The sequence below is a fragment of the Dietzia sp. ANT_WB102 genome (assembly GCF_008369165.1).
Lineage (GTDB): Bacteria > Actinomycetota > Actinomycetes > Mycobacteriales > Mycobacteriaceae > Dietzia.
In genome coordinates this window covers 683,838-914,523 of record NZ_VOBA01000001.1, presented here as the reverse complement: position 1 = coordinate 914,523, position 230,686 = coordinate 683,838, and the positions used below count along the sequence as shown (strand labels likewise).

Genomic DNA, 230,686 nt, shown 5'->3' with positions numbered 1-230,686 from the left:
CACCGCGATGCCCTTCGAGATGGCGCCGTGGGGCGACCATTACGGACAGGTCCGCGACCGGTTCGGGATCCGCTGGGACGTCACCGTGACCGGGACGGCCGGCTGATTTCACGCTGACCCGGCGAAGCCCCCCGTATCCGCCGTCAGTGCTTGTTACCGTTCAGGCATGGAAATTTCTGGAGCAAGTGCCATTGTCACGGGCGGTGCGTCAGGCATCGGCGCCGCCGTCGTTCGTCAGCTCGCCGCGAAGGGCGCCAAGGTGGTCGTCGCCGACCTCAATGCCGAGAAGGGTGAGGCCCTGGCGAACGAGGTCGGGGGCGTGTTCGTCTCCGTCGACGTGACCAAGACTGAGCAGAACGAGAAGGCTGTCGCCGCGGCCCTCGAGCTGGGCCCGCTACGCTACCTCGTCAACTCGGCGGGCATCGGCTGGGCGCAGCGCACGATCGGCCGCGACGGCGAGTTCTCGTCGGCCTTCGACATCGACTCGTTCCGCAAGGTCATCGACATCAACCTCATCGGCTCGTTCGACATGCTGCGGCTTGCCGCCACCAAGATGAGCACGCAGGAGGCGGACGAGGACGGCCAGAGGGGCGCCATCGTCAACATGGCGTCCGTCGCCGCGTTCGACGGCCAGATCGGCCAGGCCGCGTACTCGGCCTCGAAGGGCGGCATCGTGGGCCTCACCCTGCCCGTCGCGCGCGACCTGTCCGCCGCCGGCGTGCGCCTCAACACCGTGGCCCCGGGCCTCATCGACACTCCGATCTACGGCGAGGGCCCGGAGTCAGAAGCGTTCAAGGCCAAGCTTGGCGAGAGCGTCCTACACCCCAAGCGCCTGGGTACGGGCGATGAGCTGGCGTCCATGGTCATGGAGCTGCTCACCAACCCGTACATGAACGCGGAGACCATCCGTGTGGACGGTGGAATCCGGATGCCACCGAAGTGACCTGACCCCAGGCCAGTGCTCGACGAGGGGCCCCGCCGGATCTGATCCGGCGGGGCCCCTGTGTGTGCGATCGCGCTGGGACCGGGCAGGTCAGGCCTTGGCGCGCCGCTTTTTCATCCGTCCCTCGAGGTACACGGCGAGCTTGGTGAGCGCGTAGTTGATGATGATGAACAGGAGGCCCGCGACGATGTACGCGGGGACAGTGTTCGCGTACGCCGAGCCGAGGGTCTTGGACCAGTTGAGCAGTTCCAGGTAGGTGATGCCGTACCCCAGTGCGGAGTCCTTGAGGACGACGACGAGTTGGCCGACGAGGGCCGGGAGCATCGCCGTGAGAGCTTGGGGGAGCTGGATCGAGCGCAGCACTTGCCCGGGAGTGAGCCCGACCGCCAGTCCCGCCTCGGACTGCCCCTTGGGCAGCCCCTGGACACCCGAGCGGACAAGCTCGGCGAGGACGGCTCCGTTGTAGAGGGTGAGCGCGGTGACGACGGCCGCCAGCGGCGCGTACTTGTTGGGCACGATGTCCGAGGTGGCGAAATAACCGAAGTACCCGAACACCATCATCAGCAGCACCGGAACGGCGCGGAAGAACTCGACGATCACACTGCAGAACCACCGCACCGGGGCGAGCGGCGAGAGCCTGCCCATACCGAAGAGCAGCCCGAAGATCACCGCCAACACGATCGAGATCACCGCCGCGGTGAACGTCCCCTTCAGGCCGGGGATGATGTACGACGTCCACACCTCGGGGTCGGTGACGAACGGCTTCCACATCGCCGACTGCAGTTGGTTGGCCTCGTCGAACTTCACGTAGATCACGTAAAGGACGCCGACCGCTAGGACCGCGCCGACCGCCGTGAGGATCTTGTGGCGCAGCCGGGCCTTGGGGCCGGGCGCGTCGAACAGAACGGCCTGGGTGCTCATCGCTTCACCGTCAGCTTCCGGGAGAGGGAGGTCGTCCCCAGGCCGATCGGCAGGGTGAGGACCACGAAGACCATCGCAAAGAAGAAGAACGTCGGCAGGCTCGCCCCCTCGTTCTCGGTGATGACCTGGAGCAGGCCGGCGGAGTCACCGACCCCGATCACCGCGGCGACGGTGGAGTTTTTGATGAGCGCGATGATGACGGAGCCCAACGGGGCGATGGAGCCGCGGAACGCCTGCGGGAGGATGACCTCACGCAGGGACTGCCCGAAGCTCAGCCCGATCGATCGGGCAGCCTCGGCCTGCCCCACCGGAACCGTGTTAACGCCGGAACGCAGTGCCTCGCAGATGTAGGCCGCGTGGTAGATGGCCAGCATGATCGCAGCCCACCAGAAGGCATTGCGGCCGAAGTCATCCGAGACCGACAGCTGGAGGATGAAGGACAGTCCCAGGATGCTGAAGACCATGAGCAGCGTCAGCGGCACGTTACGGAACGTGTTGACATACGAGGTGCCCAACCCGCGCAGGACCGCCACTGGTGACACGCGCAGCACGGCGACGAGCGTCCCCAGGACCATGGCCCCGATGCTGCCCAGGACCGAGAGCTGGATTGTCACCCAGACCGCCCCGAGGACGTCGTAGTTGGCGAAGATGTCGCCCATGGTCCACCTTCCGTGATGGGTGCCCGCCCCTGCCGAGCGCCGATCGGTCGGCGCTCGGCAGGGGCGGCGGTCGGCCCGGATCTGGAACCGATCCGGCCGGGTCGGTTCAGGTCAGGAGCAGGCGTCCGGCTCGGGCGGGTTGCCCTTGCCCGGGGTGAAGCCAGCCTTGCCGAGGTTGTCCTGCACCGCCGTCTCCCAGCTACCGTCAGAGATCATCTCGCGGATGGCATCGTTGATCTTCTCGCACTTCTCCGTGTCTCCCTTGGTGATCCCGATGCCGTAGCGCTCCTCGCTGAACGGCGCGCCGACCACCTTGAGCTTGCCCTGGTACTGGTCCTGGGAGGCGTAGCCGGCGAGGATCGTGTCATCGGTGGTCAGGGCGTCGACCGCGTTGGACACCAGAGCGGAGACACACTCGGAGTAGGTGCCGAACTCCTGCAGGTTCACACCCGGCACCTTCTCCTTGACCGTCTGGGCCGAGGTCGAGCCTGTGACCGAGCAGAGACGCTTGCCGTCGAGGGAGTCCGGGCCGGTGATCGAGTCGTCGTCCGCGCGGACCAGCAGGTCCTGCCCGGCGATGAAGTACGGACCGGCGAAGCCGACCTTCTCCTGACGGGAGTCGGTGATGGAGTAGGTGGCCACGATCATGTCGACCTGACCGGTCTCGATCAGCGTCTCGCGCTGGGCGCTTGGCGCCTGCACCCACTGGATGTCGTTTTCGGAGGTACCGAGCTTTTCGGCGACGTAGCGCGCGACGTCGACGTCGAACCCGGTGTAGTCGTTGCCCTCCTTGAGCCCGAGGCCGGGCTGGTCGAACTTGATGCCGACCTTCATCTTGTTCCCGCCGCCGTCATCGCTGCCGCACGCGCTCAAGCCCAGTGCCAGGGCGACGGCCGCAGTGGCCGCTCCGATCCGTCGGATGTTCATGGGTTCTCCTCGTGGGATTGGTGTATGGGTCTCGTACGGGTCCGCGGACGGGCCCCCTCTAGTTCGTGAGGATCTTGGAGAGGAAGTCCTTCGCGCGGGAGCTCTGCGGGTTGGTGAAGAACTCGTTCGGGGTGGCCTGTTCGACCAGTTCCCCGTCCGCCATAAAGATCACGCGGTCGGCCGCCTTGCGAGCGAAACCCATCTCGTGGGTTACCACGACCATCGTCATCCCGGACTTGGCCAGCCCGGTCATCACCTCGAGGACCTCGTTGATCATCTCCGGGTCCAGGGCCGACGTCGGCTCGTCGAAGAGCATGACCTTGGGGTCCATGGCCAGTGCGCGCGCAATCGCCACACGCTGCTGCTGGCCGCCGGACAATTGCGCCGGGTACTTGGACGCCTGCTGATGGACGCCGACCCGCTCGAGCAGCTCCATCGCCCGCTTCTCCGCCTCTGCCTTGGACTGCTTGCGGACCTTGATGGGCCCCAGTGTCACGTTCTCGAGAATCGTCTTGTGGGCGAAGAGATTGAAGGACTGGAACACCATCCCGACGTCGGCACGGAGCTTGGCCAACGCCTTGCCCTCCTCGGGCAGGTGATTGCCGTCAATGGTGATGGTGCCGGACTCGAAGGTCTCGAGCCTGTTGATCGTGCGGCACAACGTCGACTTGCCGGACCCAGACGGCCCGATCACGACGACGACCTCCCCCTGCTCGATGGACAGGTTGATGTCCTTGAGCGCCTGGAAGTCATCGAAGTGCTTATTGACGCCTGAGATCTCGACGAGAGCCATGAAGGGATCATAAGGGTCTGGTGGCCCCATATATCCGAACTCGCGGGACATCGCGGCGGACGAGACGACTTTGCGGTCGACATGGGGCGGGTCACTACGTACCGTCATTACATGGCGATATCAGATGTCAAGCAGTACGCCCACCTTTCCGCTGAGGACGTGGATGCCATCGGTGAGGAACTGGAGTCGATTCGCCGCGAGGTCGTGGACTCACTCGGGGACGCCGACCGTCGCTACATCCAGAACACAATCCGCCTCCAGCGCGGTCTGGTGGCCGGCGGGCGGGTCGTCCTCCTCTTCTCCGGGTACCGGCCCGCCTGGCTCGTGGGCACCGGACTCTTGGCCGCCGGGAAGATCATCGAGAACATGGAGCTCGGGCACAACGTCATGCACGGGCAGTGGGATTGGATGAACGATCCGCTCATCCACTCCAGCTCCTGGGAGTGGGACATCGTCGGGACCTCCGAACACTGGAAGGCCACCCACAACTATCACCATCACAAGTACACGAACATCATCGGCATGGACGACGACGTCGGGTACGGCGTGGTCCGGGTGACGCGCGACCAGCCGTGGCACCCGGCGAGCTCGCTCAACCTCGTGTGGAACACGATTCTCGCCTTCGCGTTCCAATGGGGCGTCGGCGTCCAGCATCTGGAGATCGCGCCGGGGACGATCAATGCCTCCGGGTGGGCCGAGCGGAAGAAGCGGATCGGGCAGTTCCTCCGCAAGGCCCGACGTCAGGTCGGCAAGGACTACGTCTGGTTCCCGCTGCTCTCGGGGCCCAACTGGAAGTCCACCATGAGCGCTGACGCCACCGCCAACGTCATCCGCAATCTGTGGTCCAATGCGGTGATCTTCTGCGGGCACTTCCCCGACGGGGCCGACAAGTTCACTCTCGAGGATCTCGAGAATGAGACGCAGGCGCAGTGGTACCTACGTCAGATGCTCGGCTCCGCGAACTTCACCGGCAGTAAATTCACGCACTTCATGTCCGGCAACCTGTCGTTCCAGATCGAGCATCACCTCTTCCCCACGATCCCGTCGAACCGGTACGCGGAGGTCTCGGAAAAGGTGCGCGACGTCTGCCTGAGGTGGGACCTGCCGTACACCACCGGGCCGCTGTACCAGCAGTACTGGCAGTCCTGGCGCACCATAGCCAAACTCTCGCTGCCGGACCGGTTTCTCAAAGCCACGGCCGACGACGCACCGGAGACCCGATCGGAGAAGATGTTCGAGGGCGAGCCCACGACCTATGGCGACCCGGTGGGCCCTCGCTCCGGCTTGGTGACCGCTCTGAAACACCGGACCGCCCCGTCCCAGCTCCGACGGCTGACGCGGACGGTCTGAGCGTGGCGGTCCGGGGAGCGGGCGCGGACGGCGGGAACGGCGAAGACCGGGCCCCGAGTGTCGACGAGGCGCATCGGCGTCCCGAGGGCGCGACCGACGCCGAGGTCGAGGCCGCGGGCACCGTCGGCGAGGCGATGGAGTTCATCGAACGGGCCCGCGGGCGTCTGTATGACATGCACCAGCTGATCGGCCGAGCGGACATCCTGTTCCAGGAGGCCGCCGACAAGTTGGAGGACGCCGGCCGCTCTGAGCTCGCCGAGCGCATCCGCCGCGAGATGGTGGGGATCAACGTCCTCCACGGTCGCTGGACGTTCCAGATGGTGGAGGAGTTCGACGACGGGTTCTGGAGCACGGCCCGCACGCTCGACCGTGCGGTGCGCAGCGAGCTGACCGGCGGGCGTCGACACGTCCACGAGGCCGAGATGAAGGAGTCGAGCCGAACGAGAGGCCGCTGCGGGCACGAGGCCGTCCCCGAGGACCAGAACTAGGACCCGAGCCGACAGAGACATCCATGGCCCGGGTTCACGCAGGGGCGGGTGTGCGGTCAGCCGGTCCTGTGGCGGCCGGCGATCTTGTGTCTCTCGGACTCGGTGAGGCCTCCCCACACGCCGTAGAGTTCACCGGCGTTCAGTGCGAACTGCCGACAGGTATCGAAGACCGGGCACGTCGCGCAGACGGACTTTGCCTGCTCCTCCTTCTTGCGACGCTCCCCCTTCGATTCTTCCTCCAGGCTGTAGAAGAGATCCTCGTGGCCGATGCACGCCGCGTCGTCGCGCCATGACCAGAAGTCCGACGTCGGTTCAAGGTTTCTGTATCTGGGCATGACCCTCCGTCACCGCGTTGCGAAGTGCCCTGCCTTGAGCCCTGGAAGTTCGTCGGTCGCGGTTCTTGGGATCATAGTGTCAGTGTTCTGCGCAACACCGATAGCCGCTGCGTAAAATTACCTACATTTTCCCACCCGCCACCTCCGGTGCGCAGCAGGCATCGGCGCTCTTCAGGCCTGAATCACACGGGGGGCGGGGCTACCTCGTCGTCGTCACCGTCGATCGGATGACCTCTGCGGCGCGGGAGGCCGCACCGTCTATCCCCCACCACGCCCGGATCCCGGCGGCGTCACCGTCGAGGGACCGGTCCACCTGTGCGCACACCGCGTGCGCGACCGCCGTGGGACCGTCGCCGTATTGCATGACCGTGGCGCCGGGGATTGCGCCCAGTGCCGCGGCGGTGGCGTCGTACTCTCCGTACTCGTGTTTGCCGGGGACTACCACCAGCGGCACGTCGACACACGCCGCGTCGGCCACAGACGCCTGGCCGCCACCGGTGACGACCACGTCCGCGGAGCTCAAGACCGGCCAGGGGTCCTCGTGCCACTCGCCGTCGGGCCCACCGAGCTCCACCCAGTCCGCCACCCCCAGCCCCGCGGTGGTGGCGCGGACAGCGCGCCAGAACCGGTGGTCACCGCCCGTACCGGAGGCGTTGAGGTGAACGACACGGGGACGACGACGAGCCCGCGGTTCGCGTCCGCGCCGCTCGAACCGGGAGACGCCCCCGATCTCGCTCACCAGATTCTCCGTCCGCGCCACTGTCTCCCGGTGCACTCCCGGCGGCCAGGCGGCGATGAGCCTCTCGGCCGCACGACACCTCAGCAGGTGCGGTTCGTCATCCCGGGCACCGGGGGGAAGGGTGCTCACCATCGGCGTGCCCGTCATGCGGGCCGCGAGCGACATGGCCGGCGACGAGTCCACCCAGAAGGTGCGGGGTCGCACCCGGTCGATCCACGCTACGGCCGCACGACGGGCGCCCAGGGGGATCTCCCCCGGCACCGGGCGGTCGGCCGGTAGCCGGGCTCCGGGCGGCCCGAGGTAGCCGGTCGGGGCGGGGGTGCCAGTCGGGGCGGGCAGGTGGACCACCCGGGTCCCGCGAGGTCGTTGGGTGTCGTCGAGCGGGCCCGTCACGAGCATCGTGACCTCCTCGCCCTGGTCGCGGAGAGCGGCGACCACAGGGAGCACCCGGTGCAGATGCCCGCGCCCACGGTTGTGGACATAGACGCCGATCATTGCGGATGTGTCCTCAGGACACCCCCCGGAGCGCACCGACAATCGCGTCGCAGAAGGCCGGGAGGTCATCGGGACGGCGGCTGGTGAAGACCCCGTCGTCGCTGACGAGCTCGGAGTCGACCCACTCCGCGCCGGCATTGACCAGGTCGGTCCGCAGGCTCGGGTACGAGGTGACCTTCCGCCCACGGACGACGTCCGCCTCGATGAGCACCCACGGAGCGTGACAGATGGCGAACACCGGCTTACCGGCCTCGACCATCTCCCTCACGAGGGTCACGGCGTGCTGGTCCTGTCGCAGGGCGTCGGGGTTGGCCACGCCGCCGGGGAGGACGAGGACGTCGACGTCGGCCGCGGAGATGTCCGCGCTCGTGCGGTCCACGGGCTGGGTGCCGGCCGGGCTGAAGTGGTCGACCAGCTCTACCTCGCCGTCGTCCGTGCTGACGAGGAGCGCCCGATGGCCGGCCTCGGCGACGGCCCCCCATGGTTCGGTGAGCTCGACTCGCTCGATGCCTTCGGAGGCCACGAGGAAAGCGACGGTGCGGATGTCGGAGTGTGCGTCCTGTGTCTCGGTCATGGTCCCGATCGTGAGGTCCTGCCCGCCCCACCGCAACCGGTCGGGTGACGGTGGCCCCGGGTGCGCGGGTCCGGCACGATACCCCCATGGGGAGACGGGATCAGATGGGCCGCGACGGACGTCGACACAGTGGGCGCAGAAGGCGTGGGGGGTGTGGCTGCTCGCTGATCCTGCTGCTGCTCCTGCTGGTGGGCCTGGTGGCGGCGGCGGAGTTCGGCGCCCGCTGGTACCTGTCGGACCGGGCCGAGCGCGAGGCGTCAGCACGTCTCGGGGCGCCGGTGTCGGTGGGGTTCGGCTCGAGTCCCGTGCTGTGGGACCTGGCCACGCAGCAATCCGTGGGCACGGTCCACCTGACCTCGCCCGGTGACACCACCGTGCCGAGGATCGACGTGACGGGGCACTCGGTCTCGCTGGTGGGCGACACCATCCGCGCCGCGTCCGCCAACGGCACCGCCACCCTCAACGGGGATCAACTCGCGGCGGCCGCCGCGGAGGGCAACCCGGCCGAGGGGTCGCCGGTCGCGGGTCTGACAGAGGTGCGCGGGGTCCGCCCCGACGTGCCGGCCGGTCTGCTGCGGGCGGACATCGGAGGCATCGCGGAGATCGGGGTGGCTCCCGGCGTGACCGCTGGGCAGCTCACGCTCACGCCGCAGCAGACCTCGTTGCTGGGTTTCACGTTGCCGGACGGGCTGTTCTCGGGCATCACCGGCACCGTCGACACGACCGTGGCCTCGCTGCCCGAGGGCGTGGTGATCGAGGACGCGCGTGTGGTGGACGAGGGCTTGGAGGTGGTACTCGGCGGGCGCGACGTGGTGTTGCGCTAGTCGGACGCCGGTGCGCACAGCTGCGTGGGTTGGTCTCGCCCGCGCACGACCTCGGACCCCACTACCTTCCATCGGTCGCGTTCGACCTCGGCGGCCGCGCTGGCCGCCACTCCGGAGGCCAGCACGAGGCCGGGTTGCGCCTTGGCGAGTTCGCACAGCCGCGAGGCCTCGTTCACGGCGTCACCGATGACCGTGTACTCGAGTCGGTCGTCCGCGCCGACGTACCCGGCCACCACCTCGCCGTAGGACGCACCGATGCCGGCGCGGCAGTCCGGCACCCGCGCGGGGAGCCGCTCACCCAGCGCCCGCGCGCAGGCCAGGGTCGCGGTCGCCGGGTCCGCCATGGCCCGGGGCGCACCGAACACCACGAGCGCCGCATCTCCGAGGAAGCTGTCCACGATGCCGTCGTACGCCTCCACGGTCTCCACCACCACGGCGAAGAACCGGTTGAGCACGTCCACCACCTCGGCCGCCTCGGACCGCACCGCCATCTCGGTGGACCCGATGAGGTCTACGAACACCACCCCGACGCGTGAGGCCCGCCCGCCCAGTTCGGGATCGTCCATCTCCGCGGCCTCGGCGACGTCGCGACCGACGTGGCGGCCGAACAGGTCTCGCAGTCGTTCGCGCTCCTGCAACCCGGCCGCCATCTGGTTGAAGCCGCGTTGCAGTTCGCCGAGCTCGGTGGCGTCGTAGACCACCACGCGCCGCGAGAGCGTGCCGGCGCTGATGTCCTGCATCGCCCACCGCACGCTGCGCAGCGGACCGAGCATCGACGCCGTCGCCAGGGAGATGAGGAGGAAACCGGCCAGCAGGGATGTAGCGCCCAGGACGATGACGACGACGGCGAGACGATCCAGCGACAGGGCGCGGCCCGCGAGTGTGTAGACGGCGACGATGATCAGGCCCGTGATGGGCACCCCGCTGCCCAAGGCCCACGCCACCCGGAGCCGCGTCATGGCACCGAGGAACCTGGCCCGCGGCGGCCGCCCCGTGGACAGGGCGGCTGCCGCAACGGGACGCAGGCCGAAGTCGGCCAGCAGGAACGCGGCACCGCACACGACCATCCCGGCGAAGACGATGGTGAACCCGACCACCGGGATCGACGACGGGTCGACCACGCCGTACGCGGGTGTGATCACTGCCGCACCGAGCAACCAGAGGAAAGCCTGGATCACGGTGACGCGGCCGGGCAGCCGCAGCGTGGTGGCGCGCTCGCGATCGGTGGGGTCGCGCCCCTCGAGGAACCACCGGGCCCGGCGTTGGACGACGCGGGCGCCCCAGAGGGATCCCACGATGATCGCCAGCGTCACGTAGACGGGCACGACGATCACAGAGGGGACGAAGAACACCGGGGACAGGACAGCGGGCCCCGGGAGCACGAAGAAGATCAGCACCGCGGCCACCGCGACGCCCACCAGGTTGGAGGCGAGCAGGGTGAGGACCAGCAAGACGCGGACACGCAGAGTGCGCAGGCGGGTGGGCTCCTGTTCCCGTCCGAGCAGCACCGACCCCAGGTCGGGGCGGCGCAACATGGCTAGGTCGATTCGCACGATCCGTATGGTGCCACCACGGACGGGGAAACGTGATGCGCTCGTCACACCTGGGCCGCGGGGCTGGGGTGTGCGGGCCGCTACGCGTAGGGTGGTCTGTGGACGGCCCGCACCACTCTTGCCTCGGGCCGTGCGGTTGTCGACCTCCCCGTGGTCGCGCACCGGGCGCATCACTTTTCGACGTGGATGCGACCTCCCCGAGAGCGCGCCGGGCAAGACGCCATTCCTCTATGTACGGAGCTTTCTCCCTTGTCACGTTCTTTCGCCGATCTCGGCGTTCCTTCCCCCCTGCTCGACGTCCTGGGCGGCGTCGGCATCACCACCCCCACCCCCATCCAGTCGGCCACGCTCCCGGACGCACTGTCCGGTCGTGACGTGCTCGGCCGCGGTCGCACCGGCTCGGGCAAGACCTACGCCTTCTGCATCCCCCTGGTCGCCCGCCTGGCCGCTTCCGGTGGCCGGCGCGCCCGAGGTGCCCCTCGCGGGCTGATCCTGGCGCCCACCCGTGAGCTCGCGCGGCAGATCAACGAGACCCTCGCTCCACTGGCCACGTCCATGGGCCTGAAGACGACCGTCATCTTTGGCGGGGTCTCCCAGGGCCGTCAGGTCGAAGCGCTGAACCGCGGTGTCGACATCGTGGTGGCCTGCCCGGGTCGTCTCGAGGACCTCATGGGGCAAAAGCACTGCCGCATGGACTCGATCGAGATCAGCGTCCTTGATGAGGCCGACCACATGGCCGACCTGGGTTTCCTGCCCGGCGTCACCCGCATCCTGTCGGCGACCCCGGCCGGTGCGCAGCGCCTGTTGTTCTCGGCCACCCTGGACTCCGGCGTCCAGAAGCTGGTGACCAAGTTCCTCACCGACCCCGTCGACCACTCGGTCGACGACGGCACCGCCACCTCCGGCCCGACCGCCCACCACGTGGTCCACGTCGACGCCGATGACCGCGTCCGCGCCCTGGCTGACCTCGCCGTGGCGCATCCGCGGACCGTGATGTTCACCCGTACCAAGCACGGCGCCAAGCGGCTGGCCAAGCAGCTCACCGGCCGTGGTGTGGTGAGCGTCGACCTGCACGGCAACCTGTCGCAGAACGCCCGCGTGCGCAACCTCGACGCGTTCTCCTCCGGTGACGCGACCGTGCTCGTGGCCACCGACATCGCCGCCCGCGGCATCCACGTCGATGACGTCGGGCTGGTCGTGCATGCCGACCCGCCGGCCGAGCACAAGGCCTACGTCCACCGCTCGGGCCGCACGGCCCGCGCCGGCGCGATCGGCACCGTCGTCACCGTGGCCACCTCAGACCAGGTACGCGAGGTGCGCTCGCTCCTGCGCGCTGCCGGGGTCACGGCCGGCGAGATCACCCTTCCCATCGGCGCCGACGCCGCCGTCGCGCTGGCCGACGCCCCCGAGCCTCCCGCGCACGTGCCGTCCGACGACGGCTCCGAGGGCCAGTCCGTCCGCGGGCAGGCCCGCCGCAGCCGGGGCCAGGGCCGCCAGAGCCAGAATCTGCAGCGTCAGACCCGCGGTAGCGGACAGGGTCGCGAGGGTGCCGAGCGCGGTGGCGCTCAGAGTCGCGACGGCTCGGAGCGCGGTGCGCGTGACCAGCAGGGGTCCGGTGCGGGCGGCGCTCGTCGTCGTCGCCCCCAGGCCGCCGGTGCGCAGGGGTCGGCACGTCACGGCTCCGGCGCGCGCAGCTCGGGCGGACAGCACACGGCCGGACAAGGCTCCGCTCCCCAGGGCGCGGGCGCGCGCCAGTCGGTCGGCCAGGCCGCCGGTCGACCCCGCAGCGACCAGCGTCGCCGCTCCACCCGCACCGCCGGCTGACCGGCCCGCCGGCTGCCGGATAACGGTCCCTCACCCACGAGATCCGCTACCCCGCCTCTGACCCGCTACCCGGAATCGGGCAGCGGGTCCACTGGCGGGGTAGCGGTTTTTCTGTGTCCGGCGGCCCGGGGAGCCCGGGGCCGGGCGGGTCAGCCGAAGATGGTGATGGTCTGGCGGCTGATCGCGGCCAGCGTCCCGTCGGCCCGCCACACCATGGCGTGCGTGTGCGCGTACCCGTCCCGGGCGGCATCCGTCGTGGCCTCGTATCCGAGCACGGTATCGGCGGGGAATGTTTCCGGCTCGACCTCGGCGACGAGTTCGATCGTCCATGTGAGGCTGCTCCCGGGAGCAAAACCGTCGAGCATCTGGATGGGCGCCGGCGGCCACCCGTCGGTCAGGAGCACCAGGTGCTCCTCCTCGAAGCGCGCCGGGGACTCCTGCAACGACACCCACCCGGACAGGTCGGCCGTCTCCGCGCCGCTGAACGGCAGCTGACCACCCACCTGTCGCAGCTCGATGAACTGGTAGAACTCCGGCGTCAGGTTCTCGATGTACGGGAACGGCTCGATCGTTGACGGATCGCCCAGGGCCGGCATGGGGTGCGGGGGCACAACCGAGATCGTGGACTCACGGTGCTTGCCGAACGCGGCCAGGGCGGTGGCGACGACCGCACCCTCCTGACGCACGGTGGCCTGGCACTGGGTGACGTTGGAGCCCACGCGCAGGATCTCGGAGTCGACCTCGACCGGGCCGGTGACGGCGGGGCCGACGAAGGACACGGTGAGCGAGCGCAGCGGATGGACGACGGCAGGCGACCCGGCGCCAGTGTCGCGGCTGCGCAGGCACCCCTTCATCGCGGCGAGCAACACTGCGCCGGTGAGGCCCCCGAAAATCGCCCTGCCCTGCGTCCACCCCTGCTCGATCTCGACGGTCCCGCCGCGCGCAGCGGCCTCCAACATGCTCGTCAGCGACATGCCGGACATTGTCTCATCGAAGCTCAGCGGGTCTGGCGGACGCGTCCCTTCCGGACGCTGGCCAGCGCGGTCGCCAGGCCGGGCATGCGCGGGCCGCGCGCGAACATCTTCTCGCTGCGGGTCTCCGGGGCGTCGTCGGCGGTGCGGCGCAGGTAGCGGTCCGGCAGTGACAGCCGTGCGATAGTGCGCCACGACTGCAGGTACTGCTTCCACAGCGGCCCGCTGACGTACGGCAGGTCGTAGCGCTCACACAGTTCGCGGACCTTGAGTGAGATCTCCGAGTACCTGTTGGACGGCAGATCCGGGAACATGTGGTGCTCGATCTGGAACGACAGGTTGCCGGACATCAAGTTCATGATCGGGCCGCCGTCAATGTTGGCGCTACCGAGCATCTGCCGCAGGTACCACTCGGCCTGCGTCTCGGTCTCCGTGTCCTTGATGGTGAACTTCTCGGCGCCGTCGGGGAAGTGCCCACAGAAGATCACCGCGTTGGTCCAGATGTTGCGGATGATGTTCGCCGTGACGGTGGCGGTGAGGGCTTGGCGTCCGCTCGGGCCGGCGAGCACCGGGAACAGGACGTAGTCCTTGAGGATCTGCTTGCCTGCTTTACGGAGGAACGCGCGGGCCCGGCGCCGCTCCGCCGGGGACGCCTTAGGGTCGACGGCGTCGGCCACCTCGACCGCCTGGAGGCCGATCCCCCACTCGAAGCCGAGCATGAGAACCGCGTTGACCAAGACGTTTGCCGCGAACTTCGGCTCCCACGGGACATCGCGGGTGACGCGCAAGACTCCAAAACCTACGTCGTCGTCCATGCCGACGATGTTGGTGTACTTGTGGTGCAGGTGGTTGTGGGTGTGTTTCCAATCGGCGGAGCTGCCGACCAGGTCCCACTCCCAGTTGGTCGAGTGGATCTCCGGATCGTTCATCCAGTCCCACTGGCCGTGCATGATGTTGTGGCCGAGCTCCATGTTCTCGAGGATCTTGGCCACGGCCAGGGTGCCGGTCCCCAAGGTCCACACGGTGCGGTTGCGGGCGCCGAAGTACAGGAGTGCTCGCGCACCGAACTCCAGGCCGCGCTGGAGTCTGATGATGTTGTGGATATAGCGGTAGTCACGCTCACCGCGCGAGGCGATGACCTCGGCGCGGATCGCATCGAGCTCCCGCCCGAGCTCCTCGATCTGATCTGGGCTGAGGTGGGCGTATTCGCCGACATCGGAAATCGCCATACCTCCAGAATAGGCCCGGTCGGGCACCCGCGGCTACGACTGCGCGCCCGCTATCCCTCCTATCGTGACCAAGGGCACCTCATCCGGCCCCTTCAGTCACTCCAGGCGCGGCGCAGCACGTCCAAGGAACCGTGGATCCGTTCCACCGTCGACCCGATCGGCGCGATCATCAGCTCGTCGGCGCCCGCGCGGCGCGCAAAATCGGTGAGGTAGTCGCGTACCGCCGGCCCGTCGCCACAGGCGGTGTTGGAGATCATGTGCAGGATCTGCCGGCCGCCGGCGGACTCCATGATCATGTCGAGTTCGGCGTCGGAGAAGTCGCGGCCGCGGCCGGCCATGAGCTTGACCCGCTGGCGGCGGTACCAGTGCAGTTCTCTCTCGGCGCGCTCGGCGTCGTCGTCGGCCACCACGTTGACGGCGGCGATCATGTACGGCTCGGCCAACTGCTCGCTGGGCGTGAAACGGCTCCGGTACACAGCCGAGGCCTGCTCGAGGGCGTCCGGGGCGAAGTGAGAGGCGAACGCGTACGGCAGACCGTAGGCGGCGGCGAGCTGCGCCCCGAACAGCGAGGAGCCGAGGATGTACAGCGGCACCTTGGTGCCGCGCCCGGGCACGGCGACGATCCCGCGCGTGCGGGCCATGTCGGTGGGCGAATCGCCCAGGAACGCCTGCAACTCGCGGACGTCGTCGGGGAATTTCTCCGCCGCCGACGGTTCACGGCGCAGCGCGCGCAGGGTCTGCGGGTCGGTGCCGGGCGCGCGGCCCAACCCCAGGTCGATGCGCCCCGGGTGCAGCTCGGCGAGCGTGCCGAATTGCTCGGCGATCACTATCGGCGAGTGGTTGGGCAGCATCACCCCGCCGGAGCCCAGGCGGATCCGCTTGGTGTGCGACGCGATGTGCGCCATGAGTACTGCCGGCGCCGAGGAGGCGATGGCGGGCATGTTGTGGTGCTCGGAGTACCAGACCCGCTCGTAGCCCAGTTCCTCCGCCTTCTGCGCCAGCAACACCGAGTCCTGCAGCGCCTCACCCACGGACTGACCGGGGCGGACGGTCGCGAAGTCGATGACGGACAAGGGCAGGGCGGAATGGGATTCGGTGCCGCTGGCGGAGCGGGTCTCGGGGGAGGTCATGCCCCGTGCAACCCGGCCCGCCGGCACGCTATTCCTGTAGCACCCTGGCGGGGGCGGCACACTGGGGGCATGTCCTCCGACGCTGACATGACCTCCCACCCCGACCGCTCCGCAGGCCACTCAGCCGGCCAGCCCGTCGATGTCGCCCGCCTGGTGTCCGTGATGCGCGAGGCCGGCCCGCTCGTGCACTGCCTCACCAACTCCGTGGTCCGACAGATCACTGCGGACGTCCTGCTTGCCGCCGGTGCCGCGCCGGCGATGGTCGATCACCCGGATGAGGCGGGTGACTTCGCCGCCATCGCCTCCGGGGTGCTGATCAACGTGGGCAATCCGACGACCGAGCAGGTCGAGGGCATGCACGCCGCGATCGCCGCCGCCCGCGCCGCGGACACCCCGTGGGTGCTGGACCCGGTCGCGGTCGGTGGGCTCACCCTGCGCACCGACTTGGCCACCGACTGGTTGCGCTCGGGGCCCGCCGCGATCCGGGCCAACGCGTCGGAGACCATCGCGCTCGCCGGCACGGGGGCGGGCGGCCGGGGCGTCGACTCCACCGAGGACGTGGTCGCTGCCGAGCCCGCGGCCCGGGACCTCTCGGCCCGATCGGGGGCTGTGGTCGCCGTGACGGGGCCGCGGGACCTCGTCGTCACACAGCATCCCGGCGACTCGACCAACACCGTGCCCACCACCCGCGCGACGTGGATCGAGTCGGGCCACCCCCTGCTGCAGAAGGTCATCGGCACCGGCTGCGCCCTCGGCGCGCTCACCGCGGCCTACCTGGGGGCGGCGCGGCAGGCGGGCATCGCGGACCACGACGCGGTGGTCGCCGCACATGCCCACGCCGGGGCCGCGGGGACGGTCGCCGGGCGCACCGCGGCGGGCCCGGGCAGCTTCGCCGTGGCCTGGCTCGACGCCCTGTACACCCTGACGCCCGAGGAGATCGCGGGCGCGGTCACGGTGACCGAGGCGTGAGCACCGCCCCTCCCGGCCGCGGCGCCGGCGTCGACTGGCGGCTCTACCTGGTCACCGATCCCCACCTGGGCGGCGGGCGCGACGCGGTGCCGGGGATCGCCTACGAGGCGGTACTCGGCGGGGTGGGGGTGGTCCAGATCCGGGACAAGGAGTGCGACGACGACCAGTTCGCCACACACGCCGCGGCCGTCGCCGAGGCCGTCGCGCAGGCGTGCGCCGAGACGGGCCGTGACGTGCCGGTGTTCGTCAACGACCGCCTGGACGTCGCGCGCGAGCTGGGCCTGCATCTGCACATCGGCCAGCGGGACGTGCCGCTGCCCCGGGCCCGCGCGGCGTTGCCTGGCGAGTTGATGCTGGGACTGTCGATCGAGTCCGACGCCCAGTTGGCCGCAGCGGTGGCGGGGCCCGGGTCGGCGCCGGACGTCATCGGGGTGAGCCCGGTGTGGTCGACGGCCACCAAGACCGACACCGCCGAGGCTCTGGGCCCTGCGGGTGCCGACGGGCTGGCCCGGGCCGCGCACCACGCGGGTATTCGCGCGGTGGGCATCGGCGGGATCACGCCCTCGACCGTCGCGCAGGTGGCGGCGACCGCGCTGGACGGGGTGTGCGTGGTCTCGGCGATCATGACCGCCCCGGACCCGCGGGCCGCGGCCGCCGATCTCCTCGACCGGTGGGTTGCCGCTCGCGGCTGATCTGGACGAGGCTCATCGTCCGAACGCCAGCAGCGCATGTAGGCCCGGCGGCGCATGCACGCCCGGCGGCGCTCCTGAACACACGGTGGCGAACTGGACCCGCGCGGCTAAGAAACACGTAATAGAGGGTCCGCGAAAGCAACATTTCTACGGTGTCAACACCCGTAGCGTCACAGCTATGCGCCGAACGCCTCTCGAGATCACCTCGATCGAATACCCCAGCACCTCGATGCCCGCGACAGCCGAGTTTCTCTCGAAAGTCTGTGGCTGGAAGCCCACCGTGTACGGGAAGTCGTACGCCACCCTGGTCGGCGGCGGCATCGACGCGGGCGTGCAGGGGGACGACGACGAGCAGTCTCCCGCACCGCTCATGGTCATCCGGGTGCCCGATCTCGACGAGGCCCGCGCCCAGGTCGAGTCCGCGGGCGGCGAGGTGACGTTCGGGCCGTTCGATTTCCCCGGCGGCCGCCGGTTCCACTTCCGCGAGCCCGGCGGAAACGAGATGGCCATGTGGGTGCCGGCCTGACCCGACCCGTCACGGCTGCCCGCCGACGCCTCGCTACGGAAAACGCCGAGAGACTAGACCCGCCCCTCACGCGGACGGGCGGAACCCCTCGGGCAGAGCCAGTTGTGTGAGCTCCTCCGGGTTGGAGCGGAAGTACAGACGCGTGACGCGGCCGTCCGCCACGCTCACCTGCACCGTCTGCAGATCCCCGCGGCGGTCTGCGGTGAGCGCGACGATCGTCCGATCCAGGTCGCCGGCCATGACCGCCTCCACCAGCCCGGAGACCAGAACGTTCGACGCGGGTTCGCGCGGGCGGAGGTCGGAGGTCAGTCGATGGCGGGCGCGGCTCACCCACTGCCGGACGGTGGCCACGCCCGCGCCCAGCGCGTCGGCGATGTCCGCATACGGCAGGTCGTACGCCTCGCGCAGGACGAACGCCGCCCGCTCGTCCGTGCTCAGTTGCTCGTAGGCCAGCAGGATGGCGATCCGTAGGTCGTCGCGCCGCTCAGCGCGGTCCGCCGGCAGCAGAGCGGTGTCGACGGGCTCGGGGAGCCACACGCCGACGACGTACTCCCGCTTGCGTTGGCGCAACCGGTCCAGGCACAGCCGGGTCGTGACGGTGGTGAGCCACGCCTCGAGGTTGCGGGGGGCGGACGCGGGATGGAGCGCCAACCACCGCGCCAGCGACTCGTCGGTGGCGTCCTCGGCGTCGGCCCAGCTCCCGGTGATGCGGTACCCCACCCCGAGGAGTAAGCCGCGGATCCGGTCGAGTGCAGCGCGATCGGACACCACGCCGCAGGTCAGCGCCGCTTCACCGGTTCGAGGTCGCTCGGGATGAGGCCGCGTAGCGTCGCCGGGTCCTTGCGGGTGGCGATCGCTATCCGGTTCCATGCGTTGATCGTGACGATCTCCATTACCAACTGTCCAGCCCCATTTTCTCCCCGGTGGCGTACCACCTCGTCCCATAGCTCGTCAGGTACGGATTTCTCCCCATCGATGTGGGTGACGGCATCCGCGAACGACAGCACCGCCCGCTCGGCCGGCGAGACCTCCTCGACGTGGGCGGGCCAGTTCTCCACGACCGCGATTCGGGTCTCGCTCCAGCCGTCCTTGCGTGCATCGCGGCGGTGCATCGCGGTGCAGTAGCGGCACCCGTTCACCGCGGACGCCCGGAGCCGGATGAGGTGACTGTCCTGCCGGGAGACTCGCGCTCGGGAGTAAGCCTCAAGTGCCAGCATGGGCGCCATCGCCCCTGCGCTGACCTGTTTGCGTTGTTCGCTCTTGCCCGGTGATGTGCTCATACCACTCCGACGCGGGCGCACTGCCGAATGTGACACCGCAGGCCTCATGTATCGCTGTGTCGCTGCTCGTCGGCCCCATCGCGGCCCCATCGCGGCCCCACCGCGCCAGCCCCACCGCGCCAGCCCCACCGCGTGGAGTCACTGCGTGCAGCGTTTTCGCAGGAGATCTCTCTGGCACAGCTGACGGAGTGACTCCACGCCGGCAGGCGCGGGCGGCGGGCGGCAGGCAAGGGCACGGGCGGCGGGCGGCGGGCGGCGGGCAAGGGCACGGGCACGGGCAGCCGGCGGGCACGGCACGAGCACGGGCGGTCGATAGTGGATCGACGCGGCTGCTCTAGCGTCAGGGGCCGGGCGGCCCTAACGTTGGGCCCATGACCGAGCCGGACGACCTACTGCTTTCCGACGCCGAGCGGCTACACGCCCTCATGGCACTCGGTGACCATTACGCGTTCGGTCGACTCGACGACTCCGAATTCCACGCCCGCTCCGGCGACGTGGCCGCGGCCCGCACGCTCGGCCAGCTGCGCGGAGCGTTCGCCGACCTGCCCGGCGGGACACCACTGACCTCGGTCGACGGCATGATCGTGCAGTCGGCAACGAACCCCGGTGCGCAGCTGGACGTCTCGTCGTCGTCACCGACGTCGCCCTCGTCCCCCACCGGAGCGGTGACGCCAGCCGCCCGCGGCACCGATGCCGATCTCGAGGACCTGCGCAAGCGCGGAAAGCTCGTCGAGTCACTGGACGGCGTGGTTCTCGGGCTGACACTCATCACATTTCTCGTGCTGCAGCTCATCGTGGACTGGCAGTACGCGTGGATCGTGTGGCCGTCGCTGGCGCTGACACTGGGGATCCCGCGGCTGGTACTGCGCTACACCGATTCCGACGAGCAAACCTACGAGACGCTCAAGAAGGCCGACCAGAAAGCTCGAGAGGAGCGGCTACGTGCGGCGACCGAGCGGATCCGCGAGCTGGGCGACGGCCGCGAGTCGCGCGACTGACCGCCCAACGTCCCGGGTGACACCGTGGGGCCTCAGGTGTTCTCCAGCGCGACGCCCTTGCGCTCCGGGAGGGTGAAGGCTGCGAGGGCGGCGACGACGAAGGCCGCGGCGAAGACCCCGAAGACCATCACCGTGTCGCCCAGATCGAGCAGGAACGGCACGAGCAGCGGAGCAATGATGGAGGCGATCCGCCCGAATGCCGCGGCGGCCCCGGTGCCGGACCCGCGGGTCGCGGTCGGGTAGAGCTCCGGGCCGATCGCGTACAGGGCGCCCCACGCGCCGAGGTTGAAGAACGACAGCGCCATTCCGGCGGCGATGATCGTGGCCGGGGAATTTGCCAGCCCGAACAGTCCGGCTGCGCCCGCCGAGCCGACGAGGAACACCGCGAGCGTGATCCGGCGGCCCCAGATCTCGATGAGCCAGGCCGCGACCGCGTACCCGGGCAGCTGGGCCAGCGTGATGATGAGCGTGTAGCCGAACGACTTGACCAGGCCGAAGCCCTGCGACACGAGCAGGCTGGGCAGCCAGATGAACGCACCGTAGTAGGAGAAGTTGATCCCGAACCACACGATCCACAGGGCCCCGGTCCGCTTGCGCAGGCGCGGGGACCAGATGGACTCGGCGGGTGCGGCAGAGGTGATGGTCTCGGCGGCGGCTACGGCCCCGGTCGATGCGGCGGCTGGAGCCGTGACAACTGGTGATTCGACGCCCGCGGAAGCCTCGTACTCGCGGACGATGCGCTCCGCCTCGTCGATGCGGCCCTTCGACTCGAGGTAGCGCACGGATTCGGGCAGCCCGAAGCGGATCACCAGCGCGTACGCGGCCGGGACGACGCCGACGGCCAGTGCCCAGCGCCACCCCGCGTCGCTCGCTGGCACCACGAAATAGCCGATGAGGGCGGCCATGATCCAGCCGACGGCCCAGAATCCCTCGAGGATCACGACCACCCGGCCGCGGATCCGTCGGGGCGCGAACTCGCTGACCAGCGTGGACGCCACCGGCAATTCGGCGCCGAGGCCCAGTCCAACGATGAAGCGCAGAACGATGAGCATGACGATGCCGGTCGACAGCGCCGCCGCGCCCGTCGCCACTCCGTACACCAGCAGTGTCGCGGCGAAGACCTGCCGGCGACCGATCTTGTCGGCGAGGAGCCCGCCGAGCGCGGCGCCGATGGCCATTCCGACGAACCCGATGGACCCGATCCATGACAGTTCGGTGGGTGTGAGCGACCAGTGCACGGCCAGGGCCGCCATGACGAACGAGATCAGACCCACGTCCATGGCATCGAGCGCCCAGCCCACGCCCGAGCCGAGCAGGAGTTTGCGGTGTTTGCGGGTGAACGGCAGTCCGTCGAGGCGCTCCGTGCGGGTGGTCATGTGTCGAAACGCTACTCGCGGGCGTCGTTGCGTCCGCGCGCCGCCGGATCTACTCGGTGGCCAGGCCGGCATCCTCCCCTGCCTGATAACTAACCTTGAGCTCGGTGACGTCGTAGCCGACGCTTCGCAACGCGCTGCCGACCACCGAGTTGCGGGTGCCGGATTGGCAGTAGGTGACGACCCGCCCAGAATCGGGCAGCCCGTAACACCCTCCTGGGTATGCATCTACCGGTCGACGCTCGGAGGGGGCGCGGGGGAGGGTCGGCCGCAACAGCCGCGGCGAGCACGCGCGCGTCTTAGGCTGGGCCCACCCCTCGCCCGCCGACCCCTTGGAGCCCGCTGTGTCTGACCGCTATCCCCTCGCCGAACTCGCCGACCTGCCCGACGATCTGCGCGAGCGGATCCTCGCCGAGCAGGAGAAAGCGGGGTTCGTGCCCGAGGTGTTCCTGATGTTCGGCCGCCGCCCGGCGGAGTCGAGGGCGTTTTTCGCCTACCACGACGCGCTGATGGAGCGCGAAGGCAACCTGTCCAAGGCGGACAAGGAGATGATCGTGGTGACCATTTCCGGGCAAAATAATTGCCTGTTCTGCGTGGTGGCCCACGGGGCAATCCTGCGGATCGTGAAGCGGGATCCGTTGATCGCCGACCAGTTGGCGGTGAACTACCGCAAGGCCGACCTCACGCCCCGCGAGCGGGCCATCTGCGACTTTGCAACCAAGGTCAATCTGCGCTCGGATGAGTTGGTCGACGCCGACTTCGCAGCATTGCACGAGCACGGCCTCGACGACGAGGACGCGTGGGACATCGCCGCCATCACCGGATTGTTCGGACTGAGCAATCGGCTGGCGAACGCCACCGACATGCGGCCGAACACGGAGTTCTACCTCATGGGCCGGGTGCCGCGGCAGAAGTGATTACTTCTGCTCGGTGACCACACCGCAGGCGATGCGGCTACCGCCGTCGCCGGCCTTCTTCGTGTCCTCGTCCGCACCAGCGGGCGCGTAGCGCTCGGGGATGTTGGCGAGGTTGTCGGACTTCTCGTGGACCATCAGGGCCGAGCCGTCCTCGTCCAGCAGGAGGTCGCGATCCAGGCGGTCGGTGAGTGTGACGATCCGGGCGGTTCCGTCCTCGGCCACGTAGAGGGTCGGCAGGTCGCCGGCGTGCTCGGGATGGCTGGCCTCGCCGTTCGGACCGGCAAGGTGGCCGCCGGCCGACAGGAACGCGCCCCGCTCCTCCGGGTTTGTCGGGTTGGCGCTGTCGGGCTCGCACAGTCCAGCACCGTGGATGTGCAGGCCGTGGAAGCCGGGCGTCAGGCCAGTGGCATTGACGGTCACGAGCGTTCCGCCGTCAGCCTTGGCGAACTCCGCCGTGCCCCGCGCTTCGCCATTCGGGTTCTTCAGCTCGGCGGTCGCGAAGACCTCGCCGCCGCCAGCTCCGCCCTCTTCGCCAGCGGCTGTCACGGTCGTCGTGGCGGCCGGCTGCGATCCGGTATCTCCTTGCGCTGCGGACGAGTCGTCGCTTGTTCCGCATGACGCGGCCAGTAGTGCGGCGGCGCTGAGCGCGGCAAAGGTCGCGCCCCTGCGGGCGCGGCGGGCAACGGTCACGGTGCGTGCGGTCACGGGAAACCTCCTTGGACGGGGTCGTGGCGGATACGGTACCGAGGTGGTCTCGCATTGCAACCGCTGGTGACCGCGCCTTCGCCCGCGATCGACATGATGGAGGCGTTCTCCCCCATGCCCGCTCTCGTCACCGCGCTGGTCACTGCGCTCGTCTGCGGTGGCGCCGCCGCCGCTCTCGGGCCGTGGATGCGCACGATCGCCGAGTCCGAGTCCCGGTGGTTGCGCAGCGGAGTGCACGTCACGTTCGCCGCTGCCGGGGGCGCCGGGGCCGCGGTGCTCGCGGCCACCTGGGCTGAGCTCGCGACGTTCGCCGTGCTCGCGGTGGGGTGTGGCCTGTTGGTCACGATCGACCTGGCGGTCTTCAGGCTCCCCGACGCGATCGTCGGCCCCCTCTACCCCGTGGTGTTGGCCGGCCTGGCCACGACCGCCGCCCTCACCGGCGGCTGGGGAGCGTTCGGCCGAGCCGCCGCCGCGGCGGCCGCGCTGCTCGCGTTCTACTTCGTGTTGGCGCTGATCAACCCGACCGGCCTCGGCCTCGGCGATGTCAAACTCTCCGGCGTGCTGGGGGCGTTTCTCGGTTGGTTGGGTTGGCCCGCCGTGCTGGCCGGGACGCTGGCCGCGTTCGTCATCAACGCCGCGGTCGCACTCGTGCTGCTGGCGGCTCGGCGGGTCAACGCGAAGAGCGGCATCGCGTTCGGACCGGCCATGGTGCTCGGCGCGGTGCTCGGCGCCGGCTACTGGGCGGTGCGGTCCGCCGCAGTGGCGGGCTGAGCCGCGCAGTCACGCTCAGGATGGCCGGCCGGCGTGGGCCGACCGACCGGACCGACTCGACCGCAGGGCCAGCCGGAACCCCACGGCGGTGACGACCACGACGACGGACGCGATCGCCGCCGCGAGCACCAGCGACCTCGACTCGTGCGCGCCCTCGGTCCGGCCGTACGCCACCCACGCCAGACACCAGGCCGTGGCCAATGCCGGCGGGATCCGACCACCGCTGATGAACGCAGACGCCACGCCCACGGCCGCGGCCACGATGATGCCGACGATCCCGAACGGCACCTCGGTCACCACATCGACGCCCGCATCCGCGAGCCACGCGTACGCGTTGGCCAGAAACGCCACCGACACCCAGCCCAGGTAAAGACCGAACGTCACGTCAGTCACGACGACCTCGAGCCACCCTCCGCTTCGGGGCGCGCCGAGGATGAACATGATGCGGATCAGCACCGCGAGCAGCAGCACGATCACCAGCACGGAGACGAGCAACAGGTCCAGCTGCACCGTCCAGATCCACGCCCCGTTGAGCAGCGCTGACGCGAGCGCCCACGGCCGCAGCGCCGCCTGCCGTGCCGACCGACGGGCGACCGGCGCGAGCTGCCACACCGCGTAGGCGGCCAGCCCCAGATAGATCACGCTCCAGATTCCGAACGCCGACCCGGCGGGCGCCACCGGCGTGGCGTCGGCGGACAGCGCTCCCCCGGCAGCCTCGTTGATCGGTGTACCGCCGAGCGCCCCGCTGCCGATGAACGCGGCCACGATCGCGACGGTCACGCCCAGCACGGTGACGACTGGCAGCGCCCACCCCGTCGGCGAGGTATCGGATGCGGACTGTCTGTGGTGTCTCATCAGACCACCGCCCGGAACCGACGCAGCCGCAGACTGTTCGCGACCACGAAGGCCGAGGAGAACGCCATCGCCGCGCCCGCGATCATCGGGTTGAGCAGCCCCGCCGCGGCCAGCGGGAGTGCCGCCACGTTGTAGGCGAACGCCCAGAACAGGTTGCCCCGGATCGTGCCCAGCGTGCTGCGCGAAAGCCGGATCGCGTCGGCCGCCGACCGCAGATCACCGCGGACCAGGGTGAGGTCGGAGGCCTCGATCGCGGCGTCGGTGCCCGTGCCGATCGCCAAGCCAAGGTCGGCCGTGGCCAGGGCGGCCGCGTCGTTGACGCCGTCGCCCACCATCGCCACCACTCGCCCCTCGGCCTGCAGGCGGCGGACCAACTCGACCTTGTCGGCGGGCATGACCTCGGCAATTACCGTCTCTGGGCCGGGATCGATGCCGACCTGCGCCGCAACGGACGCGGCGACCTTGGCGTTGTCGCCGGTCAGCAGGATCGGAGTCAGTCCCAATTCCCGGAAGCGTCGGATTGCCTCAGCGGAGGTCTCCTTGATCTGATCGGCCACCACCACAACTCCGCGGGCCCTACCGCCCCAGCCCACCGCGACCGCCGTCTGACCGCTGTCCGAGGCGTCGTCCATGGCCTGCTGTAGCTCCTCCGTCAGAGGCATCTCCCGCTCAGCGAGGAGTGCGGGGCGCCCCACCACGACCAGGTTTTCGTCGTCGTCATCACCCGTGACACCACCGGCGGCGCTGGCGCCCTCAAGGCCATCACCTGCGGCGATCCGACCGGATACGCCCAGCCCCTCATGATTGCGGAAACCCACCACCGCCGGCAGGTCGCCGACCCGCTCACGCGCACCGGCGGCGATGGCGCGGGCGATGGGGTGCTCGGAGGCGTCCTCCACGGCGCCGGCGCGGCGCAGCACCTCGGCGCGGTCCTCACCAGTCGCGACAGTCGTAGAGACCAGCGCGTGCTGGCCGGTGGTGACGGTGCCGGTCTTATCCAGCACGATGGTGTCGACCTTGCGGGTGGACTCCAAGACCTCCGGCCCCTTGATGAGGATGCCCAGCTGCGCACCGCGGCCGGTGCCGACCATCAGGGCCATCGGCGTGGCCAGCCCCAGCGCGCACGGGCAGGCGATGATGAGCACCGCCACGGCCGCAGTAAACGCCAGGGCCGCACCGCCGCCGGCGACCATCCAGAAGGCGAACGTCGCCACCGCCAACACCAACACGACGGGAACAAACACACCGGAGATGCGGTCGGCCAGACGCTGCGCGGCGGCCTTGCCGGACTGGGCATCCTCGACCATCTGTGCCATTTGCGCGAGCTGGGTGTCGGAGCCGACGCGGGTGGCGCGCACGATCAGGCGCCCGCTGGCGTTGACGGTGCCGCCGACCACGGCGTCGCCCGGGCCGACCTCGGCGGGCACGGACTCACCGGTGACCATTGAGGTGTCGATCGCGGAGGAGCCGTCGACGATGTCGCCGTCGGTCGCGATCTTCTCGCCGGGGCGGACGACGAACTCGTCGCCGACCTGCAGATGTTCCACAGGGATCCGGGTCTCCACCCCGCCGAGGAGCACGGCGACGTCCTTCGCGCCCAGCTCGAGCAGCGACCTGAGCGCCGCGCCGGCCGAACGCTTTGACCGTGCCTCGAAGTAGCGGCCGAGCAGGATGAACGTGGTCACGCCCGCGGCGGCCTCGAGATAGATGTCCCCGGCGCCGTCGCTGGGCGAGAGGGAGAACTCGAAGCCGTGGGTCATGCCGGGCATGCCGGCGTCGCCGAAGAACAGGGCGTACAGGGACCACAGGAACGCCGCGGACGTGCCGAGGGAGACGAGCGTGTCCATGGTGAACGCACCGTGGCGCAGGTTGATCGCGGCGGCGCGGTGGAACGGCCACGCGCCCCACACGATGACCGGGGCGGCCAGGGTCAGGGACAGCCACTGCCAGTTGGTGAACTGCAGCGGCGGGATCATGGCCATGGCGATGACGGGGATCGACAGGATTGCCGAGATGACGACACGCTGGCGCAGTTCGTCGACCCGGTCGGGCGCGGCAGTGTCGTCGGTGGCGTTGCCTGCGTTGCCCGTGGCGGCCGTGGCCCCGTCGGCGGCGGCCGTGCGGGGTGCGGTGTTCCGGGGGCGCGGCAGCCGCGCGTGGTAGCCGGCCTGCTCGACGGTGTCCAGCAGGAGCTGCGGCTGTAGCCCCTCGGGTATCCGGACGCGCGCCTTCTCGGTGGCGTAGTTGACCTCGGCGGTGACGTCGTCGAGTTTGTTGAGTTTGCGCTCGATCCGGTTGGCGCACGAGGCGCACGTCATGCCCTCGATCTGCAGCTCGACGAAGGTGGTGCCAGCGGTGGGCGCGGTGGATTCACTGGTGGTCATGGGACTCACGCTTCGGATGTGACGGTGTACCCGGCCTCGTCCACAGCGGCGCGGACCGTCGCGGGATCGACCGGGTCGGAGGAGACGACGACGAGGCGACCCGACTCCAGGTCGACCTCGACTTCGGTGACTCCCGAGATCTCCGAGACCTCCTCCTTCACGGAGGCGACGCAGTGGCCGCAGGTCATGCCGGAGACGGTGTAGGTGGCAGTAGCGGACATGGTGCTCTCCTCTGGATCTTGACGGATCGTGCTCTCTGTGGTGTGCGGTGTTCGCGGTCGCAACCGGTCAGGACTTGACCAGGCGGGCGATGGCGGCGTTGGCCTCGGCGAGCTTGGCCTCAGCCTCGGGTCCGCCGTGCTCGATCGCGCCGGCGACGCAGTGGCCGAGGTGCTCCTCGAGGAGGATCAATGAGACGGATTGCAGGGCGCGGGTCATGGCGGAGATTTGGGTGAGGATATCGATGCAGTACTTGTCCTCCTCGACCATCCGCTGCAGGCCCCGCGCCTGGCCTTCGATTCGGCGCAGTCGTTTGAGATGGTCTTCCTTGTGCGGGGTGTATCCGTGCTCGGCCATGACGCATACGATACCCCCCTAGGGTACTCACGAAAAGGGGGAAAAACGGTAAGGACGGAAACGCCAAGGACGGCGAGCTTCCCTCCCCGATGCAGCGTGGCGATCAGAAAGCCAAGGACACCTTTGTGAAGGCAAATCGCTCCGCGAAGAGCAGTACGACGAGTCCCGGGCCGCCCGCACCACATAGGGCGCGGTCAAACATACCCACGAGAAGGTCGGTGACCACTGGGAGCCGAAGGAGTCCTCCGGACCCTCAGACTCCAGGTCCGGGAGCGATGGTCCGCGGCCGCCCAGGGAGTCGACGGGGAGTCGACGCCAACGCGAACAAGGAGCACCTGTACGAACACGCCCAGAAACTGGACATCCCGGGTCGCTCCGACATGACGAAGGACGAACTCGTCGACGCGTTGCGCAGGGCGAACGACCGCGCCGCGGAACAGAGCCGGAACGACTGACGGTCCGGCCGGGCCGGCCAGACCTGGCCGCAGCTCAGCCGCGGTCGAGCAACCGCGCCTCCGCCCGGTCCGGCATCAGGTACTCGGCCGACCTGGCCGCCACCACCGACCCCACGATCACCAACACGAATCCGATCACCGCGACATAGGGTCCGTAACTGACCGAAGTTTCCGCGGGCAGGCCGCTGAGGATCGGCTTCAAGGTGCCGGTCGAGTTGTACAACACCCAGACAAAGACCAGGTGGGCGACCAGGACCAGGGCCGCTGTGATCGCGTTGAGAATCGCGAAGATGCCCAGCCGGGCGACCAGCGTCACCGAGGCGAGGAACGCCATCACAACGAGGCCGAGGAAATTCACTGGAGTGAAGGCGCGCAAGCCGAGCGCGTCTGTCAACCCCAGCCCGGTGATCGAAGGCCCTCCGCCAGACACCCATGGCAACACCAGACTGAGCAGGGCGACCGCCAAGCCCACGAAGGCTATCGGCCCGCCGACGCGACTGCGTAAGACCGGAACAGGCTCCCGACTTCTGGCGGGCGAGTTCGGACCCTCGGGAGCGCGGGTGTGGTTCGTGGTCATAGCGGCGACCCTTCCATCGGGCCCACACGGAAGATCGCGTGAACTACGTCACATCCTATGTCGCTGCGGGGCTCCTCACCACCGAGCGGGCACGGCCCGGCCGGACGCGGACGAGCACCGGTGCAGCTCGTCCAGAGACGACGCCCACGGCAGGCATTCACGGATTACACTCCGCTTGCCAGTGACTCGCACCACAGCATCTCGGGGGAACCGTGCCACACCATCGATTCGCGATGCGCGCATCCGCATTCGCCGCCGTCATCGCCACCGCATTCGCCGGAGGGGCTCTGGCGGCGCCCGCTGCGGGCGCACAGGGATCGTCCAACGACCCGGCGCCCGCGTTCTACCAGCCGCCGGCCGAACTCCCCGCGATGCCGGGAGCCTTCATCAAGGGTGAGTCATTCCCGCTGGTCGGGGCGATCCCCTCGATCTCGGGAGCGGAATTCGTGACAGACGCCGCCGGCCCGATCTCCGCTGACGCGCAGCGGATCATGTACACCTCGATAGGCTCACGCGGCCAGGGCACCGCCGTGACCGGCACCTACGTGCAGCCGCGCGCGCCGTGGACTGGCGGTGGCTCGCGCCCGCTGGCCGTGGTCGCGCCGGGTACGCAGGGACAGGGCGACCACTGCGCTCCGTCCAAGACGATGCAGAACCTGGCGAACGTCCGCACCGACCCGCCGGGCGTCGGCATCGGGTACGAGATCATCCAGACCTACGCACTACTCGCCCGCGGATACGCAGTCGCCATAACCGACTACGAGGGGCTAGGCACCCCGGGCCTGCACTCGTACGTCCACCGTGAGTCCCAGGCGCACGCCGTGCTCGACCTCGCGCGCGCCGCAGCCCAGGCGCCGGGCGCGGACATCGAGCCGGGTGCCCGCACGGTCTTCATCGGATACTCACAGGGCGGAGGTGCCGTGGCCGCGGCCGCGGAGCTCCAGTCCCAGTACGCGCCGGAGGTCAACCTGGTCGGCACGGTCGCCGGTTCACCACCAGCCGACCTGCTCGCCACACTCAATCAGGCCGACGGCTCGGCGATCTCAGGAGTGATCGGCTACGCCCTCAACAGCATGATCGACACGTACCCGGAGATGGGACCGCTGATCACGCCGTACTTCAACGACCGGGGGCGCGCCATGCTCGCCGCCACCGCCGACCAGTGCATGGCAGAGACCGCGGTCCAGTTCTTTCGGCAGCGCACTTCCGACTTCACGGTCTCGGGCCGGTCGGCCGACGACATCGTGCGCTCCGAGCCGCGGCTCAAGGAATTCCTCGAACTCCAGCGGATCGGCCGGATCACGCCCACAACACCGGTGCGAATCCTCTCCCCGGTGAACGACGACGTCGTCGCCGGACACCAGTCACAGCAGCTGGGCCGCGACTGGTGCGCGCAGGGGGCCGCCGTCGACATGGTCATCGACCCGCTACCGCCGGTGGCGCCCGGCATGGTGCTCAACCATGCCGCACCCATGCTCACGGGACTTGAGGGCAACGTGCAATACCTCGCCGACCGGATCGCAGGCGCCCCAGCGCCCAACAACTGCGGGACCTACTGACGGGGTGACGCGGCGCCGGGCCGACCGGATCCACAATGTGGTTGCGCAACTTAGTTGTACAGTTTGTGGAGTGACGGACCACGCCGACCCACCCACGAAGGATCCCGTCGACCCTGCCTCGGCCGTTTCCGCCGGCCCGATGAGCCTCGCGGCCGACCTCCGAGAGGCACTGCGCCCGCTGTGGCGCCAGTTCAACGCTCGCCGGACGCTGTCGCTCGGCAAGACCGGGATCCTGGCGCACCTGGACCGCCGCGGCGCTATGACCGCGACCGACCTGGCTGGCCTCGAGCGGATCAGCCACCAGGCGGTGGCCAACGCCGTCCGCGAACTGCAGGAGCTGGGACTGGTCTCCCGCAGTCCCGACCCGGCGGACGGTCGGCGGACACTCGTGTCCCTCACCGACGCCGGCCGGGAGCGGCTGCGCGCCGAACTCAGCGCCGGCCAGGACTGGCTCACCCGGGCGGTCGCCGACCATCTCGACGACGCCGACCGCGCGACGTTGGCCGCGGCCCTCCCGCTGCTGCGCCGCCTGGACGCCGGAATCACCGGGCGCGGAACCGGGGCCGGGCAGTGACCGCCCCCGGCCGCCGACCCGCGCCCCGCTGGTTCGTCACGGCCCTCGTCTACGCCGCCATGACCAGCTCTATCGTCAGCTCCCTCGGCATGCTGCTGGTGCCGTCGGTGGCCACGGAGTTCGCCATCCCCGTCAGTACGGCGCAGTGGATGCTCACTGCCAACCTGCTCGTCGGGGCGGTCGCCACCCCGATCATGGGCCGCCTCGCCGATGGTCCGCACACGCGAAAACTACTCCTGACCAGTCTGAGCGTGATCTTTCTCGGCTCCGTCGTCGCCACGATCGCGCCGAATTTCACCGTCTTCCTCATCGGTCGCGGGTTGCAGGGACTTCTCTACGGCACGGTGCCCATCACCATCGCCCTCGCCCGCCGGCACCTGCCCTTCACCGCCGCCCAACCCACCATCTCGACGCTGTCGGTCACGGTTTCCGTGGGCATGGGTCTGGGTTACCCGCTCACCGGCATCCTCGCCGCCGCCTTCGATCTGCGGGCCGCGTTCGGCTTCGCCGCCCTGTTCGTGGCCACCGCCGCGCTCGGAGTCTGGCGATACATCCCCGCCGGTCCCGACCCCCTCGCACCCCGCACCCCGTTCGACGTCACCGGGGCACTGCTGCTGGGTGGCGGGCTGACCGCGCTGCTGCTGTGGATCTCCGAGGCGCAGACCTGGGGCTGGGGGTCGGCCACAGCATTCGTCGTCCTCGTGGTCGCGCTGAATACCCTGCTCCTGTGGGTCGTGCACAGCATTCGCACCCGCCACCCCCTAGTGAACCTGCGCGTGGTCCGCCGACCCGAGGTCCTGCTGGCCAACGCCACCGCGATCGGCCTCGGTACCGCCATGTACATCGGCCTGTCCATCGCGAGTCTGGTGGCGCAGGCGCCCACCGAGACAGGTTTCGGACTGGCGGTGCCGCTCATGTGGGCGGGGTTCATGATGGCGCCGCTCTCGGCGGGCAGCTTCGCCGCCAACCGGACCGTCCGCGCACTGTCACGCCGGTTCGACATGGCGGTGTTCCTCCCCGCGGGCGCGGCCGTGATGACGGTAGCGTCGATATTGCTCTGGCTGCGGCACAGTGACTTCTGGACGTTGGCCATCGGGATGCTCCTCTTCGGCGCCGGGATCGGATCCGGATACGCCGCGATGCCCGCGCTCATCGCCCGCAGTGTCGCGGTGGACCAACTCGGCAGCGCGGTGAGTTTCAACCAGGTCCTGCGCACGGTCGGCGGGGCGGTGGGCGCGGCATTGTCCGGAGCGGTCCTCGCCGCCCACCCGTCCGGCTCGACCAACTCGACCGGCGAGGGCATCACCATGGCGTTCGGGGTGGGCGTCATCTGCTGCTCGGCGGTGATGCTCGCGTTAGTGGTGCACACCGTCCTGGGTCGACGACGACGAGCACTCCAGTAGCGCCAGCAGCCGGCACCTGCCCGCGATACCGTTCGGTCATGCGCCCGCTGAGCTGGATCCCCGTGTCGATCGTCACCGTGGTCCACCTGGTCGCGCTGATGACCGACGCGACGACCGCGGCCGCATCGACGCAGGTCCTGCTCATGCCCGCCCTCGCCCTGGTGTTGCTGGTTCTGCCACGCGCGGACCGCGGCCCCGCCTGGCCGTGGGCCTTGGGTGCGCTCGCCGGGAGCTGGGTCGGCGACTCGCTACCAAAGGTCGTGCCGGAGGATGCCCGGTTCCTGGCGATGGTCGCCGGCTTCGCCGTAGCGCAGGTCTTGTGGATTGTGGCGTTCACTCGCGTGGAGCGGGGCCGAGCACCGATGGCGTGGACCCTCTTGCTCGTCGTGGTCGCGGTCGCGCTGCTGGCGGTGACGGTGCCAGAGGCGGGGGCGCTCGCTCCAGCCGTCGTAGGTTACGGCCTGCTCCTGCTCGCAGTCGCGTGGCTCGCCGCCAGCCACGGCTGGGTCGGCGGGCTCGGCGGGGCACTTTTCGTGCTTTCCGACGGACTGATCGCCCTGGACGCCTTCCGGCCCGACCTCGTGGACTGGCCCGAGCGCGATCTAGTCGTGATGGCTACCTACGTCTCCGCGCAGGCGCTGTTCGTGGTGATCATCCTGCTCGCCAGGGCCCCGGACCGCCCAGCCGGGGGCTCATCGCTTCGCCGCGGGCGTGATCGTCTCACCAGGTGATGCGCTCCGGGCGGGCATCGGCGAGGATCTCATCGCGGTCGTCGGCCAGCAGAAAGCCTTCGGCGATCAGCCTGTCGGTGGCCTCCTCATAGGCCCGCAGGTACTCGTCGCGACCCGACCACCGCCGGCGCAACTGCTCCTCGGCCACCTCCTCCGTGCGACCGAGAAGCATGCAGAACGGCGCGGCCTGCGGATACGGGGCGCCGACCAACCTCTCAACGGGTGCCTCCACGGCCGGGGTCCGCACGCCACCGCGGCCGATGCCCAAGTCGCCGGTGGTCACCTCGCCGTCGTCGTCGATCTCGACCGGCGGTGCGGCAGGCGGTCGCGCCCCGCCGGCCACCCACGACAGCAGGTGCCGCAGCGCGGCCCGGACGACGAACACCTGCTGGCCACTGTTGATGGCGCCGCCGCAGTCGACCAACCCGGCGAGCTCGCCCAGCTGGTAGGCGTCGGCGTGCGCCTGGCCGGCGATCTCCCAGGTGACGATGGAGTCCGAATCGGGCTGACGCGAACGGGCCGAGTCGAGCAGTCCGCCGAGATCGCCCTCGGCCTGCACGACCATCACGGGGGTGTCGAGGTCGTCGCGCAGGAGCACGGTGGGCGAAGAGACGGCGGTGGCGATGCCAGCCGCGCGGCCGTGGTCATCGAACGGCAGCGCCCCGCCGCCGCGGCTGTGCAGCAGGAACCCGTCGAATACGCCCGCCAGCGGATGCACTCCGTTGATGTAGGAGGTCAGGGCGATGGCCGACTGCGACTCCCCGATCGCGATTACCGTATCCGGCGCGAGGCCGGCCAGCGGGCCGTCCCCCCAGGCGCCGCGACACGAGCGGCCTACCTGGGTGACGATGTCGTAGGCGTAGGCGTCGCCGGGATGGTGCAGGTCGCCGTAGCGCTGACGCCGTTGCGCGCGCAGGCCGCCGGTCTGGCCGCCCATCCCCACGGCCGCGTCGCCGCCCTCGACGCCGATGAACTGCGCCGACACACCGACCCACGCGTGGCCGGACCGGAGGATCTCGTCAGCGAGGTAGGTGTACTCCGGCGCCGCATCCTGGCCTCCACTGACGTTGAGCCACTCCACCAGCACCACGCCGCTGAACCGCTCAGGGCCGGGGCGCCGGACCAGCACGCGCGTGGCGAACGGCGCCGAGTCCGCCTGGGCCAGCGAGATACGACCATCGGTGGGCAGCTCGCCCACCGAGTAGGACACCGCCTCGCCGGACGCGGCCCACTCCGTCTCCGTGTACCCCGCCGATGCGAGGTCAGGGCCCTGGCGGGCAGTCATGGGCGGGGCGATCCGGCCCTCGGAGAGTTCGGTGAACATCGGAGTCATCACTGGCTGCATGGCTGCGATTCTCTCCCGATCGGCGCCGCAGCCGGACGCGTTTCGCCCACAGCTGCGTGGGCCGCTACCTGGGGGCGACGTCTTCCGCGGGCGCGGGTTCCCCACTGGTCGGTGAGGACGTCACCGTGCTGACACTGGTCGGCGCGGAGGTTGTCGCCGATGACGCGGAGAGGTCGGACGGCGTCGGGGTCGACGCCAGGGTCGGCGTCAAGGTCGGCGTCAAGGTCGGCGTCCTCGTACTGGTGCGAGCGGCCAGGGGCGCGGACGTGGGCGCGATCAACACGGGGGGCGTGCGCAGGGACGTGCTCGGGAGGTTGCGCAGAGGATTGCGCGGTAGCGTCCGAGGGGGCGCCCCAGCAAGCGTTCCGGGAGGCGTCGCTCTAGTAGATTCCCGGGGTTTGTGTTGCGCGCAGTCTCCGAGGTGCTTCTCCGCCATCCACGCCGGGGCTCCCCTGGCGATCGCGGCATCCGGACAGCTACCCAGGTGCATCGATACGTCCGTGACCCTGCGCCACCGGCCGTCCGAATACGCCACCCAGTACGGGTCGCCCGACAGACCGCTGGCCATGACCGCCCAGCCGGACCGACAGTCGATGATCCGCGCGCCGCTATCCGGGTAGGAGAGATCCGAGGTGATCACCGGGGCGTCGCACGCCGGACCCGACACCTCGAGAAGTCCGGTGATCTCCGGCGCGGACGACGGGGGGATGAGTTTCGACATCCGCGGCGATTCGGTGGAGGTTTGATACGCGGACATCCTCGTACTGGCCGACACTGGTGGATTGCGGTCGTCACCGTTACGCACGAATGCCACGACCAGACCGGTCGCGACCACAAGCACAACAGCGAGAGCCGCGAGTGCCGCGACCAACGATCTCGACTCCAGCGCGCGGGGAAGTCCGGTCATCATCCCACTCCCGCCAGGCTCAGCACACCGGGTGTGATGTGGTGGCAATCCTATTCAGAGTTGCCGAGCTGGTCAATATAAGCGAACCATCACGTTTGTGCCGCGGCGACTTCGGTGCCCCCGGCGATACGCGGCGGATCCCCTGCGCCCGGCAAGATCCTCGTCGTCATCCTCGCCGTCGTCGCCCCCCTCGGTACGGTGAGAGCCCGCACCCACTTCGCCGCGCCAGCCGCCCCTCAGGAGATTCCATGACGAGTCAGGACGCACCCACCCACGTGTTCGACGAGGCCGTTGCGTTGGAGCCGATCGGCGAGAACCTGGTCCGCGGCCGCACCCACGGGGCGTGGGCCAACATGGTCGGTCCGTTCGGCGGCATCACTGCGGCCACCATGCTGGGCGCGATCCTGCAGCACCCCGACAGGCACGGCGATCCGCTCGCGCTGACCCTCAACTACGCCGGGCCTGTCGCCGAGGGGGAGTTCGAGATCGAGGCCCGCCCCGCTCGCACCAACCGCTCCAACCAGCACTGGTGGGTGGAGATGCGCCAGGGCGGCGAGGTCGTCACCACCGCCACCGCGATCACCGGCATGCGCCGCGAGACGTGGTCGGAGACCGAGACCGCCCCGCCGGCCGTCTCCGCGCCGGAGGAAATCACCGCCGCGGCGTCGGACCGCGGGGTGCGGTGGGTGGACAACTACGACATGCGGTTCGTCACCGGCGGGTGGGACGCCGTGGACTCCGGTGAACCCCAACCGGAGTCGACGACGACGATGTGGATCCGCAACGCCCCGACCCGCGAACTCGACTATCTCGCACTCACAGCCCTGTGCGATTCGTTCTTCCCCCGCGCGTTCCTGCGGCTCGGTCGGCCAGTCCCGGCGGGGACGGTGACGTTGACCATCCACTTCCTGGCCACCGCTGACGAGATTGCCGCCCAGGGCACCGACTTCCTGCTCGGCAGCATCCACTCGCATCGGTTCCACGGCAACTACCACGACGAGGCCGCCCGCCTGTGGAGCCGCGACGGCATCCTGCTCGCCACCGGCACGCAGATGATGTACTTCAAACCCTGACCTCCGCCGTCCAAGAGGCGGGCGGCAGCACGAAATCGAGAGGTACCTGGCCGGGCTCCACATCCCGGTCACGGTGGTTGCGTCCTGCGTTCTTCCTCGAGAACCTGCCAAACATGGCCGGGCTGGGTGGCCGAGCCCCGCTAGTACCAATGCCGCTATGGCCGGGTGGAGGGCGTCGCTGTCGAGGCCTTCGCGCTCGGCGACGCCTCATTCCGAGACGACGCAGTTGGAGACGCCGTGGTCGGTGACGTCGCGGTCGGCGATGTCGTGGTGGCCGACGATGTCGGCGAGCTGGCCGAGGTGGACGGGCGGGACGTGACGCCCGCGGACGGCCGCGGCGACGACGAGGGCTGCGGCGCGGTCCGCGAGTTCGTCCGCGAGAGGGTTGTCCGCGGATTGAGCGACGCACAGGTGTCGAGGTGCTTGCGCGCCATCCACCCCGGCGCGCCCTTCGCGATGGCCTCGTCAGGGCAGGTGAGCTGGTACATCGAGACGTCGCGGACCGTCCGCCAGCGGCCGTCGCGGAACGCCACCCAGTACGGATCGCCCGAGTGCTCGCTCGCCATCACCGCCCATCCTCCGCCGCAGTCGATGACCCGCGAGCCACTGTCCGGGTAGCCAAGATCGGCGTTGATGGATCGGGCATCGCACGAGGCCGTGGCCTGGCGCGCGGTGGTGGTGGGCGTCGTCGTTGTCGCCGTGCGGCTGCGCGTCCGATCCGGGCGATCCACAGCCGTCGCGGAGATCGAGGTAATCGGTCCCGAGGCGACCCCGTCACCTGAGTAGTCGCCCGCGAGTCGGATCCCGATCGCCACCGAGCCTCCGATCACGACCGCAGCCACGGCAATGACCGCGGCCGCGATGGCGCCATTCGACGGACCCGACCGGCTCATGCCGCCACCTCACCGCTCCACTAGAGGGTGATGCCCGCAGGCAACGGGCCGATCGGGGTGGCGTCACCCTCGCCGGCGAACGGGTTCCACACGTAGACGGTGGACAGGTAGGTGGCGTTGGCGTTCGGCTCCCCGGCGGGCGGCTCCTGCTGGATGCGCAGCTCCACGTGGAAGTCACTGTGCTGCCCCAGCAGGACGCGCGGAGTGCTCCCGGGCTGCGTCGCGACCTGCGCACCGTGGTGGTACAGCAGGACCTTGGTGGGCGAGGAGCCGGTCCCTCCGCGGGTCTCGAGGAAGAGGAACCCGAGGTTGCCGCACAGATTGGCGGACTTGCCGACGGTCCAGCCCACCCCAGGGAACGGGCCGGGGGTCTGTTCGGCGACCCTCTGGACGTCGACCCCGCAGCCGGCCGGCGGGCCCATGAGCGAATCCGTGTTGACCGCGGTCGCGGCGGGGGCGCCCGCGGCGATGAGGCCGGCGGCGAACGCGGTGGCGGTGAGTGTCCTGGTGGTTCGGGACAAGGTGGTTCGGGACATGGTGTCCGTCCTTTCCGAACTTTCCGCAGAGGGCGTGCTGCCCTCGTAGGTGATATCTGACAGTCGGGCGACTGCGTTACCCACGACCCTCACGCAAGTGTGACGTGAGCCTCACTGGAATGGCCGATCTGGGTACGGTGGTGACAGTCGGCGGCCCACCCCCTCGCGCCCCCCGTTCGCCGACCGCCCAGGAGGTCTGCCATGTCCGCCACGCGCAACCACACCACCCACGAGGTCCTCAACCAGGCGCCGCCCCGGGTGGACGTGAACGAGTACGCCCTGAATCCGGCGCTGCAGGAGGCCGTGGCGGTCTTCTCGCCGCACGCGCAGGTCGAGCGGTTCCACGAGATCGGCCGCCACGTGGGCTCCGAGCAGTACCAACACGACGCTGAGCTGGCCAACACCTACACACCGGTGCACCGCGCGCACGACCGGTGGGGGAACCGAGTCGACGAGGTCGAGTTCCACCCGTCCTACCACCGAATCATGGAGTACTCGGTCTCCCACGGCCTGCACACCTCGGCTTGGGCCGACCCGGGCCCGGGGGCGAGTGTCGAGCGGGCCGTGGGGTTCATGCTGGTCTCGCAGATCGAGGCCGGTCACGGATGCCCACTGTCCATGACCCACGCCGTGGTCCCGTCGTTGCGGCTGAGCCCCGGGGTGGCCGCCGAGTGGGAGCCCGCTCTGCTGTCCCGCGTCTACGACCCCGACCTGCGCGATCCCGCCACCAAGTCGGGCGTACTGTTCGGGATGGCGATGACCGAGAAGCAGGGCGGCTCGGACGTCCGCGCCAACACCACCACCGCAGAGCCGCTGATGACAGGCGGCTCCAGCGGCGCGGGGGCCCACGTCCTGCGCGGCCATAAGTGGTTCTGCTCCGCCCCTCAGTCGGACGCCTTCCTCGTGCTGGCCCAGGCCCCTGAGGGGCTGAGCTGCTTCCTCGTCCCCCGCGTCCTGCCCGGGGGCGAGCGCAACCCGTTCCTCATCCAGCGACTGAAGGACAAACTGGGCAACAAGTCCAACGCGTCCTCCGAGGTCGAGTTCGACGGCACCCTCGGCTGGCTGGTCGGCGAGCCCGGCCGCGGTGTGCGGACGATCATCGAGATGGTCGGCCGTACCCGGCTGGACTGTGTGCTCGGAGCGGCGGCGGGGATGCGCCAGGGCGTCGCCGAGGCGGCGTGGCACGCCCGACACCGGGCTGCATTCGGCGCCGCGCTGGTGGATCAGCCGGCGATGGCTGCGGTGTTGGCAGACCTGCAGTTGGAGTCGGAGGCGGCGACGTGGACGGCGGCGCGGCTAGCGTCGGCGTACGACGACGAGGAGTTCGCCCCCTATCGACGACTGGCCACCGCGGTCGCCAAATACTGGGTCTGTAAGCGCGGCCCGAATCACGCCTACGAGTCGCTCGAATGCCTGGGCGGTAACGGATACACCGAGGAGTTCCCGCTCGCTCGCCGTTACCGCGAGCAGCCGGTGCTGGCCGTATGGGAGGGCTCGGGCAACGTCATTGCCCTGGACGTGCTGCGGGCGATGGCCCGCGAACCGGAGTCGGTGGCAGCGTTCGACGCCGAGCTGGCTGCGCAAATGGGCGGCCACGACCTGTACGACCGGCACGTTGAGCGGGTCCGCGGTCTGATCGGCCGTGCCGCCGCGGATTCGGCGGCGGCTCCGACGATCGCCCGCCGGCTGGTCGAGGCGATGGCGTTGGCTCAGCAGGGCGCGGTGCTGCTCGCTCACGCCCCTGCGCCGGTCGCCGAGGCGTTCTGTCTGGCCCGGCTCGGCGATGACCGCTCGGCCGAGTACGGGGCCCTACCCGACGGCGTGAACGTCGACGCACTGGTCGCCCGTGCCTGACCGCACGCGGTCAGGCCGATCCCGCCACCCCCGGCGAATCGCAGACACGATGACACGGCGATTACGAGAAACGACACCGTCAGTTTCGAAAATCCGCTGACATTTCATGAGTGGTGTCACACACTGGGGTCACCCGACAAAGAGGTGTCTAATGTCAATCCCTGGTGATCCACGCGAGAGGGTGTACCGGCCCGGCCCGGCCCCGCTTCGCGCCATGCTGCCGATCCTCGGCGGAACCCTCGAGTACGTCCACAGTCCGCTCGCGATGATGGCCCGGCGCTACCGCGATCACGGCCCGGTCTCTGACCTGACCTTCCTCGGGGCCAAGTGGACCGCGCTGATCGGCCCCGACGCGTGCCAGGCCGCGCTGCAGAACGGTGAGAAGGCGTTCGCCAACGGCCCCGGCTGGGGATACCTGGTGGGGCCGTTTTTCAATCGCGGACTGATGCTGCTGGACTTTGACGAGCACCGCCACTACCGGCGCCTCATGCAGGAGGCGTTCACCCGCCCCAGGCTCGAGGGGTACACGCGGACCCTCGCACCGCTCGTCGAGGCGGGGATCGCCGGCTGGTCCCCGGACCGGGCGTTCCAGATCTATCCCGCGCTCAAGTCGCACACGCTGGACCTGGCGACCGAGGTTTTCATGGGCGGCACCGAATACGCCGCCCCCGGTGAGATCGACCGGGTGAACACCGCATTCGTCGACTGCGTCCAGGCGGCGAACGGCTACATCCGATCCACCGCGCCCGTGCCGTTCACCAAATGGGGCCGGGCGACCCGTGGCCGGCGGCTGCTGGAGGATTTCCTCCGCCGCCACCTCCCCGCCCGGCGTGCAAACCCCGGGGAGGACCTGTTCTCGGCGCTGTGCCAGGTGGCGGACGCCTCCGGGGGGATCGACGACGACGACATCATCAACCAGATGATCTTCCTGCTCATGGCTGCGCACGACACCACCACCAGCACGGTGACGTCGATGGTCTACGAGCTCGGCCGGGATGTGGAGTGGCAGGACCGGCTCCGTCGCCAGTGCCTCGATCTCGGACCGAACCCCGGCCTGGCCCAAATCGAGGAGCTGTCGGACCTGGCGCTCGTGATGAAGGAGTCGCTGCGATTGCACCCGCCGGTCCCGGTGCTCGCACGCAAGACGGTCAAGGACACCGAGATCCTGGGGGTGGAGATCCCGGCCGGCCGACTCACCTCGGTGATGCCGCTGTACTCCCACCACATGCCCGAGTACTGGACGGACCCCGAGATCTTCGATCCGGAGCGCTTCTCGGAGGAGCGTCGCGAGGACAAGTCGCACCGCTTCGCCTGGGAGCCGTTCGGCGGCGGGGTGCACAAATGCCTCGGCATGATCTTCGCGAACCTCGAGTCCACACTCGTCCTCAGTGCGCTACTGCGCCACTTCGAGTGGACGGTCCCACTGGACTACGTCCCGCCCATGAAGAACGACTCCCTGCCCTATCCCTCGGACGGGCTGCCCGTCTCGCTTCGGCCGCTCGTCCGGTCCCGCTCCGTCTGAACCGCGCCTCGTCCGCCGAGTGGTCACAAACGTCGCATTCCAAGACCTGCCACTTGGGAGAACGTGAACGGATGTGACCACTCAGCGGAGGTTGCTGGGCGGCGCTGCGGCTAGCTGGGTGGGCGGAGGTTGCTGGGCGGCGGTGCGGCGCCGCGGTGCGCTGGAGTGGTGGCTAGGTATCGAGGGCGTTGATGACCTCGAGCTGGCCGTCGGAGTGCGAGGCACGGATCCGCTTCTTGTCCAGCTTGCCGACCGACGTCTTGGGGATCTCGTCGACAAAGGCGAAGCGCTCGGGCACCTGCCACTTGGCCATGCGCTCGGCCAGGTGGGCGCGCAGGTCCTCGACGTCGGGGTCGGGGATACCGTCCTTGACGACGATGGCAGCCAGCGGGCGCTCGTCCCACTTGGGATCCGGCACACCGATCACGGCGGCCTCAGCCACGGCCGGGTGCTCCAGCAGGTAGTTCTCCACCTCGACGGAGGAAATCCACTCGCCGCCGGACTTGATGATGTCCTTGGCGCGGTCGGTGAGCTGCAGGAAACCCTCGGGCAGCACGTAGCCGACATCCCCGGTGCGGAGCCAGCCGTCATCAAATGAGTCGGAAGATTCCACCTTGTAGTAGCTGCCGGTGATCCACGGGCCGCGCACCTGGAGTTCTCCGACCGATTCGCCGTCCCAGGGCAGTTCCTCACCGGCTTCGTCGACGATCCGCGCCTTGACGCCCGCGATGAACCGACCCTGGGTCTTTCGAAGTTCGAACTGCCTCTCCTCCGGCAGGGAGACCTTAGGCCGCGAGAGCGTGCCGATAGGGGAAGTCTCGGTCATGCCCCACGCGTGGACGATGTTGATCCCGTAGTTCTCCTTGAACTTGCGGATCAGCTCCGGGGGGCAAGAGCTGCCACCCACGACGACGGCGCGGAAGCTCGACATGTCGATGGGATGGCCGACCGAGTAGGCATCCACCGCCTGCCAGATGGTCGGCACCGCTGCGGCGAGGGTCGGCTTCTCGCTGGCGATCATCGCGGCGAGCGGCTCAGGCTGCAGGAAACGGTCCGGCATGAGCAACGACGCGCCCACCATGAACGCGGCATACGGCAGGCCCCACGACATCGCGTGGAACATCGGCACGATCGCCAGGACGTTGTCGTCGACCGAGATGTCCATGCCGTCGGACATGCACACCTGCATCGAGTGCAGGTAGATCGAGCGGTGCGAATACACGACCCCCTTGGGGTCGCCGGTGGTGCCCGAGGTGTAACACATCGCGGCGCCGGAATTCTCGTCCACCTCGGGCCAGTCGAACTCGGTCGGCTGCGCGGCCAGCAGAGCCTCGTAATCGTGGACCTGCATCCCCTCGGGAGCCTCGATCGTCGCCGCGGCGCCTCCGGTGACGATCACGTGCTCGACGGTGGAGAACCGAGGAAGGAGCGGCTGCAGCAGCGGCACCAGGGTCGGGTCGACGATGATGACCTTGTCCTCGGCGTGGTTGGCCACGAATTCGAGCTGGTCGGGGAACAGCCGGATGTTGAGCGGATGCAGCACGGCGCCCATCGACGGGATCGCCAGGTACGCCTCCATGTGCTCGGAGTTGTTCCACTGGAACGTGGCGACACGCTGATCACCGTCGATCCCCAGCGAGCGCAGGGCGTTGGCCAGCTGCGCGGCCCGCTTGCCCATATCTCCGAACGAGACCTTCCGCGGCTCGTCGCCTGTCCAGGTGGTGATGACCGCGTCCTTGTGGACGGTTGCACCGAATTCGAGGATCGTGCTGATGTTCAGCTGCTCCGGCATCATCGTGCTGCGCATGAGGGGTGCTCCTGTCGAGGTGTGTCGGCTGTCACGCTTTCGCCTGAGACTACCTGCTGTCAATGACGCTCCCGGGCGACTACCCGTCGAGGTCGTCGAAGACCTCCTGGACGGTCCTCATCGCCGACAGGGCCGCCGGCGCACCGCAGTACCCCGACGAGTGGATGACCGCCTCGGTGATCTCCTCCCGAGTCAGCCCGTTGGTCAGCCCCCCGCGCACGTGACCGGACAGCTCGGCCTCCGCACGCAGCGCCACGAGCATCCCGATGTTCAGCAGACTGCGGTCACGCCGACCGAGCCCGGGCCGGTTCCAGATGTTGCCCCAGACGTTCTCGGTGACCACGTGCTGGATCGCCTCCGACGCCGTCCCGGCCGCCCGGTCCATGGCCCGGTCGACGAAGGCGTCGCTCATCACCTCGCGCCTGGTCGAGAATCCCTGTGTCCGCAGATCTCCGGCCGAAGGCCCCTCACCCGCCGAGCTCGTCGTCGTCATCTGGTCGTCCTTCCCATGGGCGATACGGTCGGCGACCATTCTCCCCGACCGACACACCCACCGCCCGCGCGGCCGCAGGGACGCGGCAGGTCACCACTCGGTCTCGCTCCGGCCGAAAGAGCCCCGCAACCCACGCCACGAGAGCACCCTGTGAAGAGGTATCCGGCTCACGACAAGGCGGCCCCGCTCATGCGCTCGAGAAAAACCGGACGGATCGCACGCGCGGTCCTCGCACTGACACTCACGCCCGTCCTGGTAGCTACGGCCTGCTCGTCCGACCCCGGGGGCGCTGAGAAGGACGCGGTGAGCTCCTCGCCGCCGCCACCCGCTGTGCCGGACCCCGCCGCCCGTCCCGGTTCCCTCGACGGTCCACCACTCCCCGTCCAGGACGCCGCGCCCTGCGCACAGAACGGCGGCGGCACGCCGGTGGGAGGTCCCCGCGACGGGGACACGGGCCCCGCCGGCCCCATCGCCGACAACCCGGAGATCGCGACCGGGTACCGCACCGGCATGACCCCCGTGGCAACCGCGTCGTACTCGGTGTCCACGGCGCACCCCCTGTCCACGCTGGCCGCGTGCGAAGTGCTCGCCGACGGGGGCACCGCCGCCGACGCGCTCGTCACCGCCCAGGCCGTGTTGGGGCTGGTCGAACCGCAGTCTTCCGGCCTCGGCGGCGGCGGGTTCCTCGTCTATTACGACCGGGACACCCGGCAGCTCGAGACCTACGACGGCCGCGAGACCGCTCCTGCGGCCGCCACCGCCGACTACCTCCGCCACATCTCCCCCGAGGACACCACCGAACCGCAGCCCGACGCCCGCCGCAGTGGCCGGTCCATCGGCGTGCCCGGAATCCTCCGCTTGCTCGAAATGGCCCACCGCGACCACGGCAACCGCGAGTGGCGCCAGCTTTTCGATCCGGCCGTGACGCTGGCCGACAACGGATTCGACATCAGCCCCCGCCTGGCGGAATCGATCGCGGCGTCCGCCGAGGACCTGGCCCGGGACCCCGACACCGCCGCCTACTTCCTCGACGGCGGGGCCGGCAAGACCGCCGGGACGCGGCTCACCAACCCCGCCTACGCCAAGACACTCACGGCGGTGGCCACCGAGGGCGCCGACGCGTTCTACACCGGCGCGATCGCGGAGGCCATCGTCGAGCAGGTCAGCACGCAGCGCGAAGGCATCACGCCGGGCGCGATGACACTCGACGACCTGGCCGGCTACCAGGCGATCACCCGCGACCCCGTGTGCAGCCCCTACCGGGACCACGCCGTGTGCGGAATGGGACCGCCCTCATCCGGCGGCACCACGGTCGATGCCACCATGACGATGCTGGCGGACAAGGACCTCGCCGCGTACCCACCGGTCGACGTCAACGCCGACGGGGGCCTGCCGTCGCCCGAGGCCGTCCACCTGGTGACCGAGGCCGAACGGCTCGCCTACGCCGATCGCGACGTCTACATCGCCGACCCCCGCTTCGTGCCGCCTCCCCTCGGTTCTCCCCTGACCCTGCTGCGGCCGGGCTACCTGGCCGGGCGGGCCGAACTCATCGACCCCGACCGCTCCATGGGCGAGGCCGAACCAGGTGACTTCGCGTTTGACTCCCGCGGCGTGTTCACCGGGCCCGAGCACGGCACCAGCCACATCAGCATCGTCGACGCCAATGGCGACGCCGCCGCGCTCACCACCACGGTGGAGTCTGCATTCGGCTCCTTCCAGATGGTCGACGGTTTCCTGCTCAACAACCAACTCACCGACTTCGCCGCCGAACCGCGCGACGAGGCAGGAGAACTGCAGGCCAACCGGGTCCAACCCGGCAAGCGGCCGCGCTCGTCCATGGCGCCGACGCTGGTCTTCGACGGGTCGCCCCTCAACCGTGGCGAACTGCGGGCCGTGGTGGGCTCGCCCGGCGGGTCGCGGATCATCCAGTTCGTGGTCAAGACGCTCGTCGGAATGTTCGACTGGGGGCTGGACCCGCAGCAGGCCGTGGGCGCTCCGTCCTTCGGGGCGTCGAACTCTCCCGAGACCGCGGTGGGCGGCGAGCACCCTGCCGTGGCCGGTGACGCCGCCGCGCTGACGGGCCGCCTGACCGAACTCGGTCACAAGGTCTCCACCGAGGACCAGTCCTCCGGACTCTCAGCGATCCTGCGTCAGAGCGACGGCACCCTCGTGGGCGGCGCTGATCCGCGGCGCGAGGGGGTGGTCCTGGGCGGGTGAGGCTCAGACCGGGGGCACGGGGCCCGGCGGACGGTTCCGCTGCGGGCCCGCCGCTCGGCTACCCTCAGGTGGTCCGGCTCCCGCGCCGGACACCCGTGGTACGCGGTGGAAGTCGGTGAGAATCCGGCGCTGTCCCGCAACTGTGATCCCACCTCGAGCGGGCAAGCCAGGTCGGCCGGTACTGCGGCGCCGTACGAACTGACCTCGGACGAAGGACGGTTGCGTGCCGCGGCGTCCACGTCGCAGCCGAGCTGCTTTCGTCCTCCGACTCCCGGAGGATGTCATGCACACCCCACGAACCCGCCGGCCCCGAACCCGCGCCATGCTCACCGCCGCCCTGACCACCGTCGCGCTGATCGCCTCGGCGTGCAGTGGCACTGCCGACGATGACGCAGCCCCGGCGGACCAGACCACCGCGGCGGCCGGAGAGCCTCAGGCGATCGTCTCGCTCGCCCCCACCACCACCGAGATGCTCTACGCCGTCGGCGCCGGGGAGCAGGTCGTGGCGGTCGACGAGCGCTCCGACTACCCGGAGGAAGCCCCGGTCACCGAACTGTCCGGCTACACGCCCAACCTTGAGGCGATCCTGGGATACGCACCTGACCTCGTGGTGCTCTCCGACGACAGCGGCGACATCGTGGACGGGCTCGAACGCTCCGGCGTCGAGGTGCTGCAGCTGCCGGCCGCACAGACCCTCGACGACACCTACGCGCAGCTCGAGCAGGTCGGCGCCGCCACCGGTCACATCGGCGAGGCCGCCGAACTCGTCTCGCGGATGCGAGGGGAGATCGACGACATCGTCGCGTCGGTTCCCGAGCGCGAGACCCCACTGTCGTACTTCCACGAGCTCGACGACACCTACTACACCGTCACCGACGCCACCTACATCGGCGAGGTGTACTCCCTGCTGGGGCTGACCTCCATCGCCACCGGGGACGACACCTACCCCCAGCTGTCCGAGGAGCTCATCCTCGAGGCCGACCCCGACGTCGTGTTCCTCGCCGACGGCCAGTGCTGCGGCGTCACCCCCGAGACCGTCGCCCAGCGTCCGGGCTGGGACGGACTGACAGCCGTCCGAGAAGATCGCGTCCACATGGTCGACGAGGACCTGTCCAGCCGGTGGGGCCCGCGCGTCGTGGACTTCATGCGCGAAGTCGCCGCGATCGTCGGGCAGATCCCCGTGAACCAGCCCGCCCCGTGACCCGCCCGTCGCCTCGCCACGCCCTGGTGCTGGGCGGGGCGACGCTGCTGCTGGCGGTGGCCGTCCTGCTGGGCACGCTCATCGGCCCGGCCGGGCTCACCCCGGGCGGCGTGGTGCTCGAGTTGGTCGACCGGTTACCACTGGTCGACGTGGACTCCGGGTTCACCGCCCGCCAGCAGGTCATCCTGTGGGAGATCCGTATCCCGCGCGTGGTGCTCGGCGCGATCGTCGGCGCGATGTTGGCGATCGCCGGCGCCACCTACCAGGGCGTGTTCCGCAACCCGCTCGCCGACCCGTACCTGCTGGGCGTGTCCAGCGGGGCGGGGCTGGGCGCGACCCTGGCCATCGTCGTGGGCGGCGCGATGGGATCGGCGATGGTGCCGCCCGCTGCCTTCGCCGGCGGCATGATCGCGGTACTGGCCACCTACACCTTGGGCCGCAGCGTCGGCGGCGGGCGCAGCGAGGTCGTCATCATTCTCGCCGGCGTCGCGGTGGCGGCGTTCGCCAGCGCTGTCCAGACGTTCTTTATGCAACGTCATGACGACACGCTGCGGCAGGTGTACTCGTGGATGCTCGGTCGAGTCTCGACCAGCGGCTGGACCGACGTGCGGACGGTGCTGCCCTATGTGATCGTGTCAGTGGCGGTGATGGCCCTGTTTCGGCGCACCCTCGACGTCATGGCGGTCGGTGACGCGGAGGCCGCGACCCTCGGGATCGCCCCGGCACGAGTGCGGCTGGTGCTCATCAGCGTGGCCACGCTCGGCACGGCAGCGGTGGTCTCGGTGTCCGGCCTCATCGGGTTCGTGGGCATCGTCATCCCCCACGCCGTGCGCATGCTCATCGGGCCGGGCCACCGGCTGCTGCTGCCGGTGTCGCTACTCACCGGAGCGGCCTTCCTCATCCTGGCTGACGTCGTCGCCCGCACCGCGACGAGCCCGGCCGAGTTGCCCATTGGCGTGGTCACCGCGGCGATCGGCGCTCCGTTCTTCCTCATCGTCCTGCGTCGCAGCCGGGGGCACATATGACCACCACCCCGCGGTCGCCCTACGCCCTGACCTGCCGCGACCTCCACGTCACGCGGGACCGCACGGCCATCCTCCACGGCATCGACCTGAGCGTCGACGCCGGATCCTGGGTGTCGTTGGTGGGCCCCAACGGCTCGGGCAAGACGACGCTGCTGTTCGCGCTCGCCGGCCTCATCCCGGCCACCGGCCACCTTGAGGTCGACGGACTCACCCCACACCGGGCGGGTCGCCGCAGGGTGGCGCGGACCGTGGCGATGATGCCCCAGCGCCCGGTCGTCCCCGAGGGGGTCACCGCCCGCGAGCTCATCCACCTCGGCCGGACCCCCCACATCGCCCGCTTCGGCACCGAGACCGCCCGCGATCACGAGATCGTCGACCGCGTCATCGACCGCCTGGGACTGCACGACCTCGCCTCCCGCACCGCCACCACCCTGTCCGGCGGCGAGCTGCAGCGGGTGGTGCTAGCTCGGTCCCTGGCGCAGGAACCGCGGGTCCTGCTCCTCGACGAGCCCACGAGCGCACTGGACATCGGTCACCAGCAGCAGGTGCTCGACCTGGTCGACAGCATGCGCCGGGAGAGCGGCCTGACCGTGCTGGCGGCCATGCACGATCTCACCTCGGCCGCCCACTACGGGGAGCGGCTGGTACTGCTCGACCGGGGCCGGGTGGTGGCCGACGGTCGGCCCGAGGAGGTACTCACCGTCGAGCGGGTGGCTCAGGTGTACGACGCGCGTGTGGAGGTCCTGGACCGCCGCGACGGACGCGCGGTGCTCCCGCTGCGGGAGCGGGGCGCGGACGCCGTCCCCCCTCCGTGGCGGGGCACAGGGCCGGACGCGTGATGGAGGTCGTCCTCCTGGGGACCGGCGCCGCCGACGGCTGGCCCGCCCCGTTCTGCAGGTGCGGGTCGTGCGGGGAGGCGAGACGGCTCGGCGTGGTGCGCGGCCAGACGTCGGCGCTCGTCGACGACGAGTTGCTGATCGACTGCGGACCGGAGGCGCCCAGCTCGGCAGTCCGGCTCGGACGAACTCTGGCGTCGGTCAGACATCTGCTCATCACACACGCCCACGCCGACCACCTCGGCCCGCAGGCGTTGTTGTTCCGCTCGTGGATCCCCGACGCAGGCCTGCTCGAGCTCATCGGCCCCGCGGACGCCCTCGAGGCATGTCGGCCCTGGGTAGGCCCCGACGACCCGGTGCGTTTCGTCCCGGTCGCGGCCGGAGACCACCTCACGGTGGGAGCGTACGAAGTCCGTGTCCTGCCCGCCCGTCACCGCGTGTTCCGCACCGGCGATGCGGTCCTGTACGACGTGACCGGGCCCGGCGGCGATCGCCTGCTGTGGGCCAGCGACACCGGACCGTGGGACGACGAGTGGTTCGGCGCTGTACGCGATGCCCACTTCGACACGATTTTCCTCGAGGAGACCCTCGGCGACCGCGAGGAGATCTCCCCCGCCCACCTCGGACTGCCCCGGTTCGGTGCGATGCTCCGGCGGTTGCGCGAGGTCGGGGCGGTCGACGAGCAGACCGACGTCGTGGCCGTTCACCTGGGGCACCACAACCCGCCGCCCGACGAGCTGGCCGCGCGGTTACGTGAGCACGGCGCCCGTGCGGGGGTCGACGGGGAGGTCGTCCACTGCGGCCCCCGGACTACTCCGCGCTAGCGGAGTCGCCCCGCCCCGTACTCGAGGAGGCCGAAAGCCTCGTCGAGATAAGACTCCGCGACACCCTGCTCCTCGACCCCCTGCTCCGGATCGCCCTGCCCGGCCGCGTCGCCCCCGGCCACGCGCGGATGGTGCCTGACCACCGACGCCCCGGCGGCCAGGCTCAGATCCACCAGCACTCGAACCCGCACCCCGCTCAGCTGGGGCGACCTGCGGCCAATCGCCTCGTACAGCGGCTCCAGGAGTTCCTCGGCGACGCAGGTTCTCGCCTCGGCGCTGAGCATGAGCCCGATCTGCTCACCGGCAACGAGGAGGTTCTCCGCGGCATCGATGTCGTCCGCGGAGCGTCGGTACAGCTCCCGGATGATCCGATGAAGTGCAGCGATCGGGTTCAGATCCGCTGGCGCCTGCTCCATCTGCCGCACCCAGTCGGCGACCTGTCCCTGCAGGAAGTGCACGAACGCATCCTCGCGATGCGCGAAATAGTTATGGAACGTTCGGGTGGACACCCCGGCCCGCCCGGCGATGGCCGCCACCGTCGCGCCCTCCGCCCCCTCGGCGACCAGCAGTTCGACCGCCGCCACCGAGAGTCGGGTGCGCGTGTCGGCCTTCTTGCGCTCGCGCAGGCTAGCCATCGGAGTGGGTCCCGGCAGCACCGCCACCGGAATGGTCGTTGCGCTCGTGCCTCCCCGCGCCGTCGGACTGGCTGGCGACAAGGTCAGCCGAGTGTCGGCCACCGACCAGTGCGGGCTCGAGGGCCTCGTCCGCGTGGTCCGCGGGGTGGGCCGAGCCGGATGGCTTGTCATTCTCCATCGACTCCAGGGCCGACCCCTCGACGTCGACGGCCGGCAGGATCCGGTCGAGCCAGCGCGGGATCTTCCAGGCGCGCTCCCCGAGCAGGAACATCACGGCAGGGATGAGCGTCATGCGAACGACGAAGGCGTCGAACAGGACCGCTACTGCCAGCGCGAAGCCCATGACCTTGATGAACTGCTCGTCGATCGTCATGAATGCCGCGAAGACGCTCGTCATGATCAACGCGGCCGAGGTGACCACGCGGGCGCCGTGCTTGAAGCCGTTGGCCACCGCGTTGTGGGCTGTCTTCCCGTGCACCCACCCCTCACGCATCCGGGTGACGAGGAAGACCTGGTAGTCCATGGCCAGGCCGAACACGATGCCGATGAGGATGATCGGCAGGAAGCTGATGATCGGCTGCGGGTCGGAGACGAGACCGCCCCAGCCCTCCTGCCAGAGCGCCACGGTCAGACCGAACGTGGCCGCCACCGACAGTCCGAAGCCCAGCGCGGCGATCAGCGGCACCCAGATCGATCGGAAGACCAGCATGAGCAGGATGAAGGCGAGCGCCAGGACGATCCCGATATACGGCAGCAGCACCTCGGACAGTCGCTCGGAGATGTCCTCGTAGATCGGGGTGACGCCGGTGACCGAGTAGGTTCCGCCGGTCTGCTGCTCGAACTCCCCGACGCTCGACCGGATGTCCTCGAGGACCGTGGCGGCCCGCTCATCGGTCGCGCCGAACTCCGGGGTGATGAGCACCTGGGCTCCGTCCCCGGCCTCGTTGGTCTCGATGATCTGGGCGTTCTGCACGCCCTCCACCGCCTGGATATCCCCCACAGCGGTGGCCCAGGCGGCCGGGCGGTCTGCCTCGGGGACCTCGAGCGTGTCGACGAAGGCGATCATCGGGGCGTTGCGGCCGGGGCCGAACGCGTCCGACGTGAGGTCGTACGCGGTGCGGTTGGGGGTGCCCGGAGCCATCGTGCCGTCGGACGGCATGGCGAGTCGCAGCTGGACGGCCGGGATCGCGAGTAGGCCGAGCAGGAGTACGCCGACCACGGCGTGGAGCACGGGGCGCTTGCGGACGCGCCGCACCCACGTCAGGCCCATGGTCGGCTTCTCGTCCTCCGGGTCCGGAGCCTTGACGACGGGAACACGCGCGGCGAAGACCTTGGTGCCCACGGCGCCGAGGACGGCGGGCAGCAGGGTAATGGCGACGAGGACGGCGACGGCGACGGTCGCGGCAGCGGACAGGGCCATCGCGGTGAGGAAGGGGATATTGATGATCGACAGCGCGGCGAGCGCGATGAGGACGGTCAGACCCGCGAAGACCACCGCGGAACCCGCCTTGCCCACGGCGAGCCCGGCCAGGTGTGCGCGCTCGCGGAAGGGGATCGTCTTGAGCTGCTGCGCCAGTTCCCGTGGCTCGAGATCGTTACCGCCGATGTGTTGGACCAGCTCGGTCCGGAACCTGGACACGATGAACAGCGCGTAGTCGATGCCCACGGCCAGGCCGATCATGGACGCCAGGGTCGGAGTGAAGTTGCTGATCGTGTCGGTGAAGGAGGTGGAGGCGAAGATGCCGGCGATGCCGATGCCGACTCCGACCACGCCGACGAGCAAGGGCAGCCCCGCTGCGACCATCGATCCGAAGGTGATCGTGAGAATGACGGCGGCCACGGCGATACCGATGATCTCGCCGGTAAGACCGATCTCGGACGCCTGGAACGCGTTGCCCGAATAGGCGATGGTGAGCCCGTCCTCGTGCGCAGCGACGAGATCCGCGAAAGCGTCTAGGTCCTCGGCTTCGACGCTCATCGTCGTCTCGGCGTCGAACTGGACCTGGACGGTGCCGGTGGTCTCGTCGGCGCTCAGGGGGCTGAGCGCAGCGATGTCGGCTGCGATCTGCTCGGGCGGCGTGCCCTGCGCGGACTTGGCCTCCGTCAACTGCTGAGTCATGCCCTCGGCGGCGAGCACCGGGTTGACGATCTCCTCGGTTCCGGTGAGGAAATCTAGTTCTTTCACGTCCGCGAGGAAGGCGTCGACATCCTCGGTCACGGCCGGATCGGTGAGCGTGCTGCCCTCCGGAGCCTGGATCACCAGGGTGCCGGTCGGCACGTCGAGCTGACTCGGCGAACCGGGGAACCGGTCCTGGATCTCCTCTTGCGTCTCGATTGACTCGAGGCCGGGGATCTCGAAGCTACTGCTCGTCTGCTGCGAGAGCATGGCGGCGGTCGTGCCCATGCCGACGATGATCAGCAACCACGCGGCGATGAACCTCCACCTGTGCAGGTAGGCCGATCGGCCGATCCGATAGAGAAATGACGCCATGCGCTGGCCCCTCCTGCGTAGGTGCGATTCGCGAACCCTCGCAGTTTTGCACGACCTCTGCACGATTGCACAACCCGTGCAAGGTTTTGTGGTACACGACACCCCTCGCCCATGCCGACAAGGAGGAAGGTCTCGATTCGGACATGCCCCCCGGGGCACCTTGTGGATACCCCGGGGGGTATGTATGGTCGTGGTACGCCCCTCACAGGGACCCCGATCGATTAGGAGAGCGCAGTGCTTCTCGAACGCATCTACGACGAGGACCTCGCCCAGGCTGGTTACTTCATCGGTTGTCAGGCCAAGAACGAAGCCGTGGTCGTTGACGCCCGCCGTGACATTGGCCAGTACCTCGACCTGGCCGAGCAGCACGGGATGACGATCACCGCGGTGACCGAGACCCATATCCACGCCGACTACCTGTCGGGCACCCGTGAGCTCGCCGAAGCCACCGGGGCGCCCATCTACGTGTCCGGTGAGGGCGGTACCGACTGGCAGTACGGGTTCGACGCGCACCGTCTGCACCACGGCGACACGCTCACGCTCGGCAATATCACCGTCGAGGCCGTGCACACTCCGGGGCACACCCCGGAGCATCTGTCGTTCCTCATCACCGACGGCGCGTTCGCCGACGAGCCGGGGTACATGCTCAGTGGCGACTTCGTCTTCTCGGGCGACCTGGGCCGGCCGGACCTGCTCGATGAGGCCGCGGGCGGGGTCGACACCCGGTTCGAAGGCGCCAAGCAGATCTTCGCCAGCCTCAAGAAGTCGTTCCTCACCCTGCCGGACCATGTGCAGGTCTTCCCCGGCCACGGCTCGGGCAGTGCGTGCGGCAAGGCGCTCGGCGCCCTGCCCTCGACGAGCGTCGGCTACGAGCGGCGCTTCGCATGGTGGTCGAAGTACCTCGAGAACGATGACGAGCAAGGCTTCATCGACGAGCTGCTCGACGGGCAGCCCGACGCCCACGCCTACTTCGGCCGGATGAAGCGGGAGAACCGGGACGGCCCGGCAGTGCTCGGCCCCCTGGCTGCGTTGAAGGAGTACGAGAACGCGCAGCTGGCCGGGGCGGTGGAGCGCGGGGAGGTCGTCTTTGTCGACACCCGCGGCCAGGACGAGGTCCACGCCGGCACCGTGACCGGATCGCTCAACATCCCCGGCCCGGCCAAGGCCGCGTCCTACGGTGCCTGGGTCTACGACCCCGAACGCGAGGACACACCCCTGGTGGTGCTGGCCGAGGACACCGAGGCCGCCGAGCAGTTACGCGACCATCTGCTGCGGGTCGGTATCGACACGGTCACCGGATTCACCACCAGCCTCGACGGGCTACCGATGACCACCCCCGAGCTGATCAGCCCCGACGACCTCGCATCGTTCGACTCGGCAATGGTCCTGGACGTCCGCAACAAGACCGAACACGCCGACGGCCACATCCCCGGATCGGTGCAGCTCAGCGGCGGCCGAGTGCTGTGGAACCTCGACCAACTCCCCACCGACGGAACGATCGTGACCTACTGCCAGACCGGGGTCCGCAACTCCGTCACCGCCAGCGCACTGCGACGCGCCGGCTACCGAGTCGCCGAACTCGAAGGCAGCTACGCCGCCTGGTCCGAACGCAACCTCGCGACCGTCTGACCAAACCCTCCCGCCCCGGCGCCGGACCACCAGTCCGACCCCGGGACGGGAGGGCCCCACCGTTCCTGACCCGATCCGCCGTTCCTGACCCGACGCACCGCAACACCGGCGCCCCCGCCGGAGAAAGGCACTGCCATGGAGATCACCACGATCATCGTCGTGGCCCTGGCCGTCCTGGTCGGCCTGTCCCTGGGCCTCCTCGGCGGGGGCGGTTCCATCCTCGTCGTCCCACTACTGACCTACATCGCCGGTCTCGACCCGCGGGAGGCGATCGCGACCTCCCTGTTCGTGGTCGGCGCCACGTCACTGGTGAGCATGATCGGCCACGCCCGCAAAGGCCACGTCCAATGGCGGACGGGCCTGATCTTCGGCGCCGCCGGAATGGTCGGCGCGTTCCTCGGCGGACTCGCCGGGGGCCACATCCCCGGCACCATCCTCATGATCGCCTTCGCGATCATGATGATCGCCACCGCAGGCGCGATGATCAAGGGCCGCAAGAACCGCGACGGCCAGCCCCAAACCCACGACCACCCCCTGTGGCGGATCCTGCTCGACGGACTCGTCGTGGGTGCCGCGACCGGCCTGGTCGGCGCCGGCGGCGGATTCCTCGTCGTCCCGGCCCTCGTCCTGCTGGCCGGCCTTCCGATGACTGCGGCCGTGGGCACCTCCCTGCTGGTGATCGCCATGAAATCCTTCGCCGGCCTGGCCGGATACATGACATCGGTCAGCCTGGACTGGCCACTCGTCGCCGCGGTCACCGCCGCCGCCGTCGCCGGCTCGTTCATCGGGCTCCGACTCACCTCCGTGGTGCCGGAACAGGCACTACGCAAGGGCTTCGGATACTTCGTCCTACTCATGGGCGCGCTCGTCCTGTCCCAAGAACTACCCTCCCCCGCCGCACCAATCATCCTCGGCACGGTCGTGGTCCTGGGCTCGGCCGCGGCGATCTGCGTCCTCGCCGCCAAGGAGCGGTGTCCCCTGAGTTCCCCCACACCGGGCGTCGCCACACCGGACGGCCGTAAGGGCCCACGCACCGCCACACGCGAGTCGGCGGGAACAGAAGACACGCCACAGCAGCCGGTGAGGTGAGTCCGGACTCACCATGCCTGGGTGACCCGGTACCCTCATGTGCCAGCACCATTCACGCACCCGGCCCCTCGCGTTCAGGCGTGAGGCGTAGACAAGGCATGGCAAATGGCATTCTCACGCGCGAAGCTCATCACCGGACTGGTCGCTACCTCGGCCCTCGTCCTCGCAGGTTGCTCGAGCGGCGGTGACAACAACGCCGCCGACGGTGGCGAGACCTACCGCATCGGCATCAACCAGCTCGTCCAGCACCCGGCCCTCGACTCCGCCACGGCCGGCTTCAAGCAGGCCTTCTCCGAGGCAGGCGTCGAGGTCGAGTTCGACGAGCAGAACGCCAACGGCGAGCAGGCCACCGCGCTGACGATCGCCCAGCAGTTCGCGGCCGACGACCTGGACCTCGCCCTGGCCGTGGCCACCCCGGCCGCCCAGGCGATGGCCCAGAACATCATCAACATCCCGCTGCTGTTCACCGCGGTCACCGACCCGGTCTCGGCCGAGCTGGTCGACTCGATGGAGAAGCCGGGCGCCAACGTCACCGGCACATCGGACGCCGCTCCGATCAAGGAGCAGCTCGAGCTGCTCAAGGAGCTCGTCCCCGACGCCAAGCGCGTCGGTGTCGTCTATGCCTCCGGCGAGGTCAACTCGCAGGTGCAGGTGGACCAGGCCGAGAAGGCCGCCGGCCCGCTCGGACTGGAGATCACCACCCAGACGGTCACCACCGTCAACGAGATCCAGCAGGCGGTCGAAGCGCTCGGTGACGTCGACGCGATCTACGTCCCGACCGACAACATGGTCGTGTCCGGCATCTCCTCGCTTGTCCAGGTGGCCGAGAGCAAGAAGATCCCCGTGATTGGCGCCGAAGAGGGCACCGTCGAGGGCGGCGCCGTCGCGACGCTCGGTATCGACTACACCGAGCTGGGTCGCCAGACCGGCGAGATGGCACTGCGCATCCTGCGCGACGGCGAGGACCCCGCCACCATGCCCGTGGAAACCGCCACCGAGTTCACCTACGTGGTCAACGAGGATGCCGCCCAGCGTCAGGGCGTGACCATCCCCGAGAACATCCTCGCCGAGGCTGAGCGCAAGTGATCGGGGCCGTCGAGGTAGGCCTCATCTACGGGGTCATGGCGCTGGGGGTCTACCTGACCTTCCGCGTGCTCAACTTCCCCGACCTCACCGTCGACGGCAGCTTCACCACCGGCGCCGCGACTGCGGCGATGGGAATCCTCGCCGGGTGGAACCCGGTGCTCGCGACCCTGGCGGGTTTCGGCACCGGGTTCCTCGCCGGCACGATCACCGGCCTGCTGCACACCAAAGGCAAGATCGACGGCCTGCTCGCCGGCATCCTCACCATGATCGCCCTGTGGTCGGTCAACCTGCGGATCATGGACGGCGCCAACGTCCCCCTGCTCCGTCGCGACACGGCGTTCACCCCACTGCGTGACGCCGGCATCCTCGGCACCTGGGGCGGCGTGGCCGTCCTCGCGCTGGCCGTGGTGCTGCTGGGCCTCGTCGTCGTCTGGTTCCTCACCACCGACCTCGGCCTGTCGATCCGCGCCACGGGCGACAACGGTCCCATGATCTCCTCGTTCGGCGTCTCCACCGACTTCACCAAGACGCTCACCCTGGCCCTGTCCAACGGCTTCGTGGGCATGTGCGGCGCGCTCATCGCCCAGTACTCGGGGTTCGCGGACATCTCGATGGGCATCGGACTCATCCTGGTGGGTCTGGCGTCGGTGATCCTGGGTCAGGCCATCCTCGGGCAGCGCAGGCTGTGGCTGGCCGTGTTCGCCGTCATCGTGGGCGCGGTGCTGTACCGACTCATCATCTTCGCGGCCCTGCAGGTGGGCCTGAACCCCAACGACATGAAGGCCATCACGGCCCTCCTCGTCGTCGTCGCACTACTGCTGCCCCGCTGGAAGGGGATCGGTGCGCGCTTCGGTCGCACGCCGACCACCGCTGTCGCCGCCAACGAGCGCGCGGTCGCTGGCGTCGGAACCGCCGTCAACGCAGGCCCGGGTACCGCCACCGACGCCGCTGCCACCGGCTCCGGCTCCACCGCCCTCGGCGCCAAGGAGGAATGACGATGCTGTCCGTATCCGGAGTGTCCAAGACGTTTTTCCCGGGCACCGCGAACGAGCGCAAGGCGCTACGCGATCTCACCCTCACCCTGGACGAGGGCGACTTCGTCACCGTGATCGGCTCCAACGGGGCTGGCAAGTCGACGCTGCTCAACGCGGTGTCGGGCAAGCTGCCGGTCGACAGCGGCGCCGTCGACATCGACGGCGTGCGCGTCAACCGGATGCCCGACTACAAGCGGGCTAAGTACATCGGTCGCGTCTTCCAGGACCCCCTCGCCGGGACCGCGCCCAATCTCACCATCGAGGAGAACCTGTCGTTGGCGCTGCTGCGCGGGCAGCGGCGCGGGCTGGGACCGGGGCTCAGCAAGAAGCGTCGCGGCCAGTTCGGCGAGCAGCTCGCCATGTTGGAGCTGGGTCTCGAGGACCGACTCACCGCCAAGGTCGGCTTGCTCTCCGGCGGTCAGCGCCAGGCGCTCTCGCTGCTCATGGCCGGCTTCACCCAACCGCGCATCATGCTGCTCGACGAGCACACCGCAGCTCTCGATCCCCAGCGTGCGGAGTTGGTCACCACGATCACCGAGCGCATCGTCCGCGAGGGCGGTCTGACCACCCTCATGGTCACGCACAACATGGAGCAGGCCATCCGCCTGGGCAACCGGCTCATCATGATGCACGAGGGCCGGATCGTCTACGAGGCCGACGCCGGGACCAAATCCACGCTCACGGTGCAGGACCTGCTGCGCGAGTTCACCAATATCAAGGGCGCGACCCTCTCGGATCAGGCCTTCCTCGGCTGACCGGGCTCCCGCCCGGCACTCGCGGGTCCCCGCTCCGCCGCCCCGCAGCTCGCCTGGAGTCACTCAGCGCAGCGTTTCCCCAGGACGCCAGCCCGTTGAACGTGACTGAGTGACTCCACGCGCGGCCGGCGGCTCAGCCCTCGGAAGACGGGGCGGCCACCCAGCCGTCGCCGCGTCGGCGAACCAGCCCCATCCGCTCGAACTCAGCGAACCACCCCGGCGCCGGCCACCGACCCCAGCGCTCGGCGTAGTGGGCGCCGTTGCGCAGCAGGTCATCCAGATGCTCGACCGGCGGATCGGACGCCGGATGCCAACGGTGGTACGCGTGGGCCCCCGCCACCAACACCACCGGTACGCGGCGATACAGCAGTCTGCGGCCGAAGTCGGTGTCCTCGGCGCCGTAGCCGGTGAAGTCCTCATCGAATCCGCCGAAATCCACGCGGATGCGCTTCCACAGCTCCGGTCGCAGGGCGAACGACAGCGACCAGAACATGCCGCACTCGTCCAGTTCCAGCTCGCTGGTCCCGTGTTCGGGGAACGGGCGGGCAGGGTGCGGGTCCGTCCACGACGGCAGCTCGGCGGGCTCGGGAACTCCGGCGGACTCGGGGAGGTAGGTGACCGGGCCCAGGCCGACGGCGCCGTGGGGTAGCTCGGAGTAGTACCACCCCAGATCGGGCCCCGGCATGCAGTCGACGTCGAGGAAGACAATCAACTGCACGTCGAGTTCGGCCGCTCGGTCGCCGCCGAGATTGCGGCTCCGGGCGACGGGGAGGGCGGGGCCAGCCGGCAACTCCACGATGATGACCCCGTCTGCGGCGAGTTCGGCGGCCAGCTCGGCGCTGCCGGGCCGCTCGGGCAACACCACGACGTGACGGGCGCCGGGCAGGTGCTGGGCCATCGCCCGCCGCTGCGAGCGGAGGTGCTCGGCGCGATCGGGTGTGCAGACTGTCACCACTGCGATCGACGCCGCGACATTCATCGGGCCACCGCCTCGAGCACCCCGGCCAGACGCGTCGCCGCGCCGTCGACCTCCCACGCCTGCCGTAGACCCGAACCGGTCCCCGCGCCGGAGCGGGAGCACTCCAGCGTGCGCCGAACCACCGCCACCAGCTGGTCCACGGAGTCCTGGCGGCTCACTACTTCAGCCAGACCCAGCCGGTCCAGGGTGACCGCGGTGGCGTCCTGCTCGTCGAAGGGGCGTTCCTCGGGCGCGACCACGATGTGTGCGTCGGCGGCGGCGAGGTCGGCTATCGAACTCTGCCCGGCGGCAGTGACCACCGCATCTGCGCGACATATCTCGTCCCACGGGTCGGCCACCCAGCGGCCGCCGGGTCCGCCGAGCGAGATCCACTCGACGTCGCCGAGCTGCTCGGGGACGGCGTCCCAGCGCGAGTCGTGGACCCCACCTCCGGAGCCCCGCAGGTGCAGAACTCGCGGCCGCATCCGTCCGCGATCTCGGGCACCCGGCTCGGGATGACGGCAGGCGAAGCGCGAGACCCCGCCGACGGGAACCAGCGGGCGGGCCGCGCCGGCGGGGACGGGGGCACCGGCCGCGCGTGGCCACCCTGCCACCAGGCTCGTACACACCCCGTGGGCGAGTACGTGGGGGGCATCGTCGCGACGGCCCGGCAGCACCATGGAGACCACTGGTGTCCCGGTCAGTCTCACCGCGAGGGTCACCTCGACGGAAATGTCACTCAAGACCACGTCCGGAGTGTGACTGTCGATCCACGCGGCGATCATCGCCATGCGCCTACGCAGCCCGGACTGCCGCAATGGTGCCCAGTGCAGTCGGCCGCCGGCGGTCGGATCAGCGTTCGGGGGGTCGGGCGCCGCAACGGGCTCACCGTAGTCCAGTGGCAGCGGCAGGATCCGGATCCGCCCGGGGTCGGGATTCGCCTCGTCGTGGATGCGCGCGGACGTGAGGATGGTGACCTCGTCGTCCAGGGCGGCGGCGACGGAGAGCGCTCGGTGCACGTGTCCACTGCCCTGATGGTGGGCGTACACGCCAATCACGAGGCGGCACCCACTAGCAGCCCGTGCAGCCGCGCCTCGAGGGAGTCGATGCGGGCGTCGTGGGAAAACGCGGCGGCTGCGGCCCGTGCGATCTCGACGCGGGGCAGGGTCAGCGCGGCGGGGATGCCGGCCGCGAGTGCGGACACCGGGTCGCGCCCCGAGTGCACCAGCACGACGCCGGGCTGACCGAACAGGACCTCCCGGATCCCGCCGCGTGCCAGGGCCACCACCGGGGTGCCACAGGCCAACGCCTCGACGGCGGTCAGCCCGAACGGCTCTTCCCAGCATGGGGTGACCAGCGCGACCGAGGCCGACGCGACCAGCGGCACCATCTCGTCCCGACGGAGCGGACCGTGGTACCGGACGGTGTCACCGGCGTCGCGCAACCGGGGCGCGAGCACACTTTCCATGTAGTGGTTATCGCCGATACGACCGGCGAGGTCGAGTCCGAGTCCGGCGCGGAGGGCGGCCTCGACCGCCAGATGCGGGCCCTTCTCGGGCACGATCCGGCCGGTCCACACGGCACGGTGCCGATCGTGGGGCCGGTCGTGGGGCCGGTCGTGGGGCAGGTCGTGGGGCCGGGCAGCGCGCCCGACGGCCGACCGGGCGGCCGTACCTGGGGCGGGCCGGACCGTCGTACCGGTGGTGGGCCGGACCGTCGTACCGGTGGTGGGCCGGATCGCCTTACCGGTAACGGTTCGGGCCGTCGCTCCAGCCCGGGGCCCCCATTCCTGCAGGTCCACACCGTTGGGCAGCACCTCCGCGCCGTGGGGCACCCGCCAGGACCCGAGCACGGAGTGACTCACCGCGAGCACCTCGCCGGTGGCCGCCCCCAAACGATCGAAGGCCTCCTGCATCTGCGTGATCTGCGGGCAGTGCAGGGTAGTGATCATCGGCGTGCCCATCTCGGCCGCGCGGACCAGGGGGACGTGCGACAGGCTGTGGTTGAGTACGACGTCGAAACCGGACACCGCCACGTGGTCCATGACCCGCTCGAATTCCGCGGCGTCGGCCTCGTACCCACCGGGCGGGTAGTAGCTGTCACCACGTCCGGTGGCGGCGGCCAGGGTGGTGAACTCGACACGGCGGTCGTGGCCGTCGCTCCCGGCGGCTGCGTACAACGTGACGCGGTGTCCGCGCTCGCGCAGGGCCCGCACCTCTTTGGCCACTACCACCTCGAGCCCACCGGCGTACGGCTCCCTGATCGGGAACCGCGACGGGCCGATCACTGCGATGTCGAGTCGCTGCTCGTCACGGTTGTCCACGGGCCCCCTCTCGTCGCGTCACCCCCGGTGGGTGCGGGAGGTGTCAGGACCTGATGGTGGCCCCCTGGGGGCCCCTCCGCCACCGATAGCTACCCCCGGGGCTCACCAACCACCGAGTACTTGCTCGAGCCGCACGCCTGCACCGTCGCCACCGGCACCGCGGACCCCGACGTCCGACGCCGGGATCGAAGCCTCCCCGGGTGGTTGCTCACCCCATTCCTGCTCCCGCGCCACCGCCCGCGCACTGCGGATTCGCGCGAGACCGCGGCCCTCGTCGTCGTTCAGGGTCACGCCTCCCACGGGGGGACACAGCGCGCGCAGGCGCCGCGGGTCGAGCGACCCGAGCGTGCAGGGACGCAGGACGTCGACGAGGACGGGGGGACGACGACGAGGACCCGCCCCCGGCGCCCTCTCCTGCCACGATGAACTTCGCCCTCCGAGGTTCACCCGGGGGTCGTCGGCGAAGAGCTCGGCGATCATCGCGGCGTCGGGTGTGGCGGGATCGACGGTCACGGATACGTCGCCCCAGTCCAGCAGGGAGAGGCAGGTCGCGGCGGTGGAGCCCGTTCCCGTGAAGGCGGGCCCGGCGGCGTGGACGTGGACCGCGATCGACGGCAGGGCGAAGATCCCGCTGGCCGGGCGGGTGAGGGGCGATGCGATGAGACCGGCCAGTCGCGCGGATTCGGCGTTCTTCCGGGCGAGTTCCGCGGCGAGGCGCGCCGTGGCCTCCGAGTGGTCTCCGCAGACCGCGCGGCCGGCCCAGTCCGGCCCGTCGTGCCAGGCCACCGCGTCGGGTACGTAGCGCAAGCGGCCGCCGGCCTGTTCGCAGCGCCACGCCAGTTCCCAGTCCTCACCGCCGTAGCCCACGACGTCCGGATCGAATCCGCCCGCCAGGTCGTAGAGGCGGCGGGATAGTCCGCACACCGCGGACAACACCCCGCGCCACAGATCCTCGCCGCGGGTGAGACCTGCGGTCTCGGCGTAGAAGGCCGCGGGCCAGGTCGGGTCGGGAAGAATCTCCTCCGGCTCGAGCGCGGGCTCGGCCCCGGGCGGGGTGTCGGCGAACCGGCCGTACCGGCGACGACCCACCACCAGCAGATCCGGGTTGCCCGCCAGTGCCGCGCACAGGGTAACGACGTAGCCGGGGGCGGGCACGGTGTCACCGTCGAGGAACAGCAGGAGGTCGCCGTCGCCGGCCTGCGCACCGAGGTGGCGGGCGGCGGAGGCACGAAAACCGCGGTCATCCTGGCGCACGACCGTCACCTCGGGCGGGACGACCGGCGGGGTCGGCGAGCCGTCGTCCGCGACGATCACCCGCAACGCCGGCGCGAAGCAGTCCGCCCCGGGCCCGACCCCAGCGAGCCCGACTCCGCCGGCGCCGAACCCATCTAGGCCGGTCTGGCGTCGCAGCGCCTCCAGGATGCGGTCGAGCATCTTCTGGTCCCGGTAGTACGGGATCACCACGTCCACACGGCCGTTCACGCGAGCCACCGCTCCCACGCCCGCCGGTACGCCCGGCCGAGCTCGGCCATTCCCGACGGTGCGGCCGGGCGCCGGGTGGGCGCTGGGTCGTCGAGGAGTCGCCGCAGGTCGCCCGCGAGATCGTCCCCGCCGGTCAGAAGCAGGGACCCGGGATTCCTGCGCTGCGTCTCGCGCGTGTAGTCCGCGTCGTAGACCAGGGGGCGACGCCCCGCAGCCGCCCAGGTATTGAGTGAGCCCGACGCCGACACGTTCCGGAACAGGGCAACGGGCACGGTTACCTCGCCGAGGACGCGCGCGAGGTCGTCGTCGTCGATCCGTCCCGTCAGCTCGGCCCCACCGCCGGCCGCCCGGACCGTTTCCAGCGCGGCGCGGACGTAGTCCTCGTGCCCCTCGGCGGGCTGACCCAACAGACGTAGTGACACCCGGTTGTCCCCCGCGGCGGCGAGAGCGGCCACCGCCTCGGCGACCACGTCGACAGCCTTGCCGGGATGCAGGAAACCGAACACGCCCACCGAGCGCGAGTCGGGGGCGAGGCTGGCGGGCGGCGCCAGGTCGGGCACCGGTAGGGGGATCACCGCATCGACGACGATGCTCGCATCCGCACACAGGCTTTGCTCATGCTCAGAACTCACCACCACCAGCCCAGCCACGCCTGCGATCCGCTGGTAGGCATGCGTCCGTCGCCGGCACCGCTCAAGCCCCTCGGCCGGCTGGGGCACATCGTGCAAGGTGACGGCGACAGCGCGGGCACCGGCCACATTCTCTATATGTGCAGCAGCGTCGTCTGGGGTCGCTCCGAACAGCGGATCGGTGACATGCAGGTGCACCGGCGCCCCGGGGTGTTCGGAGAGGGCAGCCGGCAGCGCGGAGACGTCGGTGACCTCGAGCAGTGTCGTCCCCGCAGCGCGAGCACAGTCCACGGCGAACCGCGTGACCCCGTGTTCGGGCGGCCCCAGCGCGATCGTCAGCGGCGCGCTCACCGCGCCGGCACGCGGGCCGGTCACCTCAGCCCCAACAGTTCGATGCGGGCGGAGTGCCGTCGCAGGCCCTCCTCGACCACGTCGGGCGTGGCCGCGTACCAGGCGAGGTGCGCCTCGACGATCTCGCGGCTGGGCACCGGGGCGCCGTCCACCAGCCACTCTCCGCCGCGCGCTCCGCCGGTGGCGTCGTCCGGGTCCGCCCCCCTGCCGATGAGGCCGAGCGCCCGTTCGACCGCGTGTTCCACCGGTGCGCGGGTGGCGCCGAGGGGTTCGCGGTCCCCGATACGGGGCGGATCGCTGAGGAGGCCGGCGGGCACACGCTCGACGATGCGGTCGAACACCGTGGCCAGCGTGCCCCGGTCGGGGTGATTGATGGTGTGCCAGCGCGGATAGCCCTCGAGCAGGTCGGAGGCGACCAGCGTGCCGTGGGCCTGCTCGCGCACGCGCAGCGCCTCGACGGATTCACGGGCCGCGGCCGTCGCCTGCTCGGGGGTCGGCGCAGAGTCGAGCACGCTGAGGTCGCCGGTCGCGGCAGCGACGAGTGTCCGCAGGTCGTGATACGGCGCGACCGGCGGGACCAGTGAGCGGTCGCGGGGTGGGCGGACCAGCACCTGGTAGGGGTGCAGGCCGGCGTAGCGGAGGACCGGGACCAGGATGATCGTGGCCGAGGCCCGCAGCCGCGCAGCGAACTGGCGGTGGCCGAGGGGCAGGTCGCGGTAGTCGTCGCGGACGGGTTGGACGATGAGCACATCGGTGCGGGCGAGGTCGGCGTGCAGGTCCGGGATGTCCTCGGCCGTCATCTCGTACACCGGCCGGACGTCCACCACACGGACCTCGTCCGAGGTACGCAGCAGGTCGCGGTAGACGTCCGCCTGGCAATTGCCGATCACCATGACGGTCGGCCGGTCGGGGATGCTCACTGCGCTGAGGCTAGGCAGCGGCTCAGGTGGCGGCAACCGGCAGACGTGGCACGGTGGCGGGGTGAACTCTGGCTCTCCCCCGATCCCGTGGCCACCCCGGGCGCCGCAGTCGTCGTCGCAGTGGGCGACGCAGTCGTCGGCGCATCAGGGGCTGCGGTCGACCCCGGCACCGCCTCCGCCGGTCCGGGTACGCTCCGTGCCGGCCGGGCATGACTACGTCCGGCACGCCATCTCGCCCGCAGCCGGCCTCACCGTCCTCGACGATCCCGTGCTGGACCCGGCCGAGCCCGCCCGCTGGTGGCCGCACCCGACCCTGGAAGCCGCCGAGCGGCCCGATGTTCTCGACGGCGCCGACCTCGTCCACGTGCACTTCGGCTACGAGCACCGCACCCCCGACCAGATCGCTGACTTCGTCGCGGCGCTCCGCTCACGGGCCATGCCGCTTGTTGTCACCGTGCACGACCTGACCAACCCCCACGAGCCCGATCCCGCCGCCCACCTCGAACGGACCGGCCACCTGGTGCGGGGCGCCGACGCGGTGATCACGCTGACCGAGGGCGCCGCCGCGGAGATCCGTGAACGCTGGGGCGTCGACGCACAGGTCATACCTCATCCCCGGCTCATGCCGACCGAGGTCACGGAACCATTGCGGCTCACCCGCCTCACCCGATCTACCCGCCGCATGGTGGGCCTGGCGCTGGGCTCGCTGCGGGCCGGCGTGGCCGTCGATGAGCTTGTCGCCCCGCTGGTCGCGGCGCTGCCGGACGACACGCGACTGACGGTGATGGTCCGCTCAGATGCGCTGTCCGCCGCGCGCGATCCCGAGCACCCCCGTCACGCCGCCGCGGTCGAACTCGACCGGCTGGACGCCCACCCTGACGTCGAGGTGCGGGCGCACGAGCACCTGACCGACGCCGAGCTGTGCGCAGTCCTGGCCGGGTTCGACGCGCTCGTGCTCCCGCACCGTCACGGGACGCATTCCGGCTGGTTGGAGCTGTGCCGCGACCTCGGTGTGCCGCCGGTCGTCCCGCGGATCGGGTATCTGGCCGAGCAGTGGGCCACCGGGGCTGCCCTTGGAAACTCCGCCGTTCACGCCCCGGCCCCGGCCCTCTACAACCCGGCTCTCTACAACCCCGCCCTCGACGACCCGGCCGCCATTGCGAAGGACCTGCGTCGCGCGCTGGTATCCGCCCTCGATGGCCCGCCCGTCACGCCGCGATCGCCTGAGGCTGAGGACGGCTCGGTCGCCGGCGCTCACCTCGAGCTCTACCGGCGAGCCGTCTCCGCTGCAGCGACGAGGTAGCCCCCGGCCTCGTGGAGTCACTCAGTCATCGGATCTTCGATCGGCTCCTGGGAGAACGCTGCACGCAGTGACTCCGCGCGGGCGGGTAGGCCATAACCTCGTCGATGGTCGGCGTCGTCGTCATGGCGGTCTCCTCGTTCGCTCCCTGCGGCAGCACCGTGCGCACCTATACTCGCCGGAATGCGCCTGTGGAGCATCGATCCGATCCTGCTCGACCGCGCGGCGCTGGTCGCCGGGTGGCGCGAGGGGCTCCTGGCCCAGAAAGTTCTCCGCGGGCTGACCACGGGCTATCGGAGCCATCCGCAGCTCGAGCGCTTCCGCACCCTGGTCGATCCGGTCGCGGGGGTCGCCACCTGGCTGCACGGGCTCGCCGACGCCGCCGACGCGCGCGGCTACCGATTCGACCGCGACCGCGTCGTCCTGCCTCCCGGCCCTGACCGGCTCCCGCTCACCGACGGGCAGCTCGCGTTGGAGTGGGCCCACCTGCGTGCGAAGGTGATCGAACGCGACCCGCCGTGGCTGGACCAGCTCGTCGCGCCGCATCCCCATCCGATGTTCGACCTGGTCCCGGGGCCGGTGGCCGCCTGGGAACGGGCATCCCTACCGGAGGCCTGAATCATGCCGAGACCGTCCGCCCGCGTGCCGCTGCCCGTGCTGATCGCGCCCGCCGCGGTATCCGCCGCCCTGGCCTTGCGGCCGATCCGTCGCCCGTTCGCCGCCGCCACCGCGGGCTGGGTGTGGAGCCTGCCCGCGCAGGAGCTTCCGCTCCACGTCGGCGCCGTGGTGGGAGCCGCGACCGCCCCCGTGCTGGCCCGGCGACGCCGCCGCGCCTCGGACCGCGTGGGTGTCGGGATGGCTGCGCTGACCTGGGCGGGGCTCGGCGTGGTGGTGGCACGTCACCTCGCTGCGCGGGCCGCCCTCGACCGCGCCCTGCGCGAGGGATTGAGCGACGGAGGCGCGGGCGGCGCGGGAGGGGTGACGACGAGAGCGACGACGACGAGCCCCTTACCCCTCCCCCGCACGCCCTGGCCGGTGGTGCTGCTCCGCCCGTGGCCGCTGCGCCCGCGAGAAGTGCGGGCCCGCCGGGGCATGATCTACGGGCCGGACCCGACGGCCAACCGATTCGATCTTTACACCGGTGCAGACGGCCTTGTCGAGGAGTACTCGAGCGGTGCCACAGGCCGCGCGGCCCGCGGCGTGCTCATCCACATCCACGGTGGACACTTCAGGGCCGGCGGGCCGAGCCGGGAGTCACGGGCCATGCTCTTCGACCACGCGCGGCGCGGGTGGGCGGCGATCAGCACCACCTACCACCTGTCCTCCACGCCGGAGTCGGGATTCCCGCAGCACCTGGTGGACATCAAGCGGCTCATCCACTGGGTCCGCACCGAGGGCCCGTCCCACGGGATCCCAGCGGGCGCGCCAATCGTGGTTGCGGGCAGCTCGGCCGGCGCACACATCGCGATGATGGCTGCCCTCACCGCGGGCGACGCACGCTTCCAACCCGGGTTCACCGGCGCCGACACCGCGATCGACGGCGCGGTCGGACTATACGGCTACTACGGCCGTCTAGGTCGCGAGTCCAAGGATATCTCCGACCCGGTACGGCACCCGGCCACCAGCGCGCCGCCGGTGGCGATCATTCACGGCACCCACGACACATACACGCCGGTCAAAGGCTCGAGGCGGTTGGTGCGGCATCTGCGCTCGGGGTCGCCGAACCCGGTGGTCTACGCCGAACTCCGCGGGGCCCAACACGGGTTCGACGCGGTACGGTCACCCCGGTATCTCGCGGTGGTCGAGGCGGTCGCACGCTTCACCGACCATCTCGCATGAACGTCCCCTCGGCCGCCCCCGCCCCAGCGTAGTGTCCCTACCAGCCGAAGGATGCCCACGACCGAGGAGTACACATGCCACTGAGCGGCGAGTACGAGCCCAGTCCCAGCGAGTGGGTGCGGATGCAGGTCGAGACCTACGAGAAGACCGACGGGGCCGAGGGTAGCGACCTCGCCGGTATCCCCGTGGTCATCGTGACCTCGGTCGGTCGCAAGTCCGGCAAGCTCCGCAAAACTCCTCTGATGCGCGTGGAGCACGAGGGATCGTACGCAGCGGTCGCCTCGCTGGGCGGGGCCCCCACCCACCCGGTCTGGTACTGGAACATCAAGGCCGACCCGCACGTGGAGGTCCGAGACAAGGATCGGGTCGGTGACTACACGGCCCGCGAACTCAGCGGCGCCGAGCGCGATCAGTGGTGGGATCGGGCGGTCGCGGTGTACCCGGACTACCGCGACTACCAGGAGAACACGGATCGGACGATTCCCGTGTTCGTACTGGAGCCCCGAGATTAACCGGGGGCAGAACGAGGAGGCCGCCGGATGAGCCGAACCGCCCTCATCCTCGGCTGCGGCGGCACGATCGGCGGCGCGTGGATGATCGCTGCCCTTCACGCCCTCACCGAACAGACAGGATTCGACCCCCGCGAGGCGGACGTCCTGCTGGGGACCTCGGCTGGGGCCGAGTTGGTGACCATGCTCGCCGGCGGCGTAGGGGTCGACGAGCTGGTGTGTATGCAGCGCTGGCAGGCGTGCGACCCGAGGCTCCGTGAACACATCGCCTCCGTCCCGCCTGGGCGACCGCCCCGGCCCCGGCTACCCCTGCTCAATCCCCGCCTGCTCCGCACGCATTCCGGGCTGGCCGCCTTCGCCGGTATCGCGCCCACCGGCCGCGGTGACGCCAGCTGGCTGCAGCGGCTGGCCGAGGGCTTCGAGGTCGGGGCCTGGCTCCCCCACCCGGCGGCCTGGATGGTCGCTTACGACGTGCGGGCCGGTGAACGGGTCCTGTTCGGCGCCCCAGGCTCACCGATCGCCACCGTCGGCGAGGCGTTGCGGGCCTCGTGGGCGACCCCGGGGTGGATGCCACCGGTCCCCGTCGGCGACAGGATCTTCGTCGACGGCGGCATGGGTTCGACCGCATCCGTCGACCTGATCACACCCGAGGACGCCGATCTCGTCTACGTGATCGCCCCGATGGCTTCGGCTCCCGGCGTCCGCATCCCCGGCGCCGGGGGCCGCATCGAATACCGGCTGATCCGCCGCCCGATGTCCACCGTCCTGCACGCCGAGATCGCCGCCGCCCGCGCGCGCGGGACCACCGTTGTCCCGATTCTGCCCACTCCCACCGACCTCGCCGGGTTGAGTGCCCATTTCATGAACGCCTCCCGCCGGGTGCCTGCGTTCGAGCACTCGATGAGGACCGCACCGGACACGGTCCGCACTGCCCTGGCCGCGAACGGGGCCGCCGTATGACCCCGCCCCCGAAACGAGCTCCGGCTACCGCGCCGCGCGCCTGGTGACCGGTCGAGTCCCGTCACCCAGGTCCGGCTGGGGCAGGCGTCTGCCCGGGTCCGCCAGCCCCACGACGTGACCGTCGACCGACAGTCGACGCATCGCTTCAAGCAGCATGCGGCGTGCGCTGGAGTTGACCGACGACACGCGACTGAAGTCCAGGGTCACCTCCCCTGGCCCCTCGGGGATCTCGGCGAGACGCCGCAGCACCTGCTCGGCACTGGCGAACGTCATGGGCCCCTGGAGCCGGAAGGTGCGCCGCCCGGAGACCTCGTCGAACCGCACCGAACGGACCGCCTCCACCTCCGTGACGGTGGTGTTCATCAGGTGCAACTCGAGGTCGCGGGACAGCCGCTCGAAGGTGCGCACGCCCTCGACACTGTGACCGTGCTCGTCGAGCCGCGGGGAGAACACACCGAGACCGACCTGCCCGGGCAGGGCACCGAGGATCCCCCCGGACACCCCGCTCTTCGCCGGGATCCCGACCGTGGACATCCAGTCGCCGGCGGCGTCGTACATCCCGCAGGTCGCCATCACGGCGAGCACCTGCCGGGCGACCCGCGCCGACACCACCCGCTCGTGCGTGACCGGATTGACGCCCCCCGTCGCCAGCGTCACCGCCATCACCGCCAGATCCCGCACAGTCACCCGATAGGCACACTGCCGCGTGTAACCGCGGACCGCCTCATCGGGGTCCACGTCGATGATCTCGCCGGCCCGCACCAGGTTGGCCATGGCCCGGTTACGGAAGGCCGTGCGCAACTCGGAGTCCAGCACGGCCGAATGCACTTCGAGTGGCCGCCCCGCGAACGCCGAGAGCCCCTCATACAGCGCCTGGTCGCGTTCCTCCCCGGTGGCATCCTCCGGCCCTACGAGCGTGTGTGTGGTGATGGCGCCGATGTTGATCATCGGATTGCGGGGCCGGCCCGTCTCGCGGTCCAGGGAGATCTGGTTGAACGCGTCGCCGGACGGCTCCACCTGGACCTTCTTCAGCACCGCCTCGATCCCGCGATCCCGCAGGGCCAGAGCGTAGGCGAACGGCTTGCTCATCGACTGGATGGTGAACTCCGCGTCGGCGTCGCCAGCGGTGTAGACGATGCCGTCCATCGTGCAGGCGGCCACCGCGAACCGGTCGGGGTCCACGGCCGCGAGTTCGGGGATGTAGTCGGCGAGCTGACCGTCATCGCCGACCGAGCAGGCATTACGGATTTCGAGCAGATAGTCAGGTACCGGCGTCTTCACGTCACCAGCGTGTCATGACCGATCGGACCGGCCGTCGACGGATGGCTGTCGGGCGACGGCCCGGGCGGTCACGACGGCGTGCGGCGCCCCCGGCATCGTCCGCTGACCGGTGATCCGGAATCCGGCCCTATCCAGCGCGGTGACCATGTCGTCCATCGGCCAGAGATACGCCGTCGCTGCCGGATGGGCGATCGGCGCGTAGTCGGAGCCGGAGAAGAACGATAGGAGCAGGTGCCCGTCCGCCTCGAGCACCCGGTGCAGAGTCGCGAGCGCCGCGGGAAGCTCCCGGTCATCCATGTGGATGAGCGAGTACCAGGCCAGGATTCCGGCCCACCGGTCGTCCGTCTCGTCCAGGTCGGAGACCTGTGCGTGCCGGAAGGTCACCGCGGGGAAGGACTCCCGGGCCATGTCGACGAACGGAGCGGCGGGCTCGAGTCCCTCGACTGCGTGCCCTCGTGCCGCGAGGTGCGCGGTCCATCGCCCCGTGCCCGAGCCGACGTCGAGGATCCGCCCGGGGACGCCACTCGCCCACGATTCGATGATCCCGCGGTCGGGGTCGTCGGGAGCCACCGTCCTGCCGAGCACGTGGGCCAGCGCATCCGCGCGCTCCCCGTAGGCCCGGGCGACGTCCTCGCTCGTCGCGCGTCCACGGGCCCTCGCCGCATCGCCATGCCGCTCATTGCGTGTCGGACTCATCAGATTCCCTGCCTTTCACCGGATGAGCCCGCCCCGCTGAGGGACCGGGCCCTTTCCCATTGTCGTCATGATTAGCAGAAAGACGAACCGGAATGGTGGAAAGTGGGGCGCCGGAAAACCGCATGCGGTTAATTGATCTGCGTCAGTGTCCGACTTTATGACACCCGATAACTTGAGAGTTGATCGGCGCAGAAGGCGCCGACCGCGACCGAGAAGAAAGGGAACGTCATGGCTGTCAAGAATGTCATCCACAGTGTCTTGCGTGCGGAGGGGTTCTCCTGCCCGTCCTGTGTATCCAAGATCGAGAAGCAGGTCGGGCGGCTCAAGGGGGTCGGGTCGGTGGAGGTGCACTTCGCCTCCTCACGGATCGAGGTCGATCACGACCCCGAGGTCTCCAGCGTCGAGGACATCGTGGCTGCCGTCGCCAAGGCCGGTTACAAGGCGCGTCCCAGCGCCTTCTGAGTCACCGCGCCTCTTGAGTCACCGCACCTTCTGAGTCACCACGCCCGCTCACTGCCCCACCGCCCCGCCGCCCTGAGGACTCCGGTCCCCGGGGCGGCGCAGTCGCGTCTCCACACATTCCGAACCGTGCGGACGCTCGCGACCCCGATTGCGATTAATTGATCACCGTCATGTTTGTTTTCCCGGTCCATTCGTATGGTGACGTCATCAGGTCCCGAAAAAAGGGGCGGGAATGCCGTCTCACACCGGTGGACCGGATTTGTTGAGGAGAGGGTTATGACTACTATTCGCGGATGGATTTACGGACGTTGGTTCGTCCCGATCCTGTCAGGTCTGCTCATCATCGGATCGTTCATCGCGTCCGGTGTCGCGGGCACGGATTTGCGCGGGCTGGCCGCCGACGGGGCGGTGCTGGGCGATGCGTTCATGCTCGCCGCCGCGGTCGTGGCTGGCGCGCCAATCGTCAAGAAGGCCGTCGACGCCCTACTCGTCCGCCACATCGGGATCGACCTGTTGGTCTCGGTCGCGGCGATCGGTGCGATCATCATCGGCAACTACTGGGAGGCGGCCGCCGTCACCTTCTTGTTCGCCATCGGCCACGCCCTGGAGTCGGCCACCCTCAACAAGACCCGCTCTGCCCTGGCTGAGCTCGTGGCCGTCGCACCTGACGTCGCGGTGGTCATGCGGGACGGCGACCAGGTGGAGGTCCCGGCCGGTCAAGTCCGGCAGGGCGAGATCGTGCTGGTCAAGAACGGCGCAAAGGTTCCTGTGGATGGTCAGGTCGTCGCCGGGTCGGGTGCACTCGACGAGGCCTCGATCACCGGCGAGTCGATCCCCGTGGAGAAGTCCAAGGGGGACCAGGTGTTCGCCGGCACAGTGTCCCGTGGGGGGTTCCTCCACGTGCTGGCGACCGGAATCGGCGCGGACACCACCCTGGCGCGGATCATCCACCGCGTCGAGGAAGCCCAGGACGCAAAGGCCCGAACCCAGAGCTTCATCGACCGCTTCTCCAAGTGGTACACCCCGGGCATCATGGTGCTCGCGCTGGTCGCGGGCCTGATCAGCGGTGACGTGGTGCTGGCACTGACCCTGCTGGTGATCGGCTGCCCGGGAGCACTGGTCATCTCGATCCCCGTCGCGATCGTCGCCGGCATCGGCCGGGCGGCCCGCAACGGCATCCTCATCAAGGGCGGCGAGTACCTGGAGACCTCGGCGAAGATCGACGTCGTCGCCGTCGATAAGACCGGCACCCTCACCGAGGGGCGCCCCGAGCTGACAGATGTCCTCGTCCTCGCCCCGGGCAGGAACCGCGCCGACGTCCTGGCGCTGGCCGCGGGCGGTGAAGCCGGCTCCGAACACCCGCTGGCTCGCCCGATCCTCGAGGCGGCCTCGGCGGAGGGGATCGCCTACGACACCCCAGAGTCTGTCCGGCCCGTCGCGGGTAAGGGACTGACAGCGCAGGTCGACGGGCATCGCGTCCTCATCGGCAACCAGGCACTCCTGGACGAGTTCGGGATCGCCGACGACGGCGGGGCGGCACGGGCGGCAGAGGATTTCGCCCGCGACGGCAAGACCCCGATGATCATCGCTGTCGACGACGAGGTGGCCGGTGTCATCGCGGTAGCGGACACCATCCGCGCCGATGCCGCCGACATGGTCGCGCAACTCCACGAATCCGGTGTCGAGAAAGTCATCATGCTCACCGGCGACGTCCCGCTGGTCGCGGAGGCGGTAGGCGCGGCGACCGGTGTGGACGAGATCCGGGCGGGCCTCCTGCCGGAGGACAAGCTGGATGCGGTCACTGAGCTGCAGCGGGCGGGCCACACCGTGGCCATGGTCGGCGACGGCGTCAATGACGCCCCAGCGCTGGCCACCGCGGACATCGGTGTCGCGATGGGCGCCGCCGGGTCGGCGGTAGCAGTGGAGACCGCGGACATCGCGCTCATGGGCGATGACCTGCTGAAGCTGCCGCACGCCATCGATCTAGCCAAGCGCACCGTGTCGGTGATGCGTCAGAACATCGCCATCGCGATGATCACCGTCGTCGTCTTGCTGGCCGGTGTCTTCGCCGGCGGAGTGACCATGTCGATCGGCATGCTCGTCCACGAGGCGTCTGTGCTGGTCGTGATCGTCAACGCGATGCGCTTGATGCGCAGGCGGGCCGGCGCGAACCGCGCCGTCGTCTCCAGGGTGAGCGGCGGGGACCACCGCGAGGTCGTCCCGGCATGATTTCGGCCTGAGATCGACGATGGCTTGACCTCGAACGACGCCTCGGGCCCGGTCCGGTGAGTCACCGAACCGGGCCCGAGGCGTCTCGTCAGGTCAGTGGGCGCCGTCCGCCTTGGTCGGGTGGACCGTGCCGTGCGCGTGCTCCGGCGGCGCGTACAGGGAGTACACCTTGAGGTCCTGGTCACCGGTGTTGGTGACGTTGTGCCAGCTCCCGGCGGGGACGAGGATGACCCAGTCGTCGGAGACCTCGCGGACGTAGTCGAGCTGGTCCTTCGCGGGCCCCATCTCGACGCGGCCTGTGCCTGCCTCGACGCGCAGGAACTGGTCGTGGTCCTCGTGGACCTCGAGTCCGATGTCATCCCCGGGTTTGATGCTCATGACGGTGAGCTGCATGTGCGATCCCGTCCACAGGGTGGTCCGGTAGTTGTCGTTGGCGAGCGTGGCGTCCTCGATGTCGACGACGAAAGGGTTCGGGCCGTGGTCTGTGGGGCTCATCAATATTCCTGTTCGATAGTCGGGTTCACGCGGCGGTCAGCGGCCAGCGTTCCCCACCGAGTGTCGGCCTTTCCCGGGGCACTTTCAAGGTAGGCGAGGCTGCCCGAAGAGCTGCGGGTGCTCGGCGTGGCCCGCGATCGCGGCCAACCGCTCCCGGTCGAGCACCGCGGTCCAGCGGCGACCGGAGTCGATGATCCCCTCCCGGCGAAGTCGGCTCATCACCCGCGACACCGACTCGGCTGTGGACCCCGTCATCCCAGCGAGGTCGGCGCGTGTCAGCGGTAACTCCAGCAGAGTCCCGGCCGAGCCTGAGTCGCCGAACCCGAGACGCGCCTCCCCGAACTTGTCGGCGATGCGCAACAGGGTTCCGGCCACCCGCTCGGTCACGGTGCGGGTGGCCTGATGCGTCACCGTGGTCCGGGCGTCGTCGAGCAGCCCGGTCAGGTAGTCGACCACCCGCAGGGCCACCTGCGGGTAGCGGATCAGGATCTCACGGAAGTCCTCCGCGCCGATCCTCAGCGCACACAGCGTGTCGATCGCCTCGACCGTCTCGCCGTACCGCGGCGTGCCGAGCGTGTCGACCCCACCGGCGAAGTCGCCGGGCGCGAGGAGGTCCACCACAATGGTCTTACCGTCCTCGGTGTCCCGATACGCCTTGGCCCGGCCGTGCGCCACGACGTAGAGATATCCGGCCCGCTCGCCCTCGCTGTACACCGCGTCGCCGGCCCCCCACGACAGTGAGATCGCCCGTCGGTTCACCTCGGCAATCCCGGCGGAGTCCAAGTCGGCGAAGAACGGGGTCCGTTGCAGAACCGCCAACCTCACCTCGATCGAGCACGCGTGGGGTTGGGAGCAGGTCGGTCGCAGCGGGGTCCGGCGGCGTTCGGGTATCGCGGTCATCTCCCTCACCACCTCCCTCACCACCTTGCCACTTCGCAGCCGGCCCGGCTTCGCTTCAGCGTGGCGATCGCGCCCCGCGAGCAGGCGCCCCCTCCCTCGAGGGACGGAGGCTCGGCCGTGGCCCGCGCACCACCGACTGCGCCGCACTGTAAGACCGTGCGGCGACCTCCGCATCCGCCTGCCGGCGGGGCTATTTGGCCGTGAACCCGGCGTCCACGGGCAGCGTGACGCCGGTGATGTGCCGGCCGGACTCCTCCACCAGATAGAGGACGGCGCGCGAGATGTCGATGGGCTCGAGCATCCCCACGGGCAGGGCGTTGCCCATGGTGTGGCCGTGGGGGTTGTTCGCGAACCAGCGCTGCATCTCCTCGTGGGCCACCATCGGGGTGACCACGCCGGCTGGGTGGATCGTGTTGATGCGGATACCGTGCGGCGCGAGCCAGATCATGAAGCTTCGCATGAGCCCCACCACCCCGTGCTTGCTCGCGGTGTACCCGGTGGCCGCTCCCGAGCCGTCGCCGCCCCGGCCGCTGAGCCCGTTGGTCGACGAGATGAGGACGATCGACCCGCCCTCTCCGCGCTCGATCATCAGCGGCGCGATCGCGTGGACCGTGTTCCACACCCCCACCAGGTTCACCATGATCGTGTCCACGAACGCCTGCTGTGGGTCCGGCTCCTCGCCTCGCTGGCAGTTGATCCCCGCATTGGCCACCACGATGTCCGGGACTCCGAAGCGCCCACGGCACGCGTCGACCGCTGCGGCGACATCCGCCGGTTCGCGCACGTCCCCCTTGACCGCGATGATCTCCCCACCAACCGCCTCGACCTCGGCGACCGTCTGCTGCAGGTCATCGGCGGTACCCAACCCGTACGGGACGGTCCCCATGTCCTCGCAGATGTCCAGCGCGAGGATCCGTGCACCTCGTCGTGCGAGTTCCACCGCGTGACTACGCCCCTGGCCCCTCGCCGCTCCGGTGATGAAGGCGACCTTGCCCGCGAGTGTCTGATCCTGACCCATATGTGTGCTGCTCCCCGTCTCGTGACCCGTGAGTTGACTGCTGTCAGGATTCAAGCACTGGCCGGGCACCGACGGACGGGAATTACCCGGATTCGAGCCGCTCCAGCACCCGTCGGAGCTCCGCCGCGAACTCCGCCGCATCGCGGGACGACAGCCGGGAATAGCTCAGCACCAGGCCGGACACCTCTGCCCGCGCCGACTGGCCGCTCAGCGACCGAGTCCGCCACCCGGCCCGCTCGAGCAGGCGCACCACCTCGTCGTCGTCGTATCCCGGGAGCACCACGCACAGGTGCAGGCCCGCCTCGACGCCCGTGACCTGCAGACCCGGGCACTCCCGTCCGAGCGCCGCCACCAGACGACCGCGGCGGTCGCTGTACACCCGCGCCGCCCGCGCCAGGTGTCGGTCCATGCCGCCGGAGCCGATAAACGCGGCCAGCGCGTCCGCCGGAAGCGACGACGGGCCCCGGCGGTGGACCACGAGCCAGCGCTCGACCTCCCGGCGGAGCTGCCCCGGCGGAAGACACCACGCCACGCGCAGGTCCGGGGCCACCGACTTGGACGACGTGCCCACGTAGGCGACGTGATCGGCCGCCGCAGGCAGGGTCGCCAGCGCCGGCAGGGGGGCGACTCCATAGCGGAACTCGCCGTCGTAGTCGTCCTCGATCACCAACGAGCCCGTCTGTCCCGCCCACTTCACCAGTTCCACCCGGCGGTCCACGCTCATGCGGTGCCCCAGCGGGAACTGGTGCGCGGGCGTGGTGAACACGATCGCCGGTTCCGAACCCAGGCGTGCGGCGTCGAGGCCCCCGGGCTCAGCGGGGTGAAACCGGACGTCCAGCCCCTGTTCGCGGGCCATGAGCACTGCGCCGCGGTACCCGGGGTCCTCCATGTGGAACGGAACCGAGCCGCCGCCGTGACGCCCGCGCTGCACGGTCACGAAGGCCGCGCAGAGGGCCGCGATCGCCGACCGCGAACTGTCGAACAGCACCGGGTCGCCTACGGCGATCCCGCGGTGCCGGCGCAAATGCTCCGCCAATGCGGCGCGCAACGACGGGCTCGGCTCCTCCCACGGGTTCACCCCGGCGAGACCCTCCGCGGCCGCGTGGCGCACCGCGGAGCGCCACGCCCGCTCGTCGACCAGCGCGACGTCCGGGATACCGGGACGCAGATCGCGCGGTGACCGGCCCCTCCGAGGCTCTGGGGCCGGCACGGACGGGGCGCCGGCCCGACCGTCCCGACCCGCCTCGCCGCGCTGTCCGTCCTGTGCACCCTGTCCGCGCGTCCGCGCTCCCGCCCGGGCCGCCAGTCCCGCCCCGGCGCACACCCGGGTACCCGACCCCTGCACGGACTCGACGAAGCCGGCAGCGGAGAGCTCGTCGAAGGCCCTGACGACGGTTCCCCGGGACAGCCCGGTCTGCTCGGCTAGCGCGCGCGTGGAGGGTAACCGGTCGCCGTCTGCCAGGGCCCCTTCCGCGATGCGGTCGATGATCGCGTCCGCCAACCCGACCGCGCCCGACACCACCCCCACCACGAGGGATCCGGGTCGTGCGGTGCGGGCCATGCAGCCAGGGTAGGCCCCCTGAGCCGAAAAGTGGTCCTCCGAAATGTCAACAAGTGGACCTTCACAGGGCGCCACTTAGCGGGTGGGATGGCCACCATGACGACCTACCGACAGTCCCGCCGACTCCGCGACGTCCGCTACGACGTCCGCGGCCCGATCCTCACCGAGGCGACGCGCCTCGAGGCCGAAGGGCACGAGATTCTGCGCCTCAACCTGGGCAATATGCACCCGTTCGGGCTGACCGCCCGGCCGGAGCTCGTGGACGCCGTGGCGCACGGGCTGGACGCGGGGCAGGCCTACTCGGACTCTCGCGGCATCCCCGTCGCCCGCGAGGCGGTAGCGGACTACTACCGGCGGTGCGGGATCGACGGGGTCTCGTCGGCGGGCGTGTTCCTGGGCAACGGCGTCAGTGAACTCATCACCCTGGTCCTGCAGTCCATGGTCGACCCCGGGGACGAGATCCTGGTCCCCGCGCCCGACTACCCCACCTGGACCGGCGCCGTGAACCTCACCGGGGGTGTGCCCGTCCACTACCTCGCCGACGAGGCACACGCCTGGACCCCGTCTCTTGAGGACATCGAATCCAGGATCACGCCGCGCACCACCGCGCTGGTCATGATCAACCCCAACAACCCGACAGGTGCGGTGTACAGCGAGGACACCGTCCGGGGGATGGCCGACATCGCCCGCCGCCACGGACTCATCCTGCTGTCCGACGAGATCTACGAAAAGGTGATTTTCGGCGACGCGCGCCACCACCACGCCGCGCGCGCGGCCGGGGACGACGTGCTGTGTCTGACCTTCGGCGGACTCTCCAAGGCCTACCGGGTGTGCGGCTACCGCGCCGGATGGGTGGTGGCGACCGGCCCACTCGACCGGGCCGCTGACCTCCTCGAGGGTCTCACCCTGCTGTCCAACATGCGGGTCTGCCCCGGCGTCCCCGGCCAGCACGCGATCCCCGTCGCACTGGCCGAGGACTCACCGTGGAGCCACGACGTGGTGGACCCGGACGGCCGACTCGAGCGGCAACTGTCGCTGACCACGGCACGACTCAACGCCATACCCGGGGTGAGTTGTGTGCCGCCGCGGGGCGGGCTGTACTGCTTCCCCCGCCTGGATCGTGCGATGTTCGGCATCACCAGCGACGAGGAGTTCGCCCTGGACCTCCTGCGCACCGAGCACGTCCTGGTCACCCACGGCACCGGATTCAACTGGCCCGAGCCCGACCACTTCCGCATCGTCTGCCTGCCCGAGGCCCCGGTGCTCGACCGCGCACTCGACGCGATCGCCCGGCATCTCGACCGGCTGCGCGTGGCCGCAGCCTGACCAGCGGGGCAGGGACCACGCGCCGCCCTGACCAGCGAACAGCGGATATACCGGAGGCCCGGACCGACGGTTCGGTCCGGGCCTCCGAGGCGCGGGATCAGCCCTGGAGCGCCGGCTTGATGTAGTCCCAACCGGCGTCGAAGTTCTTCATGAAGTTGACCCAGTTGTGCAGTCCGGTCTCGGAGTAGTCGACCCGGTGGTCGATGCCACTGGACTTCAGTGCCTTCTCGAACGCCGTGGTCCCCTCGAACACACCCCGCTCGAGCACGAGCCCGGCCGCTACGCCCCCGAGGTCGCCACCGTACGCGGCGAGGTCGTCTTCCCCGACCACCCCGTTGCCCGCGGAGAAGTAGACCCGGGCGTCGGCGAGGTTGCCGACGTGCGAGATCGTGTCGTGTGCACGCCAGGCCTCACTGCCGTGCGGGCCCCACATGTTCTCGATCGCCCCTCCGCGGGTCTCCACGGTGAGCCGAATCGTTTGGTAGCCCAGCTGGTCCATCGTCGAGTAATAGCCGGAGAAAGACATGACCCCGTCATAAAGCTCCGGGTACGTGGCCGCCAGGTGCATGGCTGCCTGACCGCCCATCGAGATTCCGCCCACCGCCGCCTTATCAGTGACCTCAAGCTGCGAGGAGACGATCGCCGGGAGTTCTTCCGTGAGGAAGGTCTCCCACTTGTTGTGGCCGAGGACCGGGTCCACGTTCTCCCAGTCCGCGAAATATGACGCGTAGGCACCGGTGGGGGTCACCACGTGGACGTTCTCGCCAGCCATGCGGTCGGCGATCTTGCCCATGGAACTCCACCCGGACGGTTTCTCCGGCGAGTCAACGCCGTCGAGCATGTAGAGAGCCGGTGCCGTGGTTCCCACACGGGACGGAACTACCTCGACGAGGACCTGACGCTTCATCGCGGCAGACTCGACCAGCCAGTACTGGTACGCGCCCTCCGTCCGCTCGATCCGGACGAACTTCGACTCGGTGATGGTCTCGTCGACCGAGCGAGGTGTTCCGACGGGCGACAGCGAGCCGGCGCCGACGGCGAAGTCAGCGGACCCGACCGATCCCATGACGTCGGCGGTCGAACCGACGGGCACGGATCCGAGCGCGTCGATGGCGGAGCCGGCAGCCTGCTCCCCCACGCTGGAGGCATCGATGTTCTGGGCCAGTGCCGGGTTGGCCGACCCGATCGTCAGGGCAACAGCGAGCGCGCCTGCGGCGGAGGCCGCGAACCGACGAAGTGCGAGGGACATGAGGCTCCAAAAAGGGAATGAGAAGTGACTGAAAAACCTTAAACGGCGCTGAGGCTCGCGTGTTAACTAAGTGACACCGTCGTCACCCCCGCAATGCCGCGCTGACCGCCTCCCGCAGGTCCTCGGGCTTCCGGCTGGGCCCGAACCTGTCGATCACCTTCCCGTCGCGGCCCACGAGAAATTTCGTGAAGTTCCACTTGATCCGGCTGCCAAACACGCCGGACTTCTCGGACTTGAGCCAATCGTAGAGCGGATGTGCACCTGGACCATTGACCTCGATTTTGGAGAACAGCGGGAACTCCACACCGAAGTTGCGCTCGCAGAACGCGCCGATCTCCTCGTCAGTGCCCGGCTCCTGGTGCGCGAACTGGTCACTCGGAAAGCCCAGCACTATGAACCCCTGGTCCCGGAACTCCTCGTACAGTTTCTGCAGGCCCGCGTACTGCGGCGTGAACCCACACTTGCTCGCGGTGTTGACCACCAGGACGACCTGCCCGGCATAGTCGGACAAATCCTTCCCGCTCCCGTCGAGCAGGCTCGCTCGGAAATCCGCGAGGGTGGTCTGGTCGTCGGGCATGGAGACTCCTCGTCGTCGTACCGGCGCCGATCGGCCGGGGTACAGCATCATTGTCACCGTTTTCAGGCCGCGCGTGCGGGCGTACTCTGGCAGACCCGCGTGAGGAGACCGCCGTGAGTCAGCTGATCTACACCGCTTTCGTCTCGCTCGACGGCGTGGTCGAGGCCCCCGGCGGCGAGCCCGGATACCGCAATACCGGCTGGACGTTCGCGGTCGACTTCGACGAGGACGTCTACGGACTCAAGGCCCGCGAGCAGGACGAGGCCGGCGCGATGATGCTCGGCCGCGTCAGCTACCAGGCGTTCTCCGCCGTGTGGCCGCAGATGGATGATGAGTTCCCCCGCTACAACGCCATGCCCAAGTACGTGGTGTCCACGACGTTGGCCGAGGGTGACCTCGTCGAGGGATGGGGGACGACGACGATCCTGCGCAGCCTCGACGAGGTGGCCGCGGCGAAGGAGGCCGAACGTGCCCCGATCCTGGTGCACGGATCGGCGACGCTGGCCCGGAACCTCTCCGACGCCGGGCTCATCGACCGCTACCACCTGCTGGTGTTCCCGATCGTGCTCGGCGCCGGCAAGCGCATGTGGAGCGACACCGACAAACCCCGGCAGAAGCTGGAGTTGGTCGAGAGCGAGGCGTACCCCAACGGCGTGCAGAAGGTGATCTACGACGTCGGCGGATTCGACCCGGACGTGTGCGCCATCGGCCAGCTGGAGTTCCGACGTGTGCGCCACTGGCCAGGTGGAGTTCCGACGTGTGTGCCCGGAATGGACCAAACCAGCGGCGCGTCCCTTCGGGGGCCGGGCATTCAGCACGCACAAGACGAAGGGGGCGCGTAACCCGGAGTGGACTAGTGCGACGACGGGCCGCGCGGGTCAGTCGGCCGCGCCGCGGGAGACCTCGGGCATCGATACAGCCGACGCCGCTCCGATCACCCCGAGGACCGCGAGGAAGACCAGCGCCCAGGACACACCCACCACCGCGAGCGCGGAGCTGATCGCGCCGACCACCAGGAGGATGACCCCCATGGTCGTGTTGCCCACCGCCACGTATGCCGTCCGGGTGTCGCCCTCGGCCACGTCCACCACATAGGTTTTGCGGCCGACGCGCACGCCGGAGTGCAGGAGCGTGAGCAGGAAATAGGCACTGATGAAGACCGTCGCCCCAAGTGCTGACCCGCCGTCGAAGCCCGGGATCGCGACGATGATTACCAACGCGACCGCCACCACCGACGCCGCCGTGGCCGCCCCCGCCATGAGTAGTCGGCTGGACTTGTCCGCCAACCGCCCGAAGATGCGCCCCCCGATCAGTGACGCCACGCCCGAGGCGAGGATGAACCCGCCCAACCCGGCCAGGGCACCCGTGCCCGAGGCGACCGACATCGACACGATGAACGGCGGGCTCAACGAGGACACCAGCAGCAGGCCACGGACGGAGATGAACTTGCGGAACGTGGCGTCGTTCCGGAACAGGCGCACCATGTCCGCGAACCATGAGGGCGCCCCGCCGCCGGATGACGCGCTGCCGGATGACGCGTCGGAACCGTCGTCGGAGGAGTCGTCATGCCCCTCCCCAACCGGTTCGACCACGCGGGCGTACGTCGTTGCCGACAGCACCCACAGCACTGCACCTGCCGCCAGCAGCAGCGCCAACGCCGGGCTGCCGAGGTCCCCACCGCCCAGCAGCCGGATCGCCAGTCCGAGGGTGATCGCGACGAGCCCCGCCGCTGACGTGGCCAGTCCGATGATCTGACCGCGCTGCCCGGACGGGATGGTGCGGCCCTGCACGTCCTTTGACGCGATCGAGCACAGACACCGGCCCAGCGAGAACACCACGAGAGCGGCGAGGATCCCGACGCCCGCCGCCGTCCCGTGTCCGAACGCGGCGATCGCGGACATCACCGCGACCGAGGCCGCCTGCACCACGGCGCCTGCCACGAAGACCCACTTGCGGCGACGCACCCGCACGATCAGCGGGGTGAGGAACGCCTGCGGCAGCATCGAGCCGGATTCGCGGATCGGCACCAGCAGACCGACGAACGCGGCCGGCACGCCCAGCACCTGGAACAACCACGGCAGGACGGTGGACGCGTTGACCGTCTGATCGCCCGAGGACTGCAGCGTGTTGGCGGCGACCAACCGCAGCCCGTTACGCGGGAGTTCGCGTCGGACGGCATCGGGGAGGTCGCGTTCGGCGTCGTCGTCACGGGTGACGACTCGGGAGTAGAGGCGGTCGGCGGTGATCACCATTCCGGAGCGTAGCCGCCCCTCGGCTGCCACGCTCCGTGACCTCCCGGCGTGCCGGGCGCCGCGTCTCACTCCAACCAGGCGAGGACCGGCGCCGGAGGATCACCCCGGCGCCGGTCCTCGCTCCGAATACGGATTCGCTCGGATCAGGCGAGCGGTCCTCCGCAGTTCGGCCAGGCGCCTGCGCCCTGACCCGCGAGCACGCGCTCGCCGATGTCGATCTGCTGCTCGCGCGTGGCCTGATCGGCCGTCGCGGCGTATTCGCCGCCGCCGTAACCGCTCCACGTCTGGGCCGCGAACTGCAGCCCGCCGTAGTAACCGTTTCCGGTATTGATCTGCCAGTTGCCGCCGGACTCACACTGTGCCACCTGGTCCCAGGCGCTCTCCGGAGCCGCGTTCGCCGCCGGAGTGGCCAACGACGCACCTGCGACGGCGATCCCACCGGCCATCATCGCACCGGTCAGGGTTCGTACAAGCTTCTTCTGCATCCCTCGTGACCTCCTGAAGGTCTCGTGTCGTGCTTCGGTCTCATGTCGGGATTCGACTGTTCGTCCGACAGCGGCCGAGACTACGAGTCACCCTGAGGGGCCCCGCAAGGCCAACAGGTCGATCCGGCGACTCACGCGATGGGGTGCCGCTGCCGGCACTACGCCATCCAGCCTGGTCAGACGACATGTAGGCGCCCGGCTCCGGTGAGACTCGAGGCCGCTATGACATGCCCCACATCATCGGCGGAGAGGGTGGATACTGGGCGGCATGAGTGATTTCGCGGTAGGTGACCACGTCGAGTGGAATTCCGAGGCCGGGATCGTCAGCGGCACGATCCGTGCGGTCCACACCGAGGACGTGGAGTTCAAGGGGCGTATGCGGCGGTGCAGCGCCGAGGAACCGCAGTATGAGATCGCCAGCGACAAGACCGACCACATCGCAATGCACAAACCGGGCGCCCTGAAAAAGATTCGTTAGCGCTCACGCCCCCGCAGGTCGGGCCCGTCTGCCGGCCCCGACCCGCAGACCCGGTTAGCGCGCGACTAAATCGCGACGATGTGATCAGCCGGAGACAGCGGAGGCGAGGTTGCCCAGTGAGTCCTCGAGTTGCTTCTCCGACACGAGGGGGAACGACACCTTCTTGAGCAGGTCCTTGTCGGTGACCTTGGACCAGTCGTAGGTGTGGCGTACCAGCGTGGAGTCCGGGCCCTGCGGCTCGAGCTCCCAGACCCACTCCCAGCCGGGGGGCGTCGTGCCGGCGGGGGCGGTCTGCCAGGCGAGCAGCTTGTCCTTGGCGAAGCCGGTCACGTGGTTCTCGGTGCGGTACTCGCCGCCCATGTGCTCGCCCTCCATATCCATGGAGAACACGTCGCCGACCTGCCCAATACGGTCGGTCTTGTAGTCGCCCCTGATGAAGCCGGACCCGTCGAGGCGGGAATGGTTCTCCGGGTTGGACAGGAACTCGAAGATCTCGGCCGCCGAGTGGTCGATCACGCGCTCGACGGTGATGGCAGTTGAAGTACTCATGACACCACCGTGCACTCCGGGACGCCGGAGCGCATCCGGTCGGGGCCTCGCTCCGAATTCATCATGCGTTCATCCCCACGTCCCGAGTCCGTCTGACGAGGGTGCCAGGATGAGGTATCAGTTTCAGGTCCTAGATGGGGAGTGGTCGCTGTGTCGAGGTCTGTTGGTCGTCGGGCGGTTCTGGCCTCGGTCGCGGTGTTCGCGGCCGGTGCCCTCGGATTGGCGGGCTGCTCCGAGCCCGGCACCACTGGCTCGGGCGAGGCATCCGGTTCCACGGCCGCCTCCGGCGAGGTCATCCTGTACACCTCGGAGCCGCAGGCCAAGATCGACGAGATCATCTCCGCGTTCAACGAAGAGCAGCCTGACGTCGAGGTGAAGGTCTTCCGCGCGGGGACCGGCGACCTCAAGGCCCGCATCGAGGCGGAGCGCAGTACCGGCGCGGTGGCCGCCGACGTCCTGCTCGCCGCTGACGTGCCGACCTTCGAGGGATACAAGGACCAAGAGCTCTTCCAGAAGTTCGAGCCGAGCGAGGCCGACGCCATCGAGGACGTCGCCGTCGACCCCGACGGGTTCTACGTCGGCACCCGCATCATCCCCACCGTGATCGCCTACAACACCAGCGAGATCACCGACCCGCCGACGTCGTGGGCGGAGCTGGCCGACCCGGAGTACCGCGACCGGATCATCCTGCCCAACCCGGACGTCTCCGGCGCTGCCGCGTTCAATGCCGCCGCATGGAGCCTGCAGCCCGACCTGGGCAAGGAGTGGATCGACCGGCTCGGCGCCAACAATCCGCAGGTCGCCGAATCCAACGGCCCCGTTTCTCAGGCCGTCGCCGAGGGATCCAAGCCCGTCGGCATCGTGGTGGACTACCTCGTCCGTGACCTCGCCGGGCAGGGCTCGCCCATCGCCGTGAGCTACCCGACCGAGGGCGTCCCGTACATCACCCAGCCCGGCGCGATCTTCGCCGACGCCCCGAACCCCGAGGCCGCTACGCTCTTCCTCGACTTCCTCGTCTCCCAGAAGGGGCAGCAGATCGCGGTGGAGCAGAACTATCTTCCCGTCCGCGACGACGCCGGAACGCCCGCGGGTGCACCGTCGCTCGCGGACCTCACGCTCTTCGACCAGGACCTCGAGGCGATCGCCGCTTCCCGGGACCAGGCCGTGGCCGCCTTCAACGCCGCCGTCCGGTAGGTGACGCTCCCGCTCAGGCTCGCGCTGTGGGCGTCCCTCGCGAGCGTGATGGTGCTGCCCCTGGCCCTGGTCATCTCGCTGGGGCTGGGGGCCAACCATCTTCCCGAACTCATCGAGCAGGGGCTGCTCCGCGCGACCGCCAACAGCCTCGTCAGCTCCCTGCTCTCGGCGATCGGGGCCGTGATCATCGGCACGCTCATGGCGTTCCTGCTCGACCGCACCGACCTGCCCGGTCGCGGCGCACTCCGCCTGCTCCTGCTCACCCCGCTGTTCATCCCGCCGTTCATCGGCGCCATCGCGTGGAGCGGACTGCTCACCGACGGCGGCCTCGTGGACCGGGTGTTCGGCCTCTCACCGTGGAACTTCTACGGCGGACCCGGCGTGGTCTTCCTCCTCACCCTGCACGCCTACCCGATGGCCTACTTCGTGGTGGCCGCGGCGCTACGGAGGATCCCCGCCGAACTGGAGGAGGCGGCCCGACTCTCCGGCGCCACGCCATCGCGGACGCAGGTCGACATCACGCTCCCGCTGATCCGCCCGGCCATGGCGGCGGCGTTCACCCTGACCTTCGTCAGCGGGATCGGCGACTTCGGGATCCCCGTGATCGTGGGCCTGCCGGCCGGTTACGAGACGCTGTCCACGATGGTCTACCGGTTCCTCGAGTCCGGATCCGTGGCCTCGCCCCTGCAGACCGTCTCCCAGATCGGGGTGGTGCTTCTTCTGCTCGGCGTCCTCGGCACCCTGCTCGACCGGCAGGTCACCAAGGGTTCTGTCGAATTCGGGGGCACCGGCCGGCCCGCCGAGCCCCAGGCCCTCGGCCGGTCGCGCGTCCCGCTGGGGGTGCTCGCGTGGATCGTCAGCGTCGTGGTGACCCTCGCCCCACTCGTCGGGCTGACCGTCCGGGCGCTCCTGCCCGCCCCAGGCGTCCCACTCACTCTCAAGACCGCGACCCTGGCCAACTTCCGCCGCGCGCTCACGGCCTCGACCACGCTCGACGGCGTCACCAACTCCGTGTTCCTCGCGATCGCCGCGGCACTGGTGTGCGGCGTCCTGGGTCTGCTCGTCGCACTGTTCACGACGCGACTGGCCGGACGGGACCGGGAGCCCATGCTCCTGTCGGTGCTGCTGCCGCAGGCCGTCCCGGGCCTGGTGATCGCCACCGGGTGGCTCATCCTCGGCCGGTACACCGGACTGTTCAACACCCGCTGGGTCATCCTCGGGGCGTACGTCACGGCGTTCACCGCGATCGTCGTCCAGACCGTCCGCGGACCGCTCGCGGGGATCCACTCGTCGATGGAGGAAGCAGCGCGCATCGGCGGGGCCACCGCGCTGCGTTCCCGGCTGGACACCAGCGTGCGTCTGGCGTTGCCGTCCGTCGGGATCGGCATGATCATGGTCGCGGTGACCGCGGTCCGCGAGCTGACGCTCTCGGTGTTGCTCGTCGCGCCCGGTACACAGACCCTCGGCGTGGTGATCTTCCAGTACCAACGCGCGGGCGACTACAACGCCTCGTCCGCCCTGTCCGTTGTGCTCATGGCGGTGGGCCTGCTGGTTCTGGCCGCCTTCGGGGCCCGCTACAGCCGACCCGCCATCGGGTCCGAATCCGCAACCGGGAGTATCCGTGCCTAATCTCGTCGCCCACGGCGTCGGCGTCCGCTTCGGCGAGACCGTCGCCCTCGACAACCTCGACGTGCAGGTTCACTCCGGGCGGATCCTCGCGTTGGTGGGGCCGTCCGGTTCCGGCAAGTCCACCTTCCTGCGCGCGATCGCCGGCTTCGAGCGCCCCACGACGGGGACGATCCGGGTCGGGGACAGGACACTGGTCGCCGATGGGGTCCACCTCCCGCCCGAGCAGCGCGGACTCGGGATGGTCTTCCAGCATCACGCCGTGTGGCCGCACCTCAGCGTCGAGGACAACGTCGCGTATCCCCTGCGCCGCGCCAAGGTTCCGGCCGCTCGACGGCGGCAGCTGGTCGCGGACGCGCTCGAGACCGTCGAGCTGGGCGACTTCGCCCGCCGCCGCCCTGACACCCTGTCCGGTGGCCAGCGGCAGCGGGTCTCGCTGGCGCGGGCGATCGTCGCGCGACCAGGCGTCCTACTCCTCGACGAGGCCCTGTCCGCACTCGACGAACCACTTCGCGCGTCCCTGCGGCTGGTGCTGCGCCGACTGGCCGCCGAGCACGACCTCACGATGGTCCACGTGACCCACGACCGGGGAGAAGCACTCGCGATCGGCGACGAGGTCGCGGTCCTCCACCAAGGTCGACTGGTCCAGCGCGACGCGCCCGATCAGCTCGATGCTGCACCGAACAGCGCGTTCGTCGCAAGCTTCCTGCATGACGCCACGCTTGTCGAGGGGACCGTCTCCGGAGGCGAGTTCCGTTCCGCCGTCGGCGGGATCACGCTCGGCCCAGACGCGCTGACCGGGCCCGCCGGCCCCGTCACCGGCCCGGCGACACTCGCGCTCCTTCCGACCGGACTCGCCCTGTCCGACCCCGACCCCGGGGCCGGGGCCGGGACGGACAGGATCGGGGCGGAGTTCGTCACCTCGCTCTACGGTCGAAGCGGGAGGACCGTCATCTGTCGGCACGAGGACACAGAATTCCGGGTTCTCGCCCTGCCCGGGACCGCCGTGCCGACGCGGGTCGGAGAGGCGGTCGGGATCGACGTCCGTCGCGGATTCGTCTACCCGAGAGACTGAACCCGCGAGACTGAACTCGCCAGCCCTCCGCAGGCCGGGCTCCGCTCAGCGGCCTCGCACTGCGACTCAGCGGCCTCTCGCCACAACCCTGCCGATGAGGCGCGTGGAGCCGAGGAACGGCACCCGGGTGAAGCGCTTGGAGTACCAGAAGAACGTGGCCAGGGCGTCGGGGGTAATCACCAGGCGCCGGGCCTCGATGCCACGCACCGACCGTCGCGCGATGGTCTCCGACGTCAGTCGCGTCCGGGACAGGAGTGTGCGCGCCATCTCGTCCGCGCGCGCGTCCTCCCCGGACAGCGACTCCGCCAACCCGGACCGGAAGAACTGCGGGCAGATGACCGAGGTGGATACCCCGCGCGGCCTCAGTTCGGCGTCGAGAGTCTCCCCGAGAGCGACCACAGCGGCCTTGGTCGCGTTGTAGGCGCCCATCTGCGGGGCATGGACCAGCCCTGCGGCCGAGGCGGTAATGACCAGGCGGCCACCCCGGCCGAGCGTGGGGGCCAGCGCCCGGCAACCGCGCACCACGCCCAGCAGGTTGATGTCGACGATCCGCTGCCACGACTCCATCGACGTGGACTCGAGCGGGCCGCCGATCGCAATACCGGCATTGTTGACGAGGATGTCCAGCGAGTCGATCTCCTCAGCGGCCGACCGCCAGTCCTCGTCGGAGGTCACATCGAGTCGGCGGTAGGTCCACCGCCCCTGCAACCCCTGCACCGCGGGCGGGGGATCGGCGTGCACGTCGGTGAGGATCACCTCGTCACCGAGCGTCAGGTACTCCGTGGCCAGCGCCAGCCCCAGCCCCGACGCGGCGCCGGTGATGAACACTCGCCGGGCACCGCCCGCGGCGGCTGCCCGCCCGGACCGATCGGCGCTCTTCCGTGGGAGAAATCGGCTCATGCTCGGGCCACCTCGTCGTCGTAGTCACGGTCGTCGTCATGGTCGTCGTCGCGGGCCCGGCGTGCCCCGGTGAGCTGCACGCGGTCCCCGAACGCCATCTCGCGGCGCTGGTCGCCGAAGGCCAACTCGGGGATCTCCACCAGGAAGTTCTGGACGTAGCGCCACGGCCGGGCGGTGCCCTGCTTGGGGAACTTGTGGCCGTCACGCTGGATGTAGCCGGCGTCGAAGTCCAGCAGCAGCTGGTCGGCGGGCTCGCCTGGCAGCCGTGGCGCGTACACCGACTCGCCCGTCTTCCACAATTTGACCATGTACTGCGAGACCAGGTCGGCCCGCAGAGTCCAGGACGAGTTGATGTAGCCGACCGTGAAGCTGAAGTTGGGCACTCCCGCCAACATCATGCCGCGATAGGTCGCCAGCGACGGGACGTCGAGAGCCTCGCCGTCGATGCTCAGGGTGCCGCCACCGAACGCCTCGAGCTTGAGTCCGGTGGCGGTGATGATGACGTCGGCCTCGATCTCCTCCCCCGAGCGCAGACGGATGCCAGTGTCGGTGAACCGGTCGATGTATCCGGTCACCACTCGGGCGGCCCCACGTCGGATGGCCTGGAAGATGTCCCCGTCGGGAGCCTTGCAGACGCGCTGGTCCCACGGCCGGTACGGAGGTGTGAAGTGCTCGTCGATCTGCTCGGGGGAGATGTAGCGCCGTTGCATGAGCCGCAGGCCCGCCTTGAACAGCCAGGGCAGCCGCTGGGCGATGACGAATTGGGCCGTGTCCCGCGCGCCGTGGTTGAGCCGCGCCGCCCGGTAGCTCCACGGCGCGGGGAGCAGGCGCCGCCACACCGCGCTGATGAGGTCCTTCTCCGGCAGCGGGCCGATGTAGCTGGGGGTGCGCTGGAGCATCGTCACGTCCGCGCCCCGCTCGGCGAGCGCCGGGACCAACGTCACGGCCGTCGCGCCGGACCCGATCACCACGAACTTCCGGCCGGCGTAGTCGAGGTCGTCGGGCCACTGCTGCGGGTGGATGATCACGCCGCGGAAGTCCGCCTCCCCGGGGAACTCGGGACGGAACCCCTCGGTGTGCGAGTAGTAACCGGAGCCGAAGTGGACGCGCCGCGCCCACACGATGCGCGCGCCGGTATCGGTGACGCAGGTGACCCGGTACAGCTGGTGATCGCTGCGCCAGTCCGCGTCGGCCACCCAGGAGCGCAGGTGTAGGCGGTCGAGCGCGCCGGCCTCGCGGGCGGTGTCGCGGAGGTATTCCTTGATCTCCGCGCCGCTGCCGAGGGTCGATCCGTGCGGCCAGGGCCGGAACGGGAACCCGAAGGTCGCCATGTCCGAGTCTGAGCGGATGCCGGGGTAGCGGAAGGTGTGCCAGGTGCCACCCAGGTCGTCGTGGGCGTCGTGGATCTCCCACCGCCAGTCGGGGAACGCGCGATGGACGTGGTGGGCCAGGTCGATGCCGGACAACCCCGCGCCGACGATCAGCAGGTCCAGCGGGTCTCCGGGTGCTGCACCCGGGCCCTCCGGACGATTCGTAAAACTGGTCATGACCGGTACGGTATCCGCCCACGGCGACCTGGTCTTGCTCGAATGCGCCAACAAGTTGCTCTATCGCGCCAAGTGTCGCAGGGTGGCTCCATGGCGTTCATCCGATCGGCCGGCCTGCGCGGGGTCCGGCAGGTGGTCACGGAACTCGGCGGTGACCCCGACGACCTGGCCCGCAGGTCCGGGCTGCCGGGCGGCGCCCTCGACAGCGACGAGATCCTGGTGGAGGACCTGTCGATTGCCCTCCTGCTGGAGACCGCTGCCGCGGAACTCGGGTGCCCGGACCTGGGACTGCGCGTGGCCGGGCACCAGGATCTCGACATGCTGGGCCCGGTCGCCGTGGCCGTGAAGAACGCGCGGACCACCACCCAGGCGCTGGAGATGACCTCAAAGTACCTGTTCTTCCACTCCCGCTCGATCGAGATCACCGTGGTGCCCGATCCGCGCAACGAGGCCGACGTACTCGGGGTGCGGTTCGGCTACCGGGAACCCGGGCAGCTCATCCCGCCGCAGACGGTGGATCTCGTCCTGCTCTTCCTCCACCGCGCCATGCTCAGCGTGCTCGGCGGCGACTACGGCCTGCTGGCCGTCGAGTTGCCCAATCCGCTCAACACCGACGCCGCGCGGTACGAATCGCTCTTCGGCGCCCCGATCACGCCGTCAGCCCCCGCCGCGGTGCTGCGCGTGCCCTCCTCGCTGCTGGGCCGCCCCATCTCGGGCGGCGACGACGCGGTCCACCAGCTCGCACTGCGGTATCTGGACCAGCACCTGCCCGAGGACCGACGGACCATCACCGAGCGGACCCGCACGGTGTTGCACCAGTCCCTCGATACCGGCACCTCGTCTCTCCCGCAGGCCGCCAGGCTGCTCTCCGTCTCCCCGCGGACGCTGCAGCGCGGGCTGGCCGGTGAGGGCACGAGCTTCGCGGCCCTGCGGGACGAGGCCCGCCGCGGCATCGCCGCGCGACTGCTCACCACCACCGAGATCCCGCTCTCCCAGATCGCCTCGGCCCTGGCGCTCGGGGACGCCACGACGTTCAGTCAGTACGCCCGACGGTGGTGGGGGATGACGGCGCGCGAGTTCAGGCACGGACGCACTACCCCACCAGGGGTGGGACAATCACGCACATGAGCGACACCTCCGCGTCCGATCCGCTGGCGATGCTGCGTTCCGGGCGCGGACTCCCGGACGACACGTCGATCGACGACCCGATCCGCGAGCAACTCCTCGACGCGGCGGCGGCCCAGTTCGAGAGCGTCGGTATCGCACGGTCCACGATGAACGACATCACGCGACGGGCGGGCCTGGCACGGATGACGCTGTACCGGCGGTTCGCGAACAAGCAGGAACTGGTCGAGGCGACCCTGCTCAGGGAGGCCGCCTGGTTCCTCGCCGCCCTGCAGCGCGAGATCGACGCCCACGAGACCATCGAGGACAAACTCACCGAGGGCTTCGCCTTCACCGTCGAGGCGCTCCGCGACCACGACCTGCTCAACCGCCTTCTGGAGACCGAGCCCGAGGCGACCGTCCCGCACTTCACCGTCCAGGGCGGGCCCCTCATCACCGCGGCGGCGCACTTTCTCGCCGCGGAGATCTCCCGGGCCGCCCCTGACGAGCGGAGCGACCAGGAGGTGTTGGTGGTCGCAGAGTTGACGGCCCGGCTGGTCGTGTCCTTCGTGCTCACGCCGTCGACGACCATCGATCTGGACGACCCGGAGGTCTCCCGAGCCTTCGCGCGGAACCACCTCGGACCGCTGCTCGGCGGATCGGCCAACCTGGCGGGCCAGGAGTCGGGCCCCGCGCCGACGGTGACTTGATCGATCCCGGATCTGACTGATCCCTCATTATTGCTTGACGAAGCGCGCCCCCGTGTCTAGCGTCAGAGACAGATAGATCGCGGATGTCTCTCTGTCTCATTCGCATCCGAGGATCCACGCTCACGGCCCCAGGGGCCGGTGACCGGAAGGATGATCATGTCCGCTGCAGCCCCCGCACCCGCCCCGTCCGCGAGTCGCGAACAGTACGAGGACACGCTCCGTCGGCTGTCCCACGCTTCGGTTCACCGCAGCTTCGACCCCTTCAAGGACATCCCCTGGGACCACCCCGACTTCGAGGTGGACCCCACCGACGAGCGGTGGGTCCTGCCCGCCGGCATCGATCCCCTGGGCGGTCATCCCTGGTACAAGAGCCTGCCGCTCGAGAAGCAGATCGCGATCGGCCTGTGGCGTCAGGCCAACGTCATGAAGGTCGGCCTGCAGTTCGAGAACATCCTCATCCGCGGGATCATGCAGTACGTCTTCAAGGCGGACAACGGTTCGGAGGAGTTCCGGTACCTCACCCACGAGGCCACCGAGGAGTGCCACCACACTCAGATGTTCCAGCAGGGCGTCAACCGGATCGGCGCGGACGTCCCGGGAATGCCCGGGTGGATGCGCCGTCTCTCGCCGGTGCTCCCGCTGGCTGCCGGCCGCTTTCCCGTCGCGTTCTTCATCGGCGTCCTCGCCGGCGAGGAGCCCATCGACCACACGCAGAAGCAGGTCTTGCGGAACTCGGACTCCCTCCCGCCGGTGCTCTCGCGGATCATGGAGATCCACGTGGCGGAAGAGGCCCGGCACATCTCGTTCGCGCACACCTACGTCGCACGCAACGCCCCTCGGCTCTCCCGGGGCGACAAGTACGTGGTCTCGCTGCTCTTTCCCGTGATCATGCGCGTGCTGTGCGACGCGATCCTCAAGCCCACCAAGGAGTTCCGCGAGGCGTTCGACATCCCGGACGAGGTGGTCCGCGAGCTCTACTGGGACAGCCCCGAGTCGCAACGGTTCCTGTCCGACCTGTTCGGTGACGTCCGCATGCTCGCTGAGGACTCGGGCTTGATGAACCCGGCCGCGCGTCGGGTGTGGAAGGCGCTGAAGATCGACGGTCGCCCGTCCCGGTACCGCGGCGAGCCGCCCGTGGCGTTCCGCGACTAGGCCCGCCCGCCATGCCCCACGTCATCACGCAGGCCTGCTGCGCCGACGCCTCGTGCGTCCACGCCTGCCCGGTCAACTGCATCCACCCGACACCCGACGAGCCCGATTTCGCCACGGCCGAGATGCTGTACATCGACCCAGTGTCCTGCGTGGACTGCGGCGCCTGCGTGGGGGCGTGCCCGGTCGGCGCGATCATGCCGCATACCGCGTTGGCCCCCGAACAGCAGGACTTCCTCGGCATCAACGAGGCCCTGACCGGGACCGGCCGCCCGGCCAGGCCCCAGGCGCGGGTCCCCACGCTCGTGCGCCTGGGCCCCACGCGGACGACGCTCAGGGTGGCCGTGGTGGGCGCCGGCCCGGCCGCGCTGTACGCGGCCGACGAACTGCTCCGTCAGCCCGGGGTGGAGGTGACGGTGTTCGACCGTCTGCCCGTGCCCCACGGGCTCGCCCGGTACGGCGTGGCCCCCGACCACACCAGCACCCGCGCCGTCGCGGACCTGTTCACCGCGATCGAGGACCAGCCCGGCTTCACCTACCGGCTCGGGGTGCACGTCGGCGAGGACGTCACCGCCGAGGAGTTGGCGGCCCACCACCACGCGGTCGTGTACGCGACCGGCGCGGGCACGGACCGACCCCTGGACATCCCGGGGGCGGACCTGCCCGGGAGCACGTCGGCGACGCAGGTCGTGGGGTGGTACAACGATCACCCCGACCATGCCGACGCCCACGTCCCGTTGGATCACGAGCGGGCGGTGATCGTCGGCAACGGCAACGTGGCGCTGGATGTGGCCCGGATCCTGGCCACCGACCCGGAGCGGCTCGCCGACACCTCCATCGCACGCCACGCGCTCGAGGCGCTACGCGGCAGCCGGGTCCGCGAGGTCGTTGTGCTCGGCCGCCGCGGACCCGAGCACGCGGCGTTCACCCTGCCCGAGCTGGTCGGACTGGCCGCCCGTGACGACATCGAGCTACTCATTGACGCCCCCGGCGGCATCGACCCCGCCGCCGCGACCACCCGCCAGGGACGCCTCACAATGGAACACCTGGTCCGGATCGCGGACCGGCCACCCCACGACGCACCGGAGGACGCCCCGCGCCGCCGGATCATCCTCCGGTTCCGGACCGCACCCCTGGAGGTCACGGGCTCCTCGCGTGCCGAGGGCCTGCGGGTGGCGCGGACGGAACTCGCCACGGGCGCCGACGGCCGGGTCCACGCCGTGCCCTGTCCGGACTCCGCGGAGACCATCGCGGCGGGGCTGGTGCTGGGTTCGGTGGGGTACCGGGGCGTGGAGGTGCCCGGGGTGCCGTTCGACCCGGAGACCTCGACCATCCCGCACCGCGGTGGCCGCGTACTGGACGGCGGCGGTGGGAGCGAGCTGCCCGGGCTGTACGTGGTGGGCTGGATCAAGCGGGGCCCGCGCGGGTTCATCGGCTCCAACAAGACGTGCGCGCGCGAGACGGTTAACGCCCTGCTCGCCGATGCGAACGAGGGTCGTCTGCCCACTCCGGGCCCGGCGGCGCGTTTCGAGGAGTTGCTCCGGAGCCGCCGCCCGGCCCCGGCGACTGTCTAGGCTGCCTGCTCCAGCGTGACCTGGTCCGCGATGACCCGCGCGAGCCGACCCAGCGGGGAGGCGCCGTCGCCGTCGGCCTCGTACCGCGCCGCGTACCCAGCGTCGCGATAGGTCATCAGGGTGTCGGTGGCGTCGTCGAGCTGACGGAGCAGATGCGGTGACCACAGCGCCGGGTTGTTCATGACGTGCAGCCTCAGAGCGAACCTGGTCCGGGTGTCGGGGAGGTTCTCGAGCAGGTCGTCGTACACCTGAACGGGAGTCAGGGTCGAGTCTCTCACCGCGCCGCGCAGCAGATTCGTCGGTTGCACCCCGCTCAGCGGGTCCCCCGGCACGGACAGCCAGTGCGTGCGTTCGGGGATCGGGCCGCGTCGCAGTCCCGCCACGCCCTGCCCTTCCGGGTCCGGCGTTCCGGCGAGCCAGCGGTCGCGCGGTCGGAACGGGTCCGCGACCAGTCCCACCGCCACGACCCGGTCCAGATCCTCGGGGTGCGCGTCCATCCAGTCGTGGATCACGCGGGTACCGCAGCAGGCGCCGATGAGTACGAGGTCGTCGGACGGATGGAGCCTCACGAGTCGGTTGAGGTCAGCCACCCCCGCCGCGGCCGAGGACTCCCAGGTGTGTGACCGACGGCGCCCGACCGCGCCCGGAGCTGGCCACTGCACACGCACGGCCTCCCGGGCACCGGTCAACCCGAGCAGATCCTCGACGAATCTGCCGAGGATCGCCGAGGTCTGGCGATATCCGCCGTCGCTGTCCGCGATGAGTATCCGCACGTGTGACCCCCCAGACGCCTTGCGTTGGAGCCGCAAGATTGATGTGACAACTTCAGTGTCGTTTGAACGGCTGACAAAAGGGGGATATGAAAGATAAATGTTTCGTATCAATACGCTAGTACTGCTAGAGGAGTCGTCTCAGGTTCCGCAGAAGGTGACGTGCGGCGCAGACTCGGGCGGGGCAGGGCGTGTATAACGCTCGTAATCGGGAAGCTCGGTGTAGGGGTCTGTGACGACGACGAGGAGTTCGGTGAACGGACCCATGTCCCCTGCCGTGGCCGCGTCCAGGGCCTCCTCGACGAGGTGGTTTCGCGGAATGTAGATCGGATTGACCCGCGCCATCGATTCCCGGTCGGGCTCGAGTGCACGCCATCGCACCAGCCAGCCCTCCGCGAGCGCTCCGACCAGGTCGCGTACCGGCTGGTCATCCCCGTCCGCAGCGGCGACGAGCGCCCGGAAGAAGCCCGTGTAGTCGGCCCCCGTCGCACTGAGCAGACGCGACAGCTCGTCGATGAGGTCGGTCGCCTCGGCGGCCGGCACATCGTCCGGCAGCCCGATCTTCGCGCGCATCCCCGCCGTCCACGCCTGCTGGTACCGCTCGGGGAACGTGCCCAGCTCTTCCGTGAGCAGTCGCACCGCCTCATCCTGGTCTGGGTCGACGAGCGGGACGAGGGTCTCGGCGAACCGGGCGAGATTCCACTGCAGCACGGGCGGCTGGTTGGCGTAGGCGTAGCGACCGCCCGTGTCGATGGAGCTGAAGACGGTGGCCGGGTCGAAGGCGTCCATGAAGGCGCACGGTCCGTAGTCGATGGTCTCGCCCGAGATGGTGGTGTTGTCCGTGTTCATGACGCCATGGATGAACCCGATCAGCATCCAGCTCGCGACGAGCTCCGCCTGGTCGCGGAGCACGGATGCGAACAACTCCAGGTACGGCCGTGCCGCGTGGGTGGCGTGCGGGTGGTGCCGGGCGATGGCGTGGTCGGCCAGTCGGCGCAATAGGTCGTCGTCGTCGACCGATCGCGCGAACTGGAACGTCCCCACCCTCAGGTGGCTCGCGGCGACCCGGGCCAGGACGGCGCCCGGCAGGGGCTGCTCGCGGTACACGGTGTTCCCTGTCGCCACCACGGCGAGCGAGCGGGTGGTCGGCACGCCGAGGGCGTGCATCGCCTCGCTGATGACGTACTCGCGCAGCATCGGCCCGACCGCGGCCAGTCCGTCACCTCCGCGGGCGAACGGGGTGCGGCCCGAGCCCTTGAGGTGCAGGTCGCGGCCGTCGGGCAGTTCCCCCATCAACAGTGCGCGGCCGTCGCCCAGGCGGGGCGAGTACCCGCCGAACTGGTGACCTGCGTAGGCCTGGGCGAACGGGGTCGCGCCCGCCGGCACATGAGTGCCGGTGAGTAGCCGCACTCCCTCCTCACCGCGCAGGTAGTCGGCGTCCAGGGCCAGCTCGTCGGCCAGCGCCTCGTTGAGCACGAGCAGCCGCGGCTCTGCCGCCTCTGCTGCCGTCCACGGCACGCCGAGTTCCGGGAACTCGCTCGCGTACCGGGATCCGAGCGTGAGGGGCCGCGCCGTGTCCGTCGTCATGCCCTCGACGATACGGACGAGCGATAAGGCAGGTTCCCGACCGGGCGAGCTTCTAGAGTCAGGACACATCGAACCGGAGGAACGCCATGGCAAAGAAGAAGACCTGGAACGACTTGACGACCGCGCAGCGGGCAGGCCTGCTGGCACTGATCTCTCTGCAGGCTTCGCTCGCCGCGTCCGCGTGGGCGGATCTCGCCGCCCAACCGGCGTCGAAGGTGCAGGGCTCCAAGGGCAAGTGGGCCGCGATCATCGCGATTAACTTCATCGGGCCGATTCTCTACTTCACCCGCGGGCGGCGGCCGTGATCACCCGGTCGAGAGCCGGAACGGCCGCCGGGGTCCTCCTCGTCGTCGTCCTCGCGCTGGGCGCGTGCGCGGCCGGTCCGAACGTCGACGTCACCCCGACCGGCGCCGGGTTCTGGCTCGGCCTGTGGCACGGGATCATCCTTCCCGTCACGTTTGTCATCTCCCTGTTCGTCGACACCGTGACGATCTACGAGGTGACCAACAACGGAAACTGGTACAACTTCGGTTTCGTCGCGGGCCTGGCCCTGTTCTCCGGCCCGGCCCTCGCCGGCCGACGAGCACGGCGACGCTGATGCGTGTCCTGGTGACCGGCGGCGCCAGGTCCGGGAAGTCCCGGCACGCGGTGCGGCTGCTCGACGGCGCGGACGAGGTGACATTCGTCGCGCCGGGCCGACCTGCCGACGAACTCGAGGATCCCGACTGGGCCAAGCGCGTCGATCACCACCGCGCCCACCGGCCGGCGGAATGGTGGACCGTCGAATCGTCTGACGTCGCCTCCGCGCTGCGCCGCGCACCGGGCCCAGTCCTCGTGGACTGCCTCGGCACCTGGCTCACCGCCACCGTCGACGACCTCGGACTGTGGGACGCCCCCGCCGACCAGGCGCGTGCCGCTGTGGACGAAAGCACCGATGCCCTCTGCGCTGCACTGTCCTCCCGCGACGACGTCGTGCTGGTGACCAACGAGGTCGGCTCCGGGGTCGTTCCCCCGTACCGCTCGGGTGGAGTGTTCCGAGACCTGCTGGGCGCGCTCAACCAGACGGTCGCCGACTGCTGCGACGAGGTTCACCTGGTGGTGTGCGGCCGCGCACTGACGTTATGACCCGGAGCTGATTCGCTTGGGCACCCGCGCCCTGCCTCGGATGCGGTCACCGGTCCCGTCACCGGGCCAGGCGTCGCGCCAGATGTTCGCGCAGGTCCTCGAAGTGCCGCTCGGCCGCCGACTCGTCGTACGTCGGCGTGTCCGCCATCGAGTACCCGTGCGGGGCGCCGGGGTACACCGCCTGGTCGAGGGGGACACCGGAACCGCGGGCCACGGACGCGATGGCGTCCATTCCTCCCGGCGGCATTGAGGGGTCGTCGTCTGCGTGCCGTAAGAGGATCGCAGCGCGGGTCGTCGCCACGCTCCGGTGAGGGCTGTCGGCCTCGTCCGTCGCCAACCCGCCGCCGTGGAATCCCCCGACGGCGGCAACGCGATCCGGGCGGTCCCCACCCAGGCGCATCGCCAGCCGGGCGCCCATGCAGTAGCCGATCACTCCCGCGTCACCCGCGACCCCGGGCAGCGCGAGGAGGGCATCCAGGTAGGCGACGGCGTCCGGTCGCGACAGCTCGGAGGTGAGTTCCTCCATCCGGGGGCGGGCGATCGCGAAGTAGCGCTCGCGCTCGCCCGGTTCGCGCAGGTCCACGGTCGGCGCCAGATCGGTGACGGTGCCGGAGCGGTAGAAGACGTTCGGCGCGAGGACGACGTAGCCCCAGCTCGCGATGCGGTCCATCATCGTCCGGATCTGCGGCCGGAGACCGAAGATGTCCGAAAAGAGCAACACACCCGGCAGTTCGCGGTCGGCACTCCGGGGCCTCGAGACGAAGGCCTCCGCGGTGCCGTCCGCCATCTGGATGCCCAAATCCACGGCCATGTCGATCAGCTCCTCGCGGCGAGAACCGCGTCGCGGGCCTCGAGGGCCGTGTCACTGTCCAGCGCCAGTGCGGCGAGCTCACGGCACTGCTCGAACGTGACCTCGGCCAGTGCGGCGCCGACGAACGGCAGCGCCGCGGTGGCCACGGACAGTGAACTGACGCCGAGCCCCAGCAGGACGCAGGCCAGGTTCGGGTCGGCCGCCGCCTCGCCGCACACCCCGACCGGGATCGTGCGGCCATCCGACGATCGGGCCGCGGCCTCGGCGACCGCTCGGATGAGCCGGAGCACGGCGGGCTGCCACGGGTCGGTGAGGGCGGCCAGGTCGGAGGACATCCGGTCGGCGGCCATGACGTACTGCGTGAGGTCGTTGGTGCCGATCGAGAGGAAGTCGATGTGAGGGAGGAACCGGTCGACGGCCACCGCGACCGAGGGCACCTCGACCATGATCCCGGGCGTCAGGCCGCGCTGGCGGCAGCGATCGGCGAAGTCCCGGGCCTCGTCGACGGTGGCGACCATGGGGGCCATCACCCACGGGGAGGACTGCGCCCCGCCCACCCGACGGCCGGCCGCGGCGAGGGCGTCGAGCTGCCGGTCCAGCAGCCCGGGGTCGATGAGGTCCACGCGGATGCCGCGGACGCCCAGTGCCGGATTGTCCTCCTCGGTCATCCCCGCGAACGCCAACGGCTTGTCCGAGCCGGCGTCCAGCGTCCTCGTGACGACCCTGGCGTCCGGGAACGACCCGAGGACGCGGGCGTAGAGGTCGACCTGCTCGTCGTGGGTCGGTTCACTGGCCCGGTCGAGGAACGCCAGTTCGGTGCGGAACAGGCCGATCCCGCCAGCCGGGCCCGACGCCGCGTCCTCGGCGCCCGCGCCGTCCTGCACGTTAGCCAGCAAGTGCACCGGGTGCCCGTCGGCCAGGGCTGCGGGCCCGGTCCAGTCAGCGGCGAGCGCGCGGTTCCGCCGGTCCGCGTCGGCCTGCGCCGTGGCGGGCCCCGCCTCCGGCTCGACGGTGACGGTGCCCGCTGCCGCATCCACCAGCACGTGCGTACCGTCGACGACCGCGGTGAGTCCGCCGACGGCGACCATGCATGGGATGCCGAGCTGCCGCGCGATGATCGCGGTGTGCGAGGTGGGGCCGCCGTGTTCGCACACGATCGCCAGCACAAGAGCCGGGTCGAGTCCGGCGGTGTCCGCCGGGGCGAGGTCGTCGGCCATGAGCACGCCCGGCTCGTCGAACTCGGGGATGCCGGGTTCGGGCAGGCCGCGAAGCTCGGCTACGACGCGGGCGCAGATGTCACGCAGGTCGGTGATGCGTTCGGCCTGCCGCCCGCCGATCTTGGCGAACATCTCGGCGAAGGTCTCTGTGGCCGCCACCGCCGCCGCCTCCACCGACGCGCCCTTCTTCAGCTCCTTGACGACCGCCTTTGCCCACCCGCGGTCCCTGGCGAGGACGGCGTTTGCGGACAGGACCTCGGCGCTGACACCGGTTGCCAGCGCGGCCCGCTGATCGAGGCGTTCGGCGACGGTGCGTGCCGCCGCGGCGAAGCGCTCACGGCCCGCCTCGACCCGGCCCTCGTCCGGCTGGTCCTGCTCGTCCGAGTCGCCGCCGCCCGCCGCGGGCCCCGGATCCAGTTCATCCGGCCTGACGACCCACCGGGCGGGGCCGTAGGCGAGTCCGGCGACCACGCCGGTGCCGCGGATGACCGCCCCGGTCTTCGACTGCTGCGTCATGGGAGCTCCTAGCGAACCGGGCGCCCGCGCCCGCTTCATCGATCAGCGTTGTGACGAGCGTAACTAAATCCGCTTGACTTTCCAACCGTTTCGGGCAGAATCCAACACACTCGGTCATCCAACGCACTCAGTCATTCAACACGCTCGGTCAACGGAGAGGGGTCGGTCCTCATGTACGGCAGCGAGCGACGGCGGCACATCACGGAGACGCTGGCCGCCTCCGGGCGGGTCACGGTCGCCGGACTCGCGACTGACCTCGACGTGAGCGCCGAGACCATCCGCCGCGATCTGTCGCTGTTGGAGTCTGAGGGACACCTCGAACGGACCCACGGCGGGGCGGTGCCCGCTGTCCCAGGCGGCCGCGTCGAGCGGACACTGGCCGCGCGCCGGTCGGAGAACGTGGACGCCAAGTCGGCCATCGGCCGCGCCGCGCTGCGCCTGCTGCCGGCCGCGGGCGGAACGATCCTCATCGACGCGGGGTCCACGACCGCGAGTTTCGCCGAGTCGTTGCCCACCGATCACGGACTCACGATCCTCACCAACTCGGTTCCCATCGCCGACGGCCTGCACCGCGCGGCCACGGAGACCCTGCACGTGCTCGGCGGGACGGTCCGCGGCCTCACCGGCGCGTGCGTGGGCCCGACCGTACTGCGGACGCTGGACTCGATCCGGGTCGACGTGGCCTTCGTAGGCACCAACGGCCTCCACCCGGAGCGCGGTCTCACCACCCCGGACCCAGACGAGGCGGCGGTCAAGAACGCCATGTGTGGGGCGGCTCGCCGGGTCGTCGCGCTCGCCGACTCGAGCAAGTTCGGGCACGAGTTCCTGGTTTCATTCGCCCACCTGGACCGGATCGACACCCTGGTCACAGACACTCCCCCGCCGGGCCCGCTGGCCTCCGCACTGGACACTCACGGAATCGAGGTCGTGCTGCCATGATCGTCACTCTCACCATGAACCCGTCGGTCGACCGCACCGCGCATTTGCCTTCGCCGCTCACCGTGGGCGGGGTCAACCGCATCACGACTGTCGACGACTCCCCCGGCGGCAAGGGGGTCAACGTCGCCCGCGTCCTCGCCGGGGGCGGAGTCGACTCGCAGGCGGTGTTCCCGGCTCCGGAGGACGATCCGTTCGTGGCGATGTGCGGGGCATCCGGCGTCGCGGCGACCGTGGTCCCCGCGGTCGGTGCCGTGCGGATCAACCTCACCGTGGCCGACCCGGACGGCGTCACCACCAAGATCAATGCCCCGGGCCCCGAGGTCGACCCCGCCACCCTCGACCGCGTGTGCTCGACGATCCTCGCGCTCGCTCGGGACGCGGGATGGGTGGTGTTGTGCGGTTCGCTGCCGCGTGGCGTACCGGACGACTTCTACGCCGACCTGGTCGCCGAGCTTCGCCCCGCCGGGGCCCGCCTCGCCGTCGACACCTCCGACGCGCCCCTGGCAGCCCTCGCGGCGCGGCTGCCCGGCGCCGCCCCCGACCTGGTCAAACCCAACGGCGACGAGCTCGGGCAACTCGTCGGCGTCGACGGCGCCGAGTTGGAGCGTCGCGCCGCCGACGGCGACACGACCCCCGTAGTAGACGCCGCGCGGGCGTTGCGCGACAAGGGCGTGACGACGGCCCTGGTCACCCTGGGAGGGGCCGGAGCCGTCCTGGTCGACGACGGCGAGGCGTGGTACGCGAACACCCCGCCCGTGCAGGTCAGATCCACGGTCGGGGCCGGAGACTCCGCGCTCGCGGGATACCTGCTGGCCGAGGCTCGCGGCCTCACCCCGGAGGACCGGCTGGTGTGGGCGGTCAACCACGGCAGCGTGGCCGCGTCCCTGCCCGGCACCGGCCTGCCGCTGGGGCTCGATCCGTCCACATTCCGCGCCACGGTGCGCAGGCTCGACTGATGCCCCGCACCACCAGCCCCCCTGACCCGACACCCTCGCCATTCGCCCCCCTGACAGGACACGGAGTACGGCCATGAACCAGCCGATCATCGAGACCGCCACCGTACGGCTCGACGCCGACCTCGGCGGCACCAAGCAGGAGGTGATCCGGGCCCTGGCCTCAACCCTCGTCGACGCCGGCCGGGCCGACGATCACGACGCGCTCGTACGCGACCTCACCGCCCGCGAAGAGAAGGCGGCCACCGGCATGAAGGGCGGGATCGCGATCCCACACTGCAAGTCCGAGGCGGTGTCCGTGCCGAGCCTGGCCTTCGCGAGGCTCGACCCGCCCGTCGACTTCGGCGCCAAGGACGGGCCCGCCGACCTGGTCCTGATGATCGGGGCACCCGCCGGCGGCGGGAAGGAGCACCTGAAACTGCTGGCCACGCTCGCGCGCAATCTCGTCCGCGCCGAGTTCGTCACCTCCCTCCGGTCTGCGGCCACACCGGACGAGGCGGTCGCGGTCATCGAGGGGGTGCTCACGCCGAAGAAGGAGACCGCGTCGTCGTCATCGTCACCGTCACCGGCCGCGACGTCGGCCTCGACCCCGTCGTCGCGCCCCGGCTCGCCTCCAGCCGATGCGCCGGCCCGGGTGGTCGCGGTGACCGCCTGCCCCACCGGCATCGCACACACCTACATGGCCGCCGACTCGCTCGCCCAGGCGGCCGAGGCGCGCGGCGTCGAGCTGCACGTGGAGACGCAGGGGTCGGCCGGCGCCACCCCGCTCGACGCGGCGGTGATCGAGGCCGCGGACGCGGTCGTCTTCGCCACCGACGTGGGCGTGCGTGACCGTGGCCGGTTCGCCGGCAAACCCGTCGTCGAGTACGGCGTGAAGAAGGCGATCGACGCGCCCGACAAGGTGCTCGACGAGGCGTTGGCCGCGGCCCGTGACCCGCGGGCGAGGCGCGTGTCGGCAGAGGCAGGCAGTGCCGACGGCGGCTCCGGCTCGGGCTCCTCGGGGGCCGACGAGCACTGGGCACGCGTCCTGCAACGCGCAGTGATGACCGGCGTGTCGTACATGATCCCGTTCGTCGCCGCCGGCGGCCTGCTGCTCGCCCTGGGCTTCCTGTTCGCCGGATACGACGTGGCGTTCGTGTGGAAGGAGCTGTCCACCTCGTTCACCCTCACCGACCTCCCCGGCGAAGTGTGGCACCTCAACGACCAGATCGTGCCCGCCGGCACCGCCGGCGCAGAGGCCCTCACCAACTCCGGACTGCGCCTCTATCTCGGCGCTGTCCTGTTCGCGATCGGGCAGGCTGCGATGGGCTTCATGATCGCCGTATTGTCCGGATACATCGCCTACGGCCTCGCCGACCGGCCCGGCATCGCGCCGGGCTTCGTCGGCGGAGCCCTGGCGGCCACCCTCGGCGCCGGGTTCATCGGCGCACTCGTCACCGGCATCCTCGCCGGCTACCTGGTGCGATGGATGACCACGTGGAAGACCCCCCGCTGGCTGGCCGGGCTCATGCCGGTGGTGCTCATGCCGCTCATCGGCTCGCTCGTGATCGGCCTGCTGATGTTCCTGCTGCTCGGACGCCCCCTGGCCTCGCTGACCTCGGCCATGGAGTCGTGGCTCGGCGGCATGACCGGCTCGTCGGTGATCCTGCTCGGCGTGATCCTGGGCCTGATGATGTGCTTCGACCTGGGCGGGCCGGTCAACAAGGCGGCGTACACGTTCGCCACCGCGGGGCTGGTCGCCGACAACCCGGCGACGCTCCGGATCATGGCCGCGGTGATGGCTGCCGGCATGGTGCCGCCACTGGCGATGGGCCTGGCCACCGTCGTGCGCAAGCGCCTGTTCAGTCCGGTCGAGCAGGAGAACGGCCGCGCCGCGTTCCTGCTGGGTGCCAGCTTCATCACCGAGGGGGCGATCCCGTTCGCTGCCGCCGACCCGCTCCGCGTGATCCCGTCGATGATGGCCGGTGGCGCCGTGACCGGCGCGCTCATCATGGCGTTCTCGGTCGAGTCGTACGCGCCCCACGGCGGACTGTTCGTGCTGTTCGCCATCAACCCGGTCTGGGGCTACCTCCTGGCCATCCTCGCCGGGACCCTGATCGCGTGCGCGGCCGTGGTGGTCGCCAAGTCCACCCGCCGCGAACCCACCCCGGTCCCGGCCGCCGCGCCCCAGCCGGTCGCGGCCTGACGCCCGAGCCTGCACGATGGCGGGGAAGCACCCCCCACCCGAGTCCAGCACCATCGATGTTGAGAGGAAAACAGCATGCCCAGCACCACCGTCACCGTCGGATCGGCCGAGGGTCTCCACGCCCGCCCCGCGGGGATCATCGCCGAGGCCGCCGAGAAGTACGAGACCGATATCGAGATCGTCTACGGCGAGGAGGAGGCGGACGCCGCCTCCGCCATGCTCATCATGGCGCTCGGGGCCGAGAAGGGTGCCCAGGTGACGGTGAGCGGCGAGAACGCCGACGCGGTCGCCGAGATCGCGGCGCTCATCGAGCAGGACCTCGACGCCGAGTGACCATCCTCGTCGTCGGGTCGGGCGGGTACCTGGGCTCACGCCTGGTACCCGCCCTGCTCGAGCGTGGCCACCACGTGCGGGCCGGAGTCACCGACCCTCGCCGTGCCACCGTGCACCCCTGGACCGACCGGGTCGAGACGGTGCACTGCGACGTCCTGGCCCCCTCCCACCTCCCGGACGCCCTCGACGGTGTCGACGACGTGGTCTACCTGGTGCACCGGATGGGTGCCGGCACCGATTTCCGGCGGGAGGACGCCACGGGCGCCGTTGCGATGCGCGAGGCGATGGCCGCCGCGGGCACACGCCGGTGCGTCTATGTCTCCGGACTGGCACCCTCCGGAGACGACCGCCGGCCGCTGTCCCGGCACATGGCGTCCCGCCTCGAGGTGGAGACGCTGCTCTCGGCCGGGCCCACTCCCGTGTTCACTCTCCGGGCCGGGGTGGTGCTGGGAGCGGGTTCGACCAGTTTCGAGGTGCTGCGCACACTATGCGAGCTGCTCCCCGTCCAGCCGGTTCCACGATGGATGCGCCGCCGCAGGGTCGAGCCCGTCGCCCAACGCGACGTGGTGGAAGCGGTGTGCCACGCGCTGGAGGGCGCCCCCCGCTCCGGCCACGGCGACCTGGGCTGCGGTGAGGCCCTGACCTATCCCGCCCTGCTCGCCCGCTACTCACGCCTCGCGGGACTGCCCACGCTGCGCATCCCGGTGCCCGGGGTGCCGTGGGACCTCGTCGCCGCCGGCCTCTCCCCTCTGGTGGGGCAGGACGGCGCGACGGTGGGCGCACTCATCGAGAGCCTGCAGCACGACATGGTGGTCGGCCAGCCCACCACGGGACTGTTCCCAGAGGGCTGGCAGATGACGGGGATCGACGACGCCATCCGGGCGGCCCTGGCCAGTACTGCCGGCTCAGGCACTGCCCATGGTGATCTGCCCGGCCGCCGTCACCCTCCCAGGTAGATCGCCTGCAGCAACTCGCCGTCGCGGTACTGCTCGGGCGGGCCCGAGGACACGATCCGTCCGGAGTCGAGGACGGCCACGGAGTCGGCCACGTCCAACGCCACGTCGACGAGTTGTTCCACCACCACGACGGCCAGGCCCTCGTCGCGCAGGCCACGGGCGGTGGCGAAGACCTCGGCGCGGATGGCCGGTGCCAGTCCGGCGGAGGGCTCGTCGAGTAGGAGCACCTTCGGGTCGGCTGCGAGCGCCTGGGCGATGGCGAGCATCTGCTGCTGGCCGCCGGACAGACCTCCGGCGCGGTCGGCCCGCTTCTCGTGCAGCACCGGGAATCGTTCGTACGCGGCCGCCAGCGCCTGCTTGCGGGCCGCCGATCGCATGGACCAGCCGGGGCTGGAGTAGGTGCCCAGCAGGAGGTTCTCCTCCACCGTCCGGGCGCGGAACACCCGCTTACCCTCTTGGACCAGGCCGATCCCTGCGGCGGCCCGCTTGTGGGCGGGCAGGGCGGTGACGTCCCGGCCGTTGACGGAGATCGTGCCCGTCCGGACGGTGGGCAGCAGGCCCGCGATCGCCGACATCAGTGAGGTCTTGCCGGCGCCGTTGCGGCCCAGGACCACCTGGAGGGTGCCCGCGCCCACCTCGAGGTCGACGTCATGGAGGACGGTCAGGTCGCCGTATCCACCGCCGAGACCTTGCACGTGCAGCATCGTCACTGGGCACCTCCGGTGTTCTCGGGCGTGGTGCCCAGGTATTCGGTGGCCACGTCGGGGTTGTCGCGGATCTCGGACGGGGCCCCCTCGACGAGCGTGGTACCGCGCGAGAGCACGTGGACGTGGTCGGCCAGGCGCATGACCAGCGGGAAGTTGTGCTCGACGAGGATGATGGTGACCCCGGCGTCGCGGATGCGGCGGAGCAGGTCCTCCAGTCGGGCGAGGTCGCCCTCGTCGAGGCCGGACCCGACCTCGTCCAGCAGGAGAACCGAGGGCGAGGCGGCCAGCGACCGTGCGACCTCGACCAACCGTCGGTTACCCAGCGGCAGCGAGTCGACGTCCTTGTCCATGACGTCGGCCAGGCCGAGTGCACCGAGCAGCCGTTCGGCGCGGATGGTGGCCTCGCGGACCCGGCGCCGGTGGCCGGGCAGCCGCAGCACGGTCTCGGCTAGCGAGGCCGGGTCGGTGAGGTAACCGCCCAGGGCCACGAAGTCCACCGTGGTCACGCCGGCCGGCATGATCGGCGTCTGGAACGTGCGCATCACGCCGGCCCTGGCGGCGGCGTCGACGCTCATCGAGCTCAGCGTCCTGACCTGGTCGCCCTCTCCGAGCCGGACGGTGCCGGAGTCGGGACGCAGGAAGCCGTTGATCATGTTGAGCACCGTGGTCTTGCCGGACCCGTTGGTGCCGATGAGCGCGGTGATCTCGCCGGGGCGGGCGGTGAAGCTGACCCCGCGCACGGCGTGGTTGCCGCCGAACGACTTGTCCAGCGAGTCCACCACGACCGGCGCACCGCGCATACCGTCGAGCTGCAATGCCTCATCAGAGTGGGAGTGGTCGGTAACCAGGTGCCCGGAAGCGGGCAGGACACGCGAGAACCAGCGGCGCAGCAGGCCCACCGCGCCGTCCGGGAGGGCGATCGCCAGGACGACGAGCAGCAGTCCGAAGATGATGAGTTGGTACTGGTTGAATCCGGTGAGCGAATCTTCGGTGAAGTGCAGGACGGCAGCCCCGAGCAGCGCGCCGTAGATCGACGTCCCACCGCCCAGCACGGACGCCGCGAGCAACGTGATCGCCAGTCCGAACGTGAAGGAGTCGGGAGCGATGAAGCCGTCCATCCACGCGAACAGGGCGCCGCCGAGGGCGGGGGCGATGGCGCCCAGCACGTACACCTTGAGCTTGGTGCGGTAGACCGACAGGCCCAGGGCGCCGGCCAGTTCCGGGCTCTGGCGCAGGACCAGGAACCCGGTGCCGTGCGGCGACAGAATGGTGTTGCGCACCACGAGGAACCACAGCGCGGTGACCACGACGACGACGATGTAGTACCCGTAAGCGCCGAGCTCGCTACCGAAGAAGGTGGCGCGGTCCACGGCCATGCCCTGACCGCCGCCGGTCCAGCGGCCGAAGATCTCGATGAGGTTGGGCACGATGAGCACCAGGAAGAACGTCACCATGGCCAGCGGCCAGCCTGACAGCCGGAGGCTGGGCACGCCGGTGAGCAAGCCCACCACGATCGCGCCGATGATCACGGCCACGAGACCGATCAGCAGGTCGGTCTGGCCGAGCGACACGCCCACGAATCCGGCGATGTAGGCGCCGATCGCGTAGAAGGCGACCTGGCCCACCGCGAGCTCTCCGGCGTAGCCGAGCACCAGGTTGAGCCCGGAGACCATGAGGGCCAGGACGGCCACGAGCATGATGTCGCGGGCGGCCACGGCGCCGATCAGTCCGAAGGACGGCCCCACGAGCAGGACGACCACCAGCAGCAGGGGGATCGCCGGGGCGAACTTTCTCAGGGAAGACACGTCACACCGTCCTTTGGGCGGGGGCTCCGAAGAACCCGCCGGGCTTGACCAGCAGGATCACCAGGAGCAGAACGAAGACCGCCACCTGCGCGTACTCGGCGCCGAGGTACCGACCGGCGAGCGCGCTGATCAGTCCGGCGATGAATCCGCCGATGAGGCCGCCGAGCTGATTGCCGGCGCCGCCGATCACCACGGCGACGATCCCCAGCACCGCCAGGGCGTGCCCGAGGTTCGCGTCGGCGTAGGTGTTGCCGGCGACGAACAGTCCGAGGCCGCCGGCCACGGCGCCGGACAGCGCGAACGCCCCCATCCCCAGGCCGCGGGCGTTGATGCCGCGCGCGCCGGCCGCGTCGGGGTCCTCGGCCGAGGCCAGGGCGCCGAGACCGACCATGGTGCGGGTCATGGTGAGGTGGAGAGCGACGACAACGACCACCACCACGGCGATGAGCAGCAGGTCACTGGGCCGGACGATCCCTCCGAACAGCCGGATGGTGTCGCTACGGACCACGGTGGGAACCGAACGGGGCCGGTCGCCGAAGATCACCTTGACCACGCCCTCGACGATCTGGCTCACACCGATCGTCACGATCAGGGCGGTGAGGTGCCGGTGCTCGGCGATGAGTGTGCGCAGGGCGACCCGCTCCATCACCAGAGAGAGGACCGCCACCAAAACTGCGCCGATCAGCACGCCCAGCGGCCAGGGCAGGCCCCACTCCACGGTCACGACGAACGCCGAGTAGGTGCCGGCCATGAGGAACGTGGCGTAGGCGAAGTTCACCATCCCGGCCGAGAGCAGGACGATGTTGTAGCCGGTGGCGATCAGGGCGTAGAGGCTACCCAGGACTAGGCCCTGCCAGATGGTGGTCACGAGCGCTTACCCGGCACGTACATTCCGCCGGCGTCGTACATGCCCGGCTCGATGTAGAGGAAGATCTCCGGCGGGCTGAGCGGGAAGTGGTTCTCCTCGGTGAAGCGGTAGGGGTTGGGCCCCTTGGAGTCGGTCACCCACGGGGTGGCGTCGCCGCCCTCCTCCGGCAGGTCGTTGTAGAACGTGTCGATGATCGACGCAGTGTCGGTCTTGCCGCCGTTCTTCTCGGCCGCCCAGGCGGTGAGCTGGAACGTCGCCGCGGACACGGCGGGCAGGCGCACTCCGGTCTTGGACAGGGTGTCGCCCTCGGGCAGTGCCTTGACCTTGTCGATGAACTCGACCATCTCGGCGGGGGTCTCGCCCTCGTCGACGGTCCAGTTGGACTGGATCACGCGGACCTGCTCGAGCTCGGCCGCGGAGAAGTCGTCGACGAAGGGGTAGGTGGACGAGGTCTGGGTGGAGAAGCTGGGGACGTCCCACCGCATACCCGAGCGCGATCGCATCAGGTACTGGACCGGGGTGCCGTAGCCCTCGAAGATCAGCGCATCGGGGTTCTGGGAGCGCAGCTGCTCGAGCTGCGGGGTCATGTCGAGTGCATCTGGCTGGTAGCCGACGGAGACGAACTCCAGTCCGGCGGCCGTGATCTCCTCCCGGTAGGCCACCTCGGCGGCCTGCCCGGTGGGGTTGTTCGAGAAGATCATGGCGACCTTCTCGAAGCCACGCTCCTCGGCGATCATCGTGAACGGGGGAACGTAGGCGTCGGTCAGCTCTGCGGTGCCGAAGTGGTACGGAAACGACTCGGGGTCGTTGAGCTGAGAGGCGACGGTGCCACCGATCGTCAGGATCTCCTCGCGAGTCGTGATGGGCAGCAGTGAGAGGGACACGGCCGAGGACCCACCGGGGTAGACGAGGTCGGGCTTTCTGCCGGAGTTGATCAGCTCCTGCAGCGCACTGACCGCGCTGGTGGGGTCGTTCTGGTCGTTGTTCTCGATCAGCTCGACCTGGCGTCCGCCGATACCGCCGGCCGCGTTGACGTCGTCGACCGCGACTTTCATGCCGGACAGCAGCGCGCGACTGAGAGTAGCGGTCGCCCCGGTCATGTCCGCGGTGAAGAACACGCGGTACGGGCCATCGGAGGAGGCTTCCTCACCGAGTTGCTGGCCCCCGCATCCGGCGAGGACGAGGGGCAGAGCCAACGCTCCGGCGAGGAGCTTGGGCACAGTACGTGACACGGGGCGTACCTTTCGGACGAAACCAATCAAGCATTCGCTTGGTTGATATATATACCTATGCCATGGATCACACACAAGCCGCGAGCGGACCTCATGATGTCCGCATGGGCACCACCGGGAGAAGGCAGCGAGGATGAGGGGGTGATGAACCGTCGGACCCAGATCAAGCACGTCGCCGGAAAGCTCTTCATGCAGAAAGGGGTCGCCGGGGCGAGCATTCGCGACATCGCGGACGGCGTGGGAATCTCCCCGGGGAGCCTCTATCACCACTTCCCGTCCAAGGAAGCCATCGCGTTCGCGATCCTGGACGACTTCATCACCGACCTCAGTGCCCGCTACGGGTCGGTCCTGCCCCACGTGACCGGCACCCGCGAGGAGATCCGGGCACTCTTCCGAACGTCGGTCGAGGTCGCCGCCACGCACCCCTACGCCACGGAGATCTACCAGAACGAACTCGCCTATCACGGCCCGATGGCACCTGAGCGGATCGCCGACGGAGTCCGCCGGGCGAATCAGTTCTGGCTGGACACCGCGATGCGGGCTCAGGATTCAGGGCAGCTACGACCCATGATCGACCCGGCCGAGTTCGCCAGGATGCTCCGCGAGAGCGCGTGGTGGTCGGTGCGCCACCACAGGGACGCGCTCGCCGAGCGGTCGGGAGCCATCGTCGACACCCTCGTGACAGTGTTCGTCGATGGTGCGGTGATGTCCGAACCCGCCCCTGGCATGACGGGATCCACGGACCAGAACGGTATCGAGAATCGGCTGGCCGCCCTCGAGACCCGGATCGCCAACCTGGAGAAGGAGACCCGGGGAGCCCCGCGCCTGCCCGACGCGAGCTCCGCCAGTGCTGCGCTCACCGCCAAACCCCGCACCCAGGACATTTTCGACGGCACCCAAGCGGACGAACGTTAGGCTGCGCCCAACCGATCGTTCATCCTGGGTGCGCACGGGGATCCTCGTCCGCACACCAATGCGGCATCTGGCCCGCAGTGTAGGTAACCTCGATCACAACTGACACTCGTCAACCCGCGAGGGCTCGAGCTCGAGACCCGAGACCATCGCCCCGAGGAAACAAAGAGGTCGCGCATCATGACGTCGCGCATGGAGACTCCCCCGGCTGCCGCCGGGCGGGAGCAGCTCTTCCGTCCGCTCCAGGTCCGCTCGCTACAGCTGCGCAACCGGCTGGTCATGTCCCCCATGACCCGCATGGGCTGTGTGGACGGTCTGCCCGATGAGATCAACCGCGACTATTACGCCGACCGCGCGGCTGGCGGGACCGGGCTCGTCGTCACCGAGGGCATCGGCGTGGACCACCCGACCTCCGTCGACCACTCGTGGATCCCACGGCTCGACACCCCGGAGTCGGTCGCGGCATGGCGCGTGGTGACCGACGCCGTCCACGCCGCCGGGGGCCGGATCATCGCCCAGTTGTGGCACGTCGGACCACTCTGGGGCGCCAACGCCCGGTTCGACCGCGCACACCGCGACCAGCTGATGCAGATGCACCCCATGCGGCCCTCCGGCCGGTGGGGGACCCCGGGTGTCACCAACTACTCGGAGCGCAGCGTGTCCCGCTGGACGCCCGAGGTGGCGCCGATGACCGACGGCGACATCTCCGAGGTCATCGACGCGTTCGCTCGCTCGGCCGGCCTGGCCATGGAGGCCGGGTTCGACGGCGTGACGCTGCACGGTGGCCACGGGTACCTACTCGACGCCTTCGTGTGGGCCGACACCAACCGCCGCACCGACGACTGGGGCGGTGACCTGGCCGCGCGCAGCCGCTTCCCCGCAGCGGTCGTCCGGGCGGTTCGCGCCGCGATCGGTCCCGACGCGCCGCTGTTCTACCGGTTCTCCCAGCACACACAGCAGGACTACACCGTCCGCAAGGCGACCACCCCGGACGAGCTGGATGTCTACCTGAGCGCGCTCGCCGAGGCCGGCGTGGACCTGTTGGACGCCTCGACCCGGCGCTTCGACGACCCGGCCTTCCCGGATCTGGGAGGCGACGACGGCGAGGTGTCCCTGGCCGGGTGGGCCCGCAGGCTCACCGGTCTGCCGTCCGGCGCGGTGGGCGGAGTGGGGATCGGCACGTCCCTGCGCGAGCAGAAGTCGGGCAAGCCGGCCGTCGCCGCCGACAACATCGCTCGCGTCGTGGAGTGCATGGAGCGCGGCGAATTCGACCTCATCTCCGTGGGCCGACTCCACCTTGCCGACCCCGCGTTGGCGAAGGTCCTACGCGAGGCCGGGCCGCTTCCGGAATTCGTGCGCGAGGTCCACGAGCAACCCCTGCGTCCCCCGGCCTGACCACGAGCGGGCGGGACCGCGATACGTTGAGGATTCACCAACGCTCAGCCGAGTCATCGTCACGATCCCGATCGGAGCCCCGCCGTGTCCACGCCCAGTCACGCAGTCCACGCCGCCCGCCGCGTCAACCCTTTCCGGGCCGCGCTGCTGATCAGCGGCCTCATCGCTCTCGGGTTCGGCATCGCTGTGCTGGTCTGGCCCGTCAAGACCGCACTCGCCGTGACCGGGGTGCTCGCGGTGTATGCGATCGCCGCCGGCATCGTCTACATCACGGTCGCGTTCATCGCCCGGTGGCAGAGCACGGGCAGTCGTATCGGCCACTCGCTCCTGGGCCTGCTGTTCATCCTCGCCGGCGTGTACGCGTTCGCCTCACTCCGGGAATCTGCGGTCTTCCTCGCCTTGTTCGTCACTGTCATGATCGGCGTCATGTGGATCGTCGAGGGCTTCACGGCGCTGTTCGCTCTCGGCGAGACCGGGTCCACCGCGATGACGATCATCTTCGCCATCATCTCCGTCCTCGCTGGCTTCGCGCTGCTCAGCACCCCGGTGTGGGGCGCGGGTTTCCTCTGGTGGTTCTTCGCGATCTCGCTCGTCGTGCTCGGCGTCCTCAACGTGGTCCGCGCGTTGCCGCTCAAGAACTGACGGGCCGCGATGCTCACCAGCGCCCGCGCGACGGGGATCGCGGCGGGGTTCCTCCTCGACCGCCTCGTCGGTGACCCGGCGCGGCGCCATCCCGTCGCAGGCTTCGGCCGGATGGCTCTCATCGCGGAGTCGACTCTGCTGCGACCGGGGCAGACGGCTCACTCGCAGCGCGCCGCGGGCCTGCTGTTCACCGGCGTCCTCGTGGGCGGCGTGGCCGCGACCGTGACGGTCGCCGGGCGTCTCGCCGCGAGGAACCGCGCGGCGGCCGTCGTGTGGAACGCCGCCGTGGTGTGGTCGTGCCTCGGCGGATCGTCGCTGCTCACAGTCGCGCGGCAGCAGGGCGACCTGCTCGCCCGCGGCGACCACGCTGGCTCCCGGGAGTTGCTGCCGTGGTTGTGCGGACGTGATCCGGCCGCGCTCGACCCAGGCGGCCTCGCCCGGGCAGTCGTGGAGTCGGTAGCGGAGAACACGTCGGACGCGGCGGTCGGGACGCTGTTCTGGGCCGCGGTGGCGGGCCCGCCAGGCGCTGCGGTGCACCGCGCGGCCAACACCCTCGACGCGATGGTGGGGCACCGCTCGGAGCGGTACCGCCACTTCGGAACGGCCTCGGCGCGGCTCGACGACGTACTGGGGTTCCTGCCCGCCCGGGTGGCTGGGGTCCTCGGCGTCGTCGCCGCCCCGACGGTGGGCGGGAGTCCCGCGCAGGCCCTGCGCGTATGGGTCCGCGATGCTCCGGCGCACCCGAGTCCGAACGCCGGGGTGGTCGAGGCGGTATGTGCTGGCGCGCTCGGGGTCCGGCTCGGCGGGCCGACGCCGTACCCGTACGGCGTGCAGGACAGGGCGGTCCTCGGTGACGGCCGGCCGGTGCAGGCCGACGACATTCGTCGCGCGGTGCTCCTGCACGACCGGGTCCAGGTGAGCACTGCGGCCGTCGCGGTGGCCGGACTGGTGGGGTCCCGTGCCGTCCTCGCGTGGCGCAACCGCCACCCACGGGAGGCCGCGGCGTGAGAGACGACCTCCTCAACGTCCACGGAGATACCCAGGTCGGGCCCGGTGACGTCGACTTCGCCGTCAATGTCCACGGCGAACGCCCACCGGAATGGCTGGCACGGCGTCTGCGCGACCGCGTCGCCGACCTGGCCGCATACCCGTCCGCTGACGATGACCTGAGGGCACGACGCGCCGCGGCACGCCGGCACGGGACCGACGTGGCTCGGGTATTGCCGCTCGCCGGGTCGGCGGAGGGCTTCCATCTCCTCGCCGCGCACGCCGCGCGCCGGTCGCTGCACGCGGCCGTGGTGCACCCGTCGTTCACCGAACCCGAGGTGGAGCTGCGCCGGGCGGGCGTGCCGGTGACCCGGGTGCTGCTGCCCGGGCCGTACGCCTTCGACCCCGCACTGGTCCCGGAGTCCGCCGACCTCGTCGTCGTCGGCAATCCCACCAACCCCACGTCCGTCCTCCACCCACGCGAGGCCCTGGCCTCCCTGTGCCGTCCCGGTCGGGTCACCGTGGTGGACGAGGCGTTCTGTGACGTGGTCGACGACGAGGCCGCGGCGACGCTGGCCGGGGCCGACCTGCCCGGGCTCGTGGTACTGCGTTCGGTGACCAAGACGTGGGCGTTGGCCGGATTGCGGGCCGGATACGCGGTGGGCGATCCTCACGTCCTCGCCGATCTCGCCGCACACCGCGTGCACTGGCCGCTCGGCACCCTCCAGCTCGAGGCCGTCGCGGCGTGCTGTTCGGACGAGGCGGCCGGCCACCTCGCGGACATCCGGGACCGCATCCGCGCCGACCGCGCCGCGATGATCGGTCTGCTCACCGATGCCGGGATCGAGATCGCGGTGGCACCGGCCGCGCCGTTCATCCTGGTCAGGACCCCTGCCTGCCTCGATGCCGAGGAATTCCGGGCCGGGCTCCGATCGCGTGGCTACGCCGTGCGTCGCTGCGACACGTTCCCCGGCCTCGACCCGGCCCACGTGCGGCTGGCCGTCCGCGGACCCGACACCGTTCGGGGGCTTGTGACCGCATGGCAGGGCGCGCAGGCCGAACGATCACAGTGACGGCCGACCGGGGGCGCTGCCCTCGCCCCGACCCGTATGCCTATGCTCGAGACGCACTACTGACGTCCGTACGCAGGGGAAGACCGGTGAGAATCCGGCGCTGACCCGCAACGGTGTGCAGCCACGATCAGTGGCTGCGAGCCCGATCGCCTGCCCGGATGTCCGACTCCTGAAGTCATCGCCGAGGTCTGCGATCCGGAGTCCTGTCAGGTGACACGCGTTGTTGACGCGCGTCCGTCCTGCGGGTCTGTCGTGGTCGTCGGCCACACGACACGATCCGAGGTCTGATCATGTTCCGTCGCCACACCAGCACTCGCCACACCAACACTCGACACACCACAACCACGCTCGCCACGCTCCTCGTCGCCGGACTCGCCCTCGCCGGCTGCTCCCGCGGCGAGGCAGCCGAGACCAACGGCTCGGTCGAGCCGTTCGCCGAGCCGGTAACCATCACGAACTGCGAGCGCGAGACCACCTACACCGCTGCACCGCAGCGCATCGTCTCGATGAACGACCACGTCACCGAGACGCTCATCCAGATGGGCGCGGGCGACCGGATCGTCGGGATGGGCTACGGCGAGCAGGACGAGATCCTGCCCGAGGTCGCCGAGCAGTTCGACGCGATCCCGTCGCTGGCCAAGGAGTACCCCACCTGGGAGCAGATCGTGGACCTCGAGCCCGATCTGGTGGTGGGCGGGATGCGCAGCGCGTTTGACGAGAAGGAGGGCCGCAGCCGGGACGCACTCGAGGCCGCAGGGATCAACACCTTCCTCTTCTCGGAGTACTGCGGCGAGGGCTTCCCCGACCTGTCGATGCTCGAGACCGACTTCTCCCAGCTCGGCCGACTCCTCGCCGTCGACCAGGGCGCGCGGGACCTCACACACCGGATCACCGAAGAAGTCGAGGACATCCGCGCCACGCTCGACGCGGCGGGCGTCACCGGCACCCCGACGTTCTTCTACGACGGCGGCGAGGCCGAGCCGACGACCATCGGCGGCGTGGGCATCGGCCAGCTGATCGGCGAGTACGCGGGCGCGGACAACATCTTCACCGAGGGCGACCGCCCCTACCTCACCACCACGTGGGAGATCCTCGGCGAGCGGCAGCCCGAGGCGATCGTGGTGCTGGACTACGGCGCGACCAGCGCGGAGGACAAGATCGCCTACCTGCGCGCACAGCCCATCATGTCCACCACGCCGGCGATCCGCGAGAACCGCATCGTGGTGGTGCCGCTATCGGACTTCTTCGAGAGCTCCCGCATGGCGACCTCCGTGGAAACCATCGCTCGCGAGCTGCACCCGCACGCGTTCAGGCAGTGACATGACGGGCAGTGACATGACGACAGTCGCCGACAAGCCTGTTCACCGCGTCGACCGCGGCGCCCCGAGCCCGGTTCCGACCCCGGCCGTCCCCCCACCCACCGGGCGGCAATCGCTGTGGCTCATCTGTCTACCTCTCCTGGCGGGGCTCGCGGCGTCCATCGCGGCCGGGGTCTCGCTCGGGTCGGTGTCGATCCCCTTCGGTGACGTGTGGGCGATCGTCGCGCATCGCCTTGCGCCGGGCGCCGTCGACCCGTGGTGGAGTGACGCCCGCGAGGCGATCGTGATCGAGTCACGCCTCCCCCGCGCGCTGATGGCGGCGGCCGTGGGCGCGTCACTTGCCGTGGCGGGGGGCGTCGCCCAGGCGGTAACTCGCAACCCGCTCGCCGACCCGTACCTCCTGGGGGTCTCCTCCGGTGCGGGGTTCGGCGTGGTGGTCCTCACGGTTCTCGGGGTGGGCGCCGGGACGTGGGGAGTCTTCACCCTGCCGATGGCGGCGTTCCTCGGCGCGATGCTCCCGCTGGCCGGGGTGGTCCTGGTGGCCCGCCGCGCCCACGACACCACCGCCATCGTGCTGGTGGGGGCCGCGATGACCATGGTCTTCGGCGCGCTCAACACCTTCACTCTGCTGGTACTGGGCGACGACCATCAGCTGGGCACGGTCATGCGGTGGCTCGCGGGCGGGTTCGGTGACGCGGGATGGGCCATGCTGTGGGCGCCGGTCGTCATTCTCGCGGTCGCCGGCACCGTGGTGATGCTGTGCAGCCGCCACCTGGACCTGCTGCTCGCCGGCGACGACAGCGCCACCGCGATGGGCGTGAACGTCCCCAGGTTCCGCGTGCTCATGCTGCTGCTCGTCTCACTGCTCACCGCCGGAGCCGTGGCGGTGTCCGGGACCATCGGGTTCATCGGTCTGCTCATCCCCCACCTCGCCGGCTTCCTCACCGGCCGCACGTCAGCACGGCTGCTGCCCACGGCGGGCTTGCTCGGCGCGGTGGCGTTGGTGCTCGCCGACATCGCCGCGCGCGCGGTCAGTGAGGGCACGGAGCTGCCGGTGGGCGTGGTGACCGGCGTGGTCGGCGGCCCGGTGTTCCTGTTCATGCTGTGGCGCCGCTACGGGAAGGCGACGGTATGACGACCCTCACCGCCTTCGGCGTCTCCGCGCGACTGGGTGGCCGGCAGGTCCTCGACGGCGTGAACCTCACGGTCGCACCCGGCCGTGTCACCGCGCTGGTCGGACCGAACGGCAGCGGCAAGACCACGCTGCTCCGCTCCTGCTACCGCGCCCTGCCGGTCTCCGCCGGGATGGTGACGCTCGATGACGCGGACATCGCCTCGCTCCGTCGACGATCCCTGGCCCGGGCGGTCGGGGCGAGCACGCAGGAACCGGTCTCGCTGGGCGGCATCACGGTCCGCGAGTCGGTGCGGCTCGGCCGGACGGTCACCCGCGGGCTCTTCGAGCCCTTCGGCGGCGACGACTCCGCGGTTGTCGAGGCCGTCCTCGCCCGGGTCGGGTTGGCGGACCTGGCCGGGCGCGACGTCCTTGCACTGTCGGGTGGCGAGCGGCAGCGGGTGTCGATCGCGCGCACCCTCGCCCAGCAGCCCGATGTGCTCCTGTTGGACGAGCCGACCAACCACCTCGACCTGCACCAGCAGCTCTCCGTCCTGGCGCTCCTGCGGGAACTAGCGGCCGACGGGCTCGCCGTCCTGCTCACGCTGCATGATCTTCGGATGGCGACCGAGTATTGCGACGCCGTGGCGGTGTTGCACCGCGGCCGGCTCGTCGCGACCGGGGCGCCGGAGGAGGTGCTCGACGCCGCGGTACTGCGGGAGGTGTTCGGTGTCCGTGGTGAGGTGTGCGCGGGCCCGGACGGCCGCCGCACGCTCGACGTGAGGGGACTGGCCGATGCGTGACGGATCCGTCGCCGCCGCGTACGCCGACGTCTCGGGACCGCTGGGGGACTTCGCGCGCACCATCGAGCACGGTCCCCGGGTCCTGCCCGGATCGGTGCTGGCGGACCCGCGGTGGCTGGCCCAGCGGGTGGAGGACACCGGGCGGCGTTGGTCTCACGACGATCCGCGGGTGAACGGGACTTTGTGGTGGTATTCGGCCAGCTCGTCGCTGGTGGCGGCGCCCCTGACGATGCTCCTCGTCTCCGGGGTGGCTCCGGATCCCCGTCCGAAACGGCTCACCGTCTCGCTGCAACCGAACGGCTATCTGCAGGCGGCGCGGTCGGATCGGCTGCTGCCGTCGGCGCGGGAGTTCGCGGACGCGCTCGCCGAGGCCCACGCGGAGGTGATCACCACCCTCGCGACTGTCTCGGGCGCGGCCCCACGCGCGCTGTGGGCTATTGCGACGGACTCCATCGCGAACCGGGCGCTCGAGGCGGGGCGCGCGGGTGGCGACCCGGACCGCGGGGCGGAGCTGGCCCGGACGGTGTGTCGGCCACCGTTGTTGCCGGCCCGCTACGTGGACGTGGAGGGCGCCAATCGGGTGCGACGGTTCGTCCGCCGCAGCTCCTGTTGCCTCATCTATGTGGCGACCGAGGGCGGAAAATGCGCGAGCTGCCCACGCCGCGCCCCGGAGGACCGCCGGGCCGAGCTGTCCCGGCGGGCGTAACCCGGCTGCGTGGCAGTGGGGACGTCACCGGGACGGAAAGGCCACCTCACTGCCGGCCCGGCTAGGCGGGGGTAGCCCGGGCGCCAGCTGCTCCGCCAGCGCGGCGACCGCCCCGATCACGGTGATGGCCGGCGGCGCGATCTCCTCCTCGGCCGCATCGCGGGCGATCGTCGCCAACGTCCCACGGAGGACCCGTTGCGCTGGCGTGGAACCGTTCTCGATCATGACCGCCGGCGTGGCTCCTGGCAGGCCCTGCGCGAGCAACTCGGCGGTGATCGCGGGGAGATTCGTCACCGCCATGAGCAGCACCAGGGTGGTCCCCGACCGGGCCAGGGCCCCGTAGTCGAGGGTCGAGTCCGGGCTGCCCGGGGGCACATGCCCGGAGACCACCGACACCCCCTGTGAGAGCCCGCGATGGGTCGCCGGGATCCCGGCGAGGGCCGGCACCGAGAACGCCGACGTGACGCCCGGGATCACGGTCACGGGGACCCCGGCATCCGTGCAGGCGAGGTGCTCCTCGCCGCCCCTGCCGAACAGGAAGCTGTCGCCGCCCTTGAGCCGAACGACCGTGCGGCCTCGTCGTGCATGGTCGATGAGGATCCGGTTGATCTCCTCCTGGGGGGTGGCCCGCCCGAACGGCACCTTGCCCACGTCGATCACCTCGACGTCGGGCCCGAGGTCGTCGAGCACAGCGACGGGGGCCAGGCGATCGGTCACCACGACGTCGGCGGAGCGGACCGCGTCGAGCCCGGCCACGGTCATCAGTCCGGGGTCGCCGGGACCGCCGCCGACCAGGACAACCCGGCCGGTTGCGTCTCGCTCGCTCGACATCAGGTCTGAGTCCCTTCGTCACGCCGGAGCATGTACACGTCCATCACCCAGCCATAGTCGGCGCGCAGCCGGTCGCGGTGCGCCCGCAGGTCCGGCAGGACGTCGCCTACCCGGCCCGCCACGAGGGTCTCACCGGCATCGCCGAGGTTGCCGCCCCACCAGATGTGCCAGTCGGCCAGGTCCTCGAGCGGCAGGTCGGCGTTGAGCATCACCACTACGTTGTCGGCGCCGGCGGCCACCACCTCGCGCAGCCGTCGGCCGGTGGTCACGGTGACCGTGCCGCCGATCTCGTGCAGGACCAGGCGGTGTCGAGCGGCCAGGACTTGCAGGGCAGAGATGCCCGGGATCACCTCCACGTCCACGTCGAGGCGGCCGCGCTCGGCGATCCGATCCACGATCCGCAGTGTGGAGTCGTAGAACGCCGGGTCGCCCCACACGGGGATCGCGACGTCGCCGGGCCGCGATTCGAGAGCGTGCTCCCAGGCCAGGGATCGGGCCTCGTGCCAGTCCAGGACCACGCCGCGGTAGCCGCTCGGGGAGGAGGTCGACGACGACGAGCGGTCCCGCTCCGGATCGGTGACGCCCACCAGCTCGACGCCCGGCGCGTGCCGGGCGAGCAGGCGCCGGCGGAAGTCGACAAGCGGGTCGTCGGGTCCCTTGACCGCGGCGATCGCGTAGTCGGATGCCCGCAGGACGTCGATCCCCTCGACGGTGATCTGGTCGAGACCACCCGAGCCGATGCCTACGACCCGCAGCCGGCGCCGCGGCCCCCGATCCGGCGCCTCAGACATAACGCTTCCCCTGCTCCCGCGTCCCCTGCTCCCGCGTCCGTGCTTGAGCGCTACTCCCGCATCCGCGCGCAAGTCCTGCAGACGCGCATGAGATTTCGTGCGCGGATGCAGTACTTGCGCGCGCCTGGGGGGCCGGGCGCGCGGGCGGGCGGCCGGGCCCGCGAGGGAGCAGCTCAGTCGCCATGGGATTCCTCGAGGTCGCCCTCCACGTCGAGGTACACCTGGCGCATCCGGTCCATCACCTCGGCGTCGGGCTCGGCCCACATGCCTCGGTCGGCGGCCTCGGACAGCCGCTCGATCATCCCGCGCAGTGCCCACGGGTTGGAGCGACGCAGGAACTCCTGGTTGGTCTCGTCCAGGACGTACTCCCGGGCGAGTGAGTCGTACATCCAGTCGTGGACGACGCCGGCCGTCGCGTCGAACCCGAAGAGATAGTCGACCGTCGCCGCCAGCTCGAAGGCGCCCTTGTACCCGTGACGCTGCATGGCGGCGATCCACCGCGGGTTCACCACTCGCGCCCGGAACACGCGTGTGGTCTCCTCGGCCAGCGATCGCGTCCGGATGGCGTCCGGGGTGGTGGAGTCGCCCACGTACGCGCGGGGCTCCGACCCGGTGAGCGCGCGCACGGTGGCGATCATCCCGCCGTGGTACTGGAAATAGTCATCCGAGTCGGCGATGTCGTGCTCACGGGTGTCGATGTTCTTGGCCGCCACCGCGATGCGTCGGTAATTGGTGCGCATGTCGTCAGCGGCCGGGACGCCGTCGAGGTCGCGGCCGTAGGCGTACCCGCCCCAGCGGGTGTACACCTCGGCCAGGTCGCGGTCGTCGCGCCAGTTACCCGCCTCGATGGTCTGCAGGATGCCCGCCCCGTACGAGCCGGGCGCCGAGCCGAAGATGCGGGTGGTGGCGCGGCGGCGGTCGTCGTGCTCGGCGAGGTCCGCGCGCGTGTGGGCTGCGACGTAGTTGAGCTCGTCCGGCTCGTCCAGCTCGGCGACCATCCGAACGGCATCGTCGAGCATGCCGATGACGTGGGGGAAAGCATCGCGGAAGAACCCCGAGATGCGGACGGTCACGTCGATCCGCGGGCGCCCGAGTTCGTCGGCCGGGATCACCTCGAGCCCGTTCACCCGGCGCGAGGCCTCGTCCCATTCGGGGCGGACTCCGAGCAGGGCCAGGACCTCGGCGATGTCGTCACCCGAGGTGCGCATGGCCGAGGTGCCCCACACGGACAGCCCGACCGACGCCGGGTAGTCGCCGGTCTCGGCGACGTGCCGCTCCAGCAGCGAGTCCGCCATGGCCTGCCCGGTCTCCCAGGCCAGCCGGGACGGGATCGCACGCGGGTCGACGGTGTAGAAGTTCCGCCCCGTGGGCAGCACGTTGACCAGGCCCCGCAACGGGGATCCCGAGGGGCCGGCCGGGATGAACCCGCCGTCCAGGGCGTGCATGACGGCGTCCAGCTCGTCGACCGTGGCGGCCAGGCGGGGCACCACCTCCCGGGCGGCGAACTCGAGCACCTGCGCCACCTCGTCGTAGTCGCACTCTCCCGCGGCGTCACCCGCGTCGCCGGCTCCCGCCGGGGTGAGTCCCGCGGCGGCGGCTCCGGCCGGGGCGAGTCCCGCGGCGGCGGCTCTGGCCGGGGCGAGTCCCGCGGCGGCGAGCACGTCGGGCACCGCGGCGACGTCCCAGTCGCGCTCCTCCATGCCCTCGACCAGCGCCCGGGCCAGGGCCTCGACGCGGTCGACCTCCGGGGTCGGGGCGTCCTCCGCCAACCCGAGCGCGCGGCGCAGACCGGGAACCGCGCCGAACTCGCCGCCCCACACCTGCGAGGCCCGCAGGATCGCGAGCACCAGGTTGACGCGCGCCTCCCCTTCCGGCGCCTGGCCCAGCACGTGCAGTCCGTCGCGGATCTGGACGTCCTTGATCTCGCACAGCCAGCCGTCGACGTGCAGCAGGAACTCGTCGAACTCCTCGTCCCCGGGCCGCTGCTCGAGCCCCAGGTCCTCGTGCATGTGCGCCGCCTGCATGAGCGTCCAGATCTGCGCGCGGATGGCCGGGAGTTTGGCCGGGTCCATCGAGGCGATGTTGCCGTACTCGTCCAGCAGCTGCTCGAGGCGGGCGATGTCCCCGTAGGACTCGGCGCGGGCCATCGGCGGGACCAGGTGGTCGACGATCGTGGCGTGCGCGCGGCGCTTGGCCTGCGCGCCCTCGCCGGGATCGTTGACCAGGAACGGATAGATCAGCGGCATGTCGGCGATCGCGGCATCGGTCGCGCAGTCCGCCGAGAGTGCGGCGTTCTTGCCCGGCAGCCACTCCAGCGAACCGTGCTTGCCGATGTGGACCAGCGCGTGCGCCCCGAACCCGCGCGCCAGCCAGCGATAGGCGGCGAGGTAGTGGTGGGAGGGCGCCAACTCGGGGTCGTGGTAGATCGCCACAGGGTTCTCGCCGAACCCGCGGGGCGGCTGGATCAATAGGACGACATTGCCGGCCTGGATGGTCGCCAAGACGATCTCGCCGGCGTCGTTGACGAACAGCTCCCCCGGGGCCTCGCCCCACGCCTCGACCATCCCCGCGCGCAGCGTCTCGGGCAGGTCCGCGGTCCAGCGCACATACTCGTCTGTGCTGATCCGGACGTGACTGTCGGTGAGCTGGGCGTTCGTGAGCCACTCCTCGTCCTGCCCGCCCGCGGCGATGAGCGCGTGGATCAGGGCGTCACCGGCGGCGGTGTCGTCGGCGTAGGTGCCCTCGTCGCCGCTATCGGACAGCTCCAGAAAGCGGGCGATGGGCCCGTCGGCCGGGCCCAGGTCGTAGCCTTCGTCGCGCATGCGCCGCAGCAGCCGGATGGTCGAGACAGGGGTGTCGAGGCCTACGGCGTTGCCGATGCGGGAATGCTTGGTGGGATAGGCCGAGAGCACCAGTGCGATCTTGCGGTCGGCGGGCGGCACGTGCCGCAGCCGTGCGTGGGCCACGGCGATCCCGGCGACGCGGGCGCACCGCTCCGGATCGGCCACGTAGCGGGGCAGGCCGTCGGCGTCGATCTCCTTGAACGAGAACGGCGCGGTGATGATCCGGCCATCGAATTCGGGGATGGCGATCTGATTGGCCGAGTCCAGCGGGTTGACGCCGTCGTCGGAGTCCGCCCAGTCGTCCCGGCTCCAGGTGAGGCACAGCCCCTGCAGCACGGGGATGTCCAGGGCGGCGATGCGTTCGACGTCCCAGGTTTCGTCCTCGCCGCCGGCGCTCACCGCGCCGGGAGTGGTGCCGCCGGCGGCCAGCACGGTGACGACGATCGCGTCGAGGGTGCCGAGCGCGGTGAACAGCTCGTCGGGTGCCGAGCGCAGGGACCCCGCGAAGACGGGTACGCCGACGGCGCGGCCGGTCGCGTCGACGGCGTCGGCCAGCGCGTGCGCGAAACCGGAGTTCCCGCTCACCTCGTGCGCGCGGTAGTAGAGGACGCCCACTCGAGGCAGTCCGTCGGCGGCGGGCGCGTCGGGCCGGTCCGGCATCCCCCACACCGGCACACTCTCCGGCGGCTCGAAGCCGGCGCCGGTGAGCAGCACGGTGTCGGAGAGGAAGGCGTGCAGCTGCGCGAGGTTCCGCTCGCCGCCCTCGGCGAGGTAACGGTGCGCCTCGGCCGCGATGCCGATCGGCACCGTCGACAGCTCCATGAGGTCGGCGTCGGGGCTCTGTTCACCGCCCAGGACCACCACGGGCACACCCGCATCCAGCACGGCGGCGAACCCGGCCTCCCAGGAGCGCCGCGAGCCGAGGATGCGCACCACGACCAGATCGGCGTCGGTGAGGAGGTCCGGGAGGTCCACCTCGATGTCGAGTCGGGACGGGTTGCCGAGCGTCCAGGCTGAGCCGGAGGCCCGCGCGGAGAGCAGGTCCGTGTCGGAGGTGGACAGCAGGGCGATGCGGCGTTCGTGCTGTGAGTCGTGGGCAGCTGCCGTGTCGTGCGATCGTGCCGCGGCGTCGTCAGGGGACGCCGAACGCCGGGTGGGGCGCATGTTCTTCTCCAAACCCTCGTGGAACATGTCGCCGTGGCCGGTCTCCTGGCTTTCGCATCAACGCCGTGCGACCGACCTTCCCGGGCCGGTGGGCCCAGTGGTCTCCGCCCCGGGTCGGGACGGACGAGGGTGCGCGACTTCCGCGACTACAGTGGCGAGGGCCGCGCCGGCTTTTCCTCCGGCTTCCCGAACACCACGGCAGTGGCGAGCCTATCCGTCACCGCCCACCCCTGGGCCGCCGCCCTCCACCCACCGTGATGCCACACTGGCCCTCGTGAGCATCACCGAACCCACCCGCCGCACGCGCGGCGACCTGTGCCCCGGAGTGTTGCGGCCGTGGCCGGCCTCCGACGGCGCCCTGGTCCGGCTGCGCATCCCGGGTGGCCGCCTGTCGCCGGAGTCCCTCACCGCTCTGCACGGGGTCGCCGCACGATACGGCGACGACGACGTGCACGTCACCACCCGCGCGAACCTGCAGCTGCGCGCCCTGCCGATCGGGCCGGACGGGCAGCTGCCCTCCGAGGTGATCTCGGCGATCGCCGGGACCGGCCTGCTCCCCTCGCCCGGGCACGAGCTCGTGCGCAACGTCCTGGTCTCGCCGCTGACGGGGTTGGTCGGCGGCCGGGCGGACCTGCGATCGGTGACCGAGTCGCTGGACTCCGGTTTGCTCGCCGATCCCGCGCTCGGCGGTTTGCCGGGCCGGTTCCTGTTCGTCCTGGACGACGGCCGCGGTGACCTGGTCGAGCGGTCCTGCGACCTGGGGTTCGTCGCGCTCGACCGCGACACCGTTCAACTGCGGGTGGGCGACGCCTGGTCGGCCGTCGTACCGCTAGCCGAGGCCGTCGACCGATTGACAGCGCTGGCGCGCGATTTCGTCGAGGCCCGGGGCGCCGGTCCCGAGGCGCCCTGGCACGTGCGCGAGCTGACCGCCGCCTCCGCCGCGCCGCTCGCCGCGGTGTCGACTGCGGATGTGCGCCTGCCCGACCCCGCCGGACCGCTCGCCTACGGGCCGGTACCCGTTCCGTCTGACGCGTCGGCCCCGTCCCCGGCCCAGTCCCCGGTGACGGCGGGGATCGAGCACGTCGAGGCCCCGGGCGGGGTGCTCGACCGGGGTCTCGTCGGCCGCCTCACCGGCGCGGGTGTGGCCGAGCTGATCGTCACCCCGTGGCGCGGAGTGCTGGTCGTGCCCGAGTAGGCTGCCTTCCGTCCCACACGTCAGGAACCCGGTGCGATTCCGGGGCGGTTCCGCCACTGTGAGGCCCGCGTGTGACGCGTGCCGAGCCAGACACTCGCGGGGGATCAGCGCGCTCATGCCGCGTCGCTGCGCTTTCCAGTCCGGGGCGAGAACCCCGAGGAGGACCCATGCCCAGTGCTGCCCGGCCGCCGCGTCGCTATGACTACATCGACGACGGCCCCGCCATCTACGTCGATTCCTTCGCCACGATCCGCCGGGAGACGGACCTGTCGCGGCTGCCGGCGGAGGCGGAGAAGCTGGCCGTGCGGATGGTCCACGGAACCGGGCAGACAGACCTGGTCGACGACCTGCAGGTCCACCCGGATCTCGTCGGGGCCGCCCGGTCGGCGCTCGGCTCGGGCGCGCCCCTCCTCTGCGACGCCCACATGGTCGCGTCGGGGATCACCCGCGCCCGGCTCCCCCGGGACAACGATGTGGTGTGCACGCTGTCCGATCCGGGTGTGCGCGAGCTGGCCGCACAGATGGGCACCACCCGCTCAGCCGCCGCGCTCGCGTTGTGGGGTGACCGCCTGGACGGGGCCGTCGTTGCGATCGGCAACGCCCCCACTGCACTGTTCCACCTTCTGGAGATGCTGATCGACGGGGCTCCGCGACCGGCGGCGATCGTCGGGTGCCCGGTCGGGTTCATCGGTGCGGCGGAATCCAAGGCGGCGCTGGCCGCGTTCTCGAGCGACCACGGCATCGACATCCCCTTTGTCACCGTGCACGGCCGGCGTGGGGGGTCGGCGATGACCGCCTCGGCTGTCAACGCTCTGGCGCAGGAGACCGAATGACCGCCGCACACCCCGTCGGCAACGATGGCGTCGGCGCGTCAGGCAGGCTCTACGGGGTCGGCGTGGGCCCCGGTGACCCCGAGCTCCTCACCCTCAAAGCCGCCCGACTCATCCGCTCCGCGGCCGTGGTGGCCTATCACGCGGGTCGCGGCAAGGAATCCAACGCCCGACGGATCGCTGCCGACCTCATCGGCCCCACCGTGATCGAGGAGCGGTTGGAGTACCCCGTGACCACGGGCGTCACGGACCATCCCGGCGGCTATGCGGGCGCCATCGCGGACTTCTACGAGTGCAGCGCACAACGGTTGGCCGAGCACCTGACCGCCGGCCGTGACGTGGTGCTGCTCTCCGAAGGGGACCCGCTGTTCTACGGCTCGTTCATGTACATGCACGACCGGCTCTCGGAGCGTTTCGACACCGAGATCGTGCCTGGGGTCCCCGCATTCGCCGCAGCGACCGCCACCTCGGCCACGCCGTTGGTCCGACAGACCGACGTCCTCACGGTACTGCCCGGCACGTTGCCCGAGCCCGAGCTCGCGCGACGTCTCGCGGACACCGACGGGGCGATCATCATGAAGCTGGGACGGAACTTCCCCTCCGTGCGCAACGCACTTGAGGCCGCCGGGCGGCTGGACGGCGCGGTCTATGTGGAGCGGGCGTCGATGGCGGCCGAGCATTTCCGCGCGGTCGCGGACGTCGATCCGTCGACCGTGCCGTACTTTTCGCTCATTGTGGTGCCCGGCGATTCGCGGCATGGCGACCCGACCGGCCGCCGCACCACGCCCACGGCCCGCACCACGCCGACGGCGCACGCTGGCGACCCGCAGGTGGCATCGGGCGGGTCGTCGCCGACTCCCGCCGGCCCGGTCCTGCACGTGGTCGGGCTCGGCCCCGGCCCGGACGCCTGGCTCACCCCGGAGGCCTCCCAGGTGCTGGACGGTGTCGACCACGTGGTGGGGTACGCACCGTATGTCGATCGTGTCCCGCAGCGGGCAGGCCTGACACGCCACTGCTCGGGCAACACCGTCGAGGTGGACCGGGCCGGGCTCGCGCTGGATCTCGCGCTCGCCGGCGAGCGGGTCGCGGTGGTCTCCGGCGGAGACGCGGGAGTGTTCGGCATGGCGGCCGCTGTGTTCGAGGCCGCCGAGGATCCTCGGTACGCCGACGTCGACATCCGCGTGGCGCCCGGGGTCTCCGCCGTCCAGGCGGTGGCCGCTCGGGCGGGAGCTCCCATCGGCGCCGACTTCGCGGTGGTGAGCCTGTCCGACCGGCTCAAACCCTGGGAGGTGGTCGAACGACGCCTGGATGCAATCGCCGCCGCGGACCTGGTGCTGGCGATCTACAACCCCGCCTCCCGCTCGCGCACCCGCCAGGTCGCCGACGCCCGCGAGATCCTGCTGCGCCATCGCGATCCGGCCACGCCCGTCGTGGTGGGCCGCGACGTGGGTCGGGCCGAGGAGTCCCTGACCCTCACGACGCTCGGGGAACTCGACTGCAGCTCGATCGACATGAAATGCCTGCTCATCGTGGGCGCGTCCGGCAGCCGGGTGACCGGCTCCGGCCGCATGTGGAGCCCGAGGTTCGTCCGCGGATGACGCTTCACCATGCCCCGGATGACGACTCCGCGACCGACATCGACGCGTTGTGGCGCGTCCTGGCGAGACGGCGCGATCACCGGCACTTTCTTCCCACACCGGTTCCGCGCGCCACCATCGAACGGCTCCTCGAGGTATTCGCCGTCGCGCCGAGCGTGGGGCTCAGTCAGCCGTGGCACGTCACCGTCGTGCAGGACCTGGCGGTCCGCGAGGCCATCCACCGGGGATTCCAGGAGGTCCGTGCCACTGAAGCCGAACGGTTCGACGGTGAGCGTCGCGAACTCTACGACTCACTCCGCCTCGAGGGCATCCTCCAGGCACCGGTCGGGTTGGTGGTCAGTCACGTCCCCCCTGTGGGCCCGACGCTCGGCACCACCAGCGTCCCGGCAGCCACCGAGTACAGCGTGGTCGCCGCCATCACCCTGCTCTGGCTGGCGGTCACCGCCGAAGGACTGGGGATGGGCTGGGTGAGTCTCGTCGAGCCCGACCATCTCTCGGCGAGCGTGCCCCTCCCCCACGGCGCGCGGCCCCTTGCCTATCTCTGCCTCGGGCACCCCGCCCTGGACCTCGACGAACCGTTGTTGCAGACCGTCGGCTGGGGTCGCCGTTCACCACTGTCGGTCGACTGGGTCTAGCCGTCGGAACGACGCCCCTCCGGCCCAGCGCAGCCGGCCGACGGGACTACCCGACGACCGCGCCGTCGACCAGATGGATTCGCGCGTCGCACCGGTTGGCGAAGGCGGATTCGTGGGTGACGAGCATCAGCGCCACATCGAAGTCGCGCGCGGTCTGCAGGAGCAGGTCCATGACGGCCTGCCCCGATTCGGAGTCGAGCGCACTGGTGGGTTCGTCGGCGAGTAGGAGCGACGGACTGGCCATCAGGGCCCGCGCCACCGCAACCCGCTGGCGTTGTCCCCCCGACAGCGCGACGACCGACCGACCTGCGGCGTCGGCCAGGCCCACCGTCTCCAGCAGGTCGTCCGCGCGCTGCCGTGCGTGACGGCGCTGCGTTCGCGAGGGCCTCGAGTCCAGCCATGCCATCGCCTCGAGCTGCTCGCGGGCAGTGAGCGATTCGATGAGATTGGACTGCTGGAAAACGATGCCGATCTCGGTGCGCCGCAGTTCAGCTGCACGCCTGGGGCTCACGTCGGCCAGGTCGACCACGCCATCGCGGGTGCGCAGCCAAACATGGCCCTGCTCTGGGCGGGTCAGTGTCGCTGCGACGGCGAGCAGGCTCGATTTCCCCGACCCTGACGGACCTGTCACCGCCAGGCTGCGGCCTCGATCGATGGAGAGGTCGACGTGGTCGACGGCGGTGATCCGGTTCTCACCGTCCGGGTAGGTGAGAACAACCTGCTCCATCTCGAGAGCGGTGGTGGTGGGCGCGGTGACGAGTGTGGCGCTGGACATTGGTGTGCTCCTTGACGTGGGAGGGTGCTGCAGTAAGAGGGGTGCAGTAAGAGGGGTGCAGTGACGAGGCGACAATCGTTGGCGGTGACCGACGAACGCGGGTGGCTTATCGCGCTGCGCCGAGGGCGGAGTTGGGGTCGGCGGTCACGACGGGCCGCAGCGAGATGGCCGCGCCGGCGAGGCCGAGTACCGCGAGTAGGGCGGCGGGCACCACGGTCGTGTTCGCGGAGACCACGAACGGGACGGCCCCACCCGCGACGAGGCCGACGAGTGCGGCGATCGCAACCCCGCCCGTGATGCCGACGACCAGCACGAGGGCCGCCTGGCCGACTGAATCTCGGACCACTGCTCTGGTGGACGCACCAAGCGCCTTGAGGATGGCCACGTCGCGACGACGCTGCATGCCCCACACGGTGAAGAACGCGCCCACGACCAATGCGGTGACGGCGATCAGCATGTACGTCATCGTGTTGAGCGAGGTGTTCTCCGCCCGGTGCGACGGCAGGGCGTTCACGAGCCCGTCCGAGTCGACCAACGTCAGGCCTGAGCCTTCCGAGGCGACGTTCTGGCTGACGGTGTCCGCAGGGACCGCCATCGCTGTAGCGGTTCCTCCGCGCGGGGCGAGGGTGGCCCAGGTGTCGAGATCGGTCACCACCACCGGGGTGTGTGAATGCCACAGATCTCCCGCGTCCCCGGCTGCAGTCAGTTGGGTTCCGGATACACTGATCTGGTCGGCGTTCCCGCCTAGCTCGTCACTCACGCCAGCGGATAGCAAGACTGCTCCCGGTGCTGGCGGGGTGACGGACCCCACCTCGTCTGCCAGCCCGAGGGCGACGACGGAGACGCCTGTCTCGGTCCCATTGTCCAGGGTGACCCGGGCGATTCCCACGGGCACGGCCGACGGGGACTCCGCCCGGACGTCGGCTATCTGCTCGTTGGTGAGGGCGGCGCGGTCGAGGTCGATCGGCCCCTTGTCGTCGGCCGGGAGAACGAAGTCCGAGTTGTTCGAACCGAGTGCCCGCAGCGCGGAGACGCTCTGGTTCGCGAGACCCGCGGTGAGCCCGAGCAAACCCGCCACCAGAACTGACAGCAGCAACACCACGCCTGTGATGAGTACGAAGCGCCATCGGGCAGAGCGCAGGTCGCGAAGTGCGAAGAACATGAAATTTCCTCTCGTGAAGGTATGTCTCAAGCTTCGTCTGGACCGTGTTCTGCCGAATCGGCCATGAGGCCAGATGTGCGTGGACGGATGGCGGAGAGGGTTCTCCACCTTTTGGAGGATGCCCAGGGGCGTGGCGACGATTAACGTCGGCAGAGTGACCCCCTTGCGTGCGACCCCCGCGGAGCTGCCACCGGAATCAGCGGGGGTCCGTGCCGTGTTCTCGCAGCTCCAGGTGGCCCTGCACACGTTGGTGGCCGCGCTGTTGGTCCTGACGATGGTCGGTGCGCACCGAGACACCGCGGGGGAGCCGAACCTGCCTGCCGTGCTGTCTGCCGTCGGGTTCGCGGGCGTGTACCTCGCGGGAACGGTGTGGGAACGCACGCACCACACGGTGGGGGTTGCGCGCCTGTACTGGTTGGCCGCGGTGTTGGCCCTGTGGGGCCTCCTGGTGGTGCAGGTACCCGAAGCCGCCTACCTGGTTTTCCCCCTGTTCTTCCTGGCCCAGTTCCTGCTCAGCGGGTGGGCGGGCGCCACGGCGGTGGCGGTGCTGGCGGCCATCGCGGTGGTCGCTTTGGGCCTACACCGCGGCTTCACCCCGGCCGGGGTGATCGGGCCGACAGTGGGCGCACTCGTCGCGCTCGGATTGGGCGCAGGAGTCCGCGCGTTGCACAACGAGTCCCAGTCCCGGCGCGAGGTGATCGCCGAGCTCATGGCCACCCGCACCGCGCTCGCCGCCCGGGAGCGCGAGGTCGGTCGTGAGGCCGAGCGGACACGCCTGGCGGGCGAGATCCACGACACGGTGGCTCAGGGCCTGTCGAGCATCGGGATGTTGCTGCACGCTGCGGAACGCACTGCCCCACAGCATCCGGCGGTCGAGCAGATCCGACTGGCGCGTGAGGTCGCGGGCGAGAATCTCACCGAGACACGCAGACTGATCGCTGCTCTGCGCCCCTCGCCGCTCGTCGGCAACTCGCTGACAGCCGCTCTGCGGCGCATCGCCGAACGGTGCCGCGCCGAGAATTCCGGGCTCGCGGTGGACGTCGACGCCGAGCTCGCCGCCGAACCGCCCGCAGAACTGTCTGCAGTGCTGGTTCGGGTCACGCAGGAGGCGCTGGCCAACGCAGTCAAACACGGCTCGCCGGACCGGATCGCCATCACCCTCTCCGACTCGCCCGCCGGAGTCTCATTGGAGGTCGCAGACGATGGCCGCGGTTTCGACGTGAGCATCCCGCGCACGGCCGCCTCGTTCGGGCTCGAGGGGATGATGCGGCGAGTAGACGACCTGGGTGGCACTCTCGACGTGCGGTCCGAGCTGGGCAAGGGCACGGTGGTGCGCGCGGAACTGCCGACCGCGGTTCTGCCGACGACGAACACGGAGAATGACCATTGATCCCCAAGGTGCGAGTGCTCATCGCTGACGATCACGCCGTGGTGCGGACCGGGTTGCGGGCGCTGTTGGCGTCCGATCCCACGATCGAGGTGATCGCTGATGTAGGGCAGGCCGATGCCGCCGTCGAGCGGGGCAGGCTCGGCGACATCGACGTGGTGCTGATGGACCTGCGCTTTGCCGGGGACCCTACGGCGGGGGTGCGGGCCACAGCCAGCCTTCGCGCGCTCCCGGACCCGCCGCAAGTACTGGTACTCACCAGCCACGACACCGACGCGGACATCCTCGGCGCCATCGAAGCCGGAGCGTGCGGTTACCTCCTCAAAGACGCCGGTCCCGATGAGCTGCTGGGCGCCGTCCGCGCGGCTGCCGCCGGCGAGAGCGCGCTCTCACCCACGGTCGCGGCCACGCTCATGGGGCAACTGCGTCAACCGCACCCCACACTCACCGATCGGGAAACCGAGGTCCTCAAAGCCATTGCAGAAGGGGCCACCAACCGTCAGGCCGCCACGTTGTTGCACGTGTCCGAAGCCACGGTCAAGACTCACCTCGCGCATACGTTCCAGAAACTCGGAGTGACCTCCCGAACTGCTGCCGTCGCTCGAGCGAACGAGCTGGGGATCATCTGACGATCCCGTGCAGCGGGAGGTCAGTTGACGACGGTCGTGGTGGAGACCTGCTTGGTGAGCGTGACACCGACGGCGCCCAGGACCTTCCGCACGAAGGGTTCCGGATCGATACACGCCTCCGGGGCCATGACGCCCCTACGGGTGATCTGCCCTTCGAGCATGTCGCGTACGGCGTTGGCGGCGGCGTGCGGTGTGGGGTCCTGCCCGCCTTGGCCCGTGTAGATCACCTGGGTCTCGAATTGAACCCGGGCGGATTGGCCGTCGATTGCTCCCTCGGCGATCACCTGGATCACCGTGCCCGGCATGCCGGACGACTCGACGGCGAGGCGGCGTTCGGCCTCGGGGGTCGCCATGTAGTGGGCCAAGAACCGGCGTGGTGACATCGGCAGGCCGTCGGACGCCTCGGGACTGGTCCATCCCAATTGCTCGTACTGCTGCCAGAGCCGGTTGGCCTCCTGCTCGAACCACGTGAATCGAACGGAGGCGTTCTCCACGCCGGGCAGGTAGGCGCCGAGCGTGATGGCTTCGGGGTGGCCCATGTAGCCCACCTGGGTGGTGACGTCGAACGGGGCACCGAACGTGAACGACTTGGGGTCACCCCATGCCGGTAGGTGGGCGATGGCCCCGTCGGCGAACTGCGCCACATCACCAGACATCGAGTGCAGCATGTGCTCGTTGATGGTCTGCCCCATGTTGACCGTATAGGGGACGGCGATCGCGACGTCGACGCTGTGGGCCGAGTCCATGGACTCGGTCGCCCAGCGGGCGAGCAGGCTCGTGATGCCCGGGGCGTACCCCATGCCGAACACGATGCTGACGTCGGCGGCCCGCGCTGCCGCGTCGAGTTCGGTGTCCCGGATCAGTTCCTCGGCCACATCGTATTCGTCGCACACGTCCACATAGTTGACACCGCACTCCACGGCGGCACGCACGATCGGGATACCGAAGCGGTAGAAGGGACCGACCGCGTTGAACACCACGTCCACCCCGGCGATGACGGACCTGATGCTGGCCGGGTCCGCCGCGTCGAACTGGGCGGCGGTACAGCCCACCTCGTCGGCGATCGTCTGCGCCTTCTCAAGGTCGATATCCGCGATCACCAGCTCGTCGTAGCACGGTGTGGCGGACAGGATCCGCGCGACGGAGCCAGCGATGGAGCCGGCGCTGAGGATGACGAGTTTCATGTGTGTTCTCACCTGGGGTGTGTGGGGGATGCGTGCGGGGGTCGAGGCGGCAGGTCAGGAATCGTCGGCCCAGCGGGCGCGGAAGACGTCGTGCGGAATACCGTCTTTCCACTGACCCGTCAGCGTGTACTCGGCAGTCAGGCGGCCGAGTTCGTCGGCGGCCATCGCACCTCGCTCGCCCTCGACTACGACCGTGGTCCGGTCGTCCACCCGGTCCAGGTACGGCAGACCGGTCGGGGTATCGCACACCGTGCACGGCCGGGTGAACGCGGACCCGAGCGTCTGATCGGGCATCAGCTCCGCCAGCAACTCGTAGGTGTCGTCGATATCCGCGCCCCGGCCGCCGGTGCGTACCCACGCAGCGATCTCGTCCGCCGATTCGAGCGGGTTGTCGAGAAGACTGTTGCCCGAGACCTTGATGTACCACCTGCCATCCGGGTAGCGCAGCGGCGACATCACGATGCCGCCGAACCGGAGCTGCCCGTCCATGAATTTCAGGTACATCATCGCCGGCATGTCGACCGTCGCCGGGTCATCGACCTCCACCAGGACAACGGTCGCGCCGTACGTCTGCATCTGGAGCCGACGCGGAAGGAGGCCGGTGGCGTTGGTGCCGGCGCCCGTCGCCAGCACGATCTTGTCCGCGCGCCACGTGGCTGTCGACTTCCCCACGAGCTGAACGGCCTCGTCGTCGTCATCCTCCGTGCGCCCGAGTGAGACCACCTCGTCTCGGACGAGGGTCGCGCCGGCCGCCGTGGCGGCGGCGAGCTCGGCACGCACCAACTCGCGCGGGTTGAGGATGAACGCGTCACGCTGGACCACGCCGACGTGCCCGGGCGCGAAACGCAGTCGCGGGTAGTCACGGCGCAGATCCTCCGCGCTGAGCGGCGAGACGGCGACCCCCAGGTCCTCGGCGTTGCGGATCAGCCTCTCCCTGTCGAACCACTCCGAGCCGGTCTCGCTCGAGGAGACGTCGGGCAGAACACTGAGCGAGTGCGTCGGGGTGGTGAAGGTGACACCCGAGCGTTCCCGCAGTTCCGCGAAGCGGCGGAGAGATCGAGTGGCCAACATCGACGTCACCAAGGGGACCTCGAGGACGTGCGCCAGCCGGCCCTGGTCGTAGTAGCCGGCCCACACACCCTGGTGATCGTCGAAGCGGTCGGGCTCGGCGGGGCCGATGACGACCACTCTCGCCCCCCGGTCCGTCAGATGCCTCGCGGTCGCCGCTCCTATCGGGCCTGCGCCAACGACGGCGACGTCGTACCTGGATTCGCCTGGCAACGTGATGTCCTTTCGGCTGCCCCGCAGAAGTAGGTTGCGGAGTGTGTGACCCACATCATGTGCACCGCACCCGCTAAAGTCAACACCCTGTGTCGTTAAAGGATGTGAACGCGATGAATTCGCAGGTAGAGTCCCTCGACCCCGGCGAGCCGACGCCGGACGAGCCCGGGCCCGCCGCGCGCGTACGCACCCGCGCCGGCGGACGGAGTGCGGAGGTGCGGCGGTCGGTGAGAGACGCATGCCTGGCCTTTCTCGCGGAAGGCCGAATCGACTTCACCATGGTCGAGATGGCCGAACGCGCCGGCGTGAGTCGCAAGACCCTGTACCGGTGGTGGCCCACGCCCGAGGACGTACTCGTGGAGGGGCTATCCACGCATGTCCGCCGGGTATCACCCCCGGATACCGGCTCCTGGGCCACGGACGTGCGCGAGTTCGCGGACCTCATCGCCACGTTCGCCGCGGATCCGGTGGAAGTGGCCACCACCTCGCTCCTCGCCAGCCGCCGGTACCCCGAGTTCGGCAAGCTGGTCGTGGCCCAATACGCACCGGTCAGGCACGAATGGCAGCAGATGGTGCACCGAGCCGTCGAGCGAGGCGAAATCTCCGCCGAGCACACACCGGAAGCAGTCATTAACGCGCTGGTGGCGCCGCTCTTCCTAGCCCCGATGATGATGGGCCGAAAAGCCTCCGACGACGAGATCGAGCGGACAGTTCGCATCATCCTCGCCGCTACCCGCCCGTTCGCGGAGACGCCCCCCGTTGCGAGGTGAGCACCGGAGACGCGGGCGTCCCCCGAGTGCGCGGTGATCCACGTCGGGTCACGCTCGAGGCGCACCCTCGTTGGCGAGCGGCGTGAGGGTCTCGTACATACGGATCGCTACGGCAGCCGCCGAGACCGCGCTTATGGCGGCGGCAGCCCACACTGCTGCGTTCAGTCCCATGGAATCGGCGACGAGGCCACCGAACACCGCACCGACTGCATAGCCCAGGTCGCGCCACACGCGGTACACCCCGACGGCTCGTCCCCGCCACACGGGATGGGCCACGTCGCCGATCACCGCCAAGAGCGTCGGATAGACCATCGCGGTTCCGGCTCCCAGGATCGCGGTGCCCACCGCCCAGACCCCGAATCCACTGCCGAGAGCTATGACGATCAACGCGGCCGCCTGGGTGGCCATACCCATCACGATCAGCTTCTTTCTGCCGACCCGGTCTGAGAGCGCGCCGGTCAGCAACTGCCCCACTCCCCAGACTGCAGGGTAAAGCGCGAATAACAGCCCGATTCGCCCCACGGACAGGTCCGCCGTGGCGAACAGCAAGGGGAAAAGCCCCCACGACAGGCCGAAATTGAGATTGTTGACGAGCCCAGCCTGGCTCGCCGAGGACAGAGCCGGTTCCTTGAAGCTGGTCTGGACCGCGATCTCGCGGTCCGTCATATCGGCATGAAGATGGTCGTGCAGTCCGTCCGGGCGGGCAACGTGCCGCCCCGCGTCCAAGAGTGCGTGAGAGCGGGTCTCGCGGACGAAGATCCCGGACAGCATCAGAGCCAGTGCCGTGTAGGCCAAGCCAATGAGGAACGGCGCCGGTCGCAACCCGTACTGCTCGGCCAGATAGCCGGCGAGCAGCGAGGTCACTGCGACGGCGCCATAGCCTGCAGCCTCGTTGAGGCCCATCGCGAGACCGCGCTGGCGCGGGCCGACCAGGTCGATCTTCATGACCACGGTTGTGGACCAGGTCAAACCCTGATTGATCCCCAACAAGACGTTAGCTGCCACCACCCAGCCCCAGCTGGGTGCCCAGATGAGCATCAGCGGCACCGGTATGGCGAACAGCCACCCGACCAGCAGGACGGGTTTGCGTCCGTAGCGATCCGAGAATGTCCCGGCGAAGTAGTTCGCGATCGCCTTGGTGACGCCGAAGGCCGCCACGTAGGTGAAGATGAAGGTGTAGCCGGTCAGCCCAAAGACGTCCGTCGCCAGGAGGGGCAGGACCGTCTGTTGCTGGCCCACCATGCCGCCGACCAACGCGTTGATGGCCACGAGCAGCGTGAACTGAGCGGCATTGGCCTTCAGTCCGAGCTGAAGTGGACGTTCGCCCCTCATACAGTTACCTTCCCGCCGATGTTAGTGGTACCTGCTCGGCACGATTCTCGGTCGATCGCAGCGGGCATCGTTCGACGAACATCAGGCAGGTGGCAGCTGCGGCGGCAGCAATGACCACGATGCCGAGGATGATTGGTGCGGCGGGGGACGGTAGTTCTTGGGACAGGACGAAGGCGCCCATGAGGAGGACGAAGTATCCGAAGCCCTTGCGTAGTGCCTGTTCGGGCACCACGGAGGTGAGTCGTACGCCGATGAAGGAGCCGGCGATCGCGGCGGTGGTCACGGCGGCGACCAGGGGCCAGTCCAGGCTGACCGTTGTCATGTATCCGGCCAGGCCGGCGAAGGATTTCATGGCGATCACCAGCAGGGAGGTGCCCACGGCGGCGGTCATGGGTAGGCCGGCCAGCAGGACCAGGGCCGGGACGACGAGGAATCCGCCGCCGGCGCCGACCAGGCCGGTCGCCGCGCCCACGACCAGTCCGTCGAGCAGGATCCGCCACAGGGGGTGGTCGTGGGTCTGGGGTTGGCCGTCGCGGTTCTTGCGGCCCTTGATCATCGCGCCTGCGGTGGCGATCATCATGACCGCGAAGGCGATCATGAGGATGGTGCCGGGGATGTGGCCCCCGGCCAGTCCGCCGAGGAACGCGCCGACCATTCCGGCGGCGCCGAAGATCAGGCCCGTCCGCCATTGGACGTTGCCCTTGCGGGCGTGGCCGATCATGCTCACCAGTGACGTGGCGCCGACCACGAACAGGGAGGTCGCGATCGCCTCCCGGGGGTCGAGTCCGCCGATGTAGGTCAGTAGTGGGACGACGAGGATGGAACCGCCCCCGCCGAGCAGGCCCAGGGACAGGCCGACCAGGACGGCCAGGGCCACGACGATGATCGTGGTGATCTCCATGGCAGTGCCTTTCTCCGGCGGGGGCGCCGGTGTTGCGGTGGGTCAGGAACGGTGGGGCAGTGAATCCAGGACGGTGCCCAGCGCCGGTTCGTCCGCCGAGCGGTTCCACGGCATCCTGGCCAGCGCGGCCGCCATGGCGCAGGAGTTGCTCACCGCCGAGTAGGCGAGTCCGGCGCCGATGGCGCCGGCCAGGTAGACGAACTTCGGCGAGATGACCTTGGAGGCCGTGACGCCCGCGAGGACGAGTGAGCCGGCGGCCATGCGAACCTGCCGGTCCATCGCCCACGGGCCGTTGCCGTGCACGACCTCGCCGCCGGCGGACTCGAACGCGGCGATGCCGCCGTCCAGGACGGTCACCGTGTCGGGGTTGACACCGACGGACTCGAGCCGGTCGTTTGCCTGGCGGGCCCGGTTACCGGACTGGCAGATGAGCACGACCTGGCCGGGCAGGCGGGAAGCGAACTCCTCGCCGTGCTCGGACAGCATGGGCAGCGACACGTTGTACGAGCCGCGGATGTGGACCGAGGAGAATTCGGCGGCGGACCGTACATCGATCACGGTCGGCGGGGTGTCGCTGGCCAGTGCGTCGCGCAGGTCGGCTGGGGCGATGGTCGGAGCGGTCGTGAGCGTGGAAAGCATGTGGGTGTGAACTCTTTCGTGTGGGACAAGTGAGGGAAGTGCGGCGGGGCCCCACCGCCCCGGGGCCGGACCAGTGGTCCGACCCCGGGGCGGGAGGGTTCGGTTAGACGGTCGCGAGGTTGCGTTCGGACCAGGCGGCGTAGCTGCCTTCGAGTTCGGCGACTCGGTAGCCGGCGCGGCGCAGTGTGCTGGCGGTGACCGAGTTGCGGACTCCGGTCTGGCAGTAGGTCACGATCGTTCCGTCGGTCGGGAGTTGGTCGAGGTTCCACAGCACCCGGCCGCCGCTGAACTGGACCGATCCGGGGATGTGGCCGTCGGCGTGTTCGGTCTTGTTGCGGACGTCCAGGACCATCGCCGAGTCGAACGATGCGAGGTCGTCGGGGCTGACCAGCTCGGGGGTCGTCATCGGCAGGCCCTCGAGGCTGGTGGTGAATCCGGTGACCGTGTCGATACCGACCCGCAGCAGATGGTCCCGCAGCTGCTCGGCGGCCTCGATGTCCTCGGCCAGCAGCACCAGGGGCGTGTCCTCGCGCTCGGGGTCGTAGACCCAGGCACCGTAGGACGCGGCCTTGGCCGGGCCGGGGATGTTGAGCGAGCCGGTCACGGTGCCGGCGTGGACCTCGTCCTGGCCGCGGGTGTCGACAAAGACGACCTCCTGCCGCTCCAGGGCCCGGGCCAGCTGCGCGTTCTCGTACTGCTTCAGCGGAGCCAGCGGGCCGAGCACTGCCGGGCCGTCCCGGTTCTCGCGCTTCATCCGGCCGAAGTAGGCGTGGGCGTCGGGCTGCCCGTCGAGCAGTTCGTCGATGAAGCCCTGCTCGTCATCGTTCTCGAGGTACTTCGACCACCAGGCGAAGCGCCGCTCGTAGCCGACGCTCGTCGAGGGCAGGGCGCCGAGCGCTTTGCCGCACGCACTGCCCGAGCCGTGGCCGGGGAAGACCTGCACATGGTCCGGCAGGGTGAGGAACGACTTCTTGAGGCTGGCGAAGATCTGCTTGGCGCCTTCGAATCGGGTGTCGACCCCGCCCGCGGCCTCATCGAGCAGATCCGGCCGGCCCAGGTCGCCCGAGAAGACGAAGTCGCCACTGAGCATGTACCCCGGCTCGTCGGCGAACGCCCCGTCGGTGATGAGGAACGACAGATGCTCCGGGGTATGCCCCGGGGTGTGCACGGCCTCGACGGTGATATTGCCGAGCGTGAGCGTGTCGCCGTGATGCAGACGGTGCGCATCAAACCCGTACTGCCAGTCGGTACCGCCCTCACCAGACACATAGATCGGCGCCCCGGTGGCCTCGGCGAGCTCACGGGTACCCGACAGGTAATCGGCATGGATATGGGTCTCGGTCACCGCGGTGATCGTCATCCCGTGCTGCTCAGCCAAATCCAGGTACTGGCGAATATCACGGCGGGCGTCAACAACCACGGCCTCGTTCTTGGCCTGACAACCAATGAAGTACCCGGCCTGGGCGAGGTCCTCGTCATAAATGCGTTCGAGAAGCATCGAGATCTCCTAATCGATCGGCGTTCCCTGAGCGGGGCGTACCACAACCATACATACCCCCCGGGGTATCCACAAGGTGCCCGACAGGCGGCCCCGAAGCGATGTGCACCCGTCGCGGCCGAGATCCTGATCGGTGGGGCAAAACACCCCCTGGGGTATATGATGGTGGGGACTTTCCCCCAGTTCAGGAGTCCCTCATGCAACTCGACGCAGCCGATATGACGCCCACACTCCACCGCCTCAAGCGTGCCCAAGGGCAGCTCGGAGCCGTGATACGCATGATCGAGGAGGACCGCGATTGCGAGGACATCGTCACTCAGCTCTCAGCCGTGTCCAAGGCCCTGGACCGGGCCGGTTTCGCGATCATCGCAAGCGGACTCGAGCAGTGCCTGACGAACCCTGGAGGAACCATGGGCAAACAGGAGCTGGAGAAGCTGTTTCTCTCCCTGGCCTGATGCTTGGGAACCCGGTGGTCTCGATTGACTACACCTCTGGCCGTCGCCTCGTCGACTCACGTTCCGGGTCCGAGGCATAGAGCCACGACTCGGCCGAACCGGGGCGATCCAAGGCGTGGCCGACGAGAATGACCGCGGCCTGGCGCAGCCCGGCACTCTCCACCGCATCCGCGATGCCCCCGAGGGCGCCCCGCAATTCCACGCGATGCGGCCTGCTCGTGTTGGCCACCACGGCCACCGGGCAGTTCGCGCCGCGGGTCGGCACCAAACGTTCGGCGAGTTCGCGGATCCGCTGCGGGAGCGGATTCCCACCGCCCGCGAGCTCATCGAACTCGTGGAACTCACGCCGTGGGCACTGACGGCGAGCGTCTTGGTGTGCGCGGGTTTCGACGTGGGCGGCCGCCGTGCGTGCGGTGGCCCGCCTGGCCGAGCACATGGCCGATGGCCTCAACGTGGTGCTGCTCTTCGTAGTCAAGTGTGCACAGAAGCTGTAGCCACTTGTGTTCACCACGAGCGGGTCAGCCCGGTCGACGCCCCTTCCCACCTCCCCGGACAAGCCGGTGCACGACAGCGGTTGCCGCTGCTGTCGTGCGTTTCGCTCGTTCCAGTCCACGCCGAGTGCGACTTAGGTAACTTTACGCTTATACGCGAACCGAACAGGTGACGCCAACAACCTCTCCGTTTGGGAGTTACCGTGGCGAATTGCACTCAGGGCGGGGCGACAGAGGTTGCCCAGCACCTAACTCGGTCGATCCCTCGGCTAGCAGTCACGCCGGTCCATCGGCCGGCGTTATGCGCTCGCTTCGAACAAGCACAGCTGCGGCGCGGTGGCGTTCTCTTGGTGTGCGGCATGGCGGGAACTGGGAAAACTGTCGCGATTTCCGAGTGGTTGCGCTGTGCGGCACGCTCGGGTTCGGTCTCCGCGATCGGGTGGGTCTCGCTGTCAGAGGAGCACAATGACATCGGAGTCTTTTGGGGATCGCTCCTGGCTTCTCTCGAACTGCCGGAACTGCCGGAGTCAGCGGCACACGCAGCTGAGCGTCCGTGGAAGGGGGCCGAACTGATCGCCGATTCCTTCGCCCGGCTCGATGGCTCCCCACTGGTCGTGTTGGACAACGTGCATGCCATCTATAACCCTGTAGTTCTCGCCGGACTGGCCCACCTTCTTGAGCGGCTGCCCGGCCACGCCACGATCGTCGTGTCATCTCGATTCCGGCCGGCCATACCGTGGCATCAACTCGACCTGGCTGGCGTACTAGTTCGGGCCGGCCCAGAAGATCTGGCGTTCACCCGAGTCGAAGTCCAGGCCCTGCTCGATGCCTCCGGGGTGCAGGTTGAGGACGCCGAACTCGACTTGATCCTCGAGATCAGCAGCGGGTGGCCGGCAATAGTCAGGATGACCGCGCAATTACTGGCGGCAGCGGAGGACAACTCTCGCGCTCTGACATCGGTCGTCGCATCGGGCCATTCCGTAATCTCGGATTTCCTCGCCGGGGAACTGCTCAGCTCAGTCAGTACTGAGCACCGCGACTTCCTCACCCTTACGGCGGTGCCAGACGAGTTCGACACTGCACTTGCCACTGAACTGGCGGGCACCAGCGCGTCGCGTCTGCTGTCCGAGGTGCTCGACCTCCAGTTTCCTTTTGTGTCCACGAGATCCGACGGCGACGAGACCTATCGTTATCACCCGCTGATGCGGGCCTATCTGAGATCCGAGCTCGTGCGAGCACTGGGTTCGGACGGTGTGCGCAGGATCGAACTACGGGCCGGACATTGGTATTTGAACCTGCGCACTCCCGTGGCTGCCATTCGGCACCTACTCGCTTCAGATGATCGCTACGGGCTGTATCGGGGGCTGCTGGATCTGGGCCCAAAGGCTGTGCTCGGTCCGGATGCCGGAATGTTCCTCAAAACACTTGACGAGGCTCCTGTCGAGGTCGCTGACGACCCGTGGGTCCACCTGCTCCGTAGCATCCATGGCATCGAGTGCGGGGCCATGGCCGATGCTGACGCCTTCCTGCAGGCAGCGTCAGGTCGGCCATCAGCGATCTGCCCCCCGGACCTGTTTGACCGCTTGCACTGCGCCGTCACGATCGATCTACGCACCAGGTTCGGCGAGAACGTGCCCGTCTACGCCTTGCCGGCGGCAGTCGCTGACCATCGGGAAATCGAGGCATACGTCGCCGTCCAACAGGCCAAGCTCATGCTGCCGCCGATCGGGCACAACAGGGTGAAGCACCAATTGCTCATCGCTGTCAGCAGGGCCGATTATGCGAGATGCCCGGCACCGCACCTTGAAGCGTTGACGTTGCTGGCGCTACTTGACGGAGCACACGACCAGTTCGTATCGATGGGGATCCGCGCGCTCGCCGCTGTCCGCGCGGCAACAGCAGCGGGTATCGGGAATAACGCTGACGTAGTCCGCTGCGTCGTGATGTGCCGTTACTTCCACTTTCTGACCGGAACCCAAGCTCCCGAGCAAGTCGAGACATCCTTCGCGTTGTCGACGGGGGCTGACGGGATGCTGACACCCCTTGCAGGGTGGGACTGGCACGCGCTCTCAGCCCTGGTGATGTTCCCGGATTCAGAATGCAAGTCGCAGGCGGCCCGAGACATCGCGGAGGCCACCAAAGCTGCTCTCGCGTCTCCGGGCGCCCACCCCCTATTGGCACCGACAGTTCCCCTGGCGATCCAGGCTCTGATCGCGGCCCATGAATACGAGCTGGCGCAGCGGATAGTGCAGATCGCAACCACCATCCTCGGCCACTGCCCGGAGTTTTCTGTCGCCTCCGCGATGATCGAGATTGCAGACGGCCGGGTCAGACACTGCCCGCAACTGCTGGACGCCGCGCTGTCCCACCCTGCGCTGAGACTCGTCGGGGGGATTCAAGCCCACATATTGAGGGCTGTCGTGGCAGCTGATGCAGGACAGGACGAGCGGGTCCTCGGCAATCTTGAATCCGCGATCGCCCTAGCCGAACCGCAGCACCTGGTCCACCCGTTCCTCTCGCTCGATCGGGCGGTCCCTCTGCTGGATGCCTACGTCGGGAGGTTCGGCCGACACGATGCGTTCGTCGACCGCATCCGAACCCGGCCGGACGCTGTCCATCTCTCCACGAACATCGCTCTCACCCCGGCGGAACGACGCGTCCTACAGCACCTTGCATCCCCTCAGTCCACCCAGGAGATCGCCGACACACTCTGCGTCTCGGTCAACACGGTCAAGACCCATCTGCGGGGCATCTACCTCAAGCTGGGCGCGACTTCTCGACGAGACGCGATCTCCGCCGCCAGAGTGGCGGGATTGTTGTGAACCGGCACAACCTTCACACAAATCCTGATGGAACCCGCGTCTCGGGCGCGTAAAACAACCCCTATGCGGCTTGCGGTCGATAGTTCACCTGCCCTGGGTGATGCGGCCGATGCGACAGAGAGGCAATAGTTCGGCCCAGAACCGAACACGTTCGATCACACCTCTGAGAGCTGGCTCTTATGACCGGATCCACCGTCAACGACCAAGACTTCATCGACGCCGCTCGGGGATTCATCGCGTCGCTCCAACCAGGCGTGGTGGCGGATTCCTCCGGGAACACCGTGTGGGATGCCGACAGCTACCACTTTCTCCAGGAAGAATGCCCGGACACCGTCAATCCGAGCCTGTGGCGCCAAGCCAAACTCTGCACCATGCAGGGCTTGTACGAAATCACTGAAGGCATCTATCAGATCCGCGGACTGGACCTGTCCAACATGACCATCGTCGAGGGCGTAACCGGGGTCATCGTCATCGACCCCTTGATCTCCACCGAGACGGCGGCGGCAGGACTGGCCCTTTACCGCGAACATCGGGGCGACCGGCCCGTTACCGGGGTGATCTACTCCCACTGTCACCTCGACCACTTTGGCGGGGTCAAGGGGGTGACCACTCAGGATGAGGTCGAGGCGGGGCACTGTCCGATTCTGGCTCCGATCGGCTTCGTCGAACACGCCGTTTCAGAAAATGTCTATGCGGGCACCGCGATGGGGCGCCGCGCCGGATACATGTATGGGGCCGCGCTGCCACGTGGTCCACTCGGAGCGGTCGGCGCCGGCCTCGGCCCCACCACATCGACGGGAACCCCGACACTCATCGACCCGACATTACACATCGATCATACCGGGCAGGCTGAGACGATCGACGGTGTGCGCATCGAGTTCCAGCTCACGCCGGGCACCGAAGCCCCCGCCGAGATGAACTTCTACTTTCCCGATCACCGCGCGCTCTGCATGGCAGAGAACGCCACCCACACCCTGCACAACTTGCTCACGCTGCGCGGGGCGCCGGTCCGTGATCCGCACATCTGGGCAAAATATCTCACCGAGGCGATTAACCGGTACGCCCCGATATCGGACGTTCTGTTCGCCTCACATCATTGGCCGACCTGGGACACCGACCGTCTCACAGAGTTCTTGCGCACGCAGCGAGATCTCTACGGGTACCTCCACGACCAAACACTGCGTGCGCTCAACAAGGGCCTCACCGGTATCGAGATCGCGGAGGACTTTCAGCTGCCACCGTCGGTCGAGCGAGCTTGGCACACCCGCGGCTACTATGGATCGGTCAGCCACAACGTCAAAGCGATCTACCAGCGCTACCTGGGCTGGTTTGATGGCAACCCCGCAACCCTCTGGGAACACCCCCCCGTCGCGGCGGCACGACGCCACGTCGAGTTCATGGGCGGCGCAGACGCCGTTCTCGACAAAGCGCGAGCGTCATTCGAGGCGGGCGACTTCCGCTGGGTAGCCCAAGTGGTGAACTACGTCATCTTCGCCGATCCCACCAACACCGACGCGAAATTGCTTCAGGCAGACACCTTCGAACGCCTCGGCTACGGCTCCGAGAACGGTACCTGGCGCAACTTCTACCTCATGGGCGCCTACGAACTCCGCCACGGCAATGTCGGCACGCCCATTGCCGCCGCGTCCGACGACATCACCGCAGCACTCGACGTCGAACAGGTCTTCGATGCGATCGCCTTGAGGGTCAACGGGCCTCGCGCCTGGGATGCCCGGATCACGATCGACTGGCAGATCACTGATACAGAAGCCACTCACCGCACCGAGCTGAGGAACGGACTCCTCGTCCACTTCGACGTCGTCGACGGCGGCCTCCCCACCGCGGACACCACCTTGTCCCTCTCAGGCAGAACTCTGCACGCCCTGCTCTTCGGAGACGGGAACCTGGAGGCACTAGTCGCCAGTGGCGATGTCGAGGCCAAGGGCTCCCCCACCGTGCTGTCCGAACTCATGGGATACCTCGATCACCCCGACCCGGACTTCGCCATCGTCACCCCGTAGGGACGGTGGCGCCCCCGACGCCGATGAATGGACCCGGCGTCCGCGCATCCGCCAGTGATCAGGGGGCTGAATTTGGGCGCCTCGATCGGAGTGGCTCTCGCTTTGGCCGTCGATGTAGCGATCCCGCCAATCCCGATTGGCGCGGTCATCCACATTCACCTGTCCCAATGCCGTCGACGAGTGCGGCACGACGGCATCTCTCTGACAGCATTCACCCTCGACGGATGAAGACTGCACTGTCACCGCCTCGTAGCGTCACAGGCGGCAACACTCTCTCCAGTGAGGATCATCATGGCCGGAACACTGACCGTCTGGAAATTCAACACCGACACCGGCGCCGACACGGCTGTCGAGACGCTCAAGAATCTGCAACAACAGGAACTGATCACCGTGCATGATGCCGCGGTTGTGCGCTGGGCCGAGGGCGCGAAAAAGCCCAAAACCCGCCAACTCAACAACTTGGCCGGTGTCGGCGCCCTAGGGGGCACATTCTGGGGCCTGCTATTCGGAATTCTGTTCTTTGTCCCCCTGCTCGGCGCAGCAATTGGCGCAGGAATCGGTGCGCTATCCGGCTCCCTTTCAGATGTGGGGATCGACGACAACTTCATTAACCAGTTGAAAGAGAAGATCACACCCGGCACGTCTGCCTTGTTCGTACTTACGTCGGACGCCAAGATGGATCGAGTTCACGACGAGTTCAAGAGCCTTCACGCCGAACTGTTGTCGACCAACCTGAGCCACGACCAAGAAGCTGCGCTTCGCGAAGCATTCGCCGAGTGACCCGAGCAGGCGCCGTGGCGAGGAGGCTATCGGAATTGCTTGTGGCGCTGCCGATAGTAGCCATGATTGTCACTGCCGCATGAATGCGCGATGGGATTCCGTCGACCACAATCTTCTCAAAGCTCATCGCGTGCTGCGCCCAGGCTTCGGTACGGAAGCGGCGGTTTACGGCACCATTCTGGTAAGCGGACTCGTAGCCGTCTCGTCGGCACATGAAGAGAACTCCGTGACGGTGTTGCTCACCGTTGTCGTCACCGTCCTGGTGTTCTGGGGCGCACATGTCTATGCGGGTACCGTGGCCCGAATAGGCGAACGATCAGTGGTTGCCGGCACCGAGATTGTTGGATTCAGGGAAGCTCTCGGACTGTCGACCCAACATTCGCTCGGGATGCTGACCTCCGCCACTGTTCCTGCGCTAGTGCTACTCGCCGGGACAACGCGGCTCATCCCCGACGATCTGGCAAACGACCTCGCCCTTTGGTCTGGCGTGGTCATACTCGCCGTTCTCGGTTACGTCGCATTCCTCCGCCGCGGCAGCGGCCTAGTCGCCAGAGTCGCAGGCGCCTTGGGGACAGCATCGTTCGGTGCGGTTTTTGTGATTTTCAAGGCGATCATTCATTAGAAACGCTTTGATGCTCGCTCCGGATCCGAGGCGTAGAGCCAGGACTCCGCCGTACCCGGCCGGATCAGCGCGCGGCCAACCAGGATCACCGCGGCCTGGCGCAGCCCGGCCCTCTCCACCGCATCCGCGATGTCTCCGAGGGTGCCCCGCAATTCCACGCGATGCGGCCTGCTCGCGTTGGCCACCACGGCCACCGGGCAGTCCGCGCCGTGGGTCGGCACCAAACGTTCGGCGAGTTCGCGGATCCGGGTGATCGCCAGGTGCAGCACCAGCGTCGCTCCGGTGGCGGCGAAGTTCTCTAGTGCCTCAGCCGACGGCATCGCCGTGGACCGGGCCTGCGTCCGCGTGAGCACCACGGACTGCACCACCTCGGGAACCGTGAGTTCGACGCCCAGTTCCGCGGCCGCGGCCGCGTAGGCGGGCACTCCCGGGACCACGTCCCACGGCACGCCCACCGCGTCGAGGCGACGGGTCTGCTCGGCCAGCGCGGAATACAGCGACGGGTCACCCGAACACAACCGGACCACCTCCGACCCCGCGGCGTGGGCGGCGACGATCTCGGCGATGATTTGGTCGAGATCGAGATGCTGCGTGTCCACCAGCCGGGCCCCCGGCCGGCAGTGCGCGAGCACACCGTCGTCGAGGTAGGTCCCCGCGTAGAGGCAGACGTCCGCAGCGGCCAGAGCGGCGGCGGCGCGCAAGGTGAGCAGGTCCGCAGCGCCGGGGCCGGCTCCGACAAAATGAACGGTCACGAGGTCTCCTCGGTCGATTCGAAGCAGGGCTTGACGGCCGCCCACTGCACGACGGCCCGCGCCGGGGCCCATCCGGTGAATCTGCCGATCGAGTCGGCGTGCTCGACCTGCAGACGGGTGAGTTCGCCGCCGAAGTCGGCCCGGGCGTCGATGACAGCCCGCTCGGTCTCAAGGGTCACCGCGTGTGCGACCAGCCGGCCGCCCGGTCGAAGCGCGTCCCAGCACTGTTCCAGCAGGCCGGGTGCGGTGCCGCCCCCGCCGATGAACACGGCGTCGGGCCGGGGAAGACCGTCGAGAGCCTGGGGCACCCGGCCGTGGACGACGACCAGCGAAGGCACGCCGAGGGCGGCGGCGTTGCGCTCGACGCGCGCCGCCCGGTCGGGATCGGCTTCGACGGCGATGGTGCGGCACGACGGGTGGGCGCGCATCCACTCGATGCCCACCGAGCCGGCGCCGGCGCCCACGTCCCACAAGAGCTGCCCCGGAGCAGGCGCGAGGCGGGACAGCGCCGAGGCCCGCAGATCACGGCGGGTGAGCTGGCCGTCGCTGGCGAAAGCGTCGTCGGGGAGCCCGGGCGCCCACCCGAGCGGACGGGCGGCTGCGTCAGCCACGCACTCGACGGCCAGGACGTGCAGCGCAGGCGCCTCGCGGCCGGTCTCCCAGTCGCTCGCCGCGCAATCGGAGCGCGCCTCGGCGGAGCTGCCTAGATCCGAGAGCACGGTCAGCGTGCTCCCACCGAAGCCGGCTCCGGTCAGCATTGCCGCGACGTACCCCGGGGTGTGCTGGTCGGCAGAGAGTACGAGCAGCCGCCGCCCCGGCGCGAGCTCCCGCACCAGCGCACGGTGGTCGCGCACCACCGCGACGGTCTCGGCCGGCCACCGCATCCGGGCGCGCGCCAGCGCGACTGACGAGACCGCCGGGAGCACCTCCACCGCGTCCGCGCCGAGCAGGTCGATGAGGGTGGTGGCCACCCCGGCGACCAGGGGATCGCCCGAGGCCAGCGCGACGATCCGGCGTCCGGCGTACCGCTCGAGCAGTGCGGGCAACCCGGGCCGCAGCGGCCGGGGCCACTGCGTCCGCTCGGCCGTCACGTCGCCCGGCACCATCCCCAGATGCCGCTCCCCGCCGAGCAGCACGTCGGCGCCGAGGACAGCGCGACGGCGGGGCTCGTCGAGCCCCGCCCACCCGTCGCCGCCGATGCCGACGACCACCACCCGTGCGTTCATGACGCGGAACACTACCGCCGAGCCCGGACGTCCCAGCCGACAGGACGCTGGGATAACCTCGAGCTCAACACAACCGAACACCCCCACAGCACGAGGTGCCCCACGGCCGCCATACGCGGTCGGCGGGGAGAATCTGGGAAGCCGGTGAGAATCCGGCACAGGGCCCGCTACGGTAACCCGAGCCTTCCGACGCCTGAGCGTCGGTCGAGCCGGGAAGTCCGGAGACCGGCCTCGCGCTGACCAGCCTGGCAGACGAGAGCGGGAGCCCCCATGCCACTGCAATACCCGTTCAGCGCTGTCGTCGGTTCCGACGACATGGCGCTGGCCCTGACCCTCACCGCGGTATCGCCGTCGGTGGGTGGTGTCCTCATCCGCGGCGAGAAGGGCACCGCCAAGTCCACGATGGTCCGCGCCCTCGCCGGGATCCTCCCGCCGATCGAGGTCGTGTCCGGCGATCGATTCTCGTCCGCGCCGGACGACCGCGGTACCGAGACCCCGGACGGCCCGATTCCCCACGACGCACCCGTCGAGAGTCGGCCGGTTCGCCTGGTCGAGCTCCCCATCGGGGCGTCGGAGGACCGGATCGCCGGATCTCTGCACCTGGAGAAAGCGCTCAGCGAGGGCGTCACGGCGTTCGAACCCGGCCTCCTGGCGCGGGCGCACCGCGGAATCCTCTACGTCGACGAGGTCAACCTTCTGCACGACCACGTGGTGGACCAGCTCCTCGACGCCGCCGCCATGGGCCGGGTCACCGTCGAACGCGACGGCGTCTCGGTCGAGCACGCCGCACGGTTCGTGCTGGTGGGCACGATGAACCCGGAGGAGGGCGAGTTGCGGCCGCAGCTGCTCGACCGGTTCGGGCTGACCGTCGAGGTGGCCGCGCCGCGCGATCCCGAGCTGCGGGCCGAGGTGATCCGCCGCCGGGTCGCCTACGAGTCCGACCCCGCCGCGTTCATCGCCGCGTTCGCCGCCGACGAGCGCGCGCTGCGGGAGCGGATTCTCACCGCCCGCGAGCTCATCGACCTCGTGGAGCTCACGCCGTGGGCGCTGACGAAGATCGCGACGGTGTGCGCGGGTTTCGACGTGGACGGCATGCGCGCCGACATCGTCACCGCCCGCACGGCCGCCGCCCACGCCGCCTGGCAGGGCCGCGTCCGCATCACGCGCGAGGACATCCGCGCCGCCGCCCGCATGGCGCTGCCGCACCGTCGCCGCCGGGCCCCCTTCGACGCCCCGGGGCTCGATGAGGAGCTGCTCGACCGGCTCTTGGGGGACGACGACGACCCCGACCCCGACCCCCGGGACGAGACTCGGCCGGCCGACGACGCCGACCTCTCGGAGGGTGCGGACGAGTCGAGCGCCGCAGACGCCGCTGCGGCCGACAACACCCCCGCCGACGAGGACGCTCCGGCCACCGCGGGCACTCCCGATGGGGTCTCGGCGGAGCACCCAGCGCAGGGGGATTCGGGGCAGCCGGACCGTGCCGACACGGCCGACAGCACCGATGCGGGCGACGCCGACGAGGACCCGCAGGACGACACCCCGGCCGACGACGCTGGTAGCGCGACGGCCGAACCGGGCTCCCAGACCGCGAACGCCGGCGACGACAGCGCACCCGGCACGGTCGTGGCGGCCTCGGCGCCGTACCGCACGCGCCTGCTCACCGTCGCCGGGACCGGCCAGGGCGTCTCGGGGCGCCGGTCTCGGGCCGTCACGAGCAGCGGTCGGCGCACTGGCGCGGGCGGGTTCACCGGCTCCGACGTGCACCTGCCCGCCACCATCCGCGCGGCGGCGCCGTGGCAGTCGGCGCGCGGGCGTGACGGTGGCCCGGCTGGCGGCCCGGGCGGTGGTCGATTGCGTCTGACGTCCCGCGACCTGCGCTCGGCGGTCCGGGAGGGCCGCGAGTCCAACCTCGTGCTGTTCTGCGTGGACGCCTCGGGCTCCATGGCCGCGCGCACCCGCATGGAGCAGGTCAAGACGGCAATCCTCTCCCTCCTACTGGACGCCTACCGCCGGCGCGACAAGGTGGGCTTGGTGACCTTCCGCGGGTCCGGCGCGGAGATCGCCCTGCCGCCCACCTCCTCGGTCGACGTCGCCGCGACCCGTCTGGCGCAGCTCCCGGCGGGCGGCCGCACCCCACTGGCGGAGGGACTGCTCGCCACAGCCGAGGTCCTGCGCATCGAGAGTGTCCGCGATCCGCAGCGGCGGCCCCTCGTCGTCGTCGTCACCGACGGACGCGCCACCCACGGCCCGCACGCCCTGGACCGGTCCCGCGCCGCGGCGGCCGGGCTCGCCTCCCTCGGCGTCGCCTCCGTGGTGGTGGACTGCGAGACCGGTCGATTCCGTATGGGACTGGCGTCCGAGCTCGCCGCGCACCTCGGCGCCGAGCACCTCCCCCTCGGGGAGGTCACCGCCGAGGGCCTCACCCACACCGTCCGTGCCCGTACCGCTCACCCGCACACCGCGGCCCACGGCCCGGCGCGAGACGACCACAACCGACCCCGAGGAGATGTGGCCTGATGCCCAAGGGACAGCCCGAGACCGTGCCCGACGACGGGCTCAGCACCCGCCAACGCCGCAACCGGCCTCTCGTCATGGTCCACACCGGGCCCGGCAAGGGAAAGTCCACGGCCGCGTTCGGCGTGGCCATGCGCGCGTGGAACCAGGGCTGGGACATCGGCGTGTTCCAGTTCGTCAAGTCCGCCAAGTGGCGCATCGGCGAGCAGACCGTCATGGAACGCCTCGCCCGCCTCCACGACGAGACCGGCGAGGGCGGCCCGGTCGAGTGGCACAAGATGGGCTCGGGATGGTCCTGGTCGCGTAAGGACGGCACAGAGGACGATCACGCCGCCGACGCCGCCGAGGGGTGGGCCGAGATCAAGCGCCGCCTGGCCGAGGAGCGACACGACCTCTACCTGCTCGACGAGTTCACCTATCCCATGAAGTGGGGCTGGGTGGACGTCGACGACGTGGTGGAGACGCTGATCTCGCGCCCCGGCCGCCAGCATGTGGTGATCACCGGCCGCGACGCCGACCCGCGGCTGATCGACGCCGCCGACCTGGTCACCGAGATGACCAAGGTCAAGCACCCGATGGACGCCGGGCAGAAGGGGCAGCGGGGCATCGAATGGTGACCGCCGCGCCAGCCTCCACAGCGCCGACCTCCACCGCGCTGCCGAGGCTCGTGGTGGCCGCGCCGGCGTCCGGGCACGGCAAGACGACCGTCGCGACCGGGCTCATGGCGGCCCTGCGGCGCACCGGGCTCACGGTGTCCGGACACAAGGTGGGCCCGGACTACATCGATCCCGGGTACCACGCGCTCGCCACCGGGCGGCCCGGCCGCAACCTCGACCCGCATCTGGTGGGCGAGGAGCAGGTCGTGCCGCTGCTCCAGCACGGCGCGCGGCTCGGCGGGGCGCCCGGGTCTCGCGCGGCCGACGTTGCGGTGATCGAGGGCGTGATGGGCCTGTACGACGGGCACATCGGCGGCGACGGGTTCGCCTCCACCGCGCACGTCGCGCGGCTCACCGATTCCCCCGTCGTGTTGGTGGTGGACATCTCGCACGCCTCGCGCAGCATCGCCGCGGTGGTGTTGGGGATGGCGTCGTTCGATCCGTCCGTGCGCATTGCGGGCGTGGTGCTCAACAAGGCCGGATCCGTGCGCCACTCCGACGAGGTCCGGCGCGCGCTGGCGCCGCTCGGCATTCCGGTGCTGGGCGTGCTGCAGCGCGATGACGACGTCACGGCCCCTTCCCGTCATCTCGGCCTGGTCCCCGCCGCCGAGCGCCCCGAGGCGGCGCGGTCGCTCGACCACCTGGCCGGCAAGGTGGCGGCGTCGATCGACCTCGAGGCGGTCATGAGGATCGCCCGGTCCGCGCCGCCGCTGGCAGGCGAGGCGTGGTCGGCGCAGACGGCGTTGGAGTGCACCACAGTTGTAGTGGATGGTGGCGGCCCCGTGGCGGGCCGGGCTCGTGGAGTCGACGACGACGAGGCTCGCCCGCTCATCGCCATCGCCGGTGGCCGGGCGTTCACGTTCCGCTACGCCGAGACGGCCGAGCTGCTCGAGGCGGCCGGCTGCTCGGTGGCGCCGTTCGACCCGCTCGTCGACGAGTCATTGCCCCGGGGTACGGCGGGGATCTACCTCGGCGGAGGTTTCCCCGAGGTGCACGCCGGTGACCTCGCCGCAAACGAGCCAATGCTGCGGGAACTGCGCGCGGCGACATCCGCAGGGACGCCGACCGTCGCCGAGTGCGCCGGCCTGCTCTACCTCTGTCGCAGTCTCGACGGGACCCCGATGGTGGGGGCGATCGACGCCGACGCCGCCATGGCCCCGCGGTTGACGCTGGCCTACCGCCGTTCAACCGCGGTCGCCGACAGCGTCCTCTCTACCGCGAGCACCGAGGTCACCGGCCACGAGTTCCACCGCACCGCGGTCACCCCGTCCGCCGGGACGGACCGCGGCAGCCCAACTGTCGGGGCGGCTGCCGGCTCCGGGTCGGCGCCCGCCTGGACCAGCTCCGCCGGGGCCGAGGGATTTGTCACCGGCTCCGTGCACGCCTCCTACCTGCATACGCACTGGGCTGGGCACCCCGCGTTGGCCGCGAGGTTCGCCGCCCACGTCCGCCGGTTCGCCCGGGCGGGGGCGGAGGCGTCCGTCTGACGACTATCGCGGGGCGACCCGATCCGCGGCCTCGACAGCGGACGCCACCACGGGCACCCCCTGCGCGCTGGCGGGTCTACGCACCACGACCACCGGCACGCCCAGCTCGGTCGCCACGACCATCTTGGCCCAGGTCAGCGCCCCGCCCGAATCCTTGGTGACCAGAACGTCGATGCCGTGGCGGGTGAACAGCTCGCGCTCGCCCTCCTCCGTGTACGGGCCGCGGGCACGCATTACCACCCACTGCTCTGGCAGCGGATGCTCCGGCGGATCGACCACACGCACCACCGCGCGCGCATTCCCCAGCGGGCCGGTGAAACGGTCGAGGGACTGGCGGCCCACGGTGAGTAGTGGCCGCTCCCCCAACTCGGCGACGGTGTCGGCGGCGGCGTCGTGGTCGTCGACCCAGTGCCAGGATTCCGCTCCGGGGGCCGCTGACCAGCCCGGACGCTCCAACCGCAATAGCGGCACCCCGGTCGAGTGGCAGGCGGCGGCGGCATTGCTGGAGATCACGCGCGCGAACGGATGGGTGGCGTCCACCACCGCCCGCACCCCGGACTCGCGAAGGTGCCGGGCCAACCCGTCGACTCCGCCGAACCCGCCGATCCGCACCTCGCCCACGGGCAGCCGCGGCCTCGACACGCGTCCGGCCAGCGACGACACGACGGGCACCCCACGTTCCACTAGCAGCGCGGCGAGCTCGCGGGCCTCACCCGTCCCGCCCAGCACGAGCACGGTCATCGGTCCGCCCCCGGCGGCAACAGTGGCAGCTCGGGCGCGCCGGCCCGCGCCAACTCGAGTAGGGCGTCCAGGTCGAGGTGGGCCTCGGCGAGATCGGCCAACAGGTCGAGGCGGGCCTCGCGCGCCCGGGCGAAGCTCACGTGCGACGCCGCGCGCGCCCGGCCCGCGCCTGACTCACCCGCGCCTGCCTCACCCGTGTCTTCTCCCCCCGTGCCTCCTCCACCCGAGCCACGGACAACCTCGGCCAACAACGCCGATCGAAAGCCGTCTGATTCGAGAGTTCCGTGCCACATGGTCCCGAACACGCGTCCCCGCCGGGCTCCGCCGGGGAACTCCTCGTCGTCGTCGTAGTCGTTGCCATCACGGTCGTCGGCGCCGTCGCGACTGCCGGCGGCGTCGATCGTCACCCTCCCGTGGTGGATCTCGTACCCGCGCACGTCCTCACCGAGGGCGCGCCCAGTCGGCAATCGCAGTACCTTCTCGGCGCCGAAGCGGGTGGTGACGGCGAGCAGTCCCAGGCCGGTGACCCGCGCACCGGGCTCGCCCTCGATACCGTCCGGGTCGCTGATCGTGCCGCCGAGCATCTGGAACCCGCCGCAGATCCCCAACACCGCGCCGCCGCGCCCGACGTGGGTGGTGATCGCGCGGTCCAGGCCCCGGGCGCGGAGCCACGCCAGATCGTCGAGGGTCGCGCGGGTGCCTGGGACGACGACGAGGTCCGCACCGGCGAGGTCGCGCGGCTCCGTGACGAACTCGACGTCGACGTCAGCTTCCAGTCCGAGGGCGTCGACGTCGGTGAAGTTGCTGATCCGAGGCAGTCGGATCACGGCCACCCGCAGGGTGGCGGCAGCGTCGGCGGCGCGCGCGGTCACCGCGAGGGCGTCTTCCGAGTCCATCCACAGGTCGGGATCCCAGGGCAGCACCCCGTGGACCGGCCGACCGGTGAGGTCCTCGAGCTGGCGCAGCCCGGGGGCGAGGAGCGTGGGGTCGCCGCGGAACTTGTTGATGACGAACCCGGCGACCAGCCGCTGGTCCGCCGGGGCGAGCAGCGCGACTGTGCCGTACAGTGCCGCGAACACTCCCCCACGGTCGATGTCGCCGACCACCACGACCGGCATGTCCGCGTGGCGGGCCAGGCCCATGTTCACGTAGTCGCTGTCGCGGAGGTTGATCTCCGTGGGGCTGCCGGCGCCTTCGCAGATGATGAGGTCGTGGCGGGACGCGAGGTCGTCGTATGCCGCGAACGCCGCCCGGGCCAGGTGGGCTCGCCCGTCGACGAAGTCCCGCGAGGAGACCGAGCCTGCCGGCTTGCCCATGACCACCACGTGGCTGCGCCGGTCACCGCCGGGCTTGAGCAGCACCGGGTTCATCGCGGGCTCGGGCTCCGCGCGGGCGGCGAGCGCCTGGATCCATTGGGCGCGGCCGATCTCGGCGGTGCCGTCCGGACCCTCGACGACCATCGAGTTGTTGGACATGTTCTGCGCCTTGAACGGCGCCACCCGCAGGCCGCGGCGGGCGAATGCCCGGCACAGGGCGGTGGTGACGACGCTCTTGCCCGCGTCGGAGGTCGTACCGGCGACGAGCAGGGAGGGGGTCACAGTCGTCGATCCTAATCGGGCGCGTGGCGGGTGTTCGCTCAGCGGTCGAGGGCAGGCCGGATCACTGTTAACCTCGCACTCGTGGCCCGCGTGACGCGGTTCACATAATGACCCTGACGAAAGGACACAACTGCCATGGGTTCAGACGCACTGGGCTCTCTCGGCTCGCTCGCGGTCGGCTCCCTCGCCGCCCCGCTCCTCGGCTCGCTCGGACTCGGGTCCCTGCTCCAGGGGTACGGCAGTGACATCGGCAGCGCGACCGACTCGCTGACCGGCCTGCTGCCCACCGACATCCTCGGCGGCCCTTCTCATTCGTCCGAGACACGGGAGACGACCCCGGGACCGCGCGTCGGTCCCGGGGTCTTGTTCTGTCGCGGGCGGGCCGGGCGGGCCGGGCGGGTCGGGCGGGTCGAGCGTCAGGAATCCAGTGACGTCTTGCTGGTCTCCGGCGCGAGGACCAGCGAGACGATGGTGAGCACGCCCAGTCCGACCAGGTAGTAGCCGACATGCGCGACCGAGTAGTTCTGCACCAGCCACACTGCGACGAACGGGGTCAGGGCCGCGCCCAGGATGGCGGAGAAGTTATACGCCACTCCGGAACCCGTGTAGCGGGTGTTGGTGGGGAACAGTTCGGGAAGCACTGCGGACATCGGTCCGAAGGTCAGGCCCATGAGCGTCATCCCGACGCACAGGAAGAGCAGCATCCGGACCACATCGAGGTCACTGCCGGTCCCCATCGCGTCCGGGTCGAGCCACCAGCCGAAGCTCAGGCCGAACGCGATGATCGCGGCGGTGACACCGAGGAGCATCCGGCGGCGACCGAACTTGTCGGCCAGCAGGCCGGCGACCGGGATGAACGCGGCGAAGAGGACGATCGCGATCACCTGGATGATGAGGAACGACCGGTAGCCGTAGCCGAGCCCGCCGGTGCCCTCGCCGCCGATCGCGAATGACAGGATCCATGTCGTCATCAGGTAGAACAGGCCGTAGGTGGCCAGCATGATGAACGTGCCGAGGACGATCTCCCGGCCGTTCTTGCGGAACACCTCCGAGACCGGGGCCTTGACCCGCTCGTTGTTGACGATCGCTCGAGCGAAGACCGGGGTCTCCTCGATCCGGAGTCGGACGTACAGGCCGACGCCGACCATCAACACCGAGAGCAGGAACGGCAGACGCCATCCCCACACGAGGAACGGGTCCGCCAGGTCGGCCGCGGTGGAGTCGTACGTGAACCACGTCGTCAAGAGCAGGAACAAGCCGTTGGCGAGGATGAAGCCGAACGGCGCCCCGAGCTGTGGCCACATCGCGGCGAACGCGCGCTTGCCCGGCTCCGCGGTCTCGGAGGCCAGGAGTGCGGCGCCCGACCACTCGCCGCCGAGGCCGATCCCCTGGAAGAACCGCAGGATCGTCAGCATCGCCGGCGCCCACAGGCCGATCTGGTGGATCGTGGGCAACAGGCCGATGAGGAACGTGGCGATGCCCATGGTCAGCAGCGCGCCGACCAGGGTGACCTTCCGCCCGAGACGGTCCCCGTAGTGGCCGAAGACGATCGACCCGAGGGGCCTGGCGATGAACGCCGTGCCGAACGTGGCCATCGAGGCCAGCAGGGCGGTGCCCGAATCTCCGCCGGCGAAGAACAACAGCGGGAATACCGACACCGCGGCCGTGGCGAAGATGTAGAAGTCGTAGAACTCGATCGTGGTGCCGATGAGCGAGGCGAGGACGATGCGTCGCCGAGGCACCGGCTCGGCCGGGATCGTTTCGGCGACCGCGGTGCTCGTCCCGTGGGGCTTGCTGGACCCGTCCGGCGTTGCCATGTTCCTCCTAGGACTTCGGGGCAGCGAGGGTGTCGGCTACCGTCGACCGCGACAAGGCTAGGCGGACAAGTGACCTCGGTCACCCTCTGAGGTGGTGGGTGCGCACGTGGCACAGTTCGGATCGATAATTTTCGCGATCGTTGCGCACGGTGTCCAATCCCGGGACCCGATGTGTGCCCAGGCTCAGCGTCCCCGGTAGTGCGAATACGTGGTCCCGTTCTCGAAGACCCGATGGTCGACGAGTTCCATCTCCAACGTCGTGTCCGGCGGCAACGCACGGAGACCGCCCCCTACCACCTTCGGGACGACGAACAATCGGAAGTCCGTGACCATCCCCGCGCGGATTGCCGCGCTCGCGGTGGTGGGCCCGAAGATCTCGACCTCGCCGGGGGCGTCGTCGACGATGCGTTCCACCGTGCCCAGGTCGAGACGCGGAACTAGGCGGTCCCGATCGGAGATCAGGTCGTCGACGGCAAGGGTGGACGACACCACGGTTTGCGGAATCGCATTCCAGAGGCGCGCGAATTCGTGCTCGTCAGGACTCCACGACTCGCCTTCCGGTGGCGACTGCCAGTACTCCATCAGTTGGTAGGTGCGGCGGCCGAGAACCTCGTGGACAACCGGCTCGAGGCGTTCCACGTGGAACCGGAACACTTCCTCGCTCGGGGCCGACCAGTTGAAGTCGCCGCTCGCGTCCGCGGCATAACCGTCAACGGAAACGGTCGCGGTGTATGTCAGCGTGCCCATGGCGATCCTCCCGGGCTCGAAGAGATGTGCAGGAGTGTAGTTCCCTGCGCGGTTTCCCGGCTGAGCGTTTCCCACGCGTCCGAGTCGGGGCAGCGGTGATCGCCTACCGCTGACGCGCGGGGTCGCGCTCGGCCGGTCAGCCGTCGGAGGCGCTGGCTGTGGACTGGGCGTCGCGGAGACCGGCCTCGGCGATGGCTTGGCGCGCGTAGACCCACCGGGCGGTGGAGTTCAGGTGCGAGCGGTGGTCACCGATGTGCATGCCCCAGGACAGAAGGGTGATGACGCGGTTCCTGAAGCCGATGAGGAAGGCGAGGTGCACCACCAGCCAGAGGACCCAGGCGATGAAGCCGTGGAGTTCGAGCGGTCCGACTTTGGCCACCGCGCTATAGCGCGACACCGTGGCCATGGACCCCTTGTCGAAATACTTGAACGGCGGGCGCTCCGCCGGGGACCGGCCATGTTCTACTTCCCGAACGATCTGCTTGGCGACATACTTGCCGCCCTGAATCGCGACAGGCGAGACACCTGGCAGGTTGTCGAGATTGATCATGTCGCCGATCACGAAGATCTCCGGATGCCCGGGCAGGGAGAGGTCTGTGTTCACCAGGACCCGACCAGCCCGGTCCACCTCTGCACCGGTCTGCTCGGCGAGCATCGCGCCCAGTGGGCTCGCCTGCACGCCGGCCGACCAGATCTTGCAGGTCGTGTCGATTCGGCGGACTGATCCGTCCGGGTCCTTCACTTCAATTCCGTAGTAGTCGACATCGGTGACCATGGCGTTGAGCTGGATTTCCACACCCATCTGTTCCAGCCGCGCACGGGCGGCGTTGCCGAGCTTGGTACCGAAGGGAGGCAGGACGGCCGGGGCCGCGTCGATGAGGATGATGCGGGCACGCGCCGGGTCGATCTGCCGAAAACTGTTCTTCAGCGTCCGATGTGCGAGTTCGGCGATCTGACCGGCCATCTCCACCCCGGTGGGCCCGGCACCGACGACGACAAAGGTGAGCAGCCGGCGGCGCTCGTCGTCGTCATCGGTCACTTCGGCCTGCTCGAAGCAACCCATGATCCGGCTCCGCAGTTCCAGCGCGTCGTCGATGGACTTCATCCCGGGAGCCCAGCGCTCGAAGTGATCGTTGCCAAAGTAGGACTGGTTAGCTCCTGCGGCAACGATCAGACTGTCGTACTCGAGCTCGAAGTCCACGTGCCCGGCGGCCGCGTGGATCGTCCGAGCGGCCACGTCGATCCGGTCCACATCCCCCAGCGCGACGGCCGCGTTCTTCTGGTCGCGCAGGACCAGCCGGATGGAGGGTGCGATCTCCCCGACTGACAGGATTCCCGTCGCCACTTGGTACAGCAGCGGTTGAAAGAGGTGGTGACCGGTCCTCGCGACCAGGGTCACGTCCACGTCCGCCTTGTCGAGCGCCCGGGCGGCGGCCAACCCCCCGAAGCCCGACCCGATGATGACCACCCGGTGACGACCACCCACTCGGGCGTGGTCGCCTGCCACTGGATGAGAGTTCACGGTCATGGCGCCTCCTCGACCTGACACTGCCCAGGTTCCGGGTCCGGCAGGGGCCCTTCGCCGATCCTAAACCGCCCCAGGGACCTGGGGCTCGAAGCCGAGAAACCGTCCTGCACTTGCACGCTTCCCGAGATGCGACCAGTGCCGTCCCACTCACTAGCCGACACCGTCTCAGATGACGGTGACGGCCGCCCAGGGTGCGCCGATCAGGTGTGGCGCGGCCGCCACGCAGTACGCCAGGACCAGGGTGACAGCGGTGCAGGCGAGGGCCAGCACTTTGTCCATACCAGCGCCTGCACGGATTCGCAGCGGTCTCGGCGGACGGAAGTTCCACCATCTCTTGCCGCCGATGCTGACGACCCCGCCGAGCAGGGGCACCCCTCGCTTAGTGATCATGTCGCCGAAGATGTGCACCAGGACGCCAGCGGTGACAGCCGCGCCGAGCGCCGCGCTGCCCGCCGAGGCCGGTAGCGCCCACCACACGGCTACCGCGAGCGCCAGCGACAGTCCGGTGACGTAAGCCCAATCCTGTTTCTTGGTCCAGGTCGGGGCCAAGCCCCGGATCGCCAGGCCGAGCATAAAGAACAGCACCCCGATCGCACTGTTCTTGCCGAACTTTGTGACGAGTGCGGCCGTGACCGCACCCGCGAGGAGAGCGAACCACACGGTGTGGGTCGCGGTGCGGTGCCCGTTGCGGATCGGCGCGTCCTTTCGCGTCATCGTCGCTCGATAGATCGACTTCGAGATCTTCTCAGTGACATGGGCGACGGACTTGGACACCAGTCCGAAGCTGCGCGCGAGGGTGCTCTGCGGCGAATCGAGGTCTGGGAGCAGCGCCGCCCCGGCGGTGACACCGGCAAACACGAATACCTCTGTCGCGGACGCCGCCCCGCCCCAGCCAATTGGTAAGAACGCGCCGATGGCCAAACCCGCTGCAGCACCGCTCATCGCGTGCGTAGGTCCCATCACCATGTGCAGTTCACCCTACTTTTCACGAGGTTTGGCAGCGCTTAGCCGCCCTTTTTAAACTCTGATCCGCCTTGGAGAGACCCCACGATTTATCGATAAGCAGCAATTACGCCGATATCGACTTCGCAATGCAGCTCTCTTCTCGGCGAGAAAGCGGGCGGCGGGAAATCCGGGACGATTTCTCCAATGGCCATCCCACGACCGCTGTGCTCAGATGGGGTTCGCCTGGACGGCTGTACTGGGGCGGAACGGTTCTCCCGGGGGTTCCACCCCCCGAGCCAGACCCACTGGAGCTCCCGCCGGTCCCAAAATTGCGGCGCGGGCATCCTGACAATGCGGCGAGAATTCGCCAATCCGGCAAACCAATTTCGCTCCATCAAGACTTACGAAATTCATAGTTCCACCTCTTTCCGAAAGGGCTGATGAACGCTACCCTTTACAAAAGCCGCTAGCCAGATCTCTGAAATTCCTGAAATTCGGTGACATTCGCACCCGTCTAGCAATCGACTTGCTCGCTCGCGCGCTCGGCGCACTGCCGTAGGAGTTGCTTCGATCGGGCCCAACTGTCAAGAGGCTCCAGATGAACAACGTGACGCCGGGGTTCAACCACGTGATCCCCCCATCGATCATGACCCGTGACACTGTTGACACGAGGATCGGACGGCTGAAGTTCTTCGACGGGCTACCATCCGACGCGACTGTACAAACCCTGTACGACAACCTCGATTTTGTACGAGCCGTGCAGGTGTTTCTCGACTTTGTCCCCGCCAGTTCGATGGAGGCTATGCGCCGAGGAAATAAGGCGATGGGGGTGACGGCCCCGCACAAGGTTTTAATTTTCGACAACCCGATGGACTCCAGCCCGTTGTTCCTCACCGGCAACACCGACACCGTCTACCTCTCAGGAATTCTTGATGTAGCTACGGAGGGTCCGATCGTGGTGGAGGTCCCGCCGAAGTGTGGGCCAGGAACCGTCAACGATGCGTTCTTCCGCTTCGTGATCGACATGGGAGGGCCCGGCCCCGATCGCGGCCAGGGCGGAAAGTACCTCGTCGTCCCCGACGACTACGACGGCGAAATTCCAGACGGCTACTTTGTGGGCCGCACTCCGAGCTCGTCGAATTGGCTGATTTTGCGGGGACTGCTGGTCGACGGCCGCCCCGATGCCGCGGCCGCGTCCTTCCGAGAAGGCGTCAAGATATATCCGCTCGCCAAGGCCGACAACCCTCCGGCGATGGAGTTCATCACCGTCTCGGGCGAGCCGTTCAACACCATCCACGCCAACGACTACGCCTTCTTCACCGAGGTAGCCGAAGTCATCGCCCGCGAGCCGGTGGGCTTACTCGACCACGAGCTCCGCGGTCTTGCCGCCAGCATCGGCATCCGCAAGGGCCACCCGTTCGCGCCCGACGCCCGGATGACGGCGATCCTGTCCGACGCCGCGGCGGTTGGGAGCGCAACAGCCAGAGCAATGGTGTTCAAGACACGCGACGCCGAGGCGTACCTCTACGAAGGCAGTGCGTGGAAGGCGGCCTTCATCGGCGGCGATTACCAGTGGCTCCGCGACGGAGGAGTCGGCGGGCGCAACCTCGACGCTCGCACTTCATACTTCTACCTCGCCACCGTGAACACACCGGCAATGGCCCTGGAAATGATCGGGCTCGGCTCTCAGTACGCCTTCATCACTGTCGATAGCAACGGTGACTATCTCGACGGCTCAAAGCAGTACCGACTCAGCATTCCCGCCGATGTGCCCGCCAAGGACTTCTGGTCCGTCGTCATCTACGACCCGCAAACCCGGTCCGAACTCCAGACCACCCAGCCCTACCCCAGCAAGAACAATCAGCGGGACCCGCTTGCCGTCAACCCGGATGGCTCCGTCGATTTAGTATTCGGCCCAACGCCCCCGGCCGACCACGAATCCAACTGGACCGAGACAGTGCCAGGCAAGGGATGGTTCGCAATCTTTCGCCTATACGGTCCACTTCAACCCTGGTTCGACAAGACCTGGCGTCCGGGCGAGGTAGAACCCGTCAAGTAACAAAGTCCCGCCGAACAAGGCCCGCCGACTCGCGCTCCTTCCGAAGCGAGGTGTCGGCGGATGGTGCCCGCGAGGCAGCGTCGATCCCTGTCGCCGACGTGGGAACCACCCGCAGTCGGTGGGGGATGGGCCTCGCGACATCTGCCGGATCTGGTAGTTGACCCGGCACGGAGCACCTTCTCTCCTGCAGCGGCCCAGCCCAACGGTCGGATTCAACGCGCGCTGTGCTCCAACCCAATCGGCGGCCGAGGACCTTTGACTCGCCCACAGTGACCTGCGTCATACCTTCCTGCACGATTGAGTCATCGCCACTGCTAGCCGGCACTGAAGCGCCCCTGCTTCATGTAGCCGCCGTGGATCGATGACTTACACCATCCCCGTTTCCGCAGGAGGAACTCTATGTCTGGCTACCACGATCACAATGATCTTTCGTATCTCGCGCAACTCAAGGATGCGGCCCCCAAGGAGTTCGCAGCGTGGGTCAAGCTCGATAGCCAGGTCGGACGCACAGACGGCGCCATCCCGCACAAGCAGCGGGAGCTTATCGCGGTGGCCTGCGCGCACATCACCCAGTGCGTCTACTGCCTTGACGTGCATATCAAGGCCGCAATCGAGGCCGGAGCCTCTCGTGAGGAGATCGCCGAGTCGGCCCTCATTGCGGCGGCGCTGCGCGCAGGTGGTGCCGGTGCTCACGCCGCACTGACGATGAAACTCTACGAACAGCACTCCGGGGGGACGGAAAAGTGACCACCGACAACGCGATAGCTTTCGCTACCACAGTGGACTCAGAGTTAATTCCGCCGCTCGACGGGGTCCGGGTCCTGGACTTCTCCCGGTACGTCTCTGGGCCGTACGCCGGGATGCTGCTCGCGGACGCGGGCGCCGAGGTGATCAAGGTCGAACCCGAGGGCGGCGAGGTGTCCCGGAGCCTTCCACCGATAATGCAGGACGGCGCCGGCAACGACCACAGCACGTACTTCTTGCGACTTAATCGGGGCAAGAAGTCGGTGGTGCTCGACCCGCGAAGCGCCGAGCATCGTCCCGCGCTGGAGCGACTCATCGCCAGTGCCGACGTCGTGTTGGAGAACTTCAGACCCGGCGCATTTGAGGCATGGGGCCTGGGCTGGGAGGAGCTGCAACGCATCAACCCGCGACTGACATACGCGACCATCACGGGATTCGGACACAGCCCGAGCCGCTCGCGTGACTGGCCTGCGTTCAACCTCGTAGCCGAGGCCATGGCGGGCGTGGTGGGACGCTTCCCCGAGGGTGACCAGCCGGCCAAGGCCGCGGGGCTGCCCTTCGGCGATTCCATGGCCAGCCTGCACGCGGTCAACGGCATCGTGATGTCGCTCCTTCGCCGCGCGACTACCGGTCGCGGCTCCCGGGTCGACATCGCGATGTACGACTCGATGCTCTCCGCCAACGAGTGGAGCATCGCCTGCCAGTCCGGTGCCGGCATCGAGGTCGAACTGGGTGCCACGGTTCACCCATGGTTCGCCCCGTACGGATTCTTTGAGGCCCGCGACGGATGGCTGTGCATCTGCGTAGCCACCGATGGTGCGTGGAAGCAGTTCTGCGCCGTGGCCGGCCTCGACCAGCTGTGGTCTGACATGCGGCTCCGGACCGGCACTGGCCGGGCAGAGCACTTCCATGAGGTCATCGCTTCGCCGATGTCAGCGTGGCTCGCCGCCACCCCGGCCAGGACGGCCGCCACCCTGCTGGCCGACGCCGGCGTTCCCGCAGCCCCCCTCCAGCGGCCCCCCGACCTCGTGGACGACGAGCAGGGTCGCACTCGCGAAATGCTCACCGACCACCCGGTCGGAGACGGTGGCTCGATCACCCTCGCCGGCAACCCCGTGCGCATCGAACCCCGGCTCGCCCCTCACGCACAGGGCTTCTCGACCCCTGGCCAGCACACCGACGAGATCCTCGGCGAGCTCTTCCCTGAGCACGCGATCTCGCTGCCCTCTCACTGAAAGCGTCCCGAAAATGCGCTCTGATCACGACGTCATCACGGAACCCCCGATGGACATGGCCAAGGCCCGTCGCCGCCTCGTAGGCGGCGTGGTCGGCACCTTCGTCGAATGGTACGACTTCCTCATCTACGGATTGAGTGCGCCGATACTCGCGTACCACTTCTTCCCGAACACCAACCCGACCGCGGCACTGCTCGGCACGTTCGCGATCTACGCGGTCGCCTTCTTCATCCGCCCACTCGGCGGGGTCTTCTTCGGCCGACTCGGCGACAGGATCGGTCGCATCCAGATCCTCGCGGCCACCATCTTGCTGATGGGAGCCGCGACTCTCGCCACCGGTTTGCTGCCGACGTACGCGTCGGTCGGCATAGCGGCCCCGATCCTGCTCCTGCTGTGTCGCCTGGCCCAGGGCTTCTCCGCGGGCGGTGAGACGAGCGGCGGCCTGAGCTACGTCTTGGAGTCAGCACCGAGTGACCGCCGCGCCCGCTGGGTGAGCATCGGCGTCGCCGCGTCCTTCCTGCCCGTAGTTCTCGGCGGGATGCTCATCCTCTCTTTGCGTACGTTCCTTGGCGATGACGCCTATACCAACTGGGCGTGGCGACTGCCGTTCGTCCTCGGCGGTGTCCTCGCCGTGGTTGGACTGTGGCTCCGTAGCAAGCTCGACGATCCGGAGGAGTTCACCGACGCCGCTGCTGCCAAGGCGGCATCGGACGAGCCCGTCGCACGGGCCAAGCCACTGCTCGGCGTCACGGTCACGGTCATGCTGCTGGTCGCCGTCCAGGCGGTCGGGGCGTACCTGCTGAACAGCTACATGTACACCTACATGGTCCAGATCACGGAGATGTCCCCGACCACAGCGCTCATCACCAACTCGCTCGCGGTGCTGACGATCGTGGTGCTGCTGCCGGTGTTCGCCACCATATGCGATACCCGCGGCCGCAAGCCGATGATGATGGCTGGCGCCGTGTGGCTGCTCGTGCTGGCCTACCCGGCGCTCGCGCTCGTCGGCACCGGCACGTTCGGCGGGGCGCTGGCCGGCCAGCTACTCATCGCGATCGGCGTCGCCGTGTTCGCGTCGGGCGGCTTCGTAGTGATGCTCGAGTTGTTCCCCACCGCCATACGCTTCACCGGTCACGCCGTCGCGTACAGCCTCGGATACGCGATCTTCGGCGGGACCACGCCCCTCATCGCTGCCTCCCTAGTGGAGAGCACAGGCTCATCGATGGCGCCGGCGTATTACGTCATGGCCATCGCCGCCCTGGGCGTTGTCACAGTTCTCAAGGTCCCGGAGACCAGCCGCGTCCGGTTGCGGGATGGACTGACCCGCGAAGCGACCTCGCCCTCCTGCGAGCCAACCACGGTGAGTGAGGTGGCCCGATGAGCGCGCTGGAGATCGAGGTCGTGGACGGGGTCGCCTGGGTGACGCTGAACCGCCCGGACAGCCTCAACGCGATCAACGACGAATTGGCCACAGAGCTCGTTGAACGAGTTGTGCCCCTCAGCACCTGCGGCGATGTTCGAGTCGTCGTGGTCCGCGGGAGCGGCCGCGCGTTCTGCGCAGGCGCCGACGTCGGCGCCGCATCAACCGAGGCCGAGATGTCGGTGGCCGAGAAGGTGGCCGGGCATGCGCGCCTCCAGCGGACGCTCGAGGCATTTGCCGCGATGCCGGTGGTAAAGATCGCCCAGGTGCACGGTCACTGCGTCGGCGCAGGACTCGTGCTGGCCACGATGTGTGAACTGCGATACGCCTCGACCGGCGCGAAGTTCAGCGTCCCGGAGCTGGACTTCGGCATCCCGTTCTCGATGGGCGGCCTACCGACTGTGGCCCGCTACCTCGGAATCACCCGAACCGCAGACCTGGTGCTCACCGGACGACGGATGGGCGCCGACGAAGCGCGCACCAGCGGCCTGATCACCGAGGTAGTCGCTAACGACGACCTACCTACCACTGTCCGTGATGTGGCGGCCAGGGTCGCCACTCGTCCGGCATTCCTTCTCCAGGAAACGGTCTCGCGGCTGGAGGAGGCCGGTCGGGCGTTGCTCGACGGGCAGCGCAGCGACCTGAGTTCGCTGGTCTTGGCCACGATGGACGCCGAGTCCCGCGCGGTGATGGATGCGTACGCTGAAAGGATCGTCGGTGATTCTCGGTGAAGGGTGGTCGTGTCCCCAGGGTCTGAGCAATCTCATCCGATGACGATCGCCGGTCGTCTGGCGCGCGAGGCTCCGAGCCTCGCGCGCCAGTTCGCGCGTGTGATCGAGAACCAGATCCCCGTTTACCAACAGTGGCGCGAGCTCGGTCATGGGGACGAACTCGCGTCGGTTGTCGAGGAGGTGCTCAGGGAATTCGCCCACCTTGTCTCGACCGACGAGCCCGCGCAGGGCCTCCGAGTGTTGCAACTCGCGGGCGAGCGGGCCCGGCAAGGATTGCCCGCGAACGCAATCCTCGGCGCGTGGCGGGTGTCGGGTCACGAGCTGTGGAGATGGCTCACCGAGGAGTACGCAGAAGAGTTCTCCCCCGGCGGTGTTGCTGTCGACTTGTGGTCGAGGTACCTGGAGTTCGCTGATCACTATGTCGAGCAGATCACCGACACATTTTTCGCCGCCTCGCAGGAGGAGCGGGTCCACGCTGCCATGGCCGTGCGAGCGCAGGTCGATCGGCTCGTCCGCGGCGCGCCGCCGGAACAGACGGAGCGGGCGCTGCGCGATCTGGGCGTCCTCCACCCCGAGGTCGTCGTCATGTTATGCCGGCTCCCCGATGCGGGGCCGGACGCCAGTGTCGAAGTAGTGGCCGACTACAGCAGGCTGCTCCGAAACCTCCGGATGGCGACCCGGGCGGAGGTGCCGTGGACCATGGTCGCGGGGGCGCTACTGGCGGTGGTGTCCGCGCCCGGCGGGCGTTCTGACCTAGCGATCGAGTCGCTTCCACCGCACAGTCCCCTGCGCGTCGGCATCAGCCGCGCCATGCCCGCCCGCTCTGACTTGTCGGGGGCTCGCGACCAGGCGGAGAGGGCCCTTCGTGCGGCCACCGCCGCCCACCCCGTCAACGACTTCAACCAGATGACGTTGTTGCAGGTCGCGGCGATGCAGGCGGCTCTCCAGTGGGCGGACCTACCCGAGTGGACTCGGTTGCTCATGACGGACTCGAGGAACCGCATCGAATGGGAGGCCACGGGCCGCGCGCTGTGGGAACACGGCGGTAACGTCGGTGCGGCCGCCACGGCCCTGTCCGTGCACACCAACACGGTCTATTACCGGCTGGACACGATCCGCCAGACCATTGGCGCAGATCTTCGGAACGCCAAGACTCTGGCCGAGCTGGAGCTCGCGGTCATAAGCCGTGACCTCGGTGTACTTATCGTGCCCGGTAATCACGCGGACTGACCCCGATTGGTATTCGGAGTGCCGCCTCGTCGGCGTGCCGGCGCTAGCCCGAGATCCTGCTCTTGACCTGCACCCGCCCTTCGACGACCCGAACGGTGTAGGTGTCCTGCGGGCGGGACGCCGGGCCGCGGGCGATCGAGCCGTCGTCGAGCAGGAATCGGCTGCCGTGCCAAGGACACTGTACGCAGCCGTCGACGAACTCGCCCTCGTGTAGTGGGCCGCCGGTGCGTGCAACGGTCGGTGATGGCGTGGATCCGACCGTCGTGCCAGACCAGCAGCACGTCGTTGCCCTCTAACCGGGCAACTGCCGGCGCCTCGGCGGTCAGGTCGGCCTCCGCCATCGCGTCAGTCCAGTCGGTGATCTTGTCCTCGAACGTGGTGACGTCGACACCGGTGCCAAGGGCGTAAGTGAGTTGCCACCGAGCCATCCGGAAAAGGCGAGCAACCCTAGCCCGGCTGTGGACAGTTTGCGACCGTCGTGGCCGCGGCTCCGGTGCCACCAGGACGCGGCCGTGAGGGCGGTTTCCGCGCCCTTCGGAACTGAATCGCATGCCGGTGTTCGTCGTGGCGGGCCCGCGGCCTACCGGCAGGGTTGATGTCGTCGGGTCCACCGGCCTGTCGGTTCAATCGGCCTCGATTACCGTGGGTCCCAGTCTTCCTAGTTAGATCAGACCCCTTCGACAGGTCCAGGGATGTTCACGAGGAGCAACCAATGTGACCGCTCAATTCTCGACCCTTTCGGGGTGTTTCCCAGCTTTTCGAGTCCACCTGTCCACACGTGCATCAGTGAAAGTGATCTGCAAGATATTGTGATTCGCGTGGGACTCATCGAGGTGGCTGGTGTGCTCTCCCGAGGGGCACGACGGCCAAATGCACGACCACGGCCTGCGCACTTTCTGCGTGGGTCCCGCCCTCCGGACGTAGGCCGCCAAGACTTATGTCGACGTCGTAAATCGGATGCCCCGAACGGTTAGCTACTACGACTGACGATCCGGTCCATGTCGCGAAAAAGCCGTATCTCTAAGACATAACCGTCACAACTTTCACGCAGTCGCCAGCGGAGTCCCACAGCTCCGAGTCCCACCATAGAGGCGATAAGCGACTCCACTAGGGAAGCACAAACGCACCGCACACAGGATGACCTAGCTCGGAATGTGACGACCAGAAAAGACACTCCCCCGCTTAACCGAGGCCAGCACACCGCTATCTAACGCTCATATTCGGATTACCCGAATAATTAGACCAGTTCTATCTGAAAATGCGTCCCTCACAAGCTCACCCTTACGCAGGTCCTCCCGTGGAATACTGAGTCAATCCCCAACCCGTGCCGAGGAGAATCATGGTGCGAGTCACGTCCCGATGGGTTAGTGCGGCGGCACTCGCTTCCGCCCTTGCTTCGGCCGTTGTCCTGTCCCTCACCGCGCCGGCGGGCGCGCAGTCCGCTCTGCCACCCGGCGCCCGCGACTGCGTCCCGCCGATCGGCACCAATCAGATCGTGCTCCCACTACCCGGAGTGTTCCTGCCACTGCCGTCAGTTGGCGGCAGAGTCGCCGAGTTCGCCACGCTGCCGCTCGCCGCTGACCATCTCGACCTGCCCGACGTCGTCAACTATCGCGACGCCCACCAAGGATTCAACGGATTCGTCGACGTCAGCCTCGCCGAGGGATCCCTCTACACCCGTCCTCAAGGGACCTCCGATGCCTGGCGAAAGGTGCCCACGCCCGGCTGCCTGGACGGGCACATAGTGTCCATGTCGATTGATCAAAACATGCTGGTCGCGCTGGACTCCGACGGCTGGATCTACTCTCTCGACAACCTGCTGTCCGGGCCGATGCTGTGGAACTGGACACGATCGTTCGGCGGCCCGATCTGGCTATGGCCAGGGCACACCGTCCCCGGCGATCCGGCCGCGGACACCGTGTGGGCCATGAGTCACCGTATGTCCGAGTCATTCGTCGACGCCAAGGGCATCACCCACCCGACCCAGGCGGGTCTGGTCCAGGTGCTCAGCTTGTCCGAGGACGGTTCTCGAATCGTGTTCCAGGATCCCTGGTTGCCGCCCGACTACAGCTACGAGATCGGCGGGCCACTCGGCGGGCGATTCAAGGCGGGTTCGATCTCCACTTCGGAGTCAGTGAACTTTGTTCAGAACCGGTTCGGCGATATGTACACCCGCAAATACGATCTCGACCTGGCCGGTGCAAACCACATTCCCGGCCGGTACACCTGGCAGGATCAACCGCCTCTGCCGTCGGCGCCCAATCAGCTGTTCGAGCGGTTCGACCCGCAGTACGCCGCGATCTCGCTGCCAGCCGAGGAGTGGCAGCACCAACCGAAGATCCCCGGCCAGGTCACTTCGCGCATCTCCGTGATCGATACCGGCACACGCATGGAGGACAAGGAGCTCCGCGTCGAGGGGATACGAGACGGCCGGACTGGCTACTGGCACAAGGACCTTACGGCCGACTCCTGGGTATTCACACCCACTGACACACCACTCGCCCAACCGGTCTTGAGTGACGCGGACCCGACCCGGGACCAGTCCACCGTCGACCTCGCCGCTGCCAGCGACCTTTCCTTCCAGGGTTCGCTACCCAACGGCTGGATGGGGCGCGTCGAGCAGTTCGACTGGGCACAGTCCCGACACACCGCGACGCTCACCGCCCCCTCGGGCCGCGAGTTCCCTGTCAGGATCTACACCACCGACGGGCTGCGGCAAACCCCTCGCGGCTCCGGGCTGGACCAGCAGCCTCGAGCGATGGAAGGTGCCATCGACCTGCGGCCCGCGGAGCCATGGGCTCCAGGAAACGAGGAACTTGCCGAGTTCGCGCGAACGGTCTTCGGCGGTAAGGACGTGTACGAGATCGCGATGAACGCCACCACCACCGAACTTGCCATCAGCACGGCGGGTGCTCTCGAACCGCTACTGGCTGTCAGTTCCACCGGGGTGGTGGGGCCGCATCTTGGGACGTGGACGCGGTACTAGTGTCGGTGCTGTTGCGAACTGGGCGAGATCGCCGCATGAACACACGAACAGCGGTGGATCAGAGCGGTGCACTAGGGCATCCACTTCTTTCGCAATGCGATCGTCTTAATCCCAGAAATTGGGCTAGACGGCAACTTGTAACGAATCGATACGTTCGAGAATGCGATCGCACGTTGTGATCTCGAGCGGTTCAGCCCGAAATGCACGTCGGCGGGCCAAATATCGAGGACTCACGGCCATTTCGGAATGTGGTGGACTGTCCAGTTAGGACTGCCAGAAAATCAACTGGAGCAGATCTACAACCGGAATAAAATGCCCCTATCGCAATGCGATTAATCGGCGTAGCGTTCAACCTCCACGGCCGCAGCGATGGGCGATGTTGACTTGTCGTCTAATTTTCGATTTGCCGAACTGTCGAGATTTGCAGCGCTCAAGAAAGAGGGAATCATGGATTTCTGGAATTTCGTGTGGCTAATCATCGTCAGCTTTGTGTTCATCGCTTATCTGATGATGTTGTGGTCGATCCTCACCGACTTGTTCCGTGACCATAAGACAAGCGGTTGGGCGAAAGCCGTCTGGGTTGTTTTCTTATTCTTCATCCCTATGCTCACGGCACTGGTCTACCTGATCGTCCGAGGGCACGGCATGGCGGAGCGAACACAGGCACACTACGCTCGCGTACAACAAGCCCAGCACGACTACATCCGAGAGATCGCCGGGCAGTCTCCTAGCGCTCAGATCGCGGACGCCAACGCATTGCTTGAGTCGGGCGCTATCACCGAGTCCGAATTTCAGACACTCAAGGCCACAGCGCTCGCATAACTATCTCTTCCTTTCGCGGGCAGCCCAACTAGGCATCTCGGACCACCATGGAAGGCACTTTCCACTATGGATCACCAGTCACCCGCAACCTCCTCGGTAGCGTCATCCAACGAGTCGGTTTCGCGGACGCTGCCCTTCTCGGACACCCGGGATCACGACGACGCCGCACGTGGTTTCATCGGCACATTGGAACCCGGCTCGATCGAAAACGCCGCAGGTCGAAACCGGTGCGCTTAACATCGCCGGGGACGTTGAGAAGGTTTCCGATATCGTCCTTCATCTTGACGCGGGTGACCCGAATTTCGCCATCGTCACCCCGGATTGAAATTGACTAGATCACGCACTGAGTCGGAACGGCAGGTCGCCAGCCGCGAGGGAGCGCCATGATCACGCTAATACCCCAAAGCGAGCGTCGGACGCTCGGCGAAATGTCAGAGCGGCTCGACTTGGCGTCAGGAAACGTGAGCGCTAAGCGGTCCGCCTTCTGGGTGATGCTTGCCCTATCTGGAGTGATCGCCGTATCTGGGGTGATCGCCGATTCCACCGCGACCGTGATCGGTGCGATGATCATCGCACCGTTGTCGACGCCGATCTTGGGCATCGGTCTGGGCATCGTCGCCGGTCGCGGGGGCATCATCGGGCGCAGCCTGTTGTATGTGGTACTCAGCGTCGGGATCGTGGTGGCGCTCGGTGTGATCATCGCGCAGCTGCTGCCCAATCCAACGAACGTGCTCAGCAATTCACAGGTAACCGGACGGACTTCGCCCACCCTGGTCGACCTAATGGCGGCGCTCGCGACTGGCTTCGCCGGGGCGATCGCGATGACTCGCCGTGACGTCGGCGACGTACTTCCGGGAGTCGCCATCGCTATTTCGTTGGTGCCGCCGCTCGGCGTGGTCGGGGTCTGTCTCGGTTCCGGGGCAGAGTGGCTCGCCTTCGGCGCATTGGTCCTTTTCCTATCCAACGTGCTCGCTCTGGTCTTTGCCTGCACAGTCGTGCTCATGTTGTCCGGTTACGCGCGCGACGCCATCGACACCCCGCGCTCCGCACGACGGGGGCGTGCGTACATCAGCATTGCCGTCGGCTTCGTCGTCGTCATCATCCCCATGGTCCTCAACTCACTGTCGAGTCTGTGGGCCGGGCAGGTACAAAACGCTGCGGAGCAATGGCTCAGCAACACCGACTCCGCACAGGTTCAAAAAGTGACGGTTCGATCAGAAGCTGTGGTGGTAGACATCCTGAGTCCCGGCGACCTGCCAAATCTCGGTGATCTACAACGGGATGTCGATGAAATAGTTCCGTGGAGCCCCGATGTCGTGGTCCAACACAATGTCGGTCAACGCCTCGAAGGCTCGACGAACTGATGGTGGCTGCGTTAACCCGCCGACTGGTGAAGCCAGGCCGCGTACGCGAAGACATCGGGAGTACCCATGCTTAGTGTCATTGGCCAGACTCTCGGCAACGCGGCAGGGATAGCGATTAGCCCCGTCCCCATCATCGCCCTGATCCTGCTGCTCTTCTCGACGGCTGCTGCCCGCAACAGCCTGGCCTTCATGTTCGGCTGGATCCTGGGCATCACGTTCGTGACCGCCGTTGTCCTAGCGGTCGGTGTGCAAAGCAGCAGCGGTGGGGGTTCCACGGCGGGCGGCATCGTCAAGATTTTGATCGGCTTGCTGTTCCTCGCACTCGCAGTCAAGCAATGGCGGTCCCGGCCTGCTGCCGGTAAGGATGCGGCCATGCCCGGGTGGATGGCCTCGATCGACTCGGTCGGCGCCGCTAAGGCGGTGGGGATGGGGTTGGTTTTCAGCGCCGTGAACCCGAAGAACCTGGGGTTGACTGTCGCCGCGGCCGCAACGATCAACGGAACGGGCCTCAGCACTGGCAAAACCGTGGGCGCCGCAGCAGTGTTCGTAGTGATCAGCTCACTGGCGATTATCGGGCCCGTCGTCGGATATTTGATTGCCGGCGAGAAGGCCACCCCTGTGCTGACCACGATGAAGCAGTGGCTAGTGGCCAACAACGCCACCGTCATGACAGTGCTGTTCATAGTGTTGGGCGCCAAGCTCTTCGGCGATGGTTTGGCACTTGTCGCTTGACGGAAATAGCACAGCGAGACGCGACCGGCCCGGCTCTTACGATTGTGGTCGGCGCACTCTTCTGTTTTCGCGGACTTGTGGCGATGCGCTTCGATATCGCCATCTGGGGGCTTTTGCGCGCCTAAACGTCGGGGCCGGACTCGTCTCGGCGATCAGCGGCGACGGCTATTTGTCCAGCACCCTCGTGGGAGTTGTAGTTATCTTCTTTGCGCTGATGGGACTGCTGCACGATCAGGTGAAGGCTAAGCAGGCCAACGCATGGGAACGCTGCATGGCTTTCAGCTGTGGCAATTCAAGAACAAAAGCCCACTCCATTCGCCACGACACACGCGCTGAAGAACATTAGCTACGCCACTCGCTGTCTTGCCACGGCTATCAGCAATGCCGGTCGCCTACGGTTGGGTGCCCTGAATGAGATCACACGTCGGGCCCTAGTCGATTTCGATAATGACGCCGACTGGGATCAAGTGACGCAAATACTTCAAACTCACATACGAGCACTTTCGGACTTTAACGAGAGCGACTACGCCGATACTCGTCAGACCACAAAGCCACCTAGATGAACGGCGGGCCCGGCAGTTATAGGACGCACCCTGCTCGGCGCCGCCGTCCCGAAGGCCACCACTGACAAATTAGTGGCACGCTACTGACAAGGGTTTGGCAAACTGACAAACTGTTTGGCAACCGACAACCAACTTTCGCCTTGCGCGGCAACTTGTCGCCGTGCAGTCCAGATTGACGAGACACGCCGGTGCAGATTGACAGAATCCGGGCATCTCAGCTGAGCCCGTCAACGTAGCCGCAAAACGGTGCCGACGTCTGGGCGGCCGTAACCTTCTACGCGACCATTCCCCGCCCAAGCACGTACGTTGAACCCACGGGCCAAAGGGTTGAGGGAGGGAACGTGGAAGAGGACACGGAAACGATCTACGAGTTGAAATACACACGGATCATCCGGTTCTTCCCCGACTGGGGGCGCGACCATCCGCTGTGGGAGAGCGGAACCGACAAGTACGCGATGGATCCGGAGGACTACGGACTCTCGGAGTCGCTGTCTCGACGGCTGGCTGAGTGGATGAGGCACTGGGAATCTAACCGCATCCCGGAGACCGGCTGGAAAACTGTCGAAGCGGCCGAAGAGTCCGAACGCATCGGAGACGCGCTGGTCGCAGATCTGCGTATCGAGGTGGCCAGCTTCGCTGAGGTCCGCGACGAACGACGACGATCAGACATTCCCGTCGACTCCTCTCGTGAGCGCGAGGCCGCACCACATCGCACCACGGATCACACGATCTCGATGGTCGTCTACAGCGCGATCTTTATGGACGGTTCACTTCCAAAGCTCCACGTGGGTGATGTCATCAGCGTCTCTCTTATTTTTAACGCAGACGTCGCCCAGTCAATTGCCGGCGTCGAAACGCACCATGTGACAGTGCGCCCCGATTACGGCAAGACGCCGTTTCTCGACCATGAGGGATCGCTACAGTGGCCATTCAAGGTCGCCGGTGACGGCTGGATCGCGCGGTGGTTCCACCACTCGCCGTTCGCCAGTCGAGTCCGGTTGCCCGGGCGACTGTCCCCTGACTTTGGCCACGCCATCCCAGGACAACCGGAAACCACAACAGGCAGGGTTCGGCGCCTACAACTGGTCGAAGAACGATATGAGAGCACTGCTAGCGGGCGACGACGCGTCCCGGGCACCGAGCGGGTCAGCGACCTAGATCCTGAATCAGACCCTTACTGGCCCAGCTGGACAATCTCCCCTACCGACGAGCTCTTCCAGCCCACCGGAATAGTCGTCGAACTCGATCTTGACGACGTCCCAGTCGCGCCCGGCAGCTTTGATGCCGGGACGCTAGACGTCAGCGGCACCGACGTGTGGGTCATGGACAGATCCGCCCCCGTTCTCGTCCACATCGACACCGCACATGGTTCGCCCCGCGTCACCGAGTACCTCTTACCGTTAACAGTCGAGCCGCCAAACACGGGTTGGTCACGCAGGATCCACGCCGACCGCGACGGCTGTTGGATCACCGCTGGGAACGACATGGTTCGCTGTACCCGGGACGGCCCGGCCGAGTTGACCGTGCGACGAGTCTCCACCGAGGGTGGTAGCTTCACCGTCTCGCTCGATGGTCGCCTTTTCGTACTGAATTTCCCGTGGATGACTACCCGGTTTTCCGACCGGTACGGCCAACACTCCGGCCGCGGCCCTGGCAGCGTCCAGATTCGCGAACTAGTGGGTGACGAGCTGGTTCCGGTCGACGACAAGGCCACCATCGCGCAAGTGCGAGCCCACAGCGGGCGAGCCGACATTGCCACGACTCCAGAAGGCGCCACATGGACCGCAGCCGGGCGCGTCACCGTCAAGACAGCCGACGGGGCGATACGCACCGTTGACCTGTACCCGCGGACTCAGGGCCGAGTGCACTGGGCGCGCCCCCACACACTTTCCGGACAAGGGGTCGACGAGATCGCCATCGGATCCTATGCCCCGCTTTCGGCAAAGCAACCCAACAAAAGTTCTTAGAGCGCAGCTGGCAAAGAACTCGTAAGCCTCGAGTACTTATTCGTCAATCCAGTCCGCATAGCGACAAAACAACTACAGCCCCCGCGCCATATCCACGAACCGCGAGTAGTGCAGCTGGTGCGCGACCGTGATGGTCGAGGTGGGACCGCCACGGTGCTTTCCGAGGATCAGGTCGGCCTCGCCGGCACGCGGGTCGTCGCGTTCCGAAGCGTCTGGGCGGTGCAGCAGCATGACGATGTCGGCGTCCTGCTCCAGTGAGCCGGACTCACGGAGGTCGGACACCTGGGGCCGCTTGTCGGTCCGCTGCTCCGGGCCACGGTTCAACTGCGAGATGGCGATCAGTGGCACGTCGATCTCCTTGGCCAGCAGCTTGAGCTGCCGGGAGAACTCCGAGACCTCCTGTTGGCGGGACTCGACCTTCTTGCCGGAGGACATCAGCTGCAGGTAGTCCACGACGATCAATCGCAGGTCGTGCTTCTGCTTGAGCCGCCGAGCCTTGGCGCGGATCTCCATCATCGTCATGTTCGGCGAATCGTCGATGAACAGGGGCGCCTCGGAGATCTCCCCCATTCGCCGGGCCATCCGGGTCCAGTCCTCGTCGCTCATCTTTCCCGACTTCATATCGGAGAGCTTCACGCGAGCCTCGGCGCTCATCAGACGCATCACGATCTCGGTGCGGCTCATCTCCAGGGAGAATACGACCGAGGCCATTCCGTGTTTGATCGAGCAGGACCGCATGATGTCCAGGCCGATGGTCGAGTTGTGGGTGGGGATCGCGGTGGGGCCAGCCAGGTACAGGTGATCGGCGGCGGCCACCTCGATGCACTTCACCGGAACGCTCGCCGCGCTGCGCACATCGGTGATGACCCGCGCCGCGCGGCCGGACTCGTCGTGCTCGGGGACGACGATCCCAAAATCGCAGACCAGCATCAGGGTGTCGAGTGACTTGGTGGTGACGACCTGCTCAGTGCCGCCCATCTCGATGAGCCACTCGTGCTCGGCGTCGGCCACCAGCTCGGTGCCGTCGTTGAACCGGACGGTGAAGCACGGTCGGTCCTGCCACACCTCGGTCACGGCCACGACCTCGGTGGGCTGCCCGTCCGAACCCAGCACGCGATCCCCCACGGCGACCTCGCCCATGGTGGTCTGACCGTCGGGCGTGGGCAGGACAGTGTCCAGGGCGAGCGCCTTACCCACACCGGGGCGGGCAGCAATGATGATCATCTGCCCGCCGTGCAACCCGTTGGTGACGGCGTCCAGGTCCGCGAACCCAGTGGGCACGCCCTGCGCGAGGCCGCCGGCAGTGTGGATGGCGTCGATCTCGTCCATCGTGGGCTGCAGCAGCTCCTCGATGATCACAAAGTCCTCGGTAGTGCGCCGCTCGGTGACCTCGAAGATTTCCGCCTGGGCGCGATCCACGACCTCGGCGACATCCGCACCCTCGGACCCCGAGTAGCCGAACTGCACGATGCGGGTGCCGGCGTCGACCAGGCGACGCAGGACCGCCTTCTCGGCGACGATCTGCGCGTAGTACCCGGCATTGGCCGCCGTCGGAACTGTGGAGATGAGCGTGTGAAGGTAGGGGGCACCGCCCGCGCGCCGGAGGTCCCCGCGGCGGTCGAGTTCTGCGGCGACGGTGACGGCGTCGGCCGGCTCGCCGCGGGCATACAGATCGAGGATGACGTCGTAGATCGCCTGGTGCGCCGGCTTGTAGAAATCGCCCGGCTGGATCTCCTCGACGACGTCAGCGATCGCGTCCTTGCTCAGCAGCATTCCGCCAAGCACGGACTGCTCGGCTGTGAGGTCCTGAGGCGGCGTGCGGCCGAACTCGGCGCCGCCCCCCTCATCCCGCGGCGGCAGTTCGCCGGGACCGTCAAATCCTCCCTGCGCCACGACCGCTCCTCTCCGCTGAAGTACTCATCACGTCGTCGACCTCCGTTGTCAGGTGGTGAGCGACCCTTCCACTGTAGGTCACTGCCCCGACGCGCCCGGCGCGCTACCCACTCACTTATCCACAGGTCTATCCACATTCGCGAGAGGCCACCTGTGGACAACTGTGGATAACGGTGAGTTACGCAGGGCCGATGGGCGTATCACTGTGGATAGCCGGTGGATAGCCTGATCCAACTGCGCCATAACCGCAGGTCATCGTCATTGTTTCTGGTGGTCTCATCGGTGGAGAACGTCGCCTACCACGTCAAAAACGGCGACACAATAGATAACGAAAGATGGATGGAAGTCATCTGGCACTTGTCCTGCCACTAGCTTCCACAACTATCTATCCACAGGTCGTCCACAACGGCGAGGGCCCCGGTCGTCACTGTGACGACCGGGGCCCTGCGCGGAGTATCAGGCGGGGACGACCTCGACCGCGACGCGCGCGGTGGTCTCGTGTCCCAGGTCGACGACGACGCTGTGGGCGCCCGTCGACTTGATGTGCCCCTTGGGCATCTCAATAGTCCGCTTGTCGAGGGTCGGGCCGCCGGCGGCCTTGATCGCCGAGGCGACATCGCCTGCGGTGACCGAGCCAAACAGCTTGCCCGTGTCCGAGGTCTTGACCGCGACCTTGACGTCGTCCATCGACTCGAGCTTCTGCTTGAGCTCGTTGGCGTGGTCCGAGTCGCGCACCTCACGGGCCTCCTGGGCCCGCTTGATGGAATCGACTTGGCGCTCGGCGCCACGGGTGGCCACGATGGCCAACCCGCGCGGGAGCAGGAAGTTACGACCGTATCCGCCCTTGACCTCGACGATGTCGCCCGGCACACCGAGCTTGTCGACGTCGGCGGTGAGGATCAGCTTCATGATCCGTCTACCTTTCTTTCCTCCGACGGTCCCGACTGGGCCGGAGACGTCGCGAGGTCATGTCTCATGCTAATGGGGTGGGACGCCCGCTGCGCCCCGGGGAAATCGACTCGCTCTAGAACGGGGGCTCGTCGTCCATGCCACCGAAGCCACCGGAACCGCCGGCCTGCGGGGCACTACCCCACGGGTCGTCGTTCTGCTGACCACGGCCCTGACCGCCGCCGTACCCGCCCTGCGGCTGACCGCCACCGAAACCGCCCTGCGGTTGGCCGCCACCCTGGAATCCGCCACCCTGCTGGCCGCCGCCCCCACCGCTTTCGCGATTGGTGCGGGTCACCTTGGCGGTGGCGTACTTGAGCGACGGGCCGACGTCGTCGACCTCCACCTCGTAGACAGTGCGCTTCTCACCCTCACGGGTTTCGTACGACCGCTGGCGCAGCCGACCGTTGACGATGACGCGCATGCCCTTCTGGAGCGACTCGGCGACGTTCTCCGCCGCCTGCCGCCAGACGTTGCAGGTGAGAAACAGGCCTTCGCCGTCCTCCCACTGGTTGGTCTGCGAATTGAAGCGGCGTGGCGTCGAGGCGATTCGGAAGTTCGCCACCGCGGCACCCGACGGTGTGAACCGAAGCTCGGGGTCCGCGACGATGTTCCCGACCACTGTGATGGGGGTGTCGCCCTGTGCCATGCGCTTGTCCTCCGTGTTGAAGCCGGCGTATTTCAGCCTGAGGTGGATGGTGATCGAAGCCGACCGACCGCGCCTAGATTACCGGGACGGTCAGACACTCCGGGTCACTTGTCGGCGCGGAGCACCTTGGTGCGGAGAACGTTCTCGTTCAGGCCGAGCTGGCGGTCCAGCTCCTTGACAGCGTCCGGCTCGGACTTGATCTGCACGACGGCGTAGATGCCCTCGGCCTGCTTGTCGATCTCGTAGGCGAAGCGGCGCTTGCCCCAAACATCGACCTTGTCGACCGAACCGCCCTCTTGCCGGATCACGTTAAGGAACGTGTCCAGCGACGGCGCCACGGTGCGCTCGTCGAGACTCGGATCGAGGATGACCATTACTTCGTATTGACGCATGGGACCTCATCACCTCCTGTGGACTACAGATTCGGCCACGGTGTCTCCGTGGCAGGAGGGTCGTTGCGTCAGCAACCGTTCAAGGCTACCCCGTGCCATCTCGGCAGACGAAATCACCACGGGTTGGCCTGCCGGCGCCGCGGGGCCCACCGTGCCCTCAGAGATCCTCGAGGCGGACGTAGCCGTCCTCCAGCGCCCGCAGCAGCAGTCGCACCTTGGTGCGCGCGGGCCGGCCGACAGCCTCGTATTTGGATCGCACACGCTGGATATAGGTGCTGACCGTGGAGTCGGCCAGGAACAGCCGCTCCGTGACCTCACGTTTACTGTCCGAGGCGAGCCAGGCGGTGAGAACCTCCACCTCCCGGCCGCTGAGGTCCGGCCGAACGCGGTCCGGTCGAGCCGTGGGCCCGGATGTGAATGTTGCGGTCATGCGTCCTCCGTTCGATGAGTGTCACTTCATCCTGGGGATTGGCCGCCTCGTTGTGGGCCCGCTGCGAGATGTCCGGACAAGTCCGTACGCGGCCGTCATACGTTTGCCTGAAAACCCTGTGTTCACTGCGACTTTTCAGTCCTTACGCCAACCCGACCGTCGTACGATGATCTCCGTGGACACTTCCCGCGACCCGGACGAGCCCGCACCCCGCCCATCAGGCCCCTCTCAGGTTAGGACGCGCGAGGAACTCGGCGCTGCCCTGACCGCGCTCCGCGTACAGGCTGGACTCTCGGTCCGCGACGTCGTCCGGTTGGTCCCCTCCCTGTCCCTGGGGACTGCCTCGGGCTGGTTCTCCGGTCAGCACGTACCCACCCGCGCGAGCGAGTCGACGCTCGTGGAGATGCTCCGACTCCTTGAGACGGAGAGGAACGGCCCCGGCGGAAACAACTTCGCCGGAAGCCACACCGGGAGCGACGGCCCCACTGGGGAGTTGGACGAGTGGCGGGCAGCAGTCGAGCGGGTCCGGATGCGCCCCGGCCCCCGCCGCACCACCCGGCGCGGCCAGAACGGGACCCGCCCCGGCGATACGGTCGCACCGGCGGATCGCTCCGCCAAGCCCGCGACCGAGCCACCTGACGCTCGTCCGACCCCCCGCTCGGCAGTACCCCAACCTGACGCCACTGGGAGTCCCTACGTCGGGCTGCGCCCCTACCTGAGCGGCGACGCCGCTGTGTTCCACGGGCGTTCGGCCGAGATTGAGCAGATCCTCGTCCGCGTCACGGCGCCCCGCGGTCGGCCGCTCGTCCTGGTGGGCGCGTCCGGGTCCGGCAAATCGTCACTGCTCGCCGCCGGTCTCGCTCCGCGCTGGGCCGCGGCGGGCTCGACCGTAGCGATCGTGCATCCGGCCGAAGTGTCCTCCGACCTGGCGTGGAGCGCGGGGCACCTCGTCGTCGACCAACTCGAGGAGCTCTGGACGGACGAGGTGGGCCCCGGGCGCCGTGCAGACGTCCTCGGCCTGCTGGCCCGCCGCGCTGCCGACGGTCGGCCGACGGTCCTCGCCCTGCGCGCGGACTTCTTCCAGCCCGCCCTCGCCGAACCCGTTCTCCGCGACGCGCTCGACGACCCGGTGGTGATCGGTCCGCCCAGCCGCGACGAGTTGGCCGAGATCATCGTCGAACCCGCTCGATCGCTGGGATACACCGTCGACCCATCCCTGGTGCGGCTGCTGCTCGACACGGTCGCCCCCGCCCACTTCGATGCCGACGAACGCTCCCTCCTGCCACTCCTGTCCCACGTGCTGCTGGTGTGCTGGGAGCGCAGCCGCCGACGCCGCATCACCGTCGACGACTACTACTCTTCCGGCGGAGTGGAGGGTGCGGTCCGCGCCTCGGCCGAGGCCGTCTACCTGGAGCTGGATCCGGCCGGCCGAGCCGCGTGCCGGGTCCTGTTCCTCCGGCTGGTCGACGTCCGTTCCGCCCGTCCCGTCCGCCGCCACGCCCCGCTCGCCGAGCTGTCCAACGACCTCCTCGTCGTCGCGACCCACTTCGCGCGCGCGGGCCTGCTCACCGTGGCCGGCGAGGCGGTGACCCCCACCCACGAGATCCTGTTCTCCTCCTGGCCGCGCCTGGTCGACTGGATCGACGCAGACCGGGAGGGACTCCGGACACTAGCGCGGGTGCGCGCAGCCGCCGCCGACTGGGAGAAGTCGGGGCGCAGTGACGCCGCACTTCCTCCCGCCTCGGCCACCGCGGACTACCTGACGTGGAGGGACGACGACGAGGACGGGCCCGATGCGCACCTGGCGGAATCGGAGCGGCAGTTCCTCGACGCCGCCGAATCCCATCACCGATCCGTGGCGCTGAGAGACCGGCGCCGCATCCGCACACTGACCATACTGGCGGCGTCACTTGCACTGGTGACCGTACTGGCCCTGGTCGCGAGCGGTGTCGCGCTGCGGGCCGGCGCCGACGCACGCCACACTCGCGACGTGGCCCTGTCCCGCTCAGGATCCGTCTCGTCCACCACCGTCTCCTCCCGCGACCCCGGCCTGGGCCGCGCGTTGGCGCTGGCGGCCTACCGGATCCACCCCACTACCGAGGCGCGGTCCGCGCTGCTCAACACCAGCCGCGCCGACGTGCCACTGCGATTCGAGGCCGCGCCCGGCAGCGGACGGGTCGTCGCACTACCGGACGACGCCGGCGTCGCCGCCGTCAGTTCGGACGGCGTCCTGCGACTCTTCCGCGCCCGCGACACCGCCGCGTACTCCACTCTCGCCCTCGGCGTCGGGGAGCGCCACGAGCTCTACGCCGCAGACCTGTCACCGGACGGATCGGTAATCGGGGTCGCCGGGCAGGGCGGGGTCAGCCTGGTCGATGTGCGCGAACCCGCGGCCCCGGCGCTCCTGACCACCCTCGAGGACCGGGCCGGACCGTTTCACTCCGTCGCCTTCTCCCCGGACGGCACCACCCTGGCCGCCGGCACCGGCGACGGCCGGGTCCTGCGGTGGCCCGTGGACATGCGCGGCGGGGCTCCCTCCGTCACCGACCAGCGCGCCCGGGTCGCCATCCCGGATCCCGGCGCCGAGCTCGCCAAACCCGTCGAGGCGCTGGCATGGCTACCCGACTCCCAGACCCTGCTTCTCGCGAACCGCACCGCCGGCGTGAAGACACTGCTAGACGCCGACGCGGACGGCCGGGTCCGGCGCGGTCCCGTCCTTGACACCGGGACGGTCGCGCTGCCACTGTCTCTCGCCGTCAGCGCCGACGGCAGTCAGGTCGCGGCCGGCACCACTGGCCGGACGGTGCGGCGCTGGCAGCTGGGCATCGGTGGTGGTGGCGGTGGCGGGGTAAGTGCCGGGGCCGGTGCGCTCGACGGCGCCCGCGCCCTGCCCGAGCTGGCCGGCTGGAACGCGTACATCAACGACGTGACCTACGACGAGCAGGGGCGACTCGCCGCCGCCGGATCGGACGAACGGGTCCGCATCTACGATTCCGCCGGACAGATGCTCACCGAACTGCCCACCTCTCAGGTCGCGACCGGAGTCCGGTTCACCGACTCCCACACCTTGGCCACCTACTCGGTCGACGGCCTGGTACGGCTCTGGCCACTGGGACGCCTGGGAGCGGCATCCGAGTCCAACTCGATCTTCCAGACCGCCTCCGCTGCGGATCGGACCACCGGGGTCCTCGGCGTCACCGCCGCGGAGCTGCACCACACCGTCGTCGACACGACCGGCCCGGTTCCACGCGAGACCGGCCGCGTCATCCCCGACGACGGCACGAGGTTCTCCGGCTCCGTGGCGATGTCCCCCGACGGGCGCGTCGTCTACGCCGGGCTCGCCGACGGGGGCGTGCAGGTGTTCACCGCTCCGTACGGGCCGGCCACCCGGGCGATCGCCAGTCTCCCCGTGACCGCCGGCGTGGTGGTGGCGAGCCCGCTCAGCCCCGACGGGCGGACCCTCGCAGTGTGCAGCGACACCAGCCCGGACCTGGGCCTTATCGACGTCACCGACCCCGCAGACCCCGTACTTCGGGTGAAAGTGCCACTGCCGGACCCGTGCGTGGTGGCCGCATTCTCGTCCGACTCCCGCCAGCTTGTCGTCCCGACGCTGGGGCCAGAGACAGTCCTTCTCGACACCACCGACCCCGACCGGCCAACCGTCGCCCACCGGCTCACGACCGGAATCGGGGCCTCACCGTCAGCCGGGTATGCGCACGGCTCGCCGATGCTGGCCACGTCCGGCGGCGACAAGACGATTCGGCTGTGGGACGTGGACGACGCCTCCGCGCCCCGTGAACTCTCATCGTTCACGGCCCCGCCCGGGGAGATCTACTGGACCGCCTTCTCTGCGGACGATTCCCTGCTCATGCTCACCTCGAGCACTGGGCAGGTCATCGTGATGGACGTGTCAGACCCCACCGAGCCCCGGCCGTGGGCGGCGCTGGGGTCGACCACCGATCCACTGCTCTACCAGGGCCGCAGCGCCTCCCCCACGGGTGGCGTTCTCGCGGTCGGTGTCGAGGGCGCCATGTGGGCGTGGCAGCTCGACCCGGACCGGGTGGAGAGCGAGGCCTGCGCCGGCGGCGTGCAGCTCACCGGCGAGGAGTGGGGCCGATACTTCCCGGACATCGAACCGTTCGCTCTGTGCGGGTGAGCGGGGTGGCGTGCGTTGGCCCCGTGGCTTGCGCGTCGTCTTTGGTCCACTCCCCCAACGCAACCCCTCCTCAGGTGTGCATTCGGGCAGCGTAAGCCGGAAGGGCAGCGCGTCCGGCCCGCGGAGGGGCAGCGTAGTGCGAGGGGGGGTGGGGGGCAGCGCGTCCGGCGGACGGGTGGGCGGGCGCACCGAAAGCGGGGCCGGAGCTGGGCTGGGCTGGGGCCGGGGTCAGCCGTGCTGGAGTCCGATGGTGAGGGCCTGCGACACCGGGATGACGGTGAGGAACAGAAACGCGGCCACCGTCCAGCCAATCCAGACCGGCTGGCGCCACCCGGCCCGGTAACCGCCGGCAGCAGTGACCATGCAGATGAATCCGATCAGGATGCACAGGAACATCCAGATCATGGCGCTGGTACTCATAGGGCGGCGTCCTCTTTCCGGGGAGTGTGTTCTCGGGGGCTGACTGCTCAGGGGGAATGTGCTCAGGGGGAATGTGCTCGGGAAATGTGGTCAGAGGGATAGTTCTCGGGATCCGTTTCCGGAGCCGGGCGGGACACGGTCGGCGGTCAGCCCGAACTCGCGAGGGGGCGGCGCGACCACCAGGGGTTCGTCCGGGTCCGCGAGCACCCCGGCTAGCGGGTCCGGGCCCTCGGGCGTGCCTTGGTGCGTCATGCGGACGCGGTCTAGGTGGGGGCGGTAGATCTCGAGGATGATCACTGCGCAGACGGCCACAACCAGCAGGTCGCGGACCAGAACGAGCGGATGGAACACGTCCGCACCGATCCCCTTGTTCTCCACACCGTGGAAGTACGACATGTGGGCCACCCACAGCAGGGCGTCGAACGCCATCCACGGCAGCAGCAGTCGCACGCGCGGAACGGCGAGTACCGCGAGCGGGACCAGCCAGAGCGAGTACTGCGGGCTCCACACCTTGTTGGTGAGCAGGAAGAAGGCCACGATGAGGAATGCCAACTGCGCCACCCGGGGAGTGGTGGGTGCGGTGAGCCCGATGACGAGCACCGCGAGACAGCCGAGCGCGAACAGCACCAACGACACAGTGTTCACGGTCACGGGCGCTTCCCCGGCTGCGCGGGCAGCGTCGAATCCCTGCCAGCCGGTGAGGGTCTGCAGAGCCACGTAGATGCTCTCGGGATTGGCGGGCCGGTCCGAGTTGAGGCGGAAGAACTCGCGCCACCCCTGCGGGAACGGGATCATGATCGGCACGTTCACCGCCAGCCACGCCACCACCGCTGCGGCGGCCGCCTTGCCCAGCTCGGCGAAGCGCCTCCGACGCAGCGCCAGCACCAGCAGGGCCCCGAACAGGAACAGCGGGTACAGCTTGGCGGCCACGCCCAAGCCTAGGACGACGCCTGCCCAGACCGGACGGCGGCGAGCCCACAGCAGCAGGGCGACGGACGCGAACGCGACCGCCATGAGGTCGTAGTTGGTGAACGCCTGGAAGATGACGAGCGGGCTGGCCGCCATGAGCAGCGTGTCCCAGGGACGCCGACCCGCGGACCGGTAGGTGGCCCACACCGCGACCATCCACATGAATGCGAGCAGGATGCAGCCCAGGAGGAAGTACTTGACCACTTCGATGGGCCCGCCGGGGAAGACCGCGTGCCAGGCCTGCGCGGCCTGCGCCGTGACGTATTGGAACATCCCGGACAGCACGGGGTACTCCATGTACCGGACCTCGCCGACGTCGGTGACCCACATGTACTTGTACGGGAAGGCGCCGGTGTCCAACCCCTCGGCCGAATAGAGGGGCAGCGGGTCGGCGTAACACGCCTTGTAGTACTGGCGGCCGTCCCAGTTGAGGCCCGGCTGCGAACCGTCGGTGGGATGAGTCGTTTCCAGGCAGGCAGCCTTAGAGAAGAACCCGAACGCCAGGAAGATCACGGCGAGCAGCATGATCACCCGCAATGGCGTCCAGAACCGTTGCCGGCCGACCGCCGCGTGCCGACCGACCGGCCCGCCCCACGCCGCGATCGCCTCCGCACCGGCCCCGTTGCCGGGGCGGACCCGCTCGTGCGGCTCCAGCGAGCGGAGGTCATCATCGAGCGGCAGCGGGGAGATGTGGCCGTTGCTCTGCACGGTCACACCCTAGTCCACGGCATTTCGGATCCGGGACCACGGCATTTCAGTCGGCAGGGGCCCTACCGTCAGGCGCCGTCGCCGGTGCCGTCGCCGCCACCTCCGCCGGTGCCGTCTCCACCACCGGTACCTGCGCCCCCGCCCGCGGGGGACTGTTCGGCACCTCCCGGCGGACCGGCGCCCGGGATGACGAGCTCCGGCAGCCCGGGCACCTGGAGTGTCAACGGGCCGGGAGCCTGGGGCGCGGGCGCCGGCTCTGGCGCGGACTCGACCGGGGCCGGTGCTGAACTCGTCTCGGGTACGTAGCTTTGGGTGTCGGCCCCGCCCGTCGTGCCCGAGCTGGTCCCACCCGACTCCCACTGCGACGCCCCCGCCTGACCACCGATGTACCCGGGGTCCGGGAAGGACTCCCACTCGGTACCGGACAGCGCGCCGTCCATCGCGGACTTCCAGATGTCGGCGGGCAGCGACGCGCCGTACATCGTTCCGCCCCACGCGTTGAGAAGCGGCTCATTGTCGTCGGTGCCGACCCACACGGCGGTGGCGATCGATGGGGTGTAACCGACGAACCAGGCGTCCTTGTTGTAGCCGGTCTCGCCGAGCTGTGTGGTGCCGGACTTGGAGGCGGACGGTCGCCCGCCGGCCAGCGAGTGCCCTCTGGAGTAGGCGGCGATGGGTTCCATCGCGGAGGTGAGGTTGTTGGCGACATCGGCGTCGATCACCTTCTCGCCCTCGACGGAGGAGTTGTCCAGCAGCACCTCGCCGTCGGCGGTCTCGACCCGCTCGATGAAGTGCGTGGGCTTGTGGACGCCCTCCGCGGCGAAGGTCGCCAGACCGGTGGCCATGTCTCGGACGCGGATCGGGTACTGGCCCAGGATGAGGCCGTCGTAGGGATCCTCACCCTGCTCGCTCAGCGTCTCCCAGGGCAGGCCCGGGATTTGCTTGGGAATGCCGACGCGGTGGGCCATGTCGCGAACGTCGTTGGCACCGTTGTCCAGCATGCGCTGAATCCGGATGAACGAGGTGTTGAGCGACATCTTCAGGGCCTGCGAGATGGAGCACGTTCCGCAGCTCTGCCCGTCGACGTTGGTGACTGTGATATTTCCGGTGGTCACCGGCGCGGAGGAGACCTGCGTCCCCAGGCCGATCCCCTGCTCGAGTGCGGCTGCGACGCCGAAGATCTTGAACGTCGAACCGGTCTGCAGGGGCGCGTTGGCGTAGTCCCAGCCCTCGGCCTCCTCGCCACCGTAGTAGCCGATCACGCCGCCGGTGCGCGGGTTGATCGAGACCACTGCGGTGCGGTTGGCCGCGTTCTCACCCTGCATATTCGTGCGGGCGGCGTCGACCACCGAGCTCTGGGTCTTGGGATCGATCGTGGTGATGATCTTCAGTCCGCGGGTGTTGAGCATCTGTTCGTCGATCCCGGACTGTGCGAGTTCGGCCAGTACCTGGCGGCGGATCGGGCCGTTGCTGGGGTCGCCGACGTTCTGCTCGATCGCCTGCGGGTCTTCGACGACCTGGGGGAACATGGCGTTTCCGCGCTGCTGGGCGTCGATCGCACCCATCTCCCGCATGCCGTCCATGACGTAGTTCCAGCGGCCCTCCGCTGCGGCCTGGTTGTTGAGCGGGTCCAGTGCCGAGGGCGACTGGATGACACCGGCGAGGAGCGCGCCCTCCTCGACCGTCAGCGCCTCGACCGGCTTGTTGAAGTACGCGGTGGACGCGGCGGCGATGCCGTAGGCGCCGCGACCGAAATAGATGGTGTTGAGGTAGGCCTCGAGGATCTGGTCCTTGGACCACTTCCGGGTCATCTTGGCTGCGATGACGAGCTCTTTGGCCTTGCGCTCGTAGGTGGGCGCGTCACCGACCATCGTGTTCTTGACGTACTGCTGGGTGATGGTCGAACCGCCGCCCGCGCCGGACTCGCCGGTGAGCTGCCCGATCACCGCGCGGCCGATCCCGGTGGGGTCGTAGCCCTCGTTGGTGTAGAAGCTGCGGTCCTCGGCTGCGATGACCGCGTTGCGCACGTGCACGGGGACCGCGTCGAGTTCGATGAGCGTGCGGTTGCCCTCAGGCGGGACGATGCGGCCGATCATCGACGTGCCGTCGCTCTGGTAGATCTCCGAAATCTGCTCGGTGCGGACGCTGCCGGGGCTCGGGATCTCGGTGCGGCTGTAGGTGATGCCGACGATCGTCAGCGGGATGACGAGGAGGACGACGACGAGGAGGATCACCGTCGTCCAGACCGGATGGCGACGGGGCCAGCCGAGCCGGCCCGGGCTCTCTTGCTGACCGTCGTCGGCGGACCGACTCGTCCTGCCACTCTGCGTCATGTTCTACCCTCCTGCGAGCCGACCCGATAGGCCCGGGAGTCCCCGGTTGCGGTGCTCTGTCGACCATTGTGTACGAAAATGCGGCCGATTCTGTACTTCGGAACCGTCGCCGGGCCCTCCGCGAGGGGGTCAGCGGTGTCGCCCGAGCTCCCGCGCCGCCCGTCGCACACGTTTTCCGGTCCCCGGAGTGAGCCCCACCTCATAGGAGAGGATGAGGTGGTTCCAGGAGCAGCTGCGGCACACTTCGACCACATGGACGGTGAAGCCGTCGTGGGTGAGGGCGAACTGCTCGATCTCGTCCTGCCCGCGGGCGGAACCGGACGCGGTGCCCAGGTCGTCCCCGAACACCCAGGAGACCTCGGTGAGATTCTCCTTTCGGCACACCGGGCAGACCGTCTCCGTCTCCACGCCGTGGAATCCTGCGGCCCGGAGAAGGTAGACGTCGGCGTCGCACACCTCACGGAGCGAGAGCGCCCCCTCCCGCAGCTCCTTGAGGACCCCTCGGCGGCGCAGGGCGAAGTCCACCACCCGTCGACGCTGGAGCGCCGTACGGCCGGTGGCATCCTCGGCCCCCGGCGGGGGGCCGGGTCGCGGGGAGCGGGAGTCGGCCTGGTCCACGTCGTCAAGCGTACGGCTCCCGCCGCGTGCCCGGGTCGGGCCGGACAGAGGATGCCGGCGACGCGTCGGGGCGATGTCACACACCGGTATATCGGCTCGATACATCAGCAGGTGTACAGTCGGTCTCTGTCGCATGACACACGCACGCCCGAGTCGCGGAAAGGGGGAGAAGGAGTGCTCGAACTGGCCATCCTGGGTTTGCTCGACGAGCGCCCGATGCACGGCTACGAGTTGCGCAAGCGGCTCTCCGAGATGCTCGGGACGGTCCGGACCGTGTCCTTCGGCTCCCTCTATCCCACGCTGCGCCGCCTCCAGCAGCAGGGTGACATCGTCGAGGACTCCTCGGCCGCCACCGCCACCCGTCCGCCCGCCACCGCGCGGCGCGGCCGGAAAACCTACCGCATCACCTCCCGCGGCAAGGAAACGTTGGCTGCCCTGCTCGACGAGCCGGCGGCGGCGTCGTTCGCCGACGACGGCTTCGGCGTCCACCTCGCGTTCTTCGACCGCACTCCCGGGCCCGCCCGGGTGCGGTTGCTCGAGGGTCGGCGCCGGGTGCTGGAGGAGCGTCGCGAGGGACAGCGCGACGCCGCCGCCCGCACCGGCCCCACCGAACTGCGGTACGCCCGGCAACTCACGTTGCTCGGGTTGGAGACCAGCGAGCGCGAGCTGCGCTGGATCAACGAGCTCATCCGGACAGAGAACCCATCACAAGGAGAACCCCAATGACCGACCAGAAGGTGCGCGTCGCGATCGTCGGCGTCGGCAACTGTGCGTCCTCGCTCGTGCAGGGCGTGGAGTACTACAAGGACGCGGCGATCGACTCGACCGTCCCCGGCCTCATGCACGTCAAGTTCGGCGACTACCACGTCAACGACGTGGAGTTCGTCGCGGCGTTCGACGTCGACGGCAAGAAGGTCGGCATGGACCTCGCCGAGGCCATCCGCGCCTCAGAGAACAACACCATCGAGATCTGCGACGTCCCGCCGACCGGCGTCAACGTCCAGCGCGGGCCCACGCTCGACGGCCTGGGCAAGTACTACCGCGAGACGATCGAGGAATCCTCCGCTGATCCCGTCGACGTGGTGCAGGCCCTTCGTGACGCCGAGGTCGACGTCGTCGTCAGCTACCTGCCCGTCGGCTCGGAAGAGGCCGACAAGTTCTACGCGCAGTGCTGCATCGACGCCGGCGTAGCCTTCGTCAACGCTCTGCCCGTGTTCATCGCCTCGGACCCGGAATGGGCCGAGAAGTTCCGCAGCGCGGGCGTCCCGATCGTCGGTGACGACATCAAGAGCCAGGTCGGCGCCACCATCACCCACCGCGTCATGGCCAAGCTCTTCGAGGACCGCGGCGTCGCACTGGACCGCACCTACCAGCTCAATGTCGGCGGCAACATGGACTTCAAGAACATGCTCGAGCGCGACCGCCTCGAGTCGAAGAAGGTCTCCAAGACCCAGGCCGTGACCTCCAACCTCGAGGGCTCGCTCAAGGACAAGATCCACGACCGCAACGTCCACATCGGCCCCTCCGACTACGTGGAGTGGCTCGACGACCGCAAGTGGGCGTACGTTCGTCTCGAGGGACGCGCGTTCGGTGACGCCCCGATCAACCTCGAGTACAAGCTCGAGGTGTGGGACTCGCCCAACTCGGCGGGCATCATCATCGACGCCGTCCGCGCGGCCAAGATCGCCAAGGACCGTGGCATCGGCGGACCGATCCTGCCCGCCTCGGCGTACCTCATGAAGTCGCCGCCGGTGCAGATGGCAGACGACAAGGCCCGCACCGAGCTCGAAGCCTTCATCATCGGAGCCTGACCAGCACAGCAGAAGGATCGTATGAACCGCACAGCGACGAGCCACCCGCACACCTCCCCGGGACGTCGCAGTGTCCCGGCCGTCATCGCACTCGCGGTGGCGGCCGGCGTGGCACTCGGGGCCTGTTCCGCCGACCCCGGGGACGACCCCGTCACCCCGCCGACGACGCAGACAAGCACCTCGTCGTCGTCATCATCATCGACCCCGGCCCCCGCCACGACGGCCCCTCGGACCGCGGAGCCCGCCTCCGCGCCGCCAGTGCCCGCCCCGCTCGTCGCCCCGGTCCCCGCGCCGGAGCTTCCCGCCAACGTCGTGGGCACCGGGGGGCCGTGCCACATGCTCGGCGAAGTCGCCCAGGCCGAGGACGGCTCCGCGCTGTTCTGCACCGAGGACCCGGGCGGCGCCGGCCCGCTGTGGCTTCCATCAGCGGGTGAAGGCGCGGCCGCAGACGCCACGGGGCAGGCCCGCCCCGGCGGACCGTGCTCCCAGGAGGGCCTCGCCGTGACCGGCGCCGACGGCGGCGTGCTCACCTGCCGCCTCACGGGCGGGGGCGACGTGCCCGGCGGTCTCTACTGGCAGTAGGCCCCCTACCCTCGCTGCCCATTCCGGCTCGCCGAGGGTCTTCTTCGGTTGCAGGTACCGCCCTTCGGATATTGACTGAGCACGATCTGTCCCAAAGCTAAACCGGAGGCCCCGATGACCCAGACCCGGTTCGCCCACATCCAGGTGGACGACGGTGTCTACGCGCCGCAAGCCGACTCCTGGCTCCTCTGCCAGGCACTCGACGAAAGCGACCTTGTCGCGGGCAGACGAGTCGTCGACATCTGTACGGGCAGCGGCATCCTGGCCGTCGAGGCCGCACTCAAGGGCGCCCGCGAAGTGCTCGCCTACGACATCTCCCCCGCGGCAGTCGCGTGCGCGTCGAGCAACGCCGAGCGCGCCGGCGTGGCGGTGGACGTTCGGCAGGGCACCCTCGACGACGCCCGCCGGGCTGGGCCGTTCGACGTGGTGGTGTCCAACCCGCCGTACGTCCCCTCCGACGCCCCACTCGAGGGCACCGGACCGAATCGGGCGTGGGACGCGGGCGCCAACGGCCGCGTCGTGCTGGACCAGTTGTGCGACCTGGCCCCCGACCTGGTCGCGCCCGGCGGGAGCATGCTGATCGTGCACTCGGAGTTCTCCGACCCTCCGCAGACCATCCGTAGGCTCGAGGAGTCCGGGTTCACCGCCCGCGAGGTCGCCGCCCGCATCGTGGCCTTTGGCCCCGTCATGACCTCGTACGCCGAGCGGCTCGAGGCCGCCGGCCTGCTTGAACCCGGCCGACGCGAGGAGGAACTGGTGGTGATCCGCGGTGACCGCAGCTGAGCGGGACGCCCGGCGGGTACGAATTGTGCCCGGGGGCCCGATACTTATCGAGGGCCCGGTCGACATGACCACGCCCGACGGTGAGCGCGTGTGCTCGGACCGCTTCATGGTCGCGGTATGCACCTGTCGGCGCAGCAAGACCTACCCGCTGTGCGACACCAGCCACCGCCGCAAGGTGCGACCCACCGACTCGACCGACAGCGACGGCTGAACCGACCGCCACACCGTCCGGCGGTTCAGGGCAGCAGCGAGGACTCCCCGCGACGCCAGGCCGCGAGCATCTTCTCCGCCGCCAGCTCGTCGAGGTAGTCGAGCGTGCGCATCCCGAACACCACGTCGCTGGCCAGACCTGGCTCGCGCCGCACGAGGTCGCCCACGACGTCGTGACGCATGACCTGCTCGTGGACCGCGTCAGCCTCCACGTGCTCGGCGTAGAAGTGGACGCACTCCTCCGGAGCGCCCATCCGCCGAAGCCCGGCCACCAGCCGTGCCGACCCCGGCGACGAGGTGATCTCGATCGCCGCGAAGTGGCCGATCGCGGCGCCGCGAAGCGACCGGTGCAGCCCGAACATCGACATGAGATTGACCGTCGACAGCGTCTCTGCGGACACCCGGTCGATGTACCCCAGATAGGTCGGGTCCAGCTCGGCGGCGCTCATGAGGTCCGCCCACAGCTGTTGGTGGACACGCTCGCCACGGCCGCCGCCGAACTCGTCGAACTCGACGGCCACGAACGACGCCTTGGCCTGCCCCTGCAGCCGCGGGATGACGAACGCGTGCGGGTCACCCTCCTTGAGGTGGTACAGCGACCGGTGGGCGAAGTACTCGCGCATCTGGTCCCACGAACCCTCGTCCTTGAAAAACCAGGACGGGCCGGTGCCGGAAGTAGCCTCCACCGACAGTGCGTCCATCTCGGCCACCGGATCATCACCCGGCTCGACGGCGGAGCGCAGGTGCCCGAGGAACACCCTCTCGAGGTCCCGCCGCATCCGCAGGACGTCGGGCTCCCACTCGAGCTCGGGGTCCACCCCGTCGAAGCCCCGGTAGTGCAACTCGTACAGGGTGTACAAGGCGAGTTGCAGATCCCGCCCCAGCGGATCGGTGTCCGCCGACACGGTCGGCAGCGCGTCCGTGCGCCCCGTCGACAGCACCTCGATGACCGCGTCCGACAACGGGCCACAAGCTGCGGGCAGCCGCGGCGCGGTAACCGTGGAGGGCCGAGAGGCAGCGTAATCGGTCGGTGCAGCGGTCGTCATGTCTCCCTGTCTACCCCTTCGGTCGGCCGTCCTCCACCTCGCGAGACCCTCCGGTGCCGCCCTCCTCGCCGTTCCCGTTCCCGCCGCTGTCGTCGTGCTCGCGCTCGATCCGCTTCTGCTCCTCCTGCTCCCCGCGGTCGCCCTCACCGTCCTGGTAGCTATCGAACAGCTTCCGCCGCTCGTGCCAGCGGAGACTGTAGGTGGCCTCGCGGACCGCGTCCTCGTCGTCGAAGTTCGACCCGAGCGCGCCGGCGAACGCCCCGAGACTGCTGGAGAGCCAGGCCAGGTGGACGTAGTCGAGGGCGGTGACTGGCCGCTCGAGTTGGGCCGTGAGGTAGCCGGCGTCCATCACGACAATCGCGAGCAGCACCATGCCCACAAACAGGCCGAGATAGATGATGCCGACGCCGACCCCGACCGTCAGCAGCGTCGCCGCGTTGTCCATCCGACGGTTGCCTGGAGTGAGTTCGTCGTCGGAGCGGGTCCACAGGCCGTTGCGGACGATGAGCCACACCACGAGCGTCAGGACACCCAGGACGCTGATCAGCAGCAGGCGCAGCGGAGGCAACGCCGCCGCGAGCGAGGCGATGCTGCCGTAGAAGATGCCGAAGGCGCCCGTTCCCGCTGCCGCTGCCACAACGCCGGACATCGCCGTCACCAGGCGGGTGGGCCTGTTGTTGAGCACCATGCCCCCGAGCAGTCTGGCCCGGCTGACAACCGTGCGGCGCTGCGCGGGGGGCAGTCGGTCTGTACCGGGGGCCCCCAACCCGGCATCACTCACGCCCGACCGCACCAGGCGCAGCGCCAGGTCCCGCACCCTGGCTCGCACCCGAATCACCCCCAGCATGGGCACGCACACTAGGGCCGCGGCGGTCGTGCCGCTGACGTCGTACAGCACCGGGTAACCATCCGGATGGGTGGCCAGATCCGTCATGTAGAGCACGAAGTCCCACTCGTGCTGCTGCAGAAGCCGGGGGGCGTGTTCGGTGAGTCGTATCTCGCCGTCCGGTCCCAGGGGGAGAGTCTCCTGGTCCACCTCGACCCTCCACCGCCCACCGAGTTCGCGGGTCAGGTCATCCGACAGGCCGTCGGCTATCGCGACTGCGACCTTGCGGGGCACGCCGGGGTCGGCCATGAGTCCGACGGTCGACCAGGACTCGTCATCGGTCGGTTTCTGCTCGTCCACCCCCCCATCATGCTGTTGCGTCGCCGCGTCGCGGTGGAATCGACCCCGTCGAGGCGGGACGGTGCCCGGTTCCGCCAAATCGGTTGCAGCCGTCGCGGCTGTCGCGTTACATGGGGCCACACCCGAGCACCGGAGGTGGCGATGTCGGAGCACGAGCCCCGGTCCGACCGTCCGCGACCGCGGACCACGTTGGGCCGCCGCGGTTCACCGCTGAACTGGCCTGTCTGGCGGCAGCTCACCGGTGACGATCTGCTCGGCCGCGGGGACGCGACCCGCTCCCGGCGCTCCCTGGAGATCACCCCCCGCACCACGTCCGCCGACAAGGTGGTCAAGAGCGTCTGCCCGTTCTGTGCGGTCGGGTGCGCCCAGGACGTGTACGTCAAAGACGGCAAGGTCATCCAGATCGAGGGCGACGACAACAGCCCCATCTCGCGCGGGCGGCTGTGCCCCAAGGGCTCGGCGAGCAAGCAACTGGTGACCAACCCGGATCGCATCACCACGGTCCTCCACCGGAAGCCGTACGCGACCGAGTGGGAGGAACTCGACCTCTCCACCGCGATGGAGATGGTCGCCGATCGCGTCCTGGCCTCCCGCGAGGAGTTCTGGGAGGACACCGACTCCAACGGTGACCCGGTCCGGCGCACCCGGGGCCTGGCCAGCCTGGGCGGGGCAACGCTGGACAACGAGGAAAACTACCTCATGAAGAAGCTCTACACGGCGCTCGGCGCCATCGAGGTGGAGAACCAGGCCCGCATTTGACACTCCTCCACCGTTCCCGGTCTGGGAACCTCATTCGGGCGTGGTGGTGCCACGAACTACCAGCAGGATCTCGCCAACTCGGACTGCATCGTCATCCAGGGATCGAACATGGCCGAGGCGCATCCGGTCGGGTTCCAGTGGGTGATGGAGGCCAAGCACCGTGGGGCCACGATCATTCACGTCGACCCCCGGTTCACTCGCACCAGTGCGCTCGCTGACCAGCACGTCCCGATCCGCGCCGGTGCGGACATCGCGTTCCTCGGTGGGCTCATCAACTACGTCCTCACCCATGACGCGTGGTTCCACGAGTACGTGGTGGCCTACACCAACGCGGCCACCCTCATCGACGAAGAGTTTCTCGACACCGAGGACCTGGCGGGAGTGTTCTCCGGGTTCGACGACGAGGGCCGCGAGTACACGCTCGAGTCATGGCAATACGAGGGCACCTCGGAACAACGGCCGCACGAGAGTGGCGGTCACGACGACGGGGCCGAGGAGAACCCCACCGAAGTCGCCGGGTCCGGTGGCGCCCGGGCCTCCTCCACTACTGCCGACCCACCTCGAGACGAGACCCTGCAGCATCCACGGAGCGTCTTCCAGATATTGAAACGGCACTACAGCCGCTACACCCCGGAGATGGTCGAGACGGTCTGCGGCGTCCCCGCCGACGACTTCCTGCGGGTGGCTCGCGCGCTGACGGAGAACTCGGGACGCGATCGCACGTCGGCATTCTGCTACGCGGTCGGGTGGACCCAGCACACGGTCGGCGTCCAGTACATCCGTACCGCAGCGATCCTCCAGCTCCTCCTGGGAAACATCGGGCGCCCGGGCGGCGGGATCATGGCCCTGCGCGGCCACGCGAGCATTCAGGGATCCACGGACATCCCGACGTTGTATGACCTCCTGCCCGGCTACCTCCCCACCCCGAATGCGCGCCGGCACCACGATCTCGACGGCTACGTCGGGACCGACAGCGAGGCCAAGGGCTTCTGGGGCAACATGCGGTCGTACACCGTGAGCCTGCTCAAGGCCTGGTGGGGAGATGCGGCGACGTCGGAGAACGACTACTGCTTCGATCACCTGCCCCGCCTGACCGGCAAACACGACTCGACCTCGACCGTGCAACGCCAGATCGACGAGGGCGGCGGGGGGTACTTCCTCGTCGGTGAGAACCCGGCCGTGGGCACGGCGAACGGTCGCATGCAGCGTGCCGGGCTGGCGAACCTGGACTGGCTGGTCGTCCGTGATCTCGTGATGATCGAGAGCGCCGACTTCTGGAAGTCCGGACCGGAGATCGAGACCGGGGAGATGCGGACGGAGGAGATCGGCACCGAGGTGTTCTTCTTCCCCGCGGCCAACCACGTCGAGAAGAAGGGCTCGTTCACCAACACTCAACGGATGCTCCAGTGGCGGCACCAGGCCGTGGATCCGCCCGGGGACGCCCGCAGTGAACTGTGGTTCTACTTTCACCTGGGCCGCATGCTCAAGGAACGGCTTGCCGATTCCGCGGATCCCAGGGACCGGCCGTTGCAGGATCTGACGTGGGACTACCCGATGGAGGAGGGGACGGACGAGCCCGACGCCGAGGCGGTCCTCGCGGAGATCAACGGCACCGGCCCAGACGGTGAGCCCCTGTCGAGCTACACCCAACTCGATGACGACGGCTCCACCCGCTGCGGATGCTGGATCTACTGCGGCGTGTACGCGGACGGAGTCAACCAGGCGGCGCGGCGCACGTCGCGGCATGAGCAGAACGACCTGGCATTGGACTGGGGCTGGGTCTGGCCCGCCAACAGGCGGATTCTCTACAACCGCGCCTCGGCTGATCCGCAGGGCCGGCCGTGGAGCGAACGCAAGGCACTCCTGCGGTGGGACCCGGAGGCCGACGACGGGGCCGGTCGCTGGACCGGGGACGATGTCCCAGACTTCGAGGTGGACAAGTCACCTGACTACGTGCCCCCGGAGGGTGCCGTCGCGCAGGCCGCGATCGGCGGCGCCGAGCCGTTCATCATGCAGGACGACGGGCGTGGTTGGCTCTACGCTCCCCGCGGGCTGGCGGACGGGCCACTGCCCGCGCACTACGAACCACCCGAGTCTCCGGTGCGCAACCCCATCTATCGCGACCAGAACTCCAACCCGACGCTGACCCCACGGAAGAATCCGTACAACCCCGAGAACCCCGCGCACGGCGACCCCGGGAGCGAGGTGTTCCCGTTCGTCTTCACCACTTATCGACTGACCGAGCACCACACGGCGGGCGCGATGAGCCGGACCCTGCCGTACCTGTCCGAACTGCAGCCGGAGTTCTTCTGCGAGGTCAGTCCGGAGCTCGCGGCTGAGCGAGCGTTGGAGCACGGCGGCTGGGCAACCATCGTCACCTCACGCTCGGCGATCGAGGCGCGGGTGCTGGTCACCCGTAGGATGCGTCCCCTTCTCATCGATGGCACCACCCTGCACCAGATCGGTCTGCCCTACCACTGGGGCGGAAACGGCGTGAGCATCGGCGACCCGGCCAACGACCTGCTGGCCCAGAATCTCGACCCCAACGTCTCGATCCCGGCGACCAAGGTCACCAGCTGTGACATCGTCCCGGGACGACGCCCCCGCGGGCCTGCACTCCTCGACTTCGTCGAGGGCTACCGTGCCCGGGCGGGTATCGGGTCCACCCCGGAAACGGAGAGCTGAATCATGTCCGCCTTCCTATCCGACCTCGGCCGGTCCTTCTTCGGCGACGTCGATCCCGCCCACGACAACGGGTATCAGGACCCTCCGCCGCGCAAGGGCTTCTTCACCGACACCTCCGTGTGCATCGGGTGCAAGGCCTGCGAGGTGGCCTGTAAGGAATGGAACCTCATCCCCGAGGACGGCCTCGAACTCACCGGTGACTCGTACGACAACACCGGAGCGCTCGGTGCGTCCACCTGGCGTCACGTCGCGTTCATCGAGCAGGAGGTTCCGACCCGCTCGGGTGCGCACGCCGCCGCACCGGCGGCGCCGGTGGATCTCGGGATGCCTGCGCCCACCCTGCCCGGTCAGTCCCCCGACGCGGGCGAACCTGCGGATTTCCGCTGGCTCATGGAATCCGACGTGTGCAAGCACTGCACGCACGCCGCATGCGTGGACGTCTGCCCGACCGGGGCGCTCATGCACACCGAGTTCGGCACCGTGGTGGTACAGAGCGATATCTGCAACGGCTGCGGGTACTGCGTCAGCGCGTGCCCGTATGGCGTGATCGAACGTCGATCGGGCCCCGCGGGCGACCCGGCCGTGGGAATCGCGCAGAAGTGCACGCTCTGCTACGACAGGTTGACCGAGGGCCAGACCCCCGCCTGCGCCAAGGCGTGCCCCACGGAGTCGATCCAGTTCGGCGATCTCGACGAGCTCCGCGAACGCGCCGCCGGGCGCCTGGACCAGCTGGTCGAGGCGGGCGAGCCGAACGTCCAGCTCTACGGGCACGACTCCCGCAACGGGGTAGGCGGCACGGGCGCGTTCTTCCTCCTGCTAGATGATCCGGAGGTGTACGGACTGCCGCCGGACCCAGTGGTGACGACGCGCCATGTGGGAGCGATGTGGCGGCAGGCCGCCCTGGCCGGGGTGGCCCTGCTCGGCGGTGCCGTGGCCGCCTTCGCCGCGGGGGGCCGGTCCTGATGGCGTCCGACGACGAGGCGGGCCTCCTCGCAACGCCGGGGCCGCAGCAGCGGCCCCGCCGGCGGGGCCGGGGTGGCCGCGAGCACCTCATGGTGCCGGAGGCGGAGTTCCAGTCCTACTACGGAAAACCGATCGTCAAGGCCCCGCCGTGGGAGTACGACATCGCCGCCTACCTCTTCCTGGGCGGTCTGGCCGGAGGGTCGTCGCTGCTCGCGGCCGGTGCGGACCTCGTCGACCTTCCGAATCAGCGGCGCTCGGCGCGGATTGTCGCGCTCGGCGGGATCACCGGGAGCCTGTACTACCTGGTCCGCGATCTCGGGCGTCCGGAGCGGTTCCACCACATGCTGCGGGTGCTCAAGCTGACCTCGCCGATGAGCGTGGGCACCTGGATCCTGTCCACGTACGGCCCGTTCGCAGGTCTGGCGCTGGGTCAGGAGGTGGTCCCGCTGCTGCCCGCCCGCCTGGCTCGGCGCCTGCCCACCGACCTCATCACCCGCGCCTCGCGGCCGGCCGGGATCGTCGCCGCGCTCGTCGCACCGGCAGTCGCCGCCTATACCGCGGTGCTGCTCACCGACACCGCCGTACCCAGTTGGAGCGCTGCCCGCCGAGAGCTGCCGTTCGTCTTTGTCGGCAGCGCTGCGGCCGCCTCCGGCGGAGTCGGACTGCTGCTCAACCCGCTCCACGAGACGGGGCCAGCCCGTCGGCTCGCGGTCGGCGGTGCTGCGCTCGAACTCGCGGCCGATCAGGTCATGCAGCGCTCGATGGGGATCACCGCGGAGCCGCTGCACGAGGGCCGGGCGGGGGCATACCACCGGGCCGCCCAGATCCTCACCGCCGCCGGTGCGGTGGGCGCGGTGCTCGGACGCCGCCACCGCGCCGTGTCGGCGGTGGCGGGCATCGCGCTCGCGGCCGGGTCAGCGTGCACGCGGTGGGCGGTGTTCCACGCCGGGATGGCGTCGACCGAGGACCCGAAGTACGTGGTCATCCCCCAGCGCGAGCGACGCGACGCCCGCGGGGGCGGCGAGGACTACGCGGACCAGGTGCGCGAGGGCCGGGTCAGGTGACGACGTGACCGTCGTCGCCCTCCCGGCGGCTGAGCCCACGGTCGGCGAGCACCTCCAGCAGGGGCATCACGACGCGTCTCGAGGTGTCCAGGTGGGTGCGGGCACTGCTCGGGGTGAACGGCTGCGGTAGCTCGCGCAGCCGCCGGGCCGCCTCGTCGACCGCGTCTGAGCCCAGCCACACCCCGGGGCCCACGCCGGTGAGGAGCCCGGCCCGTTCGCACGCCGCGAGCTCGCGCGGTCCGAGGTCGAGTTCTGCGAGCTCGTCGGCACTCGGCGCGTCGAACGGCCTGCCCCGGAACCGCTCCGCCAGGGTCTCCGCGGCCGCGCGGACCGCCGGGGGCAGACCCGGGCCGTCCCCCGCGACGACCCGGCCGCGCTCCGTTCGAAGCGTCGCTGCCGCAGACTCGTCGAGGACGGCATCGAGCAGAGCGGCGTCTGGAAGTCCGAGTACTCGGCGGGCGGCCTCCGTGGGTAGGCCGGGGTCGAGGGGAACGTCGCGGTCGTGCCGGCGGACGGCCTCGACCAGGGTGTCGGCGAGGGCGGCCACGTGATCCGGGCCGATCACCCAGCCACGATGCCTCTCGTCGGTCGGCGGGACGGGGATCCCCCACGCGCGCAGGTCGTCGACGTGTGCGACACCGCGGCGCCGCAGTTCCGACGCCAGGTCGGGCGTCTCCGGGGTTGCCGACAGCACGTCGGCCCGGCGACGGGCAGCGCCCCGGCGGCGAAGCGGCGGTGGGGCCGGATCCAGCACGACGGCGCCGCCCGGGATGCGGTCGGCGCCCGGTTCGCGCAGGATGAGCCGGTCCCCCACCCGCAGCGGGAGCGGGGCGGCCAGCGTGAGCCGGGCGTGATCGGCGCCGAGAGGCCGCACGTGTGCGGCCGTCGAGGCGGATCCGATGTGCACCATGACCTGCACCGGCAGCGCGTCCACCAGCCCATCACTCAGCCCCCCGGATCGCCCACGGCCCCGGCCGTCGACCCGCACGTCGACGGTGCTGACCGCGCGCCACCGGTCCGGGGTGAGCAGAGTGCTGCCCCGAGGGATATCGCCGGCTGCGACCCCGCGGAGGTTCACAGCAACCCGCGCGACGGCGGCCACCTCGTCACGGGACTGTCCGAGGGTCTGTAGGCCCCGCACGGTGACCTGCGGTCCGCCGGGCCTCAACTCCAGCGCATCGCCCACCCGGATCGTGCCCGCGGGCAGCGTTCCGGTGACGACGGTGCCGGCGCCGCCGATGGTGAATGACCGGTCCACCCAGAGCCGCACATCGGCGTCCCTGTGGGGCTCAGGCAGCAGCGTGCCCAGACGGTCGAGCTCGGCGCGCAGGTCGTCCATGCCGGTGCCGGTGACGGCCGAGACGCACACCGCCGGCATGTCCGCCAGCGGGGTCCCGGACATCGCGTCGCGCGCTTCCGCGAGCGCGAGCTCCGGATCCAACAGGTCGCTGCGCGTGATGACGAGGATCCCGTGCCGGACCCGCAGCGCGGTGAGGGCGTCGAGGTGCTCGGCGGATTGCGGCATCCACCCGTCGTCGGCGGCCACGACGAACATCACCGCGGGAACCGGTCCGATTCCGGCCAGCATGGTGGGGACAAACCGCCGGTGACCGGGCACGTCGACGAACGCCACGGTGCGGCCGCCGGCGAGGGTGGTCGAGGCGTACCCCAGATCGATGGTCAGGCCGCGCCGCCGTTCCTCGTCCCACCGATCGGGCTCCTCGCCGGTCAGCGCGCGGATGAGAGTGGACTTGCCGTGGTCGACGTGGCCGGCGGTGGCGACGACGAACATCAGGCCAGCGCCCCCGCCCGGAGCACGAGCCGACCCAGCTCGTCGTCGTCGCCACCGGGCAACGCACGCAGATCCAGCAGGCACCGGCCGTCGGTCACGCGTCCCAGGACGGCGGGGCGTCCCGCGCGCAGGGAGTCGGCGAAGCGCTCCGGCAGGGACACCGCCGCGCTCGGCAGGTCGACGCCGGGCGCTCCCCCGCCGCCGACCGCGGCGACGGACCGGACGGCCTGCGCATCGAGGCCCGCCTCACGCAGTCGTCCCGCCAGCCGCTCGGCCCGGACCCACAGTGCGGCGGGGTCGGCCTCGAGACCGGCGACGACCGGCGGGCGCGGGCCCCGCAGCGTCGCCTCGAGCGCGGCCAGGGTGAGCTTGTCGACCCGCAGCGCGCGGGCGAGGGGGTGGCGGCGCAGGCGGTGCACGAGGTCGGCGTCACCCGCCAACACGCCGGCCTGCGGGCCACCGAGCAGCTTGTCCCCGCTCGCGGTGACGAGGTCGGCGCCCGCGGCCAGTGTCGAGGTCATGTCCGGCTCGTCCGGCAGCGCGGGGTGGGGAGCAAGAAGACCCGAGCCGATGTCCACCACCAGCGGCACCCCGAGATCGCGGAGTTCGGCGGGATGGACGGTCGAGGTGAAACCGCTCACCACGAAGTTGGACGGGTGGACCTTGAGGACGAACGCCGTGGTGTCGTCGATTGCACGGGCGTAGTCGCCGGCGTTGACGCGATTGGTCGTGCCGACCTCGCGCAGTCGGGTGCCCGTGGATTCGAGCAGCTCGGGCAGGCGGAAGCCGTCGCCGATCTCCACCATCTCCCCGCGCGCGATGACGATCGTCCGGCCCGGCCCGCCCAGCGCGGTCGCTACCAGCGCGAGTGCAGCCGCGCCGTTGTTCACCACGTGGACGTCGCCCGCCGAGGCGACGGCGGCTCGCAGCGCGTCGAGGGCCCCACGACCGCGCCGGCCCCGTCGGCCCGTGTCCAGGTCCAGCTCCACGTCGTTGGTCCCCGCGGCCTCGGCGAGCGCGCGCACTGCAGCGTCCGACAGCGGTGCCCGACCGAGGTTGGTGTGCAGCAGGACGCCGCTGGCGTTGAGGACGGGGGTCAACGTGACGGGTGCGGTGGGCAGTGCGTCCACGACGGCGTCGATGATCTCCTCGGCCGGCAGCGCCCCTGCGCGTGCGGAGTCCTGCGCGCGGCGGATCTCCCCCTTGACCAGCTCCCGCCCCAGCCCTGCGACCGCCTCGGCGAGCCGGGGATCGCGGAGCAGGACGTCGGTGGACGGGATGAGTCGACGCGGATCGGGCGGCGTGGCCCCAGATCTCTCGCGCGGCTGCTCGGTGATCGTCCGTTCCCCTTCCGGATCGGGTGGCGGAGGCGGTTGTGGCGGAAGTTGTCGTGGCGGGGTTTGTGGTGGCGGAGGCGGACGGGAATCGAACCCGCCTGACCGAGATACTCGGCCACGTCGGTTTTGAAGACCGCGGGGACCACCAGGTGCCCGGACGCCTCCCTGCCCCCACGAGACTAGGCGGTCATTCCCGACCGCGCCCACCGATCCCGCCCACGTTATTAAGGTCAGGCCATGGCCACCGATCCCGCCTCGCGCGCCGCACGGCTCACCTCGTATGCCCACGGCGGCGGATGTGCCTGCAAGATCCCGCCCGGCGCGCTCGAGAACGTCGTCTCCGGTCTCGTCGGCGCCCCCGTCCGCGATCCCGCCGCGGAACTCCTCGTGGGCCTCGATGACGGCGACGACGCGGCGGCGGTCCGGATCGCCGGCGGCCAGGCCGTCATCAGCACGGCCGACTTCTTCACCCCCGTCGTCGACGACCCCTACGACTGGGGGCGCATCGCCGCGGCCAACGCCCTGTCGGACGTCTACGCGATGGGCGGGACCCCGATCGTGGCGATCAATCTGCTGTGCTGGCCGATGGACGTCCTGCCGTACGACATGGCCGGGGAGGTCCTGCGCGGTGCTCAGGAGGTGGCCGGCGCCGCCGGTTGTCACGTGGCGGGCGGGCACAGCGTTGATGACCCGGAGCCGAAGTACGGCATGGCGGTCACAGGCATCGCGGACCCCGAGCGGCTACTACGCAATGACGCCGGGCAGGCGGGGGTGCCGCTGTCGCTGACCAAACCGCTGGGGATCGGGGTGCTCAACAGTCGGCACAAGAACACGGGCGAAGTGAGCCGGGAGGCGATCGAGACGATGACGCGTCTCAACGACGTAGCCTCCCGCGAGGCCCTGGCCGCCGGAGTCGAGTGCGCGACCGACGTCACCGGGTTCGGTCTACTCGGCCACCTCTACAAGATGGCCCGGGCCAGTGGCGTCTCCGCCGTGATCGACTCTGCCTCCGTCCCCTACCTCGAGGGTGCACGTCAGGCCCTCGCCGACGGCTTCGTCAGCGGCGGGACCAGGCGCAACCTCGATTGGGTGCGGCCGCACCTCGCCGCCGGGGTGGACGAGGACGAACTGCTCCTGCTCGCCGACGCCCAGACCTCCGGCGGGCTGCTCGTGGCCGGGGAGATCCCGGGGGGCACCGTGATCGGCGAGCTGGTTCCCGCCGGCGATTCGGTGCTCACCGTGCGCTGACTCCGCCGTCGCCGGCGACGCCGCGGCCGCCGGCTTACGCAGCCTAAATGCACGCATGGCTCCGGCTTACGCAGCCAGAATGCACGCATGGCTCCGGCTTATGCAGCCTAAATGCACGCACGGCTCCGGCTTATGCAGCGGAAATGGACCATTCCGGGCGCGCAAGCCTCAGGGCTAAGCCGCCGCAGGCGACCGCACGGCCGGGCGCACGGCCGGGCGCGCACGACGGGAGGTCACTCGGCGCGATGCAGTCGCGCGAACGCATCGAATATGCGGGCACCGTGGGCCAGGGCGCGCTCGTCGAGCACGAAGCCCGGATGGTGCAGATCCGTTTCCTCGGATTCGCCGTCACTCACGCCCAGCCGCAGGTAAACGCCGGGGATCTCCTCCGTGTACCAGGCAAAGTCTTCGCCACCACTGGACTGATCCGCGGAGCCCACGCCCTCGGACCCGAGCACGGATTCCACGGCCTGCGCGGCCAATTCCGCGCAATCGGCGTCGTTCACCACGGGCGGTACGCCTTGGATGTAGTCGACCTCGGCCCGGATCTCGTACAGCGCGGCCAGGTGTTCGATCGCCTCGCGAACAATCGGCTCGATCGTGGCCCACACGTCGCGGTCGGCGCTGCGCAGCGTCCCCCAGAGTTCGCCGGAATCCGGGATGACGTTGGGTGCGGAGCCACCAGCATTGACGGAACCCCAGGTCAGGACGGTTCCCGAGCGGGGGTCCGTACGGCGGTCGATTACGCCGCCAAGGCCCATGACGATCTGCGCTAGCGCGTGGACCGTGTCCTGCGTCTCGTGCGGACGCGCGGTGTGCCCGCCGTCCGAGTGCACGTGGACGCCGATCTTGGCGTTGGACGAGGTGATCGGCCCGGCGGTGACGCCGACCTCGCCGACTTTGCGGTGCGGATCGCAGTGCAGCGCCAGGATCCGGTCGACGCCCTTGACCACGCCCTCCTCGACGCAGGTCTTGGCCCCGCCTGGCATGGTCTCCTCCGCGGGTTGGAAGATCAGGCGGACCGGGCGCGGCGGCGGGTCCGCGACGAGGAGCTCGGCGGCCCCGAGGAGCATCGCAGTATGTCCGTCGTGCCCGCAGGAGTGGCTGACGCCCTCGGCCTCCGAGGAGAACGACTCGCCGGACGCCTCCGACATCGGCAGGGCGTCGATATCCGCACGCAGTGCTACTACGTCTTTCGCGGGGGCATCGTCCGCGGCGGGGATGTCACACCACAGCCCGGTACCCAGCTTGAACCCACGAGGTGTGAGCCCCAGCTTCTCAAGCTCCCCGGCGATGAACGCGGTGGTCTCGGTCTCTTCGAACGACAGCTCCGGGTTCGCGTGGATGTGTCGCCGCCACCGGGACAACCGCTCCTCGAACTCGGACGGGTCCCTCTTCTTGATCGAGCTATCGGCCTTTCCTCGTCCGAGCATCGAACACCTCCTGACAGAACTGGACCACCCGATCGCCCAACAGCTGACGGTTTGCCAATTTCACGAACTCATGACCCTCGTCCTCAAACAGGAGCACGTCCACCGGTACATCTCGTTGGCGCAGCGCCTCGGCGGCCTGCTCGGTCTCGCTGGGCGGCACGTTCGTGTCGTGGGCTCCGTGGACGAACAGCATCGGCACGTCCACCGTCCGGAACCGGCGTAGCGGCGACGCCTCTCTGAGCAGCTCCCGTTCCTGGAGGGGGTTGCCGTACTTGGGGTAGGCGGCTGCGGCGACCCAGGGTTCGGTGTCACGGTAGAAGGTCCGCAGGTCACTCATCCCGCAGGCCGCGATGCCGCCGCGCCACCGTCCGGCGTGCCGCACGAGCGAGGCGTTGACGAGGTACCCGCCGTAGGAGCGCCCCGAGACCACCGCCCGGTCCGGGTCGGCGATCCCCTCATCCACGAGGTGCAGCAGCGCATCCTCGACGTCGTCGATCCCGGCGAACCGTCCGTACCGGTCGTCGGCGTGACTGAAGAACCGCCCGAACCCGGTGGAACCGCGCACGTTGGGGGCGAAGACCGCCACACCGGCATCCAGCAGCCGCCTGGCGATGTCGTTGTACCCCGGCCGCGACTGGCCCTCCGGGCCGCCGTGCAGGTGCACCACGGTGGGAGCGGGCTCACCGGCCGGGCCGACGCGGTACAACCATCCGCTCATCTCCAGTCCGTCACGGGCGGTGTACCGGACCAGCTCGGGGGCCGGGTCCGGTTCGCGCGGTCCGTGGCCTGTCCAGCGGCCGGCGGCGACGTCGTAGATCACTACTCGGGGTGGCTCATCGAGGCTCTCGACAGTCACGGCCAGCAGTCGGCCATCGGCTGTGATGGTGGGCGCCGAGGCCACCACGTCCGGCAGCGGGGGCCGGGCGATCACCCGCGGGCGGTCGGGTCGCAGGTCTAGGACCTCCAGCTCGGAGAGTCCGCCCCGCACGTTCCACAGCAGGACAGCGGTCGAGCGGTCGAGGCTGACCTCCATGGTGTCGAGGTCCGCGTCCGACCGGTAGGCCAGGGGCCACGACTCGGTGCCGTTCTCGCCGGACTCGACCGCGAGCAGTCCTGTCCGATCCGAGGAGTGGTCACTCCGCACCACCATGCGCATCGGCCGGTCCGGACCGCCTGCGTCGAGGATGACCCCGGCGTCGGTCGTGGCACCCGTGTCGACGGGCAACAGCGGCCACCATCGGCCGTCCGGGACGATGCGCAGCAGTTCACGGATGCCGCGTGCGCCAACCCGGAACAGGGCCGCGCCGTCGCGGGCGTGGACCAGCGCGCCGCCCATGCGCCGGTCGACCACAGTGGTCTCCCCCGTCTCCGGGTCCACGAGTCTGCCGTCCGCCGCGCCCTCGGCGTCGAACGCGGTCACGGCGAGTAGCTCGCCGTCCCAGCAGACGATCTTCACGGTGGCATCGCCCCAGGTGTCGATTGCGTGGGCACTGTGGTCGTCGGGATCGGTGGTGACGAGGAAGATCCGTTCGCGTTCACCGCCGTCCGGAGCGACCTCGCAGGCCAACCACTTACCGTTGGGCGAGTAGGCGACCCTGCGGACGGGACCGTCCTCCGGCAATACGACGTCGCGTTCGGGGCCGGCGCCGTCGAGTCCGTCCGGTCCGAGCGGTCGCTGCACCGCCCGCGGGAAGCCGGTCCGTTCGGTGACCACGCAGGCCAGCACCGAGCCGTCCGGGGACAGGCAGGGCGAACTGGTGTGGCGGACGCGGCCGGGGCCAGCGGCGTCTTCCGGTGGCCCCGCGACGTCTCGGGACTCTTGTTCCTCTGTGGCCTCGGCGAAATCGGGTGCGGTGGTGTCAGGCACGGTGGATCCAGGTGTCCTTTCCTCCCCCTCCGCTGGAGGCGTTGACCACCATCGTGCCCGCAGGGGCCACGCGTGTCATGGCTACCGGCGGGGCCTGGGCGACGATCTCCCCGTTCTCGCCCCGGGTGAGCATGATGAACGCCCGCATGTCCACGTGGCGTCGCTGCAACTCTCGTCCGTCGAAAGTAGGCAGCGTAGACAGCGGCTGCACCTCCTGCGCGACGAACCGCTCGCCATTGCGCTTTATCTCGTCCCTACGCACGTCGAGCTCACGCGGGGAACTCTCGGGTCCGACTGTGATGCCGGATCCTCCGTACCCGTCGATCGGCTTGACCACCAGTTCGCCGAGCCGGTCCAACACCTGCTTGCGCTGGTCCGGATCCGAGCACAGGTACGTGTCGACCTGGCCGATCAGGGGCTTTTCACCGAGGTAGAAGTCGATGATCTGCGGGACCCGCGCGTAGATCGCCTTGTCGTCGGCCGCTCCGTTGCCGGGCGCGTTCACCACCGAGACGGCCCCCTCCGCCATCGCCTCGAGCAGCCCGTGCCGCAAGCGCGCTCCATCCGAGCCCTCTGCCGACAGCAGCATCTCCTCGTCCATCCGGACGTAAAGGACATCGACGGGATGGCAGCCCTCGTCGTCGTCGCGGTACAGCCGCCCGCCCTGACAGACCAGGGCGTCCGGCGTGACCACCGCGGCGCCCACCGCCTCGGCGGCGGAGGTGAGGTCGAACGCCTTCAGCTCGTCCTCGGCGACCACCACGGTGATCTCCGCGTCATCGACGCCCTCCGGCGCGGCCGCGCGCAATGTCCGGCCCAGCATCTCCAGGCCCGTGCGCGGATCGTGCACCTTCGAACGCGTGCCGAACTCGGGGTAGCCCTCGGCGGTGCGCTCCCGCAGTGCCACCGCCATGCCCAGGCCACCCGGCATCCGCAAGTTGTCCTCGAGGATGATCCACTCGCCCGGCCCCGTGGAGACCAGGTCCGCACCACATACCGGCGCGTGAAGCATCCCCTCCGGCACCGCGCGGCCGGTGGGCCGGAACCCGGGCGCACGCTGCAGGGCCTCGAGCGGCACGACGCCCGCCCGCGTGATCTCACCGGCCCCGTAGATGTCCCGGAGGAACATCTCCAGTGCACGGGCGCGCTGCTCGAGGCCCGCCGAGATCCGCTCCCACTGGTCGGCTGGGACGATGCGCGGGACGGCATCCAGCGGGTAGACCTGCGGCTCGTCGTAGCCGTAGACCTTGAGGGTGATGCCGAGGCCACGGAGGCGCTCGTCGACGCTGTCCTTACGCTCGCAGAGCTTCTCCGGACCGAGGTCGGCGACGGCCTTGAGCACGTCCACGTACTCGGGCCGGGGAGCCCCGTCGGAGGTGATCGCCTCGTCGTGCACGTCCTCGGTGACCGCCTCGCCGAGTGGCGAGTACGCCGCGAGCATCGACCGCATGCCCTTGTCGTCCGAGACCGCGCGCGGCCGCAGCCGACCGGAGGTTTCCGCTAGGAGTACGGCCACTACGTCGCCCCGGCGACCGCGGCGACGGTGCGCCGAGCGCTGCCGGGCGGCGGAGGTGCCGGTGGCGCGGACGCCGTCGAGGAGGTCGCGGACCAGGTCGGCCTCGCCGGTGGCCTCGATGCGCGCCTCGAGGTCGGTGACGAGGTCCACCAGCACCTCGGTGGCGGGTCGGGGTCGTCCGGTGACCACGTCCACGAGGTCGCCCTCGAGCCCGGACCGCGCCGCGCGCCAGAACGCCGCGTCCAGAATCGCCGGGGAGGGGTCCTCCCACGCCTGGGCGCCCCGGGCACGGTCGGCCAGGAGGGCGTCGACGGTCGCGCGGAACAGTGCGGCGACGACGACGAGGGTGTCCACCGTGCTGCAGGAGTCGCACGCCCGGAACTCCACCCCGGCACCGTCCCGGGACGGCCGGATGTCGACCTCGATCGCCTCGCGCCCCGCGACCACGCCGGTGCCGACGAGTTCGTCCTCCGCCGCGAGCATGCCCTCGACGGTGTCCGCGGCGAAGGCGGTGACATGCGCCGGCGACCAGCGGGTCTCGAAGGTGCGCGTGGAGGCGTACCCGGAGTCGGTGCCGTCGGCCCAATAGGGCGAGCTGGCACTCATCGCCAGCAGTATGGGGGCTACGGCGACCGCGCGGCGGGCGACGTACTGCGCCTCGTCGGCATCGGCGACCTCCACCACCACGGAGAATCGGGCGGCGGCCCGGGTCTGGGACTCACGCCCCGGCGCCGGGTGGGCCTCGCCTGGGGCGAGGTCGAACTCCACGCCCGGGGAGGCGAGGGAGCCCGCCGCGACGAGCCCGGCCCCGTGGTCCCGCGCGGCCTCATCCAGTGCGGCACGGTTGCGTCGAAGTGCGCTGGCGAGGTCCTCGAGCCTGGTGTGCGTCCCCGCGCCGGAGACCACGAGCGCCCCGTGGTGGGCCGCCGTCGCGGCGATCCCGGGGGCTGCGGCGTCGGGGGAAGTGCTGTCGGGGGCTGCGGCGTCGGGGGACGCAGCGTCGGGGGACGCACCCACCGCCGTGAGCACGTCGAGTGCGCGGCGAACCGGGCGTCGGGTCCGCAAGTCGACGAGGTGGAGTTCCTCTTCGACCCTGATCCATCGTTGTCGATCACGCATGGGCGATCACGTTAGGACCCGGCACCCCAGTTCGCATCCGGTCGAGGCCCGGTTCAGCGCGCCTTCCACACCGGGGCGCGCTTCTCGGCGAACGCCCGCGGCCCCTCCGCCGCGTCCTCGGAGCTCATGACCGTGATCATCTCCGCGTCGCTGACCTGCCACTTGTTGACCTCCGCGGGACGCTCGCCGCCAGAGATCCCGAGCGCGACGCGCTTGCTGCCCTGAACCGACAACGGCGCGTTGGACGCGATGGTGCCGGCAAGTCCGAGCGCGGTGTCGAGCAGCCGATCGGCCGAGACGACCCGGTTGATCAGATGGAGTTCGAGCGCCCGCTCGGCCGTGATCGGCTCTCCGGTGAGGATCATCTCCATGGCCACCCGGTGCGGCAGCTGCTCCGGCAGTCGGAACGCACCCCCGGCGGCGGCGATGAGCCCGCGTCGCACCTCCGGCAGTCCAAACACAGCATGGTCGGCCGCCACCACGAGATCGCAGGCCAGGGCGATCTCGCAGCCCCCGCCGAGCGCCGTGCCGTTGACTGCGGCGATCACGGGGACAGACACGTACTGCTGCATCATTCCCGCGAATCCCCACTGCCGGTTCTCCGCCGGGAAGATGTCCTCGCCGCGGGAGATGGCCTTGAGGTCGGCACCCGCGCAGAACGACTGCTCGCCTGCGCCGGTGATCACGACCACCCGGATCTCGGGGTCGGTGTCCGCCTCGTGCAGCGCGTTGCCCAGCAGCATGCTGACCTCGCCGTTGACGGCATTGCGGGCTTCCGGGCGGTCGAGCGTTACGAGCAGGACGTGGTCCCGGCGCTCGGTGCGGACGGCGGGACGGTTCTCTGTAGTGGTCATTCGCCCAGTCTCGCCCGACGGGGCCCTTCGCGCAGCGCCTCAGCGCAATTCGGTCAGGCTACGTTTCCTGCCGGTGCGGGCCGTGGCGCGGTCGGCAGTGCGAGCACTCCGGCAGCGCACCCAGCGCCGGATCCGCTACCCGTTTCGATTGCGCGTCCGGTGTGCTCGGTTCACGAGGACTTGCGCTGCGGGAGTGGTCCATTCAGCCCGCGCAACGTGCACCCGCAGCTCGGCAGCGCGAACCCGAAGCTCGGCAGCACGAACCCGAAGCTCGGCAGCTCGAACCCGCAGCACATCCCCCGCCGCGCCTCGGACGGGGGACGTGCTGCGACGACGCCGTCGGGTGAGGCGACGCCCGAACGCCGACAGAGGTACCGTAAGGCGCTGCGAATATATTTGATTTCGACTGACGGTCCCAGCACCCGCGGGTGCTCCTTCTGGTGAAACGAGGTGGCGGGTGTGGACCCCACACGACTCGGACAACGCCCACAGCTTTCCGAGGAAGTCGCCGATCACGTCCGCACCCGGATCATGAGTGGCGAGATCCGTCCCGGGGAGTTCATCCGACTCGATGAGACAGCGGCCGCCCTCGGAGTGAGCGTCACCCCGGTCCGCGAGGCGTTGCTCACCCTGCGTGGGGAAGGGCTCGTCGACCTGGTGCCGCGGCGTGGCTACCTGGTCTCGCCGATGAGTCGGCAGGACATCGAGGACATTTTCTGGCTCCAGACGGACCTGTCCAAGCGGATCGTCGACCGGGCCATCACCCGATACGATGCCGCGACACTTGACCTTCACGCCCGCTTGATCGACGACTTCGAGGACGCCTCCGCAGCGGGCGACGCCAATGGCGTGGTGCACGCCCAGTACGCGATCCACCGAACCCTCAACCGGACGTCCCGCTCGGACAAGTTGTCCAGGTTCCTGTCCAACGCCGCCCGCTACATGCCCTACCGGCTGTACGCAGAGGACCCCGAGTGGCGGGCGCGCGCCCTGGTGGATCACCGCCGCATGCTCGAGGCGCTGCGTGCGGGTGACCTCAAGGCCGCCCACGATGTCGTCGAGGCCGAGTTCGCCGACGGCGCCAGGTTGCTCATCGAGCATCTGGAGCGGGCCGGCGTCTGGGACGAGGACCGCGAGCCGCCACTCTCCGCCGAAGCTTGAGCCTCACCTCAGCAACCAACTGATCCTCACCGCTCGCTCACGCGGACACACGTCGACGTGTCCGGTGTCCCCTCGGATTACGCACACTCCCCGGCCGACACCGGCGTGGGTCAGACTCCGACGGTGCCGTGCTCGGAGCGCAGTGTGCCCTTGACAACCTTTCCGCTCGCGTTGCGCGGCAGCTCGTCGACGTGGACGAGGTGTTTGGGCATCTTGAAGCCCGCGAGCTTGTCACGGAGCCACTCAGTGAGCTCCTCGAGGGTGAGGTCGGCTCCACCATCACTCTCGTGTTGCGCGATCACGGCCACCGGGAGTTCGCCCCACTTGTCGTCCTTACGGCCGATCACGGCGACCTCGCGGATGCGTGGATGGCCGGCGAGGACATTCTCCACCTCCGCGCAGTAGATGTTTTCGCCGCCGGAGATGATCATGTCCTTCTTGCGGTCCACGACGTAGACGAAGCCCTCCTCGTCCATACGGACCAGGTCGCCGGAATGGAACCAGCCACCCTCGAAGGCCTCGGCGGTCTCCGCTGGCTTGTTCCAGTAGCCGGACATGGTGGTGGGCCCGCGGTAGACGATCTCGCCGACCTCGCCGGGGCCGACGGGCTCGCCGAAGGCGTCGACGACCCGGGCCTGGAGGGTGGGAATGACCTTGCCGACGGAGCCGAGTTTGCGGATCGCGTCGTCACCGTCGAGGGCACAGGTGATGGGGCTCATCTCGGTCTGGCCGAACACCGCGCAGTTGAGTGCGTCCGGGAACGTCTCGGACATGGCGCGCAGGATCGTGTCCGTGGACGGGGCCGCCCCCCACGAGATGTTCTTCAGGACCAGATCACGGGGCCGCGCCTGCTGCTCAGCGCAGACGGCTTGCCATTGCACCGGCACGAGGAAGACGCTGGTGATCTTTTCCTCCTGGAGGGTGTCCAGAACCGCGGCCGGATCAAATGCCTGCAGCGGATGGACCACCGTCGCTCCGCCGAGCTGGAGACCCGGCGCGATCGAACCGAGTGCCGCGATGTGGAACATCGGCGCGGCCAACAGTGAGCGACCTTCCTCGTCGAACAGTCGGAACACCCGAATGCACGTGAGGGACTGGGCGGTGAGGTTCTCGTACGAGAGCATCGCGCCCTTCGGCCGACCGGTCGTCCCGGAGGTGTACATGATGAGCGCGGTGGAGTCCTCGGGGACATCGACCAGCTCGTGAGACTCGCCCTCCTCCGCGATCGCGTCGGCATAGGCGGTCTGGCCCTCGGTGCCGGACTCACCGCCGATGACGATGTGGTCCCCCGGCTCCTCGCCCTGGGCGCGGATGGCGCCGACGAGCGGTGCGAGCAGCGCATCGGTGACGACGACCTTCGGCGTGCAGTCGCTAACCAGGTAGGCGAGCTCGCCCGGGGTGAGGCGGAAATTCACCGGGACCGCGATGGCGCCCAGCTCGTTGATGCCCAGCACGACCTCGACGAACTCGGGGTTGTTGAGAGAAATGATCATGACCCGGTCGCCCCTGCCCACGCCACGGCGGGCCAACGCGTCGGCGAAGCGGTTGCTGCGGTCGTGCAGCTGCCGCCACGTGGTGGACTGCCCGAGGAAGCGCAGGGCCTCCGCGTCGGGCTTCATCTCGGCGTGGGTGGCGACCCACGTGTTCCAGTTATTGCGGCGTGCCGCATGGAGCTCGGCGATGGGGTCCATGGCAATGGTCATGATCTCGGCCTTTCGTGGGGTGGGGCGCGGCGGGAGGGGTCAGGAGAAGTTCGGGCGACGTTTCTCGAGGATCGAGGACACGCCCTCGGCAAAGTCGGACGAGACCAGCAGTTCGCACTGGCCCTCGTGTTCACGGACCAACGCGGCGTCCAGCTCGGCCAACGTGGCCCCGGTGACGGCCCGCTTGGTCAGTTCGAGGGCGCGGCGCGGGCCCCGGGCCAATCGGCGGGCGAGCTTGACGGCCGCGGGCATGAGGTCCGCGGTCGGGTGTACCTCCAGCGCCAGTCCCACATCGTGCGCCTCCGACGCGGAGACCGCGTCGCCCCGCAACAGCATGCGCGAAGCGATCGACCGCCCGACTGCCGCCGGCAGCAGCACGCTCGCCCCGCCGTCAGGCATGAGGCCGATGTTGGTAAACGCGAACAACAGGTAGGCGTCCTCCGACATGAAGACGAGGTCGGAGGCCAAGGCCAGCGACACGCCCACCCCGGCCGCCGGCCCGGTGACGGCCGCGATCACCGGGACGGGCGCGGTGAGCACCGCGCGAACCAGCGCGGCGGCCCCGTGCATGGTGGCCTCGGGGCTGGGCGCATCGTCACCCGCTTCCCTGATCGCTTGGAGGTCGGCGCCGGTGGTGAAGGCCCCGCCCTCCCCCGCCAGCACGATGACCCGGGTACCCGGATCCGTGCCGCGTTCGATGAGGACTTCGGTCAGCGCGCTCACCGTGGGGTGGTCGAGGGCGTTCATTCGATCCGGCCGGTTAATGCTGATCGTTACGACGCCGAGGTCGTCGTGCTCAACTCTGACGGCATCGCGTCCAGTTGCGGTCATCGGCTCATCTCCTTCGTGGTGACCAACGGGTACGGATCACGGCTGGATCTCCTCGTGGGTGCTGTCGGGGACACACCTCGGAGACTCGTTGACCAGTGCTTTCGCATTGAGATTGGTGAGGTCACTTTAACGCTCTGTCGCCCGCTCCGTGCGGGACTGGACAGATGTCCGATCGGTCGCGGACCCGAATCGGGCAGGCCCCGAGGTCGGCGGGCCGGTAGCCTTCCGGGTAGCCGGGATACGTACGGTTCTCGGTCCCGCGAGCCCCGAGTTCGCGCCGGCGGACCGGCAGCCAGCGCACCACCCTCGATCGCGCCCGCAGCGCCGCAAATGCTGCCTTGCGCCTGGCCGGCGGTCGCCACGGGAATCCGAACGCCCGCGTCATGTCCTCGTCGACGAGCGAGAGCACGACCGCACGGACTGCCGGGCGAATCGCCGCGGGGTACCAGGAACACATGAGGTCGAGCGTGTAGGTGCCGATCAGCTCGTTGTTCCGGTCGTAGCGCATGGTGCGGGCCTCGTAGTCGTCACGCCAGCGCCGGAACTCGCCGATATCCTCCGGAATCCCCGTGATATTCATGCGCTCACCGACAGCTCGGTAGAAGTGGAACGCCGCGAGTCGTTCGGTGGGGTGCAGGCGTCGCCACCCGGTGGCGTCGATCCACTCGAGCGGCTCGTAGATGAACGTCGACAGCACGTAGAGCATGTCGTCGTTCGCAATCTCGTATCGCGCGTGTTGGCGGTTGATCACCCGCAGCGCCTCTTTTCCACGAGGCGAGTCGTACCCGTGCTCGACCAGTTCCGCCATGAGTAGCGACGTATCGTCATACCTCTTTTGCGGATGGTCCCGGAACTCACCCGCCTCCTCCAACACCGCCGACACGCTCGGGATGCAGTAGGTCCGGTAGAGGGCGAGCTCCAGTGCCCGCTGGTAGTCCCACGGGAATTCGTACGCGGAGGTGATGCGATGGATCTCTGCCGCGTCCGCGACCGGATCCAGCGTCGCGATGAGGTCTCGCCAGTACCAGCGTCCGGGCCTGAGCGGGACGCGCTCCGTGAGGGGATGCTCGGTGGCGGTGTCGGCGACCAGGTCCGCCGGGATAGGTCCGAACACCCCGGGCATGGCGGGACGGTCGGTGGGCGCAGCCCTCGTCGTCGTCACCTTGTCCCCGGTGTGCCCCGACACGGTGTCGCTGGACGCGGCGGCGGTCATGTCACATCACAACTTTCCCTGGACGTTGGCGAGCAGCCACTTGACGATCGTGATGTCCCGCGGCTTGCGGGTCATGGTCATGAGATTGAGCGGGGCTGCGAACCTCTGCACGGTGAGTGCCTTGGGGCGGGCGAACTCGCGCAGCCCGTCGGCGCCGTGAATCCGACCGAAGCCCGAGTCGCCCGAGCCGCCGAACGGCAGCGAGGGGATGCCGGCAAAGGCGAGGAACGAGTTGATCGACACCATGCCCACGTCGAGTTTCCCGGCCAGGGCCAGGCCCCGCTTCTTGTCGCCGGTGAAGATCGAGCCGCCGAGTCCGTATCGGGTGGCGTTGGCCTTCTCGACGGCCTCCTCCAGGTCCGCGACCGGATTGATGACAACGGTCGGGCCGAAGGTCTCGTCGGTGACTGCGGTGGAGTCCTCGGGGACATCGACCAGCACCACCGGCTCGACGATTTTCTCGCCCACCGATTCCTCGCCACCGAGGACGGCCTTCCCACCGCGGGCGATCGCGTCCTTCACATGCCGGCGGATGATGTCGACCTGCCCCGGCAGGGTCATCGGCCCGTAGCTGGAAGAGACCAGGTTTCCCGGGGCCAGCGCACGGGCCTTGGCCGTGAACTTCTGGACGAACGCGTCGTAGACGTCCTTATGGACGTAGATCCGCTCGACACCCGTGCAGGTCTGGCCCGCGTTGCCCATCGCACCGAACACCGCCTGGTCGGCCGCCGCGTCGAGGTCCGCGTCCCTGTCGACGAGGAGTGCGTCCTTGCCACCGCCCTCGATGACGACGGGGGTGAGCGTCTCCGCGCAGGCAGCCATGACCTTGCGGCCCGTCGCGGCGGACCCGGTGAACGCAAGCTTGTCCACGCCCGCCTTGCACAGGGCGTTGCCGGTCGAGCCATCGCCGGTGATGGTCTGGATGAGCGGCTGGGGGGCACCGAGCGAGTCCCACACCTCAGCCAACCAGACGCCCACACCCGGGGTGAGCTCACTGGGCTTGAACACGACCGCGTTGCCCGCGGCCATCGCGTAGGACAGCGTGCCCATCGGGGTGAAGACCGGGTAGTTCCAGGGGCCGATCGCGCCGACCACGCCGTAGGGCTGGTATTCGACGTAGGCCGCCTGATTGCTCATGAGCAGCCCGGCCGCGACGGGGCGGCGGCGCAGCACCTTGTCCGCGTTTTTGGCGGCCCACTCCAGGTGGCTCACGGCGAGCATGATCTCAAGCGTCGCGTCCTCGTCCGGCTTGCCGGTCTCGGCCGACACCAGGGAGGCCAACTCCTGGGCTCTGGACGAGATCGCCCGCTTGTATTCCAGCAGCCATTCGCGGCGGCCCCGCGGGCCCTGCGCCCCCCACCAGCGGGCGGCGGCACGGGCGCGCTCCACGGCCAGCTCGACCTCCTCGGGCCCGGCGATCGGGTACTCGGCGAGGACGGTGCCGTCGCGGGGGTCCAGGCTCGCGAACGTGGGTCCGGTCTTGCGGGGCTCGGTGGTCGTCATCTGACGTCTTCTCGTTTCCGATCACATATATTTGATGTAGCGTGGCGTGATACGGCTCACAGTAGTCCAGTGTGCACTCCCCTGACACCGAGTTCCCGATGCCCGCACGACCACCCACAGAAGACCGAGGCCAGAAGTGTTCGACATCCTGACCGAAGAGCAGCGCGACTTCGCCAAATCAATCGATGACTTCTGCGCCCGTGAGGTCGGCAGCATCGAAAAGCGGCGCGAGCTCACCACCGAGGGCGGGACCCACTCGCCGGAGATCTACGCCAAGATGGCCGAACTCGGGTGGCTGGGGCTGACCGTCCCCGAGGAGTACGGGGGCTCCGACGCCGGCGCCGTGGAACTGTGCTTGCTGCTCGAGCACTCACTGCGCGGATTGGCCCCGATCGGCGGCATCGGCCCCACCCTCATCACGGCCGCCGCGTTCCAGAAGTTCGGAACGGAGGAGCAGCGCAAGCGCGCCCTTGAACTGGTCGTCAGCGGAGGAACCCTGTCCATCTCGATGTCCGAGCCGGGCGCGGGCTCCGATGTCGCCGCCCTGCGCTGCAAGGCCGAGCGCGACGGCGACAACTGGGTAATCAACGGCCAGAAGACCTGGTGCTCCAACGCGCACTTCGCGGACCGGATCCTGCTCGTGGCACGTACCGACTCGTCGGGCAAGAAGCACGAGGGCATCACGATGTTCGATGTGCCGGCCGACATCGAAGGTCTGCAGATCACCGGGATCGAGACCATGGGCGGCAAAGAGGTCAACGACCTCTACTTCACCGACGTCCGGCTCCCCGCCGACGCAGTGGTGGGCGAGGTCGGTGGCGGCTGGGGGCAGCTCATGACCGGGCTCAACATCGAGCGCCTCATCCTCGCCGCAATGCAGCTCGGTATAGCCCAGCGCGCGTTTGACGACTGCCTCGCGTTCATCAAGGAACGCGAACAATTTGGCCGCCCCGTCGGTACCTTCCAGGTCATCCGCCATCGGATGGCCGACCTGGCCACCGAGATCGAGGCCACCCGCCTGCTCGTCTACGCGGTCGCCAAGAAGGTCGATGAGTCCGACCCCGGTGCCTTGTTCCCGCGCGAGGCCTCAATGGCCAAGCTCAAGGCGTCCGAGCTGAGCAAGCGCGTGACGCTGGAGTGCATGCAGTCCATGGGCGGGTACGGGTACGCCACCGAGTACGGGATGGAGCGCCTCGTCCGCCAGGCCGTGGTCTCCACCATCTACGGCGGCACCAACGAGGTCCAGCGCGACATCATCGGTAAGACGCTCGGGCTATGAGCAGCCGCGGCGGGTGCAAGTGGAGCCGTCACACCCCACAATGGGGCACATGACCTCGACCCCGACGCGCCCGGTCCGTATCGCCGTCCAGCTCCAGCCTCAGCACTCGCCCGACTATGGCCTCCTCCGCGACGCCGTCCGCCGCTCCGAGGACGCGGGTGTGGACGTGGTCTTCAACTGGGACCACTTCTTCCCGCTCTACGGCGATCCCGACGGCGCCCACTTCGAATGTTGGACGATGCTGGCCGCCTGGGCAGAGCAGACCGAGCGGGTAGAGATCGGCGCCCTGGTCACCTGCAACTCCTACCGCAACCCTGACCTCCTCGCCGACATGGCCCGGACCGTCGACCACATCTCGGGAGGCCGCCTCATCCTCGGGCTCGGCGGCGGCTGGTTTGAACGGGACTACACCGAATACGGGTACGCGTTTGGCACCAAGGGCTCGCGACTCGACGACCTCGGGCACTCACTGGAGCGGATCGAGCAGCGCTTCGACGCGCTCACGCCCGCCCCGACGCGGGACATCCCCGTGCTCCTCGGTGGCGGTGGGGAGAAGAAGACCCTGCGCCACGTGGCCCGCCACGCCGACATCTGGCACTCGTTCGTGGACGTGGAGACCTACCGCCACAAGTCGGGCGTGCTCGCGAAGCACTGCGCGGACGTGGGGCGCGACCCCGGGGAGATCGAGCGGTCGACCGAGATCGGCGGCGCCAGGTCACCCGATGACGCGCGGCGGCTCGCCGATGATCTGCTCGCGGAGGGAATCACCCTGTTCACCGTGGGGCTGAACGGTCCCGACTACCCGCTCGACCTGGTCGAGTCGCTGGTCGCCTGGCGTGACGGACGCTGACCCCGCCTCGCCGGGTCAGCGCAGGGTGACCGCCCGGTCGACACGGCGCCACGCCCGGTAGGTCCGCCACGACGCCACCAGCATGAGCACCAGCACGATCGACGCGAAGATCGACGGCCGCCCGGTGGCGATCAGGCCCACCGCGTTGACCAGCGCCAGCACGGTGAAGAACCCGATGAACCCGCCGAGCACCTCCAGCTTCTGCCGGGACGCCAGGGCGTCGGCGCCGCGTCGAGCCACCGCCGGTCAGCTCTTCAGGCCGCCGGCGGTGAGGCCGGAGATGATCCGCCGCTGGAAGATCAGCACCATGATCACGAGCGGCACGGTGACGAGTGCTCCGGCGGCCATGATCGCCGCGTGCGGCGGGATGTACGGGTTGACGCCCGAGAAGCGGGCGATCGCCACCGTGACGGGTTCGGTCGAACCGTTCGACAGTTGCTGCGAGAGCACGAACTCGTTCCAGGTGATGATGAAGGCCAGGATCGCGGTGGTGAACAGCGCTGGCGCGGCGAGCGGGAGGATGATCTTGATGAACGCCTGTCCGCGGGTGGCGCCGTCCACGCGCGCGGCCTCCTCCAGCTCCCACGGCAGGTCATTGAAGAACGACGTGAGCGTGTAGATGGTCAGCGGCAGCGCGAACGAGATATTGGGGATGATGAGCGCCTGGTAGGTGCCGATCCAGCCGATGTCGGTGAACAGTTGGAACAGGGGCGTGACAAGCGCGACGCCGGGGAACATCGATGCGGCGAGGATGATGCCGGTGACGAAGAACTTCCCGCGGAAGTCGACGCGGGCCAGCGCGTACGCGGTGAACACCCCGAATGTCAGCGCCAGGGCGGTGGTGACCGAACTGATGATCACCGAGTTGATGATCGCGCCGAGGAAGTTGTTGCCCGCGTCGGTGGCGAGTGCTTCCTGGAAGTTGTCCATGGTGAGATGCGAGGGCACGGGGCTGGCGGAGAAGATGAACCGGTTGTCCCGGAACGCCGTGACGAGCATCCAATAGAACGGCGCGAGTCCCCAGACGAGGATGAGCAGGGCGCCGACATACGTGCCGACAGTACGGCCGAGGGGCTTGCGCGGGGGTCTGATCTCCTGGTCGTCCCGCGCGCCGGCGCCGGCGCGGGCGGGGCCGGGGATCGACGACGACGAGGTCGGCGGCATGCCCCGCGATGTGCTCGATTCAGGCGCTCGGTGGCTCACCGGATCTCCTCCTTGGTGCCCGTGCGATCTTCCACGACATTCGCGCCGAGGAATTTCACCATGATGTACGCGACAGCAAAGACCAGCAGGAACACCAGTGTCGAGATGGCGGAGGCGCTGTTGAAGTTGCCCATCCTCATCTCGTTGACCACCAGCATCGACACGGTCGCGGTGGGCGAGTTGGAGTTGGCGGACACCAGGATGACGGGCAGGTCGTACATGCGCAGCGCGTCGAGGGTGCGGAACAGGATCGCGACCATGAGCGCGGGACGCACCAGTGGCAGGGTGATCCTGGTGAACTGTTGCCAGCGGGAGGCCCCGTCGACGCGGGCCGCCTCGTAGACGTCACCGGGGATCATCTGTAGTCCGGCGAGGATGAGAAGCGCCATGAAAGGGGCGGTCTTCCACACGTCGGCCACGATGATGGCAATGCGGGCGTAGAACGGGTCGGTGGTCCACGCGATGGAGGTGCCCAGGATGGTGTTGGCGATCCCGTTGGGGGCAAAGATGAACGCCCACAGCTTGGCCGTGACGGCGGTGGGGATCGCCCACGGGACGAGCACAGCGGCGCGCAGGAGCGAGCGTCCCCAGATGTTCTTGCCCATGACCACGGCCATGGCGAAGCCGAGCACGGTCTCGAGCGAGACGGTCGTGACGGTGAAGAAAAGGGTGTTGCCCATGGCGGGCCAGAAGTCGACGGCCGAGACGCCGGGCGGGCAGGTGACCGTGCCGTCCCCGCCGGGCGCCGGGCACGCCTGGGTGAGCCAGTAGAGGTAGTGCTGGACGCCGGCAAACCCGCCGTCGGAGAACATGCCGGTGGCGGGGTCGAGACCACGATCGGCCATGAAGGACAGGTACACCGCACGGATAACCGGGTAGCCGATCACCACAGCGAGGATGACCAGGGCAGGGCCCACCATCCATACCGGTCGCCAGTCGAACTTCTTCTCGACCAATGGCGCCGCGGGCTTCTCGCTCGTCGTCATTGTCGCTCCTCACCGGCGTCGCGCCCACCCTCGTCACGGAGACCGGTGGGCCCCGGGAACGTTACCCGGGGCCCACCGGCCATGTATCGGTGACCGTCGGTCACCGGATGTGGTCGATCACTTGGCCTGGTTGATCGCTGCCGTCATGTCGGTGAGAGCCTGCTCGACGTCCTTCTCCCCGCGCAGCGCGGCGAACGTGTTGTCCTGGATCGCCTTGGACACGGAGGGGTAGAACGGCGTGACCGGGCGCGGCTGCGCGTTGTCGAGCGCCGCCTTCAGGGCCGGCATGTACGGGAACTCCTGCTGAAGCGCCGCGTCGTCGTAGATCGAGGACAGCACCGGCGGGAACGACTGCTCGGCGAAGCCCATCTGGACGTCCTCGGAGATGACGAACTCGAGGAATGCCCGGGCCGTCTCCTTGTTCTCGGAGAACACGTTGATCGCGTTGTTGTAGCCACCGAGGGTGGACTGCCCGGCCCCGTCCTTGCCGACGATCGGGGCGACCTGGAACTTGCCCTGGACCTGCGAGGTCGGGTCGGACTGTCCGGACTCGTACATGTACGGCCAGTTGTAGGAGTACATCGTCTCGCCGGCGAGGAAGGCCTGTGCGGTCTCCTCTTCGGTGAACGAATCGGACTGCGGGGCGATGACGCCGTTCTTGTAGGCGTCGACGAGGGCGGTCATGCCCTCACGTGCCTGGTCGGTGTCGAGCTCGGGCGTCTGCCCGTCGTCTCCCACGACCTTCCCGCCCCAGCTGTGGATGAACTGGGTGGCGGCGACGGTCAGCCCCTCGTACAGACTGAGCTGGGTCTGCAGGCAGTCGACATCGGCACCCTTGGCGGCCTCGCAGGACGCGACCAGGGCCTCCCAATTGGCGGGCGCCTCCGGCTGGAGGTCCGTGCGGTAGTACAGGAGCTGGGCGTTGGTGTTCTGGGGTACGCCGTAGAGCTTGCCGTTGTAGGTCGCCGAGTCGACAGCGGCCTCGATCAGGCCGGAGGTGTCTACCTCAGTGTCACCTTCGATCGGCTGCAGCCAGCCGTTGGCCGCGAAGTAGGCCGTGTCGGTGACGTCGAGCGCGAACACGTCGTACTCGCCACTCTCGGTCTGGAGTGACTGCGTGAGCGTGTCGCGCTGTCCGTCCTGCTCGGCGGGAAGCTCGCGGAGGGTGACCTCCTGGTCGGGATTCTCCGCGTTCCACTGCTCGATGACGGGCCGGAGCTTGTCGGTGTCGTTGCTGCCCATCGCGAAGGTGATGGGGCCGACGCCCGAGGTGCCGGAATCCGCCTGGTCGCTGGACTCGTCACCACCCGATCCACACGCTGCGGATACCAGGGCGACGATGGAGGCGGTCGCCGCCACCTTGAGGAACCTTCCGTGAACGGCCATGCGCTCTCTCTCCTACCTGTCGTGTCTCGGCTCCCTTCGGCGTATGCCGACGGGCAGTGAACCCGAGCCGTTGTGACGCGGATCTCACTGAGGACCTGCTGAGCGTAACCCACGGGACGGCGGTGGCGAGGGACCACGTGCGATGACATGGCCAACACGACGCCGCATTATGAAGTGATGGTCACGAAAGCGAAGTCACAGGCGACACTCTAGCAACAACGGTTGTTGCACCTGGCCCTGTGTGTCACCGTCGTCGAACTCCCGCGCGGTGAGAGGTCAGCGCAGTCTGAGACCCGACTCCACGTCGAAGAAGCGAACCTCGCCGTCGAGCGCCTCGAGATACATGGTGTCGCCCTTACGCGGGTGGTCGCCCGATTCCGCGCGGTACACCACCGGGTGGCCGTCACCGGTCGAACAGTGCAGGTAGCTGTCCGCCCCGAGCTCCTCGACCAGATCGACCGTCACCTTCAGCCCGTGGCCGTCCGAGACCATCCGGAGGTGCTCGGGCCGGACGCCGACGGTGACCCTCGACCCCGATCCCTCGGGCACGGGCTCGCGGAAGCCCGGGAGATCCACGGTGCCGTCGGCGACTGGGGCGTCGAAGAGGTTCATCGAGGGCGAGCCGATGAAGCCGGCCACGAAGGCGTTGACCGGGTTGGTGTACAGCTCGCGCGGGGTGTCGACCTGTTGGAGCATGCCGTCCTTGAGGACAGCGACGCGGTCGCCCATGGTCATGGCCTCGACCTGGTCGTGCGTCACGTAGATCATCGTGGTGTGCAGGTCACGCTGCAGCTTGGCGATCTGGGCGCGGGTGGCCACGCGAAGCTTGGCGTCGAGGTTGGACAGTGGCTCGTCCATGAGGAAAACCTGCGGGTTGCGCACGATCGCCCGACCCATGGCCACGCGCTGGCGCTGGCCACCGGAGAGCTCCTTGGGCTTGCGGTCGAGGTACGGCACCAGGTCGAGCATCTCCGCCGCGCGGTCGACCCGCTCGGCGATCTCCGTCTTGGAGGCCTTGGCCAGCTTCAGGGCGAAACCCATGTTGTCGCGGACCGTGTAGTGCGGGTACAGCGCGTAGTTCTGGAACACCATCGCGATGTCGCGATCCTTGGGCTCTGTCCCCGTGACGTCCTTGTCGCCGATGAGGATCCGGCCGGCCGCCACGTCCTCCAGTCCGGCGAGGGCCCGCAGGGTCGTGGATTTGCCGCAGCCGGAGGGTCCGACCAGAACGAGGAACTCCCCGTCGGCGATCTCCAGGTCCAGGCGGTCCACGCTGCGACGCGCGGCCCCCGGATAGACGATGGACACGTTCTCGAAGGTCACCGAGGCCATGAGCAGATTTTCCCTTCACCGGCAGGAACGTGCCGGACGATCCGAGATAGAGGGCAACACGACGACTGTAGCGGGCCGGGGCGGAGTTCACCGTCGCTGTGCCCAGAGTTCATCCGCGAGTGGTCCGGACTCGGCCGGCCGGTGGTCCGGCGCCCCTAGCGTGCATGCATCCACTACGACTGTCGACAACTCTAGGAGACCCCGATGTCCGTCCGCCGCCTACTCCCGATCGCCAGCACCCCATCGCCGGGGATCTCCAACCGCCAGCACGTGACCTGCGTCTACAAGTGCGGCGACCAGTGCGCCGCACCGGTGCCCAACACCACCGCCAACCCCTACTTCGGCGAGATCGCCACCCGGATCAGCCGCCGCGGGGCGCTCAAGGCCGCGGGGGTCGTGGCGTTGGCGGTGGGCGCCAGCCAGGTACTGCCCGCGACCGCCGCGGCGCGGGGCTCGTCCGCCGCCGGCCCGCTCGGCCCCACCGGGTCGATCGGCGGGGCCACCATCGATACGTCGTTCACCCCGGTCGCACCCAACACCGCCGACGCCGTCACGGTCCCGGACGGGTACACCAGCGACGTGGTGATCCGCTGGGGCGACCCCGTGCTGCCGGGGGCGCCGGAGTTCGACTTCGAGAACCAGACCGCCGCGGCGCAGGCCATGCAGTACGGCTTCAACTGCGATCTGGCCGTGCTGCTGCCGATGGACGGTCGGGACGAGCGCTTCCTACTCATCGTCAACCACGAGTACACGACCGAGCCGTCGATGTTCCGCGGGTACGATCCCTCGGCGCCGACCCGCGAGCAGGTCGAGATCGCCTGGGCCGCCCACGGATTGACCGTCGTCGAGCTGGCCAGCCGCGCCGGCGACGGCGGGCTCGACCCCGTCATGGGCTCGTACAACCGCCGGATCACCGCCACTACCCCGTTCGAGCTGCGCGGCCCGGCCGTCGGTGCCCTGACCCGGACCACCGCGGACCCGACCGGCACGCGGGTCCTGGGCACGCTGAACAACTGCGCCGGCGGGCACACCCCGTGGGGCACCGTGCTGTCCGGCGAGGAGAACTTCAACCAGTACTTCGGCACCGCAGGGGCCGTCACCGACCCCGGGCGCCTCGAGGCCCTGCGCCGCTACGGCGTATCCGTCTCCCGCTCGGGACGGCGGTGGGAGGATTTCGACGCCCGGTTTGACCTGGCCGCCGAGCCCAACGAGGTCAACCGCTTCGGCTATGTCGTCGAGGTGGATCCCTGGGATCCGGACTCGACCCCGGTCAAGCACTCCGCGATGGGCCGGTTCAAGCACGAGGGTGCCAGCATCCACGTGACCGGTGACGGCACGGTCGTCGCCTATTCCGGTGACGACGAGCGCTTCGACTACCTCTACAAGTTCGTCTCCAGCCGCCGGATCACGCCCGGCACCTCGTCGGCCGCGCGGGCCGAGAACATGAGGATCCTCGACGAGGGCACCCTCTACGTGGCAACGTTCGCCGGCAACTCCCCCGCCGCGGAGATCGACGGCTCAGGGGCGCTTCCCGCCGACGGCGCGTTCGACGGCACCGGCACCTGGATCCCGCTCATGACCGTCGCCGCCGGCGGGAGCGCCGTCTCGCACGTGCCGGGCATGACGGCGGAGCAGGTCGCCGTGTACACCCGCATGGCCGGGGACCGGGTGGGAGCCACCAAGATGGACCGCCCCGAGGACGTCGAACCCAACCCGAGCACCGGCAAGGTCTACATGGCGCTCACCAACAACACCCGCCGCACCGCCCCGGGCGTGGACGAGGCAAACCCGCGGCATGACAACAAGCACGGGCAGGTCGTGGAGATCACCGACGACCACGCCGGCACCACCTTCGGGTGGAACCTGCTCCTGGTGTGCGGCGACCCGGCCGAGGCGGACTCCTATTTCGGCGGGTTCGACAAGTCCAAGGTCAGTCCGATCTCCTGCCCCGAC

General features: G+C 69.1%; 205 protein-coding genes, 1 tRNA gene, 3 pseudogenes and 5 riboswitches (2 of these 214 only partly in view). Of the genes and pseudogenes, 108 read left to right on the top strand and 101 right to left on the bottom strand.

The window, feature by feature from the left end; all coding sequences use genetic code 11:
* Positions 1-106, top strand: partial view of a VOC family protein gene (locus tag FQ137_RS04165; protein ID WP_149291264.1) — the 3' portion only. The gene continues 323 nt to the left of window position 1, outside the view; only the last 106 of its 429 coding nucleotides appear in the window; its start codon lies off the left edge, out of view; the stop codon is at positions 104-106.
* A gap of 60 nt (positions 107-166) precedes the next feature.
* The gene (locus FQ137_RS04160; protein WP_149291263.1) at positions 167-943 is read left to right on the top strand and encodes an SDR family NAD(P)-dependent oxidoreductase; all 777 of its coding nucleotides are present in this window, start codon (positions 167-169) and stop codon (positions 941-943) included.
* Positions 944-1,033: 90 nt separating this feature from the next.
* On the opposite strand, the gene FQ137_RS04155 is transcribed toward FQ137_RS04160, so the two are convergent.
* The 4 genes from FQ137_RS04155 to FQ137_RS04140 all read right to left on the bottom strand — a co-directional run bounded on the left by FQ137_RS04155 (position 1,034) and on the right by FQ137_RS04140 (position 4,243).
* Positions 1,034-1,864, bottom strand: coding sequence for an amino acid ABC transporter permease (locus FQ137_RS04155; protein WP_149291262.1), 831 nt, complete (start codon positions 1,862-1,864; stop codon positions 1,034-1,036).
* Entirely contained in the window at positions 1,861-2,523 is a 663-nt protein-coding gene (locus tag FQ137_RS04150; RefSeq protein ID WP_149291261.1) for an amino acid ABC transporter permease, read from the bottom strand. Before FQ137_RS04150 ends, FQ137_RS04155 begins: the two co-directional genes overlap by 4 nt.
* A gap of 111 nt (positions 2,524-2,634) precedes the next feature.
* On the bottom strand, positions 2,635-3,450 hold the full coding sequence (locus tag FQ137_RS04145) for a glutamate ABC transporter substrate-binding protein (RefSeq protein ID WP_149291260.1): 816 nt from the start codon (positions 3,448-3,450) through the stop codon (positions 2,635-2,637).
* Between the two features lie 58 nt (positions 3,451-3,508).
* On the bottom strand, positions 3,509-4,243 hold the full coding sequence (locus tag FQ137_RS04140; protein WP_149291259.1) for an amino acid ABC transporter ATP-binding protein: 735 nt from the start codon (positions 4,241-4,243) through the stop codon (positions 3,509-3,511).
* A gap of 111 nt (positions 4,244-4,354) precedes the next feature.
* On the opposite strand from FQ137_RS04140, the gene FQ137_RS04135 reads away from it, so the two are divergent.
* Together FQ137_RS04135 and FQ137_RS04130 are read left to right on the top strand one after the other, a co-directional pair.
* Positions 4,355-5,593 (top strand): fatty acid desaturase, encoded by a 1,239-nt coding sequence (locus FQ137_RS04135; protein WP_149291258.1) that lies wholly within the window; start codon positions 4,355-4,357, stop codon positions 5,591-5,593.
* Between the two features lie 2 nt (positions 5,594-5,595).
* On the top strand, positions 5,596-6,081 hold the full coding sequence (locus FQ137_RS04130; protein ID WP_149291257.1) for a hypothetical protein: 486 nt from the start codon (positions 5,596-5,598) through the stop codon (positions 6,079-6,081).
* 56 nt (positions 6,082-6,137) lie between these two features.
* On the opposite strand, the gene FQ137_RS04125 is transcribed toward FQ137_RS04130, so the two are convergent.
* The 3 genes from FQ137_RS04125 to FQ137_RS04115 all read right to left on the bottom strand — a co-directional run bounded on the left by FQ137_RS04125 (position 6,138) and on the right by FQ137_RS04115 (position 8,224).
* The gene (locus FQ137_RS04125) at positions 6,138-6,416 is read right to left on the bottom strand and encodes a WhiB family transcriptional regulator (protein WP_149291256.1); all 279 of its coding nucleotides are present in this window, start codon (positions 6,414-6,416) and stop codon (positions 6,138-6,140) included.
* A gap of 199 nt (positions 6,417-6,615) precedes the next feature.
* A complete protein-coding gene (locus FQ137_RS04120; protein ID WP_149291255.1) occupies positions 6,616-7,650 on the bottom strand; it encodes a hypothetical protein in 1,035 nt (344 codons plus the stop codon).
* A gap of 13 nt (positions 7,651-7,663) precedes the next feature.
* The gene (locus FQ137_RS04115; protein ID WP_149291254.1) at positions 7,664-8,224 is read right to left on the bottom strand and encodes a type 1 glutamine amidotransferase domain-containing protein; all 561 of its coding nucleotides are present in this window, start codon (positions 8,222-8,224) and stop codon (positions 7,664-7,666) included.
* A gap of 86 nt (positions 8,225-8,310) precedes the next feature.
* On the opposite strand from FQ137_RS04115, the gene FQ137_RS04110 reads away from it, so the two are divergent.
* Entirely contained in the window at positions 8,311-9,048 is a 738-nt protein-coding gene (locus FQ137_RS04110; protein ID WP_255583566.1) for an LmeA family phospholipid-binding protein, read from the top strand.
* Here the strand turns inward: FQ137_RS04110 and FQ137_RS04105 are convergent.
* Complete coding sequence (locus tag FQ137_RS04105) at positions 9,045-10,601, bottom strand: adenylate/guanylate cyclase domain-containing protein (RefSeq protein ID WP_255583564.1); 1,557 nt, start codon at positions 10,599-10,601, stop codon at positions 9,045-9,047. The genes FQ137_RS04110 and FQ137_RS04105 overlap by 4 nt on opposite strands.
* A gap of 249 nt (positions 10,602-10,850) precedes the next feature.
* Here FQ137_RS04105 and FQ137_RS04100 point away from each other — a divergent pair, with 249 nt between their 5' ends.
* On the top strand, positions 10,851-12,425 hold the full coding sequence (locus FQ137_RS04100) for a DEAD/DEAH box helicase (RefSeq protein ID WP_149291253.1): 1,575 nt from the start codon (positions 10,851-10,853) through the stop codon (positions 12,423-12,425).
* A gap of 149 nt (positions 12,426-12,574) precedes the next feature.
* Here the strand turns inward: FQ137_RS04100 and FQ137_RS04095 are convergent, their stop codons facing one another.
* The 3 genes from FQ137_RS04095 to FQ137_RS04085 form a co-directional block, all read right to left on the bottom strand.
* Positions 12,575-13,399 carry a thioesterase family protein gene (locus FQ137_RS04095; protein WP_149291252.1) on the bottom strand — a complete coding sequence of 275 codons (825 nt, stop codon included), beginning with the start codon at positions 13,397-13,399 and terminating at the stop codon, positions 12,575-12,577.
* A gap of 23 nt (positions 13,400-13,422) precedes the next feature.
* Entirely contained in the window at positions 13,423-14,625 is a 1,203-nt protein-coding gene (locus FQ137_RS04090; RefSeq protein WP_149291251.1) for an acyl-CoA desaturase, read from the bottom strand.
* A 92-nt stretch (positions 14,626-14,717) separates the two neighbouring features.
* Positions 14,718-15,755 carry an LLM class flavin-dependent oxidoreductase gene (locus FQ137_RS04085; protein ID WP_149291250.1) on the bottom strand — a complete coding sequence of 346 codons (1,038 nt, stop codon included), beginning with the start codon at positions 15,753-15,755 and terminating at the stop codon, positions 14,718-14,720.
* A 162-nt stretch (positions 15,756-15,917) separates the two neighbouring features.
* On the opposite strand from FQ137_RS04085, the gene thiM reads away from it, so the two are divergent.
* From thiM to FQ137_RS04070, 3 genes are all read left to right on the top strand, one after another.
* On the top strand, positions 15,918-16,724 hold the full coding sequence (gene thiM / locus FQ137_RS04080; protein WP_370452374.1) for a hydroxyethylthiazole kinase: 807 nt from the start codon (positions 15,918-15,920) through the stop codon (positions 16,722-16,724).
* On the top strand, positions 16,721-17,416 hold the full coding sequence (thiE, locus tag FQ137_RS04075) for a thiamine phosphate synthase (RefSeq protein ID WP_149291249.1): 696 nt from the start codon (positions 16,721-16,723) through the stop codon (positions 17,414-17,416). The genes thiM and thiE overlap by 4 nt, the downstream gene beginning before the upstream one ends.
* A 178-nt stretch (positions 17,417-17,594) precedes the next feature.
* Complete coding sequence (locus tag FQ137_RS04070; protein ID WP_149291248.1) at positions 17,595-17,942, top strand: VOC family protein; 348 nt, start codon at positions 17,595-17,597, stop codon at positions 17,940-17,942.
* A gap of 66 nt (positions 17,943-18,008) precedes the next feature.
* Here the strand turns inward: FQ137_RS04070 and FQ137_RS04065 are convergent, their stop codons facing one another.
* Positions 18,009-18,710, bottom strand: coding sequence for a sigma-70 family RNA polymerase sigma factor (locus tag FQ137_RS04065; RefSeq protein WP_255583559.1), 702 nt, complete (start codon positions 18,708-18,710; stop codon positions 18,009-18,011).
* Positions 18,711-18,721: 11 nt separating this feature from the next.
* Positions 18,722-19,222, bottom strand: coding sequence for a carboxymuconolactone decarboxylase family protein (locus tag FQ137_RS04060; RefSeq protein WP_255583557.1), 501 nt, complete (start codon positions 19,220-19,222; stop codon positions 18,722-18,724).
* Positions 19,223-19,593: 371 nt separating this feature from the next.
* Here FQ137_RS04060 and FQ137_RS04055 point away from each other — a divergent pair, with 371 nt between their 5' ends.
* Positions 19,594-20,220, top strand: coding sequence for a DUF1707 domain-containing protein (locus FQ137_RS04055; protein ID WP_149291246.1), 627 nt, complete (start codon positions 19,594-19,596; stop codon positions 20,218-20,220).
* Positions 20,221-20,252: 32 nt separating this feature from the next.
* On the opposite strand, the gene FQ137_RS04050 is transcribed toward FQ137_RS04055, so the two are convergent.
* On the bottom strand, positions 20,253-21,596 hold the full coding sequence (locus FQ137_RS04050; RefSeq protein ID WP_149291245.1) for an MFS transporter: 1,344 nt from the start codon (positions 21,594-21,596) through the stop codon (positions 20,253-20,255).
* Positions 21,597-21,937: 341 nt separating this feature from the next.
* Between FQ137_RS04050 and FQ137_RS04040 the strand changes: the two genes are divergently transcribed.
* A complete protein-coding gene (locus FQ137_RS04040; RefSeq protein WP_149291244.1) occupies positions 21,938-22,510 on the top strand; it encodes a peroxidase-related enzyme in 573 nt (190 codons plus the stop codon).
* Here the strand turns inward: FQ137_RS04040 and FQ137_RS04035 are convergent, their stop codons facing one another.
* Positions 22,511-23,215: a superoxide dismutase family protein gene (locus FQ137_RS04035; RefSeq protein ID WP_149291243.1), complete on the bottom strand. Its 705-nt coding sequence runs from the start codon at positions 23,213-23,215 to the stop codon at positions 22,511-22,513.
* Positions 23,216-23,281: 66 nt separating this feature from the next.
* Here FQ137_RS04035 and FQ137_RS04030 point away from each other — a divergent pair, with 66 nt between their 5' ends.
* The gene (locus FQ137_RS04030) at positions 23,282-23,986 is read left to right on the top strand and encodes an A24 family peptidase (RefSeq protein WP_255583554.1); all 705 of its coding nucleotides are present in this window, start codon (positions 23,282-23,284) and stop codon (positions 23,984-23,986) included.
* A 15-nt stretch (positions 23,987-24,001) separates the two neighbouring features.
* Here the strand turns inward: FQ137_RS04030 and FQ137_RS04025 are convergent, their stop codons facing one another.
* From FQ137_RS04025 to FQ137_RS04010, 4 genes are all read right to left on the bottom strand, one after another.
* Positions 24,002-24,841: a tryptophan-rich sensory protein gene (locus FQ137_RS04025; protein ID WP_149291242.1), complete on the bottom strand. Its 840-nt coding sequence runs from the start codon at positions 24,839-24,841 to the stop codon at positions 24,002-24,004.
* Positions 24,841-27,225 (bottom strand): cation-translocating P-type ATPase, encoded by a 2,385-nt coding sequence (locus FQ137_RS04020; protein WP_149291241.1) that lies wholly within the window; start codon positions 27,223-27,225, stop codon positions 24,841-24,843. The genes FQ137_RS04025 and FQ137_RS04020 overlap by 1 nt, the downstream gene beginning before the upstream one ends.
* Positions 27,226-27,230: 5 nt before the next feature.
* Positions 27,231-27,446, bottom strand: a complete 216-nt coding sequence (locus tag FQ137_RS04015; protein ID WP_149291240.1) for a heavy-metal-associated domain-containing protein — start codon at positions 27,444-27,446, stop codon at positions 27,231-27,233.
* Between the two features lie 67 nt (positions 27,447-27,513).
* Entirely contained in the window at positions 27,514-27,801 is a 288-nt protein-coding gene (locus FQ137_RS04010; RefSeq protein WP_149291239.1) for a metal-sensitive transcriptional regulator, read from the bottom strand.
* Between the two features lie 89 nt (positions 27,802-27,890).
* On the opposite strand from FQ137_RS04010, the pseudogene FQ137_RS04005 reads away from it, so the two are divergent.
* Positions 27,891-28,256 (top strand): annotated as a pseudogene (locus FQ137_RS04005) (ChaB family protein).
* Between the two features lie 34 nt (positions 28,257-28,290).
* Here FQ137_RS04005 and FQ137_RS04000 read toward each other — a convergent pair.
* Positions 28,291-28,833, bottom strand: a complete 543-nt coding sequence (locus FQ137_RS04000; protein WP_188064765.1) for a hypothetical protein — start codon at positions 28,831-28,833, stop codon at positions 28,291-28,293.
* Between the two features lie 233 nt (positions 28,834-29,066).
* On the opposite strand from FQ137_RS04000, the gene FQ137_RS03995 reads away from it, so the two are divergent.
* The 4 genes from FQ137_RS03995 (at position 29,067) to FQ137_RS03980 (ending at position 33,100) form a co-directional block, all read left to right on the top strand.
* Positions 29,067-30,392: an alpha/beta fold hydrolase gene (locus FQ137_RS03995; RefSeq protein ID WP_149291238.1), complete on the top strand. Its 1,326-nt coding sequence runs from the start codon at positions 29,067-29,069 to the stop codon at positions 30,390-30,392.
* 70 nt (positions 30,393-30,462) lie between these two features.
* The gene (locus tag FQ137_RS03990; RefSeq protein ID WP_370452305.1) at positions 30,463-30,966 is read left to right on the top strand and encodes a MarR family winged helix-turn-helix transcriptional regulator; all 504 of its coding nucleotides are present in this window, start codon (positions 30,463-30,465) and stop codon (positions 30,964-30,966) included.
* Positions 30,963-32,369 carry an MFS transporter gene (locus FQ137_RS03985; protein WP_255583548.1) on the top strand — a complete coding sequence of 469 codons (1,407 nt, stop codon included), beginning with the start codon at positions 30,963-30,965 and terminating at the stop codon, positions 32,367-32,369. Before FQ137_RS03990 ends, FQ137_RS03985 begins: the two co-directional genes overlap by 4 nt.
* A gap of 38 nt (positions 32,370-32,407) precedes the next feature.
* Entirely contained in the window at positions 32,408-33,100 is a 693-nt protein-coding gene (locus FQ137_RS03980) for a lysoplasmalogenase family protein (RefSeq protein ID WP_149291237.1), read from the top strand.
* On the opposite strand, the gene FQ137_RS03975 is transcribed toward FQ137_RS03980, so the two are convergent.
* On the bottom strand, positions 33,090-34,445 hold the full coding sequence (locus FQ137_RS03975; RefSeq protein WP_149291236.1) for an alpha/beta hydrolase domain-containing protein: 1,356 nt from the start codon (positions 34,443-34,445) through the stop codon (positions 33,090-33,092). The two genes, FQ137_RS03980 and FQ137_RS03975, sit on opposite strands and share 11 nt — an antisense overlap.
* A gap of 125 nt (positions 34,446-34,570) precedes the next feature.
* Between FQ137_RS03975 and FQ137_RS03970 the strand changes: the two genes are divergently transcribed.
* From FQ137_RS03970 to FQ137_RS15315, 4 genes are all read left to right on the top strand, one after another.
* Entirely contained in the window at positions 34,571-35,065 is a 495-nt protein-coding gene (locus tag FQ137_RS03970) for a hypothetical protein (RefSeq protein WP_149291235.1), read from the top strand.
* 535 nt (positions 35,066-35,600) lie between these two features.
* Complete coding sequence (locus tag FQ137_RS03965) at positions 35,601-36,425, top strand: acyl-CoA thioesterase II (RefSeq protein ID WP_149291234.1); 825 nt, start codon at positions 35,601-35,603, stop codon at positions 36,423-36,425.
* A gap of 165 nt (positions 36,426-36,590) precedes the next feature.
* On the top strand, positions 36,591-37,043 hold the full coding sequence (locus FQ137_RS03960) for a hypothetical protein (RefSeq protein WP_149291233.1): 453 nt from the start codon (positions 36,591-36,593) through the stop codon (positions 37,041-37,043).
* A gap of 15 nt (positions 37,044-37,058) precedes the next feature.
* Positions 37,059-37,211 carry a hypothetical protein gene (locus tag FQ137_RS15315; RefSeq protein ID WP_188064763.1) on the top strand — a complete coding sequence of 51 codons (153 nt, stop codon included), beginning with the start codon at positions 37,059-37,061 and terminating at the stop codon, positions 37,209-37,211.
* Positions 37,212-37,338: 127 nt separating this feature from the next.
* On the opposite strand, the gene FQ137_RS03955 is transcribed toward FQ137_RS15315, so the two are convergent.
* Positions 37,339-37,854: a hypothetical protein gene (locus FQ137_RS03955; protein WP_149291232.1), complete on the bottom strand. Its 516-nt coding sequence runs from the start codon at positions 37,852-37,854 to the stop codon at positions 37,339-37,341.
* Between the two features lie 201 nt (positions 37,855-38,055).
* Between FQ137_RS03955 and FQ137_RS03950 the strand changes: the two genes are divergently transcribed.
* On the top strand, positions 38,056-39,708 hold the full coding sequence (locus tag FQ137_RS03950) for an acyl-CoA dehydrogenase family protein (RefSeq protein ID WP_149291231.1): 1,653 nt from the start codon (positions 38,056-38,058) through the stop codon (positions 39,706-39,708).
* Between the two features lie 151 nt (positions 39,709-39,859).
* The gene (locus FQ137_RS03945) at positions 39,860-41,230 is read left to right on the top strand and encodes a cytochrome P450 (protein WP_149291230.1); all 1,371 of its coding nucleotides are present in this window, start codon (positions 39,860-39,862) and stop codon (positions 41,228-41,230) included.
* Between the two features lie 172 nt (positions 41,231-41,402).
* Here the strand turns inward: FQ137_RS03945 and FQ137_RS03940 are convergent, their stop codons facing one another.
* A complete protein-coding gene (locus FQ137_RS03940) occupies positions 41,403-43,037 on the bottom strand; it encodes a long-chain fatty acid--CoA ligase (RefSeq protein WP_149291229.1) in 1,635 nt (544 codons plus the stop codon).
* A gap of 79 nt (positions 43,038-43,116) precedes the next feature.
* A complete protein-coding gene (locus FQ137_RS03935; RefSeq protein WP_149291228.1) occupies positions 43,117-43,530 on the bottom strand; it encodes a carboxymuconolactone decarboxylase family protein in 414 nt (137 codons plus the stop codon).
* Between the two features lie 189 nt (positions 43,531-43,719).
* On the opposite strand from FQ137_RS03935, the gene ggt reads away from it, so the two are divergent.
* The 5 genes from ggt (at position 43,720) to FQ137_RS03910 (ending at position 49,633) form a co-directional block, all read left to right on the top strand.
* Positions 43,720-45,747, top strand: a complete 2,028-nt coding sequence (ggt, locus tag FQ137_RS03930) for a gamma-glutamyltransferase (RefSeq protein ID WP_149291227.1) — start codon at positions 43,720-43,722, stop codon at positions 45,745-45,747.
* A 58-nt stretch (positions 45,748-45,805) separates the two neighbouring features.
* A riboswitch (cobalamin riboswitch) is annotated at positions 45,806-45,941 on the top strand.
* An 89-nt stretch (positions 45,942-46,030) separates the two neighbouring features.
* Positions 46,031-46,948, top strand: coding sequence for an ABC transporter substrate-binding protein (locus FQ137_RS03925; RefSeq protein WP_149291226.1), 918 nt, complete (start codon positions 46,031-46,033; stop codon positions 46,946-46,948).
* On the top strand, positions 46,945-47,973 hold the full coding sequence (locus FQ137_RS03920; RefSeq protein ID WP_149291225.1) for an iron ABC transporter permease: 1,029 nt from the start codon (positions 46,945-46,947) through the stop codon (positions 47,971-47,973). The genes FQ137_RS03925 and FQ137_RS03920 overlap by 4 nt, the downstream gene beginning before the upstream one ends.
* Positions 47,970-48,812: an ABC transporter ATP-binding protein gene (locus FQ137_RS03915; protein WP_255583540.1), complete on the top strand. Its 843-nt coding sequence runs from the start codon at positions 47,970-47,972 to the stop codon at positions 48,810-48,812. The genes FQ137_RS03920 and FQ137_RS03915 overlap by 4 nt, the downstream gene beginning before the upstream one ends.
* Positions 48,812-49,633 (top strand): MBL fold metallo-hydrolase, encoded by an 822-nt coding sequence (locus tag FQ137_RS03910; RefSeq protein WP_149291224.1) that lies wholly within the window; start codon positions 48,812-48,814, stop codon positions 49,631-49,633. The genes FQ137_RS03915 and FQ137_RS03910 overlap by 1 nt, the downstream gene beginning before the upstream one ends.
* On the opposite strand, the gene FQ137_RS03905 is transcribed toward FQ137_RS03910, so the two are convergent.
* Together FQ137_RS03905 and FQ137_RS03900 are read right to left on the bottom strand one after the other, a co-directional pair.
* Positions 49,630-50,268, bottom strand: a complete 639-nt coding sequence (locus FQ137_RS03905; RefSeq protein ID WP_149291223.1) for a TetR/AcrR family transcriptional regulator — start codon at positions 50,266-50,268, stop codon at positions 49,630-49,632. The two genes, FQ137_RS03910 and FQ137_RS03905, sit on opposite strands and share 4 nt — an antisense overlap.
* On the bottom strand, positions 50,261-52,759 hold the full coding sequence (locus tag FQ137_RS03900; protein WP_149291222.1) for an MMPL family transporter: 2,499 nt from the start codon (positions 52,757-52,759) through the stop codon (positions 50,261-50,263). Before FQ137_RS03900 ends, FQ137_RS03905 begins: the two co-directional genes overlap by 8 nt.
* A 234-nt stretch (positions 52,760-52,993) precedes the next feature.
* Between FQ137_RS03900 and FQ137_RS03895 the strand changes: the two genes are divergently transcribed.
* The 5 genes from FQ137_RS03895 to FQ137_RS03875 all read left to right on the top strand — a co-directional run bounded on the left by FQ137_RS03895 (position 52,994) and on the right by FQ137_RS03875 (position 58,352).
* A complete protein-coding gene (locus FQ137_RS03895; RefSeq protein ID WP_149291221.1) occupies positions 52,994-54,388 on the top strand; it encodes a rhodanese-like domain-containing protein in 1,395 nt (464 codons plus the stop codon).
* Between the two features lie 135 nt (positions 54,389-54,523).
* Entirely contained in the window at positions 54,524-55,477 is a 954-nt protein-coding gene (locus tag FQ137_RS03890; RefSeq protein WP_149291220.1) for a sulfite exporter TauE/SafE family protein, read from the top strand.
* Between the two features lie 105 nt (positions 55,478-55,582).
* A complete protein-coding gene (locus FQ137_RS03885) occupies positions 55,583-56,563 on the top strand; it encodes an ABC transporter substrate-binding protein (protein WP_149291219.1) in 981 nt (326 codons plus the stop codon).
* Positions 56,560-57,558, top strand: a complete 999-nt coding sequence (locus tag FQ137_RS03880; RefSeq protein WP_149291218.1) for an ABC transporter permease — start codon at positions 56,560-56,562, stop codon at positions 57,556-57,558. Before FQ137_RS03885 ends, FQ137_RS03880 begins: the two co-directional genes overlap by 4 nt.
* 2 nt (positions 57,559-57,560) lie before the next feature.
* Entirely contained in the window at positions 57,561-58,352 is a 792-nt protein-coding gene (locus tag FQ137_RS03875) for an ABC transporter ATP-binding protein (RefSeq protein ID WP_149292631.1), read from the top strand.
* A 133-nt stretch (positions 58,353-58,485) separates the two neighbouring features.
* Here the strand turns inward: FQ137_RS03875 and FQ137_RS03870 are convergent, their stop codons facing one another.
* The 6 genes from FQ137_RS03870 to FQ137_RS03840 form a co-directional block, all read right to left on the bottom strand.
* Positions 58,486-59,331 (bottom strand): glycosyltransferase family 2 protein, encoded by an 846-nt coding sequence (locus FQ137_RS03870; protein ID WP_149291217.1) that lies wholly within the window; start codon positions 59,329-59,331, stop codon positions 58,486-58,488.
* The gene (locus tag FQ137_RS03865; protein WP_255583536.1) at positions 59,328-60,329 is read right to left on the bottom strand and encodes a glycosyltransferase; all 1,002 of its coding nucleotides are present in this window, start codon (positions 60,327-60,329) and stop codon (positions 59,328-59,330) included. Before FQ137_RS03865 ends, FQ137_RS03870 begins: the two co-directional genes overlap by 4 nt.
* A 35-nt stretch (positions 60,330-60,364) precedes the next feature.
* A complete protein-coding gene (locus FQ137_RS15510) occupies positions 60,365-61,633 on the bottom strand; it encodes a glycosyltransferase (RefSeq protein WP_255583534.1) in 1,269 nt (422 codons plus the stop codon).
* 102 nt (positions 61,634-61,735) lie between these two features.
* A complete protein-coding gene (locus tag FQ137_RS03850; RefSeq protein ID WP_255583532.1) occupies positions 61,736-63,115 on the bottom strand; it encodes a glycosyltransferase family 2 protein in 1,380 nt (459 codons plus the stop codon).
* Positions 63,112-64,119, bottom strand: coding sequence for a hypothetical protein (locus FQ137_RS03845; protein ID WP_255583530.1), 1,008 nt, complete (start codon positions 64,117-64,119; stop codon positions 63,112-63,114). Before FQ137_RS03845 ends, FQ137_RS03850 begins: the two co-directional genes overlap by 4 nt.
* Positions 64,116-65,015 carry a WcbI family polysaccharide biosynthesis putative acetyltransferase gene (locus FQ137_RS03840; protein WP_149291215.1) on the bottom strand — a complete coding sequence of 300 codons (900 nt, stop codon included), beginning with the start codon at positions 65,013-65,015 and terminating at the stop codon, positions 64,116-64,118. The genes FQ137_RS03845 and FQ137_RS03840 overlap by 4 nt, the downstream gene beginning before the upstream one ends.
* 196 nt (positions 65,016-65,211) lie before the next feature.
* On the opposite strand from FQ137_RS03840, the gene FQ137_RS03835 reads away from it, so the two are divergent.
* The 5 genes from FQ137_RS03835 to FQ137_RS03815 all read left to right on the top strand — a co-directional run bounded on the left by FQ137_RS03835 (position 65,212) and on the right by FQ137_RS03815 (position 69,623).
* A complete protein-coding gene (locus FQ137_RS03835) occupies positions 65,212-66,318 on the top strand; it encodes a glycosyltransferase (protein ID WP_149291214.1) in 1,107 nt (368 codons plus the stop codon).
* Positions 66,319-66,498: 180 nt separating this feature from the next.
* The gene (locus tag FQ137_RS03830; protein WP_149291213.1) at positions 66,499-66,933 is read left to right on the top strand and encodes a pyrimidine dimer DNA glycosylase/endonuclease V; all 435 of its coding nucleotides are present in this window, start codon (positions 66,499-66,501) and stop codon (positions 66,931-66,933) included.
* Positions 66,934-66,936: 3 nt separating this feature from the next.
* Positions 66,937-68,154, top strand: coding sequence for an alpha/beta hydrolase (locus FQ137_RS03825; RefSeq protein WP_149291212.1), 1,218 nt, complete (start codon positions 66,937-66,939; stop codon positions 68,152-68,154).
* Positions 68,155-68,228: 74 nt separating this feature from the next.
* Positions 68,229-68,666, top strand: a complete 438-nt coding sequence (locus tag FQ137_RS03820) for a nitroreductase family deazaflavin-dependent oxidoreductase (protein ID WP_149291211.1) — start codon at positions 68,229-68,231, stop codon at positions 68,664-68,666.
* 27 nt (positions 68,667-68,693) lie between these two features.
* Positions 68,694-69,623, top strand: a complete 930-nt coding sequence (locus tag FQ137_RS03815; protein WP_149291210.1) for a patatin-like phospholipase family protein — start codon at positions 68,694-68,696, stop codon at positions 69,621-69,623.
* Positions 69,624-69,647: 24 nt separating this feature from the next.
* Here the strand turns inward: FQ137_RS03815 and FQ137_RS03810 are convergent, their stop codons facing one another.
* Positions 69,648-70,904, bottom strand: coding sequence for a glutaminase (locus FQ137_RS03810; RefSeq protein WP_149291209.1), 1,257 nt, complete (start codon positions 70,902-70,904; stop codon positions 69,648-69,650).
* A 12-nt stretch (positions 70,905-70,916) separates the two neighbouring features.
* Positions 70,917-71,600: a class I SAM-dependent methyltransferase gene (locus FQ137_RS03805; protein ID WP_149291208.1), complete on the bottom strand. Its 684-nt coding sequence runs from the start codon at positions 71,598-71,600 to the stop codon at positions 70,917-70,919.
* A gap of 228 nt (positions 71,601-71,828) precedes the next feature.
* Here FQ137_RS03805 and FQ137_RS03800 point away from each other — a divergent pair, with 228 nt between their 5' ends.
* Together FQ137_RS03800 and FQ137_RS03795 are read left to right on the top strand one after the other, a co-directional pair.
* Positions 71,829-72,062 (top strand): heavy-metal-associated domain-containing protein, encoded by a 234-nt coding sequence (locus FQ137_RS03800; RefSeq protein ID WP_149291207.1) that lies wholly within the window; start codon positions 71,829-71,831, stop codon positions 72,060-72,062.
* A gap of 276 nt (positions 72,063-72,338) precedes the next feature.
* Positions 72,339-74,291, top strand: coding sequence for a cation-translocating P-type ATPase (locus FQ137_RS03795; protein ID WP_149291206.1), 1,953 nt, complete (start codon positions 72,339-72,341; stop codon positions 74,289-74,291).
* A gap of 93 nt (positions 74,292-74,384) precedes the next feature.
* Here the strand turns inward: FQ137_RS03795 and FQ137_RS03790 are convergent, their stop codons facing one another.
* The 4 genes from FQ137_RS03790 to FQ137_RS03775 all read right to left on the bottom strand — a co-directional run bounded on the left by FQ137_RS03790 (position 74,385) and on the right by FQ137_RS03775 (position 78,265).
* Positions 74,385-74,786 (bottom strand): cupin domain-containing protein, encoded by a 402-nt coding sequence (locus tag FQ137_RS03790; protein ID WP_149291205.1) that lies wholly within the window; start codon positions 74,784-74,786, stop codon positions 74,385-74,387.
* Between the two features lie 84 nt (positions 74,787-74,870).
* Positions 74,871-75,686 carry a Crp/Fnr family transcriptional regulator gene (locus FQ137_RS03785; protein WP_188064761.1) on the bottom strand — a complete coding sequence of 272 codons (816 nt, stop codon included), beginning with the start codon at positions 75,684-75,686 and terminating at the stop codon, positions 74,871-74,873.
* 190 nt (positions 75,687-75,876) lie between these two features.
* Positions 75,877-76,704, bottom strand: coding sequence for a mycofactocin-coupled SDR family oxidoreductase (locus tag FQ137_RS03780; protein ID WP_149291204.1), 828 nt, complete (start codon positions 76,702-76,704; stop codon positions 75,877-75,879).
* A gap of 82 nt (positions 76,705-76,786) precedes the next feature.
* A complete protein-coding gene (locus tag FQ137_RS03775; protein WP_149291203.1) occupies positions 76,787-78,265 on the bottom strand; it encodes a PLP-dependent aminotransferase family protein in 1,479 nt (492 codons plus the stop codon).
* A gap of 96 nt (positions 78,266-78,361) precedes the next feature.
* Here FQ137_RS03775 and FQ137_RS03770 point away from each other — a divergent pair, with 96 nt between their 5' ends.
* The gene (locus FQ137_RS03770; protein ID WP_149291202.1) at positions 78,362-79,591 is read left to right on the top strand and encodes an aminotransferase class I/II-fold pyridoxal phosphate-dependent enzyme; all 1,230 of its coding nucleotides are present in this window, start codon (positions 78,362-78,364) and stop codon (positions 79,589-79,591) included.
* 97 nt (positions 79,592-79,688) lie between these two features.
* On the opposite strand, the gene FQ137_RS03765 is transcribed toward FQ137_RS03770, so the two are convergent.
* Positions 79,689-80,840 (bottom strand): alpha/beta hydrolase family protein, encoded by a 1,152-nt coding sequence (locus FQ137_RS03765; protein ID WP_149291201.1) that lies wholly within the window; start codon positions 80,838-80,840, stop codon positions 79,689-79,691.
* 82 nt (positions 80,841-80,922) lie between these two features.
* Positions 80,923-81,417, bottom strand: coding sequence for a glutathione peroxidase (locus tag FQ137_RS03760; protein ID WP_149291200.1), 495 nt, complete (start codon positions 81,415-81,417; stop codon positions 80,923-80,925).
* A gap of 113 nt (positions 81,418-81,530) precedes the next feature.
* Here FQ137_RS03760 and FQ137_RS03755 point away from each other — a divergent pair.
* Positions 81,531-82,094 (top strand): annotated as a pseudogene (locus tag FQ137_RS03755) (dihydrofolate reductase family protein); the annotation flags it as partial.
* A 201-nt stretch (positions 82,095-82,295) separates the two neighbouring features.
* On the opposite strand, the gene FQ137_RS03750 reads toward FQ137_RS03755, so the two are convergent.
* Both FQ137_RS03750 and FQ137_RS03745 read right to left on the bottom strand, forming a co-directional pair.
* Positions 82,296-83,699 (bottom strand): MFS transporter, encoded by a 1,404-nt coding sequence (locus FQ137_RS03750; RefSeq protein WP_255583528.1) that lies wholly within the window; start codon positions 83,697-83,699, stop codon positions 82,296-82,298.
* Positions 83,700-83,812: 113 nt separating this feature from the next.
* The gene (locus tag FQ137_RS03745; protein ID WP_188064759.1) at positions 83,813-84,154 is read right to left on the bottom strand and encodes a transglycosylase family protein; all 342 of its coding nucleotides are present in this window, start codon (positions 84,152-84,154) and stop codon (positions 83,813-83,815) included.
* A 268-nt stretch (positions 84,155-84,422) separates the two neighbouring features.
* On the opposite strand from FQ137_RS03745, the gene FQ137_RS03740 reads away from it, so the two are divergent.
* Positions 84,423-84,632, top strand: a complete 210-nt coding sequence (locus FQ137_RS03740) for a DUF2945 domain-containing protein (RefSeq protein ID WP_149291198.1) — start codon at positions 84,423-84,425, stop codon at positions 84,630-84,632.
* An 84-nt stretch (positions 84,633-84,716) separates the two neighbouring features.
* On the opposite strand, the gene FQ137_RS03735 is transcribed toward FQ137_RS03740, so the two are convergent.
* A complete protein-coding gene (locus FQ137_RS03735; RefSeq protein WP_149291197.1) occupies positions 84,717-85,181 on the bottom strand; it encodes an SRPBCC family protein in 465 nt (154 codons plus the stop codon).
* Positions 85,182-85,331: 150 nt separating this feature from the next.
* Here FQ137_RS03735 and FQ137_RS03730 point away from each other — a divergent pair, with 150 nt between their 5' ends.
* From FQ137_RS03730 to FQ137_RS03720, 3 genes are read left to right on the top strand one after another with little or no spacing between them, the layout of a single operon-like run.
* Positions 85,332-86,375, top strand: a complete 1,044-nt coding sequence (locus FQ137_RS03730) for an ABC transporter substrate-binding protein (RefSeq protein WP_223146488.1) — start codon at positions 85,332-85,334, stop codon at positions 86,373-86,375.
* A gap of 48 nt (positions 86,376-86,423) precedes the next feature.
* On the top strand, positions 86,424-88,004 hold the full coding sequence (locus FQ137_RS03725; protein ID WP_255584100.1) for an iron ABC transporter permease: 1,581 nt from the start codon (positions 86,424-86,426) through the stop codon (positions 88,002-88,004).
* Positions 87,997-89,076, top strand: coding sequence for an ABC transporter ATP-binding protein (locus FQ137_RS03720; RefSeq protein WP_149291194.1), 1,080 nt, complete (start codon positions 87,997-87,999; stop codon positions 89,074-89,076). Before FQ137_RS03725 ends, FQ137_RS03720 begins: the two co-directional genes overlap by 8 nt.
* Before the next feature lie 66 nt (positions 89,077-89,142).
* On the opposite strand, the gene FQ137_RS03715 is transcribed toward FQ137_RS03720, so the two are convergent.
* Together FQ137_RS03715 and FQ137_RS03710 are read right to left on the bottom strand one after the other, a co-directional pair.
* The gene (locus tag FQ137_RS03715; RefSeq protein WP_149291193.1) at positions 89,143-89,976 is read right to left on the bottom strand and encodes an SDR family NAD(P)-dependent oxidoreductase; all 834 of its coding nucleotides are present in this window, start codon (positions 89,974-89,976) and stop codon (positions 89,143-89,145) included.
* The gene (locus FQ137_RS03710) at positions 89,973-91,523 is read right to left on the bottom strand and encodes an NAD(P)/FAD-dependent oxidoreductase (protein WP_149291192.1); all 1,551 of its coding nucleotides are present in this window, start codon (positions 91,521-91,523) and stop codon (positions 89,973-89,975) included. Before FQ137_RS03710 ends, FQ137_RS03715 begins: the two co-directional genes overlap by 4 nt.
* Positions 91,524-91,613: 90 nt before the next feature.
* Here FQ137_RS03710 and FQ137_RS03705 point away from each other — a divergent pair, with 90 nt between their 5' ends.
* The 4 genes from FQ137_RS03705 to FQ137_RS03690 all read left to right on the top strand — a co-directional run bounded on the left by FQ137_RS03705 (position 91,614) and on the right by FQ137_RS03690 (position 96,060).
* Entirely contained in the window at positions 91,614-92,651 is a 1,038-nt protein-coding gene (locus tag FQ137_RS03705; RefSeq protein WP_149291191.1) for an AraC family transcriptional regulator, read from the top strand.
* The gene (locus FQ137_RS03700) at positions 92,648-93,337 is read left to right on the top strand and encodes a TetR/AcrR family transcriptional regulator (protein ID WP_149291190.1); all 690 of its coding nucleotides are present in this window, start codon (positions 92,648-92,650) and stop codon (positions 93,335-93,337) included. The genes FQ137_RS03705 and FQ137_RS03700 overlap by 4 nt, the downstream gene beginning before the upstream one ends.
* A gap of 156 nt (positions 93,338-93,493) precedes the next feature.
* Positions 93,494-94,489 (top strand): diiron oxygenase, encoded by a 996-nt coding sequence (locus FQ137_RS03695; RefSeq protein ID WP_149291189.1) that lies wholly within the window; start codon positions 93,494-93,496, stop codon positions 94,487-94,489.
* An 11-nt stretch (positions 94,490-94,500) separates the two neighbouring features.
* Positions 94,501-96,060, top strand: a complete 1,560-nt coding sequence (locus tag FQ137_RS03690) for an FAD-dependent oxidoreductase (RefSeq protein ID WP_149291188.1) — start codon at positions 94,501-94,503, stop codon at positions 96,058-96,060.
* Here the strand turns inward: FQ137_RS03690 and FQ137_RS03685 are convergent.
* Positions 96,057-96,833: a hypothetical protein gene (locus FQ137_RS03685; RefSeq protein WP_149291187.1), complete on the bottom strand. Its 777-nt coding sequence runs from the start codon at positions 96,831-96,833 to the stop codon at positions 96,057-96,059. The two genes, FQ137_RS03690 and FQ137_RS03685, sit on opposite strands and share 4 nt — an antisense overlap.
* Positions 96,834-96,971: 138 nt before the next feature.
* Positions 96,972-98,417, bottom strand: a complete 1,446-nt coding sequence (locus FQ137_RS03680; protein WP_149291186.1) for a YdiU family protein — start codon at positions 98,415-98,417, stop codon at positions 96,972-96,974.
* A gap of 86 nt (positions 98,418-98,503) precedes the next feature.
* Here FQ137_RS03680 and FQ137_RS03675 point away from each other — a divergent pair, with 86 nt between their 5' ends.
* The 3 genes from FQ137_RS03675 to FQ137_RS03665 are packed head-to-tail and all read left to right on the top strand — an operon-like array spanning position 98,504 to position 99,542.
* Entirely contained in the window at positions 98,504-98,722 is a 219-nt protein-coding gene (locus tag FQ137_RS03675) for a hypothetical protein (RefSeq protein WP_149291185.1), read from the top strand.
* Positions 98,719-99,015 carry a hypothetical protein gene (locus FQ137_RS03670; protein WP_149291184.1) on the top strand — a complete coding sequence of 99 codons (297 nt, stop codon included), beginning with the start codon at positions 98,719-98,721 and terminating at the stop codon, positions 99,013-99,015. Before FQ137_RS03675 ends, FQ137_RS03670 begins: the two co-directional genes overlap by 4 nt.
* Positions 99,015-99,542, top strand: coding sequence for a bifunctional adenosylcobinamide kinase/adenosylcobinamide-phosphate guanylyltransferase (locus FQ137_RS03665; RefSeq protein WP_149291183.1), 528 nt, complete (start codon positions 99,015-99,017; stop codon positions 99,540-99,542). The genes FQ137_RS03670 and FQ137_RS03665 overlap by 1 nt, the downstream gene beginning before the upstream one ends.
* A gap of 58 nt (positions 99,543-99,600) precedes the next feature.
* Here FQ137_RS03665 and FQ137_RS03660 read toward each other — a convergent pair whose 3' ends face one another.
* Together FQ137_RS03660 and FQ137_RS03655 are read right to left on the bottom strand one after the other, a co-directional pair.
* The gene (locus FQ137_RS03660) at positions 99,601-100,353 is read right to left on the bottom strand and encodes a dienelactone hydrolase family protein (RefSeq protein WP_149291182.1); all 753 of its coding nucleotides are present in this window, start codon (positions 100,351-100,353) and stop codon (positions 99,601-99,603) included.
* A 5-nt stretch (positions 100,354-100,358) separates the two neighbouring features.
* Positions 100,359-102,086 carry a phosphoenolpyruvate--protein phosphotransferase gene (locus tag FQ137_RS03655; protein WP_255583520.1) on the bottom strand — a complete coding sequence of 576 codons (1,728 nt, stop codon included), beginning with the start codon at positions 102,084-102,086 and terminating at the stop codon, positions 100,359-100,361.
* A 171-nt stretch (positions 102,087-102,257) separates the two neighbouring features.
* Between FQ137_RS03655 and FQ137_RS03650 the strand changes: the two genes are divergently transcribed.
* From FQ137_RS03650 to FQ137_RS03630, 5 genes are all read left to right on the top strand, one after another.
* A complete protein-coding gene (locus tag FQ137_RS03650) occupies positions 102,258-103,025 on the top strand; it encodes a DeoR/GlpR family DNA-binding transcription regulator (RefSeq protein WP_149291180.1) in 768 nt (255 codons plus the stop codon).
* Positions 103,022-103,981 (top strand): 1-phosphofructokinase family hexose kinase, encoded by a 960-nt coding sequence (locus FQ137_RS03645; protein ID WP_149291179.1) that lies wholly within the window; start codon positions 103,022-103,024, stop codon positions 103,979-103,981. Before FQ137_RS03650 ends, FQ137_RS03645 begins: the two co-directional genes overlap by 4 nt.
* Before the next feature lie 73 nt (positions 103,982-104,054).
* Positions 104,055-106,163, top strand: coding sequence for a fructose-specific PTS transporter subunit EIIC (locus FQ137_RS03640; protein ID WP_149291178.1), 2,109 nt, complete (start codon positions 104,055-104,057; stop codon positions 106,161-106,163).
* Positions 106,164-106,238: 75 nt separating this feature from the next.
* Positions 106,239-106,496, top strand: a complete 258-nt coding sequence (locus FQ137_RS03635) for an HPr family phosphocarrier protein (RefSeq protein ID WP_149291177.1) — start codon at positions 106,239-106,241, stop codon at positions 106,494-106,496.
* Positions 106,493-107,452, top strand: a complete 960-nt coding sequence (locus FQ137_RS03630; RefSeq protein WP_149291176.1) for an NAD(P)H-binding protein — start codon at positions 106,493-106,495, stop codon at positions 107,450-107,452. Before FQ137_RS03635 ends, FQ137_RS03630 begins: the two co-directional genes overlap by 4 nt.
* On the opposite strand, the gene FQ137_RS03625 is transcribed toward FQ137_RS03630, so the two are convergent.
* The 4 genes from FQ137_RS03625 to FQ137_RS03610 are packed head-to-tail and all read right to left on the bottom strand — an operon-like array spanning position 107,437 to position 112,064.
* Complete coding sequence (locus FQ137_RS03625) at positions 107,437-108,156, bottom strand: ABC transporter ATP-binding protein (RefSeq protein WP_149292625.1); 720 nt, start codon at positions 108,154-108,156, stop codon at positions 107,437-107,439. The two genes, FQ137_RS03630 and FQ137_RS03625, sit on opposite strands and share 16 nt — an antisense overlap.
* 2 nt (positions 108,157-108,158) lie before the next feature.
* Positions 108,159-109,964 (bottom strand): ATP-binding cassette domain-containing protein, encoded by a 1,806-nt coding sequence (locus FQ137_RS03620; RefSeq protein ID WP_149291175.1) that lies wholly within the window; start codon positions 109,962-109,964, stop codon positions 108,159-108,161.
* A gap of 1 nt (position 109,965) precedes the next feature.
* On the bottom strand, positions 109,966-110,832 hold the full coding sequence (locus FQ137_RS03615; protein WP_149291174.1) for a branched-chain amino acid ABC transporter permease: 867 nt from the start codon (positions 110,830-110,832) through the stop codon (positions 109,966-109,968).
* Positions 110,829-112,064, bottom strand: a complete 1,236-nt coding sequence (locus FQ137_RS03610; RefSeq protein ID WP_149291173.1) for an ABC transporter substrate-binding protein — start codon at positions 112,062-112,064, stop codon at positions 110,829-110,831. Before FQ137_RS03610 ends, FQ137_RS03615 begins: the two co-directional genes overlap by 4 nt.
* 144 nt (positions 112,065-112,208) lie before the next feature.
* On the opposite strand from FQ137_RS03610, the gene FQ137_RS03605 reads away from it, so the two are divergent.
* From FQ137_RS03605 to FQ137_RS03565, 9 genes are all read left to right on the top strand, one after another.
* Positions 112,209-112,979 (top strand): TetR/AcrR family transcriptional regulator, encoded by a 771-nt coding sequence (locus FQ137_RS03605; RefSeq protein ID WP_188064757.1) that lies wholly within the window; start codon positions 112,209-112,211, stop codon positions 112,977-112,979.
* A 177-nt stretch (positions 112,980-113,156) separates the two neighbouring features.
* The gene (locus FQ137_RS03600; protein ID WP_149291171.1) at positions 113,157-114,371 is read left to right on the top strand and encodes a 12-oxophytodienoate reductase; all 1,215 of its coding nucleotides are present in this window, start codon (positions 113,157-113,159) and stop codon (positions 114,369-114,371) included.
* Between the two features lie 84 nt (positions 114,372-114,455).
* On the top strand, positions 114,456-115,013 hold the full coding sequence (locus FQ137_RS03595) for an HdeD family acid-resistance protein (RefSeq protein ID WP_149291170.1): 558 nt from the start codon (positions 114,456-114,458) through the stop codon (positions 115,011-115,013).
* 9 nt (positions 115,014-115,022) lie between these two features.
* On the top strand, positions 115,023-116,021 hold the full coding sequence (locus FQ137_RS03590) for a cobalamin biosynthesis protein (RefSeq protein ID WP_149291169.1): 999 nt from the start codon (positions 115,023-115,025) through the stop codon (positions 116,019-116,021).
* Positions 116,018-117,073 carry an Rv2231c family pyridoxal phosphate-dependent protein CobC gene (cobC, locus tag FQ137_RS03585; protein ID WP_149291168.1) on the top strand — a complete coding sequence of 352 codons (1,056 nt, stop codon included), beginning with the start codon at positions 116,018-116,020 and terminating at the stop codon, positions 117,071-117,073. The genes FQ137_RS03590 and cobC overlap by 4 nt, the downstream gene beginning before the upstream one ends.
* Before the next feature lie 43 nt (positions 117,074-117,116).
* Positions 117,117-117,299: riboswitch (cobalamin riboswitch) on the top strand.
* A 64-nt stretch (positions 117,300-117,363) separates the two neighbouring features.
* Positions 117,364-118,392, top strand: a complete 1,029-nt coding sequence (locus FQ137_RS03580; protein ID WP_149291167.1) for an ABC transporter substrate-binding protein — start codon at positions 117,364-117,366, stop codon at positions 118,390-118,392.
* Positions 118,393-118,408: 16 nt separating this feature from the next.
* Positions 118,409-119,527, top strand: a complete 1,119-nt coding sequence (locus FQ137_RS03575) for an iron ABC transporter permease (protein ID WP_149292624.1) — start codon at positions 118,409-118,411, stop codon at positions 119,525-119,527.
* Positions 119,524-120,306, top strand: a complete 783-nt coding sequence (locus tag FQ137_RS03570) for an ABC transporter ATP-binding protein (RefSeq protein WP_149291166.1) — start codon at positions 119,524-119,526, stop codon at positions 120,304-120,306. Before FQ137_RS03575 ends, FQ137_RS03570 begins: the two co-directional genes overlap by 4 nt.
* Positions 120,299-121,012 (top strand): (2Fe-2S)-binding protein, encoded by a 714-nt coding sequence (locus FQ137_RS03565; RefSeq protein ID WP_149291165.1) that lies wholly within the window; start codon positions 120,299-120,301, stop codon positions 121,010-121,012. Before FQ137_RS03570 ends, FQ137_RS03565 begins: the two co-directional genes overlap by 8 nt.
* 24 nt (positions 121,013-121,036) lie before the next feature.
* On the opposite strand, the gene cobA is transcribed toward FQ137_RS03565, so the two are convergent.
* The 3 genes from cobA to cobN form a co-directional block, all read right to left on the bottom strand.
* Positions 121,037-121,843: a uroporphyrinogen-III C-methyltransferase gene (gene cobA, locus FQ137_RS03560; RefSeq protein ID WP_149291164.1), complete on the bottom strand. Its 807-nt coding sequence runs from the start codon at positions 121,841-121,843 to the stop codon at positions 121,037-121,039.
* Positions 121,843-122,634, bottom strand: coding sequence for a precorrin-6A synthase (deacetylating) (gene cobF / locus FQ137_RS03555; RefSeq protein ID WP_149291163.1), 792 nt, complete (start codon positions 122,632-122,634; stop codon positions 121,843-121,845). The genes cobA and cobF overlap by 1 nt, the downstream gene beginning before the upstream one ends.
* A 173-nt stretch (positions 122,635-122,807) precedes the next feature.
* Positions 122,808-126,668 (bottom strand): cobaltochelatase subunit CobN, encoded by a 3,861-nt coding sequence (gene cobN, locus FQ137_RS03550; RefSeq protein WP_149291162.1) that lies wholly within the window; start codon positions 126,666-126,668, stop codon positions 122,808-122,810.
* A riboswitch (cobalamin riboswitch) is annotated at positions 126,659-126,854 on the bottom strand. It overlaps the preceding gene by 10 nt.
* Positions 126,855-126,915: 61 nt before the next feature.
* Here cobN and FQ137_RS03545 point away from each other — a divergent pair.
* From FQ137_RS03545 to bluB, 4 genes are all read left to right on the top strand, one after another.
* The gene (locus tag FQ137_RS03545) at positions 126,916-127,836 is read left to right on the top strand and encodes a nitrite reductase (RefSeq protein WP_149291161.1); all 921 of its coding nucleotides are present in this window, start codon (positions 126,916-126,918) and stop codon (positions 127,834-127,836) included.
* A riboswitch (cobalamin riboswitch) is annotated at positions 127,828-127,953 on the top strand. Its footprint overlaps the gene before it by 9 nt.
* 50 nt (positions 127,954-128,003) lie before the next feature.
* On the top strand, positions 128,004-128,669 hold the full coding sequence (locus tag FQ137_RS03540) for a precorrin-8X methylmutase (protein ID WP_149291160.1): 666 nt from the start codon (positions 128,004-128,006) through the stop codon (positions 128,667-128,669).
* Positions 128,666-130,264, top strand: a complete 1,599-nt coding sequence (locus FQ137_RS03535) for a precorrin-2 C(20)-methyltransferase (protein WP_149291159.1) — start codon at positions 128,666-128,668, stop codon at positions 130,262-130,264. Before FQ137_RS03540 ends, FQ137_RS03535 begins: the two co-directional genes overlap by 4 nt.
* Positions 130,261-130,899, top strand: a complete 639-nt coding sequence (gene bluB / locus FQ137_RS03530; RefSeq protein ID WP_149291158.1) for a 5,6-dimethylbenzimidazole synthase — start codon at positions 130,261-130,263, stop codon at positions 130,897-130,899. Before FQ137_RS03535 ends, bluB begins: the two co-directional genes overlap by 4 nt.
* A 46-nt stretch (positions 130,900-130,945) precedes the next feature.
* Here bluB and FQ137_RS03525 read toward each other — a convergent pair whose 3' ends face one another.
* Together FQ137_RS03525 and FQ137_RS03520 are read right to left on the bottom strand one after the other, a co-directional pair.
* Complete coding sequence (locus FQ137_RS03525; RefSeq protein ID WP_149291157.1) at positions 130,946-131,674, bottom strand: ABC transporter ATP-binding protein; 729 nt, start codon at positions 131,672-131,674, stop codon at positions 130,946-130,948.
* Positions 131,675-131,780: 106 nt separating this feature from the next.
* Entirely contained in the window at positions 131,781-132,836 is a 1,056-nt protein-coding gene (locus FQ137_RS03520) for an FtsX-like permease family protein (protein WP_149291156.1), read from the bottom strand.
* 154 nt (positions 132,837-132,990) lie between these two features.
* On the opposite strand from FQ137_RS03520, the gene FQ137_RS03515 reads away from it, so the two are divergent.
* Together FQ137_RS03515 and FQ137_RS03510 are read left to right on the top strand one after the other, a co-directional pair.
* Positions 132,991-134,226 (top strand): sensor histidine kinase, encoded by a 1,236-nt coding sequence (locus tag FQ137_RS03515; protein ID WP_255583504.1) that lies wholly within the window; start codon positions 132,991-132,993, stop codon positions 134,224-134,226.
* Positions 134,223-134,852: a response regulator transcription factor gene (locus FQ137_RS03510; protein ID WP_149291154.1), complete on the top strand. Its 630-nt coding sequence runs from the start codon at positions 134,223-134,225 to the stop codon at positions 134,850-134,852. Before FQ137_RS03515 ends, FQ137_RS03510 begins: the two co-directional genes overlap by 4 nt.
* Before the next feature lie 20 nt (positions 134,853-134,872).
* Here FQ137_RS03510 and FQ137_RS03505 read toward each other — a convergent pair whose 3' ends face one another.
* Both FQ137_RS03505 and FQ137_RS03500 read right to left on the bottom strand, forming a co-directional pair.
* Positions 134,873-136,036, bottom strand: a complete 1,164-nt coding sequence (locus tag FQ137_RS03505; protein ID WP_149291153.1) for a saccharopine dehydrogenase family protein — start codon at positions 136,034-136,036, stop codon at positions 134,873-134,875.
* Between the two features lie 54 nt (positions 136,037-136,090).
* Positions 136,091-137,371 (bottom strand): FAD-binding oxidoreductase, encoded by a 1,281-nt coding sequence (locus FQ137_RS03500; RefSeq protein WP_255583503.1) that lies wholly within the window; start codon positions 137,369-137,371, stop codon positions 136,091-136,093.
* 59 nt (positions 137,372-137,430) lie between these two features.
* Between FQ137_RS03500 and FQ137_RS03495 the strand changes: the two genes are divergently transcribed.
* Positions 137,431-138,087, top strand: coding sequence for a TetR-like C-terminal domain-containing protein (locus tag FQ137_RS03495; protein ID WP_149291151.1), 657 nt, complete (start codon positions 137,431-137,433; stop codon positions 138,085-138,087).
* 48 nt (positions 138,088-138,135) lie between these two features.
* Here the strand turns inward: FQ137_RS03495 and FQ137_RS03490 are convergent, their stop codons facing one another.
* The 4 genes from FQ137_RS03490 to FQ137_RS03475 form a co-directional block, all read right to left on the bottom strand.
* Complete coding sequence (locus FQ137_RS03490) at positions 138,136-139,419, bottom strand: MFS transporter (protein WP_149291150.1); 1,284 nt, start codon at positions 139,417-139,419, stop codon at positions 138,136-138,138.
* A 4-nt stretch (positions 139,420-139,423) separates the two neighbouring features.
* The gene (locus FQ137_RS03485; protein WP_149291149.1) at positions 139,424-140,320 is read right to left on the bottom strand and encodes a sulfite exporter TauE/SafE family protein; all 897 of its coding nucleotides are present in this window, start codon (positions 140,318-140,320) and stop codon (positions 139,424-139,426) included.
* A 42-nt stretch (positions 140,321-140,362) separates the two neighbouring features.
* Complete coding sequence (locus FQ137_RS03480) at positions 140,363-140,959, bottom strand: rhodanese-like domain-containing protein (protein WP_149291148.1); 597 nt, start codon at positions 140,957-140,959, stop codon at positions 140,363-140,365.
* A gap of 103 nt (positions 140,960-141,062) precedes the next feature.
* Positions 141,063-142,457 carry a rhodanese-like domain-containing protein gene (locus FQ137_RS03475; protein ID WP_149291147.1) on the bottom strand — a complete coding sequence of 465 codons (1,395 nt, stop codon included), beginning with the start codon at positions 142,455-142,457 and terminating at the stop codon, positions 141,063-141,065.
* A 197-nt stretch (positions 142,458-142,654) separates the two neighbouring features.
* On the opposite strand from FQ137_RS03475, the gene FQ137_RS03470 reads away from it, so the two are divergent.
* Positions 142,655-142,912 carry a metal-sensitive transcriptional regulator gene (locus FQ137_RS03470; RefSeq protein WP_149291146.1) on the top strand — a complete coding sequence of 86 codons (258 nt, stop codon included), beginning with the start codon at positions 142,655-142,657 and terminating at the stop codon, positions 142,910-142,912.
* 28 nt (positions 142,913-142,940) lie between these two features.
* Here FQ137_RS03470 and FQ137_RS15660 read toward each other — a convergent pair whose 3' ends face one another.
* Positions 142,941-143,387, bottom strand: a complete 447-nt coding sequence (locus FQ137_RS15660) for a hypothetical protein (protein ID WP_370452301.1) — start codon at positions 143,385-143,387, stop codon at positions 142,941-142,943.
* A gap of 375 nt (positions 143,388-143,762) precedes the next feature.
* Here FQ137_RS15660 and FQ137_RS03460 point away from each other — a divergent pair, with 375 nt between their 5' ends.
* The 4 genes from FQ137_RS03460 (at position 143,763) to FQ137_RS03445 (ending at position 149,648) form a co-directional block, all read left to right on the top strand.
* Positions 143,763-146,225, top strand: coding sequence for a LuxR C-terminal-related transcriptional regulator (locus FQ137_RS03460; RefSeq protein WP_149291145.1), 2,463 nt, complete (start codon positions 143,763-143,765; stop codon positions 146,223-146,225).
* A 179-nt stretch (positions 146,226-146,404) separates the two neighbouring features.
* Positions 146,405-148,246, top strand: coding sequence for an alkyl/aryl-sulfatase (locus FQ137_RS03455; RefSeq protein WP_149291144.1), 1,842 nt, complete (start codon positions 146,405-146,407; stop codon positions 148,244-148,246).
* Positions 148,247-148,525: 279 nt separating this feature from the next.
* Entirely contained in the window at positions 148,526-149,026 is a 501-nt protein-coding gene (locus FQ137_RS03450) for a DUF1269 domain-containing protein (protein ID WP_255583502.1), read from the top strand.
* A 79-nt stretch (positions 149,027-149,105) separates the two neighbouring features.
* On the top strand, positions 149,106-149,648 hold the full coding sequence (locus tag FQ137_RS03445; protein ID WP_149291143.1) for a hypothetical protein: 543 nt from the start codon (positions 149,106-149,108) through the stop codon (positions 149,646-149,648).
* Here the strand turns inward: FQ137_RS03445 and FQ137_RS03440 are convergent.
* Both FQ137_RS03440 and cbiT read right to left on the bottom strand, forming a co-directional pair.
* The gene (locus tag FQ137_RS03440; protein WP_149291142.1) at positions 149,645-150,400 is read right to left on the bottom strand and encodes a cobalt-precorrin-4/precorrin-4 C(11)-methyltransferase; all 756 of its coding nucleotides are present in this window, start codon (positions 150,398-150,400) and stop codon (positions 149,645-149,647) included. The genes FQ137_RS03445 and FQ137_RS03440 overlap by 4 nt on opposite strands.
* The gene (cbiT, locus tag FQ137_RS03435) at positions 150,397-151,626 is read right to left on the bottom strand and encodes a precorrin-6Y C5,15-methyltransferase (decarboxylating) subunit CbiT (RefSeq protein WP_149291141.1); all 1,230 of its coding nucleotides are present in this window, start codon (positions 151,624-151,626) and stop codon (positions 150,397-150,399) included. Before cbiT ends, FQ137_RS03440 begins: the two co-directional genes overlap by 4 nt.
* 76 nt (positions 151,627-151,702) lie before the next feature.
* Positions 151,703-151,875: riboswitch (cobalamin riboswitch) on the top strand.
* Positions 151,876-151,896: 21 nt separating this feature from the next.
* Between cbiT and FQ137_RS03430 the strand changes: the two genes are divergently transcribed.
* From FQ137_RS03430 to FQ137_RS03420, 3 genes are read left to right on the top strand one after another with little or no spacing between them, the layout of a single operon-like run.
* Complete coding sequence (locus tag FQ137_RS03430) at positions 151,897-154,146, top strand: VWA domain-containing protein (RefSeq protein WP_149291140.1); 2,250 nt, start codon at positions 151,897-151,899, stop codon at positions 154,144-154,146.
* Positions 154,146-154,760 (top strand): cob(I)yrinic acid a,c-diamide adenosyltransferase, encoded by a 615-nt coding sequence (gene cobO, locus FQ137_RS03425; RefSeq protein ID WP_149291139.1) that lies wholly within the window; start codon positions 154,146-154,148, stop codon positions 154,758-154,760. Before FQ137_RS03430 ends, cobO begins: the two co-directional genes overlap by 1 nt.
* A complete protein-coding gene (locus FQ137_RS03420) occupies positions 154,754-156,286 on the top strand; it encodes a cobyrinate a,c-diamide synthase (protein WP_149291138.1) in 1,533 nt (510 codons plus the stop codon). Before cobO ends, FQ137_RS03420 begins: the two co-directional genes overlap by 7 nt.
* Before the next feature lie 3 nt (positions 156,287-156,289).
* Here the strand turns inward: FQ137_RS03420 and FQ137_RS03415 are convergent, their stop codons facing one another.
* Both FQ137_RS03415 and FQ137_RS03410 read right to left on the bottom strand, forming a co-directional pair.
* On the bottom strand, positions 156,290-157,027 hold the full coding sequence (locus tag FQ137_RS03415; RefSeq protein ID WP_149291137.1) for a cobalt-precorrin-6A reductase: 738 nt from the start codon (positions 157,025-157,027) through the stop codon (positions 156,290-156,292).
* Positions 157,024-158,625 carry a cobyric acid synthase gene (locus FQ137_RS03410; protein ID WP_149291136.1) on the bottom strand — a complete coding sequence of 534 codons (1,602 nt, stop codon included), beginning with the start codon at positions 158,623-158,625 and terminating at the stop codon, positions 157,024-157,026. The genes FQ137_RS03415 and FQ137_RS03410 overlap by 4 nt, the downstream gene beginning before the upstream one ends.
* Before the next feature lie 135 nt (positions 158,626-158,760).
* Between FQ137_RS03410 and FQ137_RS03405 the strand changes: the two genes are divergently transcribed.
* Complete coding sequence (locus tag FQ137_RS03405; RefSeq protein WP_149291135.1) at positions 158,761-159,123, top strand: hypothetical protein; 363 nt, start codon at positions 158,761-158,763, stop codon at positions 159,121-159,123.
* On the opposite strand, the gene FQ137_RS03400 is transcribed toward FQ137_RS03405, so the two are convergent.
* The 4 genes from FQ137_RS03400 to FQ137_RS03385 all read right to left on the bottom strand — a co-directional run bounded on the left by FQ137_RS03400 (position 159,042) and on the right by FQ137_RS03385 (position 163,677).
* Positions 159,042-160,442 carry an MFS transporter gene (locus tag FQ137_RS03400; RefSeq protein ID WP_149291134.1) on the bottom strand — a complete coding sequence of 467 codons (1,401 nt, stop codon included), beginning with the start codon at positions 160,440-160,442 and terminating at the stop codon, positions 159,042-159,044. The two genes, FQ137_RS03405 and FQ137_RS03400, sit on opposite strands and share 82 nt — an antisense overlap.
* 183 nt (positions 160,443-160,625) lie before the next feature.
* Positions 160,626-161,189 (bottom strand): dihydrofolate reductase family protein, encoded by a 564-nt coding sequence (locus tag FQ137_RS03395; RefSeq protein WP_149291133.1) that lies wholly within the window; start codon positions 161,187-161,189, stop codon positions 160,626-160,628.
* Between the two features lie 136 nt (positions 161,190-161,325).
* Positions 161,326-162,717 carry an NAD(P)/FAD-dependent oxidoreductase gene (locus tag FQ137_RS03390; protein WP_149291132.1) on the bottom strand — a complete coding sequence of 464 codons (1,392 nt, stop codon included), beginning with the start codon at positions 162,715-162,717 and terminating at the stop codon, positions 161,326-161,328.
* A 165-nt stretch (positions 162,718-162,882) separates the two neighbouring features.
* On the bottom strand, positions 162,883-163,677 hold the full coding sequence (locus FQ137_RS03385; RefSeq protein WP_255584098.1) for a metal-dependent hydrolase: 795 nt from the start codon (positions 163,675-163,677) through the stop codon (positions 162,883-162,885).
* Positions 163,678-164,260: 583 nt separating this feature from the next.
* Between FQ137_RS03385 and FQ137_RS03380 the strand changes: the two genes are divergently transcribed.
* The 6 genes from FQ137_RS03380 to FQ137_RS03355 all read left to right on the top strand — a co-directional run bounded on the left by FQ137_RS03380 (position 164,261) and on the right by FQ137_RS03355 (position 171,081).
* Positions 164,261-165,721, top strand: a complete 1,461-nt coding sequence (locus tag FQ137_RS03380; RefSeq protein WP_149291130.1) for a DUF1254 domain-containing protein — start codon at positions 164,261-164,263, stop codon at positions 165,719-165,721.
* Between the two features lie 399 nt (positions 165,722-166,120).
* Entirely contained in the window at positions 166,121-166,468 is a 348-nt protein-coding gene (locus tag FQ137_RS03375) for a carboxymuconolactone decarboxylase family protein (RefSeq protein ID WP_149291129.1), read from the top strand.
* Positions 166,469-166,500: 32 nt separating this feature from the next.
* Positions 166,501-167,700 carry a CaiB/BaiF CoA-transferase family protein gene (locus FQ137_RS03370; RefSeq protein ID WP_188064755.1) on the top strand — a complete coding sequence of 400 codons (1,200 nt, stop codon included), beginning with the start codon at positions 166,501-166,503 and terminating at the stop codon, positions 167,698-167,700.
* A 13-nt stretch (positions 167,701-167,713) separates the two neighbouring features.
* On the top strand, positions 167,714-169,081 hold the full coding sequence (locus FQ137_RS03365) for an MFS transporter (RefSeq protein WP_255583500.1): 1,368 nt from the start codon (positions 167,714-167,716) through the stop codon (positions 169,079-169,081).
* Entirely contained in the window at positions 169,078-169,851 is a 774-nt protein-coding gene (locus FQ137_RS03360) for an enoyl-CoA hydratase/isomerase family protein (RefSeq protein WP_149291127.1), read from the top strand. Before FQ137_RS03365 ends, FQ137_RS03360 begins: the two co-directional genes overlap by 4 nt.
* 39 nt (positions 169,852-169,890) lie before the next feature.
* Positions 169,891-171,081, top strand: a complete 1,191-nt coding sequence (locus FQ137_RS03355; protein WP_149291126.1) for a CdaR family transcriptional regulator — start codon at positions 169,891-169,893, stop codon at positions 171,079-171,081.
* 43 nt (positions 171,082-171,124) lie between these two features.
* On the opposite strand, the pseudogene FQ137_RS15655 reads toward FQ137_RS03355, so the two are convergent.
* Positions 171,125-171,422, bottom strand: a pseudogene (locus FQ137_RS15655) (Rieske (2Fe-2S) protein).
* Between the two features lie 998 nt (positions 171,423-172,420).
* Here FQ137_RS15655 and FQ137_RS03345 point away from each other — a divergent pair.
* The 5 genes from FQ137_RS03345 (at position 172,421) to FQ137_RS03325 (ending at position 179,515) form a co-directional block, all read left to right on the top strand.
* Positions 172,421-174,067: a hypothetical protein gene (locus tag FQ137_RS03345; RefSeq protein WP_188064752.1), complete on the top strand. Its 1,647-nt coding sequence runs from the start codon at positions 172,421-172,423 to the stop codon at positions 174,065-174,067.
* Positions 174,068-174,514: 447 nt separating this feature from the next.
* Positions 174,515-174,889, top strand: a complete 375-nt coding sequence (locus FQ137_RS03340; RefSeq protein ID WP_149292621.1) for an SHOCT domain-containing protein — start codon at positions 174,515-174,517, stop codon at positions 174,887-174,889.
* 383 nt (positions 174,890-175,272) lie between these two features.
* Positions 175,273-176,253, top strand: coding sequence for a TIGR00341 family protein (locus FQ137_RS03335; protein ID WP_149291124.1), 981 nt, complete (start codon positions 175,273-175,275; stop codon positions 176,251-176,253).
* Between the two features lie 66 nt (positions 176,254-176,319).
* Positions 176,320-176,985, top strand: a complete 666-nt coding sequence (locus FQ137_RS03330; protein ID WP_149291123.1) for a GAP family protein — start codon at positions 176,320-176,322, stop codon at positions 176,983-176,985.
* 904 nt (positions 176,986-177,889) lie between these two features.
* A complete protein-coding gene (locus FQ137_RS03325) occupies positions 177,890-179,515 on the top strand; it encodes a hypothetical protein (RefSeq protein WP_149291122.1) in 1,626 nt (541 codons plus the stop codon).
* Positions 179,516-179,587: 72 nt separating this feature from the next.
* Here the strand turns inward: FQ137_RS03325 and dnaB are convergent, their stop codons facing one another.
* From dnaB to FQ137_RS03300, 5 genes are all read right to left on the bottom strand, one after another.
* Entirely contained in the window at positions 179,588-181,375 is a 1,788-nt protein-coding gene (dnaB, locus tag FQ137_RS03320) for a replicative DNA helicase (RefSeq protein ID WP_188064945.1), read from the bottom strand.
* A gap of 489 nt (positions 181,376-181,864) precedes the next feature.
* Positions 181,865-182,317 (bottom strand): 50S ribosomal protein L9, encoded by a 453-nt coding sequence (gene rplI, locus FQ137_RS03315; RefSeq protein ID WP_149291120.1) that lies wholly within the window; start codon positions 182,315-182,317, stop codon positions 181,865-181,867.
* Between the two features lie 115 nt (positions 182,318-182,432).
* Positions 182,433-183,005, bottom strand: coding sequence for a single-stranded DNA-binding protein (locus FQ137_RS03310; RefSeq protein ID WP_149291119.1), 573 nt, complete (start codon positions 183,003-183,005; stop codon positions 182,433-182,435).
* Between the two features lie 104 nt (positions 183,006-183,109).
* The gene (rpsF, locus tag FQ137_RS03305; protein WP_149291118.1) at positions 183,110-183,397 is read right to left on the bottom strand and encodes a 30S ribosomal protein S6; all 288 of its coding nucleotides are present in this window, start codon (positions 183,395-183,397) and stop codon (positions 183,110-183,112) included.
* A gap of 157 nt (positions 183,398-183,554) precedes the next feature.
* Positions 183,555-183,827: a LuxR C-terminal-related transcriptional regulator gene (locus tag FQ137_RS03300; RefSeq protein WP_149291117.1), complete on the bottom strand. Its 273-nt coding sequence runs from the start codon at positions 183,825-183,827 to the stop codon at positions 183,555-183,557.
* 175 nt (positions 183,828-184,002) lie between these two features.
* On the opposite strand from FQ137_RS03300, the gene FQ137_RS03295 reads away from it, so the two are divergent.
* Positions 184,003-187,983 (top strand): hypothetical protein, encoded by a 3,981-nt coding sequence (locus FQ137_RS03295; RefSeq protein ID WP_149291116.1) that lies wholly within the window; start codon positions 184,003-184,005, stop codon positions 187,981-187,983.
* Between the two features lie 228 nt (positions 187,984-188,211).
* Here FQ137_RS03295 and FQ137_RS03290 read toward each other — a convergent pair whose 3' ends face one another.
* The 4 genes from FQ137_RS03290 to FQ137_RS03275 all read right to left on the bottom strand — a co-directional run bounded on the left by FQ137_RS03290 (position 188,212) and on the right by FQ137_RS03275 (position 192,941).
* Complete coding sequence (locus FQ137_RS03290) at positions 188,212-188,403, bottom strand: hypothetical protein (protein ID WP_149291115.1); 192 nt, start codon at positions 188,401-188,403, stop codon at positions 188,212-188,214.
* 90 nt (positions 188,404-188,493) lie between these two features.
* Positions 188,494-190,086, bottom strand: coding sequence for a glycosyltransferase family 87 protein (locus tag FQ137_RS03285; RefSeq protein WP_149291114.1), 1,593 nt, complete (start codon positions 190,084-190,086; stop codon positions 188,494-188,496).
* Between the two features lie 62 nt (positions 190,087-190,148).
* The gene (locus FQ137_RS03280) at positions 190,149-192,413 is read right to left on the bottom strand and encodes a transglycosylase domain-containing protein (protein WP_149291113.1); all 2,265 of its coding nucleotides are present in this window, start codon (positions 192,411-192,413) and stop codon (positions 190,149-190,151) included.
* A gap of 129 nt (positions 192,414-192,542) precedes the next feature.
* Entirely contained in the window at positions 192,543-192,941 is a 399-nt protein-coding gene (locus tag FQ137_RS03275) for a DUF5318 family protein (protein ID WP_149292620.1), read from the bottom strand.
* 264 nt (positions 192,942-193,205) lie between these two features.
* Here FQ137_RS03275 and FQ137_RS03270 point away from each other — a divergent pair, with 264 nt between their 5' ends.
* The 5 genes from FQ137_RS03270 to FQ137_RS03250 all read left to right on the top strand — a co-directional run bounded on the left by FQ137_RS03270 (position 193,206) and on the right by FQ137_RS03250 (position 196,418).
* On the top strand, positions 193,206-193,757 hold the full coding sequence (locus tag FQ137_RS03270) for a PadR family transcriptional regulator (RefSeq protein WP_149291112.1): 552 nt from the start codon (positions 193,206-193,208) through the stop codon (positions 193,755-193,757).
* Entirely contained in the window at positions 193,754-194,842 is a 1,089-nt protein-coding gene (locus tag FQ137_RS03265; protein WP_149291111.1) for an inositol-3-phosphate synthase, read from the top strand. The genes FQ137_RS03270 and FQ137_RS03265 overlap by 4 nt, the downstream gene beginning before the upstream one ends.
* Positions 194,843-194,863: 21 nt before the next feature.
* Positions 194,864-195,424 (top strand): hypothetical protein, encoded by a 561-nt coding sequence (locus FQ137_RS03260; RefSeq protein WP_149291110.1) that lies wholly within the window; start codon positions 194,864-194,866, stop codon positions 195,422-195,424.
* Positions 195,425-195,538: 114 nt separating this feature from the next.
* Positions 195,539-196,207, top strand: coding sequence for a HemK2/MTQ2 family protein methyltransferase (locus FQ137_RS03255; protein WP_149291109.1), 669 nt, complete (start codon positions 195,539-195,541; stop codon positions 196,205-196,207).
* On the top strand, positions 196,194-196,418 hold the full coding sequence (locus FQ137_RS03250) for a CDGSH iron-sulfur domain-containing protein (RefSeq protein ID WP_149291108.1): 225 nt from the start codon (positions 196,194-196,196) through the stop codon (positions 196,416-196,418). Before FQ137_RS03255 ends, FQ137_RS03250 begins: the two co-directional genes overlap by 14 nt.
* A 25-nt stretch (positions 196,419-196,443) precedes the next feature.
* On the opposite strand, the gene FQ137_RS03245 is transcribed toward FQ137_RS03250, so the two are convergent.
* Together FQ137_RS03245 and FQ137_RS03240 are read right to left on the bottom strand one after the other, a co-directional pair.
* Positions 196,444-197,463: an iron-containing redox enzyme family protein gene (locus FQ137_RS03245; RefSeq protein WP_149291107.1), complete on the bottom strand. Its 1,020-nt coding sequence runs from the start codon at positions 197,461-197,463 to the stop codon at positions 196,444-196,446.
* 10 nt (positions 197,464-197,473) lie between these two features.
* A complete protein-coding gene (locus tag FQ137_RS03240) occupies positions 197,474-198,649 on the bottom strand; it encodes a hypothetical protein (RefSeq protein WP_149291106.1) in 1,176 nt (391 codons plus the stop codon).
* Between the two features lie 189 nt (positions 198,650-198,838).
* On the opposite strand from FQ137_RS03240, the gene fdh reads away from it, so the two are divergent.
* Genes fdh through nrfD form a run of 3 tightly spaced genes read left to right on the top strand, consistent with a single transcriptional unit; the run spans position 198,839 to position 204,120 of the window.
* Positions 198,839-202,093, top strand: coding sequence for a formate dehydrogenase (gene fdh / locus FQ137_RS03230; RefSeq protein WP_188064942.1), 3,255 nt, complete (start codon positions 198,839-198,841; stop codon positions 202,091-202,093).
* A gap of 3 nt (positions 202,094-202,096) precedes the next feature.
* Positions 202,097-203,056: a 4Fe-4S dicluster domain-containing protein gene (locus FQ137_RS03225; RefSeq protein WP_149291104.1), complete on the top strand. Its 960-nt coding sequence runs from the start codon at positions 202,097-202,099 to the stop codon at positions 203,054-203,056.
* Positions 203,056-204,120, top strand: a complete 1,065-nt coding sequence (gene nrfD, locus FQ137_RS03220) for an NrfD/PsrC family molybdoenzyme membrane anchor subunit (RefSeq protein WP_149291103.1) — start codon at positions 203,056-203,058, stop codon at positions 204,118-204,120. The genes FQ137_RS03225 and nrfD overlap by 1 nt, the downstream gene beginning before the upstream one ends.
* Here the strand turns inward: nrfD and selB are convergent.
* The 3 genes from selB to FQ137_RS03205 form a co-directional block, all read right to left on the bottom strand.
* Positions 204,113-205,912, bottom strand: a complete 1,800-nt coding sequence (gene selB / locus FQ137_RS03215; protein WP_188064747.1) for a selenocysteine-specific translation elongation factor — start codon at positions 205,910-205,912, stop codon at positions 204,113-204,115. The genes nrfD and selB overlap by 8 nt on opposite strands.
* Positions 205,912-207,174: an L-seryl-tRNA(Sec) selenium transferase gene (selA, locus tag FQ137_RS03210; protein WP_255584097.1), complete on the bottom strand. Its 1,263-nt coding sequence runs from the start codon at positions 207,172-207,174 to the stop codon at positions 205,912-205,914. Before selA ends, selB begins: the two co-directional genes overlap by 1 nt.
* Before the next feature lie 144 nt (positions 207,175-207,318).
* Positions 207,319-207,414 (bottom strand) — tRNA-Sec (locus FQ137_RS03205).
* 72 nt (positions 207,415-207,486) lie between these two features.
* Between FQ137_RS03205 and selD the strand changes: the two genes are divergently transcribed.
* The gene (gene selD, locus FQ137_RS03200) at positions 207,487-208,497 is read left to right on the top strand and encodes a selenide, water dikinase SelD (protein WP_149291101.1); all 1,011 of its coding nucleotides are present in this window, start codon (positions 207,487-207,489) and stop codon (positions 208,495-208,497) included.
* A gap of 233 nt (positions 208,498-208,730) precedes the next feature.
* Here the strand turns inward: selD and FQ137_RS03195 are convergent, their stop codons facing one another.
* From FQ137_RS03195 to FQ137_RS03180, 4 genes are read right to left on the bottom strand one after another with little or no spacing between them, the layout of a single operon-like run.
* The gene (locus FQ137_RS03195) at positions 208,731-209,930 is read right to left on the bottom strand and encodes a M20 family metallopeptidase (RefSeq protein WP_149291100.1); all 1,200 of its coding nucleotides are present in this window, start codon (positions 209,928-209,930) and stop codon (positions 208,731-208,733) included.
* On the bottom strand, positions 209,905-211,797 hold the full coding sequence (locus FQ137_RS03190; protein WP_149291099.1) for a prolyl oligopeptidase family serine peptidase: 1,893 nt from the start codon (positions 211,795-211,797) through the stop codon (positions 209,905-209,907). The genes FQ137_RS03195 and FQ137_RS03190 overlap by 26 nt, the downstream gene beginning before the upstream one ends.
* Positions 211,790-214,432, bottom strand: a complete 2,643-nt coding sequence (locus tag FQ137_RS03185; RefSeq protein WP_149291098.1) for a carboxylate--amine ligase/circularly permuted type 2 ATP-grasp protein — start codon at positions 214,430-214,432, stop codon at positions 211,790-211,792. Before FQ137_RS03185 ends, FQ137_RS03190 begins: the two co-directional genes overlap by 8 nt.
* A 53-nt stretch (positions 214,433-214,485) precedes the next feature.
* Positions 214,486-215,286, bottom strand: coding sequence for a crotonase/enoyl-CoA hydratase family protein (locus FQ137_RS03180; RefSeq protein WP_149291097.1), 801 nt, complete (start codon positions 215,284-215,286; stop codon positions 214,486-214,488).
* Between the two features lie 450 nt (positions 215,287-215,736).
* Between FQ137_RS03180 and FQ137_RS03175 the strand changes: the two genes are divergently transcribed.
* Positions 215,737-216,447, top strand: coding sequence for a GntR family transcriptional regulator (locus FQ137_RS03175; protein WP_149291096.1), 711 nt, complete (start codon positions 215,737-215,739; stop codon positions 216,445-216,447).
* A gap of 110 nt (positions 216,448-216,557) precedes the next feature.
* Here FQ137_RS03175 and fadD5 read toward each other — a convergent pair whose 3' ends face one another.
* From fadD5 to FQ137_RS03155, 4 genes are all read right to left on the bottom strand, one after another.
* Positions 216,558-218,150, bottom strand: coding sequence for a fatty-acid--CoA ligase FadD5 (fadD5, locus tag FQ137_RS03170; protein WP_149291095.1), 1,593 nt, complete (start codon positions 218,148-218,150; stop codon positions 216,558-216,560).
* Positions 218,151-218,189: 39 nt separating this feature from the next.
* Entirely contained in the window at positions 218,190-218,981 is a 792-nt protein-coding gene (locus FQ137_RS03165) for an enoyl-CoA hydratase (protein ID WP_149291094.1), read from the bottom strand.
* 121 nt (positions 218,982-219,102) lie between these two features.
* A complete protein-coding gene (locus FQ137_RS03160; protein WP_255583498.1) occupies positions 219,103-220,194 on the bottom strand; it encodes an oxygenase MpaB family protein in 1,092 nt (363 codons plus the stop codon).
* Between the two features lie 6 nt (positions 220,195-220,200).
* Entirely contained in the window at positions 220,201-221,697 is a 1,497-nt protein-coding gene (locus FQ137_RS03155) for an aldehyde dehydrogenase family protein (RefSeq protein ID WP_149291093.1), read from the bottom strand.
* A 136-nt stretch (positions 221,698-221,833) separates the two neighbouring features.
* On the opposite strand from FQ137_RS03155, the gene FQ137_RS03150 reads away from it, so the two are divergent.
* Positions 221,834-222,976, top strand: coding sequence for an acyl-CoA dehydrogenase family protein (locus FQ137_RS03150; protein WP_149291092.1), 1,143 nt, complete (start codon positions 221,834-221,836; stop codon positions 222,974-222,976).
* 49 nt (positions 222,977-223,025) lie between these two features.
* Positions 223,026-223,826 carry an LLM class F420-dependent oxidoreductase gene (locus FQ137_RS03145; protein ID WP_149291091.1) on the top strand — a complete coding sequence of 267 codons (801 nt, stop codon included), beginning with the start codon at positions 223,026-223,028 and terminating at the stop codon, positions 223,824-223,826.
* Between the two features lie 15 nt (positions 223,827-223,841).
* Here FQ137_RS03145 and FQ137_RS03140 read toward each other — a convergent pair whose 3' ends face one another.
* The 5 genes from FQ137_RS03140 to FQ137_RS03120 form a co-directional block, all read right to left on the bottom strand.
* Positions 223,842-224,066: a hypothetical protein gene (locus FQ137_RS03140; protein ID WP_149291090.1), complete on the bottom strand. Its 225-nt coding sequence runs from the start codon at positions 224,064-224,066 to the stop codon at positions 223,842-223,844.
* A 6-nt stretch (positions 224,067-224,072) separates the two neighbouring features.
* Positions 224,073-225,029, bottom strand: a complete 957-nt coding sequence (locus FQ137_RS03135) for a carbohydrate ABC transporter permease (protein WP_255583497.1) — start codon at positions 225,027-225,029, stop codon at positions 224,073-224,075.
* Positions 225,026-226,015, bottom strand: a complete 990-nt coding sequence (locus FQ137_RS03130; RefSeq protein WP_149291089.1) for a carbohydrate ABC transporter permease — start codon at positions 226,013-226,015, stop codon at positions 225,026-225,028. Before FQ137_RS03130 ends, FQ137_RS03135 begins: the two co-directional genes overlap by 4 nt.
* Positions 226,016-226,132: 117 nt before the next feature.
* Positions 226,133-227,401, bottom strand: coding sequence for an ABC transporter substrate-binding protein (locus tag FQ137_RS03125; RefSeq protein ID WP_149291088.1), 1,269 nt, complete (start codon positions 227,399-227,401; stop codon positions 226,133-226,135).
* A 276-nt stretch (positions 227,402-227,677) separates the two neighbouring features.
* Positions 227,678-228,733: an ABC transporter ATP-binding protein gene (locus tag FQ137_RS03120; RefSeq protein ID WP_149291087.1), complete on the bottom strand. Its 1,056-nt coding sequence runs from the start codon at positions 228,731-228,733 to the stop codon at positions 227,678-227,680.
* A gap of 204 nt (positions 228,734-228,937) precedes the next feature.
* Here FQ137_RS03120 and FQ137_RS03115 point away from each other — a divergent pair, with 204 nt between their 5' ends.
* On the top strand, positions 228,938-230,686 hold the 5' portion of the coding sequence (locus FQ137_RS03115) for a PhoX family phosphatase (protein ID WP_149291086.1). It continues 381 nt past the right edge of the window; the window shows 1,749 of its 2,130 coding nt (coding positions 1-1,749); its start codon is at positions 228,938-228,940; its stop codon lies beyond the right edge, outside the window.

Bases quoted from the DNA above. Each gene is read 5' to 3' on its own strand.
- FQ137_RS04160 (WP_149291263.1), top strand. From the start codon at position 167: ATGGAAATTTCTGGAGCAAGTGCCATTGTCACGGGCGGTGCGTCAGGC.
- FQ137_RS04155 (WP_149291262.1), bottom strand. From the start codon at position 1,864: ATGAGCACCCAGGCCGTTCTGTTCGACGCGCCCGGCCCCAAGGCCCGG.
- FQ137_RS04150 (WP_149291261.1), bottom strand. From the start codon at position 2,523: ATGGGCGACATCTTCGCCAACTACGACGTCCTCGGGGCGGTCTGGGTG.
- FQ137_RS04145 (WP_149291260.1), bottom strand. From the start codon at position 3,450: ATGAACATCCGACGGATCGGAGCGGCCACTGCGGCCGTCGCCCTGGCA.
- FQ137_RS04140 (WP_149291259.1), bottom strand. From the start codon at position 4,243: ATGGCTCTCGTCGAGATCTCAGGCGTCAATAAGCACTTCGATGACTTC.
- FQ137_RS04135 (WP_149291258.1), top strand. From the start codon at position 4,355: ATGGCGATATCAGATGTCAAGCAGTACGCCCACCTTTCCGCTGAGGAC.
- FQ137_RS04125 (WP_149291256.1), bottom strand. From the start codon at position 6,416: ATGCCCAGATACAGAAACCTTGAACCGACGTCGGACTTCTGGTCATGG.
- FQ137_RS04120 (WP_149291255.1), bottom strand. From the start codon at position 7,650: ATGATCGGCGTCTATGTCCACAACCGTGGGCGCGGGCATCTGCACCGG.
- FQ137_RS04115 (WP_149291254.1), bottom strand. From the start codon at position 8,224: ATGACCGAGACACAGGACGCACACTCCGACATCCGCACCGTCGCTTTC.
- FQ137_RS04110 (WP_255583566.1), top strand. From the start codon at position 8,311: ATGGGGAGACGGGATCAGATGGGCCGCGACGGACGTCGACACAGTGGG.
- FQ137_RS04095 (WP_149291252.1), bottom strand. From the start codon at position 13,399: ATGTCGCTGACGAGCATGTTGGAGGCCGCTGCGCGCGGCGGGACCGTC.
- FQ137_RS04090 (WP_149291251.1), bottom strand. From the start codon at position 14,625: ATGGCGATTTCCGATGTCGGCGAATACGCCCACCTCAGCCCAGATCAG.
- FQ137_RS04085 (WP_149291250.1), bottom strand. From the start codon at position 15,755: ATGACCTCCCCCGAGACCCGCTCCGCCAGCGGCACCGAATCCCATTCC.
- thiM (WP_370452374.1), top strand. From the start codon at position 15,918: ATGCGCGAGGCCGGCCCGCTCGTGCACTGCCTCACCAACTCCGTGGTC.
- FQ137_RS04070 (WP_149291248.1), top strand. From the start codon at position 17,595: ATGCGCCGAACGCCTCTCGAGATCACCTCGATCGAATACCCCAGCACC.
- FQ137_RS04060 (WP_255583557.1), bottom strand. From the start codon at position 19,222: ATGAGCACATCACCGGGCAAGAGCGAACAACGCAAACAGGTCAGCGCA.
- FQ137_RS04055 (WP_149291246.1), top strand. From the start codon at position 19,594: ATGACCGAGCCGGACGACCTACTGCTTTCCGACGCCGAGCGGCTACAC.
- FQ137_RS04050 (WP_149291245.1), bottom strand. From the start codon at position 21,596: ATGACCACCCGCACGGAGCGCCTCGACGGACTGCCGTTCACCCGCAAA.
- FQ137_RS04025 (WP_149291242.1), bottom strand. From the start codon at position 24,841: ATGAGACACCACAGACAGTCCGCATCCGATACCTCGCCGACGGGGTGG.
- FQ137_RS04020 (WP_149291241.1), bottom strand. From the start codon at position 27,225: ATGACCACCAGTGAATCCACCGCGCCCACCGCTGGCACCACCTTCGTC.
- FQ137_RS04015 (WP_149291240.1), bottom strand. From the start codon at position 27,446: ATGTCCGCTACTGCCACCTACACCGTCTCCGGCATGACCTGCGGCCAC.
- FQ137_RS04010 (WP_149291239.1), bottom strand. From the start codon at position 27,801: ATGGCCGAGCACGGATACACCCCGCACAAGGAAGACCATCTCAAACGA.
- FQ137_RS04000 (WP_188064765.1), bottom strand. From the start codon at position 28,833: ATGACCACGAACCACACCCGCGCTCCCGAGGGTCCGAACTCGCCCGCC.
- FQ137_RS03995 (WP_149291238.1), top strand. From the start codon at position 29,067: ATGCGCGCATCCGCATTCGCCGCCGTCATCGCCACCGCATTCGCCGGA.
- FQ137_RS03980 (WP_149291237.1), top strand. From the start codon at position 32,408: ATGCGCCCGCTGAGCTGGATCCCCGTGTCGATCGTCACCGTGGTCCAC.
- FQ137_RS03975 (WP_149291236.1), bottom strand. From the start codon at position 34,445: ATGCAGCCAGTGATGACTCCGATGTTCACCGAACTCTCCGAGGGCCGG.
- FQ137_RS03965 (WP_149291234.1), top strand. From the start codon at position 35,601: ATGACGAGTCAGGACGCACCCACCCACGTGTTCGACGAGGCCGTTGCG.
- FQ137_RS15315 (WP_188064763.1), top strand. From the start codon at position 37,059: ATGGATCGGGCATCGCACGAGGCCGTGGCCTGGCGCGCGGTGGTGGTG.
- FQ137_RS03955 (WP_149291232.1), bottom strand. From the start codon at position 37,854: ATGTCCCGAACCACCTTGTCCCGAACCACCAGGACACTCACCGCCACC.
- FQ137_RS03950 (WP_149291231.1), top strand. From the start codon at position 38,056: ATGTCCGCCACGCGCAACCACACCACCCACGAGGTCCTCAACCAGGCG.
- FQ137_RS03945 (WP_149291230.1), top strand. From the start codon at position 39,860: ATGTCAATCCCTGGTGATCCACGCGAGAGGGTGTACCGGCCCGGCCCG.
- FQ137_RS03940 (WP_149291229.1), bottom strand. From the start codon at position 43,037: ATGCGCAGCACGATGATGCCGGAGCAGCTGAACATCAGCACGATCCTC.
- FQ137_RS03935 (WP_149291228.1), bottom strand. From the start codon at position 43,530: ATGACGACGACGAGCTCGGCGGGTGAGGGGCCTTCGGCCGGAGATCTG.
- ggt (WP_149291227.1), top strand. From the start codon at position 43,720: ATGCGCTCGAGAAAAACCGGACGGATCGCACGCGCGGTCCTCGCACTG.
- FQ137_RS03925 (WP_149291226.1), top strand. From the start codon at position 46,031: ATGCACACCCCACGAACCCGCCGGCCCCGAACCCGCGCCATGCTCACC.
- FQ137_RS03915 (WP_255583540.1), top strand. From the start codon at position 47,970: ATGACCACCACCCCGCGGTCGCCCTACGCCCTGACCTGCCGCGACCTC.
- FQ137_RS03910 (WP_149291224.1), top strand. From the start codon at position 48,812: ATGGAGGTCGTCCTCCTGGGGACCGGCGCCGCCGACGGCTGGCCCGCC.
- FQ137_RS03905 (WP_149291223.1), bottom strand. From the start codon at position 50,268: ATGGCTAGCCTGCGCGAGCGCAAGAAGGCCGACACGCGCACCCGACTC.
- FQ137_RS03900 (WP_149291222.1), bottom strand. From the start codon at position 52,759: ATGGCGTCATTTCTCTATCGGATCGGCCGATCGGCCTACCTGCACAGG.
- FQ137_RS03890 (WP_149291220.1), top strand. From the start codon at position 54,524: ATGGAGATCACCACGATCATCGTCGTGGCCCTGGCCGTCCTGGTCGGC.
- FQ137_RS03885 (WP_149291219.1), top strand. From the start codon at position 55,583: ATGGCATTCTCACGCGCGAAGCTCATCACCGGACTGGTCGCTACCTCG.
- FQ137_RS03875 (WP_149292631.1), top strand. From the start codon at position 57,561: ATGCTGTCCGTATCCGGAGTGTCCAAGACGTTTTTCCCGGGCACCGCG.
- FQ137_RS03870 (WP_149291217.1), bottom strand. From the start codon at position 59,331: ATGAATGTCGCGGCGTCGATCGCAGTGGTGACAGTCTGCACACCCGAT.
- FQ137_RS03830 (WP_149291213.1), top strand. From the start codon at position 66,499: ATGCGCCTGTGGAGCATCGATCCGATCCTGCTCGACCGCGCGGCGCTG.
- FQ137_RS03825 (WP_149291212.1), top strand. From the start codon at position 66,937: ATGCCGAGACCGTCCGCCCGCGTGCCGCTGCCCGTGCTGATCGCGCCC.
- FQ137_RS03820 (WP_149291211.1), top strand. From the start codon at position 68,229: ATGCCACTGAGCGGCGAGTACGAGCCCAGTCCCAGCGAGTGGGTGCGG.
- FQ137_RS03815 (WP_149291210.1), top strand. From the start codon at position 68,694: ATGAGCCGAACCGCCCTCATCCTCGGCTGCGGCGGCACGATCGGCGGC.
- FQ137_RS03805 (WP_149291208.1), bottom strand. From the start codon at position 71,600: ATGAGTCCGACACGCAATGAGCGGCATGGCGATGCGGCGAGGGCCCGT.
- FQ137_RS03800 (WP_149291207.1), top strand. From the start codon at position 71,829: ATGGCTGTCAAGAATGTCATCCACAGTGTCTTGCGTGCGGAGGGGTTC.
- FQ137_RS03795 (WP_149291206.1), top strand. From the start codon at position 72,339: ATGACTACTATTCGCGGATGGATTTACGGACGTTGGTTCGTCCCGATC.
- FQ137_RS03790 (WP_149291205.1), bottom strand. From the start codon at position 74,786: ATGAGCCCCACAGACCACGGCCCGAACCCTTTCGTCGTCGACATCGAG.
- FQ137_RS03785 (WP_188064761.1), bottom strand. From the start codon at position 75,686: ATGACCGCGATACCCGAACGCCGCCGGACCCCGCTGCGACCGACCTGC.
- FQ137_RS03780 (WP_149291204.1), bottom strand. From the start codon at position 76,704: ATGGGTCAGGATCAGACACTCGCGGGCAAGGTCGCCTTCATCACCGGA.
- FQ137_RS03775 (WP_149291203.1), bottom strand. From the start codon at position 78,265: ATGGCCCGCACCGCACGACCCGGATCCCTCGTGGTGGGGGTGGTGTCG.
- FQ137_RS03770 (WP_149291202.1), top strand. From the start codon at position 78,362: ATGACGACCTACCGACAGTCCCGCCGACTCCGCGACGTCCGCTACGAC.
- FQ137_RS03765 (WP_149291201.1), bottom strand. From the start codon at position 80,840: ATGTCCCTCGCACTTCGTCGGTTCGCGGCCTCCGCCGCAGGCGCGCTC.
- FQ137_RS03760 (WP_149291200.1), bottom strand. From the start codon at position 81,417: ATGCCCGACGACCAGACCACCCTCGCGGATTTCCGAGCGAGCCTGCTC.
- FQ137_RS03745 (WP_188064759.1), bottom strand. From the start codon at position 84,154: ATGCAGAAGAAGCTTGTACGAACCCTGACCGGTGCGATGATGGCCGGT.
- FQ137_RS03740 (WP_149291198.1), top strand. From the start codon at position 84,423: ATGAGTGATTTCGCGGTAGGTGACCACGTCGAGTGGAATTCCGAGGCC.
- FQ137_RS03735 (WP_149291197.1), bottom strand. From the start codon at position 85,181: ATGAGTACTTCAACTGCCATCACCGTCGAGCGCGTGATCGACCACTCG.
- FQ137_RS03725 (WP_255584100.1), top strand. From the start codon at position 86,424: ATGGTGCTGCCCCTGGCCCTGGTCATCTCGCTGGGGCTGGGGGCCAAC.
- FQ137_RS03715 (WP_149291193.1), bottom strand. From the start codon at position 89,976: ATGAGCCGATTTCTCCCACGGAAGAGCGCCGATCGGTCCGGGCGGGCA.
- FQ137_RS03710 (WP_149291192.1), bottom strand. From the start codon at position 91,523: ATGACCAGTTTTACGAATCGTCCGGAGGGCCCGGGTGCAGCACCCGGA.
- FQ137_RS03705 (WP_149291191.1), top strand. From the start codon at position 91,614: ATGGCGTTCATCCGATCGGCCGGCCTGCGCGGGGTCCGGCAGGTGGTC.
- FQ137_RS03700 (WP_149291190.1), top strand. From the start codon at position 92,648: ATGAGCGACACCTCCGCGTCCGATCCGCTGGCGATGCTGCGTTCCGGG.
- FQ137_RS03695 (WP_149291189.1), top strand. From the start codon at position 93,494: ATGTCCGCTGCAGCCCCCGCACCCGCCCCGTCCGCGAGTCGCGAACAG.
- FQ137_RS03690 (WP_149291188.1), top strand. From the start codon at position 94,501: ATGCCCCACGTCATCACGCAGGCCTGCTGCGCCGACGCCTCGTGCGTC.
- FQ137_RS03680 (WP_149291186.1), bottom strand. From the start codon at position 98,417: ATGACGACGGACACGGCGCGGCCCCTCACGCTCGGATCCCGGTACGCG.
- FQ137_RS03675 (WP_149291185.1), top strand. From the start codon at position 98,504: ATGGCAAAGAAGAAGACCTGGAACGACTTGACGACCGCGCAGCGGGCA.
- FQ137_RS03665 (WP_149291183.1), top strand. From the start codon at position 99,015: ATGCGTGTCCTGGTGACCGGCGGCGCCAGGTCCGGGAAGTCCCGGCAC.
- FQ137_RS03660 (WP_149291182.1), bottom strand. From the start codon at position 100,353: ATGGCCGTGGATTTGGGCATCCAGATGGCGGACGGCACCGCGGAGGCC.
- FQ137_RS03655 (WP_255583520.1), bottom strand. From the start codon at position 102,086: ATGACGCAGCAGTCGAAGACCGGGGCGGTCATCCGCGGCACCGGCGTG.
- FQ137_RS03650 (WP_149291180.1), top strand. From the start codon at position 102,258: ATGTACGGCAGCGAGCGACGGCGGCACATCACGGAGACGCTGGCCGCC.
- FQ137_RS03645 (WP_149291179.1), top strand. From the start codon at position 103,022: ATGATCGTCACTCTCACCATGAACCCGTCGGTCGACCGCACCGCGCAT.
- FQ137_RS03640 (WP_149291178.1), top strand. From the start codon at position 104,055: ATGAACCAGCCGATCATCGAGACCGCCACCGTACGGCTCGACGCCGAC.
- FQ137_RS03635 (WP_149291177.1), top strand. From the start codon at position 106,239: ATGCCCAGCACCACCGTCACCGTCGGATCGGCCGAGGGTCTCCACGCC.
- FQ137_RS03625 (WP_149292625.1), bottom strand. From the start codon at position 108,156: ATGCTGCACGTGCAAGGTCTCGGCGGTGGATACGGCGACCTGACCGTC.
- FQ137_RS03605 (WP_188064757.1), top strand. From the start codon at position 112,209: ATGAACCGTCGGACCCAGATCAAGCACGTCGCCGGAAAGCTCTTCATG.
- FQ137_RS03600 (WP_149291171.1), top strand. From the start codon at position 113,157: ATGACGTCGCGCATGGAGACTCCCCCGGCTGCCGCCGGGCGGGAGCAG.
- FQ137_RS03590 (WP_149291169.1), top strand. From the start codon at position 115,023: ATGCTCACCAGCGCCCGCGCGACGGGGATCGCGGCGGGGTTCCTCCTC.
- FQ137_RS03580 (WP_149291167.1), top strand. From the start codon at position 117,364: ATGTTCCGTCGCCACACCAGCACTCGCCACACCAACACTCGACACACC.
- FQ137_RS03575 (WP_149292624.1), top strand. From the start codon at position 118,409: ATGACGACAGTCGCCGACAAGCCTGTTCACCGCGTCGACCGCGGCGCC.
- FQ137_RS03570 (WP_149291166.1), top strand. From the start codon at position 119,524: ATGACGACCCTCACCGCCTTCGGCGTCTCCGCGCGACTGGGTGGCCGG.
- FQ137_RS03565 (WP_149291165.1), top strand. From the start codon at position 120,299: ATGCGTGACGGATCCGTCGCCGCCGCGTACGCCGACGTCTCGGGACCG.
- cobA (WP_149291164.1), bottom strand. From the start codon at position 121,843: ATGTCGAGCGAGCGAGACGCAACCGGCCGGGTTGTCCTGGTCGGCGGC.
- cobF (WP_149291163.1), bottom strand. From the start codon at position 122,634: ATGTCTGAGGCGCCGGATCGGGGGCCGCGGCGCCGGCTGCGGGTCGTA.
- cobN (WP_149291162.1), bottom strand. From the start codon at position 126,668: ATGTTCCACGAGGGTTTGGAGAAGAACATGCGCCCCACCCGGCGTTCG.
- FQ137_RS03540 (WP_149291160.1), top strand. From the start codon at position 128,004: ATGCCCAGTGCTGCCCGGCCGCCGCGTCGCTATGACTACATCGACGAC.
- FQ137_RS03535 (WP_149291159.1), top strand. From the start codon at position 128,666: ATGACCGCCGCACACCCCGTCGGCAACGATGGCGTCGGCGCGTCAGGC.
- bluB (WP_149291158.1), top strand. From the start codon at position 130,261: ATGACGCTTCACCATGCCCCGGATGACGACTCCGCGACCGACATCGAC.
- FQ137_RS03525 (WP_149291157.1), bottom strand. From the start codon at position 131,674: ATGTCCAGCGCCACACTCGTCACCGCGCCCACCACCACCGCTCTCGAG.
- FQ137_RS03520 (WP_149291156.1), bottom strand. From the start codon at position 132,836: ATGTTCTTCGCACTTCGCGACCTGCGCTCTGCCCGATGGCGCTTCGTA.
- FQ137_RS03505 (WP_149291153.1), bottom strand. From the start codon at position 136,036: ATGAAACTCGTCATCCTCAGCGCCGGCTCCATCGCTGGCTCCGTCGCG.
- FQ137_RS03495 (WP_149291151.1), top strand. From the start codon at position 137,431: ATGAATTCGCAGGTAGAGTCCCTCGACCCCGGCGAGCCGACGCCGGAC.
- FQ137_RS03490 (WP_149291150.1), bottom strand. From the start codon at position 139,419: ATGAGGGGCGAACGTCCACTTCAGCTCGGACTGAAGGCCAATGCCGCT.
- FQ137_RS03485 (WP_149291149.1), bottom strand. From the start codon at position 140,320: ATGGAGATCACCACGATCATCGTCGTGGCCCTGGCCGTCCTGGTCGGC.
- FQ137_RS03480 (WP_149291148.1), bottom strand. From the start codon at position 140,959: ATGCTTTCCACGCTCACGACCGCTCCGACCATCGCCCCAGCCGACCTG.
- FQ137_RS03475 (WP_149291147.1), bottom strand. From the start codon at position 142,457: ATGCTTCTCGAACGCATTTATGACGAGGACCTCGCCCAGGCCGGGTAC.
- FQ137_RS03470 (WP_149291146.1), top strand. From the start codon at position 142,655: ATGCAACTCGACGCAGCCGATATGACGCCCACACTCCACCGCCTCAAG.
- FQ137_RS03460 (WP_149291145.1), top strand. From the start codon at position 143,763: ATGGCGGGAACTGGGAAAACTGTCGCGATTTCCGAGTGGTTGCGCTGT.
- FQ137_RS03455 (WP_149291144.1), top strand. From the start codon at position 146,405: ATGACCGGATCCACCGTCAACGACCAAGACTTCATCGACGCCGCTCGG.
- FQ137_RS03445 (WP_149291143.1), top strand. From the start codon at position 149,106: ATGAATGCGCGATGGGATTCCGTCGACCACAATCTTCTCAAAGCTCAT.
- cbiT (WP_149291141.1), bottom strand. From the start codon at position 151,626: ATGAACGCACGGGTGGTGGTCGTCGGCATCGGCGGCGACGGGTGGGCG.
- FQ137_RS03430 (WP_149291140.1), top strand. From the start codon at position 151,897: ATGCCACTGCAATACCCGTTCAGCGCTGTCGTCGGTTCCGACGACATG.
- cobO (WP_149291139.1), top strand. From the start codon at position 154,146: ATGCCCAAGGGACAGCCCGAGACCGTGCCCGACGACGGGCTCAGCACC.
- FQ137_RS03420 (WP_149291138.1), top strand. From the start codon at position 154,754: ATGGTGACCGCCGCGCCAGCCTCCACAGCGCCGACCTCCACCGCGCTG.
- FQ137_RS03415 (WP_149291137.1), bottom strand. From the start codon at position 157,027: ATGACCGTGCTCGTGCTGGGCGGGACGGGTGAGGCCCGCGAGCTCGCC.
- FQ137_RS03405 (WP_149291135.1), top strand. From the start codon at position 158,761: ATGGGTTCAGACGCACTGGGCTCTCTCGGCTCGCTCGCGGTCGGCTCC.
- FQ137_RS03400 (WP_149291134.1), bottom strand. From the start codon at position 160,442: ATGGCAACGCCGGACGGGTCCAGCAAGCCCCACGGGACGAGCACCGCG.
- FQ137_RS03395 (WP_149291133.1), bottom strand. From the start codon at position 161,189: ATGGGCACGCTGACATACACCGCGACCGTTTCCGTTGACGGTTATGCC.
- FQ137_RS03390 (WP_149291132.1), bottom strand. From the start codon at position 162,717: ATGACCGTGAACTCTCATCCAGTGGCAGGCGACCACGCCCGAGTGGGT.
- FQ137_RS03385 (WP_255584098.1), bottom strand. From the start codon at position 163,677: ATGGGACCTACGCACGCGATGAGCGGTGCTGCAGCGGGTTTGGCCATC.
- FQ137_RS03380 (WP_149291130.1), top strand. From the start codon at position 164,261: ATGAACAACGTGACGCCGGGGTTCAACCACGTGATCCCCCCATCGATC.
- FQ137_RS03375 (WP_149291129.1), top strand. From the start codon at position 166,121: ATGTCTGGCTACCACGATCACAATGATCTTTCGTATCTCGCGCAACTC.
- FQ137_RS03365 (WP_255583500.1), top strand. From the start codon at position 167,714: ATGCGCTCTGATCACGACGTCATCACGGAACCCCCGATGGACATGGCC.
- FQ137_RS03360 (WP_149291127.1), top strand. From the start codon at position 169,078: ATGAGCGCGCTGGAGATCGAGGTCGTGGACGGGGTCGCCTGGGTGACG.
- FQ137_RS03355 (WP_149291126.1), top strand. From the start codon at position 169,891: ATGACGATCGCCGGTCGTCTGGCGCGCGAGGCTCCGAGCCTCGCGCGC.
- FQ137_RS03345 (WP_188064752.1), top strand. From the start codon at position 172,421: ATGGTGCGAGTCACGTCCCGATGGGTTAGTGCGGCGGCACTCGCTTCC.
- FQ137_RS03340 (WP_149292621.1), top strand. From the start codon at position 174,515: ATGGATTTCTGGAATTTCGTGTGGCTAATCATCGTCAGCTTTGTGTTC.
- FQ137_RS03335 (WP_149291124.1), top strand. From the start codon at position 175,273: ATGATCACGCTAATACCCCAAAGCGAGCGTCGGACGCTCGGCGAAATG.
- FQ137_RS03330 (WP_149291123.1), top strand. From the start codon at position 176,320: ATGCTTAGTGTCATTGGCCAGACTCTCGGCAACGCGGCAGGGATAGCG.
- rplI (WP_149291120.1), bottom strand. From the start codon at position 182,317: ATGAAGCTGATCCTCACCGCCGACGTCGACAAGCTCGGTGTGCCGGGC.
- FQ137_RS03310 (WP_149291119.1), bottom strand. From the start codon at position 183,005: ATGGCACAGGGCGACACCCCCATCACAGTGGTCGGGAACATCGTCGCG.
- rpsF (WP_149291118.1), bottom strand. From the start codon at position 183,397: ATGCGTCAATACGAAGTAATGGTCATCCTCGATCCGAGTCTCGACGAG.
- FQ137_RS03300 (WP_149291117.1), bottom strand. From the start codon at position 183,827: ATGACCGCAACATTCACATCCGGGCCCACGGCTCGACCGGACCGCGTT.
- FQ137_RS03290 (WP_149291115.1), bottom strand. From the start codon at position 188,403: ATGAGTACCAGCGCCATGATCTGGATGTTCCTGTGCATCCTGATCGGA.
- FQ137_RS03280 (WP_149291113.1), bottom strand. From the start codon at position 192,413: ATGACGCAGAGTGGCAGGACGAGTCGGTCCGCCGACGACGGTCAGCAA.
- FQ137_RS03265 (WP_149291111.1), top strand. From the start codon at position 193,754: ATGACCGACCAGAAGGTGCGCGTCGCGATCGTCGGCGTCGGCAACTGT.
- FQ137_RS03260 (WP_149291110.1), top strand. From the start codon at position 194,864: ATGAACCGCACAGCGACGAGCCACCCGCACACCTCCCCGGGACGTCGC.
- FQ137_RS03255 (WP_149291109.1), top strand. From the start codon at position 195,539: ATGACCCAGACCCGGTTCGCCCACATCCAGGTGGACGACGGTGTCTAC.
- FQ137_RS03245 (WP_149291107.1), bottom strand. From the start codon at position 197,463: ATGACGACCGCTGCACCGACCGATTACGCTGCCTCTCGGCCCTCCACG.
- FQ137_RS03225 (WP_149291104.1), top strand. From the start codon at position 202,097: ATGTCCGCCTTCCTATCCGACCTCGGCCGGTCCTTCTTCGGCGACGTC.
- nrfD (WP_149291103.1), top strand. From the start codon at position 203,056: ATGGCGTCCGACGACGAGGCGGGCCTCCTCGCAACGCCGGGGCCGCAG.
- selB (WP_188064747.1), bottom strand. From the start codon at position 205,912: ATGTTCGTCGTCGCCACCGCCGGCCACGTCGACCACGGCAAGTCCACT.
- selD (WP_149291101.1), top strand. From the start codon at position 207,487: ATGGCCACCGATCCCGCCTCGCGCGCCGCACGGCTCACCTCGTATGCC.
- FQ137_RS03195 (WP_149291100.1), bottom strand. From the start codon at position 209,930: ATGCTCGGACGAGGAAAGGCCGATAGCTCGATCAAGAAGAGGGACCCG.
- FQ137_RS03185 (WP_149291098.1), bottom strand. From the start codon at position 214,432: ATGCGTGATCGACAACGATGGATCAGGGTCGAAGAGGAACTCCACCTC.
- FQ137_RS03180 (WP_149291097.1), bottom strand. From the start codon at position 215,286: ATGACCACTACAGAGAACCGTCCCGCCGTCCGCACCGAGCGCCGGGAC.
- fadD5 (WP_149291095.1), bottom strand. From the start codon at position 218,150: ATGACCATTGCCATGGACCCCATCGCCGAGCTCCATGCGGCACGCCGC.
- FQ137_RS03165 (WP_149291094.1), bottom strand. From the start codon at position 218,981: ATGACCGCAACTGGACGCGATGCCGTCAGAGTTGAGCACGACGACCTC.
- FQ137_RS03160 (WP_255583498.1), bottom strand. From the start codon at position 220,194: ATGACCGCCGCCGCGTCCAGCGACACCGTGTCGGGGCACACCGGGGAC.
- FQ137_RS03155 (WP_149291093.1), bottom strand. From the start codon at position 221,697: ATGACGACCACCGAGCCCCGCAAGACCGGACCCACGTTCGCGAGCCTG.
- FQ137_RS03145 (WP_149291091.1), top strand. From the start codon at position 223,026: ATGACCTCGACCCCGACGCGCCCGGTCCGTATCGCCGTCCAGCTCCAG.
- FQ137_RS03130 (WP_149291089.1), bottom strand. From the start codon at position 226,015: ATGACGACGAGCGAGAAGCCCGCGGCGCCATTGGTCGAGAAGAAGTTC.
- FQ137_RS03125 (WP_149291088.1), bottom strand. From the start codon at position 227,401: ATGGCCGTTCACGGAAGGTTCCTCAAGGTGGCGGCGACCGCCTCCATC.
- FQ137_RS03120 (WP_149291087.1), bottom strand. From the start codon at position 228,733: ATGGCCTCGGTGACCTTCGAGAACGTGTCCATCGTCTATCCGGGGGCC.